Below are 230686 nucleotides of genomic sequence, written 5' to 3'. Positions count from 1 at the left end.
GCCAGCGCTATGTGCTGGAAGGGCGCTCGCTGGCCTTTACGCCCAACATCCGGCTGTACAACTCGGCGCGTCAGCTGTTGGCTGAAGAGCGCAGTGTTAACTGCATCTGATCAGTCGCTGTTCTTCTGATAGATGATGCGCTTGGTGCCGTTTTCGCAGGAGCCGACGATCATGGCGCTGTCATGATTCTTGGCTTCTTCGGCGGTGATGATTTCCAGAGTGTAAGACGGAATCGCCTTGGCCTGGATGTTTACCTCAATTTCTTTCCTGAGCTCTTCACAATCTTTTGGCGCGGCCACAGCCGAAGTGGCCAATACACCGCAAATGATCGCCAAGGCAAAACGTTTCATGTGTGAAGCTCCGTGAATGCACTGCGCACGGGTGTGCGCCCAGGCTATTCGACCACATTTTGGAAACGCGAGTTCTGATTTAACGCACAACAAACTGTGGGAGCGGGCCCGTGTGGGAGCTGGCTTGCCTGCGATGGCAACGCCTCGATACAACTGGCTAACCGAGGTGAACCTATCAGATCGTTCCCACGCTCTGCGTGGGAATGCCGCCTGGGACGCTCCGCGTCCCGCCCACAGCATTTAAGTTCTGCGCAGGTGTGACGCAGAGCGTCACGGGCTGCATTCCCACGCGGGAGCGTGGGAACGATCTAAACACAAGCCCGCTTCCACAGGGATCTTGCTGTGTGAGTTAGACCAGCGTGGCATCCAGGCTGATTTTTGCGTTCAGCACTTTCGACACCGGGCAGCCTTCCTTCGCCTTTTTGCTCAGTTCCTCGAACTGCGCCTGGCTTGCGCCCGGAATCTTGGCTTTCAGAATCAGATGCACGGCGGTAATCGCAAAGCCGCCCTCAACCTGATCCAGAGTCACCTCAGCCTGGGTGTCGATGCTGTCAGCCTTAAGGCCGGCATCGCCAAGAATCATGGAAAACGCCATGGAGAAACAGCCCGCGTGAGCCGCGCCGATCAATTCTTCAGGGTTGGTGCCCTTGCCGCCTTCGAAACGGGCCTTGAAGCCGTAGGGTGCTTCGCGCAGCACGCCGGTTTCCGTGGAGATGGAACCCAGGCCAGTTTTCAGATCACCTTCCCAATGCGCGGATGCTTTTTTAACGATACTCATAGCTCTCTCCTCGAACGGTGGTTTTGCGTCAGTAAGGGTTCTGAGGATAGACGGCCCGGCAAAGTTCATCTTGTCGGAGAAACCTAGCGATTCAGTAGGAAATTTCGCAGGCTGCTATTGAATCTCGGGTATATGCCCTCATTGCATAGAGCATGCACATGAAGCGGCAGGTTTTGGTTCGTCTATAAGCCTGCGCACCTAATGGAGAAGCAGGCTTATGAAATCGCTGTCCGACGTGAAGTTCTCGACCCTAGACCTCGTGCCAGTGCGCGCCAACGGCAGCATTGCGCAGTCGCTGCGCAACTCGCTGGACCTGGCCCAGCACGTGGAAAAGTTCGGCTACAACCGTTTCTGGGTGGCTGAACATCACAATATGGACGGCATCGCCAGCTCGGCCACTTCGGTGTTGCTGGGTTATTTGGCCGGTGGCACCTCGACGATTCGCGTCGGCTCCGGCGGCGTGATGCTGCCCAACCACGCGCCGTTGGTGATTGCCGAACAGTTCGGCACCCTGGAAAGCCTGTACCCCGGCCGCATCGACCTGGGCCTGGGCCGCGCCCCCGGTTCCGACCAGATGACCGCCCGCGCCCTGCGCCGTGAACGCTCCGGCAGTGCTGACGAGTTTCCGGAAGATGTGGCCGAACTGATGGCCTACCTGGGCCCGCGCACGCCCGACCAACGGATCATCGCCGTACCCGGCACCGGCACCAACGTGCCCGTTTGGCTGCTTGGTTCGAGCCTGTTCAGCGCGCAATTGGCCGGTGAGCGCGGCTTGCCCTACGCCTTCGCCTCACATTTCGCACCCCGTTTGATGCACGAGGCGATTCGCGTGTACCGCAATCACTTCAAGCCTTCAGCCGTGCTGGACAAGCCCTACGTGATGCTCGGCATTCCGCTGGTGGCCGCCGACACCGACGAGCAGGCCGACTACCTGGCCACTTCGGTGTACCAACGTATTCTGGCGCTGATGCGCGGGCAAAGCCTGGTGCAGCGCCCGCCGGTTAAAACCATGGACGGCCTGTGGCTGCCCCATGAAAAAGACGCGGTGGGCAGCTTTTTGGGCCTGGCCATGGTCGGTAGCCCGGCGAAGATTCGCGCGAAGTTGGACGTGTTGATCGAGCAGACCGACGCCGATGAGCTGATCTTTACCAGCGACCTGTATGAGCATGCCGACCGGATTCACTCCTACGAGCTGCTGGCGCAGGTGATGAAGGGCTGATAACCCGCAGGCAAAAAAAACCGACGCACTCGCGTCGGTTTTTTATGTCTGGAGCACGGGATTAACCGCGCTTGTAGACGATTTCCTTGGTGCCGCCTTCGCAGCTGCCAATCACTTTGCCATCGGCTGCCGCGCCTTTGTCGACAACATCCAGCGAATAATGCTGAACACCTTTAGCGTCGAGCTTAGCCGCGAGCTCACCTTTCAGCTCTTCACAAGGCTTGCCCGCCGCCAGGGCAGTGCCCGCAATGCTCAACAAACCTACCGCTAACAGGAACTTCTTCATCCGTTACTTTCCTTGCGCTGATCGAAAAGAGCGTGCCGACGCTTGTGGCGTCGGCACCCAATGGTTGTAGCGCAGGTTATGGCAATCGGCCAGTCAGCAAGTTCAACTCACGGGATCAACTACTGGCAATTCGGAATCCCACCTTGAGCGTGACCTGGAAGTGCGCGGCCTTGCCGTCCTTGATGTGACCACGGGTTTCGGTCACTTCAAACCACTCCAGGTGCTTGATGCTCTTGTGCGCTTCGGCGAGGGCATTGTTGATGGCATCTTCGATGCTGGTGGTCGAGGAACCGACCAGTTCGACTTTCTTGTAGGTGTGATGATCAGACATAACGTTTCTCCTGAGGTCTCTAGTCAGCGTAGCAGTGAATGTTCGTACTGCTTCTGGCGACCATTCCCACTCGAAAGTTCATATTTACTGCACTTTCTGAAAACCCAGGAGTCGGTATCTACACATGCCACTCAATCACTTCAGGAGAGTTCCACATGGCCAACACTTCTTTACGCAAAGCGTCGCTGGAAAGCATGGAAGCCGAGATTTCGAGCCTGCTCAAGTCCCTTGAGAGCCTCAAGGACGATGCGTCCGATGAGTCGCGCAAAACGCTGAAGGCCCTGAAAAGCAATGCCGAGAATGCCCTCAAGCATTCCCGCCACCTGATCAGCGATGCCTACGAAGAAAGCAAAGTCAAAATCCGCGAAACCAGCGCGGCAACCCGTGACTACGCACAAGAGCACCCATGGACCACCGCCGGCGTTGCCGTTGGCGCGCTGGGCCTGTTGGCGGCTTACCTGCTGTGCAAACGCGGTGACTAAACGGGTTGGCGCAACAGCTCAGCCTTGAGCCACTGCGCCAACTGACCCGCGCGCCCGTCTGCGGCGCGCTTGGGTAGCCACAACGCCAGGTGCGCCGGGGTTTCACTGAAACCCCACGGCGCCACCAGGCGACCCGCTCGCAGGTCCTCTGCTACCAGCGGTTGCGGCGCAATCGCCACACCCAAACCCGCCACCGCCGCCTCCAGCAAATAATACAAATGCTCAAACCCTTGGCCGTGCTTCAACGCGCCGGGCTCAATGCCGTGTTGCTGCGCCCAACTGGGCCAGGCTTGCGGGCGCGAGGTAGTGTGTAACAAGGCTTCACCGCACAGGGCGTGGGGCGGCGCCTGGCGCAGGCGTTCGTAACCGGCAAAACGCGGGCTCATTACCGGGCCAATGCGCTCGCTGGCCAACTCATACACCTGCATGTCCGCAGGCCACGGCGGCTCAGCAAAAACCAGCAAGGCATCCAGGCCGGGGCGCCGTGGGTCGAGGTCGCCATCACCCGCCGATAGATGCAAGCGCAGGTCGGGCAGGTCTGCGTTCAAGCGGCCCAGGCGCGGAATCAACCAGCGCGCCAGCAAACTGCCCGAGCAGCCGAGCACGAAGGGCGCGTCGGCGCTGGCCTGGGTCAGCTCGGCGCAAACATCCCTTAAACGCTCGAACGCTTCGGCGCTGGCGTCCCTGAGCCGGACGCCTGCATCTGTGAGTTTAAGGCCGCGTCCGTCTTTGGCAAACAGGCTGACACCCAAGTGTTCTTCCAACACCTTCAACTGGCGACTGACCGCGCCATGGGTCACATGCAGTTGCTCAGCCGCCTGGCTGACGCTGTTCAAGCGGGCGGTGGCCTCAAACGCACGCAGGGCATTGAGGGGCGGTAGGTCTCGGCTCATCTGTGAGTTTTCCTGACAGGTTGTGGCGATCTTATCGGTTTTCAGCGTCGAGCGTCAGGGGTAGAGTGGCCGTCATTGCCTCTCCTTACCTTATTTCCCGGAGCGCCCCATGACTCAGTCCCAGACCGACCTTCGCAACGGCCCCGACGCCAACGGCCTGTTTGGCGCGTTCGGCGGCCGCTACGTCGCTGAAACCCTGATGCCGTTGATCCTCGACCTGGCCCGCGAATACGAAGCGGCCAAGATTGATCCGGCCTTTAATGAAGAACTGGCCTACTTCCAGCGCGACTATGTCGGACGCCCAAGCCCGCTGTATTTTGCCGAGCGCCTTACAGAGTTCTGCGGCGGCGCCAAGATCTACCTCAAGCGCGAAGAGCTCAACCACACCGGCGCGCACAAGATCAACAACTGCATCGGCCAGATCCTGCTGGCGCGGCGCATGGGAAAAAAACGCATCATCGCCGAGACCGGCGCGGGCATGCACGGCGTGGCCACTGCCACCGTGGCGGCGCGCTTTGGCCTCGATTGCGTGATTTACATGGGCACCACCGACATCGAGCGCCAACAGGCCAACGTGTTCCGCATGAAGCTGTTGGGCGCCGAAGTGATCCCGGTCGTGGCCGGCACCGGCACCCTTAAAGACGCGATGAACGAAGCCCTGCGTGACTGGGTGACCAACGTCGACAGCACTTTCTACCTGATCGGCACCGTGGCCGGCCCACACCCGTATCCTGCGATGGTGCGCGACTTCCAGGCCGTGATCGGCAAGGAAACCCGCGACCAACTGCAAGCCCAGGAAGGCCGCCTGCCGGACAGCCTGGTGGCATGCATCGGCGGTGGCTCCAATGCCATGGGCCTGTTCCACCCGTTCCTGGATGACACCAGCGTCGAAATCATCGGCGTTGAAGCCGCCGGCCACGGCATCGAAACCGGCAAGCACGCCGCCAGCCTTAACGGCGGTGTACCGGGCGTGCTGCACGGCAACCGCACGTTCCTGTTGCAGGACGACGACGGCCAGATCATCGACGCCCACTCGATTTCCGCCGGCCTCGACTACCCAGGCATCGGCCCTGAGCACGCGTGGTTGCATGATATCGGCCGCGTTCAGTACACCTCGGTGACCGACGACGAAGCCCTTGAAGCCTTCCACAAATGCTGCCGCCTGGAAGGGATTATTCCTGCGCTGGAAAGCGCCCATGCCCTGGCTGAAGTGTTCAAACGCGCACCAACCTTGCCGAAAGATCACCTGATGGTGGTGAACCTGTCCGGCCGTGGCGACAAAGACATGCAGACCGTGATGCACCACATGGACCTCTCTCAACAAGAGCAGTCGAAGCAGGAGAAACACTGATGAGCCGCCTGCAAACCCGTTTTGCGCAACTGAAAGAACAAAACCGCGCCGCCCTGGTGACTTTCGTCACCGCCGGCGACCCGGGTTATGACACCTCGTTGGCGATCCTCAAGGGCTTGCCCGCCGCCGGTGCCGACGTGATCGAGCTGGGCATGCCCTTCACCGACCCGATGGCCGACGGCCCGGCGATTCAACTGGCCAACATCCGTGCGCTGGAAGCCAAACAGAACCTGCTGAAAACCCTGCAGATGGTTCGCGAATTCCGCAAAGACAACCAGGACACGCCGCTGGTGCTGATGGGTTACTTCAACCCGATCCACAAATACGGCGTACCCAAGTTCATCGCTGACGCCAAAGAAGCCGGTGTCGACGGCCTGATCGTGGTCGACATGCCGCCTGAGCATAACGGCGAGCTGTGCGACCCGGCCCAGGCCGCAGGCATCGACTTTATCCGCCTGACCACGCCGACCACCGATGACGTGCGCCTGCCAACCGTGCTCAACGGCAGTTCCGGTTTTGTGTATTACGTGTCGGTGGCCGGTGTGACCGGTGCCGGTGCCGCCACCCTGGAACACGTCGAGGAAGCCGTGACCCGCCTGCGTCGGCATACCGACCTGCCGATCAGCATCGGCTTTGGTATTCGCACGCCGGAACAAGCCGCCGCTATCGCGCGTCTGGCAGACGGTGTGGTGGTCGGTTCGGCGCTGATCGATCACATCGCCACTGCGAAAAATGATCAACAAGCGATCGATGGCGTATTGAGCCTCTGCGCGGCGCTGTCGGAAGGTGTCCGTAACGCCCGTAAGTAAGCGGCGTGTAGCAATGGGTAAAGTTCCTGATACAGAGGAATCATCTGGGTAATCCAGTACCTAAACTGACAAGACCAAGGGATTTCGAGCCTCGTTCGAAATCCCTTTTTTGTTCGTGCAGTACTGAGGAAAGCCCCCATGAAAATGCCTAAACGCTGGATCGCAGGTCTTGGCGTGTTGATGCTCGGCGCAAGTGCTCTGGCGCAAGCCGCGCCGCCCGATCAACGCGGCGATGGCCCAGGCCGTGGCGGCCCGCAAGGCCAGTACGAGCAACACGGCGACGACCATCGCGGCCCACAGGATAACCGTCGTGGCCCGCCGCAGGACTTCGGCCCGGTGCGCCAGGTGATCCGTGACAACCACAACGACTTCCGTCGTGGCGCGCCACCGCCTCCAGGCGTGCGCCTGGTGCGGGGCCAACCGCTGCCGCGCAACTACTACGGCGAACGCCTCGACAACCGCGCCCTGGCCCATCTGCCGCAATACCCAGGGTATGAATGGCGCCGGTCCGGCGGCGATATCGTATTGATCGCCATTGGCACCAGCATCGTCTACCAAATCCTGGATGGCGCCCTCTACTAGCCCAGGAAAGCTTTTGTGGCGGGAGGGCTGTTGTGGCGAGCGGGCTTGCCCCGCGTTGGGGTGCGAAGCGCCCCCAAAACCTGACAACACGGTTCCATCTGGAAAAACCGCAGTGGCCTTATTGGGGCTGCTGCGCAGCCCAACGCGGGGCAAGCCCGCTCGCCACAACAAGCCCGCTCGCCACAGGGTTTCGGTCCACTCAAACAATGGATTTACAGCTCTATGCGCTCGACCTTGCCCACCAGCAACACGTAGGAAAGCGCCCCCAGCAATGCCAGCACCGCGATATAGGTGATCGCCGGCGCAAACGAATCCCCACTGGCCAGAAAGCCAATCACTATCGGCGTGGTAATCGCCGACAAGTTGCCGATGAAGTTAAAAACCCCACCCGTCAGCCCCAGCAACCGCGCGGGCGCCACGGTCGACACCAATGACCAGGTGATCGATGCCAAGCCGTTGCCAAAGAACGCCACCGCCAGAAACGCGATCACCCAGGCCGTCGAGTCCACATAGTTGGCGCCGATGATTGCCGTGGAAATCAGCAACCCACCAATGATCGGCAGCTTGCGCGCAAACCCTACCGACGTGCCCCGGCGAATCAGCCAATCAGAAAAAATCCCCGAACACAGCACACCGATAAACGCAGCCAGGAACGGCAGCGAGGCCAGCAGGCCGGACTTGATGAAGTCCATGCCGCGGTATTTCACCAGGTAGGTCGGGAACCACGTCAGAAAAAACCACAGCGTCGAGTTCAGGCAGAACTGACCCAGGTAGATGCCCCACAGCTTGCGCTTGCTCAGCACTGTCCCGAGGTCGACCCAACTGAACGGCGCCTTGACCGCTTTTGCCTGCATATCCACCAGGCCGCCGCCCTCGCGGATCAGCTCAATTTCTGCCGCATTGGCGCCTTTGAAGTCTTTCGGCTCGCGGTACACCGCGTACCAGATCAACGCCCACAGGATGCCGACGCCACCGGTGGCGACAAACACCATGTGCCAGCCAAACGCGTGTTGCAGCCAGGCCAGTACCGGCGTGAGGAACGCCAGCCCGACAAATTGCCCGGACGTGTAAACGCCAATCGCGGTGGCACGCTCGCGCTCGGGAAACCAGGTGGTGACCACACGGCTGTTGATTGGGTAAGCCGGCGCTTCCAGGGCACCGACAGCCATGCGCAGCACAAACAGCGCGATAAAGCTGGCCGCAAACCCCAGCATCACCGTGGCAATGGACCACAACAGCAGGGCAGCGGTATAGAGAATGCGCGGCGGCACGCGGTCCACCAGCCAGCCGCCGGGAATCTGCATGGCGGCGTAGGTCCAGCCGAACGCGGAGAAGATCAGCCCGACATGCACCGGGTCGATCCCCAGTTCGCTGGTCAGCGCCGGGGCGGCAATCGACAGGTTGCTGCGGTCGAGGTAGTTGATCACCACGGTGATAAACAGCAGCACCATGATGAAGAAACGCTTTCTGCTAGGCGTGACGAGAGAAGCCTGCCCGGTGAAGGATTCAGGGTGCATGGGGGGTTGCCTCTTCTTGTGATTATTGAGGACGGGGCGCGGTCAATGTGGGAGCTGGCTTGCCTGCGATGGCGGTGCATCAGCTAACTGATCTGGCACAGGCGGACCGCTATCGCAGGCAAGCCAGCTCCCACAGTTGATCCGGTTCCTTCAGTAAGCAATCACCACTCGGCGAAGCTGCCGTCGGCATGCCGCCAGATCGGGTTGCGCCAGCGGTGGCCGATGGCGGCGCGTTCGATCACGTATTCCTCGTTGATCTCAATGCCCAGGCCCGGCCCGTTGGGGATCTTCACAAAGCCTTTGTCATAGTCGAACACGCCTGGGTCGCGCACGTAGTCGAGCAGGTCATTGCTCTCGTTGTAGTGGATACCCAGGCTTTGCTCCTGAATAAACGCGTTGTAGCAAACCGCGTCCAATTGCAGGCACGCCGCCAGGGCAATCGGGCCCAGCGGGCAATGCAGGGCCAGGGCCACGTCGTAGGCTTCGGCCATGTTGGCGATCTTGCGGGTTTCGGTGATGCCGCCGGCGTGGGACGCGTCCGGCTGGATGATGTCGACGTAGCCTTCGCTGAGCACTCGCTTGAAGTCCCAACGGGAAAACAGCCGCTCGCCCAAAGCAATCGGCGTGCTGGTCAACGGCGCCAGCTCCTTGAGCGCTTCGTAGTTTTCGCTGAGCACCGGCTCTTCGATAAACATCAGTTTGTACGGGTCCAGCTCTTTCATCAGCACCTTGGCCATGGGCTTGTGCACGCGGCCATGGAAGTCGACGCCGATGCCGACGTTAGGCCCGACGGCATCGCGCACGGCGGCCACGTTGGCCAGCGCGAGGTCGACTTTTTCGAAACTGTCGACGAACTGCAATTCTTCGGTGCCATTCATCTTCACGGCGGTAAAGCCACGGGCCACGGCCTCTTTGGCGGCGCGGGCGGTGTCGGCGGGGCGGTCGCCGCCGATCCAGGAATACACGCGGATCTTGTCACGCACCTGGCCACCCAACAGGTCGCTGACCGACACGCCGAGCGCCTTGCCCTTGATGTCCCACAGTGCCTGGTCGATACCGGCGAGGGCGCTCATGTGCACCGCGCCGCCCCGGTAGAAGCCGCCGCGATAGAGCACAGTCCAGATATCTTCGATATTGCGTGGGTCTTTGCCGATCAGGTAGTCGGAGAGTTCCTCGACGGCGGCGGCCACGGTGTGGGCGCGGCCCTCCACCACAGGTTCGCCCCAGCCGGTCACGCCCTGGTCGGTCTCGACCTTGAGGAAGCACCAGCGCGGCGGGACGATAAAGGTGGTCAGTTTGGTGATTTTCATCTTCTTATCTCTCTTATCGATGCAGCGCCAGGGGCGCAAACCTTGAGTTCAGTTAAGCGCGTTCCAGGCCGCGACATAGGCCTGGGCATTGCTCGCCACTTGGTCCACCGACATGCCCGGTTTGAACAACCCGGAACCCAGGCCGAAACCCTTCGCGCCCGCGTCGAAATACACTTGCATGTTGTCGGGTGTCACGCCGCCTACCGGCAGCAGCAAGGTGCCGGTGGGCAATACCGCCAGCCACGCCTTGATTACCGCCGGGCCCATTTGCTCGGCCGGGAACAGCTTCAATACATCCGCGCCTTCGGCCAACGCGGCGAAGGCCTCGGTCGGCGTTGCCACACCCGGCGACAGGAACAGGCCCGCCGCCTTGGCGGCACGCAATACCTTGGCATCGCTGTGGGGCATGACAATCACTTGGCCGCCGGCGGCTTTGACCTGCTCAACCTGTTCCGGGGTCAACACGGTGCCCGCGCCGATCAGGCAATCGGCGGGCAAGGTGTCGCGCAGGGTGCGGATGCTGGTGTAAGGGTCCGGCGAATTCAGTGGCACTTCGATCACGCGAAAACCGGCCTCATAGAGCACCTGGCCAATCGCTTGCGCTTCATCCGGTCGCACGCCGCGCAAAATTGCGATCAAACCGTTGTGTGCGAGTGCTTGCTTGAGCATGTCAGGCCTCCTGTACAGGTTGAGTGAGCCCAGCGGCGACGGCCAACTGCCACAGACCGCGCGCGGTGGCTTCCTGCGCAAAGCTGACGTGGGTAAAGCCGCTGAGGGCGAGGGCGCGTTGGTAGCAGGCGCAGAGTTTGGCAGCGCCGACCAGGACGATAGGCGTGTGTTTGGCCTGCTGTGGCAAACCGGCGAGTTCGTGGCCGATCAGCAGGCCGGACAGATAATCGGGCTGTTCGTCGGGTGCCAGTTCGCCGGTCAAGCCCAGGGTACGAGCGCTGAACAAGGTCGACAGCACACCGCGCCGGCCATCCTCCGAGAGCGCCACGCGCACGCCACGATCAAAGGCCTCGACCTGGAATTGTTCCGACGGTTGCTGGGTACGCCCGAGAATGCTGTGCTTGCTGAGTACCGCAAACACCTCGCCGGTCATGAAGGTGTCGAAGTGGGTGATGCAGCCTTCAACCACCTCGACCCATTTGGAATGGCTGCCCGGCAGGCCGATCAACACGTCGGCGCCCAGGCCTTGCAGCACACCCAGCACCTGGGTTTCTTCGCCGCGCATCACATTGGGCAAGCCGACCCGCTCGATCACACCCGGCACAATATGCACCTGCACCCCGCGCAGGCTGCGCACAGGGTGCAGGGCCTGGCCGAGGCTGGCGACATCGACGGGCGTTTGGCGGTAAGCCGCTTCGCTCCAGCCTTGGGCGCTGCCGACCATGCCGCAGGCAATCACCGCCAGGCCGGGCTGCGCGTCGAGCCAGTCGCCGCAGGCCGCATCGAACGCCAACTCAAAGCCGTCACTGCACAGCACGCCAGCAATGACCCGGGGTTCACTGGGCAGGTGCATGATGCCGAACGCCAAAGCGCGCTGTTCGAGCACGCTGCCAGCCGGGCCGAGTTTGTAAGCACGAAGGGAGCTGGTCCCCCAGTCGAGCGCGATCAATTGCGCCTGCATCGCTTCACCTGAAATGAGTGGGTGCTGAAAAAGCTGATGGACGAATATAAACCTACGGCCGGTAACATCTCAATATATAAATAACAGTCCCATATATTGGGAATTAATCATAAAAAATCCCATCGCCTTTGCGCAAGGTGATGGGATTGGTATTAACCGTGGTTAAAAACCAGACAGGTTCAGCTCGCGCATCGCGCCCATCCAGATCGCGTAATCGGTGTGATCCTTGAGGTCATCGCCGGTGTCCGGGTGCAGGAACACCACCAGCCCATCACGATGCAGCGCCAGCCAGGGCAACACCACGCCGATGTATTCCGGCTCGAATGCCAGCTGGCAGCTCCAGTCCGGGTGCGGGCCGACCGGCTTTTCGTGTACACGGCCCATGCTCAGCGGGAACAGCTTGGCCGCGTCCTCGCAGAGCTTGCGCGCCTGGTCGATGGTGCTGGCGTCAAAGTAGATATGGGCGTGGTAGCCCTTGATACGTTGCATGGCGAAATCCGGATCCAATATGCGCCGATCCTAGACCGCAATCGACGGCAGGGCCAGCCCGGTCAGCGACTGCGCGCTGCTGGCTTGCTCGGCCACCAGCCAGTCGACAAAGCGCTCGACCAATTGCCCCCGGCGTTTGCGCTGGGGTTGCACCACGTAATAACCGAAGCGCGAGATCACCGTGTCGCTGATCGGCCGGCACAGCCAATTCTGCTCCAGCAGGTTATCCACCAAATGCCGCCAGCCGATGGCCACGCCCTGGCCGGCAATCGCCGCCTGAATCAGCAGGGTGTAATTGTCGAAGCGCAATTGCCCAGGCGTAGGCGCCGTGGTGATGCCCAACTCACGAAAAACGCCGCTCCAGTCGAACCACTGGCTGTTGTTTCCCTGGCGCAGGTGCAGCAGCGGGTAATCGTGCAAATTTTGTACAGTCAGTGGCGTGGTTTGAGCCTTGAGCCACTGCGGGCTGCACACCGGAAACACTTCCTCGTTGAACAGCCACAAGCTCTCGCCCTGCTTGAAACGACCATCGCCAAACAACACCGCCACGTCGATATCGCTGCGCAACGTGGCGTGGTTGCGCTCGCTGGTCACCAGGCTCACATCCACCTGCGGGTTGGCCTGGTGAAAGCGATGCAGGCGCGGCATCAGCCAGTAGGCGGCGAAAGCAAAGTCGGTGGCCACTTGCAGCACTTCGTGCTGGTCCTGCTGGGTGATTGCGCTGAGGCCCTGGTTGATAGTTTGCATACCGCCTTGCACATGCTCGAAGAGCAGCGCGCCCGCATCCGTCAGTTCGATGCCTCGGTAGATGCGATCGAACAGGCGGATCGCCAGTTGTTCTTCAAGGCGCTTGATCTGCTGGCTGATGGCCGGCTGCGTAGTGCCCAACTCCATCGCAGCGGCGGTAAAGCTGCGATGGCGCGCCGCGGCTTCAAAGGCACGCAGCAGGTCGAGGGACAGATCACCGAGGGCTTCATACATAAGCTGTGCTTATCCTAGACATTGCTTTTCATGGGCTTTACCCCATTTTCCATGGGCCGCATGCTCATTCGCATAAACACCGCCTATGGAATTCCGATAGATCATGAAGCGCAAGAACATTCTTTTCATCATGGCCGATCAAATGGCCGCGCCGATGCTGCCGTTCTACGGACCTTCCCCGATCAAGTTGCCGAACCTGAGCCGCCTGGCTGCACAGGGCGTGGTGTTTGACGCCGCCTACTGCAACAGCCCGTTGTGCGCGCCTTCGCGTTTCACCCTGGTCAGCGGCCAGTTGCCGAGCAAGATTGGCGCCTACGACAACGCCGCCGATTTTCCCGCCGATGTACCGACTTATGCCCACTACCTGCGCCGCCTCGGCTACCGCACGGCGCTGTCGGGCAAGATGCATTTCTGCGGGCCAGATCAGTTGCACGGTTATGAAGAACGCCTGACCAGCGACATCTACCCCGCCGACTATGGCTGGGCGGTGAACTGGGATGAGCCGGATGTGCGCCCCTCCTGGTACCACAACATGTCCTCGGTGCTGCAAGCCGGGCCGTGCGTGCGCACCAATCAGCTGGATTTCGACGAAGAGGTGGTGTTCAAGGCCCAGCAATACCTGTTCGACCATATCCGTGAAGACGGCAACCAGCCGTTCTGCCTCACCGTGTCGATGACGCACCCGCACGACCCGTACACCATTCCCAAGCCGTTCTGGGACCTGTATGACGACAACGACATCCCAATGCCGGCAACCCTCGCGCAAGGCGATCTCGACCCGCACTCCCAGCGCCTGCTCAAGGTTTACGACCTGTGGGGCAAGCCGCTGCCTGTGGACAAGATCCGCGATGCGCGCCGCGCGTATTTCGGCGCGTGCAGCTATATCGACAGCAACGTCGGCAAACTCCTGCAAACCCTGGAAGACACCGGCCTGGCCGACGACACGATCATCATCTTCTCCGGCGACCACGGCGACATGCTCGGCGAGCGTGGCCTCTGGTACAAAATGCACTGGTTCGAAATGGCCGCCCGCGTACCGCTGCTGGTGAGTGCGCCAGGCCAGTTTGCGGCGGGCCGCGTCAGCAAGGCCGTGTCCACCGCCGACCTGCTGCCCACCCTGGTGGAACTGGCCGGCGGCGAACTGGACCCGCGCCTGGCGCTGGACGGCCGCTCGCTGGTCCCGCACCTGCAAGGGCAGGGCGGGCACGACGAAGTGTTTGGCGAGTACATGGCCGAAGGCACCATCAGCCCGCTGATGATGATTCGGCGCGGCGCCTGCAAATTCATCTACAGCGAAGACGACCCTTGTCTACTGTTCGATGTACACAACGACCCGCACGAGCGGGAAGACCTCAGCCAGTCACCGGAACACCGGCCACTGTTCGAGGCGTTTTTGACTGAGGCGCGGGCCAAATGGGACATCCCGGCGATCCACCAGCAGGTGCTCGCCAGCCAACGCCGTCGCCGCCTGGTGTTCGAGGCGCTGACCCAAGGCAAGCTGAAGAGCTGGGATCACCAGCCACTGGTGGACGCCAGTCAGCAATACATGCGCAACCATATCGACCTCGACGACCTGGAGCGCAAGGCACGTTATCCACAACCCTGCCAAAACCAATAAATAGACAGAGGGAAGGCCATGCAAAAGTTGACCGTGGTACTGAGTATGTTGGTGCTGGGCAGCGCCAATGTGTACGCAGACGCTAGCTGCGAAACTGTAAAAATGGCCGATCCAGGCTGGAGCGATATCGCCGCCACCAATGCCATCACCGGTTTCCTGTTGAACGGCATGGGCTACAAGGCCAAGGTCGACACCCTGGCGGTGCCGATCACGTTTGGCGGGCTCAAGGATGGCCAGGTGGATGTGTTCCTGGGCAACTGGATGCCGGCACAGCAGGGTTTCTACGACAAGTTCGTGGCCAATGGCGATGTGGTGCAACTGGCGAAAAACCTCGACGGCACCGAGTTCACCCTCGCCGTGCCGGACTATGTGTGGGATGCCGGTGTGCATGATTTTGCCGACTTGAACAAGTTTGCCGACAAGTTCGACAAGAAGATCTACGGCATCGGCTCCGGCGCACCGGCGAATATTTCGCTGCAGGAGATCATCAAGAAGAACGACTTCGACCTGGGCCAGTGGAAGCTGATCGAGTCGAGCGAGCAGGCGATGCTGGCCGAAGTGTCGCGGGCGGTGAAAAAACAGAAGTTCGTGACCTTCCTCGGCTGGACGCCGCACCCAATGAACGTGCAGTTGAAGATGCACTACCTCAAAGGCGGCGAGAAATATTTTGGTGACACCGGCAGCGTGTATACCTTGACCCGCAAAGGTTATGCACAGGCCTGTCCGAACGTAGGAAAATTGCTGACCAACCTGAGTTTTACCCAGGAGATGGAGAACAGCATCATGGCCCAAGTGGTGAACAACAAGGTCAGCAATGCCGAGGCGGCGAAGGCGTGGATCAAGGCTAACCCGGCGGTATTGGGCAAGTGGCTCGATGGCGTAAAAACCCTCGACGGCAAAGACGCACTGCCTGCCGTAAAAGCCAAACTTTAAGGTCGAACATAATCCAAATGTGGGAGCGGGCTTGCTCGCGTAAGCGGTGGTTCAGTTGATACATGTGCGAGCTGACACACCGCTTTCGCGAGCAAGCCCGCTCCCACAGGGGACTAGTGTGTACTGATACTCTAAGCCAATCCTTTTAACCCGAGTTTTCGATGCCCCGGCCCAACCGCCACACTCTCTTCCCCTTCCTCGCCTGGCTGCCGCGCCAAACCCGCGCCAGCGTCGGCCGGGACGCGATTGTCGGGCTCAGCGGCGCCGTGCTCGCCTTGCCGCAGTCGATTGCCTACGCGCTGATCGCCGGGCTCCCACCCGAATACGGCCTGTATGCCGCCATCATCCCGGTGTTGATCGCGTGCTTGTGGGGTTCGTCGTGGCACCTGATCTGCGGGCCGACGGCGGCGATATCCATCGTTCTGTACGCCAGCGTCAGTCCGCTGGCCGTGCCTGGCTCGCAGGACTACATCACGTTGATCCTGTTGCTCACATTTCTCGCCGGTGTATTCCAGTGGTTGCTGGGCATGCTGCGCTTCGGCGCGCTGGTGAATTTCGTCTCGCATTCGGTGGTGCTGGGTTTCACTCTGGGCGCCGCCGTAGTGATTGCCCTGGGGCAATTGCCCAACGTGCTGGGGCTGGATTTACCCAGCCAGGCCACGGCGATCAATAGCTTGCTGGCACTGGTGGACCATGCCGGGGAATGGGACCACGCCTCACTTGCGCTGGGCCTGGGCACCTTGCTGGTGGGCGCGCTGCTCAAATACCGGGTCCCGCGTTGGCCGACGCTGTTGATCGCGCTGGCGCTGGGCAGCCTGGTGGCGTGGCTGTGGCCGGCGATGTTCGGGCATGTGGCGCGGGTGAGTTCGTTTATCGGCAAACTGCCGCCGTTCAGCCCGCTGCCGATGGACCTGGACATGCTCCTGCGCCTGCTGCCCAGCGCCGTGGCGGTGGGCATGCTTGGGCTGGTCACCAGCCTGTCGATTGCGCGCTCGTTGTCGGCGCGTTCACAGCAATTGCTCGACGCTAATCAGGAAGTCCGCGCGCAGGGTTTATCCAACATCGTCGGTGGCTTTTTCTCCGGGTACTTGTCGGCCGGTTCCTTTACCCGCTCCGGCCTGAGCTATGAAGCGGGCGCCTGCTCGCCGTTGGCCGGCGTGTTTTCCGCGCTGTGGGTGGCAGTGTTTGCGCTGTTCGGCGCGGCGTTGATCGCGCACATCCCGATCCCGAGCATGGCCGCAAGCATCCTGCTGATTTGCTGGGGCCTGGTGGATCATCGTGGCATTCGCGCGCTGTTCCGCGTCAGCCGCGCCGAGTTTGTGGTGATGAGCCTGACGTGCATCGCGACTTTACTGCTGGAGTTGCAAACGGCGATTTACGCGGGCGTGCTGGCATCGTTGTTTTTCTACCTCAAACGCACCTCGCAGCCGAGGGTTCAGCAGTGGCGCGACGGTGATGAGGATGTGTTGCGGGTGGGCGGCTCGATCTTTTTTGGCGCCAGCCATTACCTGCAAGTGCGCCTGCAAAGCTTGCAGGGCGAGCGGGTGGTGATCGAGGCGCAGCAGATTAATTTTATCGACTATTCCGGAGTGGAGATGCTGCACCAGGAGGCGCGGCGGTTGGTGGGTGTGGGGCGTAGCCTGACGTTGCGCCGGGCCAGGCCGCAAGTCGTCGAAGAGCTGAAAAAGCTGGAAGGGGCCGACAACTGCCCCATCCATTTCGAAGACTGAATGCGGTGATAACTGTGGGAGCTGGCTTGCCTGTGATAGCGGTGGATCAGCCAGCACATCTGTATCTGATACACCGCTATCGCAGCATAAGTATCTACACAACTTTTCAGACCCTGACAAATCTCCCTGTGGCGAGCGGGCTTGTCCCGCGTTGGGCTGCGTAGCAGCCCCAAAACCAGCCTCTACAGAGTGTCTGATACACCGCGTTCCTCTTTACTGGGGCTGCTTCGCAGCCCAACGCGGGACAAGCCCGCTCGCCACAGGTGCCCTATCTGCCGGGCGTTCAGCGTGGGGCCAAAGTTGTGTAGATACCTATGGCTATCGCAGGCAAGCCAGCTCCCACATTAGGCCGTGTTCACTTTTAGATTTATGCCGCAGCCAACTGCCGACGCAACTCAGCCAACACCGGCGCCGACTCCGGGCGCACACCGCGCCACAGGAAGAAGGCTTCTGCGGCCTGCTCCACCAACATGCCCAAACCATCCATCGCCACCGCCGCGCCTTGCTCGGTAGCCCAGCGACAGAACGCGGTCGGCTCCTTGGCGTACATCATGTCGTAGCAAAAGGTCTTGCCCGGTTCGATCAGGCTGCCGGCAATTGGCGGTACATCGTCTGACAGGCTGGCAGACGTGGCATTGATGATCACGTCCACCGGCTCACGCAGCCAATCGAAACCGCTGGCAGACACGGGCCCCAAATCGTCGAACAGCTCGGCAAGCAACTCGGCCTTTTCCACGGTGCGGTTGGCGATGATCAGCGACGCAGGTTGCTCAGCCAGTAATGGCTCCAACGCCCCGCGTACCGCGCCACCGGCGCCCAGCAACAGGATACGTTTGCCTTGCAGGCTCAGCCCGGCATTCACCGTGAGGTCGCGCACCAGGCCGGCGCCGTCGGTGTTGTCGCCCAGCAAGGTGCCGTCGCCCAACTTGCTCAGGGTGTTCACGGCGCCTGCGCGCTGGGCGCGTTCGGTCAGGCTGTTGGCCAGGCGGTAGGCGTCTTCCTTGAACGGCACGGTGACGTTGGCGCCACGGCCTTGTGCAAAGAACTCACGGGCACAGCCGGTGAAATCCTCCAGCGGCGCGAGCAAGGTGCTGTAGTCCAGTTGCTCGCCGGTCTGTTCGGCGAACATACGGTGAATCAGCGGCGACTTGCTGTGGCCGATGGGGTTGCCGAACACCACATAACGGTCCATCAGACAGCCGCCTTGGGCACAGCAAGGCCCAGCCAGTCGCGGTCTTGCAGGTAGTAATCGGTGAGGCGCGCCTCTTCGCTGTCGGCCTCGGCTTTCCAGTCGTAGCTCCAGCGTACTTGCGGCGGCAGTGACATCAGGATCGACTCGGTACGCCCGCCCGATTGCAGGCCGAACAGGGTGCCACGGTCGTAGACCAGGTTGAATTCAACGTAGCGGCCGCGACGAAATTCCTGGAACTGGCGCTGCTGCTCGGAGTAAGCCATGGCCTTGCGACGCTGCACGATCGGCAGGTAGGCGTCGATATAAGCATCGCCGATGGCGCGGATGAAGGCGAAGCAGGTGTCGAAGCCCCACTCGTTCAAATCGTCGAAGAACAAGCCGCCGATGCCGCGCGGTTCGTTGCGGTGCTTGATATGGAAGTAGGTGTCGCACCAGGCCTTGTAGCGCGCGTACACGTCCGCGCCAAACGGCGCACAGGCCTGCTCGGCCACGCGGTGCCAGTGGATGCAGTCTTCTTCATTGCCGTAGTAGGGCGTGAGGTCGAAACCGCCACCGAACCACCACACCGGCTCTTCGCCGTCTTTTTCGGCGATGAAAAAACGCACGTTGGCGTGGGACGTTGGCACGTGCGGGTTGTGCGGGTGGATCACCAGCGACACGCCAAGGGCTTCAAAGCCACGGCCAGCCAGCTCCGGGCGATGCGCACTGGCTGACGGCGGCAGGCCGCTGCCGAATACGTGGGAAAAGTTGACGCCGCCCTTTTCGATCACCGAACCGTTTTCGATCACACGGGTACGACCGCCGCCGCCGGCAGGCCGGGTCCAGGCGTCTTCGATAAAGCGAGTGTCCGTCTCGAAGGTTTCCAGGGCGCTGCAAATGCGGTCTTGCAGGTCGAGCAGGTAGGCCTTTACAGCCTCGGTGCGAGTAGTCATGGCATCACCTTGAATCGGGCAAAGCTACGCGAGGCCATTGGGCGTCGGCGGCAAATGGGCGCACAGGATACCACCGCGCTTACGTCCCTCCGCACTTGAGTGCGCCGCAGTTGACGAAGATCAAGGTTAGGAGTGGGATAGGGGGCTACGCGATTCGACCTCAGGAGAAGTGCAGATGGCCAAACGTATCCAGTTCAGCGCCCATGGCGGCCCCGAAGTGCTTGAGTATGTGGACTACACCCCGGCAGAACCTGGACCCCAGCAGGTGCGTGTGCGTAACGAGGCCATCGGCCTGAACTTCATCGACACCTATTTCCGCAGTGGCCTGTATGCGCCGCCCGCGCTGCCATCGGGCCTTGGCGCAGAAGGTGCTGGCGTGGTGGATGCGGTTGGCAGCGAGGTCACACAGTTCAAGGTCGGCGACCGCGTGGCCTACGGCAGCGGCCCGCTGGGTGCGTACAGCGAGCTGCACGTGCTGCCTGCCGCCAACCTGGTGCACTTGCCGGACGCTATCAGCTTCGAACAGGCTGCCGGCGCGATGCTCAAGGGCCTGACCGTGCAGTACCTGTTGCGACAGACCTACGAGTTGAAGGGCGGCGAAACCATCTTGTTCCATGCCGCTGCCGGTGGTGTGGGCTCCCTGGCCTGCCAATGGGCCAAGGCGCTGGGCGTGAAGCTGATCGGCACCGTGAGTTCGCCGGAAAAAGCCGCACTGGCCAAATCCCTTGGCGCCTGGGAAACCATCGATTACAGCAAGGAAAACGTCGCACAGCGCGTACTGGAATTGACCGACGGCAAAAAAGTCCCGGTGGTGTACGACGGCGTTGGCAAAGACACTTGGCTGACCTCACTGGACAGCCTGGCGCCACGGGGTTTGGTGGTGAGTTTCGGCAATGCGTCAGGCGCGGTGGATGGCGTGAACCTGGGGATTCTGGCGGCGAAGGGCTCGCTGTATGTCACTCGGCCGACCTTGGCGACCTACGCCAGTAACCCGAAAGATTTGCAGGCGATGGCTGATGATCTGTTCGCGATGATCACGAGCGGCAAGGTGCGTATTGATATCAACCAGCGGTTTGCGCTGGCGGATGCGGCGAAGGCGCAGACGGAGTTGTCGGGGCGCAGGACGACCGGGTCGACCATTTTGCTGCCATAAGGCGATCTATCTCTGGGGTCAGTGATGGCCTCTTCGCGAGCAAGCCCGCTCCCACATTTGATCGCATTCCAAATTTGGAACTGGGTCAAATGTGGGAGCGGGCTTGCTCGCGAATGCAGGCACCTCGGTCTCAAGAAGGCCGCACTACCTCACCCGTCGCCAAATCGCGAATCAGGCTCGGGTTCTTGCGCCCACCCAGGGCACCCCCCAGCACCAAATCCACTTGGCCACGGAAATACTGCTCCACACGAAGCCGCGTGCGCGCCGCCGGGCGGCCTTGCGGGTTGGCTGAGGTAGAGATCAACGGCCCCACCTGCGCGCATAAATCCCTCACCAACGGATGATCGCTGACCCGCAGCGCCACGGTGTCATGCACACCGGTCACCCATTCCGGCAGCATGCCCTGATGCGGCACCAGCCAGGTGTTCGGCCCGGGCCAGGTGCTGGCCATGCGGTCGATCCAGGTGTCCGGGAAGTCTTCAAACAGGAAATCGAACTGACGGATATTGTCCGCCACCAGGATCAGCCCCTTGTCGACCGAGCGATTCTTGATCGCCAGCAGCCGGTCTACCGCGTCTTCATTCCACGGGTCGCAGCCCAGGCCCCAGACCGCTTCGGTCGGATAGGCAATCACCGCGCCTGCGCGAATTTCTCGTGCGGCTTCCAGCACACGCCACCTGTTGACCATTGCTCACTCTCCGGACTAAAGCTCTGCGCAGTTTACCGATGTTCTTTGCAAAAACTAATTACATAAGCGGGCCGCGCGCAAGCCAGCGCCCGCTTTCGCAGATCACCAGGCCCTCAAGTTCAAGCTCGGTAAGCGCCGCCAGTGTGTGGGCCAAAGGCCGCCCGCTGGCAACCGCCAAAGCCTCGCTGGTGAGGGGCGCCGCGTGCAACAGCGCCACCAGCGGATGGGTGACCGGCATCGGCGCCGGGCGGGACAACGCCTGCCAGCCGCGCAAGCCGTCCAGGATGTGCTCGATGGACTCCACCAGCGTCGCGCCATCGCGAATCAACTGATGGCAGCCCTTGGCGCCCGGATGATGAATGGAGCCCGGAATCGCATACACCTCACGCCCTTGCTCGGCCGCAAGCTTGGCAGTGATCAGCGAACCGCTGGCCATGCTGGCTTCCACCACCAGCACCCCCAGCGACAGGCCGCTGATGATCCGGTTGCGTCGTGGAAAGTTGGCGGCCTGGGGCGCGGCGTCCAGCGGGAACTCGGAAACCACCGCGCTGCCCTGGGCAATCATCGCCGCGGCGAGCTGGCGGTGGCGTTGTGGATAAAAATTTTCGAGGCCGGTGCCGAGCACGCCGATTGTCTGCCCCCCGACATCTAATGCCGCTTGGTGCGCAGCACCGTCGATGCCCAAGGCCAAGCCACTGGTGATGACAAAACCGGCACTCGCCAGGCTGCGCGAAAAGGCGGCGGCAGTGTCCATCCCAGGGCGTGATGCACGGCGACTGCCGACCATGGCCAACTGCGGTTTTTCGAGGATGTTCGGCTCGCCGGCGACGAATAACAACGGCGGTGCATCGTCGATCTGCGCCAGCAATGCAGGGTACTCAGGCTGGTCCCACATCAGTAAATGCTGGGCCGGGCGCTCCAACCATGCGAGCGCAGCACTGGCGCCATCGCGAATGTCAGGGCTGCGCCTGGCATCGGCGCTAACGGCTGGCAGCCCAAGGGAACGCCAGGCACTTGCCGGTGCACTGATGGCCTTGGAGGCAGAACCGAATGCCTCGATCAATACACGAAAACGCTTGGGGCCCAGTTCCGGCAGCCTGTGCAAGCGTAGTCGGGCTTCCAGTTCTGCAGGGGAAATTTCAGGGTTGTTTGTCGGATACATTTGATCGTCCTTGATCTGAACAAGCTGTGGATAACTCTGTTGGTAACTTATTTAGCAGGCTATTTATTGCGTTTGTCGGGCAGTCTCGAATCGATCCATCACCGCCAGCGAACGTGAGGCTCTGAGCACCAGGCCATAACTGAGTTTTTCGTAGGTGCGAAACACCAACAGCGTGCCAGCATCTTCATCGGGGAGTTGGGCCGGGGCGCCAGAGAGGCTGTCGCGAACGCTTGCGCCAGCCTTGATCACCGTGAGCAGGTGGCCTTCGGCCAGACCGTCACGGCGGCCCTTGTTCAAAGTCACGGCATCCATTACGCCGATCTGGGTGACACCCTTGGGAATATCAATAATGTGCCCCTCGATGAAAGGCGCAGGCTGCCGATTGGCCCATTCGACGGGCGGTTCGGCACGCAGCAAGCGGTCGCCCGGGCGCACTTCCTGCGTGACCCGTTGCACGGCCAGGGTGCTGAGGTCGCCCGCCAATACAAAGCGTGCGCTGCCGATGTCATCGGCATTGATGCCCAGCAACTCCCGGGTTTGCGGGTCGGTGTAGGTTTTGCCGCGACGAAAGATCCCATAGTCCGGCTGGGTCGGGTCCAAGTCACCGCGGGCATACACGCGCTCACCGTTGGCACCCAGGACTCTTCCTGCGTCGGCGGCAACAATGTAAGGCGCGTTGTCCAGGTCCTGGGGCGTATCGAAAATACGGTTGTGCAGCAAGAAGTGGCGGATGGCCTGTTGCGTGGCCTGTTCCAGGCGCGGGCCGGGCTGGGGAACCAGGGCCATGGCGAGCGGCGCCCACAACAGCAAGACGAGTAGCGATTTCCTCATGGGGTCAATCTCCTTTATTATGTGCGTTCGCGTGAAATGCCACAGCCTTCGCGGCTTTCGAGCCTTTCACACCGGCGGTCTGGGTCCATCCCAACGCCGATTTGCCTCTACCTAACATGTGCAGCAATTACGCTTATGGCTATTTTGAACATCCTCGAATTTCCCGACTCGCGCCTGCGCACGATCGCCAAACCGGTGGCCGTAGTGGACGACAAGGTTCGTCAGTTGGTCGATGACATGTTTGAAACAATGTATGAAGCCCCGGGCATCGGCCTCGCCGCCACCCAGGTCAACGTGCATCAGCGCGTCGTGGTCATGGACCTGTCGGAAGATCGCAGCGAACCACGGGTGTTTATCAACCCCGAGTTCGAACCGTTGACCGAAGAGATGGGCGAATACCAGGAAGGCTGCCTGTCGGTGCCGGAGTTCTACGAGAACGTCGAACGCCCGCTGCGCGTGAAGATCAAGGCCCTGGACCGTGACGGCAAGCCCTACGAACTGATCGCCGAAGGCCTGCTGGCAGTGTGCATTCAGCATGAATGCGACCACCTCAACGGCAAGCTGTTTGTTGATTACCTGTCCACGCTTAAACGCGACCGGATCAAGAAGAAGCTGGAAAAAAAGCATCGCCAGCAAGCTTGATGCCCTTCTTCCAAAGGCTTGCTGCGGCAAGCCTTTTTCTTTTGTGACTGTTTTTTACCGAGAACTCCCATGACCGAGCCACTGCGCATTGTTTTTGCCGGCACTCCCGAATTTGCTGCCGAACACCTCAAGGCGCTGCTTGCCAGCCCTTATGACATCGTGGCGGTGTACACCCAGCCGGATCGCCCGGCCGGTCGCGGGCAAAAACTGATGCCAAGCCCGGTCAAGCAGTTGGCGCTTGAGCACAACATCCCCGTGCTGCAACCGCCAACCCTGCGCAATGCCGATGCCCAGGCAGAACTGGCGGCGTTGAAGCCCGACTTGCTGGTGGTGGTGGCTTACGGTTTGATCCTGCCTCAAGCCGTACTGGATATCCCACGCTTGGGCTGCATCAACAGCCACGCTTCGTTGCTGCCACGCTGGCGTGGTGCGGCGCCGATCCAGCGCGCTGTGGAAGCCGGTGACCTTGAAAGCGGCGTGACCGTGATGCGCATGGAGGCGGGTCTGGATACCGGCCCGATGCTGCTCAAGGTTGCCACGCCGATCACGGGCGAAGACACCGGCGGCAGCCTGCACGACCGCTTGGCCGAGCTTGGCCCACCTGCCGTTATCCAGGCCATCGCTGGCCTGGCGGCCGGTACGCTGGAAGGCGAAGTGCAGGACGACAGCCTCGCCACCTACGCGCACAAATTGAACAAAGATGAAGCCCGCATCGACTGGAGCCGCCCGGCCGTGGAGCTGGAGCGCCTGGTGCGCGCCTTCAACCCGTGGCCGATCTGTCACAGCACCCTCAATGGCGAAGCCTTGAAAGTGCTGGCCGCCACCTTGGCGGATGGCAAAGGCGCTCCGGGTGAAATCATCGGCGCCAGCAAGGACGGCCTGTTGGTCGCCTGCGGTGAACAGGCGCTGTGCCTGACCCGCCTGCAATTGCCCGGCGGCAAGGCACTGAACTTCGGCGACCTGTTCAACAGCCGTCGTGAGAAATTTGCCTTGGGCACGGTTCTCGGGGCGGTCGCTCAATGAACCCGCGTCTGGCCGCCGCCAAGGCGCTCGCTGCCGTACTCAACGGCAAGGCTTCGCTGAACAGTTCGTTGCCTACACAAATGGACAAGGTTGAAGACCGTGATCGCGGGTTCACCCAGGACCTGGCCTTTGGTACCGCCCGCTGGCAGCCGCGCTTGTCGGCGCTGGCGGCCAAGCTGCTGCAAAAGCCGTTCAAAGCGGCTGATGCTGATGTAGAAGCGCTGCTGCTGGTGGGCCTCTATCAGTTGCTCTACACCCGCGTGCCCGCGCATGCCGCCATCGGTGAAACCGTTGGTTGCGCCGACAAGCTGAAAAAGCCGTGGGCCAAGGCCCTGCTCAATGCCGTACTGCGTCGCGCCCAGCGTGAAAGCGAAGCGCTGCTGGCCGAGCTGGAACACGACCCGGTGGTGCGCACGGCTCACCCGCGCTGGCTGCAAAAATCCCTGAAAGCCTTCTGGCCCGAGCAATGGGAAGCCATTTGCGCCGCCAACAATGCGCATCCGCCGATGATTTTGCGGGTTAACCGTCGCCATCACAGCCGTGATGCCTACCTGCAATTGCTGGCCGATGCAGGCATCAGTGCCACGCCGTGTGTGTACAGCGTCGACGGCATTGTGCTGGAAACCGCCACCGACGTGCGCAGCCTGCCGGGCTTTGCCGAAGGCTGGATCAGCGTGCAGGACGAAGCCGCACAACTGGCCGCCGACCTGCTCGACCTGGCCCCCGGCCAACGCGTGCTGGACGCCTGCTGCGCACCGGGCGGTAAGACGTGCCACATTCTTGAAGTCGAAAAAGACCTTGCCGGTGTAGTCGCCGTCGACCTGGAAGCCAAGCGCCTGGTGCGTGTGCGTGAAAACCTCGCGCGCCTGGGCCTGAGCGCCGAGCTGATCGCCGCCGACGGCCGCGACACCGCCACCTGGTGGGACGGCAAACCGTTCCAGCGCATCCTGCTCGACGCGCCATGTTCCGCCACGGGCGTGATCCGCCGTCACCCGGATATCAAGCTCACCCGCCAACCCGACGACATCGCCGCCCTGGCCGTGCTGCAAGGCGAACTGCTCGATGCCCTGTGGCCAACCCTGGAAGTCGGCGGCATCCTGCTCTACGCCACGTGCTCCACGCTGCCGACAGAAAACACCGAGGTGATCCAAGCCTTCCTCGCCCGTACCAGTGGCGCGCGGGAACTGGACCTCGCCACGACGGCCGGTATTAAGCAGCCCCATGGCCGCCAGTTGCTCGCGCAGGAAGGCGGACACGATGGCTTCTACTACGCCAAACTGATCAAGATTGCTGCCGCGCGCAGCTAATGGGTTTAAGGGAGTGACCGGATGAAGATCATCATCCTTGGTGCAGGGCAGGTCGGCGGCACGCTGGCCGAACATTTGGCCAGCGAAGCCAACGACATCACCGTGGTCGACACCGACAGCGAGCGCCTGCGCAACCTGGGCGACCGCCTGGACATCCGCACCGTGCAAGGCCGCGCGTCATTCCCGACGGTGCTGCGCCAGGCCGGTGCCGACGATGCCGATATGCTGGTGGCGGTGACCAACAGTGACGAGACCAATATGGTCGCCTGCCAGGTCGCCCATACCCTGTTCCACACGCCCACCAAGATCGCCCGCGTGCGCGAAGCCGCCTACCTGACCCGTGCCGGTCTGTTCGACAACGATGCGATTCCGGTGGACGTGCTGATCAGCCCCGAACAGGTGGTGACCCATTACATCAAGCGCCTGATCGAAATTCCCGGCGCCTTGCAGGTCATCGACTTTGCCGAAGGCAAGGCGCAACTGGTGGCGGTGAAGGCGTATTACGGCGGGCCGCTGGTGGGCCAGCAACTGCGCCAGTTGCGTGAACACATGCCGAATGTGGAAACCCGCGTGGCGGCGATTTTCCGTCGCGACCGACCGATCCTGCCCCAGGGCGATACAGTGATCGAAGCGGACGACGAAGTGTTTTTCATCGCAGCCAAAGCGAATATTCGTGCGGTGATGAGCGAAATGCGTCGACTCGATGAGAGCTACAAACGCATCGTCATCGCTGGCGGCGGGCAGATCGGCGAGCGCTTGGCCGAGGCCATCGAAAGCCGCTATCAGGTGAAGATCATCGAGATGAACCCGGCACGCTGCCGGCATTTGTCCGACACCCTCGACAGCACCGTGGTCCTGCAAGGCAGCGCCTCGGACCGCGACTTGCTGATGGAAGAAAACATCGCCGACGCCGATATCTTCCTGGCCCTGACCAACGATGACGAGGCCAACATCATGTCCTCGTTGCTGGCCAAGCGGCTGGGGGCGAAGAAGGTGATGACCATCATCAACAACCCGGCCTATGTCGACCTGATCCAGGGCGGCGACATCGACATCGCCATCAGCCCGCAACTGGCGACCATCGGCACCTTGCTGGCCCACGTGCGCCGTGGCGATATCGTCAGCGTGCACTCCCTGCGCCGAGGCGCGGCGGAAGCCATCGAGGCGATTGCCCATGGTGATTCAAAGTCGAGCAAGGTGATCGGCAAGGCCATCCGCGATATCGGCCTGCCGCCGGGTACCACCATTGGTGCGATTATTCGTGATGAAGAAGTGATCATCGCCCATGACGATACGGTGATCGCCACGGGTGACCATGTGATTTTGTTCCTTGTGGATAAAAAGCATATTCGCGATGTGGAGAAGCTGTTTCACGTGGGGCTGAGTTTTTTCTGATTAAAAATTTGAGTGAGCCTGCCGACGCCATCGCGGGCAAGCCCGCTCCCACCTGTGATCGCGTTCCAAGTGTGGGAGCGGGCTTGCCCGCGATGACGATATCGAAACCGCTATGTAGCTAAAGGACGCACAGCCATGCTCGAATCCCTGGAAAAAATGCTCGCCAAGGGTGTGGATAATTCATTGCTGCGCTTTGGCTTGGGCAAGGGTTATCTGGACGTGAAGGACAACGCCAAGGCAGCCGAGCATTTGCAGAAATGCGTCGAGTTCGATCCGAAGTATTCGGCGGCGTGGAAGTTGTTGGGCAAGGCGCAGCACGGTCTGGGTGATAGTGCCGCAGCACGGCTGGCGTGGGAGAAGGGCATTGAAGCGGCCCAAGCACATGGCGACAAACAGGCCGAAAAAGAGATGACGGTGTTCCTGAAGAAACTCGACCGCCTGGCCTGAATTGATCCCTGTGGGAGCTGGCTTGCCTGCGATAGCATCACCTCGGTATGGCTGAAAAACCGAGTTTGTGATCGTTCCCACGCTCTGCGTGGGAATGCAGCCCTGGGCGCTCTGCGCCTGCCCTTAGAACCGTGACGCGGAGCGTCACAGGCGGCGTTCCCACGCGGAGCGTGGGAACGATCACGTGGTCAGTACCAGCGCTTTTCACCCGGCGGGCGTTTCTTGAAGCGCTTCATGCTCCACATGTACTGGCTCGGGTAGGCCCCGACATAACGCTCCACCACCTTGCTCATCGCCGCGCAGGACGTGGTGGTGTCGGTGCTGTACATATCTTCCGGGGCCGCTTCCAGAATCACTTTGTAACCCGAACCGTCCGGCAGCCGCAGGGCATGCAGAAACACGCCGACAGCCTTGTGGCCCGCCAGCATGTTCGGCACAAACTTGCTGGTCAGCGCCTGGGTGGCGAAAAACGGCACGAAGATGCCCGCAGATTCCGCAGGCTCCGGGTCAGCCGGAATACCCACCTGGCCACCTTTGCGCACTTCCTTGATCACGCTGAGGATGCCTTCCTTGGTGGAAGCCGCCACGCGGTTACCCAACTGCACGCGCTGCTTTTGCAGCAACTCATCCACCGCCTTGAGCTTGGGCGGGCGGTAGAAAATGATCGGTTTGCACTGGTTGCAATAGAAGTGGTTCAACACCTCCCAGTTGCCCAGGTGGCTGGTGATGCCGACCACGCCTTTGCCTGAGGCCAATGCCTCATGCAGCACTTGGAGGCCTTCGACTTCGCGCACCAGGTCGATGGAACGCTGAGCCGGCCAGATCCAGGCGCAGGCGCTTTCGGTCAGCGACTTGCCGATGTCCATCAGGCTCTGGCCCACCAGACGCTCGCGGGCGGCCGGGTCCATGTCCGGGAAGCATTTGGAGAGGTTGATCCGCACCGTGTCGCGGGAGCGGTTGGGGGTTTTCCACATGATCCAGCCAATCGCCGTGCCGACGGCCTGGACAGCGCGCCAGGGCAGCAGGGCAAACAACCGAAGAGCGCCTACCAGCAAGGCGCCTTTAAACTTTTCCACAGGTCACTCCTGATCGTGTGTGGTGCGCAAAGCGGGCATTCTAACCGGCGTTGGCCAAGTCCGCGTAACGGTCGCAGTCCTGAGTGTGGTCCATGACCATCCCCGAGGCCTGCATGAACGCGTAGCAGATGGTCGGGCCGACGAAGGTGAAACCGGCTTTTTTCAATGCTTTACTCATGGCTTCAGCTTCGGGGGTAATCGCCGGGACTTGGCTGCGATCGGTAAAGTGATTGACCTTGGGCACGCCGCCGACAAACGACCAAAGCAAGCCCACCGGGTCCTCCAGCGCCAGCCAGGCGGCGGCGTTGCGGCGAGTGGCGTTGAGCTTGAGGCGATTGCGCACGATGCCGGGGTCGAGCATCAGCGCTTCGATTTCAGCATCGGTCAGCCTGGCCAAACGCTGCGCATCAAAGCCGAACAAGACCTTTCGATAATGCTCGCGTTTGCGTAAAACGGTGATCCAGGACAGGCCCGCCTGGAACCCTTCGAGCAAAAGCAACTCGAACAAACCCTGCGCATCGCGCAGCGGCGTTCCCCACTCCTGATCGTGATAAGCCATGTACAGCGGATCTTCAGAACACCAAAAGCAGCGTGGCATAAGGCTCCAGGGAGTGGTGGCGGGGCCGAATCGGGTATACTCCCGCTCTTTAAATCGCAGCCCAAGTAACAGGTGAATTTCGTGAGCCAGCCTACGCCAGCCGTGCGTACCTTCCAAGACTTGATCCTCGCCCTCCAGCAATACTGGGCCGAGCAAGGTTGTGTGGTACTTCAGCCCTACGATATGGAAGTAGGCGCCGGCACTTTCCACACCGCAACATTCCTGCGGGCCATCGGCCCGGAAACCTGGAACGCCGCTTATGTGCAGCCCAGTCGTCGCCCGACTGACGGCCGCTACGGCGAAAACCCGAACCGTCTGCAGCACTACTACCAGTTCCAGGTGGTATTGAAGCCGAACCCGGATAACTTCCAGGAGCTGTACCTGGGCTCGCTGAAACATGTCGGCCTGGACCCACTGGTGCACGACATCCGTTTCGTCGAAGACAACTGGGAATCGCCAACTTTGGGCGCCTGGGGCCTGGGCTGGGAAGTCTGGCTCAATGGCATGGAAGTGACGCAGTTCACGTACTTCCAGCAAGCGGGCGGCATCGAGTGCTACCCGGTGACCGGCGAGATCACTTACGGTCTCGAGCGCCTGGCCATGTACCTGCAAGGCGTGGATTCGGTCTACGACCTGGTGTGGGCTGACGGCCCGTTCGGCAAAGTCACCTACGGCGACGTGTTCCACCAGAACGAAGTGGAGCAATCCACTTACAACTTCGAACACGCCAACGTCGACAAGCTGTTCGAACTGTTCGACTTCTATGAAAGCGAAGCCAAGCGCCTGATCGAACTCGACCAGCCGCTGCCGTTGCCGAGCTATGAAATGGTTCTGAAGGCATCCCACACCTTCAACCTGCTGGACGCCCGCCGTGCCATCTCGGTAACTGCGCGCCAGCAATACATCCTGCGTGTACGCACCCTGGCGCGTTCCGTCGCCCAAGCCTACCTGTTGGCTCGCGCCAAGCTGGGCTTCCCGATGGCAACCCCGGACCTGCGTGATGAAGTGTTGGCTAAGCTGGAGGCTGCACAATGAGTGCTCAAGATTTCCTGGTTGAACTGGGCACCGAAGAGCTGCCACCCAAGGCACTCAACACCCTGGCCGATGCGTTCCTGGCCGGTATCGAAAAAGGCCTGCACAGCGCCGGCCTGAAATTCGCTGCGAAAAAAGTCTACGCCGCGCCACGTCGCCTGGCGGTGTTGCTGACCGCGCTGGAAACCCAGCAGCCGGACCGCAACATCAACCTCGACGGCCCACCGCGTCAGGCGGCGTTTGATGCTGAAGGCAATCCGACTCAAGCCGCCCTTGGTTTTGCCAAGAAGTGTGGCGTTGAGCTGAGCGAGATCGACCAGAGCGGCCCGAAACTGCGTTTCAGCCAGGTCATTACCGGCAAGCCAACGGCGAGCCTGTTGCCGACCATCGTTGAAGACTCGCTGAACGACCTGCCGATCCCCAAGCGCATGCGCTGGGGTGCGCGCAAGGAAGAGTTCGTGCGCCCAACTCAGTGGCTGGTGATGCTGCTCGGTGACCAAGTCATCGATTGCACGATCCTCGCCCAGAAGGCTGGTCGTGATTCCCGTGGTCACCGCTTCCACCATCCAGAAGCCGTGCGCATCACCTCGCCGGCCAACTACGCCGCCGACCTGCGTGGCGCTTACGTGCTGGCCGATGCCAACGAGCGTCGCGAGCTGATCAGCAAGCGCACCGAAGAGCTGGCCCGCCTGCAGGAAGGCACCGCCATCGTGCCGCCAAGCCTGCTCGACGAAGTGACCGCGCTGGTTGAATGGCCGGTGCCGCTGGTGTGCTCGTTCGAAGAGCGTTTCCTCGACGTGCCGCAAGAAGCGCTGATCACCACCATGCAGGACAACCAGAAGTATTTCTGCCTGCTGGATGTGGACGGTAAGTTGCTGCCGCGTTTTATCACCGTGGCCAACATCGAAAGCAAAGACCCGCAGCAGATCATCGCCGGTAACGAGAAAGTCGTACGCCCGCGCCTGACTGATGCCGAGTTCTTCTTCAAGCAAGACAAGAAGCAGAAGCTCGAAGACTTCAACCTGCGCCTGCAAAACGTGGTGTTCCAGGAAAAACTCGGCAGCGTCTACGACAAGGCCGTGCGCGTTTCCAAGCTGGCCGCCTACATTGCCCCACGCATTGGCGGTGACGCTGCCTGGGCAGCCCGCGCTGGCTTGCTGTCCAAGTGCGACCTGGCCACCGAAATGGTCGGCGAGTTCCCGGAGATGCAAGGCGTCGCCGGTTACTACTACGCCCTCAACGACGGCGAGCCGGACGATGTAGCCCTGGCACTGAACGAGCAGTACATGCCGCGCGGTGCTGGCGCTGAGCTGCCAAGCACCTTGACCGGTGCGGCCGTGGCCATCGCTGACAAGCTGGACACCCTCGTCGGTATCTTCGGTATCGGCATGTTGCCTACCGGCAGCAAAGACCCGTATGCCCTGCGCCGTGCGGCCCTGGGCGTGCTGCGTATCCTGATCGACAAAAAGCTCGACCTCGACCTGACCCAGGCCGTGGTGTTCGCTGTCGGCCAGTTTGGCACCAAGGTCAAGCAAGCCGGCCTGGCCGAGCAAGTGCTGGAGTTTGTATTCGACCGCCTGCGTGCGCGTTACGAAGATGAAGGCGTGGACGTGTCCGTCTACCTGTCGGTACGTGCCCTGCAACCGGGTTCGGCACTGGACTTCGACCAGCGCGTACAGGCCGTACAAGCCTTCCGCAAGCTGCCGGAGGCCGATGCCCTGGCCGCCGTGAACAAGCGTGTGTCGAACCTGCTGAGCAAGGCTGACAACCTCGGCTATGTCGAAGTCGACCCTGGCCTGTTTGCCGATGCCAAGGAGTTCTCGCTGAACTCGGCCATCGCCAAAGCGGAAAACGCCGTGAAGCCGCTGCTTGCCGAACGCAACTACGCCGAAGCACTGGCGCGCCTGGCCACCTTGCGTGAGCCGGTGGATGCGTTCTTTGAAGCGGTGATGATCAATGCCGAGGATGCTGGTGTGCGGAAAAACCGCTACGCCATGCTGGCGCGTTTGCGCGGCCTGTTCATCAACATCGCTGATATTTCCGTACTGGGCTGATCATGTTGAAACTGCTGATTCTCGATCGGGACGGGGTGATCAATTACGACTCCGACGCTTACATCAAGTCGGTGGCGGAGTGGATTCCACTGCCCGGCTCGATCGAGGCCATCGCGCAGTTGAGCAAAGCCGGCTGGACGGTGGCCATCGCCACCAACCAGTCCGGCATCGCCCGCGGTTATTACGACATCGCCACCCTGGACGCCATGCACGCGCGCTTGCGCACGCTGGTGGCCGAGCAGGGCGGTGAGGTGGGGCTGGTGGTGTACTGCCCCCACGGGCCGGATGAGGGCTGCGATTGCCGCAAACCCAAACCCGGCATGTTGAAAACCATTTCAGAACATTACAAGGTGCCGCTTGCTGGGCTATGGTTCGTCGGGGACAGCCTCGGTGACCTGGAGGCGGCCAAAGCCGTCGACTCTCAGCCAGTTTTGGTTAAAACCGGTAAAGGCGAAAAGACCCAGGCGAAAAACCTGCCGGTAGGCACTTTGATTTTTGACGATCTGGCGGCGGTTGCCGCAGAACTTATTAACAACTAGCCACCCTCGGCTTCCTGAACAAGGATTGCTCGGGAGTGCGCTTTTAGCAGGCGGGCCATGTCCCGCAACGGTAAATGCTGCCATGTCGATTTTGCAGGCCATCAGAACCTTCTTCTTTTACCTGCTGCTGGGCACCAGTTCGTTTCTGTGGTGCACCCTGAGCTTTTTTATCGCGCCGTTCCTGCCGTTCAAGGCGCGTTATCGTTTTATCAACGTCTATTGGTGCCGCTGTGCGTTATGGCTGACCAAGGTATTCCTGGGCATTCGTTTCGAGATCAAGGGCGCTGAAAACGTCCCGGACCAGCCCTGCGTGATTCTGTCGAACCACCAGAGCACTTGGGAAACGTTCTTCTTGTCCGCGTACTTCTCGCCCCTGAGCCAGGTGCTTAAGCGTGAGTTGCTGTACGTGCCGTTCTTCGGCTGGGCAATGGCCATGCTGCGGCCGATCGCCATTGACCGTGACAACCCCAAGGCGGCGCTCAAGCACGTGGCCAAGAAGGGTGACGAGCTGCTCAAGGATGGTGTTTGGGTGCTGATCTTCCCGGAAGGTACGCGTGTGCCGTATGGCACTGTGGGCAAGTTCTCACGCGGTGGTACTGCATTGGCGGTCAACGCCCACCTGCCCGTGCTGCCGATTGCGCATAACGCCGGCAAGTTCTGGCCGAAGACCGGTTGGGCCAAACGCGAAGGTACGATCACTGTGATTATTGGCGAGCCCATGTACGCCGAAGGTGAAGGGCCACGTGCCATTGCCGCACTCAATGACCGCGCCCAAGCGTGGAATGAAGCGCAGCAACGCGCCATGGGTTCTCTGCCTCCGGAGCCGGTTGTAGTCGAGACCCCAGCGATTTGAGGATCTGTGGATAACCTGTGTACGGTTTGTTGGCGAATTGACGTTTTTGCTTCATAACAAGTTGATTTACTTACATATTTCTCAAGCTCATAAAATCACGAAAAACGTGCATAAGTTTTTTCAGCATAAAAAACCGGTCCTTGTGACCGGTTTTTTATGCACAGTAAAAAAGTACGTTTTTTAATCGTCGAGCAGTGGCAATTGCAGGCTGAAAGTCGAACCTTTACCCACCTCGCTTTCACACAGAATGCGACCGCCGTGGCGCTCCACCACAGCCTTGACCATGGTCAAGCCCAACCCCAGGCCCTCACTGCCCTGAGCCGAGTCAAAGCGTCGGTATTGGCTGAACAACTCCGGTAAATCCTCTGGCGCAATGCCAGGTCCTTGATCGCTGATACGGCATTCCAGCCACCCTTGCGCGCTGCCGTGGCTCAAAGTGACGGTGGTGCCGGAAGGGGAATACTTGATCGCATTTTCCAGCACGTTGAACAACGCTCGGGTCAGCAGCGATTGATCCGCGCAGACCATGCCTTCATCGGCCTCGTCCAGGTCATGGACCAGGTGAATACCTTTGAGCTGGGCGATGACCGCCACTTGATCGAATGCATCCATCACCAGCATGGCAAACAGCGTGGGTTGAAACTGGTAGCCATCGGCCTCGGCTTTGGCCAACTGCACGAAGGATTCAGTCAGGCTCAAAGCGCGCCGGACCTGTTGTTCGATCTGAACAAACACCGGCGACTCACCGTTATGCACGTCCAGCAGCGCCAGGATCGCCGAGTGCGGCGCACGCAGGTCATGGGACAAAAAGCGCAGCATGGTTTCGCGGTGCTGCTGGGCTTCGCGTTCCTTGCTCAGGTCAGTGAGACTCAGCAGCCAACCGAGGGCGACGTCACCTTCGGCCGGCAGCAAGGGGGCAAGCTCCATGCGCAGGCTACGCTGGTGGATGTCGCGAAACTCAACGAGTTCCAACGCTGAGAGAGCAGGGCGCACGCCATTGTGCAGCGGCGGATAACCCAGATCGGCGAGTTGATCGAGCAGGTTTTGGTTGACCAACTCATTACTGAACACTTCACGCGCAATCCGGTTGGCCAGCAGGATGCTGCCTCTGGGGTTGGTAATCAGCGTGGCCACTGGCAGGCACTCCAGCCCGTCAGCCATAAACCGCCGGGTGTCGCGTGTACGGCTTACCGCTTGTTCAAGTGCAAAGATTCGCGCTTGCAGCACATCGCCCTTGCTCGCGGGCGCACGACGACGCTCGGGAAGCACCTTGGGTTCGTTATCCAGCCGCGCCAGCTCCCAGCCGAAGTAGGCAAGAATCACGCTGAGGCGCCGCCAATTCCAGATCAAATAACTGAGCAGCAGACCAATCAGGCACGCAGCGGGCGACCACCAGTGGCCCAGGCCCAGCAGCACCCACGAAACCAACAACGCGCTCGCCATGCAGCCCAGGGTCATCCACAGCGCGTAGCGTGGGCGATACAACAACAGGCCCAGTAACAATGCCACCCAGGTAGTCGCCATCAGGGCCGACACCGCGCCGGGTAGGTCAACAATGCTGCGCCCTTGCAGCAGGCCATTAAGCACGTTGGCCTGGATCTCCACGCCCGCCGTGGTGCCGACCGTGGAGGAGAGCGGGGTAACGAAACGATCGCCCATGCCGGACGCGGTGGCGCCCACCAGAACCAGCCGGCCACGCAGCCGTTCCGGATCGACCTCACCACGTAGAACGCTGGCGTAGGAGACCGTAGGAAAGCGGGTGTTGGCAGCGATGAACGGGATCCGAATGGCGTGCTCCCGATGCCAGGACGGGTTGATCGGTTGCTGGGCTTCGCCTGGCATCTCAGAGGCCTGGCCGCTCAACGCGTAGGCCATCCACGCCAACTGCGGCGTGGTGTCACCGGGCGGGCCTTCACGCAAAAACAGGCTGCGCACTACGCCGTCACTGTCTGCTTCAACATTGATATGCCCGAGACCTTTAGCGCATTTGAGCAGCGGCAGCATTTGCGCGTCGGGCGCGCTGTAGCTGGCCGCTTCCTCACGCAGCAACGGCAGTACCACGTTGCCAGCGTTGCACACGGCCGCCGTGAGGCGTTGATCGTTGGCGGGGATACCGGGCTCACTGAAGATCACATCGAAGAGGATGGCCGCCGGTTGTGCGGCGCTCAGGCGATTGATCAGGTCGGCATGCAAACTGCGCGGCCAAGGCCAGCGCCCCAGCTCTTTCAGGCTGGGGTCGTCGATGGTCACCAGCAAGATTCGCGGGTCTACCGGTAAGGGCGCCAGGCGCCTGAGGCTGTCATACAGCGGGTTGTTCAGCGCCAGGCCCGGGCTCAACGAGAGGTAAGCCGTCATCGGCAACAACAGCAAACCTATCCACAGCCACTCGCGCACGAGGCCGTGGAACAAGCGCTGGGCATGGGTGGGCTGGCGTTTTTCGGCCTTGCGCCACAGCATCATTGGTCAACCACCGCTGGCCTGTGCCTGGGTGGCGGGTGGGTAATAGAAGATGTCATAAACCCCGGTTTCTCCCTCCAGGCCCTGCGCGTCATAGGCGGACAAACGCACGTGGTAAAACGATGCTTTGAGCCCAGTGAAGCGCATTTTCGGCTCACTGGAAAAGTATTCCTGCTTGATGTTCATAAAGGCTGAGTCGGTCGCCACTTGGGCACGATAGCGCTGTGCACCAGGCAATGGCCGCAGGTACAAGCTCCAGACCGGCGATTGACCTTTCTGGCCGTCCTGGCCAATCAATACCGGCGCGGGTAAAAGCTCCACGGCCTTGAGTTCACCTTGTTGTTTGATCAGCAGACCTTGGCGTGCGCCCACCTTTACTTCGGATGAGGCGCTGCCTTGCGCACGGTTAACCGCAACCTGGCCGTTGAGCACCTCCAGCACAGATTGCTCGCCGTCATTGCGCACGCGAAAGTGCGTACCGTGCACACCGAGAATGCCGACGGGCGTCACGATCTGAAAACGGTCGTAGTCGCTGGCCCGCTTGATCACGTAGGTCTCGACTTGGCCCTGTTCCAGAATGACCTGGGGAATCGCCTGCTTTTGCAACCAGTGCAGGCGCACCTGTGAACTGGAAGGCAGCACCACGCGGGAACCATCACCCAGGCGCAGGCTGACGAAAGCCGATGTCGACGTCTTCACGCCTTCTTGCTCATCAATGTTCATCCCTTCCAGCAGGGGCTGAGCCCTGCCTTTGGCGTCGAGCTTCCAGGCTGCACCCGTCAAATGCTGCACAACCGCCGGCAACGGTTGAGCGCGGCACTGGAACGGCTCGTCAATATAAGCAGGGCGATAGGGCGTAGCAGCCTGCGCAGTATCGATGACCAAGGCCAGCAACGCGGGTAGGGCACACCATAATCGATAGGCAAAACAGGTCATGGTGCTCATCACCCGGGTAGTTTCAGACGGCGTCTGACCTCAGCACATACAGGTTTACGGCAGCGCATGTGTCGGCTGATCCTTTTCCTCAGGGGTAGGAGCCGGTATCTTTCGACTAATAGGTACAAAAGACTTTAAACGGGTTTACGGCCCTTTGACATCAGCGTACCGATAGATCCTGTGAACATTGAGTCTGGCCACAATTCTTCAGATTCAACCAAAGGCATCTGCGCACTACCTACGCGATTGAACAGACCGTCGGCTGTCGTATTTTTTGTAGAAAGGACCCACCCATGCGTGTCGCAATACTGGACGACGAACCCGCTGAATTGCGTCGGGTTGAACAGACGCTGCGACAGATCCCCAGCACCGCAGAGCAACCCTGGTCTCTGCATTTCTTCGAGCGCGGTGAAGACCTGCTGCGCCAACTGCGCCGTGAAACCTTTGACCTGTTAATACTCGACTGGCAACTGCCCGATATCACAGGCATCGCATTGCTGCGTTGGACCCGTGAGCACATGGACTCACCCCCTGCGGTGATCATGTTGACCAGCCGCGATGCCGAGAGCGATATCGTCACCGCCCTCAACAGTGGGGCGGACGATTACGTCAGCAAACCATTTCGGCCAAACGAGCTCAAGGCTCGGGTCAACGCCGTGCTACGCCGGCATGGGCTGCAAAAGCCTGCGACTAATGAAGTGCAGAGCTTCAACGACCTGACCTTTGATGATGCCGAACTGACGGTAACGCGTGCGGGTAAGCCGATCAACCTCACTGAGCGTGAATACCGCCTGGCCAGTTGCTTGTTCGCCAACCTGGCTCGGCCACTGTCTCGGGAATATCTGTATGAGCGGTTTTGGAGCCATGAAGAAATGGTCTCCTCGCGGCCACTGGATACGCATATTTATCGGCTGCGTAACAAGCTGGGGCTGACCGCCGACCGAGGTTGGCAGCTGCTGACCATCTACGGGTACGGCTATCGGTTGGAGAGTGTGGCAGCTGCCGCCCAAGGCTAAAAACGGTGATGTTCCACGTGGAGCAATTGCAAAACGCTTAAGTTTCACCCAATAAAAAAGGCCAACGCTAAGCGTTGGCCTTTTTGTTTTAACGGGCAGCCTGATCAGAAATCCAGGTTAGACACCGCCAAGGCGTTGCTCTCGATGAAGTCACGGCGAGGCTCGACCGCATCACCCATCAGGGTGTTGAAGATCTGGTCTGCGCCAATGGCGTCTTCGATGGTCACGCGCAGCATGCGACGCTGAGCGGGATCCATGGTGGTTTCCCACAGTTGATCCGGGTTCATCTCGCCCAGACCTTTGTATCGCTGGATGGTGTGGCGCTTGGTGCTTTCGGCCATCAACCAGTCCAGGGCTTCCTTGAACTCCTTGACCGCCTTCTTACGCTCGCCACGCTGGATGTAAGCACCGTCGTCCAACAGGGTGCTCAATTGCGCGCCGAGGGTGACCACAGTTTTGTAGTCGTTGCTGCCGAAGAAGTCGCGGTTGAAGGTGACGTAGTTCGACAGGCCGTGGGAGATCAGTTCGACCTCTGGCAGCCAAACGTTGCGTTCACGGTCTTCACGCAGGCTGGCTTTGTACACCAGGCCAGATTTCTCGACAGTGCGCAGGCGCACTTCGTACTGAGCCAGCCAATTCTGCATGTGGGCGTGATCGCCCAACTGCTCCAGGCTCACGGAAGGCAGGTAGATGAAGTGCTCAGTCAGCTCCTGAGGGTACAGGCGCGACAGACGCTTGAGGGTCTTCATTACCATGCGGAAGTCGTTAACCAAACGCTCCAGCGCCTCACCGGAAATACCCGGGGCTTCGTCGTTCAAGTGCAGGCTGGCATCTTCCAGGGCCGACTGCGTCATGTACTCTTCCATGGCGTCGTCGTCTTTGATGTATTGCTCTTGCTTGCCCTTTTTCACTTTGTACAACGGCGGCTGAGCGATGTAGATGTAGCCACGCTCGATCAGCTCCGGCAACTGACGGAAGAAGAAGGTCAGCAGCAGGGTACGGATGTGCGAACCGTCGACGTCAGCATCGGTCATGATGATGATGTTGTGGTAACGCAGCTTGTCGATGTTGTACTCGTCGCGGCCGATACCGCAGCCCAACGCCGTGATCAAGGTGCCGACTTCCTGAGAAGAAATCATCTTGTCGAAGCGAGCCTTCTCGACGTTGAGGATCTTACCCTTCAACGGCAGGATGGCCTGGGTGCGACGGTTGCGACCCTGCTTGGCGGAACCGCCAGCAGAGTCACCTTCCACCAGGTACAGTTCGGAGAGGGCAGGGTCCTTCTCCTGGCAGTCAGCCAGTTTGCCCGGCAGTCCGGCGATATCCAGCGCGCCCTTGCGGCGGGTCATCTCACGGGCTTTACGCGCCGCTTCACGGGCACGTGCCGCGTCGATCATCTTGCCGACAACCAGTTTGGCTTCGTTCGGGTTTTCCAGCAGGAAGTCGGAGAAGTACTTGCCCATCTCCTGTTCCACTGCGGTCTTCACTTCGGAGGACACCAGTTTGTCTTTGGTCTGGGAGCTGAACTTTGGATCCGGCACTTTCACCGAGATAATCGCGGTAAGGCCTTCACGCGCATCGTCACCGGTGGTGGCCACTTTGTGCTTCTTGGCCAAGCCTTCCGCTTCGATGTAGGTGTTCAGGTTACGCGTCAGTGCGGAACGGAAACCCACCAAGTGAGTACCGCCATCGCGCTGTGGAATGTTGTTGGTGAAACACAACAGGTTCTCGTTGAAGCTGTCGTTCCACTGCAGGGCTATTTCCACGCCGATGCCGTCTTCACGCTGGATGTTGAAGTGGAACACCTGGTTGACCGCAGTCTTGTTGGTGTTCAGGTATTCAACGAACGCACGCAGGCCGCCTTCGTACTTGAACAACTCTTCCTTACCGCTGCGCTCGTCCTTGAGGACGATACCCACACCGGAGTTAAGGAACGACAGTTCACGAATGCGCTTGGCCAGGATGTCCCAGCTGAAGTGGATATTCTTGAAGGTTTCTGCCGAAGGCTTGAAGTGGATCTGCGTACCGGTGGATTCACTGTCGCCAACGATTTTCATCGGCTCTTGTGGAACACCGTGGACGTAGGTCTGTTCCCAGATCTTGCCGCTACGGCGCACGGTCAGGATCAGCTCTTCAGACAGAGCGTTCACCACCGACACACCTACACCGTGCAAACCGCCGGAGACTTTATAGGAGTTGTCGTCGAACTTACCGCCGGCGTGAAGCACGGTCATGATGACCTCTGCCGCCGATACGCCTTCTTCTTTGTGCACATCGACCGGAATGCCGCGACCGTTGTCGCGCACGGTGATGGACTCATCCGGGTGGATGATAATGCTGATGTCGTCGCAGTGACCGGCCAAAGCTTCGTCGATGGAGTTGTCGACCACCTCGAACACCATGTGGTGCAGACCGCTACCATCATCGGTGTCGCCGATGTACATACCAGGACGTTTGCGTACGGCATCCAAACCTTTCAGCACTTTAATGCTGGTCGAGTCGTACGTGTTTTCTTCGCTCATGCCTTCACTCCCGATGGTCGTGGGTCTGGGTGATACGGCCCTGTTCCACGTGGAACAAAGCGACTGGCGTTTCCGTCTGCCAGCCTTCCCTCAATAATTCGTGGTCTACACAGGTGATAAACACCTGGCAGCATAAGTCTTCCAACAAGCGGCATAACGCACGGCGGTGCTGCTCGTCGAGTTCGGACGGCAAGTCATCCACCAAATAAATACACTGACCGCGCCGGGCTTGGCTTACCAAATGCCCTTGGGCAATACGCAGTGCACACACCACCAACTTTTGCTGACCGCGGGACAAAATATCCGCGGCATTGTGTGCGCCTAATCTAAGGCGCAAGTCAGCACGTTGTGGGCCTGCCTGGGTATGGCCAATTTGCTGATCCCGCTGCAAGGACGTGGCGAGCACTGCGCTCAGCTCACGTTCTTTATCCCAACCACGGTAGTAGCTCAGCGTCAGCCCCTCGAGCTCCAACAACTCACTCAAGGTCTGCTCAAAGACTGGTTTCAAGGCTTTGATATAAGCGCGGCGGTATTCATCTATTTCGTCGCTGGCCAGGCACAGTTCCCGGTCCCAGGCCGCTTGCGAAGCGGCGTCAAGTGTACCATGCCGCAGCCATGAGTTCCGCTGCCGCAGGGCCTTCTGCAGGCGCTGCCAAGTGGCCATGAAGCGCGGTTCCACGTGGAACACTCCCCAATCGAGGAACTGCCTGCGGATTTTCGGCGCACCTTCCAAAAGGCGGAAACTGTCTGGGTTAATCAGTTGCAATGGCAGGATTTCTGCCAGTTGTGCTGCACTGCGGGCGTTTTGCCCGTCAATGCGAATCTGGAAGTCACCGCCGCGATCGCGGGATATCCCCAGGGCGCTGTGCCCACCTTCTGCCAGTTCAACCTGACCAAATACGGTGCAAGCCAGCTGTTCATACTGAATCACCGGCAACAAGCGAGCACTACGGAAGGAACGGGCAAGCCCAAGCAAATGAACGGCTTCCAGCACGCTGGTTTTGCCGCTGCCGTTGGCGCCGTAAAGGATATTGATGCGGGGGGAGGGGGAGAAGGTCACCGGGTGCAGATTGCGCACCGCGGTGACCGAGACGCGACTGAGGGACATCTAGCTTCTGCTGAGCATGATTACAGGCGCATCGGCATAACAACGTAAGCCGAGTCGTCGTTGTCGGATTCTTGCACCAGGGCACTGCTGTTGGAGTCAGACAGAATCAGGCGAACCTGTTCTGTGGTCATCACACCCAGTACGTCCAGCAGGTAGCTCACGTTAAAGCCGATTTCCAGCGAGCCGCCGTTGTAGTCAACGCCGACTTCTTCTTCCGCTTCTTCCTGCTCCGGGTTGTTGGCCTGGATTTTCAGCTGACCGTTGGCCAGTTGCAGACGAATACCACGGTACTTCTCGTTGGACAGAATCGCAGTACGGCTGAACGCTTCACGCAGCGCCTGACGATCGCCGATCACCAGCTTGTCGCCGCCTTTTGGCAGCACACGCTCGTAATCCGGGAATTTGCCGTCAACCAACTTGGACGTGAAGGTGAATTCGCCCGTGGTGGCGCGGATATGGTGCTGACCCAGCACGATGCTGACATTGCCATCCGGCTCGGTGAGCAGACGCGCCAGTTCCAGGATACCTTTACGCGGCACGATGACCTGGTGACGGTCCGGCTGGCCGATATCGGCACGCATTGAGCACATGGCCAGGCGGTGACCGTCGGTAGCCACTGCACGGATAACGCCTTCCGCGACCTCCAGCAGCATACCGTTGAGGTAGTAACGCACGTCCTGCTGGGCCATGGCGAAGCTGGTGCGCTCGATCAAACGGCGCAGTTTGCTCTGGTCCAGGCTGCAGGTCAGCGAGCCAGGGCCCTCTTCGACGGTAGGGAAGTCATTGGCCGGCAAGGTCGACAGCGTGAAACGGCTGCGACCGGCCTTGACCACCAACTTCTGCTCATCAACCTTGATGTCGATCAGCGCATCGTTGGGCAGGCTTTTACAGATGTCCATCAGCTTACGTGCCGGCACAGTGATTTCGCCGGGCTCAGCCGGCTCTTCCAGCTGCACGCGACCCACCAGTTCGACTTCCAGGTCGGTACCGGTCAAGGACAATTGCTGGCCTTCGACCACCAGCAATACGTTGGAAAGCACCGGCAAGGTCTGTCGGCGCTCGACGACGCCTGCGACCAGTTGCAGGGGTTTCAACAGGGCTTCGCGTTGAATGGTGAAATGCATGGTCTAGTCCCTTGCCTTAATAAGCTGCGCTGGTGTCATCAGGTAGTCAGTGTACGCAGCAGGTTCTTGTAGTCCTCGCGAATATCCGCGTCGGATTCCTTAAGTTCATTGATCTTGCGGCACGCGTGCAGGACCGTGGTGTGGTCGCGACCGCCAAACACATCACCGATTTCCGGCAGGCTGTGGTTGGTCAGCTCTTTGGAGAGCGCCATCGCCACCTGACGTGGACGTGCCACCGAGCGCGAACGGCGCTTGGACAGCAGGTCGGAAATCTTGATCTTGTAGTACTCAGCCACGGTGCGCTGAATGTTATCCACACTCACCAGCTTGTCTTGCAAAGCCAGCAAGTCTTTCAGGGATTCGCGGATCAACTCGATGGTGATGTCGCGGCCCATGAAGTGCGAGTGTGCGATAACCCGCTTGAGCGCGCCTTCCAGCTCACGCACGTTGGAACGAATGCGTTGGGCGATAAAGAAGGCTGCATCGTGGGGCAGGTCGACTTTCGCCTGGTCGGCCTTTTTCATCAGGATCGCCACGCGGGTTTCCAGCTCCGGCGGTTCTACCGCAACGGTGAGGCCCCAGCCAAAGCGTGACTTCAAGCGTTCTTCCAGGCCTTCGATTTCCTTCGGGTAACGGTCACTGGTCAAGATGACCTGTTGGCCGCCTTCGAGCAGGGCGTTGAAGGTGTGGAAAAACTCTTCCTGGGAACGCTCCTTGCGAGCGAAGAATTGAATGTCATCGATCAGCAAAGCGTCCACCGAACGGTAGAAGCGCTTGAATTCGTTGATTGCGTTGAGCTGCAAGGCCTTGACCATGTCAGCCACGAAGCGCTCCGAATGCAGGTACACAACCTTGGCATTCGGGTTCTTCTTTAATAGATGGTTACCCACAGCGTGCATCAAGTGAGTCTTACCCAAGCCAACGCCACCATAAAGGAAGAGCGGGTTGTAACCATGCTTGGGGTTATCGGCTACCTGCCAGGCGGCCGCGCGGGCCAGCTGGTTGGATTTACCTTCGACGAAGTTTTCAAAGGTAAACGTACGGTTCAGGTAACTGGTGTGCTTGAGCGCACCTTCCACCTGAACGGTGCGCTGCTCGGCGCGAACCGGTGCTTGCTGCGAGCTGGCGCCAGCCATCGGATCAAAGCTGTCACGGGATGGCTCTTCATTTATAGGCGCGTTTTTCTGCGACGACGATTTCGACGGTGCCTGGGCAACCGGCGCCGGCGAGTTATTAACAGGTGCCGCTTGAGCTTGCGATGCAGCAGCCGCCAGCGGCGCATTCGGCGCAGCGCGAGGCGCAGAGCTGCGTTTGCTGCCTATTAATAAGGAAAGCACGGGCGCGATGCCGTTGCCGTGTTCATCGAGCAATTCGAGAACGCGGCTCAGGTATTTCTCGTTGACCCAGTCGAGAACAAAACGATTCGGCGCGTAGACACGCAACTCGTCGCCTTCGGCTTCGACCTGTAGCGGACGGATCCAGGTGTTGAATTGCTGGGCAGGCAGCTCTTCGCGCAAAAGCTCCACGCACTGCTGCCAAAGTTCCACTGACACGGATATCCCCTAAGTTGAAAGCCGGTGAGGCAAAAACAGCCGCCATTGTAGCGGCCAGACGCCCACTTATCCACATGTAGGTTGCTCACAGAGCAGCCAAAATCAATGTGTTAAGTGCAAAAAAGCCGACCAATGGTCTGTGCATAAGCTCTGTGGATAAGCGCACCTAAGCTCGTTGTACAAGTGGGGTCGAAAGTCTGTGGGTAACTGGCCTGTGGATAACAACCCATTCCACCCACAGCTTATCCGACAGCGCAGCACAGGCAGAGCACTGTTTTCCCCCGTACTTGTCATTCTCTGTACATCAGGTGGAATATGGCCTCAAGGCAGTTATCCACAGATGATCGCCTGCCTAGCTTTTATAAGCTTTACAGAAAAGCTTTAAATAACTTCCTTCTTTATTTTTATATCTATGGCATTGCTCGTGAAAGCCAGGCGGACAGAAAAGGGCCGATTGCCTATGAAAGATCTAATTGAAGGAAAAGCTGGTTGGAAATTGACCTAGAGGCTTGCTTTCTCTAGAATCGCCGGTCTCTTAAAACGGGGGCCATTCCGGCCCGTTGTGGACGAACCAGGTAACAACGCCATGAAACGTACTTTCCAACCAAGCACCATCAAACGCGCCCGTACTCACGGCTTCCGTGCTCGCATGGCTACCAAGAACGGCCGTGCTGTCCTGTCGCGTCGCCGCGCCAAAGGTCGTGCGCGTCTGGCAGTTTGATAATCCGGTACTGGTGGTGAGTCAGGACTTCAGTCGGGAAAAGCGTCTGCTAACCCCCCGGCATTTCAAGGCAGTCTTTGACTCCCCCACCGGCAAGGTTCCGGGGAAAAATCTCCTGCTCCTTGCGCGTAACAACGATCTGGATCACCCCCGTCTCGGGTTGGTGATCGGCAAGAAGAGCGTAAAGCTCTCCGTTGAGCGCAATCGCCTCAAGCGTCTGATGCGCGAATCGTTTCGCCTCCACCAGGACACTCTGGTTGGTTGGGATATTGTTATCGTCGCGCGCAAAGGCTTGGGGGATGTAGAAAACCCCGAATTGATTCAGCATTTCGGCAAGCTCTGGAAACGTCTGGCGCGTACCAACAAGCCAGCACCAGCAGTCAGCACCGAAACTGTAGGGGTAGACAGCACCAATGCGTAAACTGGCACTCGTTCCGATCCAGTTTTACCGTTATGCCATTAGTCCTCTGATGGCCGACCACTGTCGTTTCTACCCCAGTTGTTCCTGCTACGCGTTAGAGGCCATAGAAAATCATGGTCTTCTGCGCGGTGGCTGGCTGGCCTTTCGTCGTTTAGGCCGCTGTCATCCGTGGAATCCCGGTGGTTTCGACCCGGTTCCACCTATCCCTACCTCCCGTTCTTCTTCGATGGCCGAGTAATCATGGATATTAAACGCACGATCCTGATCGTCGCCCTGGCAATCGTGTCCTACGTCATGGTTCTTAAGTGGAACCAGGACTACGGCCAGGCTGCCCTGCCGACTCAGAATGTTGCTACCAATCAGGCTGCGCCGGCTATTCCGGACACCCCGCTGGGTAACAATGCGTCCGCGAGTGCCGATGTTCCCAGCGCGAATGGCGAGACAAGCGCCCCTCTAGAAACGCCAGTGGTCACCAATAAAGACCTCATCCACGTAAAAACGGATGTGCTCGACCTGGCTATCGACCCACAAGGTGGTGATATCGCGCAGTTGAAACTGCCGCTGTATCCACGTCGCCAAGACCATCCGGATGTTCCGTTCCAACTGTTCGATAACGGTGGTGAACGTACTTATCTGGCGCAAAGCGGCCTGACCGGCACTGACGGTCCGGATGCTCGTGCTACCGGTCGTCCGGTTTATTCGACCGAACAGAAGACTTATCAACTGGCCGACGGCCAGAATCAGTTGAATGTCGACCTGAAATTCAGCCTCGACGGCGTCAACTACATCAAGCGTTTCAGCTTCACCCGTGGTCTGTACGACTTGAAGGTCACTTACCTGATCGACAACGAAAGCGCCAAGCCATGGACGGGCAACCTGTTTGCCCAGCTCAAGCGTGACAACAGCGCCGATCCTTCTTCCAGCACCGCCACCGGCACCGCGACTTACCTGGGCGCCGCCCTGTGGACAAGTAGCGAGCCGTACAAAAAAGTGTCGATGAAAGATATCGACAAGGGCTCGCTGAAAGAAACCGTACAAGGTGGCTGGGTTGCCTGGTTGCAACACTACTTCGTGACCGCATGGATCCCGAACAAGGGTGAAGCCAACCTGGTTCAAACCCGCAAAGACAGCCAAGGCAACTACATCATTGGTTTTACTGGCCCGGCGTTGACCGTCGCTCCAGGTGCCAAAGCTGAAACCAGCACTACCCTGTACGCCGGCCCGAAAAGCCAGGCTGTGCTCAAAGAGTTGTCCCCAGGTCTGGAACTGACTGTGGATTACGGCATTCTGTGGTTCATTGCCCAGCCGATTTTCTGGCTGCTGCAACATATCCACAGCATTGTGGGTAACTGGGGCTTCTCGATCATCTTCCTGACCATGCTGATCAAAGGGCTTTTCTTCCCTCTGTCGGCAGCCAGCTACAAGTCGATGGCGCGCATGCGTGCCGTTGCGCCAAAACTGGCGGCTCTGAAAGAGCAACATGGTGACGACCGGCAGAAAATGTCGCAGGCCATGATGGAGCTGTACAAGAAAGAGAAGATCAACCCGCTGGGTGGTTGCTTGCCGATTCTGGTGCAGATGCCGGTATTCCTGTCGCTGTACTGGGTTCTCCTGGAAAGCGTCGAAATGCGCCAGGCACCGTTCATTCTGTGGATAACTGACCTGTCGATTAAAGACCCGTTCTTTATTCTGCCGATCATCATGGGCGCGACCATGTTTATCCAGCAGCGTCTGAACCCGACTCCACCGGATCCGATGCAGGCCAAGGTAATGAAAATGATGCCAATCATCTTCACCTTCTTCTTCCTGTGGTTCCCAGCGGGTCTGGTGCTGTACTGGGTGGTCAACAACGTGTTGTCGATCTCTCAACAGTGGTACATCACACGTAAAATCGAAGCGGCTACCAAAAAAGTTGCGGCGTAATTTACTCTGTGGATAACCACTCAAGACGCCCCCTAGTGGGGCGTTTTGCTTTCTGTCACTTTTGTTCTGGAACCTGCTGATGAGCGCTCCTCGTGAAACCATCGCTGCCGTCGCTACCGCTCAAGGTCGCGGCGGTGTCGGTATCGTTCGAATTTCCGGGCCGCTGGCCAGCGTGGCAGCCCAGGCCATCAGCGGCCGTGAGTTGAAGCCCCGATATGCCCATTACGGGCCATTCCTGGATGCTGATGAAACGGTATTGGATGAGGGGTTGGCGCTGTATTTCCCCGGCCCTAACTCGTTCACCGGTGAAGACGTCCTCGAACTGCAGGGCCATGGCGGCCCGGTAGTGCTGGATATGTTGCTGCAGCGTTGCCTGCAATTGGGCTGCCGTCTGGCGCGCCCAGGGGAATTCAGCGAGCGGGCATTCCTCAATGACAAACTCGACCTGGCCCAGGCCGAGGCAATTGCCGATTTGATCGAGGCCAGTTCTGCACAGGCGGCGCGCAATGCGTTGCGCTCGTTGCAGGGCGCTTTTTCCCTGCGTGTGCATAACTTGACCGAGCAGTTGATCAGCCTGCGCATCTACGTCGAGGCTGCGATTGATTTCCCGGAAGAAGAAATCGACTTCCTCGCTGATGGCCACGTCCTGGCGATGCTGGATAAAGTTCGCGACGAGTTATCCACCGTCCTGCGCGAAGCCGGGCAGGGTGCTTTGCTGCGCGACGGCATGACGGTGGTGATCGCCGGGCGGCCGAATGCCGGCAAGTCCAGCTTGCTTAATGCGCTGGCGGGTCGGGAAGCCGCGATCGTTACCGAGATTGCCGGCACCACCCGGGACATCTTGCGCGAACATATCCACATCGATGGCATGCCGCTGCACGTGGTCGACACCGCCGGCTTGCGCGATACCGACGACCAGGTGGAAAAGATCGGCGTGGAACGGGCGCTCAAGGCGATCAGCGAAGCGGACCGCGTATTGCTGGTGGTGGATGCCACTGCGCCAGAGGCTGTGGATCCTTTTGCCCTGTGGCCGGAATTTCTCGAGCAACGGCCAGACCCGGCCAAAGTCACCTTGATCCGCAACAAGGCGGATTTAACCGGCGAAGCCATTGCCATGGCGACCAGTGACGATGGCCACGTGACCATCAGCCTGAGCGCAAAGTCCGCTGGCGATGGGTTGGAATTGCTGCGCGACCACCTCAAAGCCTGCATGGGCTATGAACAGACCTCTGAAAGCAGCTTCAGCGCACGCCGCAGGCACCTGGAGGCACTGCGTCACGCCAGTGCGGCGTTGGAGCACGGTCGGGCTCAGCTGACCTTGGCGGGGGCTGGCGAGCTGCTGGCTGAGGATTTACGACAGGCACAGCAGCTGCTTGGGGAAATCACCGGTGCGTTCAGCTCCGATGATTTGTTGGGAAGGATCTTTTCCAGCTTCTGTATTGGTAAGTAGCCAAGTTATCCACAAGGCCTTACCAGTTGTAGGACACCGTGCCGAGTAAGGTACGGCTGTCACCCCAGTAGCAACGGCCGGCATCGTTGCAACCGGATACATATTCCTTGTCGAAGAGGTTCTTGGCGTTCAGATCCACCGACCAGTGTGGGTTGATCTGATATCCCACGGACGCATCCACCAACGTCACGCTTCCCGCATCCAACTTGCCGTACAGCGTAGGGGCGGTGTAGGAAAAGGTACTGTCGAAGTAACGCACACCGCCGCCCAGGGACAAACCCTTGAGCTGGCCATCGAGGAAGCGGTACTTGCTCCACACCGACGCCTGGTTGCGTGGAACCCCTGTCATCTGGCGTCCCTCAACCAGTGACGTTGCAGAATCCTTGGTAATCCTTGCGTCGGTATAGGTGTAGGCCGCGGTGATATTCAGGTTAGGCGTGAGATTGCTGTTGATCTCGACTTCTGCACCTTTGGCGCGACTTTCACCGACCTGGCGATAGCTGTTGGTGGTGGCGTCCAGGTAGGTGTCGTCTTGCTTGCGCAGGTCATACACCGACAACGTCATCGCGGTGTCCCAGCCGATCGGCTCGTATTTCACACCTACTTCGTATTGGCGGCTGGTAATCGGCTTTAACGGCGAGCCGGCGTTGGAAATCTGCTGCACCGGGACAAATGCGGTGGAGTAGCTGACATACGGGGTCAGCCCGTTGTCGAACTGGTACATCACCCCGCCCTGATAGGTGAATTTCCTGTCCTCAGAGCCGGTGTTACTGGCCTTGTTTACCTTGTCGCGAAAATCACTGTTGACCCAGTCCTGGCGACCGCCCAGCAGGAACAGCCAGTGGTCGTACTTGCTCTGCACCTGTGCATAAACCCCTTTCATCTGCTGCTCAAGCAAGGTGTTCTGTACCGCGATCGGCGTGAGTGGGTCGCGCAGATACACCGGGTTATACACATTGATAGTGCCGGCAAACCCAGCGTCCCAGTCCTGATTGAACGAGGTGCGGTCGTAGCTGGCGCCGAACAGCACAGTGTTTTGCAGGTCACCCAGTTGGAATTTACCTTCGAGCTGGTTATCCAGGGAATACACCATCGACTTGTTGTAACGGTCGTAGGCGGTCATGTTCAGTTGGGTACCAAAGCCGCGATTATTCAAGGCGCTGGGCCAGGTTTCATGGCGGTTGATGCGCGACTGCATGTAGCGCGAGTTCTGACGGAACTGCCAGTCGTCATTGAAACTGTGGCTGAACTCGTAACCGGTGCTCCAGGCTTCGCGTTCAAAGGTGTTCCAATCCGGATCGCCAAGCAGGGTGTGTTTGGACAGCTTGCCGTTGGGGTTGCTGAGCAAAGTACCGGCGGCAGGCAGGCCGAGTTCCAGGTTGGTGTGGTCCTTCTGATAGTTGGCCAGCAGCGTCAGGGTGTTGTAGTCATCGAAGTTCAGGGTCAGGGATGGCGCGATATACAGGCGATCATCGGGTACATGGTCGGTCTGGGTGTCGGACTTGCGGCCCAGCATGACCACGCGGCCCAGCACATTGGCGTTGTCATTGAGCGGCCCGGAGATATCCACACCCAATTGGCGCCGATTGTTGGAGCCATAGCCCAATTGCACCTCGCCTTGCGGCGTGGCAGTCGGGTGTTTGCTGACCAGGTTAACCAAGCCACCGGGTGCATTTTCGCCATAGAGCAGGGATGAAGGACCACGGAAAATTTCCACGCGCTCCAGGCCATAGGGCTCACTGGTGGTGTCATACCGGTTACCTTGCACCCGTAGGCCGTCGCGCAACAGGCCGTAGCCATAATCCGTGGCATTGAAGCCGCGAATGAAGAACAGGTCACCGGCCAGGCTATCGCCGGCGGCAAAGGGTGGAGCGAAAATTCCCGGTACATAGCCCAAGACTTCAGTCAGCGTCTGCGACTTCTGGTCCTTGATGCGCTGACCTGTGACCACCGATACCGACCGGGGCGTTTCCGACAACGGCGTACTGGTCTTGGTACCGATACGGCTGTTTTGTGCCTTGTAGCCAACATCACCGGCACTATCCTGGTTGAAACCCAGTTGTTGATAAGTGCTGACGGTCGTGGCTGCCAACGTGAGTTGCCCGGCAGGCGCGGCTTGTAACACATAGCTGCCAGGCGCCTGCGCCACGGCCTGCAGCCCCGAGTTTTGCAGCAGCAGTGCAAAGCCCTGATCAACCGAGTAATCACCTTCCAGCCCTGGCGTGTTTAAACGTGCGGTTTGCTCGGGGGAAAACGACAGGATCACATTGGCCCTGGCAGCAAACTGGCTGAGGGCTGCGTCCAGCGGGCCGGCAGCGATGGTGAAGTGCTGCTCTGTGCTGGCGCCCATGGCACAAGCTGGCAGCAATAAACCTGCGGCGGAGGCCGAGCACAGTAATAAACCGTAGGTCATGCCATGGTGAGAAAGGCGTTGGCGTAGTTTGGTAGGAAGGCGCATAGGTGGTGAAGCCCTTTAGGTAGCGTCGTGATTACCTGTAGGGCCGGGCCAGGTAAAAAAAAGATAACCCCCTGTGGGTTATTTTTTGCTTTCAGCCCAGGTGCGTGACCGCGACCCAATAGCGGCTGAAATATTTCACCTGTATCGGCAGCGTGGCTTGCAGGTTAGCCAGTACCGCGTCGGTGGAGTCCAGGCGGAACGTCCCGGAGACTCGCAAACTTGCCGAAGCCGAATCGCATCGCAGAACGCCGGGGCGGTAGCGCGCAAGGTCGGCGAGCAGATCCCCAAGGCGAGCGTCGAGAACGATGACCTGGCCATCGACCCAAGCCGCCTGGGTCCGTCGATAGAAATGATTGGGCCCCACATTTCTCCGGTCGAAGTCAGCACTTTCGCCGGCACTGAGTATTCGCTCGTGATCCGGTAGGTCGGCAGGCGAGAGGCTCACTTGGTCTTCCAGCACACCCACACGAGTTGAGCCCGCTAATTGACGCACGGTAAACCGAGTCCCCAATGCCTGGACCCGGCCTTCGCGGGTTTCGACGTAAAAAGGCGTTTGCCCACCCAATTTGCCGGTGTGGATAAGTATTTCGCCGTCGCGCAGGCGGACCAGACGCTGGCGTTGATCAAACACCACATCAATGGCGGTGCTGGTGTTCAGATCAATTTGAGTGCCGTCGGCCAGCTCGATGCGCCGGCGTTCACCGACGCGTGTTCGATAATCCGCCCAGAAATTGCCTAAGGGCGTGTGTTGTTGAACATTGAAGCCCAGATAACCGGTGGCGCCCAATACCAACATCCACTTGAGCACCTGGCGCCGTTGTTGCGTGGCCGACAAAGCGCGACGCGTGAAATCCTGGGGCAGGGCGCCGAGGCTGCGCTGTAATTGCTCCAACTGGTTCCACGCCGCTTGGTGAGAGGGATCGCCGTTGAGCCACTGCTGCCAGGCATGCCGTTCGGCCGGGGTAGGCACCTGCGCTTGAAACTGCACGTACCAGCTGGCAGCCGCCTCGAAAACCTTACGATCCGGCGCGGGCATTACAGGGTCGCCATGATCAATGAGCATTCGGTGAGTGCGCGGATCATGTGTTTCTTGACCGTTGTCAGCGATACCTGCAACTGCTCGGCGATCTGTTGATAAGTCAGACCTTCAATCTGCGACAGCATGAAAATATGGCGTGTCCGCTGCCCTAATTCCGATAAGGCTTTATCCACTGCCACCAGGGTTTCGATGATGATCGCCTTGTCTTCTTCACTGATGGCAGTGGCTTCAGGACGCTCGGCCAACGACTGTTTATAAGCCTGTTCAATGGCGGATCGACGATAGCGGTCAATCACCAGACCCCTGGCGATTGTGGCCAGGTAATCACGCGGTTCGAGGATTTGCCCTGCATGGCGACCGCCCAGAATACGCACGAAGGTGTCATGTGCCACATCGGCTGCATCGCAACCGTTGTGCAACTTGCCTTTAAGCCACCCGTGCAGCCATGAATGGTGCTGCTCATAGATGTGCTGGACGGCAGCCGTGTGTGAAGGAAAGGGCATAGGGCGCGACATGACGGGTTAATGATAATCGCTATTATTAACTGCACCGCCGAGTTCTCACAATAGCTCTGCTTTTTTTAGATCCAGACACCGAATCGAAAGCTTTGGCGGCCTTGCCATGCCCTCAAATCGGGATTTCTGTGGATTAAGCCCTGTGAATAACCGCACCTGTGCCCAGTTGATAACAGGGCCTGAAACCTGAGCAAAAACCCCTCTGTGGATAACCATCCCTTTAATCCACAGGCTTAAAGCACTTATCCAAGGGCCTCATTGGCACATGACCACAGACTTTTGAATCTCTGTACACAAAGTAAATAAAGGCCTGTAGAGATCTATCCACAGAAAACAGGCTCAGTAGAAATAAACATAAAAACAAAGATCTTATAAATTTCTTCTTTTTTAATTTCTATTGTCTGTGATTCATCCACAGCTGGTTAAATTTTGTGCAAAGGGTTCTTTAGGAAGGGCTAAGTCCCTATACTTGCCGCCAAAGCTCTAAAACTCTTTCAACAAACAATTCCTGATTACCTACATAAGCAGGCACGAGGTGCGTGGTGGATTTCCCTTCCCGTTTTGAAGTGATCGTCATCGGCGGCGGTCATGCCGGTACCGAGGCAGCACTGGCGTCAGCACGCATGGGCGTTAAAACCCTGTTGCTGACGCATAACGTGGAAACCCTCGGTGCCATGAGTTGCAACCCCGCCATTGGCGGGATCGGCAAAAGCCATCTGGTTAAAGAAATTGATGCCCTTGGCGGCGTCATGGCCATGGCTACCGACAAAGGTGGTATTCAATTTCGCGTGCTCAACAGCCGCAAAGGCCCGGCCGTACGCGCTACTCGGGCACAGGCCGACCGCATCCTCTACAAGGCTGCGGTACGTGAAACCCTGGAAAACCAACCGAACCTGTGGATATTTCAACAAGCTGCCGATGACCTGATCGTCGAACAGGATGTGGTGAAGGGCGTTGTCACCCAGATGGGGCTGCGTTTCTTCGCAGAATCCGTGGTGTTGACCACCGGTACATTCCTGGGCGGACTTATCCACATCGGTATGCAGAACTATTCCGGCGGGCGCGCCGGTGACCCGCCGTCGATTGCCTTGGCAAAGCGCCTGCGCGAGTTGCCGCTGCGTGTCGGTCGCCTAAAAACCGGAACCCCGCCACGTATCGACGGGCGTTCTGTGGATTTCTCGGTAATGACCGAGCAAGCCGGTGATACACCGATCCCGGTCATGTCGTTCATGGGCAACAAAGAACAGCACCCGAAACAGGTGAGCTGCTGGATCACCCACACCAATGCCCGCACCCACGAAATCATTGCCGCGAACCTCGACCGTTCGCCGATGTATTCCGGGGTGATCGAAGGTATCGGCCCGCGTTATTGCCCCTCGATCGAAGACAAGATTCATCGCTTTGCCGACAAGGAAAGCCACCAGGTCTTCATTGAGCCGGAAGGCCTGACCACCCATGAGCTGTACCCGAACGGTATTTCCACTTCCTTGCCGTTCGACGTGCAAATCCAGATCGTGCAATCGATTCGCGGTATGGAAAATGCGCACATCGTGCGTCCGGGCTACGCCATCGAGTACGACTACTTCGACCCGCGTGACCTCAAGTACAGCCTCGAAACCAAAGTTATCGCCGGTCTGTTTTTCGCCGGCCAAATCAATGGCACCACCGGTTACGAAGAAGCCGGCGCCCAAGGTTTGCTCGCCGGGACCAATGCAGCATTGCGCGCGCAGGGCAAAGACAGCTGGTGCCCGCGTCGCGATGAAGCGTACATCGGTGTATTGGTTGATGACCTGATTACCCTGGGCACCCAGGAACCGTACCGGATGTTCACTTCCCGGGCGGAATACCGTTTGATCCTGCGCGAAGACAACGCCGACCTGCGCCTGACCGAAAAAGGTCGCGAGCTGGGCCTGGTCGATGACGCGCGTTGGGCAGCCTTCTGCAAAAAACGCGAAAGCATCGCGCTCGAAGAGCAACGCCTGAAAAGTACCTGGGTTCGCCCGGGCACCGAGCAGGGCGATGCGATTGCGGAAAAATTCGGCACGCCGCTGACCCACGAATACAACTTGCTCAACCTGCTGTCTCGTCCGGAAATCGACTACGCTGGTCTGGTCGAAGTAACCGGACAGGGCGCAGAAGACCCACAGGTTGCCGAGCAGGTAGAGATCAAAACCAAATACGCCGGTTACATTGACCGCCAACAGGACGAGATCGCTCGCCTGCGCGCCAGTGAAAACACCAAGCTGCCTGTGGATATCGATTACACCGGGATTTCCGGGTTGTCGAAAGAAATCCAAAGCAAGCTGGGGATAACTCGGCCGGAAACGCTGGGCCAGGCTTCGCGTATTCCCGGCGTCACTCCGGCAGCCATTTCGCTGTTGATGATTCATTTGAAAAAACGCGGCGCGGGCCGTCAGTTGGAGCAAAGCGCTTGAGTTCGTTGGTCACCTCGCAACACGCCGAAGAGTTATCCACAGGTGCACGCCAGTTGGGCGTGGACCTGACCGCAGCCCAGCACGAATTGCTGTTGGGCTACCTGGCCCTGTTGATCAAATGGAACAAGGCCTACAACCTGACTGCAGTGCGCAATCCCGACGAAATGGTTTCGCGGCATTTGCTCGACAGCTTGAGCGTGATGCCGTTTATCGAAAACGGCCGCTGGCTGGACGTGGGCAGTGGCGGTGGCATGCCGGGCATCCCGCTGGCCATCCTGTTTCCCGAGTCGCAAGTCACGTGTCTGGACAGCAACGGCAAGAAAACCCGCTTCCTGACCCAGGTCAAACTCGAGCTCAAGCTGGATAACCTGCAAGTTATCCACAGTCGCGTAGAAGAATTCACGCCTGTACTGCCCTTCAACGGAATTGTTTCCCGGGCCTTCAGCAGCATGGAGAACTTCAGCAACTGGACTCGCCATCTGGGCGACCTCGACACCCGCTGGCTGGCAATGAAGGGCGTTCATCCAAGCGACGAGCTGTTAGCATTGCCGACAGACTTCCACCTCGATAGCGAACACGCCTTGGCCGTACCCGGTTGCCAAGGCCAACGCCATCTGCTGATACTGCGCCGCACGGCATGATTGGGAACACAAGCAAGAATGGCTAAGGTATTCGCGATAGCGAACCAGAAAGGTGGCGTGGGCAAAACCACCACCTGCATCAACCTCGCAGCATCCCTGGTCGCCACCAAGCGCCGGGTGCTGTTGATCGATCTCGATCCACAGGGCAACGCCACCATGGGTAGCGGTGTGGATAAACACGGCCTGGAAAATTCGGTCTACGACTTGCTGATCGGCGAGTGTGACCTGGCTCAGGCCATGCACTACTCCGAGCACGGTGGTTATCAACTGCTGCCGGCGAACCGCGATTTGACTGCGGCGGAAGTGGTGCTGCTCGAAATGCAGATGAAAGAAAGCCGTCTGCGCAGCGCCTTGGCGCCAATCCGCGAGAACTACGATTACATTTTGATCGACTGCCCTCCGTCGCTGTCGATGCTGACGCTCAACGCGCTGGTTGCCGCCGATGGGGTGATTATCCCCATGCAGTGCGAGTACTACGCACTGGAAGGGTTGAGCGACCTTGTGGATAACATCAAGCGTATCGCCGAGCTGCTGAACCCCAACCTGCAGATCGAAGGCCTGCTGCGCACGATGTTCGATCCGCGCCTGAGCCTGATGAACGATGTGTCGGCGCAGCTCAAGGAACACTTTGGCGATCAGTTGTACGACACCGTGATCCCACGCAACATCCGCCTGGCCGAAGCGCCAAGCTACGGCATGCCCGCGCTGGCGTACGACAAATCATCGCGTGGTGCCATTGCCTACCTGGCACTGGCCGGCGAGATGGTTCGCCGTCAACGCCGCAATCCACGCACCGCTGCAGCCCAGCCAACTTAAGGAATCCCCATGGCCGTCAAGAAACGAGGTCTCGGACGTGGACTGGATGCACTGCTGAGTGGTCCGACTGTCACTTCGCTTGAAGAGCAAGCGGTGCAGGCCGACGAGCGCGAGCTGCAACACCTGCCGCTGGACCTGATCCAGCGCGGCAAGTACCAGCCACGCCGGGACATGGACCCTCAGGCGCTGGAAGAACTGGCCAACTCGATCAAGGCCCAGGGCGTGATGCAGCCGATTGTGGTGCGCCCGATCGGCGGCGGTCGTTTTGAAATCATCGCCGGCGAACGCCGCTGGCGCGCGAGCCAGCAGGCCGGCAAGGAAACCATTCCGGCGATGGTGCGCGATGTGCCGGATGAAACCGCCATCGCCATGGCGTTGATCGAAAACATCCAGCGTGAAGACCTCAACCCGATCGAAGAAGCGATCGCATTGCAGCGTCTGCAGCAGGAATTCCAGCTGACCCAGCAACAAGTGGCTGACGCGGTGGGTAAATCCCGCGTTACCGTGTCCAACTTGCTGCGTCTGATCGCGTTGCCGGAAGTCATCAAGACCATGTTGTCCCACGGCGACCTGGAAATGGGTCATGCCCGTGCTTTGCTCGGTTTGCCGGAAAATCAACAGGTTGAAGGGGCGCGACACGTTGTCGCACGGGGGCTCACGGTGCGTCAGACTGAGGCGCTGGTTCGCCAGTGGCTGAGCGGCAAACCTGCACCGGTCGAAACCGCCAAACCTGATCCGGATATCGCACGCCTTGAGCAGCGCCTGGCCGAGCGGCTGGGCTCTGCGGTACAAATTCGTCACGGCAAGAAGGGCAAAGGGCAATTGGTCATCGGATATAACTCGCTTGACGAGCTTCAGGGTGTCCTTGCCCACATCCGCTGAAACATTTGCTTATGTAGCGCGCGATCGGAAAACACTACCCGACAGTTGAATAGGGGCTGAACCGCCCCTATACTCTGCGCGCATTTTGTCGGCACAAATTATGCCAAGTTATTGATTCTCGGCAGCCGACCATTGAGGAGCAAAAGTGATGGAAACCCGCACGCCAAACACGTTGCCGTTCCATCGCTTGGCCGTTTTCCCGGTTTTATTGGCTCAATTTGTCATTTTATTAATCGCCGCGTTGGCGCTTTGGTATTGGCATGGAGTCGTAGCCGGATATTCAGGACTCTGCGGAGGCCTGATAGCCTTGCTGCCCAATATGTATTTTGCTCACAGGGCCTTTCGGTTTTCCGGCGCCCGAGCAGCCCAGGCTATCGTCCGGTCATTTTATGCCGGCGAGGCGGGGAAACTGATTTTGACGGCAGTGCTGTTTGCACTGACCTTTGCAGGTGTGAAGCCATTGGCGCCGCTGGCTGTATTCGGCGTCTTCGTGTTGACCCAACTGGTCAGCTGGTTCGCTCCCCTGCTAATGAAAACAAGACTTTCGAAACCTTAGGGCGTTTGAGGCAACCATGGCAGAAACAACCGCTTCGGGCTATATCCAGCACCACTTGCAGAACCTGACCTTCGGTCAGCTTCCCAACGGCGGCTGGGGCTTCGCCCACACCGCAGCAGAAGCCAAAGAAATGGGTTTCTGGGCTTTCCACCTGGATACTCTGGGCTGGTCGGTCGCATTGGGTCTGATCTTCGTCCTGATTTTCCGCATGGCGGCAAAAAAGGCGACTTCCGGTCAGCCAGGTGCTTTGCAGAACTTCGTTGAAGTATTGGTCGAATTCGTCGATGGCAGCGTGAAAGACAGCTTCCATGGCCGCAGCCCGGTGATTGCACCGCTGGCACTGACCATCTTCGTCTGGGTGTTCCTGATGAACGCCGTCGACCTGATCCCGGTTGACTGGATTCCTCAGCTCGCCATGGCGATCAGCGGCGACCCGCATATTCCATTCCGTGCCGTATCGACCACTGACCCTAACGCTACCCTGGGCATGGCCTTGTCGGTATTCGCGTTGATCATTTTCTACAGCATCAAGATCAAGGGCATCGGCGGCTTCATCGGCGAACTGACCCTGCACCCGTTCGGCAGCAAGAACATTTTTGTTCAAGCCCTGCTGATCCCGGTGAACTTCCTGCTGGAATTCGTCACCCTGATCGCCAAGCCGATTTCCCTGGCTCTGCGACTGTTCGGCAACATGTATGCCGGCGAGCTGGTGTTCATTCTGATCGCTGTGATGTTCGGCAGTGGTCTGCTCTGGCTTAGCGGCCTGGGCATTGTTCTGCAGTGGGCGTGGGCTGTGTTCCACATCCTGATCATCACCCTGCAGGCCTTCATCTTCATGATGCTGACCATCGTCTACCTGTCGATGGCGCACGAAGAGAACCATTAAGACCAGTCTCGACTAGTCTGATGTCCTTCCCGGTGAAACGGGAAGGTGGCCCACCAGGGCTATGAAACGATTTGTTTTACCGCTTTAAAATCTAAAAAACCTAAACCATACGACGTAAAAGTCGGGAGGAAAGATGGAAACTGTAGTTGGTCTAACCGCTATCGCTGTTGCACTGTTGATCGGCCTGGGCGCCCTGGGTACTGCCATTGGTTTCGGCCTGCTGGGCGGCAAGTTCCTGGAAGGCGCAGCGCGTCAGCCAGAAATGGTTCCAATGCTGCAAGTTAAAATGTTCATCGTTGCCGGTCTGCTCGACGCCGTGACCATGATCGGTGTTGGTATCGCTCTGTTCTTCACCTTCGCGAACCCCTTCGTTGGTCAACTCGCCGGTTAATCACTCGTTTTTTCGAGTGATTGGTGTGTTGTGCAACGAACGAGCGAGGTATTGGCGTGAACATTAATGCAACCATTATTGGTCAGTCCTTAGCGTTCTTGATTTTTGTCGTTTTCTGCATGAAGTTCGTATGGCCTCCGGTCATCGCAGCTTTGCACGAACGTCAAAAGAAGATCGCGGATGGACTGGACGCTGCCAGCCGTGCAGCTCGCGACCTGGAGTTGGCCCAAGAGAAAGCGGGCCATCAACTGCGCGATGCTAAGGCACAGGCAGCTGAAATCATTGAGCAAGCCAAGAAACGCGGTAATCAGATTGTTGAAGAGGCTGTTGAAAAAGCCCGTATCGACGCTGACCGTGTGAAGGTTCAGGCTCAGGCCGAGATCGAGCAGGAATTGAACGGTGTCAAAGATGCGCTGCGTGCCCAACTGGGTGCTCTGGCCGTCGGCGGTGCTGAGAAGATCCTGGGTGCCACAATCGATCAAAACGCGCACGCGGAGCTGGTTAACAAACTGGCTGCTGAAATCTAAGCGAGGGCGATCATGGCAGAATTGACCACGTTGGCCCGACCTTACGCTAAGGCAGCCTTCGAGCACGCCCAGGCCCACCAGCAGCTGGCCTCTTGGTCAGCCATGCTCGGCCTGGCTGCAGCAGTGTCGCAAGACGACACCATGCAGCGCGTGCTCAAGGCCCCGCGACTGACGAGCGCAGACAAGGCCGCCACTTTTATTGAAGTGTGCGGCGACAAGTTTGATGTGAAGGTACAGAACTTCATCCACGTCGTTGCCGAAAACGACCGTCTCCCGCTTTTGCCGGAGATCGCCGCTCTTTTCGACCTGTACAAGGCCGAAGAAGAGAAATCGGTAGACGTTGAAGTGACCAGTGCTTTTGCATTGAACCAAGAACAGCAAGACAAACTCGCCAAGGTTCTCAGTGCACGACTCAATCGGGAAGTGCGCCTGCAAGCTTCGGAGGACGCATCCCTGATTGGTGGTGTTGTTATCCGTGCCGGCGACCTGGTTATCGATGGCTCGATTCGCGGCAAAATCGCGAAACTTGCCGAAGCATTGAAATCTTGAGTTTGAAGGGGCAGCAGAGCAATGCAGCAACTCAATCCTTCCGAAATAAGTGAAATTATCAAGGGCCGCATCGACAAGCTCGATGTGACCTCCCAAGCCCGTAACGAAGGCACTGTCGTCAGCGTATCTGACGGCATCGTGCGGATTCACGGTCTGGCCGACGTAATGTACGGCGAGATGATCGAGTTTCCGGGCGGCGTCTACGGTATGGCCCTCAACCTGGAGCAAGACTCCGTAGGTGCCGTTGTATTGGGCGCTTACCAGTCTCTTGCTGAAGGCATGAGCGCCAAGTGCACAGGCCGCATCCTGGAAGTTCCGGTTGGTAAGGAACTGCTGGGTCGCGTAGTCGACGCACTGGGTAACCCTGTTGACGGTAAAGGTCCACTGGGCAACACCGAGACCGACGCGGTCGAGAAAGTTGCTCCAGGCGTGATCTGGCGTAAGTCGGTAGACCAGCCTGTACAGACTGGCTACAAGGCTGTCGATGCCATGATCCCGGTCGGCCGTGGCCAGCGTGAGCTGATCATCGGTGACCGTCAGATCGGTAAAACCGCTCTGGCGATCGACGCGATCATCAACCAGAAAGACAGCGGCATTTTCTGCGTCTACGTAGCCATTGGTCAGAAGCAATCGACCATCGCCAACGTGGTTCGCAAGCTGGAAGAAAACGGCGCCCTGGCCAACACGATCATCGTGGCTGCCAGTGCTTCGGAATCTCCTGCGCTGCAATTCCTGGCACCGTACTCCGGTTGCACCATGGGTGAATTCTTCCGCGACCGCGGTGAAGACGCGCTGATCGTTTATGACGATCTGTCCAAGCAAGCAGTGGCTTACCGCCAGATTTCCCTGCTGCTGCGCCGTCCACCAGGCCGTGAAGCTTACCCAGGCGACGTGTTCTATCTCCACTCCCGTCTGCTGGAGCGCGCATCCCGCGTTTCGGAAGAATACGTAGAGAAGTTCACCAACGGCGCAGTGACCGGCAAAACCGGTTCCCTGACCGCACTGCCGATCATCGAAACCCAGGCTGGCGACGTTTCCGCGTTCGTTCCGACCAACGTGATTTCCATCACCGACGGTCAGATCTTCCTAGAATCGGCCATGTTCAACTCCGGGATCCGTCCTGCTGTGAACGCCGGTGTTTCGGTATCCCGTGTGGGTGGTGCCGCTCAGACCAAGATCATCAAGAAGCTCTCCGGTGGTATCCGTACCGCTCTGGCTCAGTACCGTGAACTGGCGGCATTCGCCCAGTTCGCTTCTGACCTGGACGAAGCGACCCGTAAGCAACTTGAGCATGGTCAGCGCGTTACCGAGCTGATGAAGCAGAAGCAATACGCCCCAATGTCGATCGCTGACATGGCGTTGTCGCTGTATGCCGCTGAGCGTGGGTTCCTGACTGACGTCGAAATCACCAAGGTCGGCAGCTTTGAACAAGCGCTGATTGCTTACTTCAACCGCGATCATGCCGACTTGTTGGCCAAGATCAACGTGAAGGGTGACTTCAATGACGAAATCGACGCTGGCATGAAAGCCGGTATCGAGAAGTTCAAGGCCACCCAAACCTGGTAAGCCGCAGCGGGGGCCGCAAGGCTCCCGCTTGCTAACCTGATAGGTGTTACATGGCAGGCGCAAAAGAGATTCGCAGTAAGATTGCGAGCATCAAAAGCACGCAAAAGATTACCAGCGCCATGGAAAAAGTGGCGGTCAGCAAAATGCGCAAGGCACAAATGCGCATGGCTGCTAGCCGTCCTTATGCGGAGCGTATCCGCCAGGTAATTGGGCATTTGGCTAACGCCAACCCGGAATACCGCCACCCGTTCATGATCGACCGCGAAGTTAAGCGTGTGGGTTATGTGGTAGTGAGCAGTGACCGTGGTTTGTGCGGTGGTCTGAATACCAACCTGTTCAAGGCCCTGGTCAAGGACATGGCGGTAAACCGCGAAAAGGGCGTCGAGATCGATCTGTGTGTAGTTGGTAGCAAGGGTGCGGCCTTTTTCCGCAACTTCGGCGGTAACGTCGTTGCAGCTATCAGCCACCTGGGTGAAGAGCCGTCGATCAATGATTTGATCGGCAGTGTGAAGGTGATGCTGGATGCGTACCTGGAAGGCCGGATTGACCGCCTGTCCGTGGTATCCAACAAGTTCATCAACACCATGACCCAGCAGCCAACCGTGGAGCAATTGATTCCACTGGTGGCGACTCCGGATCAGGAACTCAAGCACCACTGGGACTACCTCTACGAACCAGACGCCAAAGAGCTGCTTGACGGCTTGATGGTGCGCTACGTGGAGTCGCAGGTGTACCAGGCGGTGGTCGAGAACAACGCAGCTGAACAAGCGGCGCGGATGATCGCGATGAAAAACGCTACCGATAACGCCGGTGATCTGATCAGCGATTTGCAGCTGATCTACAACAAGGCGCGTCAGGCTGCGATCACCCAAGAGATCTCGGAAATCGTCGGCGGCGCTGCCGCGGTTTAACGGTTCAAATATTCAGAGGATCCAGCTATGAGTAGCGGACGTATCGTTCAAATCATCGGCGCCGTTATCGACGTGGAATTCCCACGCGACAGCGTACCGAGCATCTACAACGCTTTGAAAGTACAAAGCGATGCCGGCACCACTCTGGAAGTTCAGCAGCAGCTGGGCGACGGCGTGGTACGGACCATTGCAATGGGTTCCACCGAAGGCCTGAAACGTGGTCTGGGTGTGCTTGACACTGGCGCTGCCATCTCCGTACCGGTCGGTAAAGCGACCCTGGGCCGGATCATGGACGTACTGGGCAACCCGATTGACGAAGCTGGCCCGATCGACACCGAAGAGCGCTGGGGCATTCACCGTCCAGCTCCTTCGTTCGCCGAACAAGCTGGCGGCAACGATCTGCTCGAAACCGGTATCAAGGTTATCGACCTGGTTTGCCCGTTCGCCAAAGGCGGTAAAGTCGGTCTGTTCGGTGGTGCCGGTGTAGGCAAAACCGTAAACATGATGGAACTGATCCGTAACATCGCCATCGAGCACAGCGGTTATTCCGTGTTCGCCGGTGTGGGTGAGCGTACTCGTGAGGGTAACGACTTCTACCACGAGATGAAGGACTCCAACGTTCTGGACAAAGTGGCACTGGTCTACGGTCAGATGAACGAGCCGCCGGGTAACCGTCTGCGCGTAGCACTGACTGGCCTGACCATGGCCGAGAAGTTCCGTGACGAAGGTAACGACGTTCTGCTGTTCGTCGACAACATCTACCGTTACACCTTGGCCGGTACTGAAGTATCCGCACTGCTGGGCCGTATGCCTTCCGCAGTAGGTTACCAGCCGACCCTGGCCGAAGAGATGGGCGTTCTGCAAGAACGTATCACTTCGACCAAAGAAGGTTCGATCACCTCGATCCAAGCGGTATACGTACCTGCGGATGACTTGACTGACCCGTCGCCTGCGACCACCTTCGCCCACTTGGACGCCACCGTCGTTCTGTCCCGTGACATCGCTTCCCTGGGTATCTACCCAGCGGTCGATCCACTCGACTCGACTTCGCGTCAGCTGGACCCGAACGTGATCGGCCAGGAGCACTACGACACCGCTCGCGGCGTTCAGTACGTGCTGCAGCGTTACAAAGAACTGAAGGACATCATTGCGATCCTGGGTATGGACGAGCTGTCGGAAGCCGACAAGCAGTTGGTAAACCGTGCTCGTAAGATCCAGCGTTTCTTGTCGCAGCCGTTCTTCGTGGCTGAAGTCTTCACCGGTGCTTCGGGTAAATACGTTTCCCTGAAAGACACCATTGCTGGCTTCAAAGGCATCCTCAACGGTGACTACGACCACCTGCCAGAACAAGCGTTCTACATGGTCGGCGGCATCGAAGAAGCGATCGAGAAAGCCAAGAAACTGTAATCTCGGCGCCCGGAAACGGGCGCTCATCAGGTTGAGGCAATCAGATGGCTATGACAGTCCATTGCGATATCGTCAGCGCGGAAGGGGAAATCTTCTCCGGTCTGGTAGAAATGGTGATTGCACACGGCGAACTCGGTGACCTGGGTATTGCCATGGGCCACGCGCCGTTGATCACCAGCTTGAAGCCAGGTCCGATCACTCTGACCAAGCAAGGCGGGGAACGTGAGGTGTTTTACATCTCCGGCGGTTTCCTCGAGGTTCAGCCGAACATGGTCAAGGTACTTGCCGACACCGTGCAACGTGCTGGCGACCTGGATGAAGCCTCCGCTCAGGAAGCCGTAAAGGCTGCCGAGAAGGCCCTGAACGAAAAGGGTGCGGACTTCGACTACAGCGCAGCTGCTGTACGTCTGGCCGAGGCTGCAGCTCAGCTGCGCACGCTCCAGCAGATCCGCAAGAAGTAAGTGGCCTGGCCGCAATGCTTCAAGCGCGATTGATTAAAAAGGGTAGCCTCGGCTACCCTTTTTCTTTTTCAGCAAAACACTTCTCTGGTCTGAAGCCGGACCGCCCAGGATTGGTAGCCATTCATGTCTCTTGAAATCGTCATTCTCGCCGCAGGCCAGGGCACCCGCATGCGTTCGGCCCTGCCCAAGGTGCTGCACCCGGTCGCGGGTAATTCCATGCTTGGTCATGTTATCCACAGCGCCCGGCAACTGGACCCACAGCGCATTCACGTGGTGATTGGCCACGGCGCTGACGTGGTGCGTGAACGCCTGGCTGCGGATGACCTGAATTTCGTGTTGCAGGACAAGCAACTGGGCACCGGCCACGCGACAGCGCAAGCTGTGCCGTTCATCAGCGCCGACACCGTACTGATCCTCTACGGCGATGTGCCGCTTATCGAAGTCGAAACCCTGCAACGCCTGCTCAAGCACGTGGTGCCTGGCCAGATGGGCCTGCTCACCGTTGAGCTGGACGACCCTACCGGCTACGGCCGCATCGTGCGCGATGCGAGCGGCAAGGTTGCGGCCATCGTCGAGCACAAAGACGCCAGCGAAGCCCAGCGCGCGATTACTGAAGGCAACACCGGCATTCTCGCCGTGCCGGCCAACAGGCTGGCGGACTGGATGAGCCGTTTGTCCAACAACAACGCCCAGGGCGAGTACTACCTGACCGACGTCATCGAAATGGCCGTCAGTGACGGCCTGCTGGTTGCCACCGAGCAGCCCCATGACCCGATGGAAGTGCAGGGCGCCAACGACCGCAAGCAGCTTGCCGAGCTGGAGCGTCACTACCAACTGCGCGAAGGTCGCCGCCTGATGGCCCAGGGCGTGACTCTGCGTGATCCGGCGCGCTTCGATGTGCGTGGCGAGGTCACGGTTGGCCGCGACGTGCTGATCGACATCAACGTGATCCTTGAAGGCCGCGTGATCATTGAAGACGACGTGGTGATTGGCCCGAACTGCGTGATCAAGGACAGCACCTTGCGCAAAGGCGTGGTGGTCAAGGCCAACAGCCATCTTGAGGGTGCAGTGATGGGCGAGGGCAGTGATGCCGGCCCGTTTGCGCGCCTTCGTCCGGGCAGTGTATTGGGTGCCCGTGCGCACGTCGGCAATTTCGTCGAACTTAAAAACGCGAAAATGGGCGACGATGCCAAGGCCGGTCACTTGGCCTACCTCGGCGATGCGGTGATCGGCGCGCGCAGCAACATCGGCGCCGGTGCGATCACCTGCAACTACGATGGCGCCAACAAGTACCAGACGACTATTGGTGAAGACGTGTTTATCGGCTCCAACAACTCGCTGATTGCGCCGGTCACCATCGGTGATGGTTCCAACACTGCGGCAGGTTCGACCATCAACCAGGATGTGGATAAGTCCCAACTGGCCGTGGCCCGCGCCCGCCAGCGCAATATCGACGGCTGGAAACGCCCGGTCAAAATCAAAAAGACCTGAGTTATCCACAACCCCATCGGCTAACGCTATCTCCTGTGGGAGCTGGCTTGCCTGCGATAGCGGTCTGGCATTCAACATGAATGTTGCCTGACACTCCGCTATTGCAGGCAAGCCAGCTCCCACATTGGTTTAGTGGTGTTAGCAAAAATCAGCGTAAAAATTACAGCTTGCCGCTTGACGATCTTTCGCCAATAGGTTTTGATTGCCTTCGTTATCTTTCGAAACGAAACTTATCACTACCATGTCGAAACGAAATACACCCCAACGACGCCATAACATTCTGACGCTGCTCAATGAACTGGGCGAAGTCAGCGTGGACGACTTGGCCAAGCGTTTCGAAACCTCGGAAGTGACCATCCGCAAGGACCTCGCCGCCCTCGAAAGCAATGGCCTTCTGCTGCGCCGCTACGGTGGCGCTATTACCATGCCCCAGGAACTGGTTGGCGACGCCGCGCAGCCCATCTCGGCCTACAAGCGCGCCATCGCCCGTGCGGCCGTCATGCGCTTGCGTGAACATGCACGCATCATCATCGACAGCGGCAGCACCACCGCCGCCATGATCCCGGAGTTGGGCCATCAGCCCGGCCTGGTGGTGATGACCAACTCCCTGCATGTGGCCCGTGCCCTGAGCGAGCTGGAGCATGAGCCGGTGCTGTTGATGACCGGCGGCACCTGGGACCCGCATTCGGATTCGTTCCAGGGCCAGGTCGCCGAACAAGTGCTGCGTTCCTACGACTTTGATCAGTTGTTTATCGGCGCCGACGGCATCGACCTGGCACGTGGCACCACCACCTTCAACGAACTGCTGGGCCTGAGCCGTGTCATGGCCGAGGTCGCCCGTGAAGTGGTGGTGATGGTGGAATCCGACAAGATCGGCCGCAAGATTCCCAACCTGGAACTGCCCTGGAGCAGCGTCCATACCCTTATTACCGATGATCGCCTGCCGCTTGAGGCCCGCGACCAGATCCAAGCCCGCGGCATTACGCTGATATGCGCGGCAATCATCTAGGAGATACACCATGTGTGGAATTGTAGGCGCAGTCGCTGAACGCAACGTCACCGCCATCCTGCTTGAAGGCCTCAAACGTCTGGAATACCGCGGCTATGACAGCGCCGGTGTAGCCGTATTTACCAACGCCGGTAAGCTCGAGCGCATGCGCCGCCCAGGCAAAGTCAGCGAGCTGGAACAAGCTTTGCTCGGCGAGCCGCTGGTGGGCCGTCTGGGCATCGCCCACACCCGTTGGGCTACCCACGGTGCACCGTGCGAACGTAACGCTCACCCGCATTTTTCCGGCGACCTTGCCGTGGTGCACAACGGCATCATCGAAAACCACGAAGTGCTGCGCGAACAGCTCAAGGGCCTGGGCTATGAGTTCACCTCGGACACCGACACCGAAGTCATCGCCCATCTGCTCAACCACAAGCTCAAGGACCTCGGCGACCTGACCGTCGCGCTCAAGGCTACGGTCAAGGAACTGCACGGAGCCTACGGCCTGGCCGTGGTCTGCGCCAGCCAACCCGACCGCGTGGTGGCTGCGCGCAGTGGCAGCCCGTTGGTGATTGGCCTGGGCCTGGGCGAAAACTTCCTCGCCTCCGACCAACTGGCCCTGCGCCAGGTCACCGACCGCTTCATGTACCTGGAAGAAGGCGATATCGCCGACATTCGCCGTGAAAGCGTGCAGATCTGGGACGTCAACGGCGTGCCGGTCGAGCGCGAAGCCGTGCAATACCGCGACGGCGCCGAAGCTGCCGACAAGGGCGAATTCCGCCACTTCATGCTCAAGGAAATCCACGAGCAACCATCCGTGGTGCAGCGCACCCTGGAAGGCCGCCTGAGCCAGAACCAAGTGCTGGTCAACGCCTTCGGCCCACAAGCCGCCGAGCTGTTCGCCAAAGTGCGCAATGTGCAGATCGTCGCCTGTGGCACCAGCTACCACGCCGGTATGGTTGCCCGTTACTGGCTCGAAGAACTGGCCGGCATCCCGTGCCAGGTCGAAGTTGCCAGCGAGTTCCGCTACCGCAAGGTGGTGGTGCAGCCCGACACCCTGTTCGTGACCATCTCCCAGTCCGGCGAAACGGCCGACACCCTGGCCGCGCTGCGTAATGCCAAAGAACTCGGCTTCCTTGGCAGCCTGGCGATCTGCAACGTCAGCATCAGCTCGCTGGTGCGCGAGTCCGACCTGACCCTGCTGACCCAGGCCGGTCGCGAAATCGGCGTGGCGTCCACCAAAGCCTTTACCACCCAACTTGTTGGCCTGTTGCTGCTGACCCTGTCCCTGGGCCAGGTGCGCGGCAGCCTCGCCGAAGGCGTCGAAGCCACCCTGGTCGAAGAACTGCGCCGCCTGCCGACCCGCCTGGGCGAAGCCCTGGCCATGGACAGCATCGTGGAAAAAGTCGCCGAACTGTTCGCCGACAAAAACCACACCCTGTTCCTCGGCCGTGGCGCGCAATACCCGGTGGCGATGGAAGGCTCGCTCAAGCTCAAGGAAATCTCGTACATCCATGCCGAAGCCTACCCGGCCGGCGAGCTCAAACACGGCCCATTGGCCCTGGTGGATGACGACATGCCAGTGGTCACCGTCGCGCCGAACAACGAACTGCTGGAAAAGCTCAAGTCCAACCTGCAGGAAGTACGCGCGCGTGGTGGTCAGCTAATCGTGTTTGCCGATGAAAAAGCCGGCATGACCAACGCCGAAGGCACCCACGTCATCAACATGCCGCACATCCACGACACCCTGTCGCCGATCCTCTACACCATCCCGTTGCAGCTGCTGTCGTATTACGTTGCCGTGCTCAAGGGCACCGACGTTGACCAGCCGCGTAACCTGGCGAAGTCGGTGACGGTGGAGTAATACGATTCGATTGGTGGTCACCTAAAAAACCCTCGGATATCGAGGGTTTTTTATGCGCCTTGAACAGGGGGAAGCCCCTTGAATAACCGATCATCGGCGTTTGTGGTTTTTGTGCACCAATACCGTATGCCGCTCTCAAGTTGCCCCTAGAATGCCTCCCTGTGGATAACTCAGCCAGGGAACGCCTTCACCATGAACATAGAACTGCTTATCGCCGGTATCGTCGTGCTGATCATTGTCGTGGGCCTTGTCGGCTGGATGGTCGGCGTCTACAACGGCCTGGTGATGCGGCGCAACGATGTGGATAAAGCTTTCGCCAACATCGACGTGCTGCTCAAGCAACGGGCCGATCAGATCCCCGACCTGATGCGCGTGGTGCAGACCGCCATGAACCATGAGAACGCGCTGTTCACGCGTTTGAGCGATGCGCGCACTCAATACCTGAACGCCAGCAGTCTCAACGATAAGGTCGAGGCCTCCAACCAGCTCAACGCGGCGCTCAAGTCGGTGATTGCGGTGGCGGAGAGTTATCCGGCGCTGATTTCGGGGCCGAACATGGTCGAGTTGCAACAGGCTATCTCGGCCGTGGAGGAGCGCATTGCTGACCGGCGTGAGTTCTTCAATGAGTCGGTAAACCTCTACAACATCGCCATTGCGGTGTTCCCCGACCTGTTCTTTGCGCGGATGCTCAGCTATCAGCGCATTCCGTTGTTGGCCATCAGCGCCGAAGAAACCCGCTACGAAGGCGTGAAGCTTGAGGTGCCGGGGGCATGAAAACCACCCAGGCAGGCGCTGTGGTGAAAAAGCCGAAGTGGAAAACCGCGCTGGCGCTGGTGTTCCTCGCCGGCTTTATCGCCTTGATGGTTTACGCGCCAAACATCCTGATCGCGCTGTTTTTCCCCGTGGGCATTCTGGTCGGTTTGCTGGTCAGCTTTGGCCCCAGTTTCTACAAAACCGAGCAGCGCCTGGCCACCAGTCAGATTCGTTCGTTGGCCATGGGCCTGGTGGAAGTGCGCGGCAAGGTGCTTGCCGACCAGACCATGCTGTCGCCGGTCTACGGCAAGCCGTGCGTGGGTTACGTGTTGATTGTCGAAGAGGGGACCAAAGACAAGGATGGCGATTGGAGTTGGAGCCGGGTGTTGGGTGAGGCGCGCTGTCATGACTTCCGGCTGCAGGATGCAAGCGGTGAGGTCCGCGTGATTGCCGAAGGGATTGACCTGTTTGGCAATAAATCGCCAGACGAGTACGAACTGCTGGGCAGTTCCCGCCGCCAGGGTGAAATCCTGTTGGTCCAGGACCTGGACGTGATGCTGATTGGCGACGCCGGTGAGCGAGAAGGCCAAACCGTTATTTCACAGGGCAAACACCCGAAGGCGGTGTTTGGCGTGGCATTGACCGAGGATGTGGAAAACCGCCGAGTGCTGGCGCCTTTATGGCGCGCCGGTGGTTTTTATGGCGCCGTGATTGCGCTGCTCGGGGTTGGCGTCATGGCCATGACCCCTGCGCATTTCGCTCAACTGCAATTGCCCGGCCCCGATACTTATCCACAGATGGCCGAACGGGGTCCGTTCTATCAGTTGCTCGCCTGGCTGTACCGCGAGGGCGGCTTTCAGATTCCGTTCATGGCCGCGTTTGGTTTCTTTCTGGCCCTTATCGTCGTCATGATGGCCACGCGGCTGGTCTTGCCCAAAGGTATTCGCCTGGCCGTGGGGCGCGTACTGGGGGCATGGATGGGCTTGGGCATGGTGATTGGCGGCGTTGTGACCCTGCTGCTGTTCGTTGCCCATGTGGATACGATGAAGCTGTTTCTGGTGTGGATGCTGATCCTGCTGGGCACCCTGGTGTTCTCGATCTTCGAGCAGAGAAAGCTCGGCGCGGCATACAACCATTACGCCAAGCGCGTGGGCAAAGCCAGCTTCGGCGACGAAGACGCCTGATCAGGGCGATTGAAGAAGCAAGAACACAATCCTTAAAGCAGCAAAGATCCCTGTGGGAGCGGGCTTGCCCGCGAAGACGTCGGCCCAGCCAACAGTGATGTTGGCTGACCCACCGCTATCGCGGGCAAGCCCGCTCCCACAGGGGATCTGCGATTAGCCCGCTCAGGGCACAAACTCCACTTTCAGCCCGCGGCTAGCACTGCGGCCCTGATCATCACTGACCCGCAACCGATACTCGCCCGACTTGCCCGGCCGCCAGTTCAGTGTGGTTTGCGGCGGGCCCTGGCCGATCAGCGTCTGGTCGGCAAACCAGTACAGCGTGGTCGCGTCGCTGGCCGCGTTGGCATTGAGTGGGATACTTTCCTGCGGCTGGGACAGGCGCAGTTGGTAGCTCACCTGGGTCAGCGGCGAGCGAATCTGCGGCGCTTCGCTTTGGTCGCTGATGCGGTTGGGTTGGCAATTTTTCATCACGTTGGGCGGCGTGCGCCGGGGCAGGCCGGCCGCGCGATAAAGGCGCTGCACGTCGCTGGGCCAGAATTCGAAGACTTCTTCGCGGGTGTATTGCGGGTCGAACGGCGGGCACGCGGCCTTGCCGGTGCGCGTATCGATCAGTACCGGGCGGTGCAGGTTGGATACGCGAATCGGCGACACGCCGGGGATGTACCAGGTCTTGCGGGTTTGCGGGCACCAGCGGTTGGGCAATTCGCCGGAGGCCGCGCACACGTCGATGCGCACCAGCCCGGCGGGCGGCTTGTCGGGCTTGATCACCACATTAGGCAAGGCCAGCGGCAGGGCGTCGGCGATACGGAAGAACAGCGGCGCAGCGGTTTTGGCGCCGATAAACGTCGGATTCGGCCGCCCATCAAAGTTGCCCACCCACACCACCAGCACATACGGCCCGACCAAGCCTGCGCTCCAGGCATCATGAAAGCCCCACGACGTGCCGGTTTTCCAGGCGGTGCGCCAGTGGCGGCCGGGCAGGCCATCCGGGCGCGGATTGCGGCGCAGCATGTCGCGCACCATAAACGCCGCTTGGGGCGTGAGCAGTTGCGCACCGGTGGTTTGCGGCTGCTCCTGCAAATAACGCAAAGGCCGCAAATGCCCGTCACCCGCCAGCATCACATACAGGCGCGCCAGTTCCTCCGGCGTCATCTCGCCGCCGCCCAAAGCCAGGGCCAAACCGTAGTGACTTTCCCCACGCAAGCCTTTGATACCGGCGCGTTGCAGCAAGCCATACAGCGAGGGCGACTGCACCTGGCTGGCGAGCCACACCGCCGGAATATTGCGACTACGGATCAACGCATCCCGCGCTGTCAGTGGCCCGACAAAACTGCCGTCGAAATTTTCCGGCTGGAAGTAGCCGAAGTTACTGGGCAAATCCTTGAGGATGCTCATGGGGTGGATAACCCCCTGATCGAGCGCCAACCCATATAGAAATGGCTTGAGCGTCGACCCCGGCGAGCGCCGCGACAGCACGCCGTTGACCTGGCCGTGGATGCTTGTGGATAAGTAATCCGCCGAACCCACCAGCGCCTTGACGCTCTGGTCGCGGCTGTCCACAAGAATGGCCGTGGCGTTTTCCACACCGGTACTGCGCCGCTCGGCAATAAAGCCTGTGATCAAGCGTTCGAGCAGTTGCTGCAAAGGCAGGTTGAGGGTGGTGTTCAACTCGTTGCCGGGCTGGGATGCCAGCAACTGTTCGCTCAAGTGCGGCGCCAGAAACGGGATCTGCTGACGGTTGCGCGCTTCCAGGGGCAAGTCGAGCAAACTGTCGTTACGAGCGTCCTGTGGATAAGTTTCGCGCCAGTCGGCCATCAAGCGCAGCCGCGCATGTTGCAGCGACGGCCCGAAGCGCGCGCGCCGCCCCGGTTGCTGCGGGATCACCGCCAGCGCCAAGGCTTCGGACAACGACAACTGCGCCGCCGACTTGCCAAAGTAAATCCGGCTGGCCGCCTCGGCACCTTCGATATTGCCGCCCATGGGCGCCAGGTTCAGGTAAGCCTCAAGGATATCGTGCTTGCTGTAGCGCGCTTCCAGCCACAGCGCCAGGGCCATCTGCTGCAATTTGCCCGGCACTTGGCGGGTGTTGAGGTCCCACAGCCGCCGCGCCAGCTGCATGCTCAAGGTTGAGCCGCCCTGGCGCTGGCCGCCGCTGTAGGTGGCCATGGCCGCGCGCAGCAACGCCGGGGGGTTGATGCCCGGGTGCCAGTAGAAATTGCGGTCTTCCTTGAGCAGCAAGGCCTCGACCAGTGACGGCGACATGCGTTCCAGCGGCAGCCACAGGCGATATTGCCCATCCTCTGCCAGGGTCATGCGCAGCAACGCGCCGTCATCGGCCAACACCACGCGGGACGAGGTGACGGCCTGTTCCAGCGGGGCATGGGGCCACCATCGCAGCCCCGCCAGCGTGCCTGTACAGAGTACCGCCGCTGCAAGCAGCGGCGTCAGGCGTTTAAGGCTTGGTAATTTCAAGCTGGCCTACTTTGCCGCGCCCTTGCAGGGTGGTTTCGTACATGCCTTCGGCGTAGGCCGGTGGCGTATTGAACGTCCCTGCGTTGGTGGCGCGCACGCGGTACACGAAAGTGCCTACATCACGCAGTGCGGTGCCGTACAACACCACCCGATCATCGCGCACATCCACGTAGTCCGGCTGCCAGTTGCTCAGCTCGGTCTCGCCGATCGGCGCTTGCCAGGTCTCGGCTTCGTCACCGTCGGCGGTTTCCACGTACTCGGAATCGTCGCCTTCACTTTCACTTTCATCGCTGCTGGCAGCCGCTTCCGGCTCCGGCGGCAAGTTATACACAGGCTCGACGCCACCGGGCAGCAAGTCGACCACGGCCACTTGCTGCACTTGGTCGCGGTCGGTGGCGCGCAGGCGCAGGCGCACCAGGAACTCGTCGCCCACCGCGACTTTGCTCACCGGCTCGCCTTTGAGGTCGAGGTATTCGTGGATGATTTCCAGGCCATTGTTGATCGGCTTGAGCTTGGCGCCCTTGTCGAAACCGGCTTCGCTGAGCATGTAGAAAGCAGCCGGGCCGTCGGTTTTTTCCATCACCAGTTTCTGCGTTTTACCCGGCACTGCGGCGCGCGGTGGCTGGCCGGCCATCTCCAGCAGTTGCTGTTGCTTGTCGCTCAGCCAGGCGGTGGCCTTGAGGGTCATGTCGCTCTGGGCGCGCTGGCCATAGTTGTCCAGGGCGCGTAGCAGCAGGGCGGCCGACAGCGAGTTGTAACGCTGTTCGTTCAGTCGCTTGCCGAGTTTATCCAGCAGCGCCGTCGGTACATCGTCAAGCAACTCGGGGAAGTGGCGCGCCAGCAGGTGCAAGTGCTCGGCGTCGTGTACCAGCGGGTCGTAATACAGGCCGTCGCTGTCCCACTTATCCACCAGCGAACGCCACGGGATTTTGCGGAACAAGGTGTCGGCCTGACGATCCTGCTTGAGCAGCTTGTAACTGGCCGCCAGGTAAGCGGCGCCCAGGTCGTTTTGCCAGGTGTCTTTGAAGTAGCTCTCGTAGCGCTCGCGAATGTCGCTCAAGGCGCCACTCACCAGAATCCCCTGACGACTCAAGAGGTAACTGGCGTAGGCACGGTTGCGCAATTCCGACAGACCTTCGCTTGGGCCATTGGCCAAGTCGGTCAGGTAGGCGTTGGAGCGCGCCAGCAGGTCTTCCGGCACCGGCAGCCCGCGTTCCTTGGCTTCGATCAGGAAGTCGGTGGCGTACAGGCTGGCATACGGCGCCACGTCCGGGTTGGCGGCCCACAAACCAAAGCCACCGGCCGAGTTCTGGCGCTGGCGCAGCATGCGCACCGCGCCGCTGAAGGCTTGTTCGGCTTCTGGCGCCGTACCGCCCCAGATCAACGCCGGCATGGCCTTGGACACCAATTGCTCGGTGCAGGCGTAACCGTAGTCATCCAGGTAATGCTTGAGGCCGTTGGCCCATACCAGCGGCGAGGCGGCCACGCCCAGTTGCACATCGCGCAGTTGGCTGAACAGCTCACGCGTCGGTTTCAGCTCTTTGCTGGCGCTGTCGAAACGGCCCAGGCTCAGGGCCACACGATGCTCGCTCAGTGGGCGGATCGACGTGGTTTCCGCCACCTGGATTCGTTTGCCGTTCGGCAATACCGCGACAAAACGCAGGTCTGCCGAGCCGAGAGTTTCGCCGACCTTGATCTTGAACTCGGCGGTGCCTTCCTTGCGCGGTTGCAGCGACAGGGTGCTGCCTTTGTCGCCCTGCACATTGAGGCCGTCGCTGGTCTGCACTTCAAACTTCACGTCCGCTGCCGCGTCGAGGTTACTGAACACCCCGGCGCTCACATTGAACACATCCCCCGGCGCCACAAAAGCCGGCACGTTCGGCGTGATCACAATCGGCCCGCGCACTTCGGTATTGGCCTCGCTGACACCCACGCTGTCACTGTCCACTGCCACCGCAAACAAATGCAGCTTGCCGTTGAAGCTGTCCGGCACCTGGTAATGCAGCACGGTTTCACCGGCGGGCAGGTCAACCAGCCCGGACCACCAGGCCACGGGCGGCTGGTGTTTACGCTTGAACGGGTTGAGGTGGTTGGCCAGCGCGCCTTCGGTGTCACCACCGGGCGCTGCGCCACTGAGCAGGCGGCTGAATTCCGGCAGGATCAGGTCAAGGATCTGACTGGTGCCAACCTCCAATGCGCGTTTCTGGAAGAAGAAGCCCAACGGGTCGGGCGTCTGGTAACGCGCCACTTGCAGGATGCCTTCGTCCACCGCGTAAACCACCGCGCGGCCTGGGCGGTCGGCGGTTACCTTGATATCCAGGGTCTGCCCCGGCTCGATCTTTTCCGGGCCTTCAACCTTGAGCGCCATGCGCCGTGCATCCAGGTTGATGCTGAACGGCACCACGCCGTAGGACAGCGGGCTCATATAGACCTCAGGCGAACCCATGTCGCGCACAAACTGCACGTTGACGTAGGCATTGCCCTCAAGGCCTGCAGGCACGCGGATATGTTGCACGCTGTTGGTGCTGTCGGCCTTGAACCACTGTTGGGTGTAAACCTTGTCACGCTCGATGGTGATCAAACCGGCACCGGTGTACGGCGCGCGGATGCTGATCGCAATTTCATCACCGGTGGCATAGCTGCGTTTATCCAGGCGCAGTTGCAGCTCGGCGTTGCGCTCCAGCGAGCGAGAGGTGTTGCCGCGCCCGGCCACGCTGTAGTCGATCTGGTTGAGCAGGCGGCCATTGGCGTCTTTGACTTGCAGGGTGAAATCACCCGGCGTGCCGGTGTTCAGGGTCTGCTTGGCGCCGTCCTTGGTCATCGTCAGCGGCGAGGCCGGCTGGCTGATGTTCTTGATGCGCGACTCGTATTTGTAGGTGCCGTTGGACTGTTTCACCAGCACCGACACGTAACGGTGTTCGACCACTTCACTGGTCAGGCCATCCACGGCCATCGGCGTGAGGTCCGGCGCGACGGCCAGCCAGTGCACCTGGCGTGGGGCGTCCTTGGCGACGTACGACAGCGAATCCTGACTTTTCACACCGACCAGATAAGGCGCGGACGACACCAGCAACGCACTTTGCGCTGCCACGTTGCGGCCACCTTCGGCCTCGAACACCTGGGTCATCACCTGCAGGCGATAGGTGCTGCTGGCGAAGCGTTGCAGGTTGAGGTCGAGCACGGCCTGGCCGTTGTCGTCGACGGTGGTTTCAGCCAGGTCTTCGGTGCTGGCTTCTTCCAGGGCGTCGTTGAGGCGGAAGCGGTAATCGGGGTAACGGTCAAAGGCCGCGAGCGTCGGGCTCAGGGACATCTTCGCTGTGACACGTCGGCCGGCTGCCGGTGCGCCGAACAAGTGCATCGCGGTGACTTTGGCCACCACCTGGTCCGGTGGAATCCAGCCCAACACCGGCGTGTCGTGCAGGCTGAGGCTGACCTTCATGCGGTCCGGCTCGAAGTCGCGAACCTTGAAGCTGACACTGCCCAGGTCGGTGCGGGTGTTTTTCTGGCCAATCAGTTGTAACGTCGCGGTGTACTCACCGGCGGGAGCGACTTCACTGCTGGGGAAATCAAAGGTTTCAAAGCCGCTGGTGGACAGTTTGAGCGGCTGGCGAATCACTTCCAGGCCGCGCGGGTCGGTGATTTGCAGTTCAACCGGCAGGCCTTGCAAGGCACCTTTCCAGTCGCCGCTGCGCACGATCATGCCCAGGTGCGCGGTCTCGCCCGGGCGGTACAGGCCACGGTCGGTAAACATATACGCGCTGAGGCGATTAATCGCGCCGTCTTCTTCCAAACCGCCTACATCGAAGCGTGAAAAGTCCAACTGCTGGGACTGACGGGCAATCGGCAGGAACGACTGGTCATTGCCGCGTGTGACCACATACATCAGCGGCGTTTTCTCACGGCGCAGTTCATCCAGCTTGGCGAAATGCGCGTGGCCTTCGGCATCGGTGCGGCCGCTGGCGACCGGCAGACCGTTGCGACCCATGATATCCACTTGTGCATCGGCGACCGGCGAGCCGTTGCCGATGGACTGCACAAACACATCGTGGCTGCCGTCGCTGGAGCGCTTGGCGATGATGCCAAGGTCGGTAACCACGATAAAACGCAGGTCGCTGGTGCTGTTGCGTTCGTACTCGAACGTGCGCTCGGCCGGGTCATCCTGCGGGCTCAGCTTGAGCACGAAAATACCGCGACGGCCGCCATTGGCGGTGAGGTAGTGGCTCAGATCCACGTTGTCGTAGACGGTTTTCGCCGGGTCATTGGACGACAACGCAATATCCAGCGACTGACGCTCAACCATGCGGTCGAAGTATTCATTGCCGAAATTCGGCCGGGCGAAGCTGCCGCTGCTTTGGTCGACCAAATGCTGCAACTGGTTGGGCAGCAGGCGGGCGATTTCCACATGGGCACCGGGCACGCCCCGGGCCATGAAGCCCAGGCGTTTTTCGCCGTTGAGGCTCAGCAGCGCGCCGTCCGACAGGAACTGCAAGGTGCGCGGGTACGCCGGCATGCTGATCAGCGAGGCGGTAGGGTTTTTCGCCAGATAACCGCCAATGGCTTCCAGGTTGGCGGGCACGCGCACATACAACGCGCGGCCGGCCGGGGCCTTGAATTTGAAGGCGTGCAGGGTGTTCAGCGGCTCGACGCTGGGCACGTGGGTCAGGCTGACCTTGGTACTGCGCGCGAGCATCGCGTCATCGATATCGTTGCTGGTGTAAGGGCGCGTGTCGTCTTCGGCCTTGGCCGGCAGCAACCAGGCCTGGACCTTGCCGGCGATGGTGTCATCGGCCACGGCGCTGGAACTGCTGAACATCAATACCGGCTCCGGTTCGCCGCGCTCGTTGTCGACAAAGCTGACTTCGGCGGCGGTAAACGTCAGGCGATAACGTCCGGGCACGGTGACTTCCGCCACCAGTGGCGCGTTGCTGGCATTGCCGCCGTCACGGGCCTTGATGCCTTCGTCGAGCTTGGCGCTGACCGGCGTGCTTTCCAGTGGCGTGGCCAGGGCGGCGGAGCGCACGTAAGCATTGAGCTTGAGGTCGTCGAAGGTGATTTCCGGGCGGTTGGGCAGTTGGGCATCGCGGTAGGCCAGGCCTTTGCCGAGAGTCACCGAAACGCGCTTGCGCAGGTTGTCTTCATCCACCGGGTGGGAAAAGTGGAAGGTCGCCACCAGTTGCTTCAGCGTCGGGTTGGACGGGTCCTGGTACAGCTCGTTTTGCGCCAGGGTGGCGCGGAACGGTTGGGTGGAGAACTGGCTGCTGTATTGGCTCAGCAGCACGCCGTCGGCCAGCAGCTGTTTCTTGGCCAGGTCGAGCGTGTAATGAGCATCCACAGGCCAGTCTTTTTCCGGCACGAACACTAACGTGCGGTCGTCGGACCAACGCCAGGCACCGGCTACAGCGGGTTTAAGGGTAATGCCTTCAGTGACCGGCTTGCCAATGGCCGCCAGCGGAGCCACGGACTCGGCAAAACGCACCTGCAAGTTATCCACAACCGCAGGCTGCTGGGTGTAATCGGTCAGGTTCGGCTTGTGCAGCGAATAACCCACGGTGTGGAGCTGCGGCAAATTCGAATACCAGTGCCAGCCATAGAAACCAGCAGCGGCCAGCAGCACCAGGCCCAAAATCCCGGCACCCGCCTGGCGCGGATAGGCGCGGGCCTTATTGCCCAGGTTTCCCACGCCACGGCCCGTGGCTCGCAGCCAGGCTGGCGGCTGCCATTGGCCAAAGATGGCACTCACCACAGTCAATAAAGCGCCGATAATCCGGCGGCTGATCGCTTTCAACGAATCGAACATGGTGAGCATCCCTGGCAAAGTGCGGCCTATCTTACACGCGTCTTTGATACAAAAGATGACGTGAAGTGGTCTACGTGCTCAGGCGTGTTGCACAAAGGTGAGGCGTGCCGCAAAAACGATCGAAAGGTTGGCCGTGAACCAAGGTTTCGGGCTTAGCTTAGTCTTCCAATACACCACAAAGCACCTGTGGGAGCTGGCTTGCCTGCGATGGTCATAGGTATCTACACAACTTTTGAGGGCAGCTTTCTCCTGTGGCGAGCAGGCTTGCCCTGCGTTGGGCTGCGAAGCAGCCCCAGTAAAGGCACTGCCATTTTCCTGAAAGAACTCAGCGTCTGGGTTTGGGGCTGCTTCGCAGCCCAACGCAGGGCAAGCCTGCTCGCCACAACAGCCCACCTGCCACAGACTTCGTGTTAACCGGTTGTGTAGATACCTATGCTGCGATGGCGGTGGCACACCCAAAAGTGATGCTGGCTGACACTCCGCTATCGCAGGCGAGCCAGCTCCCACAATTGATCTGTGTTGGGCTTAAGCGAGAGCGTGTTCCTCAGGTCCACCAGTAGCGCACAAGGTGGAAGAAAATCGGCGCGGCGAAGCACACCGAATCCAGGCGGTCCAGCATCCCGCCGTGGCCTTCGATCATGTGCCCCCAATCCTTCACGCCCCGGTCGCGCTTGATCGCCGACATCACGATGCCGCCGGCGAAGCCCAGCAGGTTGATCAGCAGCGCGATCAGGAATGACTGCCACGGGTTGAACGGCGTGGTCCACCACAGCGCCGCGCCGATCAGGGACGACAGCAGAATCCCGCCGACAAAGCCTTCCACGGTTTTGGAAGGTGACAGGTTGGGCGCGATCTTGTGTTTGCCGAACAGCTTGCCGCACACGTACTGCAGCACGTCCGACAACTGCACCACGATCACCAGGTAAGCGATCAGCAACAGGTTGCGGCCTTCGTAGCCGGGAATGTCGAGCGTCAGCAGGGCGGGCACGAACGACACGCAGAACACCGCGATCATCAGGCCCCATTGCACCTTCGACGCTCGCTCCAGAAAGTGCGTGCTGTCGCCACCCAGCGAAGCAAGGATCGGCAGCAGCAGGAACACGTACACCGGGATAAAGATCGAGAACAGCCCGTACCAGTCCGCATAAATCAGCAGGTATTGCAGCGGCAGCGCCAGATAAAACGCCGCCACCAGCGCCGGGTAGTCGCTGCGACGTGTCGGCGTGAGGGTGAGAAATTCGCGCAGGGCGTAGAACGACACTGCATAAAACAGCAGGATCACCGCGCCAGTGCCGAGCCAGAACGCGATGCCGATCACCACCACCATCACCCACCAGGCATTGATGCGGGCGTTAAGGTTGTCGACCACCGCATTCGGTGTGCCACGGGTGCGCAGTTTGAGGATCAGGCCGATCAGCGAGGCGAGCACCAGGATCGCGCCGATCCCGCCGAACAACATCAGGGTTTGGCTATCCATGTCAGACATGCTCCGGGGCGAGGGCAAGCAGGGCATCGCGGGTGCGGGCGAGGAAGGCGGATTTGTCTTCACCGTCTTCCAGTTGCAGCGGCGCGCCGAAGCTGGTGGTGCACAGCAACGGCAGCGGCAGTACGCGGCCCTTGGGCATGACCCGGTTGAGGTTGGCGATCCACACCGGAATCAATTCGGCCTGTGGGTAACTTTTTGCCAGGTGATACAGGCCACTTTTGAACGGCAGCAAACCGTCCTCCAGGTTGCGCGTGCCTTCGGGAAAAATGATCAAGGAATCGCCACCTTCCAGCGCGGCCAGCATCGGCTGCAAAGGGTTATCCACAGGGTCTTTACGCTCACGGTCGATCAACACGCCGTTGAACACGCGGTTGATGATGTAGCGGCGCAATGCGCTTTGGTTCCAGTAATCACTGCCGGCCACCGGGCGCGTGAACTTGCGCAGGTTTTGCGGCAACGACGCCCATAGCAAGACGAAATCACCGTGGCTGCTGTGGTTGGCGAAGTAGATGCGTTGCACCGGCACCGGCGCGCACCCCAGCCACAGGCTACGGGCGCCGGTGACGGTGCGGGCCATTGAGGTAATCAGGGTGGCGACCACGGGTTCGAACATGGGGATTCCTTATCCGGCGAAAGGTAGCCAAGGGCTGGCGAGGATGACGGCCAGGCTCAGCAGCGCTTGCGCGCCCAGCAACCAGGCTTGTTTGCGCAGCAGTTTGAGCGCGCCGCGACGGCGTTCGGTCCAGGGCCTGCCCGCGCGCTTGGGCGATTGCAGGCCAAGGGTCTGCAAGGCTTGGTCAAGATCGGCCGTACGCTCGGTGTCGCGCGCCAGCAGGGCGAACAGGTCGGCGTCGAAGGCCACGCGCAAGGCCCAGTACTTTTGCAGCAGGCCGAGAATAATCATCCACAGGCTGAGCAGCAGGCACAGGGTCGAAACGCTGGCCAACAGCAACTGAGCAAGGCCGAACAACACACCAGCCACGGTCAGGCCTGTGGATAACTGATCCAGCGAACGGCCACGGCGCAACAGGCTGGCAACCACCTGGAGTTCCATATCAGCGGGCATGGGGCAAACCCTCCAACGCTTTACGGTGAGCAGGATGCAGGACCACTTCGGCCCGTGCTGTACGAATAATAGCCACTGCCTCGTCGACCGTGGCAGCGCGCCCGCTGTGCAGCAGCCACGCAGCGACGGCGGTGGCGCTGCGCGAGTAGCCAAGGGCGCAGCACACCAGCAGCGGGCCGCTTGAACGCAGGCGTTCAATGGCCTCAGCGGCTTGCTGGCATTGCTCAGGCGTTGGTGCGATCAGGTCGAGCACGGGCACGCACTCGTAAGCGCGGCCCTGTGGATTAATCGGCAATTCGGCGCACAGATCGACGATGGCCTTGAAGGAACCTTGCTCGCCGGTGGTAGGAATTCGACCAAGCCAGACGTTATCCACAATCTGGTCAGGCTGTGGATGTTTACGTGTCCACAGCCTGGAATTTATCCACGCGGCCGCCAAGTAAGGTGCATACAGCCAGCGCGCGGCAGGGGTGAGCCGGCCGTCTTGGCGCTTCTGCAAGCCCGACGCGCCGAGTACGAGGTAGTTCGCCTTGATCAAACCCAAGGAAACCGCAGGCCAAAGCAGCCACAACCACGCGCCGCGCATTACAAAGGCCAGAATCACCAGTGCCACTGCGCCCAAGCCATAGCGCACACCCAACCGCCAGCGCTGGGTATCCCGCGTCAGCCGTACATTCAACAGCGGGCTCGGATGTTCCACCGGCCACAGCCACACACACAACCAACCGGCCAGGGCGCCTGTGGGTAAGTCGATAAAGTGATGTTGATAAGTGGTCAGCACCGAAATACCGATCAACGCAAACCAGCCATGCACCAGCCAACGCCAAAACCCTTGGGTGTGGCGCTGATACATGACCCACAAAATCACCAGCAGCGCGATATGCAGCGACGGCGCCTGGTTGAAGGGTTTATCGAACCCGGCCAGCACCGCAAACAACCAGCCGAATACGCCATCCAGCTCCGGCCGTTCAAAGGTGAAACGCAGCGGCCAGATCAAAAAGCAGCTCACGGCAATGACCTGCGCACTGAGCAGGCGCAACGCGTGTTGTTTCAGCTCATGGCGAGTATTGGGCAGTAGCAGTGAAAACCCGTAAAGCAGGTCGATGGACCAGTAGGGCACGATGGTCCAGGCCCAGAACGGCATATGGGTTTCCCAGCCGAACACCAGCGTGCCCACATCGCTGCGCTGGCTGGTGACCCAGGTGGCAAAGCCGTAGGTGCTGAAAAACAGCGGCGCCAACAACAGCAGCCACAGGACGGCGGGTTTCAATAAACCGGGTTCGCGCATGCTCAGATCTTCTGCGCCAGGGACACGGTGAAAATGCCCCACTCATCCACACGCTGGGTGATTTTGCGAAAGCCCGCCGCCTCGACCAATTGATCCATTTCTGCCTGGCTGCGACGGCGCATTACCCAGGCCTGACCCTGGCGATGGCTGGTCAACGCGCGGGCGATCAGTTCCAGTTGCGGGTGCCATGGCTGGCCGGTGTAGACCAGATACCCGCCGGGCTCCACCGCTTCGGCAAGACCGGCCAGCGAACCGCCGACCATGCCGTTATCGGCAAACAGCTCATACAGGCCGGACACCACTGCCAGGGTCGGCTTGGGCGCCAGTGCAGCCAGGTCTGCTCTATCAAATGCATCGCCTTTGACGAACTGCGCGATATCCCCCAGGCCTTTCTCGCGAATCAGCGCACCGCCGTCACGCACGTTGATGTCGCTGTAGTCGCGCAGCAGGATCGATTCCGGCAACGGCGAAACGCCCTGCAAGGCTTCGAGAATGTAGCGCCCGTGGCCGGCGGCGATATCGACGATGCGCACCTCGCGATCATCGGCGCGCAACCTGGCCATGGCCAGCCGTAGCAGTTCCTCGACGTTCAACTTGCGCTGGCGAATGCCGCGCCAGCCGATGGAGTTGAGGTAGTTGGTGTCGATCATCCGCCCCAGGCCGCCCTTGCCGGTGGGCTTGTTGCGGTACACGTAATCCAGGGTGCTGCCGGAGTCGAAGCCGGTGTCGAAACCCAGCTTCACCCCGTCCGACAGGTTCTTGCCCAGGCCCATGCTGGCGCGGGTCATGCGCCAGTACAGGTCGCGCAGAGAGTTGCGCGGCAGCGGCGCGGCGAGGGCTTCGGACTCGGCGCAGGTGGCGCCCATTTTGTCGGCATCCAGCAGGGCGGCGCGGTCCAGCGGGTGTTGGAAGTTCTGCAGGATAAAGCGCCGAGCGCTGCTTACGGCCACGGCGCGGTCGCGCTCGCCAAGGGTGTCGTGGAAAAAGCCGGGCAGGATGTGCAGCTCTTTTTTCAGGCTGCCCAAGCGGTCGAAAAATTGCTGCTGGGGTTTGCGGTGCACCACAAAGTCGGAGCCGGAGATGAGCAATTGCGTCGGCACTTGGATCGCCTGGGCATCGGCGACCACCCGGTCGGCGGCTTCGTACAAACCCAGCAGCACATTCACCGAAATCGCCTTGGTGATCAGCGGGTCGCTGTCATAGGACGCGACACGCTCCGGGTCATGGCTGAGGAACTTGGCCTTGACGTAGCTGTTGACGAAAAAGTTGCCGCGAAACTTGCGCATCAACGCCAGCCCAGGCCGGGCGAAGGGCACGTACAGCTTGACCTTGAATGCCGGGGAGGCGAGCACCAGTGCGCGGATTTTTGGCGCGTAGTCGTGTACCCAAGTGGCCGCGATCACCGCGCCGACGCTTTGGGCGATGACAGCGAAGTTTTGTTCTTCTATGCCGTAAGTGGCGCCGATGTGTTCGCAGAAGGTCTGCACGTCGCGGGCGCTGGTGGCGAAGCTTGGGCTGTCACCGCGCGCGCCCGGCGATTGGCCGTGGCCACGGGCGTCCCAGGCGAAGAAGTCGAATTGCGGCAGGTCGAGCTCGTCGACCAGGTGGGCAATGCGCCCCGAATGCTCGTGGCCGCGATGGAACAGCAGGATCGCCTTGCGCGGCTCCTCGCCCACAGGCGCAGTGGCCGGCCAGTGCCGATAAAAAAGCTCGACGCCATCATGGGTACCGAAGGTGTGCTCTTGCTGTTCGCGCATCGCAAAAATCCTTATGCAATCGGAGAGGTTTCTTGTTGTTCTTTGAGGCCCTGACGCACACGGTTGACCAAGGTGTAGGCGAGCAGGGCAGCCACCAGCCACATCACCGCGTCGACCCAGCCGGCGCCGAGCCAGCCCAGCGCCACGCCAGTGGCGAGTACACCGAGCACGAACGCACGATCACTTTTGCCCATCGGCCCGTCATAGCGCCGTGAGGCACCGACCATCGGCCCCAATACGCCAGCGTATTCGCTGAATACGGCGAGCAATGTCACCAGCAGCACCGGCGCCAGGCTCACGCCGGGAATCAGCGCAAAGGGCAGGATCAACGCGCTGTCGGCGATCACGTCGCACAGTTCATTGAGGTAGGCGCCCAGGCGCGATTGCTGGCCGAATTCGCGTGCGAGCATGCCGTCGATGGCATTGAGGGCCATGCGCAGGATCATCCACAGCGGGATCAGAGCAAACAGCCAGAGGTGTTGAGCAAAGCCGGCGATCAACAGGCCGACCAGCAAGGAAACGACGCCGGCCAGCACGGTGATCTGGTTGGCGGTGGTGCCGTTGTCGTAAAGACGCTGCACAAGAGGGCGCAGCAGGTTCTGAAAACGCGGTTTGAGCTGGTAGATCGAAATCATGACGCTTCCTTGTCCATGGGCCCGCGAAAAACTGTTTGGAGTGTGCCGATTAATCTGTGCCTGCACCAGTGATGGCTTGTGTTTCTGGGGGTTTAATCACTATTCAGAGAGCACCGCAGAACAAATGTGGGAGCTGGCTTGCCTGCGATGGGCATAGGTATCTACACAGCCGGTTGACACGAAATCTGTGGCAGGTGAGCCGTTGTGGCGAGCAGGCTTGTCCTGCGTTGGGCTGCGAAGCGGCCCCAAACCCAGACACTGAGTACTTTCAGGAAAATTGCAGTGCCTTCACTGGGGCTGCTTCGCAGCCCAACGCAGGACAAGCCTGCTCGCCACAGGAGAAAGTGGCGGCCTTCAAAAGTTGTGTAGATATCTATGCTGCGATGGCGGTGTATCAGGCCAACCATCAAAAACTGGCAGACCGCTATCGCGAGCAAGCCCGCTCCCACAAGGGATTTGCGCTGTTTTCGGACAAAAATTTCACGCTCCGTGTTATATCGTAACCAATTGTGTGTAGCGGACGTTAAGTGGATGCAAGTGGATCTGGAAGCTGACGGCGCTTCGGTGGAAGGCCTTCCGCGTTTTCAACAAGGGCTGTTTCATGCCCGCCGATTGCGCCAGGCGGGCATCAGCCTGACGGCCCTGGCCGTGGCCGGTTGGGTGCTGGCGCTGTTTGTCGCGCTGTTTGCGCCGCTGTCGATCTGGCCGGTGGTGCTGATCAACTGCGCGTCGGCCTTGCTGGTGCTGGTGGCCGGGTTGCAGTCGGCGTGGTGGGTGGCGGATTGGCGCGCCCAGGCGCTGGAAACGCCCTCGGCTGAACTGATCGAAGCCTCCGGCGAAGAGGTTGGCGCGTTCGCCCGGGCGATCAATCGGTTTGGCAGCGGCGTGCTGGCACAGATCGGCGCGCCGGTGCTGTGGCTGTGCGGCTGGTCGTTGCTGGCGCTGATCAGCATCATCGAATTCTGGAACCTGGCCTTGCCCGCCGCCGCGCTGGGGCAATCGGCGAGCATCGGCGCAGCAGTGGCCCTGGCGTTGGCCTTTGGCTTGTTGGTGTTCGAGCGCCGCCTGGCCCAGGAAACCGCTGCGCAATGGCCGGAGGCTTCGCAGTTGGCGCAGTTGAGCCGCGTGGCGATTGTCAGCCTGGTGGTCAGTGCGATCTGCCTGCTGTTTGCCGGTGCCGAATCCGTGTGGCCGCTGCGCCTGGCGGTGTTGACGGGGCTGTTGCCCGCGGTGGTGGCGCTGGAGTTTCTGCTAAGAGGCGTGCTGTCACTGTTCAGCCCGCGCCAGCCGCGCCTCGAACCGCGCTTGATGGCGCAGAGCTTTATCGCGGGCCTGCTGCGTTGGCCACCCCAACCCTTGCTGGCGTTGCAGCACGAATTGCACAACCGGTTCGGTATCGACTTACGCCAGATCTGGGCGTTTACCTACATGCGCCGGGCTTTTTTGCCAGTGCTGCTGGTGGTGCTGGCAGTAGGCTGGGCGCTGACCGGCGTGCATGAAGTGCCCCTGCAAGGCCGTGGGATTTATGAGCGCTTCGGCAAGCCCGTGCAGGTGTTCGGGCCGGGCTTGCATGCCGGGTTGCCTTGGCCATTGGGGCGCGTGCTGAGCGTGGAAAACGGTGTGGTGCATGAACTGGCGACCAGCGTCAGCGAGGCCGCCGCACCGCAGTTGGCCTCGGCGGAAGGCCCGGCGCCGCTAATCGCCAATCGTTTGTGGGACGCCAGCCATGTGAATGACAAGTCCCAGGTGATTGCCAGCAGCAGTGGCGACAAGCAGAGCTTCCAGATCGTCAATATGGATGTGCGTTTCGTCTACCGCATCGGCCTGACGGACAAGGCTGCGCTGGCCGCCACCTATAACAGCGCGGATGTACCAACGCTGATTCGCAGCACCGCCAGCCGCATCCTTGTGCATGACTTTGCGTCGCGCACCCTTGACGAATTGCTCGGCGAGCAACGTACCAGCCTCGCCGATGAAGTGGGCCGCGCCGTGCAGGCAGACCTGCAAAAACTCGACAGCGGCGTGGAAATTCTCGCCACGGTGGTGGAAGCAATCCATCCACCGGCCGGTGCAGCCAACGCTTACCACGGTGTGCAGGCGGCACAAATTGGCGCCCAGGCGCTGATCTCCCGCGAGCGCGGGGCTGCCAGCGAGCAAACCAACCAGGCGTTGCTGCAGGCCAGCACCGCCCGCGACCAGGCGCTGGCCACTGCCCGTGAAGTGAACGCCGGTGCCCAAGCGGCCGACCTGCGTTTTACCGCCGAACAAAAAGCCTACGCCACTGCGGGTCGCGCCTTTGTGCTGGAACAGTACCTGGGCCAACTCAGCCAAGGCCTGGCCCACGCCAAGCTGCTTATTCTGGATCACCGCCTGGGCGCCGATGGCGCGCCGACGATCGATCTGCGTTCTTTTACTTTGCCGGCCGACCCGATGGCGCCGCGTAAAGCCGTTCAATAAGGAGTCTGTCTGTTGAGCGCTCATTCTCACGATCACGATCACGGTCATCACCATCATGGCCACCACCATCACCATCATGGCGACGAACAGGCCGCGGGCCCGTTCCCATGGCGGCGCATGGCCTGGGCGGTATTGCTGGTGTTGTTTGCCGTTGCTGCGGCGAGCCTGGTGCAGGTGCGCTCCGGTGAAGCCACGGTGATTACCCGCTTCGGCAACCCGGCGCGGGTATTGCTGGAGCCAGGCCTGGGCTGGCGCTGGCCGGCGCCGTTCGAAGCGGCGATCCCGGTGGACCTGCGTCTGCGCACCACCTCCAGCGGTTTGCAGGACGTGGGTACCCGCGATGGCCTGCGCATCATCGTGCAGGCCTACGTGGCGTGGCAGGTGCAGGGCGATGCCGAAAATGTGCAGCGTTTTATGCGTGCGGTGCAGAACCAGCCGGATGAAGCGGCGCGGCAGATTCGCACCTTCGTCGGCTCGGCGCTGGAAACCACGGCGGCCAGCTTCGACCTGTCGAGCCTGATCAACACCGATGCCAGCCAGGTGCGCATCGCTGATTTTGAAGCCCAGCTGCGCCAGCAGATTGATCAACAATTGCTCACCACCTATGGCGTACGCGTGGCGCAAGTGGGCGTCGAGCGCCTGACGTTGCCATCCGTCACCCTGACCGCCACCGTCGACCGCATGCGCGCCGAGCGCGAAACCATCGCCACTGAACGCACCGCCGTGGGCAAGCGGGAAGCGGCGCAGATTCGCTCCGCTGCCGAGCGGGATGCGCGCATCGTGCAAGCCGATGCCACGGTGAAAGCCGCCGATATCGAAGCCCAGTCGCGGGTTGAGGCGGCGCAGATTTACGGGCGTGCCTACGCCGGCAACCCGCAGTTGTACAACCTGCTGCGCTCGCTCGATACCTTGGGCACGGTGGTCACGCCGGGCACCAAGATCATCCTGCGCACCGATGCTGCGCCGTTCCGTGCATTGGTAGACGGGCCCAAGGACGTTCAGCCATGACCGAGCGTGACGGCCCGGACAGCCCGTGGATCCAGGCCGGGCGTCTGACCTTCCTGGCGCTGTACGCAGTGACGGTGTTGGCGGCGTTGGCCTGGGCGTTTTCGAATGTGCGCCAGATCGACCCGCAAAACCGCGCCGTGGTGTTGCACTTCGGCGCGCTTGACCGCATCCAGAACGCCGGGCTGTTGCTGGCATGGCCTCAGCCCTTCGAGCAAGTGGTGCTGTTGCCGGCGGCGGACCGTGTGATCGAGCGGCGTGTGGAGAACTTGTTGCGCTCCGAGGCAGCGATCCAGGCCGACCGCGTGGCCAGTTTTGCTACGCCCTTGAGCGATGCGCTGGCCGGTTCAGGCTATTTGCTGACCGGCGATGCCGGTGTGGTGCAGCTGGATGTGCGGGTGTTCTATAAGGTCACGGAACCTTACGCCTTTGTGTTGCAGGGCGAGCATGTGCTGCCGGCCCTGGATCGGCTGGTGACGCGCAGCGCGGTGGCACTGACCGCCGCGCGCGACCTGGACACGATTCTGGTGGCGCGCCCTGAACTGATCGGCACCGACAACGGCGCCGCCGAGCGCCGTGAGCGGCTGCGCGGTGACTTGGTGCAAGGTATCAATAAACGCCTGGCGGAGCTGGCTTCGACGGGGTTGGGCTTGGGCATCGAAGTCACCCGCGTGGATGTGCAATCGAGCCTGCCAGGCCCGGCAGTCAATGCCTTCAACGCCGTGCTGACGGCCAGCCAGCAAGCTGACAAAGCCGTGGCCAATGCGCGCACCGAAGCGGAAAAACTCACCCAGACCGCCAATCAGGAAGCCGATCGGCTGGTGCAGGTTGCCCACGCCCAGGCCAGCGAACGCTTGGCCAACGCCCAGGCGCAAACCGCGACTGTTACCAGCCTGGCGCAGGTGAAAGACCCGGGCTTGTTGCTGCGGCTGTACCGCGAGCGCTTGCCGAAGATTCTTGGCCAGGCAGGTTCCGTGACCACCGTCGACCCTAAAGACGACTCCCGCTTGATCATTCAGGGAGCCGAGCAATGAGCGCGCCCATGTTGACCTCCGCCGAGCAGCGCAGCGCTGCCCGGCAATTGACCCTGGCCATGTTGGCCTTGGGACTGCTGGTGCTTGGTCTGGTCTGGCGCTGGCTTGCGCCGGACCAGACCGGCGTCAGCCAATTACTGCTCGGCGTTGCGTCCCTGCTGGTGGCCGTGCCGGTGATGCGCTCGGCCTGGTACAGCCTGCGTTACCCCAGCCTGCATGGCATCACCGATCAGTTGATCGCGCTGGCGATGCTGGGTGCCTGGGCGACGGGTGATCTACTGACCGCCGCGTTGTTGCCGATCATCATGATCTTCGGCCATGTGCTGGAAGAGCGCAGCGTGATCGGCTCCCAGGAAGCGATTCACGCCCTGGGCAAACTGACCCGCAGCCATGCGCGGTTGGTGCAGGCCGATGGCAGCATTATTGAAGTGGATAACGGCACGCTGAACACCGGCGATATTGTCGAAGTGCGCGCCGGTGATCGCGTGCCCGCCGACGGCGTGGTGCTGTCGGGCCAGGCGAGCCTGGACACGGCGCCCATCACGGGTGAGTCGGTGCCGTTGGAAGCCAGTGTCGGTGTGCAGGTGTTTGGCGGGGCGATCAACCTGGATGGGTTGTTGCGCTTGCAAGTGACGCGCACCGGCGATGAATCGACCTTGGGCAAGGTCATTGCGCTTATGCAAAACGCTGAACGCTCCAAGCCACCCATCACGCGGCTGCTGGAGCGTTATGCCGGCAGCTATATGGTGTTGGTGTTGCTGCTGGCGGCGGTGACCTGGTTTGTCACCAATGACGCCCAGGCGATGTTGGCGGTGCTGGTGGCGGCGTGCCCGTGTGCCTTGGTGCTGTCGGCGCCGGCCACAGCGATTGCCGGGATTGCCGTGGCCGCGCGCCATGGGATTTTGATTCGCAGCTCGGCGTTTCTGGAGGAGTTGGCGGACCTGACCTCGTTGGTGGTCGACAAGACCGGCACGCTGACCTTCGGCACGCTGCGTTTGCAGTCCATCGAAACCACGGCACCGGATCGGCAGGTGTTGTTGAATCTCGCCGCCAGCCTCGGTTCGGCCAGCAGTCACCCGGTCAGCCGTGCGCTGGCCGGTTTGGCCACGCAAGAGCAGATGCTGGTGCTGACGGATATTCACGAACGCCAGGGGCTTGGCGTCGTGGCGCAAACCGGGCAGGGCGAGGCGGCGCTGGGGCGACCGGAGTTGTTCGAGCAGTTGGGTATTGTCACGACGACAGTCCCGAACCATGACGGCCCGATTGCCGGGCTGGCGTTGAACGGACAGTTCCTGGCCTGGCTGTTGCTGGCCGACAGCGTCAAGCCGGAAGCACGTCAGGCGCTGCAAGAGCTGCGCGACCTCGGCCTGGGCCGCCAACTGCTGCTGACCGGCGACCGCCAGAGCGTGGCCGACAGCCTGGCGCTCGACGTAGGTATCAGCGACGTCGAAGCGCAGGCTTTGCCGGAGGACAAGCTCAACCGCGTGCTGGGAGAAATCAGCAGTGGGTTCCGCCCCATGGTCGTGGGTGACGGGATCAACGATTCCCTGGCACTCAAAGCGGGCGTGGTCGGCGTGGCAATGGGTGCGGGCGGGGCGGACATCGCCCTGGCGTCGGCGGACGTGGTACTGATCGGCAGCGATCTGCGTCGCCTCGGCACTTGCGTGCGCTTGAGCCGCCAGTGCCGGCACACGTTGCAGGTCAACGTGATCATCGGCCTGGGCTGGACGCTGGCCATCGTGGTGTTCGCCGCGTTTGGTTGGCTGGGCGCTGCCGGGGCAATGATTGCGGCGGTGTTGCATAACCTCAGCACCCTGCTGGTATTGGGGAATGCCGGGCGTTTGCTGCGCTTTCAGGAGCCGCTTTTGAAGCTGGATGAATAATTTTCAGAAATATTTGCACACTGCTGTAACGCCGGTGAGGGACCTCACTCTAGTGGTATGTCGAGACTGAACAATCCGTTCAGACCGATTCCACTACCGATCATGAGGAATACAAAAATGAACTTCAAATCCGCTGCTGCTGGTGCCGCCCTCGCAATGGCCGCCGCTACCATGTTTGCTGGTGTTGTCACTCAGGCTCAAGCCGCTGACACCGCTGTGCACTGCTACGGCATCAACGCGTGCAAAGGCCAGAACGATTGCAAAACCAAAGACCACGCTTGCAAAGGTCAAGGTTCGTGCAAAGGTCAGGGCTTCAAGGCTATGGCCAGTGCAGACGCTTGCACCAAGGCTGGCGGCAAAGTCGGCGAATAACCGGCAACTCAGTGCTCCCGCAGCGGATGCCCCCCACCGCTGCGGACACTTTGCCCAGGAGTGTGTGATGTCCGCTTCCCTTACAAGTCTGGGTTACGGCCTGGGTTTACGCAGCGAGTACTACCAGCAGATCCTTGAACAATCGCCGGCCGTGGATTGGTTCGAAGTGATCTCCGAGAATTATCTGGTCCAGGGCGGTAAAGCCTTGTATTACCTGGACGCGATAGCCGAGCGTTATCCCCTGGTGATGCACGGTGTGTCCCTGTCCATCGGCGGGCCGCATGCGCTCGATACCGATTACCTGAAACAAATCAAACAGCTTGCCGAGCGCATCCAGCCTGCGTGGATCTCCGATCACCTGTGCTGGAGCCGTGGCAGTGCCCATCAGTTGCACGACTTGCTGCCGCTGCCTTACACCGAAGAAAGCCTTTACCACGTGGCTGCCCGCGTGCGCCAAGTGCAGGATGTGTTGCAGCGCCCATTGGTACTGGAAAACGTCTCCAGCTATGTGCGCTCCAAGGCCGATGAGTTCACCGAGTGGGAATTCCTCAATGCCCTGGCTCATCTGACCGGGTGCCAGCTGCTGCTGGACGTGAACAACGTGTATGTCAGCTCGCGCAACCACGGTTTTGATGCCTGGACCTTTATCCGCAGTTTACCGCCTGAAAGTATCCGCCAGCTGCATCTGGCCGGGCATATGGACTACGGCGACTATGTGGTCGATACCCATGACCATCCGGTGTGCGACCCGGTTTGGGCGCTTTATCAGCAGACACTTGAGCGCTTGGGGCCGGTCTCGACCTTGCTGGAACGCGATGACCATTTCCCGCCGTTCGAAGAACTGCTCACTGAGTTGAGCAAGGCCCGTGAATTGGGAGCGACCGCCTTGGCCCGGAGATCGTTATGCGCCTGACCGATTGGCAGCTGGCCTTTGAGCAACACCTGTTATCTGAAAACTCAGTCGCCAACAGTGGTTTCGCCGCTACCTTGCTGGGCGGGCCGACCCTGGATGTGGACACGGGCCTGGCGATTTATCACAACGCCTACCTGTCGCGCTTGCAGGAAGTGCTGCGCCATGACTTCGGTGCCATTTGGTATTGGCTCGGCGATGATGAGTTCGCATCACTCACAGAAGCCTATTTGCGCCGTTATCCTTCCGCCCATTACAGCCTGCGATGGTTGGGTGAGCGTTTCCCGGCGTTTATCGTCGAGCATCTGGTGGCTGAACAGAGCGCGCCGCTGGCTGAACTGGCGCGGTTGGAATGGGCATTTACCCTGGCGTTTGATGCGCCGCAGGGTGAGCCGCTGGCCCTGGATGATATGGCGCAGCTGGCGCCCGAAGAATGGCCGGCGTTGCAGGTCACCCTGGCGCCGTCGGTGCAGCAGGTGCTTTGTCACTTCAATACCGTGGCAATCTGGCGGGCGAGTAAAGATGAATCGGAGTTTCCTGACAGCCACGCGCTGGAGTCGGCGCAGATTTGCCTGGTATGGCGCCACTACAACGTGTGCCATTACCGCAGCCTGGAGCCCGCTGAGGCCTGTGCCTTGGCGGGAATGGTGACCACCGGCTGGAATTTTTCAGAACTGTGCGAAGCACTGGTAGTCACTTATGCAGAGGGTGCGCCACTGCAAGCAATGACATGGCTGAAACAGTGGATCCAGGATGGTTTGCTCGAGCGCCGAGCCCCATAGAAGAAGGCTATTAAATCGATAGCCTCCTACTTTGTCTTCGGATGGTCTACCCTCACTCCAGACGTCTGAAACAAGGGGGGACTACTCATGCTCGCGCAACTTCCACCGGCCTTACAGAATCTTCAGCTACCGCTGCGTCTTCGACTCTGGGACGGCCATGAATTCAACTTGGGCGCCGAGCCCAGTGTGACCATCGTGGTGAAGGACCCCACGGTCGTGTCCAAGCTGACCCATCCAACGCTCGATGCTTTGGGCGAAGCCTTCGTCGAGGGCAAGCTGGAGCTGGAAGGCTCCATTTCCGAGGTTATCCGGGTATGTGACGAGTTGAGTCATGCCCTGATCGACGACGACGAGGGGAGTCGTCCGGTGCGCTCGATCCACGACAAGGCCACTGACGCAGCGGCTATCTCCTACCATTACGACCTGTCCAACGAGTTCTACCAGCTATGGCTGGACCAGGACATGGCGTATTCCTGCGGTTATTTCGAAACCGGCAGCGAATCCATCGACCAGGCCCAACAAGACAAATTTCGCCATCTGTGCCGCAAATTGCGGCTGCAGCCGGGTGAGTATTTGCTCGACGTCGGCTGTGGCTGGGGCGGGCTGGCGCGGTTTGCGGCGCGCGAGTTTGGGGTCAAAGTGTTTGGCATTACCCTGAGCAAGGAACAGCTGGCGCTGGCTCGGGAACGGGTTAAAGCTGAAGGGCTGGAAGATCAGGTTGACCTGCAACTGCTCGACTATCGCGACCTGCCGCAAGACGGTCGCTTCGACAAAGTAGTCAGCGTGGGCATGTTCGAACACGTCGGCCACGCCAACCTGGCGGAGTATTGCAAGACGCTGTTTGGCGCGGTGCGCGAAGGCGGCCTGGTGATGAACCATGGCATTACCGCCAAGCACACCGATGGCCGACCTGTGGGCCGTGGCGCCGGGGAGTTTATCGAGCGTTATGTCTTCCCCAACGGCGAGCTGCCGCACCTGGCGATGATGACCGCCGAAATCAGTGAAGTCGGGCTGGAAGTGGTCGACGTCGAAAGCCTGCGCCTGCACTACGCGCGCACCCTGGATCATTGGAGCGAGCGCCTGGAAGACAACCTCGAAGCGGCGGCGAAGATGGTGCCGGAGCAGGCACTACGGATCTGGCGGCTGTACCTGGCCGGTTGCGCGTATGCGTTTGCGCGGGGCTGGATCAATTTGCACCAGATATTGGCAGTGAAGCCTCACGCCGATGGCAGCCATGAGTTGCCGTGGACGCGGGAAGATATTTACCGCTGATCTTCAAAACATTGGAGATTTGAAACTGTGGGAGCTGGCTTGCCTGCGATGGCGGTGTATCAGGACTGGATAGTTACCTGACACACCGCCATCGCAGGCAAGCCAGCTCCCACAGTTGTAGTGTGTTGTGGGTTAAAGGATTGGTGAGATAAGCCGCGCCACGCGCATGCCCAACTGTTGCAGGCGCCGAGTCTCGCGGCTTTCTTCCTGGCTGACTTCATGGGCCAGGGCGAAGTCGTCCAGCAGCATGTGCTCCACCTCGCTGGCAAACGCCTCGTCCACCGTCAGCAGCATCACTTCAAAATTCAGCCGGAACGAACGGTTGTCCATGTTCGCGCTGCCGATGGCGCTGATTTCGCTGTCCACCAACACGACTTTTTGATGCAGAAAGCCTGGCTTGTAGCGGAATACCCGCACGCCGGCGCGTACCGCTTCGATCGCATAAAGGCTGGACGCGGCGTAGACGATGCGGTGATCGGGGCGCGACGGCAGCAGCAAGCGCACGTCAACACCGCGCAGCACGGCCAGGCGCAAGGCCGAGAACACGGCTTCATCGGGGACGAAATACGGGCTGGTGATCCACACGCGTTCGGTCGCCGCATGAATGGCTTCGACAAAAAACAGCGAGCAGGTTTCGTACGGATCGGCCGGGCCGCTGGCGAGCAATTGGCAGAGCACGCCATCTTCGGGGTAAGTGTCCGGCAAAATCAGTGGCGGCAGTTCGCGCGCCGCCCAGAACCAGTCTTCGGCAAATGACTCCTGCAGGCACGCCACCACCGGGCCTGTGACCTGCACATGGGTGTCGCGCCAGGGTGCCAGTGGCGGCTTTTTGCCCAGGTATTCATCGCCGACGTTGTGCCCGCCGACAAAGCCGGTAATGCCGTCCACCACCACGATTTTGCGATGGTTACGGAAGTTGACCTGGAAACGGTTGAGCCAGCCGCTGCGGGTGGCGAACGCTTTGACTTTGACCCCGGCGTCGCGCAGCGATTGCACATAACGGTGGGGCAGGGCGTGGCTGCCGATGCGGTCGTAGAGCACGTGAATGTCTACGCCTTCGGCAGCTTTTTCCTTCAGCAGCGCATGCAGCTGTCTGCCAAGCTCGTCGTCATGAATGATGAAAAACTGAAACAGCACTGCAGTTTTGGCGTTGCGGATGGCCTCGAAAATCGCGCTGAAAGTGGCTTCACCATTGATCAGCAACCGCACTTCATTATTGGCCAGGCACGGCATGCGCCCCAGTTTGGGCATGGCGCGCAAGGAGCCGTAGGCGCTGGAGTTGCGCGCGGCCAGGGCTTCTTCTACCCATGGGCGCCAGTTCAGCTCGGTGATGGCGGTGTGCATTTCCTGGTTGGCCTGGCGACGTGCCTGGATGTACGCGTCGAAGGTGCTGCGGCCGAAGATCAGGTACGGGATCAGCGTGAGGTAAGGCATGAACATCAACGACAAGGCCCAGGCGATCGAGCCTTGGGCGGTCCTGACCGTCAGTACCGCGTGGATCGCCGCCAGCGTCCCGAGAAAGTGCAGCGTGGCAATGAAGTAGGCGAGCAGGTGCGGGCCAAAAAAATCCATGAACGACATGACTCCAGGCAATCGAGTGCCTAACAGACCATGTTCCACAGCGAATGTCGCTATTTTATTTGCCGTGCAACACTGGCGGCTTTGCGGCGTCTAACGCCCACAATTACCCAGGAGTTACCCGATGAATGCTCGTCTGCTTGGTTTGGCCATGGTTGTTGGACTGACGCTGCCCGTGGCGGCTCAGGCGCAGATGCTGGCGCCGGGCTTGTGGGAATTGACCACCAGCAATATGAAAGTCGATAACCAGGATTTGCCGGACCTGTCGCTGATCCTCGGTCAGCTCAAGCAACAGATGACCCCTGAGCAGCGTGCGATGCTGGAACAACAAGGCATCACCATGGCCGGTAAAGGCGTGCAGGTATGCCTGACGCCCGCCCAGGTCGCCTCTGATTCGATCCCCCTGACCGACCCGCAATCGGGTTGCAAGCAGGAAGTGACCGACAGGACCGGCAACCAATGGAAATTCCGTTTCAGCTGCCCGAAAGCCCAGGGCACTGGCGTTGCAACCTTCCAGAGCCAGCAGGAATTCACTACCAAGGTCAACGGTACTTTCAATGCCACCGGCGTCCAGCAGAAGGGCAGCCTGGACACCCACGCCCAATGGCTGGGCAACGATTGCGGTACGGTAAAACCCCGCCCCTAACGCAAAAAATGCAGGGGCAAGCCCTGGCAGCTGTCGACCACCTGGCCGTTGTGCCACGCCAGGTGGCCGGACACCAGTGTGGTGCTCACGCTGTGGCGAAAGCTGCGTTCAGCGAACGGTGTCCAGCCACAGCGGGCGAGGACCGGCTGGCTACTGACGGGTTTACCTTCAGGCTCGGGTTTGATCAGCACCAAGTCAGCCCAGTAGCCTTCGCGCACATAACCACGGTCCGGGATGGCGAATAAATCGGCCACCCGGTGACTGGTTTTTGCCACCAGCGTGGTCAGGGGCAAATGCCCGTCGATGACCAATTCCAATAACGCCGGCAACGCGTGCTGCACCAGCGGCAACCCGGACGGTGCTTCACGGTAGCCCAACTGTTTTTGCGCCCAGGTATGCGGCGCATGGTCGGTGCCAATCACATCCAGACGATCACTCAACAAGGCCAGGCGCAACGCGTCGCGGTCGGCGCGGGTCTTGATCGCCGGGTTGCATTTGATCTGGTGGCCGAGGCGATGATAGTCACGGTCATCGAACAGCAGGTGGTGCAGGCAGACTTCGGCGGTGATGCGCTTTTCGGCCAAGGGTTTGTCTTCGAACAATGCCAGTTCGCGGGCGCTGGTCAGGTGCAGCACATGCAGGCGCGTGCCATGGCGCTTGGCCAATTCCACGGCGAAGGACGACGAGCGATAACAGGCTTCGGCATCGCGAATCAGCGGGTGGGCGACGGCAGGAATCTGCTCGCCGAAACGCTCACACAGGCGTTGCTCGTTGGTCAGGATGCTCGGCGTGTGTTCGCAGTGGGCCAGCAGGGTGGTCGGCACTTGCGCAAACAGCCGCTCCAGAATCCGTGGGTCGTCCACCAGCATATTGCCGGTGGAGGCGCCCATAAATACTTTGACCCCGGCCACTTCACGCGGGTCGAGGGCGGCAACCACGTCGAGGTTGTCGTTGCTCACGCCGAAGTGAAAGCCGTAGTTGGCCACCGAGTGCAACGCGGCGCGGCGCTTTTTATCGGCCAGTGCTTCCAGGTTGAGCGTGGCCGGGCTGGTGTTGGGCATGTCCATGAAACTGGTGATGCCACCGGCCACCGCCGCGCGGGATTCGCTGTAGAAACTGCCTTTGTCAGGCGCGCCGGGTTCGCGAAAGTGCACCTGGTCGTCGATCATGCCCGGCAGCAGCCATTGGCCTTGGGCGTCGATTTCCACAGGCTCGTTGTAGCCTTCAAGGCTGGCGGCAATCTTCTCGATGCGGCCATTGGCGACCAGCACATCGGCGTCGAATTCCTGGCCTTCATTGACCAGGCGGGCGTTGCGGATCAGCAGGCGGCTCATGGTTCAGAACTCGTTTTGCAGGGCTTTGTAACCACGTACCAGGTCGACGTTGGTACGCGCGACGTCTTCGGAAAACTCCGAGGCGCTGACGCTCACCGGCGGGAATTGCGACAGGTCGGTATTGGGGCCGATGCGGGTGGTGGAGGGCACGTAGAAGGCGGCGGGCAAGTCGCGGCCATCGACCACCGAGTTATGGCGCACCACGCAGCCGTCGCCGACGGCGCAGTTGAACAGCACGCTGTTGAAACCGATAAAAACGCGGTCGCCCACGGTGCACGGGCCGTGGACGATGGAGCGATGTGCGATAGACGTGAATTCTCCAATCGTCACCGCCGCACCGGATTTGGAGTGGATCACCACGCCGTCCTGAATGTTGGAGTTGGCGCCGATGGTGATGGGGTCCATGTCGCCGGTGGCGTCGACTTCGTCGGCGCGGATCACGGCGTAGGGGCCGACGAACACGTTCTCGCCAATGATGACCTTGCCGCAGATGATCGCGGTCTTGTCGACGTAGGCCGACTCGGCAATCACCGGCAGATCGCCGGAAGGGTTCTTGCGAATCATGCAACAGGCTCCGTAATAATGTGAACGTGATCGCCATCAATGGCGTTGTAGAAACAGGTCGGCCGCCCGGTGTGGCAGGCCTGGCCTTGCTGGTCGACGATCAGCAGCACGGCGTCGCCATCACAATCCAGGCGCGCCTCAATCAACTGTTGCCAGTGGCCGGAGCTTTCGCCTTTGCGCCACAGTTGCTGGCGCGAGCGCGACCAGTAGCAGACGTGCCCGCTGGCCAGGGTTTCGCTGAGCGCCTGGCGATTCATCCAGGCCAACATCAGCACAGCGCCGCTGCCGTGTTGCTGGGCGATGGCGGCAATCAGGCCATCGCTGTTCCACGGCAGGGCGTCGAGCACCGGTTCGAGTGGAAAGCGGCTGCCCAGGGCAGCCTCTTCCAGGTCGAGCATGCTCAGGGTCATGGCTTGCTCAGGGCGGCGCACAAGGTGTTGAGGTTGTACTCAAACAGCCCGGTGAAGGTGCTGGCCGGGCCTTCGGCGGCGAGGGCGTCGGAGTACAGCGTGCCGCCGATCTGCGCGCCGCTTTCGTCAGCGATCTGCTTGAGCAGGCGCGAGTCCTTGATGTTTTCCATGAACACGGCTTTGACCTTGTCCTTGCGGATCTGGGTGATCAGCGCAGCGACTTCGGCAGCCGACGGCTCACGCTCAGTCGACAAGCCTTGTGGCGCCAGGAACTGAATGCCATAAGCCTGGCCCAGGTAACCGAAGGCGTCATGGGAAGTGACGATGCGACGGTTGCCGGCGGGCAGCGCGCCGAACTTGGTCTTGGCTTCGGCCAGCAAACGGTAGATTTCTTTCAGGTAGGTCTGGCTGTTGTGCAGGTAGTCGGCCTTGTTGGCCGGGTCGGCTGCCACCAGTGCCTTGGTGATGTTGTTCACATAGATTTCGGCGTTGGCCAGGTTGTGCCAGGCGTGCGGGTCCGGGATGGTTTCGCCGTCTTCTTCCATGGTGTGGGAAATCACGCCCTTGCTGGCGGTGACCACGGTGGCCTTGGTTTCGGTGCTGGTAACCAGGCGGTCCAGCCAGGGTTCGAAGCCCAGGCCGTTCTTGATGATGACCTTGGCCTTGAGCAGCGCCTTGGCATCGTCCGGCGTCGGCTCATAGGTGTGGGCGTCGGAGTCAGGGCCGACCATGTTGCTGATCTGGATGTGGTCGCCACCGATCTGGTGGGTGATGTCATCGAGAATACTGAAGCTGGTGACCACTTGGAGTTTGTCGGCGGCCTGGGCCATCGACAAGGGCAGCAGAAGACTGAACAGCACGAGTAAAGCGCGCATCGGGAAACACCTCATTGGGATGTAAGAGAGGGCGGGCGGCGCAGCAAGCCGTGCACCGGGCCGAAAACCACGGACAGCAAATACCCGCCGCCAGCCACCAGCACGATGGCCGGGCCGCTGGGCAGTGAGTAGTAGAACGACAGCAGCAAACCAAGCCACACCGACAGGCATCCCAGCACCGCCGAGACCGCAATCAACACCGGCAGGCGTCGGCTCCAGAAGCGTGAAGCAATCGCCGGCAACATCATCAAACCCACCACCATCAACGCGCCGATGGCCTGGAAGCCGATCACCAGGTTCAGCACCACCAGGGTCAGGAACAACCCGTGAGCAAGTGGGCCAAGGCGGCTGACGGTTTGCAGGAACAGCGGGTCGAGGGTGTCCAGCAGCAGCGGTTTGTAGATCAGCCCCATGGCGATCAAGCTGAAACCCGAGACCCAGAGCATGCCGGTGAGGGTGGTTTCATCCACCGCCAGGGCGGAGCCGAACAGCAGGTGCAGAAGGTCCAGGCGCTTGCCGGCGATGCCCAGGATCAGCACGCCGGCGGCGAGCGAGATCGGGTAGACGGCGGCGAGGCTGGCGTCTTCACGCAGGCCGGTGCGGCGGGTGATCCACGCCGACAAACCGGCCATGCCCAGGCCGGCACCGAGGCCGCCGATGGTCAGGGCCGGCAGGCTGATACCGGCGAACCAGAAGCCCAGTGCGGCGCCGGGCAGGATGCCGTGGGCAACGGCGTCACCGATCAGGCTCATGCGCCGCAGGATCAGGAATACACCCAGCGGCGCAGTGCTGCACGCAAGCACCAGCCCGCCAATCAGGGCGCGGCGCATGAAGACGAAATCTTGAAACGGCATCCACAGGTGGGCGGCGAAGTGCATCAGGCCACCTGCATTTGAGGTTGCGGGCGGATCAGTTCTTTACTGGGGCCAAATACGCAGCCAGAGCTTTTGATTTGCACTACTTGCTGAGTGTGGTGGCGCACGGAGGCGAGGTCGTGACACACGATCACCACCGTGCGGCCTTCATCGTGCCAGGCGTGCACGTGTTTCCAGCACAGCGCCTGGCCTTCTTCGTCGAGGGCGGCGTGAGGTTCATCGAGTAGCAACACCGGTGCTTGAGCCAGGCTCATGCGCGCCAGCAGCGCGCGTTGCAGTTCGCCGCCAGACAACGCCATCAACGGTCGGTGTTCCAGGCCGGTGAGGCACCAGTCTTCCAGCACGGCCTGCAGACGCTGGCTGCGTTGTTCCGGGCCGAGCTTGGTGCCCCAGAAACCGGCGGCGACCAACTCTTGCAGGCTGATTGGAAACTGCCGGTCCAGGTGTTGCTGCTGCGGCAGGAACGACAAGCCGCCACGGCGTGGAACATCCACGCTGACGTTGCCCGCCAACGGTTTTTGCAGCCCGGCGATGACTTTGAGCAGGCTGCTCTTGCCCGTGCCGTTGGCGCCAATGATGCCGGTGAGGCTGCCTTTTTCCAGGCTCAGATCCAGCGCAGGGGTGAGTGGTTGCCCGGGGGCGCCCCAGCGCAAAGCGTTGCAGGTGATCATGCAGAGTCTCTCGTCCAGCGGCTTTCAGCCACGGCATCGTGCGCGTGCAGGCTTTCGGCGTGGATCACTTTCAGGTGGAAGGCTTTGACGGCATCCGAGCGTTTCAAGGCGAGGTTCAGGCGGCGGGCGGCGTCTTCGCAGAACATCAGGTTCTGCCCATTGGCCAAGGCGAAGGCTTGTTCGTCCGCGCGTTTTACAGCGGTTTGCACGGCGGTGCCGAGGGCGGCTTCGACGGTGTCGATCAGGTCTGTGAGCGGCAGGGTGTTGTAGCTGGCGTCCAGTTGGATCGACAGTTGGGCGCTGCTGCGCTGGCTGTGAGGTGTGGCGACGATGCCGTTGGCGCTGCCGAGCCAGGTCAAAACCTCCTCATGCTGCAACGGCGTGTTGGCAAAGTCCTGGAGAAATTGCCGCTGAATCAACTGCCTGGCGAGCGCGGCCGAGCAAGGGCAGGTTGAGGAATAAGTAACGTCAATTTTTAGTTCCACGTGGAACATCTGGTTTTCCAGACGCGCTTCGATGCACACCGGGTAGCTTTTCCAACCGGCCAGCGGGCTGACCAGCGCTTGGCGTTTGAGTAACAAGTCCGTGTGAATACGCAAGTAGGCGTTCTTAGATAATCCTTCATGACTCTCGAGAAAACGCTGCAGTACATTACGCAGAAGTGCAGGTGTAAGAAGCTGCTGGTCGAGCATTTCCAAAGCCAGGTACAGGCGCGACATATGAATGCCACGAGCCTCGCCATCGTCCAGGCTTACGCCTGCATCGGCGGTGGCAGTCAGGCGTTGGCCGTCGATGAGGATTGGCAGGGCGATGCCGCACATGCCCACCCAGTCGAGTGGCAAGGCTTGCCGTGAAGCCTGCGCGGCGATATCCGGCAGAGTCAGCGCGTTCATGAGCAGGTCCATCGTTGGAAATAAAAAGACATGTTATATTATAACCATTAAGTCGACGACGATTTTTCTGCTCCAGTCTTTCTTCAGTCATGTCGAGCAGGGACGCTCCTTTATTTGCGGTGTTTTTCATGCACAGACGTCAGCTTCTCAATCTGCTGCTGGTCAGCCCTCTGTTCACCTTTCCATTGGGGGCGTTTGCCACACAGATTCGTAATGCGCGCTTGTGGCGCTCCGACGACAAACTGCGGCTGGTGTTCGACCTCAGCGGCCCGGTGCAATACAAGACCTTCTCCCTGACGTCGCCGGAGCGTGTGATCATCGACCTGAGCGGCGCCGGGCTCAGTGGTGACTTCTCTCAGTTGGCGTTGAAGAACAGCGGGATTACTTCGATTCGTTCGGGGCATTTCGGCAAGAGTGATACGCGCATCGTGCTGGACCTGGCTTCGCCGATGCAGTTCAACAGCTTTCTATTGCCGCCGCAGGATGGCCAAGGCCATCGGCTGGTACTCGACCTGACCAGCGCCACCCACGCGCCGCGCCAGATTGCTGCGCAGCCGACGCCATTAGTCGCCCCAGTCGACAAGGCCCATCCCAAGCGCGACATCATTGTGGTGGTCGACCCCGGCCACGGCGGCAAAGACCCTGGCGCCATCGGCTCCAAGGGCCAGCGCGAAAAAGACGTGGTGCTGTCCATCGCCCAACTGCTGGCCAAACGCTTGAAGCGCGAGAAGGGCTTTGACGTGAAGCTGGTGCGCAACGACGACTTCTTCGTGCCGCTGCGCAAGCGCGTGGACATTGCCCGTCAGCACAAGGCCGATATGTTTATCTCGGTGCATGCCGACGCCGCGCCACGGCTCACCGCGTCGGGCGCTTCGGTGTATGCGTTGTCGGAAGGCGGCGCCACCTCCGCCACCGCGCGCTTTATGGCGCAGCGCGAGAACGGCGCCGACCTGCTGGGCGCCACCACCTTGCTCAACCTCAAGGACAAGGACCCGATGCTCGCCGGGGTGATTCTCGATATGTCGATGAACGCCACCATCGCCTCCAGCCTGCAACTGGGCAGTTCGGTGTTGGGCAGTCTGCAAAGCATCACCACGCTGCACCAGAAACGCGTGGAGCAAGCCGGGTTTGCGGTGCTCAAATCACCCGACGTGCCGTCGATCCTGGTGGAAACCGGGTTTATCTCCAACACCCAGGACGCCCAGCGGCTGGTGACGGCGCGTCATCAACAAGCCGTGGCGGATGGGCTGTTCGACGGCCTGAAAAAATACTTCGAGAAGAACCCGCCGATGAACAGCTACATGGCTTGGGTTCAGGAACAGAAGAGTGGCCAGGTCTAACAGCCGGCTATACGGCTGCACGTGAACTTGGCGCTGGCGCCACCCGAACTGGAAAACCGGTTGATGGTGGTCCAGCCCACGCGGCGTGTGTAGCCGACCCACGCCTCACCATCGGACGCCAACCCGGTAAAGAACGTCAGTTGCCCGTAGCGGCTGCTGGTCTGTGCCCAATAGCGTTTGCCGATCACTTCAAAACCGCGCAAATACGTGGTGCTGCCCACCGTCGCCACGCTGTAGGCGTTGCCCAGCGGGTCTACACAGGCCAGCAGGTTGGCGCTGCGCGTGCAGTTCGCCAACAGGCTCGGCGTTTGCGCGCAGGCAGTGCCTGCCACGCCCAGTAACAGGGCACACACCAGGGTTTTCATAGCGCCTCTCGGGCAAGAAAGTGTTCCAGCATTGCGCCCTTCGTCGTGGCGAGCAAGCGGGGATTGGCTTATTTGTATTGTTATACTATAACATCAAAAAACAGCCTGACCCCGTGAACCGCTTCCCATGACTGAACAAGACCTTCTGGCCCAACCGCCCGCCGACTACATGAATGACGCTCAGCAAGGTTTCTTCCGAACACTGTTGCTGACCCAGCGCGACGAATTGCAGGCGCGTATCGAGGCCGAATTTTTGCTGCTGCGCGAGCAGGAAACCAACAGCGACCTGGCCGACATCGGCAGCGCCGAAGAGCAGCGCCAATGGCAGCTGCGCCTGCTGGAGCGTGAAAAAAAGCTCTTGGACAAGATCGACGATGCCCTCGAACTGCTGGCCCGCGGCGAATACGGCTGGTGCCGCGAAACCGGCGAACCCATCGGCCTGCAACGCCTGCTGCTGCGGCCCACCGCCACCCTGTGTATCGAAGCCAAAGAACGTGAAGAGCTGCGCGAACGCCATAAACGGGCGATTTGACCGGCCAACCCTGATGAGGACTACCTGATGACCAATCGCCTTCCCGTTACCGTGCTGTCCGGCTTCCTCGGCGCCGGTAAAAGCACGCTGCTCAACTACGTTCTGCGCAACCGCGAAAACCTGCGGGTGGCGGTGATCGTCAACGACATGAGTGAAATCAATATCGACGGCAGCGAGGTGCAGCGCGACGTCACCCTGAATCGCTCCGAAGAAAAGCTGGTCGAGATGAGCAACGGCTGCATCTGCTGCACCTTGCGTGAAGACTTGCTGGAAGAAGTCACAAAGCTCGCCAAGGAAGGTCGCTTCGATTACCTGTTGATCGAGTCCACCGGTATTTCCGAGCCACTGCCCGTGGCCGAAACCTTCACGTTTCGTGATGAAAACGAGCAAAGCCTGGCCGACATCGCACGCCTGGACACCATGGTCACCGTGGTCGACGGCATGAATTTCCTGCTCGATTACCAAGCTGCCGAAAGCCTGGCTTCCCGGGGTGAAACCCTGGGCGAAGACGACGAGCGTTCCATCACTGACCTGCTGATCGAGCAGATCGAATTCGCCGACGTGATCCTGATCAGCAAGATCGACCTGATCAGCAGCCGCGAACGCGAGGAGTTGATGGCCATCCTTGAGCGCCTCAATGCCCAGGCGGAAATCATCCCGATGGTGATGGGCGAAGTGCCGCTGAACAAGATTCTCAACACCGGCCGCTTCGACTTCGAACGCGCAGCGCAAGCGCCGGGCTGGTTGCAGGAGTTGCGCGGTGAACACGTGCCGGAAACCGAAGAATATGGCATCGCCGCCACCGCTTACCGCGCGCGTCGCCCGTTTCATCCGCAACGCTTCTTCGACTTTATCGACCGCCCTTGGGTGAACGGCAAACTGCTGCGCTCCAAGGGCTTTTTCTGGCTGGCGAGCAAGCATCAGGATGCGGGCAGTTGGTCCCAGGCCGGCGGTTTGATGCGCCATGGTTTTGCCGGGCGCTGGTGGCGTTTTGTGCCGAAAAGCCAGTGGCCGCAAGACGAAGAAAGCGTGGCGGCGATCATGGGCAACTGGCAATTGAGCACCGGCGACTGCCGCCAGGAACTGGTGTTTATCGGCCAGAACATCGACTTCGCGCAGATGCGCGCCGAGCTGGACGCGTGCTTGCTTAATGATGAAGAAATGGCCCTGGGCGTCGAAGGCTGGCGCCAGTTGGCCGACCCCTTTGGCCCTTGGTATGAGCAGGTAGCCTGATGCTGGCCCCGGTAATTCCCTTGCGCCCGATGATCCGGCAAACCCGTGGTGAAACCCCGCTGGCGCTGTCGGACATCCTCGAAAACGACGTCAACCTGGCGCTGTGGCAGCGCCAGTTGCCTTTGCATATCGCCGAATTCGGCGCCTTGCTGGTGGCGCTCAATGAGCCGTTGGCGGACTCCATGGTGATTGAACTCGAGAATGAGGACGCTGTGCCGAATTTGCAGGGGTTAGCGTCCAGTTGCCGCGATCTTGAAGGCTACGAGGGTTTTATCGCCGATGTGTCCTGGCTGGTCAGCGCGTTTGCTTGCCTGCTCGGCGCCAAGAGGATTGGCGTGCGTTTGCGGCTGCTGGACAAGGCCATGTGCCCGCGTTTTCACGTCGACCATGTGCCGGTCCGACTGATCACCACCTACGCCGGCATCGGCAGCCAGTGGCTGCGCGAAGGCGTGATGGACCGGCGTAAACTCAGCCAGCCCGACGCGGAACCCACCGAGCGTATCGAGCAGGTCCACTGCGGCGAAGTGGCCCTGCTCAAGGGCACAAAATGGCACGGTAACGAGAACCATGGCTTGATCCATCGCTCACCCGCGCTCAGGGCTGACGAGCGCCGGTTGATCCTGACGCTGGATTGGCTCGCATAACCGCGTAGGATCAAGCGCTCTACCCGGTCAGATGATGCCCCGATGCTGCAGAACATTCCCACTCACGTGATTGCCGGGCCTTTGGGCGCCGGCAAGACCAGCCTGATCAAACACCTGCTGGCCCAACGCCCGGCCAACGAGCGCTGGGCCGTGTTGATCAATGAGTTCGGGCAAATCGGCCTGGACGCTGCCTTGCTTACACAGGATGACGACGGCATTGCCCTGGGCGAAGTGGCCGGTGGCTGCTTGTGCTGTGTGAATGGTGCACCGTTCCAGGTAGGGCTTGGCCGCCTGCTGCGTAAGGCCAAGCCGGATCGGCTGTTTATCGAGCCTTCGGGCTTGGGTCATCCGGCGCAGTTGCTCAAGCAGTTGCGCGAGGCGCCATGGCAGGGCGTGCTCGCGGTTCAGCCCTGTGTGTTGGTATTGGATGCCCAAGCGTTGGCAGCGGGCAAAGCATTGCCGCAAGCACAGCAGGAAGCGCTGGCCAGTGCCGGTTTGCTGGTACTGAACAAAGATGAAGCGGTGGATGCCTCACAGCGCCAGGCCATAGAACAACAGCTGCCTGCTTGCCCGATTTACTGGACCCGCCAGGCGCAGTTGCCGCTGACGCAATTGCCCGGCCTGAATGCACAGGCTGGCGCAGCTGTGGATAACTTCGAAGTGCCCAAAGGCCTGGCACAGATGCCGGCGATCTGGACGGATCCTGCGTTGCCCATTTGCTTGAGCCAGGCCCAGGAAGATGGCTGGAGCATTGGTTGGCGCTGGCACCCAAGCCAGTCGTTCGACATTGCGCGCTTGCACAGCTGGCTGTCAGGCCTTGAATGGCGCCGTGCCAAGCTGGTTATCCACAGCGGCGTTACCTGGGTGTCGGCTAACGCTGTGGATAATAGTCCACTCACCTGGCAACCCAGCGAGTGGCGCCGTGATTCACGTATTGAGTTGATTTTCAGCCAGCCACAGGACGTGGCTGGGCTACAGAGCGCGCTGGCCGCCTGCCGTCAGTGACGGGTCTTGCTGGCGTTGTCCTGGCGCCACTGGCTCAGCTCGATGACTTCGGCGCTGGGCAGCGGCGTTTTGATCTCGAACGGGTAGGGCGCCAATTCGATCTGCGCGCTGTGGGCGCCGAACTGAGTGATAGTCCCAGGATGACGGGCTTCGCCGGTCACGGTGAACTCAAAGTTATAAATGCGCGCCAAGCGGCGCCGACCATTGGCATCTTTCACAAAACCGATGCGTTTGAGCGCCACTGCACCGTCGAGCAGTTCGATATCGAGCTTGGCGCAATGCTGCTTGACCCGCTCCAGCGCCTTTTCGCGCAGGCCGTGGTTGTGCCATACCCAGGCGGCACCGGTCGCCAGCAGCATCAACACGAAGATGTTTCCCAGGGTCAGCATGCGATGAACTCCAACAAAGTGAGAGCAGCTTAACTGTGTCGCTGGCCTGTCGTACAGGCTGTGTTTAGTCGCATACTGCGCGGCCAGAATTCTAACGGCTTTACGGAAATCTCCCGCATGAAACGCACACCTCATCTGCTTGCGATCCAGTCTCATGTGGTCTTTGGCCACGCCGGAAACAGCGCCGCCGTATTCCCCATGCAGCGGGTCGGGGTGAACGTCTGGCCGCTGAACACCGTGCAGTTCTCCAACCACACCCAGTATGGCCAGTGGGCGGGCGAAGTGCTGGCGCCGCAGCAAATTCCGGCGCTGGTAGAAGGCATTGCCGCGATTGGCGAGCTGGGTAACTGCGACGCGGTGCTGTCCGGCTACTTGGGCAGTGCCGACCAGGGCCGAGCGATTCTCACCGGCGTGGCACGTATCAAGGCCATTAACCCTAAAGCCCTGTACCTGTGCGACCCCGTCATTGGCCATCCGGAAAAGGGCTGCATCGTGCCTCAGGAAGTCAGCGATTTCCTGCTGGACGAGGCGGCGGCCATGGCGGATTTCCTGTGCCCCAACCAACTGGAGCTGGACAGCTTCGCCGGGCGCAAGCCGCAATCGTTGTTCGATTGCCTGGCGATGGCCAAGGCGCTGCTGGCCCGTGGGCCGAAGGCGGTATTGGTCAAGCACCTGGATTACCCGGGCAAGCTGCCGGAAGGTTTCGAGATGCTGCTGGTTACCGCTGAAGGCAGCTGGCACTTGCGCCGGCCGTTGCTGGCGTTCCCGCGTCAGCCGGTGGGCGTGGGTGACCTGACGTCGGGGTTATTCCTGGCGCGTGTGCTGTTGGGCGACAGCCTGCTGGCGGCCTTCGAGTTCACCGCCGCAGCGGTGCATGAAGTGCTGCTGGAAACCCAGGCCTGCGCCAGTTACGAGCTGGAGCTGGTGCGGGCCCAGGATCGGATCGCGCATCCGCGCGTGCGCTTCGAAGCAACACCCATCGGCCTGTAAGCACACAAAACCCAATGTGGGAGCTGGCTTGCCTGCGATGCGGGTCTGACAGTCGACATCTCTGTCGCCTGACACATCGCTATCGCAGGCAAGCCAGCTCCCACATTCGATTGGGTTTACAGCTCGGGATTTATGGCCCGTCGGCCTTGATTTCCTGGTAACGCTTCTCCAGCTCCTGACGGATCTGCCGACGCTGCTGCGCCTGTACGAACCGGCGCTTGTCTTCGCTGTTCTGCGGCTGCAGCGGCGGCACGGCGGCGGGTTTGCGCTGGTCGTCCACGGCCACCATGGTGAAGAAGCAGCTGTTGGTATGGCGCACCGAGCGCTCGCGGATGTTTTCGGTCACCACCTTGATGCCCACTTCCATCGATGTGTTGCCGGTGTAGTTGACCGAGGCCAGGAAGGTCACCAGCTCGCCGACATGAATCGGCTCGCGAAAAATCACCTGGTCGACCGACAGCGTGACCACATAACGGCCCGCGTAACGGCTCGCGCAGGCGTAGGCCACTTCGTCGAGGTACTTGAGCAGGGTGCCGCCGTGCACATTGCCTGAGAAGTTGGCCATGTCAGGGGTCATCAATACCGTCATCGACAGCTGGGCGTTTCCGGGTTCCATAGCACACTCACGGGTTGTAGGCATTGGTTGGGGGACACCTCTACGGGTGCTGGAAGCTTTACAGCGCTCTCCCTAACGGGACGCCGATGGGCGGCTTGCCGTCACGCGAATGCCGATCTGTTTCCATATATTGCACCGGCTTTCTGCCGGAAGTCGCGGTGTTAACCTTCAAAAGCCCATCTCAGGGCATTTCTTACGATCAAGGCAGACTTTTCCTTCCGCGCTTCGCGACTGTCCAAGGGCGCGTGCGGAAGTGGGAAAAGCGCCAGTACCCTCAAGGAGCCCCTCGCCATGCACGCCATCAGCTTTATCCAGGACTTGGCCGTGATCATGTTGGTGGCAGGGGTTGTCACCATCCTGTTTCACCGCCTCAAGCAGCCGGTGGTGCTGGGCTATATCGTCGCCGGGTTCATCATCGGCCCCCACACGCCGCCGTTCGGCCTGATCCACGACGAAGACACCATCAAGACCCTGGCTGAGCTGGGGGTGATCTTCCTGATGTTCTGCCTGGGCCTGGAGTTCAGCCTGCGCAAATTGTTCAAGGTCGGCGCCACGGCGTTTATCGCGGCCTTCCTGGAAATCATCCTGATGATCTGGATCGGCTACGAGATCGGCCGCTGGTTTGACTGGAACACCATGGATTCGCTGTTCCTCGGCGCCATTCTGGCGATCTCTTCGACCACTATCATCGTCAAGGCACTCAATGACCTGAAGATGAAGAACCAGCGTTTTGCCCAGCTGATTTTTGGTGTGCTGATCGTCGAGGACATCCTGGGCATCGGCATCATTGCCCTGCTGTCGAGCATCGCGGTCAGCGGCACGGTGAGTTCCGGCGAGGTGTTCTCCACGGTCGGCAAGCTGTCGCTGTTCATGATTGTGGCGTTGGTGATCGGCATTTTGCTGGTGCCGCGCCTGCTGGCTTATGTGGCCAAATTTGAAAGTAACGAGATGCTGCTGATCACCGTGTTGGGCCTGTGTTTCGGCTTTTGCCTGCTGGTGGTCAAGCTCGAATACAGCATGGTGCTGGGCGCGTTCCTGATCGGCGCGATCATGGCCGAATCTCGTCAGTTGATTAAAATTGAACGCCTGATCGAACCGGTTCGCGACATGTTCAGCGCGATTTTCTTTGTCGCCATCGGCTTGATGATCGACCCGCAGATCCTGCTGCAGTACGCCTGGCCAATCGCGGTGATTACCGTGGCGGTAGTGCTGGGCAAGATGCTGTCCTGCGGCCTGGGGGCGTTTATTGCCGGCAATGATGGCCGCACCTCGCTGCGCGTGGGCATGGGGCTGTCACAGATTGGCGAGTTTTCCTTCATCATCGCCGCGCTGGGGATGACCTTGCAGGTGACCAGTGACTTCCTCTATCCGGTGGCAGTGGCGGTTTCGGCGATTACCACGCTGCTTACGCCGTACCTGATTCGTGGCGCTGACCCATTGTCTTTGAAGATTGCCGCGGTAATGCCCAAGCGCATGAGCCGGGTGTTCGGCCTGTATGGCGAATGGTTGCGCAGCATTCAGCCTCAAGGTGAGGGCGCGATGCTGGCGTCGATGATTCGCAAGATCATCCTGCAAGTGGGCGTGAACCTGGCATTGGTGATCGCGATCTTCTTTGCCGGCAGCTTCTTCGCGGCGCGCATTGGCGGGTATCTGGAAGGCTGGATCAGTGATCCGAGCTGGCAAAAGGCATTGATCTGGGGTGGGGCGTTGCTGCTGTCGCTGCCGTTTCTGATTGCGGCGTACCGCAAGCTCAAGGCGCTGTCGATGTTGCTGGCGGAGATGAGTGTGAAACCGGAGATGGCCGGGCGGCATACCCAGCGTGTGCGACGGGTGATCGCGGAGCTGATCCCGATCCTGTCGCTGCTGGTGATCTTCCTGCTATTGGCAGCCTTGTCGGCCAGTATATTGCCGACCAACAAGTTGCTGGTACTGATTGCCGTGGTCACGGCGGCGGTGGCGGCGGTGCTCTGGCGGTGGTTCATCCGCGTGCATACGCGGATGCAGGTCGCCTTGCTGGAGACCCTGGATAACCACAAAGATACGCCGGAGCACTAGAGGCCTGGCGGGGCTCAGCTTTCCAGCCAGACGTCCCGCGCCCAGTGCCACACCGACTCCCAGGTTTCTTCGGTGACCAGTTCTTCTTCGCCCGACCACAGCACCACGGTGCCGTCTTCTTCGACGCAGTAGTAGTCATCGCCGTCCTGGCAGATCGGGATCATGCTGCGGTCAACACCGGCGTCCCAGGCGTTGGCGGCAACGTCCGGCAGGTAGGTGTGGGACTGCGGGTCGGTGACGGTCACCGGTTCCAGGCTGCCGTACACCACGTCGCTGACAGTCAGCAGGAATTCACGGAAGACAAACGGGATGTCGATGAACAGTTGTTCCTCGATTTCCACCAGTTGGTCTTCGTCAGGCAGCTCCAGAGGAACCGGGACCGGTTCGTTGGCTTCACGCAATTGTTCGATGACTTCTTCCACGGCCGGAATCCTCTTGCTAGTTGGCGCGGTTAATAGGGCGTTTTATACAGTAGCTCGCTATAAGTGCAACTGCGAAATAGAAAACCCCGGAACATGTCCGGGGTTTTTATTACCAAGTGCTCAAGCGTGCGGTTATCAGCCGTTCTGGCGGATACCGGCGACCAGCCAAGGCTGGTTCTCGCCTTGCGGGCGTTCCATGTTCCAGCTTTCGCTGAACACTTCGCCCTGGTCGAAGCGCGAGGTCTTCGACACACCGCTGAAGGTCAGGGTGGCGATGGTCTTGTCGGCGCGATCATCCACACCGTCCAGCTGCACGCGCAGGTCGTCGATGTAAGTCGACTGGAACGCATCGCCGATTTCGGCGCGTTCGCGCTTGAGGAACTCCAGCAGTTGCGGGGTCACGAACTCGGCGATCTTGTCCATTTCGTTGGCGTCCCAGTGCTGCTGCAGGGACTGGAAGTGGCTGCGGGCCGCTTCGACGAAACGCTCTTCGTTGAACCAGGCCGGTGCATTGATCACCGGACGGGCGGCGGCAGGTGCTGCCGAACCACCGAAGATCGAGCCCATGGCGGGTTTTTGCTCGAACACTTCACGCTGCATCGGCGCGCCGGCGGGAGCCAGGTGCTCCTGCTGCTTGCGTCGACGGGCGGCGATAAAGCGGAAGATCACAAAGGCGATGACCGCCAGGATCAGGATGTCGAAGATCTGCATGCCCTGGAAGCCGCCGCCCATGAACATGGAAGCGAGCAGGCCACCGGCGGCGATACCGGCCAGTGGGCCCAACCAGCGCGAAGCACCGCCGGCCTTGGCAGCAGCGCCAGCGGCACCGGCCGCACCAGCGGTCGCGGCTGCGCCGCCCATGCCACCGGCGGATGGAGCCATTTGGCTGGTCTGGTGAGTAGGAGCCGAGCCCATGCTTTTGCCGCCACCGAAGCGCTTGGCGTTGGCGTCGAGGCTCATCGTCAGGCCGATGCACAACGCCATGGCGATGCTAAGAAAACGTTTCATAAAGGGAATTCCCATTTGTGGATTGCACGCGCGCCATGTTGCACAGGTGTCGTGACAGTGGCTAGCGACATAATGTTTCGGGCTTTTGCGTAAGACCGATTCAGAATGGCCTGTAGGACTTATCTCAGATATTGGCCCGTACTGCTTAAAAACAAGGGCACCACCGCAGATCGTTCCCACGCTCTGCGTGGGAACGCCGCCTGGGACGCTCCGCGTCGGGCTTTTAAGGTGTGACGCAGAGCGTCACATGATGCATTCCCACGCGGAGCGTGGGAACGATCAGGGAAGATGTATCAGATTGCTTCGAGCTTCGCGTAACCCATCATCAGCCACTTGCTGCCTTCGGCGAAGTTCACCTGCACCCGTGCCTGGGCGCCCGCGCCTTCGAAGTTAAGGATCACACCCTCACCGAAGATCGCATGCTTGACCTGCTGGCCAAGGCTGAAGGGCGTTTCCGGAATCTCGGAACCGGCGAACATGCTGCTGGAGTTCTGCTGCTGGCCGCCGCCGAACGGTCGGCTGACGCTGTTGGACAAGCGCACTTCCTGGATCAGACCTTTCGGCACTTCACGTACGAAGCGCGACACCTTGTTGTAGGTTTCGCTGCCGTACAGGCGTCGGGTCTCGGCGTAGGTCATCACCAGGTTCTGCATGGCGCGGGTGATGCCCACGTAGGCCAGGCGGCGTTCTTCCTCAAGGCGGCCGGGCTCTTCCAGGCTCATCTTGTGCGGGAACAGGCCTTCTTCCATGCCCACCAGGAACACATACGGAAATTCCAGGCCCTTGGCACTGTGCAAGGTCATCAGCTGGATGCTGTCTTCATGCTCATCGGCCTGGGTATCGCCGGCTTCCAGCGACGCGTGGCCGAGGAAGGCGGCGAGCGGCGTCAGCTCTTCATCTTCCTCGGTGTTTTCGAAGGCGCGGGCAGCGCTGACCAGTTCCTCAAGGTTTTCTACCCGGGCCTGGCCTTTTTCGCCTTTTTCCGCTTCGTGATAGGCGATCAGGCCGGACTGCTCGATCACGGTCTGGGTCATCAAGTGCAGCGGCATGTCTGCGCACTTGGCCGCCAGGTTCTCGATCAACTCGACAAACACACCCAACGCCCCGGCAGCACGCCCGGTCAGGCCCTTGTTGGCGATCAGCAAGCGCATGGATTCCCACATCGACACATCGGCGTGGCGGGCGTGGTCGCGAATCGCTTCAACGGTTTTCTCGCCGATGCCACGCGCCGGGATATTGATCACCCGCTCCAGCGCCGCATCGTTGCCACGGCCTTCCAGCAAGCGCAGGTAGGCCATGGCGTTCTTGATTTCGGCACGTTCGAAGAAGCGCTGGCCGCCATAGATGCGGTACGGAATGCGCTCGCGCAGCAAGGCTTCTTCCAGTACCCGCGACTGGGCGTTGGAGCGGTACAGAATCGCGATATCGCTGCGCGCCAGGCCGGTTTTCAACGCACTTTCGATGGTTTCCACCACGTAGCGTGCTTCGTCGTGTTCATTGAACGCGGCGTACAGGTTGATCGCTTCGCCTTCGCCGCCGTCGGTCCAGAGTTCTTTGCCCATGCGCCCGGTGTTGTTGGCGATCAAGGCGTTGGCGGCCTTGAGGATGCCGGCGGTGGAGCGGTAGTTCTGTTCCAGACGGATGGTGATCGCGTCCGTGAAATCGTCGGAATACTGGTAGATGTTCTCGATTTTCGCGCCGCGCCAGCCGTAGATCGACTGGTCGTCGTCGCCCACCACCATCAAGCTGTCGCCGCCCTTGGCCAGCAGGCGCAACCAGGCGTACTGCACGGCGTTGGTGTCCTGGAACTCGTCCACCAGAATGTGCCGGAAGCGTTTCTGGTAATGGGCCAGCAAGCCAGGGTTGTCGCGCCACAGGTCGAGGGCGCGCAGCAGCAGCTCGGAGAAGTCGATCACCCCGGCGCGCACGCAGGCGGCCTCGTAGGCTTCATAAATGCTGCGCATGGTGGCCAGGAACAAATCGCCGCTGGCCTGGATATGTTGCGGGCGCAGGCCTTCGTCTTTCTGGCCGTTGATAAACCATTGCGCCTGACGCGCCGGCCAGCGTTGCTCGTCCAGGCCCAGCTCGCGGATCACCCGCTTGACCAGGCGTTGCTGGTCATCGCTGTCGAGAATCTGGAAGGTCTGGCTCAACCCTGCTTCCTGCCAGTGCGCCCGCAACAGTCGGTGCGCCAGGCCGTGGAAGGTGCCCACCCACATGCCGGCCGGGCTGATGCCCATCAGCTGCTCGATGCGGTGGCGCATTTCGGCAGCGGCCTTGTTGGTGAAGGTCACCGACAGGATGGAATGCGGGGACGCGTTTTCGACCTGGATCAACCAGGCGATACGGTGCACCAGCACTCGGGTTTTACCGGAGCCAGCACCGGCCAGGACCAACTGACGGCCAACGGGGGCTGCGACAGCCTGGCGTTGGGCATCGTTGAGGGAGTTCAGCAAAAGGGAGAGATCATCGCGCATCGGCGCATTCTAGGGTGCTGCGGGGAGTCGGGCAAATCCCAATGCCGGGTGGTCGATACAAAACATTCCGGGCGATCCTGGCCGCGCAAACATTCTGCTGGCGGTGATGACCGGTTGGTCATGGCCCACAGCCCGCGCACTGTCTAGCTCAAGCGCTTTGGCCGCGAAGTTTGCGGGTAAAAACCGTGGGGTTTTTATGACTTGGAGCAGTTTGGCCCAAGCGTTTGCTTGTGTATGCTCCGTCCACGTTTCGGGCTCACCATTATAAGAACACTGCCTATGACCCTCAGTCCCGACCTGTTTGGCCCCTCGGTGGCGCCCGCGCAGGTCATCCGTAAACATTACGCAACCGAGATGGCGGTCGAACGCACTCGCCTGTTGTATCAAGGCTCGTTGCTGCCGACGTTATTGATGCTGGTCAACGGCCTGGTCTGCGCCTGGTTGCTGTGGAACCCCAAGCAATACCTGTTGGACAGCATCTGGCTGGTCTGGCTGCTCGCCCTGGTGGCCCTGCGTGTGATCCAGGTGGCGGCGTTCGATTCGGCGATGCCCAGCCGCCAGGCCCTGCCGATCTGGCGGCGCATGTTCATGCTCGGCTCGGCGGTCAGTGGCTTGACCCTGGCCACGGCCGCCATCGCCCTCGTGCCGGCGGACAGCTTTATGCAACAGGCCTGGGTGTTCGGCCTGATCGGCGCCGCTACGCTGTCGGCCAGCGTGGCCTATGCCGTGAGTTTGCCGGCGTTCCTGTCCTTTGCCGTGCCGTGTCTGGTGCCGGCGATTGTCTATCTGTTCTGGAACGGCACTGCGCAGCAACAAGGTTGGGGTGTGCTTGGCCTGATCCTGCTCGCGTCTTTGAGCCTGGTGGCCTGGCAGGTCAACCGCCTGATCCAGCGCGGCTTGTTGCGACGTTTTCAGAACCAGGCGCTGATCGAGCATCTTCAGCAGGCGCAGCAACGCAGTGAACAGTTGAATCAGGAACTGGTGCGCGAAGTCGGCCAACGTCGCCAGGCCGAACAGGAATTACGCGACGCCCAAATCGGCCTGCAAGACCGCGTGACGCAACGCAGCCAGGAGCTGGACGCCGCCAGCCTGGCCCTGAATAAAAGTGAAGCGCGCCTGGCCATGGCCCTGCAGGCCAGTGAGTTGGGCCTGTGGGACTGGAACCTGCAAACCGACGAGGTGCATCACACCCAGCTCAAAGAGTTGTTTGGCCTGGAACCGGAGTACGTCACGGCGATGCTCAGCCACCTCAAGCCGCGCCTGCACCCTGAAGACCTGCCGCTGCTCAAGCGCGCGCTGGTGGAGCACCTCAAGGGGCGCAGCGAGGATTACCAGGTGGAATACCGCGTGCGCCATGGCGACGGCCATTGGGTGTGGATCGAAGACCGTGGCCGCGCCGTGGAGCGTACGCCCGGCGGCCGCGTTACGCGCATGCTCGGCACGCGCCGCGACATCAGCGCCGACAAGGCCCTCGAGGAGCAGCAACGCCTGGCCTCGACGGTGTTCGAAGCGGCCAGCGAAGGCATCGTGATTCTCGACCCCGAGTACGTGTTGATCGCCGTTAACCAGGCCTTCAGTCGCGTCACCGGCTTTGAAATCGACGACATGATCGGCCTCAATGTCGTCGAACTGCCCAGCAGCCGTGACGCCCGCCGTCACTTCCCGGTGATCCGCCAGGCCCTGCTCAGTCATGGCACCTGGCAGGGCGAGTTGGTGGAAACGCGCAAGAACGGCGAGCTGTACCCGCAGTGGCTGCAATTGAATGTAGTGCGAGATGCTCGGGGAAAAGTCAGCCATATTGTGGGCTTCTTCGCCGATTTGTCGGCGCGGCGTGAATCCGAGGAGCGCATGCGCTACCTCACTCACTATGACGAGCTGACGGGCCTGGCCAACCGTTCGCTGTTTCGCGAACGCCTGCGTGAGGCCCATGCGCGGGTGCGGCAGGGCGGGCGCAGCCTGGCGCTGCTGCATATCAACCTGGACCGCTTCAAGTTGCTCAACGACAGCCTCGGCCATGAAGTCGCCGATCAACTGTTGCAGAAGATGGCCCGTCGTCTGATCAATGCCTTGCCCGAAGCCGACACCATCGCACGCCTGTCCGGTGATGAGTTTGCCGTGCTGTTCGATGCCTACGGCAGCCTGTCGAGCCTGGCACGGGTGGCCACGCGGCTGCTCGCCAAGTTGCGGGTGCCGGTGACGGTGGAGGGGCATGAGCTGGTGGTCAGCGCCTCAATGGGCGTCAGCTTGCTGCCGGATAATGCGCGGGAAATTTCTGCGCTGGTCAGCCAATCCAACATGGCCATGCAACACGCGAAGCATTTGGGCGGCAATAATTTCCAGTTCTACACCGACAGCCTGCAAGCCAGCACGCTGGAGCGTTTGCAGCTGGAAAACCACCTTCGCAAGGCTATCGACGAGCGCCAGCTCACGGTGTTTTACCAACCCAAACTGTGCCTGGCCACGGGCAAGCTGAACGCCGCCGAGGCGCTGGTGCGTTGGGAGCACCCGCAGTGGGGCATGGTGCCGCCGGGGGACTTTATCGGCTTGGCCGAGGAAACCGGTCTGATCGTGCCACTGGGCGAATTCGTGCTGCGCCAGGCTTGCTGGCAGGCGTGCGAGTGGCAGCGCCAGGGGCTGGCGCCGATCCGCGTGTCGGTGAACCTTTCCGTGCATCAGCTGCGCCAGGGCAAGTTGGTCAGCCTGGTGCGCCAGGTGCTCGAAGAAACCGGTCTGGACCCGCAATACCTGGAGCTGGAGCTGACCGAAAGCCAACTGCTCGACAGCGTTGAGCACATCATTGCCACCTTCCAGCAATTGCGCGACTTGGGCGTGAAGTTGGCCATCGATGACTTCGGCACCGGGTATTCTTCCCTCAGCTATCTCAAGCGCATCCCCGTGGATTACGTGAAGATCGACCAGACGTTTATCCGGGGGCTTGGTCAGGGCCGGGAAGATGCGGCCATCACTCGCGCAATCATCGCCATGGCCCACGGGCTGGCGCTCAAGGTGGTGGCCGAAGGTGTGGAAGACCAGCAGCAGCTGGATTTCCTGCGCGGCGAACACTGCGATGAAGTACAGGGTTACTTGATCAGTCGGCCGATGGCCGCTGAAGGGTTGGCAGACTTATTACGAAAAAATGCAGACTTTCCTTAAAGACCGCCACGCCGCCCCTGTGGCTACAAGGCGGCTGCCCGCTGATTCAAAGGGCATCAGGGCGATTTAGTGATGCATCGGGCGGGCAAAACGGTAATTCTTGTAGTATAACTACAAGCTTGCTACATCCCTGGCGTCTGCCAATAACAAGAGTCCTGCCCTTTGAACCTGTTGCAACATATCGCCCAGTCGCGCCACCTGTTACGCAAATCGGAACTCAAGGTTGCCGATCACGTGCTGCTTGACCCTGCGGCCGTGATGCACAGTTCCATGGCCGACCTGGCCCACAGCGTGGGCATCAGTGAGCCGACCATCGTGCGCTTTTGCCGTGCCATCGGTTGTTCCGGGTTCCAGGACTTGAAACTCAAGCTGGCGCAAAGCCTGGCGGCCGGTGCGAGCTTTGGCCAGTTTGCGATCCATGAAGACGACTCCGTCGCCGACTACAGCCTGAAAATCTTCGACACCACCTTGCACACGCTGATGGAAGTGCGTGAGAAGCTCGATCCGGTTGAGCTGCAAAAGGCCGTGACCGCCATGTCCCAGGCCCAGCGCGTGGAGTTTTATGGCTTTGGTGCTTCGGGTGCCGTCGCCGCTGATGCCCAGCACAAATTCTTCCGCCTGCTGCTCACCGCCGCGGCCTACAGCGACCCGCACATGCAGGCGATGTCGGCGGTGACCTTGAAGCCGACCGACGTGGCCATCTGCATTTCCCAGTCCGGGCGCTCCAAAGACCTGCTGATCACCGCCAATCTGGTGCGTGAAAGCGGCGCTTCGTTGATCACTCTGTGCCCGAGCCAGACGCCGTTGGCGGAGCTGTCCACGGTCAACCTGGCGATCGACGTGCACGAAGACACCGAGATCTACACGCCGCTGACCTCACGTATCGCCCACCTGGTGGTGATCGACGTGCTGGCGATGGGCGTGGCCATGGCGCGCGGGCCGAGCCTGGTCAACCACCTCAAGAGCGTGAAGCGCAGCTTGCGCAGCCTGCGGTTGTCGCCCAAGTCCGTCAAAGCCCTCGACGATTAGTGGGGTTTTGATCGCTCCCACGCTCTGCGTGGGAGTGTCTCTTGCGACGCTCTGCGTCGCGGGACGCGGAGCGTCCCAGGCAGCATTCCCACGCAGAGCGTGGGAACGATCAGTTCAGAAGATTCATCGTCCTGTAACCCTCGCGCCGCCAAACCGTCATCCCTTGCGCCCATTCTGTACTCCCCGTACTCGCATTGGGAGACTCGAAATGGCCCGGCACTACGAAGACAGCAGCACCGTCAAAACCCGTCGTCAGCAAGAAGACCAGCGCCGCATGGCGTTCCGTCGCGCAATCGAAGACCGCTGCGAGGAGCGCCAACTGCTCCAGAGCATCAGTGACTACCCGGAACTCCACTGGCAGGCACCTGCGGCTGCCCAGCGAAACGCTCAGCCAGCGCGCTGATCTGTACGCGTTCGCTGCGAATAAAGCCCAGGAACGCATGGGCCACCGGTGACAGGCGTTTGGCTTTGGCCTGCACCAGGCACCAACTGCGGTACAGCGGCAGCTCTTCCACCGGCAGCTCCTTGAGCCCGCCGGTGGCCAGCTCCAGGTTGACTGCGTGGCGCGTCAACAACGCCACGCCCAACCCTGCGCTGACGCACTCACGCTGCGCCTCGGCCGAGGCCACTTCCACCGTCTGGGTGAAGTGCACGCGTTTTTCCTTGAAGTATTCCTCGCAGGCCAGCCGCGTGCCGGAGCCTGGTTCGCGGATAAGCAGCGTGTAGGGTTCCAGGTCTTGAAGGCGCAGCGGCCCTTGCAGGCTCAGCGGGTGATCGAGCGGCGCCACGGCGACAATCGGGTTGTTCAGGAACGGCAGAAATTCCAGGCCCATGTCCTGAGGCACCATGGACATGATCACCAAGTCATCACGGTTGTCCGAAAGCCTGCGAATCACCTGGGTGCGGTTAACCACCGTGAGGTGCAACTGCACCTCCGGGTGCTGGCGTTTAAAGGCCGCGAACAGGTGCGGCACGAAGTACTTGGCGCTGGATTCGATCGCCAGCTTCAGCTGACCTTGCAGCGAGCCCTGCATGTCCGACAGCTGCATATCGAGGTTTTCCAGGCGCCCGAAAATGTCTCGGCTGGCGCGCTGCAAGGCCTCGGCGGCTTCAGTCATGTAGAGCTTTTTGCCGACGTAATCGAACAGCGGTTGGCCGATCAGCTCTTCAAGCTGGCGAATTTGCAGGCTCACAGCGGGTTGGGTGAGAGACATTTCCTCGGCTGCGCGGCTGTAGGAGCGTAAATCACACACTTCATTGAAGATCTGCAATTGACGCAATGTCATACGCATCAATGACTTACGCATTATTTAAATCCTCTCGCCCTGGGCCGTCCGGCCAACTATAAGTCTTTACTTATACACAACCCAATAATTATTGATTTTTGTTAATCCTCCGGTGCGCATAGTGTGTGTCTCGCGACTGTCATGAAACATTTGGTCACGCGCCGACCCGGATCCAACGGGTCGTAGAACGCAGCAATCGGCTCAAGGGAATTTCCAAGTGATAAAAAAGATCCTGATCGCCAACCGTGGTGAAATTGCCGTACGAATCGTGCGTGCCTGCGCCGAGATGGGCATTCGCTCGGTCGCGGTTTACTCGGACGCCGACCGCCACGCGTTGCACGTTAAACGTGCCGACGAAGCCCACAGCATTGGTGCCGAGCCGCTGGCCGGTTACCTGAACCCGCGCAAGCTGGTGAACCTCGCCGTGGAAACCGGTTGTGACGCCTTGCACCCAGGCTATGGTTTCCTGTCGGAAAACGCCGAACTGGCGGATATCTGCGCCGAACGCGGGATCAAGTTCATCGGCCCGTCGGCAGAAGTGATCCGCCGCATGGGCGACAAGACCGAAGCGCGCCGCAGCATGATCAAGGCCGGTGTGCCGGTCACGCCGGGCACCGAAGGCAACGTCGCCGATATCGCCGAAGCCCTCACCGAAGGCGACCGCATTGGTTACCCGGTGATGCTCAAGGCCACCTCCGGTGGTGGCGGTCGCGGCATCCGTCGCTGCAACAGTCGCGAAGAACTTGAACAAGCCTTCCCCCGTGTTATTTCCGAGGCCACCAAGGCGTTCGGTTCGGCGGAAGTGTTCCTGGAAAAATGCATCGTCAATCCCAAGCACATCGAGGCACAGATCCTCGGTGACAGCTTCGGCAATGTGGTGCATCTGTTCGAGCGCGATTGCTCGATCCAGCGGCGTAACCAGAAGCTGATTGAAATTGCTCCCAGCCCGCAGCTGACCCCGGAACAGCGCGCCTACATCGGTGACCTGTCGGTGCGCGCCGCCAAGGCGGTGGGTTACGAGAACGCCGGCACCGTGGAGTTCCTGCTCGCCGAGGGCGAGGTGTACTTCATGGAGATGAACACCCGGGTGCAGGTGGAACACACCATCACTGAAGAAATCACCGGCATCGACATCGTGCGTGAGCAGATCCGCATCGCTTCGGGCCTGCCGCTGTCGGTAAAACAGGAAGACATTCAGCACCGTGGTTTCGCGTTGCAGTTCCGCATCAACGCCGAAGACCCGAAGAACAACTTCCTGCCAAGTTTCGGCAAGATCACCCGTTACTACGCGCCCGGCGGTCCCGGCGTGCGCACCGACACGGCGATCTACACCGGCTACACCATCCCGCCGTTCTACGATTCCATGTGCCTGAAACTGGTGGTGTGGGCGTTGACCTGGGAAGAAGCCATGGACCGCGGCCTGCGTGCCCTGGACGACATGCGCCTGCAAGGCGTGAAGACCACCGCCGCCTACTACCAGGAAATCCTGCGCAACCCGGAATTCCGCAGCGGCCAGTTCAACACCAGTTTCGTGGAAAGCCACCCTGAGCTGACCAACTACTCGATCAAGCGCAAACCCGAAGAGCTGGCCCTGGCCATCGCCGCCGCCATCGCCGCCCACGCAGGCCTGTGAGGAATACAACAATGTCCAAGACTCCTGTTTCCAAAAAAATATTCGTAACCGACACCATCCTGCGCGACGCACACCAATCGTTGCTGGCGACCCGCATGCGCACCGATGACATGCTGCCGATCTGCGACAAGCTCGACAAAGTCGGCTACTGGTCCCTGGAAGTCTGGGGCGGCGCGACCTTCGACGCCTGCGTGCGTTTCCTCAAGGAAGACCCGTGGGAGCGCCTGCGCAAACTGCGTGCCGCGTTGCCTAACACCCGCCTGCAAATGCTGCTGCGTGGCCAGAACCTGCTGGGCTACCGCCACTACAGCGACGACGTGGTCAAAGCCTTCGTCGCCAAGGCTGCCGTGAATGGCATCGACGTGTTCCGCATCTTCGACGCCATGAATGACGTGCGTAACCTGCGCGTGGCCATCGAAGCGGTCAAAGCTGCCGGCAAACATGCCCAGGGCACCATCGCCTACACCACCAGCCCGGTGCACACCATCGAGGCATTCGTGGCCCAGGCCAAGCAAATGGAAGCCATGGGTTGTGACTCGGTGGCGATCAAGGACATGGCCGGCTTGCTGACCCCGTACGCCACCGGCGAACTGGTCAAGGCGTTGAAGGCCGAGCAAAGCCTGCCGATCTTCATCCACTCCCATGACACCGCCGGCCTGGCTGCGATGTGCCAGCTCAAGGCGATCGAAAACGGTGCCGACCATATCGACACCGCCATTTCCAGCTTCGCTTGGGGCACCAGCCACCCGGGCACCGAGTCGATGGTCGCCGCCCTTAAAGGCAGCGAATTCGACACTGGCCTGAGCCTGGAACTGCTGCAGGAAATTGGCCTGTACTTCTACGCCGTGCGCAAGAAGTACCACCAGTTCGAAAGCGAATTCACCGCCGTCGACACCCGCGTGCAAGTCAACCAGGTGCCGGGCGGGATGATTTCCAACCTGGCCAACCAGTTGAAAGAGCAGGGCGCACTCAACCGCATGAGCGAAGTGCTGGCCGAAATCCCGCGTGTGCGTGAAGACCTTGGCTTCCCGCCGCTGGTCACGCCAACCTCGCAGATCGTCGGCACCCAGGCGTTCTTCAACGTGCTGGCCGGCGAGCGCTACAAAACCATCACCAACGAAGTGAAGCTCTACCTGCAAGGCGGCTACGGCAAGGCGCCGGGCACCGTGAACGAGAAGCTGCGTCGCCAGGCGATTGGCAGCGAAGAGGTGATCGACCATCGCCCGGCCGACCTGCTCAAGCCGGAGATGACCAAGCTGCGCGGCGAAATCGGCGCATTGGCCAAGTCCGAAGAAGACGTGCTGACCTACGCCATGTTCCCGGACATCGGGCGCAAGTTCCTCGAAGAACGTGACGCCGGCACCCTCACACCTGAAGTGCTGTTGCCGATCCCCGAAGCCGGCGGTGTAGCCCGTGCCGGTGGCGAAGGCGTGCCGACCGAGTTCGTCATCGACGTGCACGGCGAAAGCTACCGCGTGGACATCACCGGTGTCGGCGTGAAAGCCGAAGGCAAGCGCCACTTCTACCTGTCCATCGACGGTATGCCCGAAGAAGTGGTGTTCGAGCCGCTCAACGAGTTTGTCAGCAGCGGCGGCAGCAAGCGCAAGCATGCAACCGAGCCGGGCCATGTCAGCACGGCGATGCCGGGCAACATCGTCGACGTATTGGTCAAGGAAGGCGACGTGGTCAAAGCCGGCCAGGCGGTGCTGATTACCGAAGCCATGAAGATGGAAACCGAAGTGCAGGCAGCGATTGCCGGCAAGGTAACCGCCGTTCATGTGGCCAAGGGCGACCGGGTCAACCCTGGCGAAATCCTGATTGAAATCGAAGGCTGATCCAGCCTTCGACACTACCGCTTAATCCTCGGGGGGGCAGGTGCTCCCCTTTTTTTTGTCTGGCATTCAGGCGCCGGCAGGCGCTTTGCGCTTGAAACTGATGAAAACGCCGGTGCGTGTGTAGATCAACTCCGGAACCAGGGTGTTGAGGTTGCTGGTGATTGCGTCGAATCGGCCTTCGATCTGTCGGGCGTCGATGACGCGTAATTGACGGGTAAGTAACTCGTCGCTTTCGTTATCGACATGGAGGTTGAGCGCGGCACCGTCGAGGTTGACACGATTACCGACTTTCAACGTGCTGTGGGCCTCGCCCTTGCCTACGCTGAACGCGAGGCTTGAGCCGTGTTCCATGTGCAGGTCATGCTTGATTCGGGTTCGGCTATGAGGGGGCGAGTCCAGCCGCAGCGTGCCTGCGACATTGAGCCTGTCCACCGTGCCGCCCGTGTAGGTACCGCCCGACTCAACCGTGATGGCGCCGCTGATGCGGCTTTGGTTGATCAGCGTTGCGCCGCTATGGACCCGACCTTGCTGGTTGGCATCCAGCGTGCCGTTAAGTGTCCAGGCGCCAGTGCTCACCTTCAGGTGCTGCATTCGGCGGGCACCGCTGAAGGTGCCGCCCTTGGCATCCTCCAGAATGACGCGGTTGGAGCCGCTGCCACCGTCTACGGTGCCGTTGAATTGGGCGCCATTGCGCACGGTCAACACGTCGTCGCCACCGCCCATGTCCAGGGCGAGGCCGTTGGTCCCGCTGATCACGCCGTTATTGGTGATGCTGTCATTGAATGCACCGATCAGTTTTACCCCGTAGCCGTTATGGCCGCTGATGGTGCCCTCGTTGACCAGCCGGGTTTTCCCATGGGCTGGCCCCAAGTCACCGTTGTCGACCAGTACCCCGTGATGGGCGCCGCGAATGACCCCGTAGTTGTGGATTTCGCCGCCGCCCATGGCGATGCCTTCGCTGGTATTGGGCGCGCCGTTTTTATCTGCACCATTGGCGCCTGTTCCCTCAATGATGCCGTAGTTGCGAATCCGGGCGAGCTTGTCGATATCCAGGCCATCGCCATCGCCGTCATTCTGCTTGGGGCGTTGGGTATCAGCGCCCGTGATGATGCCGTAGTTGGTGACCTGTGCATCGCCTTTGGACTTTAAACCAGCACCTTTGTGGCCGCGTATCAGGCCTGAATTGAGAAGCGCCACGTCGTCGGTTGCCTTTATGCCATTGCTGCCGCCGCCCACAATGCCGTGATTGACGACCGTGCCCCCTGCGCGGTTCAGGCTGATGCCGCTGTAAGACTCTTTGAACCGCATGGAAGGGCCGGTGGAAATGTGCCCATCGTTCCTGAACAGGCCACCAGCGGTGATCTCAACGGCGTTACCGGTTTCAACATGCACAGAGGCACCGGCTGCATGAGGCATTGCTGCTGAAAGGGAGGGAGCAGGGATACAGGCAGGAGGATGGAAGGATACGCGTGACATGGATTTCGACCTCGTGTGTGCTTGAGGTCGAAAACTAACGTAGGCGAATGCCGGTTTATGTCGGTCGGTTGGACTAATGAGCGTAAGACCGCTCGCTATCTATGCAGTGCTTGCGGTTAGAAGCTCATCTTCCACTCACCCATCAACCCCTGGTTGCGGCTATACGTACCGGCTTGGGCGCTGTAAGTCAGGCCCACGCTGTGTTCGGTCGACAGGGCGAGGTCCAGACCGGCTTGCATGTCGAGGCTATTGCGGTCCAGCGAGGTGCCGGTGATGTCGAAGCTGTCGATGTGCCCCGGTGCGGCGCGAGAGGATTGACGCACTTGGCTGTCGACTTCGCCGTAAAGATGTTTCCAACGGGTACTCAGGTGGGGCGTGAGGCTCATCCGATTGTCGAACCGGTACACCGTGGCCAGCCGCAGGCCAAAGGTGCTGTTCAGGTTTTGCTGGGTCTGTGAGCCGACGTTCAGCGCGGTCAAGCCGCCCTTTTCCTTGAAGCTGTCACGGTGATAGCGCTGATAGCCCAGGCCTGCGAAGGGCTCTACGTGCACGTCGGCAGTGCCCAATTGGTAGCCCAGCTCGGAAAACACCGTTTGGCTTTGAGCGTTGTAGTTGCCCTGCAGTTGCTCCTTGAAGTCGAGCACGTTGACGTCACGTGTGTTCTTGCCCGCATGATCGCTGTAGAGCGCCCCCAGGCGCAGGGCCAATGGGCCGTCCTGGCGCACGGCATAGCCGCCAAGGTGCAAGCTGTCGAGTTCGCCTTTGAAACGTTGGGCTTGCAGCTCGCTGGTGGACTTGGCGCCCATTACACCGACTCGCCAGGCGTCACCCACGGCCCAATCGGCGCCCAGCATCAGGCCTTTGGTGCCCTGTTTGAGCCCGTTGCTGCCGCCTTGTTTGTCGAGATTGCCGCCGTTGCTCATACCCTGCACCCAGAAGTGGCCATCGCCATCGTTGGGAAGTGTGCGCAGGGTTGAGAGCAAATGGTTGCTGATTTGCGTCGTGGCATGTTGGGTCGCGCCTGCCAGGTTGGCATTCTGGCTGCCTGCCAACTGCTCGAGCGCCGCGCCCAGGCCGTCCGGTTGTTGGGACAATGCATCACCGAGGTGTTGCAGGCCTTTGATTGTTTTCGAGCTCAGGTCGCCGGCTTGCAGCGCGCGTTGCAACGCAGGTTTAAGCACCGCTGCCAGTTGCTGGCCGTTGTGAGTCGTCGCCTGGTTGAAGTAGCTGTCCAGCGGCACGATGGGCGCCGGCGGATGCGGATACCCAGGGTCATTGGACAGGTCCAGCTCGAACTGAAAAGGCGCACTTGCCAGGGCAAAAGGGGTACTGGCCACGCCAACAGCCAGGGTAATGGCGCGTGCAAGGTTTAAGACATGGAAGGGCATGAAGTCGTAGCCTCTGATGAGTGAGGCCGGGAATTTAGCGAGATGGCGGGGCGATAACTGTCAGGCTATCGACCCCTGGTTTGAGGGAGTTGTCTGTACTGCGGCGCGATTAAAAACGCAGGTGCCGTTGGCCCGTCAGCGCAGGGTTGCGGCGGCTGTTGCCTTGAGCGTCACTGTCACGCCTGGCGTGTTGAAGCTGCTTCACCCCCGCCGCACATAGCCTTTGCCGTAGTGACGCTCCAGGCGCGCCTGGATCAGTTCCAGCCCGAGGGACATCACCCAGTAAATGATCGCGGCGGTCGTGAGCATTTCGATGTATCGATAGCTTGATCGCCCGTAAGACTGCGCCAGGAACATCACTTCCCACACGCCCATTACCGAGATCAGGGACGAGTCCTTGAGCATGGAAATGAACTGGTTGGTGGCGGGCGGCACGATGGTGCGCATGGCCTGGGGCAGGGTGACGTGCCAGAAGATCGCGCTGTCACGCATGCCCAGGGCCAGGGCGGCTTCCCGTTGGCCGTGGGGAACGCCAAGGATGCCGGCGCGGAAGATTTCGCTCAGGTAGGCGCCGTAATTCAGTGAGAGCGCGATGATCCCGGCGACGATGGCGCCTGGCACCAGGCCCAGTTGGGGCAGGCCCAGATAAATCAGCAGGATCTGGATCAACAGCGGCGTGCCGCGAAAGAACGACGCGTAAAAACTCGCAATGCCAAAGGCCACGGCGCTTTTCGACAGGCGCCCCAGCGCGGTGATAAAACCCAGCACCGACGAGGCGACTATCGAGCAAAGGCACAGAAACAGCGTCAGCGCTGCGCCTTGCAAAAACCCGTTGGGCGCCAGGTGCACGCCGACCAGGTTGGGCAGCTTGTCGAGGATGATCGAGAACTTCAGGTCAAAGCTCAGGAAGAAGCTGGCGAACAGGCAAAACAGCGCTGCCCACGTCAGGTACAACCGCGTACGAAAGCCAAAGAGTTGCTGTAGCCGCGATGCGTTCACCGGCGGCTTGGGTGGTGTCGGGAAGGCGGTCATTTGCTGATATCGGCGCCGATCCATTTTTGCGACAGCTTGCTTAAGGTGCCGTCCTGTTTCAACTGCGCGAACACTTCACGCACCTTGGCGTCCCACTGCGGGTCACCTTTCTCGATGGCCACCGAATTGGGCTCGGCATACAGCGATTCACCGGCGAGCTTGAAGCGCTTGTCCTGATTCAGGCGCGGTTGGGCCGTGACCAGGTTGGTGAGGATCGCATCCAGGCGCACACCGGCGCCCAGGCCCAGGTCCTGGAAGGCGACGTTATCGGTGTCGTACGGGGCGATCTGCACATCCTCGAACGGGTACTGAAGTTGCGTATCTTCGGCGCCTTCGATTACCAGGTTCTTGTTCAGGTAGCTCTCGTAGCTGGACGCGCTGGTGAGGCCGACTTTCTTGCCGCTGAGGTCTTTGGCGCCGTGGATGCGCTCATCCTTGGCATTTACAACGATCACCGCAGGCGAGGCGTAGTACTCCACCGGGAAATCAAACACCTCGGCGCGTGCCTTGCTCGGGGTCATGGAGCAGATGCAAATATCGTAGCGCCCGCCCCAGCGACCGGCGGCAATCACATCCCAGGACGGCGTTTCCAGACGCAGCTTCACGCCTAATTTCTGCGCCACGGCCTTGGCCACGTCAACGTCAAACCCATCGAGTTGGTTTTGCTCGTTGAGAAACGAGAACGGCGGGTAGCTTTCCATCAGCACGCCCACCAGTTCTTTCTTTTGCTCAACCCGGTCTAGGGTTGCACCGCCAAAGGCTTGGGTAGAGGCAGCCAGCATCGTCAGGCCCAGGGCCAACAGCGGTTTAAGTTTCACAATCGACACCTGAATAAGAAAAGGGTTGTTATTAACCAGACGGTACGCATTAAATAGTTATAAGAACGACTCTCATAGTGAGTTATTTTCATAAGCATATGAGTAAAAAGCATATGGGCGCAGCAAACGCAGTAATTCTCGATGGTGGCATGGGCCGTGAACTGCAACGCCGGGGCGCGCCGTTTCGGCAGCCGGAGTGGTCGGCATTGGCGTTGAGCGAAGCGCCGCAAGCCGTTGAGGCGGTGCACACGGCTTATATCCAGAGCGGTGCCAACGTGATCACCACCAACAGCTACGCGGTTGTGCCATTTCATATTGGCGAAGCGCGGTTTGCTGCCGAAGGCCAGGCCCTTGCGGCGTTGGCGGGTGAATTGGCCCGACGTGCGGTACAGGCTTCAGGCCAGACGGTGCGTGTGGCAGGCTCATTGCCGCCGCTGTTCGGCTCCTACCGGCCCGACTTGTTCGAGGCCGGCCGAGTCAGCGAACTGCTGACGCCACTGGTGAATGGCCTGGCGCCCCATGTCGACTTATGGTTGGCGGAAACCCAGAGTTCAATCGTTGAGGCACGGGCAATCCACGCCGGCTTGCCGCAGGACGGAAAACCGTTCTGGCTGTCGTTTACCTTGAAGGATGAAGACACCGATGAGGTGCCACGCCTGCGTTCTGGCGAACCAGTGGCAGACGCAGCTGAAGCGGCCGCGCAACTGGGTGTGGCGGTGCTGCTGTTCAATTGCAGCCAGCCGGAGGTGATTGGCGCAGCCATTGATACCGCGCGCCAAACGTTTGAGCGCCTGGGGGTGAGCATTCAGATCGGCGCGTACGCTAACGCCTTCCCGCCGCAACCCAAGGAGGCCACCGCGAACGATGGCCTCGACCCGCTGCGTGACGATCTCGACCCGCCCGGCTACTTGCACTGGGCCGCCGACTGGCAGGCACGCGGTGCCAGCCATTTGGGCGGTTGCTGCGGGATTGGGCCGGAGCACATTGCCGTGCTCGCCCAGAAGCTGGTCTAAGGCTTAAATCGCCTGGCGGCGACACTCCGCCAGGCCTTTGAGCTGACCAGAACCGGCCTGGTTCGCTTCGGACAGCCACTCTTCAAAGCCTGCGCCCACGGTGGGCCATTCCGAATCCAGAATCGAATACCACGCGGTATCGCGGTTCTGCCCCTTCACCACCATATGCTGGCGGAACACCCCTTCAAAGCTGAAGCCCAGGCGTTCGGCCGCGTATTTTGAGCGGGCGTTGCCGTTGTTGCACTTCCATTCCAGACGACGGTAGCCCTGCTCGAACGCGTATTTGGCCAGCAAGTACACAGCCTCGGTGCTTTTCGGCGAGCGTTGCATTGGTGCGCCGAAGGTGACGTGGCCGATTTCGATGCGGCCCTGGGCCGGCACGATGGACATCAGGCTGAGGATGCCTTGCACATCGCCGCTGGCGCGGTCGATCACGCTGAAGAAATACGGGTCGCTGTTGGCGGCATGGTTGTTGAGCCAGGCATCGAACGCGGCGCGCTCGGGGAAGGGGCCGTAAGGCAAATAGTCCCAGAGTTTCGGGTCGGCGCCCGGGCCTTCGAGGGCGCGGAACAGGCCGTCGGCATGCCGCGCCGGGTCGAGTTTTTCCAGGCGGATAAAACGCCCTTCCAGCAGGTGAGCCGTGGGCGCCGGGACGCCTTTCCAGTCGGCGGGTGAGATAGGCATGCTGCGCTCCTTAAAGACCTTTGCGAAATTGAATAAAACCTGGGCGTTCGGCGATGCGTTCGTACAGCGCAATCGCGGTGGCGTTGGTCTCGTGGGTCAACCAGTGCACCTTGGCACAGTTATCGGCCTTGGCGGTGGCGTAGACGAATTCGATCAATTTGCGGCCCACGCCGGTGCCGCGTTGGGCCGGGTCCACCAGCAGGTCCTGCAGGTAGCAGGAATTCTCGATACTCCAGTTGGAGCGATGGTAGATAAAGTTGACCATGCCCACCGCCTTGCCTTCCTGCCAGGCGAGCGCTGAATGGGTCGGCTCGTTGGCATCGATCAGGCGTTGCCAGGTGCTTTGGCTGACGGCGTCCGGCAGTTCGGTTTCGTAGAACTTCAAGTACGCCTGCCACAGCGGCAGCCACGCGGCGTGGTCGGCGGCAGTCACCTGGCGGATGTCGATCTGACTCATTCTGAAACTCCTTGGGGAATAAAGCGCGCGAGGGTCTGGTCGCGCACATCCATGCTGGCAGCCAGGCCTTCGCGCACGCCGGCAATATCGGCTGGGCTGCGGTTCTGGCTGAGTTTGCGCTTGCCGATCAGGCGCTCGACGGGCAGGGCGAAGCCGACAATGGCCTTGAGCATGCCGTCAATGTAGTCGGCCGGTGCGTCGCTGACTTTCCATGGCTGGGCGCGGTTGCCTTCGTGGCGATCGGTGAGGGCGGTGACCACCGCGAGCAGCCGCTCGGCGTCGGTAAATACCTCAGCCTTGCCGTAGGCATGCACGGCGATGTAATTCCAGGTGGGCACCACTTTGCCGTGCTCGGCCTTGGCCGGGTAAAACGCCGGGCTGATATAAGCGTCGGCACCGGCAAAGATCACCAGTGCTTCGCTGCCATTTTGCAGGTCACGCCATTGTGGATTGGCCTTGGCCAAATGCCCGTACAGCGTGCCATTCGGGCCTTCATCGGGGTTAAGCAGCAGCGGCAAATGGCTGGCCTGCAGGCCTTGCTCACCAAAGGTCACCAACTGCGCCAGGCGGGTGTGCTGGATCAGTTGCTGCAGTTCAGGCAAATCATCGAGGGCAAAGGCAAGTGGTGTGTACATGGAAATTTTCCTTGGCGAATGCCTGCATCCTAGGCAGGCTAATGGTTCGTTGTAAGAGCCATCTGGCACCAATTTCATAGGTCCAATATGTCGCCCATCACGCCGCCGCTGTCGTTCAACCCCGCAGGTATCGAACTGGATCGTCGCCAGGGGCTTACTCGACAACTCTACGAAGCTCTGCGCCAGCGGGTGCTGGACGGGCGGCTGGTGAGCGGCACGCGCTTACCCGCCACGCGGGATCTGGCGGCGGCCCTGTCGATCTCGCGCAACAGCGTAGTGCGCGCCTACGATCAGCTGTACGCAGAAGGGTTTATCGAAAGCCGGGTGGGTGACGGCACCTATGTGGCCCAACTGCCCACGGCAAAAAAACTATCCACAAAAGTATCCACAGGGTTTTCAACAGGGTTATCCCCAGCCTTATCCACAAAATGGGCGGATTTGCCGGAAGATCTGGACAATGAAGTTATCCACAGGGCGGGCCTGGCACGGGTAAAAAACAACCACCTGGCTCACCCTCCGGCTGGACCGCCTCGGGCATTTCGAGTGGGTGTGCCGGCCTTCGACCTGTTCCCGTTTGATATATGGGCCAAGCTGAATGGGGCGTTCTGGCGCAAGCCGAACCTGGAACTGCTGTGCTATGGCGACCCGGCCGGTGACGATCGTTTGCGCGGTCTGATCGCCGCCTATTTGCGCAGTTCCCGTGGCATGCAATGCACAGCTGAACAAATTGTGATCACCAGTGGCGCGCAGCAAGCGATTAGCCTTTGTGCACAGTTGCTGGTCGAGCCTGGGGACGGCGTGGCGGTGGAAAACCCTGGTTATCGAGCTGCCGGCCATGCGTTCGCCCTGGCCGGCGCGCGACTGCATGGCGTACCGGTAGACAGCGAGGGCATGGATAGCCAGGTGCTTAACACCCTGGATGACTGCCGTGTGGCCTATGTCACGCCGTCCCACCAATACCCCTTGGGCGTGGTGATGAGCCTGGCGCGGCGCCTGGAGCTGCTGGCCTGGGCCGAGCGTAGCGGCGGTTGGATCATCGAGGACGACTACGACGGCGAGTACCGTTACAGCGGCGCGCCCCTGTCGCCGTTGGCGGCGCTGGATCGCAGTGGGCGCGTGTTGTATGTCGGCACCTTCGGCAAGGTGGCGTTCCCGGCGTTGCGCCTGGGTTACCTGGTGTTGCCACCGGCGCTGGTGCAAGCCTTCACCCGCCGCCGTGCGGTGGATATGCGCCATTCCGAAGTCAGTACCCAGGCGGTGATGGCCGAATTCATGGCGGCCGGGCATTTCCAGCGGCACATCCGCCGCATGCGCCGCGCGGCCTTGAGCCGGCGCAACGCCTTGCTGGCCGGCTGGCCCGACGGCCTGCCCGGCGTGGGGGCCTTGCCCAGCGTTGCGGCGGGGTTGCACCTCACGGTGCGGGTGGACAGCCTGACCCGTGAGCAGGCGTTGCTCGCCCAGGCCCACGCAGCAAATGTCGAGATCAATGGCTTGAGCAGCTACTGGCTGGCAGACAGCGGCCCACCACCGGACCAGCGTGCCGGCCTGGTGATGGGCTTTGCCGCCGTGCCCGAGGCGGCTATCGCACAGGCGCTGGCACGCTTGCGCCAGGCATGGCAGCCGTAGGGGTGAAGAACAGCGACTTGGCCAGTTGATCGCTAATCGAGCTGCGATGAATTTCGATCTCCTCCCAGTCGTTACGCCCCGTGCGCTGGCGGGAACCACCGAGCCGTCGTTGTTCGCGGGTTTTGAGATGAGCCTTATCGAATACCTCCAGGGCGGCGTTTTTCTTTGAGTAGTGAAAGTGCGCGTACCACAGCACGGCATTGGTCTCTTTATCGCGTACTTCGTACTCGTCCAGATAGCCCTTTGGCGGCCCTTTGACGACGCTGCGAGTTGAGGTTTTTTGGATCCTTATCAGCCCTTGGCTATGCAACCACTCCACCCGCGCCGCAGTGGGCGGTTGCTGTTTGATCATGTCGATGTAGGTTTTTCTACCCAGGCGATAAAGCCGCTGTGCTTCGTCGTTGAGGTTGCGTTTGGTCGATGCGGCTGAGCCATGATCACTTTCGGTGAGATTGCGCCGGGTCAGCGCTTGCTCGATATCGTTTGATGCATCCTCCAGTTTTTTCGCATAGGCCTCGAACATATCTTGGATATCCTGGGGCGTGTGCCAGGGTTTACTCGAGAAGCCCTGATACTTGCGGGTTTCAGCTGGCGCGCTATCCAACAGCGTTTGCCCGGTGTTAATGCTGGTATCCAGGTCTACCGTGGCTGGCACTGGCGGTGGTGGGGTGACCTTTTGCCGCTTGACCCAGACGCCTGGGGTTTTTTCATGAAACGTAGCGAGCACTTTGCCCGTCACCGACGCTTTGACATCGAACAGCGTACTGTCGGACTCACGGGGTTGAGCTATTAAAACGCCGTCGTAGCGTGTCTTGATGACTTTGCGTTGTGGCGCGCGCGGCGCCTTTGAGCTGCCGGGTTTGGGTTCCAGGGCTTTTTTCTCGCGTAGCAGTTGCGCCAGGTCGTGAATGGCGATCTGGCTGAATTCGCCAATCTGCTGGCGAAAACTCTGAAGGCGGGGTTTCAGCAGAAACTGCGGGTGTTCGGCGTGCAGGTCCAGCAGACGTTCATCTGCACTGGAAAATTGCTCAACCAGGCTGTTGAGCACGTCAATGCGCTCATCCAGCGACGTGTCGTTACCCCTTTCCATAATTTCAGTGAAACTCTCGACGTTAAGTTCGGCTGTATCGACGCACTGGTCCATCTGCTCTCGCAGCGCGGCGGGGATCTGGCTTTGCTCTTCATCGATACACAAGTAGCGACCCAAGCCGATCTCCAGAGATTTGAGCTCAGTGAGGGTGAGCGTTGGCAACTCGCTCATGGTTTTGTGAATGACCGCCGCGCCTTCCTTTCCCAGCGCTTTGAGGTCGCTGAAGCGGTCATTGATGAACTCCAGACGTTTGATGATTGCCAGGTTCAAGGTGGACAGGTTTTGCGCGCTTTTCGCTTGGTTTTTATAGTCAATATCTACCTCGGCATTGAGGGTTGTGGACGACGATTTCAAGGCCTGCTCATAGCCCACCAATTGTTGTTCAATGGCTACTTGAGTCAGTTGTATTTGCTGCTTCAGGTATTCACTCATGTTGCTCTGATAGGTGGGCACGGCCTCGATGTTGCTCAAGGACTTCAACTGGCTGATCGCCTCGTCGTACGCCTTCAGCCGGTTGTCGACTTTACCTATGAACGCTGTACGCCGCAGGTCAGTGGAAGGGCCAGGGGCGGCGTCCAGTGCAGGCTCTGACTCAAGCACGTCCAGCTGTTGTCTGGCGGCGACTGCATCAAAGGCGTTGAGCTGGCTCATGAGTGCCGCAATGCGCTCAGGCTGATTGACCTTGACCGCACGCTGACGGTTTCGAAGGCCGCCGCCGCGCAGTCGCAAACGGATGTCAACGAACCACTGGCCCGCCAGATTGCCGATCAGCGGCGGGCCCGTACGCAACGGTGCCTTCGAGTCGATGATGATGACACTGTCATTTTCATCCACTCTCACCTCGAACCAATGCGCGCCAACCGGTGCATACCACTTGTCTGCAAGGGGGTACAGATTCAAGTGGCGCCCGGGCGTTTTGTTTTGCTCGCCAAGCTTATCGGGTTTGGCGATTTTGAAACTGTCGAGTGTCTTGGCCAGGCCCAAGCGGCTATGGCTCAGGGCCCCCAGGATGTGTACGGCGCCTTGATGCTTGACGGGTAGTTGGCTGTCGGGAATATTTGCTTGTTGCACAGCCGTATATTTTTTCTCGGTGAAGGGTGGTTTGCCGGCGGTTTCGATCGTTGTTGACTCGGATTCAGTTTCGATTTTCGGCGCCTCGAACTGTTCCAGCGGGCGAGGGTGGCGTAGGGCGATGTGCAGGGTCAGCGCCATGCCCAAGTTGAGGAATACATCCACTAACGCTGTCCACGAGGCGTGTTGATCCCCTTTGTTCACAGCTTCCTCGGTGGCTTGCAGGTCGTCCATGATTTGCCAGATCCAGGCCGCAATGCCTACGGTGCGGCCCATGAACGGCAGGGCCGCGTTGAATATTTGCCAGCCGGTGTGTCGAAACGTAGCCCAGCGTTTCTGTACATTGGACACCGACTGACGGTCCGCCAATTCGACCATGGCGCTGGCATTGGCTTTGAACAGCGTTGCCAGGGCGTCATTGCCCACTTCTTCATCGGCCAGGGTCACGGGGCCGCTCATGTAAAGCAGGGTGAGGGGCTCGACCAGGGCTCGCACCACCGTCCACGGCGAGGGCAAGGTGTCGGGAAACACGTATTGGGCGTAATTGAAGCTCTGCGCTTGCGGCAGCCAGGCCAGCACCGATTCGCGCAAGGGGCGCTCATGTTTGATGGCGTACAGCAGGTTTTGCCGTGACGGGTATTGCATCAGTACCGGTTCCAGCAACGGGCGATAAAGCAGGCACGGACCGGCGTTGGCGTCCCTTGGACCGATCACGAACATATTGGCGACCACGTCGCGCTCATTGCCGGGCCGCAAGGTGGGTAAGAAGGCCAGGGCGCGGATAACAATGGGCTGCCCGTCTACGTGACGGTCGTGCTCATCGGTGTGCATCACGGCGGCAACGTAGCGGTAGCCGCGCTCATCAATTGCACCTTGTTTGCGAATTTTCATTTGCAGGGCCAGCAACGGCAGTTGCAGGCGTAGATGGCTGATGTAGAGCTGTTGCCGGAGACTGGATTGCTCAGCGTCATCGAGCAGTTTCTGTTTTATCAGCGCGGGGTAGTGTTCGCCGATATCAATGTCTTCGATCAAGTCTTTCAAATAGCTGAAGGTCAGCCAGCTGGGGACACCATTGTCATTGCCGTTGTAGCGCACCGTGGTGTTGCCGGTGGGCAGGCCGGTGAGGTTGTCCAACGTCAGATCGATCAGGCCGCGACGGGTGATGTCCACGCTGCCCGGTACGACGAACGTGCCCCATACCACCGGGCTTTCGATCACTACCTCAATTTTGTCCAGATTCAGGCGTGCACCGTCTTTATGCGACTGGATGCGGCTTTGCAGTTGCGTGCGGGCATAGTCGCGAATGGGGGCAATGCCGTCCTGGAATGTTTCGCCGTGATAATGGGTATGCAGTTGGGCCAGGTCGATCATGTAGCGGCTATAGGCGGCGGTGTCCGAGTCTGACGCCGAAGCCAGCCAGTCGGGCAGTTGATGATGAACCTCTCGGATACTCGAGAGTTGGTGATCGCTCAACTCTTCGATGCTGGGCACAATGCGGGCGACGGTGGCCGGGCTTGCCTGCTCCTCTGCCGGCTCCTCGACAAGGGCCTGGCTGTAACTGCCGATGGCGCGGATTTGTAGTTCGATCAGAGTACAGGCCAGAGTGTCGAAAAAGTTGCCTTCGGGTTCATACAGGCGCCATTGCAACGTGGTATCGCGCTTTGGCGCACTCAACCGGGCGGGCAGCGAGGCGCCGAATGCTTCAAGTGACTCAAAGGTTTCGTAACCGTTTACCAGCGAGTGCGTCAGGATCAGTGGGAGCTTGTCATGCTCGCCAACCAACACGGCGATGTCCATGAAACTGACGTGGGTGGACTCGCCGTCCCGGAGTAGATCGACATCAACCAGGTAGGTGTGACACTTGTAGCGATCATTCAGTGAGCGCCTGTCCCGGTCGGGCTCCTGGAACACTCCACGGGCCATGGCCGCTTGGTGCTCATCAAGGCCTTGCTCTTCGGTGACATTCCACACTTTCCTCAGCGAACTGGAAAACGCCTGCCAGCGTGGTCCGCTGCTACCGTTGGAGGCGTTCCAGAAGTTAAGTTGCTGTTCCTGAGAAGCGGTGAACAGCAAGTCGGATAACTCGTTGATCAAGCGTGCGATGGCATCGATCTTCACCGCAAGGTGCACAGGCGCCGCAGCGTTCGGCTGCAGCGTGAGGAAATGCTCGCCATCGATGTAAGTTACCCGCTCGCTGGACAGCGCTTGATGAGCCAGCACTGAGGTCAGGGATTGGGTAACGGCTGGCGCCGGTTCGACGGCGTCGCCCACGATATGCCAGCGAGGGCTGACCACCATGGCCAGGTCGGGGTCGATATTGACGGTGGGGTAGAGTTCTTTGAGTGCCGAGCGCAACGTGGTGGCGGCGACCTCGTGGGTGGTGGGCCCGGTGGTTAACTGGGTGAGCAGTTCATAGGCGCTGGGGGGGCGATGATTGTTGTTAAGTAGATCGTTGGGCATGGGTTGCTCCTCTGCAATCGCTGGCCCGGACGGGCGTTGAGGATGTGCAAGGTAGCGATGGCCGTTGCCGGGAGGACGGTAGATAAATAGCGACGGCTGCGCTAAATCAGCTCAGAGGAGCTTGTCCGCAAAGGCCCCATGCACAAGGTGGGAACATGAGTCCTTCACGGGCACTGAGGTTACTTCACCTTGAAAAACAAGCGTTGGGCCTGGTCCCGGTTGATTTCGCTGAGGTAGAACGCGGTTTTTTGCTGTTCGTTGAGGCCATCAAGACTGTCGGCATCTACTCCTCGGGCTTGCTCTTGAGGGGTTTTCAAGCGGCCCCGGAGAAAGGCCCTGGCGGGCACCCATTCGGTCGAATAATGGAAGTGTGCATACCACAGCACCGTTTTATCACTGCGGTTACTCAGGGTGTACTCATCCAGGTAGACCTTGGCAGGCCCTTTGAGTCGGCGACGTTTGACGGTTTTCGTGATCACGATCTCGTTGTTTTGCTTAAGCCATTCCACGCCACTGATTGTGGGGGGGCGTTGTTTGATCATTTGCAGTTTTTGGCGCGCAGCCTCTTGATAGAGTGCCTGTGCCGCGTCGCTCAGCTGTTTGTCGACCAGAACCGCCGAGCCCTGGCTGCTCTCGGTGGCGTTGCTTTGGGTGAGGGCCTGCTCAATGTTTGCAGAGGCCTGTTCCAGTTTCAACGCGTGCTGGTGGTACAGCCATTCGATGCCAGTGGCGCTGCGCTCAGGTTTGATGGCCTGTTGGCCAGTGCGTTGCTTGAAGGCTCCCAGCCCGTCCAGCAGTTCCTTTGCCTGGCTGATACTGGTGGCGACGTCCAGCGTAGTGGTGGTAGTGGTGGTCTCGATGGGATTGACGTGCTGCACCCACACACCTGGCGTTTTTTCGTGGAAGGTCGCCATGATCTGCTGGTTGAGAGGAGAGATGACATCCACCATGCTGGTTTCATCGCCGGTCTCTGTCAGTCGTGGTACTCCCACCAATACCCCGTTATAGCGCGTGTGAATGATTTTTTTCTTTGCTCTTGGCGGTGTTGACGGCGGTGTCGGTCGGCTTCTGAGCGTGTCCCGATCCGCGTGCAGCAGTTCCAGGTTACCCAGGGTTTCGCGGTAGAAATCGCGGATTTTTTCGCGCAAGGTCGTGATACGTGCAGGCAGCGCTGCGTCAGGAAACTCGTCTGGAAAATCCTGCAGGCGTTCGTCGATGATCTTGAACTGTTCGATCAGGCTGCCGAGGGTTTCGATGCGTTCATCCAAGCGCGCCTGGCTACGCTCCACCGAGGTTTCATGCAAGGCTTGAATCGACAGGTTGGCGTTGTCGACGATGGTGTCAATGGCACTCCAGGCTGAGGAGGCTGTGGCGATGCTGTGGTCGTCCAGGCATAAATTGCGCGCCATCGACACTTGCAAGGCCCTGAGGTCACGGGCGGTGTAGCTCGGCAATTTTGTTCTGAATTTGCGAATTTGCTCGAATCCCAACTCACCCAGCGCTTTGAGTTGAGTGAGCCGCGTTTGGGTGTAATTCAGGCGCTGGATCATGTCCTGGCTTAATTCGGTCATGATGCGGGCATCGTCGATATGACGTTCCTCGGGATGGCTGATTTGGTGCTCGATCTGATCCAGCACGGTTTTGAGTTGAGGTGTGAAGGCGACTTGCGCTTCGGTGATACCGGTTCGGGTCAGCTCCAATTGGGCGCTCACGTAACGGATCGCGTGTTGCTGATAGTCAGTGCTCGGGGAGAACACGTTCAATATCTTGAGCTGTTGCAGTGCCTTTTCGTAGTCGCCGCTCTGGCTCTCGAGTTTTTGCAGGTAGGTTTGGCGGCTGACCTCGGGGGACGCGCTGTCCGACATCGCCAGGCGGGCCTGTTGCAACTCAAGTTGCGCAGTGGGTTTGTTTTGCTCAAATAGCCTCAAGCGTCTTTTGGCTTCTAGCGCGTTGATCTCAGCCTTGGATTTTGACTGCTCCCGCAGGTGCTTGGAGCCGGCACCGCGCAGGCGCAGACGAGCGTCGATAAACCATTGGCCCTGAGCGTTATGAATCAACGCCGGCCCTGTTCGACCGGGTTGCTTCGGGTCGATGATGACCACTGCTTCATCTTCACCGGCACTGACCTCAAACCAGCGTTCCCCTACGGGGGCGTAGTATTTTTGTGCCTGATGAAAGAGATGCCGGTACTGGTTTTCTGAGGTTTCAGCCTCGCCGAGGCCTTGCGGTTTGCTGACTTTGAAGCTGTCGAGCACGGTGGCGAGTTCGCCGGGCATGCGCTTGATTGCGCCGCTGGTGTGTAAATGCGGCAAATGTGTAGCCGGCAACTCCTTGGTCAGTGTCGCCTCTTGTTTGATCGTGACATGTTTTGCGCGGATTGCCTCGGCCAGCTTTGGCGTGGTCTTGCGTGGGTAGCCGGTACGGTGGCCGCGGCTGGCGGCGTGCAAAGTGATCGCCATGCCGAGGTTCAACAGGACATCGGTGAGTGCCGACCACTCGGCCTGTTTCTCATCGTGTTCATGCGCTTGGACAAAGGTTTGCAGTTGATCGACCACCTGCCAGATCCAGGCCCCTGTGCCGATGGTGCGTCCGAGAAACGGCAGTACACCATTGAAGATTACCCAGCCGGCGTGTTTGAAAGTTGCCCAACGGCTTTCGGCATTGGACACCGATTGGCGGTCGGCCAGCTCTACCAGCGCCTGGGCATTGGCTTTGAACAGTGTGGTGAATCGATCACCGTTGAGTTCCTGAGTGCCCAGGCTCATTGGCCCGCTCATGGTCCATAGCTTGTCGGGCTCCACCAGGAAATCGGCAACCGCCCAAGGCGAAGGCAGCGAGCCGGGAAATACATAGTTGCTGTAGTCGCTGCGGACCGCGTCCGGCAGCCAGGCCAGGACCGACTCGCACAAGCTGCTCGATTGCGCGATCGTATAGATGAGGTTGGCCGGCGATGGGAACTGCATCAGGGCCGGTGTGAACAGCGGCCGGTACAACAGGCATGGGCCGGCCACCGGGTCTTCGGGGCCGATCACGTACATGTTGGCGACCGTGTCCGTAGAGGCATCTGTGCGTCTTATGGGTACAAAGGCCAAGGGCCTGAGCACTATGGTCTGCCCGTCGACTTTGCGGTCAGCGGCCTGTTCTTGCATCACCGCCGCCACATAACGGTAGCCACGCTCGTCAATGTTGCCTTCCTGGCGAATCTTGGCCTGCAGGGCCTGCATTGGCAGTTGGATACGCAGGTGTTGGCTGTATAGCGTATTACGGCGTGCCGATTCCTGAGTATCGTCCAGCAGCTTTTCCTTGATCAGCGCGGGATAGGTGCGGCCAATATCGACAGCGGTGGCCAGCGTTTCAAAATAAGTGGTGGTCATCCACTCAGGCAAGTTGAAACCATTGGTGGTCTTGACGATTTTGGTGCCGACCGGCACCGCAATCAGGTTTTGCAGAGCCAGTTCAACCAGGCTGAAGGTAGTGGTCTCGACCTGGCCCGGAACTACGAAAGTACCCCATACGACCGGCTTCTTTACTTGTAGGAAAATCTTCTCCAAGGGCAGGTTGGTGCTATCTGGGTGGTCCTTGATCACCTTTTCCTTGATGACCTTCAACGCGTAGGCCTCGATAGTCGGAATGTCGTCCAGGAAAGAGCGGCCGGTATTCTGGTTATGCAGCGCGGCAAGGTCTTTGAGGTGCCGAGCATAAAAATTCGAGTCGCTGGGTGAGGCGTTTGTCAGCCAATCGGGCATCTGGTTGCGGTACCACGCCAGGTCCGGGCTGCTTTGCGCAGGCGGCGGGGCAGCAGCAGGTGGCGTGCCCAGGGCGACATCGACGTTGTTGGCTTTGTGCAGTTCGGAGAAGTCGATTTCAGCGATGGTATCGACTTGCAGTGACACCAATGCACAAGCCTGGTGATCAAAGAAATCGCCGTCCGGTTCAAACAGGCGCCATTGGATTTGTTGGTCCGTGGCAGCGTCCGACAGGTGCGCGGGCAAGGACTTGCCCAGGTGCTCCAGCGAGGGAAACTTTTCATAACCCTTGAGCAGCGAATGCGTGAGGACCGTGGTTTTCCCTTCATGTTCGCCGATCAATACCGCGATGATCACATCATTAAGGTGCTTGACCTGCCCTTCATCATCGACTCGGTCGATATCGACCAGGCAGGCCCTGAGCTTGTAGAGGTCGTTGTCCTTTCTATCGGCTTTGTCGGGGTGAGTGAACAGGGCGCGGGCCATGGCACACTCAGTCGCACTCCAGTCATCGGCGGTCTCGACATTCCACACCGCACGCAACAGGTTCGACAACGCATGCCAATGCGGACCGCTGCCGGTAGTTTGGTTCCAATGCGTGATCATTTGTTGCTGGTAGGCCCGCAGCATCGAGGGCGCCAGGAAGTTAATGGTCTTGGCGATTTCAGTGACACGCACGGGCAGGTGTACCGCAGGCTCCACGATCGGTTGACGGGTAAGAAAGTGCTCGCCTTCGATGCACAAGAGTGGCACTGCCAGCACCGCTTGTTTGGCGAGGACGTCACTGAGGGCCTGGTACTCAGTGGGGCCGGCTCTGACTTGGTCGTCCTCCAGTTGCCAAGTCGACGTCGCGAGCATGACGGTGTCCGGGTCGATATCCAGTGTCGGGTAATGTTCCTGCAACGCCTCACGCAACAGGAGGGTCGCTGTCTCTCTGAATGAAGGGACGATATAGAGTTGGGTGAGCAGCGCTATCCGTTTATCCGGGCGATGGGTGTTCAAGGGCGTAGTATTTAAAGCGGGGGCGTTCATGGTGAGGCATCCCTGTCTGGCCGTTAGATGGAACTAGCCCGAGGTAAAGGCTAGGGCTTTCCATGCTAGGGCGCGGCCAGGCAGAGAGGCGGTGCTTACATAGGCCTGTTTTCGAATCCAGGCGTCGGTCAGGTGCCGGATTTGATCTTGGTCCAGGCCCGTGTTCTGGCCCGCTCGGCTTTGCTGTCCAGGGGCTTGAGGGTATAGAGCGTAGCCATCGCCGCCTCGGTCGGGTACAGGTTGGGGTTGTGGCGAATGGCCGGGTCGACCAGCTCGGTGGCGTCCTTGTTCGGGTTGGGATAGCCGACAAAATCGCTGACCGGCGCAATCACATTGGGTTGCAGCAGGTAGTTGATAAAGGTGTAGGCGTCGTCCGGGTTTTTTGCGCCTTTGGGGATGGCGAGCATGTCGAACCAGATCGGCGCGCCTTCCTTGGGCAGGCGCATGTCCACCGTCACGCCATTCTTGGCTTCTTTGGCGCGGTTGGCGGCCTGGGAAAAGCTGCCGGAATAGCCCACGGCCACGCAGATATCACCGTTGGCGATGTCGGCCATGTATTTGGAGGAGTGAAAGTAGGTGATGTACGGGCGGATCTTCATCAGCAGCGCTTCGGCTTTGTCATAGTCCTTGGGGTTGCTGCTGTTGGGGTCCAGGCCCAGGTGCTGCAAGGCCAGTGGCAGGATTTCTGATGGCGAATCCAGCAGCGCGACTCCGCATTGCTTGAGCTTGCTGATGTTCTCTTCCTTGAAGATCAGATCCCAACTGTCCACCGGCGCATTGTCACCCAACGCCGCCTTGACCTTGGCCGGGTTGAAGCCAATGAGGATGGTGCCGTACATGTAGGGCACCGCGAACTTGTTGCCCGGATCGTTAGCCTCAATCAACTTCATCAGCTTGGGATCGAGGTGGTTCCAGTTCGGCAGCTTGCTGCGGTCCAGCGGCTGGAACACGCCGGCTTCGATCTGCTTGGCCAGGAACACGTTGGACGGCACCACCACGTCATAGCCGGAATTGCCGGTGAGCAGCTTGGCTTCCAGCGCTTCGTTGGTGTCGAAGATGTCGTAGACCAATTTGATAGCGGGGTTCTGCGCCTTGAAGTCTTCCAGGGCTTTGGGCGTGATGTAGTCGAACCAGTTGTAGACCTTGAGGGTTTTCTCTTCGGCGTGAGCTGCGCCGCTGAGGACGGCGGCACAGAGGACGAGCGACTTGAGCCTGTTCATTGGGCTGCTCCTTCAAAACCTTCGAGGACGTTGACGGCGTTGATGCCGATTTCTTCCACCGCGTAGCCGCCTTCCATCACAAACAGCGTGGGCTTGCCCAACCGGGCAATGCGCGCGCCCATGGCCAGGTAGTCCGGGCTGTCGAGCTTGAACTGCGAGATAGGGTCGTCCTTGAACGTGTCCACGCCCAGGGACACGACGATGATGTCGGCGCCATAGCGTTGGATCTCGATGCAGGCTTCTTCCAGTGCGGCACTCCAGGCTGCCCAGCCGGAACCGGCCGGCAGTGGGTAGTTGAAGTTGAAGCCTGCGCCGTCACCTTCGCCCAGCTCGTCGGCATAGCCCAGGAAAAACGGAAACTCCGCTTCCGGGTGGCCATGAATCGAGGTGAACAACACGTCGCTGCGGGCGTAAAAAATCGACTGGGTGCCGTTGCCGTGGTGGTAATCCACATCCAGGATCGCGACGCGTTTGTGGCCTTGGTCGAGGAAGGCCTGGGCGGCAATGGCGGCGTTGTTGAGGTAGCAATAGCCGCCCATCAAGTCGCCAGCGGCGTGGTGCCCAGGTGGGCGGCACAGGGCGAAGGCACTGTGGGCGCCGTTCTGGATGGCCTGTTGCGCCGTGAGGGCGACTTGCGCCGCGCTGTAGGCCGCTTGCCAGGTGCCGGCGGTAATCGGCGCGCCGCCGTCGAAGCTGTAATAGCCGAGCTGGCCATGCAGGCTTGTGGGGATCACCCGGCGCAGCGTGCGCGCGGGCCAGGTGTAGGGCAGCAAGTCGCCGTCCTGGCCGAATTCGGTCCAGCGCTGCCAGGCGCCCTGGAAGAAGTCGAGGTAGTCGTGGCTGTGGATACGCTGCAGCGGCGCCAGGCCGAAATCCTGTGGTGCGTGCACCGGGCCCAGTTCGCGGTCTTTGACCCGTTGCAACACGTGGTCGGCGCGCGAGGGCATTTCAAAGCAGGGCATCAGTTGCCCGTCCATCAATTCACAACGGCCATGGTGCAGGTGGTGATCGTCCGAGTAGATCGTCAGCATTTGTTGTTCTCCGCAGGCTGTATCGGTGGATCCAGTCTTGCGGCGGGCGTGCTTTAAGAGAACGGCAGGAGCGGCCAAAAGGGGATAATTATGGCCAAATTGTCTGTCCTTAATTCGCCCCTCAATGAAGCATCATGCGCGAAATTGGCTCGGTGCCACGCCACTCCAACGCACAAAGGCATGCCTGAAACTTGCGGTTTCGCTGAAGCCCAGTGCCTCGGCAATCCGGTAGATCGGCCACTGGTCCTCAGCCAGCAGTTGCTTGGCGCGTTCGAAGCGCAACTCGTCCAGCAGCTCCTGGTAGCTGCAGCCCAGGTCATGCAGATGCCTGCGCAGGGTGCGCGCTGAACAGTTCATCTGCTCGGCCAAACCCTCAAGGCCGGGCGCGGCGTTGAGCTGTGCGGTGAGCAGTTGGCGAATCCTGCCGAGCCAGGCCTGGCGCCCGGTGAACTCCAGGTTTTGTTTGCGGCAACGCTCGGCCATGGCCTGGTGGGTGATGGCGTCGGCCAGGGGCAGAGGCTGGTCCAGCCAGTGTTTGTCGAAGGCAAAGGCATTGGCGGTGGCCTGAAATTGCAGCGTGCAGGGGAAACGTTCGGCGTAGCGCGTGCGGTAGTCGGGGGCGTCATGTTCAAAGCGCGCAGCCAGTAAGGGCAGAGGCTGGCCGAGCAGGTCGTCGCAGATCACTTTCAATGACGCCAGGCACAGCTCGACGTTGAACATTTCCAGGCTGGGGTTTTCCCGATAGTCGCCGGCGGTGAACCAGATGCGCTCACCGTCCTCTTCAAGGCTCAGCTCGAACAGTGTTCCCAGCAGCGCCGGATAGCGCAGGGCCAAGCGTAATGCGTCACCAAAGGTGGCACTGGTGAGCAGGGCGTAACCGAGCATGCCGTAGGCCGACACGTGCATTTGTGCGCCCAGTTCCAGGCCGACCTCGCGGCGCAGGGCCACGGCATTGGCGCACACGCGCATTTCCTGATTGGTGGTGATGCGCGTGTCGGCTCGGGTCAAGTCCGCCGCACAGATGCCGCTGCCGGCCAGCAGTGCCTCATGGGGCAAACCTTTGAAGGTGTTGAGCACCAGCGAAACAGCATTGAGGGTGGTGAGGTGGGAGTGCAGCATTGGGAACTTCCAGCCAGGGGATGGCTGGAAGTGGAGCAAGTTACATGCCGGTCAGCTCAGTTCGCCGCACAGGTCCAGTTCCACCAGACGGCGCACTTCGCCGGTCTCAAGCCCGGCACCGAGCAGGGCGTTGAGCTTGCCGAACGCCGCTTCGCGGGTCATGCCGCCACCGGACAGCACGCCCACGCCACGCAAGCGGCTGCCGGCTTCGTATACGTCCAGCTCCACGCCGCCTTCATGGCATTGGGTGATTGCCACGACGGTTACGTCCAGCGCCTGCGCTCGTTTGAGGCTGGCGAGGAACGCAGGGTTATCGCTCGGCCCGGTGCCGCTGCCGAAGCATTCCAGCACCAGCGCCTGGATGCCGCTGTCGATCAACGCATCCAGTTGAGCGGCGGCGATGCCCGGCACCAGCGGCAACACGCCGACATTGGCCAAGGCTTTGGGCTGGCGGTAATGCAGGGCGGCCGGGATCATGTCGGCCTGGGCGACGCCGCCATTGCGCTGCAGGGCTGCAAACGGGTGGCGGCCGAAGCTGCGGATTTTCGCGCAACGGGTCGGTGCCATCAGCGCGCCGTGGAAGTACAGCTGCACGCCCGGCGCCAGGCCTTCGCCCAAGGCCGTCAACGCGCCGCTGACGTTTTCCCAGGCATCGCTGTCGGGCACGCCGGCCGGCAACATGGAGCCGGTGAAGACTACCGGCGCCGGCAGGCCCAGCAGTTGAAAACTCATGGCTGCCGCGCTGTAGGCCAGGGTGTCGGTGCCGTGCAGGATCAGCACCGCATCGCAGCCTGCGTCCACGGCCTCAACCACGGCGCTGCGCAGATGCTGCCAATAGGTGGGCGTCATATTCGCGCTGTCGATCAGTGGCGACATCTCTTGAAAGCGCCAGGCCGGTACCGCGGCATCGACAAGTTGTTCGCGCATGCGCGCCTCAAAACCCGACGCCGGTGCCAGGCCGTTGGCGCTGGCTTGCATGCCAATGGTGCCGCCGGTGTAGAGCACCATCACGTTGTTAGCTGGTTGCATGAAAAATCTCCTGAACGAAAAACGCCGCCGGGCCCAGAGCATGCCCAAGGCCGGGCGGCGTGTCATCTAGCGGTGATTAACGTTGCGCTTGAGCGCTCAGTTCAGCCGAGGCGACTGCTTCCGGCTTTGCCGGGTTGGCCGGCCAGGCCTTGCGGTCCAGGTCCAGGTCGGGGAACTGGCTGGAGTCGAATACCGGCGTCTTGATGCCCGCAGCGCGCTGGTTGTCGTAGTCATTGAGGATGCGCATGGCAATCTTGAACAGGAACGCCAGGGCGAACAGGTTCACGAACGCGAGCAGGGTCATGGTGATGTCGGCGAAGGCGAACACGGTGCTCAGGTTCTCGATCGAACCCCAGAAAATCAGCACCAGCACCAGCGCACGGTAGCCCATCAGCACCTTGCGGTTGTTGCCCACCAGGAAGCGCAGGTTGCTCTCGCCCAGGTAGTAGTTGTACATGATCGAGGTGAACACGAACAACGCCAGGGCCACCGAGATGAACATGCGGCCCCAGTCACCGACTACCGCCGCCAGGGAGTTCTGGGTCAGGGCAATGCCGTCGCCTTCAAAGCCTGGGGTGTAGAAACCGGAGAGCAGGATCAGCAACGCGGTGCAGGTGCAGATCACGAACGTGTCGAGGAACACGCTGAACGCCTGGACCACGCCTTGGGCGATCGGGTGTTCTACCGAGGCCACCGCGGCCACGTTAGGCGCACTGCCCAGACCGGCTTCGTTGGCGAACACGCCGCGCTTCACGCCCATGATGATCGCGCTGCCCACCAGGCCACCGAAGGCTTGGTCGAGGCCGAACGCGCTCTTGACGATGGTCGCGAGCATGGCCGGTACGTGGTCGAATTGCAGCACGATCACGTACAGCGTCACAGCGATGTAGACCAGGGTCTTGACCGGCACCAGCAGGTCGGCAATCGAAGCGATGCGCTTGATCCCGCCGATGAACACCAGGCCCAGCAATACCGCCAGCGCCAGGCCGGTGTAGGTGGTGTCCAGGCCAAAGGCGTTGTTCAGCGAGTGAGTCACGGCGTGGGCTTGCAGGCCATTGAAGGCGAAACCGAAAGTCACCAGCAACAGGAACGCCATGACCATACCCAGCCAGCGCTTCTGCAAACCGTGCTGGATGTAATACGCCGGGCCGCCACGGTAAGTGCCTTCGGCATCGGTGCGCTTGTACAACTGGCCGAGGGAGCACTCGATAAAGCTCGAGGACATGCCCACCAGCGCGGTGACCCACATCCAGAACACGGCGCCCGGGCCACCCAGGGTCACGGCAATGCCGACGCCGGCGATGTTACCGGCACCCACGCGGCCGGCCAGGCTGAGCATCAGCGCCTGGAAGGAACTGAGCTGGCCGGAGCTGCTCTTCAGGCTGTCTTTGAACACCGAGAACATGTGGAAAAAGTGACGCAACTGTACGAAACGCGAGCGGATCGTGAAATAACCGCCGAGCCCGACAATGAGCACGATCAGTACTTTCCCTGAGAGGAAGTCGTTGATGACTTCGAGCATGGAGTGTTCCTCGCTGATTTTTCTAATGGCAAACGCAGGACGGTCCGATCCCTCACATAGCACCAGGCAGTGCGCGACGGTTCGACCCCAATCCTTTTGCGGGTGTTGTTATTCATGCGCTTTCGCGATGTCTGCGGGCCTCGTTACCGACGGCCGCAGACGCGAAGAGGGGCGGCACTATACCTAGGCGAGCGTGATCCGTCTGCACGGGGCGATTAAAGGTTTCAGCCAGGCGGTTGCAGGCAAGGAGGGTTTGCAGGGCGATATTGGATTTTTTATGGGCTTCATTTCACAACCTTGGGGCAAAAAAAAAGGGCCTGAAGAACGAGCCTTCAGGCCCTCAAAAGGTGAGAGGTGTCTAGTCCCTCAACCTGGTGAGCGGTGCATCAAACGCTTAGGCCTTCAGCGGGACCAAACGTGGGGCAATCATGTTTTCGGGGCGCAGGATGTCGTCGAGCATGGCGTCGTCGAGCAAGCCTTCTTCGCGCACCAGTTCCAGCACGCCGCGGCCGCTTTCGAGGGCGATACGCGCAATGCGGGTGGCGTTTTCATAGCCGATGTACGGGTTCAGCGCGGTGACCAGGCCGATGGAGTGTTCCACCAGCTCGCGGCAACGGGCTTCGTTGGCGGTGATGCCGACGATGCAGTGTTCGCGCAGCATGTCCATGGCGCGTTGCAGCAGGCGGATCGAGTCGAAGATCTTGAAAGCGATCAGCGGCTCCATCACGTTCAACTGCAGTTGGCCGCCTTCGGCTGCCATGGTCAGCGCCAGGTCGTTACCGATAACCTGGAACGCTACCTGGTTCACGGCTTCCGGGATCACCGGGTTAACCTTGCCTGGCATGATCGAGCTGCCTGGCTGGCGTGCCGGCAGGTTGATCTCGTTGATGCCGGTGCGTGGGCCGCTGGACAGCAGGCGCAGGTCGTTGCAGATCTTCGACAGCTTCACCGCAGTACGCTTGAGCATGCCGGAGAACAGCACGAAAGCGCCCATGTCGGAGGTGGCTTCGATCAGGTCGGCAGCCGGAACCAGCGGCTGGCCGCTGATCAGCGCCAGGCGTTGTACGGCCAGGGCCTGGTAACGTGGGTCGGCGTTGATGCCGGTGCCGATGGCGGTGCCGCCCAGGTTCACTTCGGTCAGCAGCTCTGGCGCCAGGGTTTTCAGGCGTGCCAGGTCTTCACCCAGGGTGGTGGCGAAGGCGCGGAATTCCTGGCCGAGGGTCATCGGCACAGCGTCTTGCAATTGGGTGCGACCCATTTTCAGCACGTGGCCGAACTCGACGCCTTTGGCGGCGAATGCCTGGATCAGGCTGTCGAGGCTGGCCAGCAGCGCGTCATGGCCAAGCAGCAGACCCAGGCGGATCGCGGTTGGGTAGGCGTCGTTGGTCGACTGCGCCATGTTCACGTCGTTGTTAGGGTGCAGGTATTGGTACTCGCCCTTGTTGTGGCCCATGGCCTCCAACGCGATGTTGGCGATGACTTCGTTGGCATTCATGTTGGTTGAAGTGCCAGCGCCGCCTTGAATCATGTCCACCACGAACTCTTCGTGGAAATCGCCGCGGATCAGACGGGCACAAGCTTCGCTGATGGCCGCGTGCTTGGCTTCGCTGAGCTGGCCCAACTCGCGGTTGGCGTCAGCGGCTGCTTGCTTGACCATTGCCAGGCCGACCACCAATTTCGGGTAATGCGAAATCGGAACGCCCGAGAGGCGGAAGTTGTTCACCGCTCGCAGGGTCTGGATGCCGTAATACGCTTGAGCCGGTACTTCGAGTACGCCAAGCAGGTCTTTTTCGGTACGGAAAGATGCAGCGGAGGACATGACGGAAATCATCTCGATATGGACCCGGAACTGGCCGGAACGCTGCGAATGCTAGGCTTGTAGAAGTTTTTGGGCCAATGCTGTTAAGCACTGGCCTATGCACAAACGGCATAATGTAGGTGTGACCCGGTTATCATGGCGGGCGTGTGTGCCAAAATGGTGCATACCCGTGGGAGGAAGTGATGAACCTTGAGAGCAAATGGCTGGAAGACTTCAGTGCCCTGGCGGCGACCCGCAGCTTTTCCCAGGCGGCGGAACGGCGCTTTGTGACCCAGCCTGCGTTCAGCCGACGCATCCGCAGCCTTGAAGCTGCGTTGGGCCTGACGTTGGTCAACCGTTCGCGCACGCCGGTGGAGCTCACGGCAGCCGGGCAGTTGTTCCTGGTCACCGCGCGCACGGTGGTCGAGCAGCTCGGTGAAGTGCTGCGCCATTTGCATCATCTCGAAGGCGGTCAGGGCGAAGTCATGCAAGTGGCCGCCGCCCACTCCCTGGCATTGGGTTTCTTCCCGCGCTGGATCGCGCAACTGCGCAATGAGGGCTTGAACATCGCCACCCGGCTGGTCGCCACCAACGTTGGCGATGCGGTGCACGCCCTGCGCGAAGGCGGCTGCGACTTGATGCTGGCGTTCTACGACCCGGATGCGGCCATGCAGATGGACGCGGAAATCTTCCCGTCACTGCACCTGGGCAACACCGAGATGCTCCCGGTGTGCGCCGCCGACGCCGACGGCAAACCACTGTTCGACCTCGAAGGTGAGGGCAGTGTGCCGTTGCTGGCCTACAGTGCCGGCGCCTTTCTCGGTCGCTCGGTTAATTTGCTGCTGCGCCAGCGGGCCCTGCGTTTCACCACCATTTACGAAACTGCCATGGCAGACAGTCTCAAGAGCATGGCCCTTGAAGGCTTGGGTATCGCCTGGGTGCCGCAGTTGAGCGTGCGTGCCGAACTGGCGCGAGGCGAACTGGTGGTGTGCGGCGGCCCGCAATGGCACGTGCCGCTGGAGATTCGTCTGTATCGCTGCGCGTTGGTGCGCAAGGCGAACGTGCGGCTGCTGTGGCGCAAGCTGGAAGGCGGGGCTGCACAAAACACTTGAGCGCAATGCAGATCAACTGTGGGAGCTGGCTTGCCTGCGATGCAGGCACCTCGGTACATCAGCCGTAGTGAGGTGATGCTATCGCAGGCAAGCCAGCTCCCACATTGACCCCGTTTCCATGGGAAATTTACGTTGGTTTCGCTGACTTGAAAGTCAATAAAACCGCCACTTTGCGCCGTAAGACAGATGGTCATCCAAGGGGCTGTTTATCTGGATTATTACGGTATACTGCGCGGCCTTCGGCCGGTCCAACCGGCCTTAATTCGTACACCAAGCCACGCCGGATTTCCCGCGTGGCTTGTTGTTTTTTGACGCGCCTGCGTGCGCCCAGAGAGAAGAGGCACGACGATGAGTGCATTGGTTGGCGTGATCATGGGCTCCAAGTCCGATTGGTCCACCCTTAGCCACACCGCCGATATGCTGGAAAAACTCGGCATTCCGTATGAAGTGAAAGTGGTCTCTGCCCACCGCACCCCGGATTTGCTGTTCCAGTATGCCGATGAAGCAGAATCCCGTGGCATCGAGGTGATCATCGCCGGTGCCGGCGGTGCGGCGCACCTGCCAGGCATGTGTGCGGCCAAGACCCACCTGCCGGTGCTGGGCGTGCCGGTGCAGTCGTCGATGCTCTCGGGCGTGGATTCGCTGTTGTCCATCGTGCAGATGCCGGCCGGTATTCCGGTGGCCACCCTGGCAATCGGCAAGGCCGGCGCGATCAACGCCGCGTTGCTGTCCGCCAGCATCCTGGGCGCCAAGCACCCGCAGTTCCATGCGGTGCTGAAAAAATTCCGTGCTGAGCAGACAGACAGCGTGCTGGACAACCCGGACCCACGTATCGCCTGAAGGTATTGATTGATGAAAATCGGTGTAATCGGTGGCGGCCAACTGGGTCGCATGCTGGCCTTGGCGGGCACCCCGCTGGGGATGAACTTCGCTTTCCTGGACCCGGCGCCGGACGCCTGCGCGGCGGCCCTGGGTGAACACCTGCGCGCTGACTACAGCGACCCGGACCATCTGCGCCAACTGGCCGATGAAGTCGACCTGGTGACCTTCGAATTCGAAAGCGTCCCGGCCGAAACCGTGGCCTTCCTGTCGCAGTTCGTGCCGGTGTACCCGAGCGCCGAAGCCTTGCGCATCGCTCGCGACCGCTGGTTCGAAAAGAGCATGTTCAAGGACCTGGGCATTCCGACCCCGGCCTTCGCCGATATCCAGTCCCAGGCGGACCTGGAAGCGGCCGTCGCCAGCATCGGCCTGCCAGCCGTGCTCAAGACCCGCACCCTGGGTTATGACGGCAAGGGCCAGAAAGTCCTGCGCACCGCTGCCGATGTGGTTGGCACCTTCGCCGAACTGGGCAGTGTCGCCTGCCTGCTGGAAGGCTTTGTGCCGTTCACCGGTGAAGTGTCGCTGATCGCCGTGCGTGCCCGTGACGGCGAGACCCGCTTCTACCCGTTGGTGCACAACACCCACGACAGCGGCATCCTCAAGCTGTCCGTGGCCAGCACCGACCACCCGCTGCAGGCCCTGGCCGAAGACTATTCCAGCCGCGTTCTCAAGCAGCTGGATTACGTCGGCGTGATGGCGTTTGAGTTCTTTGAAGTCGACGGCGGCCTCAAGGCCAACGAAATCGCCCCGCGCGTGCACAACTCCGGGCACTGGACCACCGAAGGCGCCGAGTGCAGCCAGTTCGAAAACCACCTGCGGGCGGTGGCGGGCTTGCCGTTGGGTTCTACGGCCAAGGTCGGCGAGAGCGCCATGCTCAATTTTATCGGTGCAGTGCCACCGGTAGAAAAAGTCATCGCCATTGATGACTGCCACCTGCACCACTACGGCAAGGCTTTCAAAGTCGGGCGTAAAGTTGGCCACGCCAACCTGCGCTGCAAGGACCGTGCGACCCTTGAGGCGCAGATTCTCAAGGTCGAAGCGCTGATCGCCGAGCAATAACCTTTGGGGCGGCGGGAACCATTGGTTATCGCCGCCTCTCTGATTGCAGGACGCTAAAGTCTGACTAGGCTTTGGTGTAGTTCACTTCATTCAGAGGGAAATGCCATGGGTATCATTGGAACCATCTTTATCGGCTTGATCGTCGGCCTGCTGGCGCGCTTCCTCAAGCCTGGCGACGACAGCATGGGCTGGATCATGACCATCCTGCTGGGTATCGCAGGTTCCCTGGTTGCCACCTACGGTGGTCAGGCCCTGGGCATCTACCAGGCGGGTCAAGGCGCGGGCTTCCTCGGCGCGCTGATCGGCGCCATCGTGTTGCTGGTGATCTACGGCCTGCTGAGAAAGAAATGATTTAAGCGACAAAGCCCTCTGCGCTGTGCAGGCGCAGAGGGCTAGAATGCTCGGCATCTGAACTTGCCGAGCTTTTTCATGCGCCGTCTTTTATTCACACTCCTCCTGCTGGGCTCAGGCCTGGCGCACGCCGGTGAACTGCCGGAAACCGACTGGCTCGACCTGATGCCGCTTTCAGACCAGAAAGCCCTCGAAGCCATGCCCGAGATCGACCACAACTCCCCCGAAGCCCAAGGCACGTTCACCGACAAAGGTGGCTTGAAGCAGAGCAAAGGCTTGCCGGCGGTGATGTACTCGACCAAGACCGTGGCCGCCATGAACGGCAAGAACATCCGCATCGGTGGCTACCCGGTACCGTTGGAAACCGACGCGAAGGGCCGCAGCACCCTGTTTTTCCTGGTGCCGTACCCAGGCGCCTGCATCCACGTGCCGCCACCGCCGCCTAATCAGTTGGTGCTGGTGCGTTATCCCAAGGGGCTGAAGCTGGATGATATCTACACGCCGCTGTGGGTGACGGGCACGTTGAAGGTGGAGAAGGTCAACAATGACCTGGCAGATGCGGCGTATGCGCTGGATGCGGGGAAGGTCAGGGTAGTGAAAGAGTCCGATCTCTAGATCATGACGCAGAACCCAATGTGGGAGCGGGCTTGTGTGGGAGCTGGCTTGCCTGCGATTCAGGCACCTCGGTGTATCAGTGAAACCGAGGTGATGCTATCGCAGGCAAGCCAGCTCCCACACAAGCGTGCTCACACATGTTGATTGGTTTTTACAGGGCGATACTGTTGATGCTCACGCCCAAGGTATGGCTTTGACCCGGCGCCAAGCTCACCACATCATCCAGCACATTCGCCGTTTCGATGCACAGCATGCCCTGCCAGCCATCATCGGCCATGTCGTCAAACGCCTTGGCGCGTTCGGTCCACGGGTTCCAGATCACGGTGGAGTTCGAACCCTCGGCGGTCAGTTGGATGCGACGCTGCCAATCTGTATCGACGATATCCAACTGCGCCGGAGTATCCAGGTAGATACGGTCAGTCTCGGCACTGAAGTGCAGCAGGCCGGACTGCTTCTTCTCGGCCCAGCCATCGGCGGTGTCGATATACGCCCGCCCATCCAGCCCTTCGACCTGCACCTTGCGCACGTCACTCACGGCGAAGTACGTGTGCAACGCCTGGCTGAGTGTCACGGTGTCGGTGCCACGGTTGTGGCTGGTCAGGCGAATGTGCAGTTGATCGTCCAACAGCAGGCTCAGTGTCAGGTCGACCTGATGCGGCCAGCCGGGGTAACCGCCCGCAGGCACTGGCAGCGAAAAATCCAACTGCAATGCATCCGCAACTGGAATCACCTCATCCAGTTGCCAGATCGCCGTGCGCACAAAACCATGGGCACCTGCCGGTTGCTCGCTCTGGCGCATCGCCTTGACGCTCTGCGGGTTGCGGTCAAACACACCAAACCATGGCCAGCACACCGGCACGCCGGTACGGATGCCTTTGCCTTGCTTGAACACCGCCGCAGGGTTCGGCCAGATCAGCGGCTGTTCGCCCTGGCGCTGGTAACTGAAGAGGTGCGCGCCCTGTTGGGCCACCATCAATTCAGCGCCATTGTGGCGAATGCGCCAGCAGTCCAGCTCGTCGATTTTCACAGTTTCAACGTGGGGCACAGGCATACAAAGCACTCTTTATGGCAGGCAATGGGGCAATTGACCGTCAAAACCCGGTGAGGTTTAACGCGCGCGCGACGGTACCGAACGCGTGCGGCCGCTGCCATCGATGGCGACGAACACAAACACCGCCTCGGTGACTTTGCGCCATTCGCTCGACAGCGGGTCGTCGCTCCACACTTCGACCATCATCTGGATCGAGCTGCGGCCGATTTCCAGGGCCTGCGTGTAGAAAGACAACTGCGCGCCGACGGCCACCGGCACCAGAAATGCCATGCGATCAATCGCTACGGTGGCCACGCGGCCGCCGGCAACCTTGCTGGCCATGGCCGTGCCGGCCAGGTCCATCTGCGCGACCAGCCAGCCGCCGAAGATATCGCCAAAACCGTTGGTTTCACGCGGCAGCGCGGTGATTTGCAAGGCGAGATCGCCTTGCGGGATAGGATCTTCTTGTTCGAGTTCAATCATGCCGAGGGTGCCTCTGACCCGTAACGCTTCATGGGTGTTTCAAGTGGATAGCCGTCTTCTGGAAAAACGTTTCAGCACCAACCTACACCGCTCGATACGTTTCTCGTAAGGCGCACTAAAGGGAAACTCTGCCAAAGCGGCTGGGTGGCACCCAACGACGTTTTGGCACAGCAGCCCCTCAAGACAGCGGGTTTGGCGCTTGCAAGGGCCGAGTATATCGAGACGCTGGCGCCGCGACGACCTCCCGGCGCTCATTTGGTCGGCAAATCGCGGCTGTTATGCGGCTTTTTCGCGCAACTGTGTTTCTGATTGCAGGGAAAGCGCACGAATGGGGAATATTTCGCCCATCTGGACTGTGATTCGGTAGACGCTGTGCTTTTTCAAACGATTTGCTATCTTGCCAAACCTGCCGCAAGTCCCGGGCTTGCTGTTCTGATTACTATAAGAGAAGCCTTGCCATGTCCTCCGTGCCTGCAAGCAGTGCGCAACCTTCGCGCCCGCTGACCCGCAACGACTACAAAACCCTGTCGCTGTCTGCCTTGGGCGGGGCGCTGGAATTCTACGATTTCATTATCTTTGTATTTTTCGCCACCGTGGTCGGGAAGCTGTTTTTCCCCGTCGACATGCCTGAATGGCTGCGCATGATGCAGACCTTCGGCATCTTCGCCGCCGGCTACCTGGCACGCCCGCTGGGCGGCATCATCATGGCGCACTTCGGTGACCTGCTGGGCCGCAAGAAAATGTTCACCCTGAGCATCTTCATGATGGCCGTCCCGACCCTGATCATGGGCCTGCTGCCGACCTACGCACAGATCGGCCTGTGGGCGCCGCTATTGTTGCTGCTGATGCGCGTCATCCAGGGCGCCGCCATTGGCGGCGAAGTACCGGGCGCCTGGGTGTTTGTTTCCGAACACGTGCCGCCGCGCCACATCGGCTATGCCTGCGGCACCCTCACCAGCGGCCTCACCGCCGGTATTTTGCTGGGCTCGCTGGTGGCTACCGCCATCAACACCCTCTATACCCCGGAGCAGGTCTCGGATTACGCGTGGCGTATCCCGTTCCTGCTGGGCGGTGTGTTCGGCCTGCTGTCGGTGTACTTGCGCCGCTGGTTGCACGAAACACCGATCTTCGCCGAGATGCAGCAGCGCAAAACCCTGGCTGCCGAGCTGCCGTTGCGCGCGGTATTGCGTGACCACCGTGGTGCCATTGTGCTGTCGATGCTGCTGACGTGGTTGCTGTCGGCGGGTGTGGTTGTGGTCATCCTGATGACCCCGACCGTGCTGCAAACCGTCTACCACTTCAGCCCGACCGTGGCGCTGCAAGCCAACAGCCTGGCGATTGTTACGCTGAGCCTGGGCTGCATCGCCTCCGGCGCGCTGGCTGACCGTTTTGGTGCCGGTCGCGTTTTGGTCGCCGGTTGCGCGTTGCTGCTGGCCACCTCCTGGACGCTGTATCACAGCCTGATGGCTCACCCGGACTGGTTGTTCCCGCTGTACGCGTTGACCGGCCTGTTTGTAGGCACCATCGGTGTAGTGCCTTACGTGATGGTGAAAGCGTTCCCGCCGGTGGTGCGTTTCAGCGGCTTATCGTTCTCCTACAATGTGGCCTATGCCGTGTTCGGTGGCCTGACGCCATTGGCGGTATCCCTGCTGATGAAGGAAAGCCCGATGGGCCCTGCTTATTACGTGGCTGTCCTGTGCGTGATGGGGATAGCGGTGGGCGGTTACCTGTGGAAGCGCGGGCGCTGATTGATCGTTCCCACGCTCTGCGTGGGAACGCCCCGGCCTGGACGCTCTGCGTCCGCTTTTGAAGGTCGTGACGCAGAGCGTCACTGGATGCGTTCCCACGCAGAGCGTGGGAACGATCAATGCCAGCAACGATTACAGAGTGTTTCCAAAACATCGCTTCAGCCGTCAAACCTCCTCGCAAGCCCCGGATTTATTGCACTTTCCCCTTTCTGTCAGGTTTTTCATAAATACTGGCCTTTCATCTAATTGTCATATTCCAGACATAGAGTGTTCACACGGCCTACCGATACTTGGCCCCGATCCAACTATCCCTATCTGCTAGGAGCAAGGCATGAAACTGAAACGTTTGATGGCGGCAATGACTTTTGTCGCTGCTGGCGTTGCGACCGCCAACGCGGTGGCCGCTGGTGTTGATCCGGCAATCCCGGCTTACGTTAAGACCACTGGTGTGTCGGGCAACTTGTCCAGCGTCGGTTCCGATACCCTGGCTAACCTGATGACCCTGTGGGCCGAGGGTTACAAAAAGGAATACCCGAACGTCAACATCCAGATTCAGGCTGCCGGCTCCGCCACTGCACCTCCTGCGCTGACTGAAGGCACCTCCAACCTGGGCCCGATGAGCCGCAAGATGAAGGACACCGAACTGGCGGCCTTCGAGCAGAAGTACGGCTACAAGCCAACCGCTATCCCGGTTGCCGTGGATGCCCTTGCCGTGTTCGTGCACAAAGACAACCCGATCCAGCACCTGACCATGGAACAAGTCGACGCGATCTTCTCCTCGACGCGTCTGTGCGGTGCTAAAGCCGACGTTAAAACCTGGGGCGACCTGGGTGTGACCGGCGACCTGGCCAACAAGCCGGTTCAGCTGTTTGGTCGTAACTCGGTATCCGGCACCTACGGCTACTTCAAAGAAGAAGCCCTGTGCAAAGGCGACTACAAGCCAAACGTCAACGAACAACCTGGCTCGGCTTCGGTCGTGCAGTCGATCAGCTCCTCGCTGAACGGCATTGGTTACTCGGGCATCGGCTACAAGACCGCCAGCGTGAAGACTGTGGCCCTGGCCAAGAAAGGCAGCACTGACTTCATCGAAGACAGCGAAGAAAACGCCCTGAACGGCAAGTACCCGCTGTCGCGCTTCCTCTACGTGTACGTCAACAAAGCCCCGAACAAGCCTCTGGCCCCGCTGGAAGCTGAGTTCGTGAAGCTGGTTCTGTCCAAACAGGGCCAGGAAGTGGTCGTCAAAGACGGCTACATCCCACTGCCAGCCAAAGTGGCTGCCAAGGCCCTGGCTGACCTGGGTTTGAAAGAAGGCAACTAAGCCTGCAATACCTGGTGTAGACACATGCTTTTCTGTGGGAGCGGGCTTGCCCGCGATGCTGGCGACGCGGTTTAGAGTTGCAACCGTATTGATGCCATCGCGGGCAAGCCCGCTCCCACACAGCCCGTCTACACCCCTAATTTTTTAATCCGCTGCCAGCCCTGCTACGCGGCGGATTTCTTGCGTCACTGCATTGTCATCTTTCTGTCATACAGGATCGCTAGGGTGTGCGCATGAATGATCTGGCCAATTCCACCATGACGACGACTTCTCCCCCCAAGCGTATTGATTTCAATACGCCTGAGCTGCAACGCAAGCGCCGCATTCGCGCGCTCAAGGATCGCCTGACCCGCTGGTACGTGCTAATCGGCGGCCTCGCCGTGCTCGGCGCCATCACCCTGATCTTCTTCTTCCTGGCTTATGTAGTTGCGCCTTTGTTCCAGGGGGCCTCGCTGACCAAGGAAGACGCGCTGACACCCGCCTGGATGCAGGATGCCGGCAAGCCGTTGATGATCTCCCTCGAAGAACAGAACCAAGTCGCCATGCGGGTTTCCGACAAGGGCCAGGCGCTGTTCTTTGATGTGAGCACCGGTGCCGAGCTCAAGCGTGTCGACCTGCCATTGCCTGCGGGCGCCACTGTGGCCTCGATCGGTAAAGACCAGCCCGGCAGCCCGTTGGTGATCCTCGGTTTGTCCAATGGCCAGTCCCTGGTGTTCCGCCACACTTATAAAGTGTCGTACCCGGACGGCAAAAAGACCATTACGCCGGCCATTGAATACCCTTACGGCGAAACGCCCATCGTCCTTGACGAGCAGGGCCGCCCGCTGGAGCACGTCGCGCTCAACGCCACCGATTCATCGCTGGTGGTTGCAGGCTCCGCGGGTTCGTTCTTGAACGTACTGAGCCTGAGCCGCGAAGAAAACATGATGACCGGTGAAGTCACCAGCGAGCAGAAGCGTATCGAGCTGCCGCAAATGACCGAACCCGTGAAGGCGATTTTCGTCGACCCACGCCAGCAGTGGCTGTATGTGGTCAACGGCCGCGCCCTCGCCGACGTCTTCAACTTGCGCGACAACAGCCTCAACGGTCGCTACAAACTGCTGGAAGACGGCAACGCCGAAATCACTGCCAGCACTCAGTTGGTGGGCGGTATCTCGCTGATCGTCGGTAACTCCAAGGGCGGCCTGGCCCAGTGGTTCATGGCCCGTGACCCGGACGGCGAGCAACGCCTGAAGCAGATTCGCACCTTCCAGATGGGCACCGCGCCTATCGTGGAAATCACCGCCGAGGAGCGTCGCAAAGGCTTCACCGCCCTGGACGCGTCCGGCAAGTTCGGCGTGTTCCACAGCACCGCGCACCGCACCCTGCTGGTCGACCCGGTGGTGGATGGCCAAGGCCTGTTCGGCATGTCGCCTCGCGCCAACCGCGTGATCGTCGAAGCCGGCGGCAAGCTGCAACCGCTGCTGCTCGACAACCCGCACCCGGAAGTGTCCTGGAGCGCGCTGTGGAGCAAGGTCTGGTACGAAAACTACGACGAGCCCAAGTACGTCTGGCAATCGACCGCCGCCAACACCGACTTTGAACCCAAAATGAGTTTGGCCCCGCTGACCTTCGGTACCCTGAAGGCGGCGTTCTACGCCATGCTGCTGGCCGCGCCACTGGCAGTGGCTGCGGCCATCTACACCGCTTACTTCATGGCCCCGAGCCTGCGCCGCAAGGTCAAGCCGGTGATCGAACTGATGGAAGCGATGCCGACGGTGATCCTCGGCTTCTTCGCCGGCCTGTTCCTGGCGCCGTATGTAGAAGGGCACTTGCCGGGGATTTTCAGCCTGCTGATGTTGCTGCCGATTGGCATCCTGGTCGCCGGTTTTGTCTTCAGCCGTTTGCCTGAGTCGATCCGCCTGCGTGTTCCGGATGGCTGGGAAAGCGCGATCCTGATTCCGGTGATCCTGTTTGTGGGCTGGCTCTCGCTGTACATGAGCCCCTACCTGGAAACCTGGTTCTTCGGCGGCGACATGCGCATGTGGATCTCCCACGACCTGGGCATCACTTACGACCAGCGCAACGCACTGGTAGTCGGTCTGGCCATGGGTTTTGCGGTAATCCCGAACATCTACTCCATCGCCGAAGACGCCGTGTTCAGCGTGCCGCGCGGCCTCACCCTGGGCTCGTTGGCCCTGGGTGCCACGCCGTGGCAGACCATGACCCGCGTGGTGATCCTGACCGCCAGCCCAGGCATCTTCTCCGCACTGATGATCGGCATGGGTCGCGCAGTGGGTGAAACCATGATCGTGCTGATGGCCACCGGTAACACGCCGGTGATGGAGATGAACCTGTTCGAAGGCCTGCGCACCTTGGCGGCCAACGTTGCGGTGGAGATGCCTGAGTCGGAAGTCGGTGGCAGTCACTACCGCGTGCTGTTCCTCTCGGCGCTGGTGCTGCTGCTGTTCACTTTCATCATGAACACCCTCGCCGAGCTGATCCGTCAGCGTCTGCGCAAGAAATACTCGTCGCTTTAAGAAAGGTAGAAGTCTGTGAAACAGAACTCCCTGAATGGATGGTTCAAGAGCGGCGCCCCTGGCGTCTGGATCAGCGGTGGCGCGGTGTCCATCGCGGTCATCATGACCATTGGTTTGCTGGCCGTGATTGCCGTGCGTGGTCTGGGCCACTTCTGGCCCGCCGACCTGATCCAGGCCAACTACAGCGTGCCTGGCCAGGAAAACCATATCGTCATCGGCGAAGTGGTGCAGAAGGAAGAAGTGCCGCGCGAGCGCCTCAAAAGCGCGGGCCTGCCGGTGCCGGACCAAGGCCCGGAATTCATGACCCGCGAGCTGATCAAGGTCGGTAACCGCGACTTGAATGGCAACGACTTCACCTGGATCGTCGGCGAGTGGTTGAAAGACCAGACCACACCGAAGAACCTGATGGCCATTGAGCGTCGTGAGTGGGGCAACTTCTACGGCACCTTGGTCAACGTCAAGCAGGACGGCAAGGTGATCGCCGAAGGCGAAGCCGCATGGCCGGAGCTGCAAGCCCGCGTCGACCGTGTGAATAAGCTGGCGGCGCAACTCAAGAGCCTTGAGAAAACCGACATCGGCGCGATCAACGCAGGCCTGGAACGCATCCGCCTGCACGGCCGCAAGCTGGAGCTGGAAGGCAAGCTCGACGCTGCCGCCCAGGCTGACATGGACTCCGGCCGCGCCGAATTGAATGCCCGTTACCAGGACATCGAAGCACGTCTGGCCGACCTGCACACCCAGTTCAACCGCGACAGCCTGACGGCCCGCGACGGCAACGGCAAAGAAATCGAAATCGGCATCGGCAAAGTGGTGCACGCCTACCAGCCGAACGCCATGGGCACCCTGACCAAGGTGGGTTTCTACTTCAGCAAGGTCTGGGAATTCTTGAGCGATGACCCACGGGAAGCCAACACCGAAGGCGGGATCTTCCCGGCCATCTTCGGCACCGTGATGATGACCCTGATCATGGCGATGATCGTGACCCCGTTCGGCGTGCTGGCGGCGGTGTATCTGCGTGAATACGCCAAGCAGAACACCCTGACCCGCATTATCCGTATCGCGGTGAACAACCTGGCCGGTGTACCGGCCATCGTTTACGGCGTGTTCGGCCTGGGCTTCTTTGTGTATGTACTGGGTGGCTCGGTTGACCGCCTGTTCTTCGCAGAAGCCCTGCCGGCACCGACGTTCGGTACGCCGGGCCTGTTGTGGGCCTCGCTGACCCTGGCGCTGCTGGCCGTGCCGGTGGTGATCGTGGCCACCGAAGAAGGCCTGGCGCGGATTCCCCGCACCGTGCGTGAAGGTTCCCTGGCACTCGGCGCAACCAAGGCGGAAACGCTGTGGAAGATCGTGCTGCCGATGGCCAGCCCGGCGATGATGACCGGCATGATCCTCGCCGTGGCCCGCGCCGCCGGTGAAGTGGCGCCGCTGATGCTGGTGGGTGTGGTCAAGCTGGCGCCGTCGCTGCCGCTGGACGGCAACTACCCGTACTTGCACCTGGACCAAAAGATCATGCACCTGGGCTTCCATATTTATGACGTCGGTTTCCAGAGCCCCAACGTCGAAGCGGCACGCCCGCTGGTGTACGCCACCGCGCTGCTGCTGGTGCTGGTGATCGCCACGCTGAACTTGTCGGCCGTGTGGATCCGTAACCACCTGCGCGAAAAATACAAGGCGCTGGACAGCTAAAGCGATCCCCTGTGGGGGCCGGCTTGTGTGGGAGCTGGCTTGCCTGCGATAGCATCATCGCGGTGTGGCTGACACACCGCGGTGCCTGCATCGCGGGCAAGCCCAGCTCCCACACAAGCCAGCTCCTCAAGGGTCCAGAGACAGACACAGATTTTTGAGTAAACCGCCCCGGCGGTTCAACCAAACGAATTGGTAGCACAGGGAGCATCCCATGCAACATGAAACCCACACCCACGGCATCAACATGTCGGCCCTGGGTCGCGACAAGCAGAGCCTGAGCCTGGCCCAGGAAACCGTGGCCATCGAAGTGCCCGGCCTGAGCCTGTACTACGGTGAAAAGCAGGCGCTGTTCGATGTCAGCATGAACATCCCCAAGCAGCGCGTGACCGCCTTTATCGGCCCGTCCGGCTGCGGCAAGTCCACACTGCTGCGCACCTTCAACCGCATGAACGACCTGGTTGACGGTTGCCGCGTAGAAGGCGCGATCAACCTGTACGGCACTAACATCTACCGCAAGGGCGAGGACGTGGCCGAGCTGCGCCGCCGCGTGGGCATGGTGTTCCAGAAGCCGAACCCGTTCCCCAAGACCATCTACGAAAACGTGGTGTATGGCCTGCGCATCCAGGGCATCAACAAAAAACGCATCCTCGACGAAGCCGTCGAGTGGGCCTTGAAAGGCGCGGCGTTGTGGGACGAAGTCAAAGACCGCCTGCATGAATCGGCACTCGGCCTGTCCGGCGGCCAGCAGCAGCGTCTGGTGATCGCCCGCACCATCGCCGTGGAGCCGGAAGTGTTGCTGCTCGACGAACCCTGCTCGGCACTCGACCCGATCTCGACGCTGAAAGTCGAAGAGCTGATCTACGAGCTGAAATCCAAGTTCACCATCGTCATCGTGACCCACAACATGCAACAGGCGGCGCGGGTTTCCGACTACACCGCGTTCATGTACATGGGCAAGCTGGTGGAGTTCGGCGACACTGACACCTTGTTCACCAACCCGGCGAAGAAGCAGACCGAAGACTACATTACCGGTCGTTACGGCTAGTACGCGGTGGTTCTGATTGCACTGAATGCTGCGGTTCTCCGCACCTTACCGGACGTTCCAAGGACGCCAACATGATTAGCAAAGAAGGCCTTACCCACCACATCTCCGCGCAGTTCAACGCCGAGCTTGAGGAAGTGCGCAGCCACCTCCTGGCGATGGGCGGGCTGGTGGAGAAGCAAGTCAACGATGCGGTCACTGCGCTGATCGAGGCCGACTCGGGCCTGGCCCAGCAAGTGCGCGAGATCGATGACCAGATCAATCAGATGGAACGCAACATCGACGAAGAATGCCTGCGCATTCTGGCCCGCCGCCAGCCGGCGGCCTCCGACCTGCGTTTGATCATCAGCATCTCCAAGTCGGTGATCGACCTGGAGCGCATCGGCGACGAAGCCACCAAAATCGCCCGCCGCGCTATCCAGCTGTGCGAAGAAGGTGAAGCGCCACGCGGTTACGTGGAAGTGCGTCACATCGGCGACCAGGTGCGCAACATGGTGCGCGATGCGCTGGACGCGTTCGCCCGCTTCGACGCCGAATTGGCGTTGTCGGTGGCGCAATACGACAAGACCATCGACCGCGAATACAAGACCGCACTGCGCGAGCTGGCCACCTACATGATGGAAGACCCGCGCTCTATCTCGCGGGTCTTGAACATCATCTGGGTGCTGCGCTCCCTGGAACGCATTGGCGACCACGCGCGCAACATCTCGGAATTGGTGATTTATCTGGTGCGCGGCACCGACGTGCGGCACATGGGCCTCAAGCGCATGAAAGCCGAAGTTGAGGGCACTGCTGATCAAATCCCTAATGTTCCGGGCGAATCTGACGATAAGTAAGGTTGCCCGAGACATTAACGCCCGGCCTTTGGTCGGGCGTTTTCGTTTGCGGCATCTGAATTTTTTTGCACAGCAGGAGCAATAAAGTCCTTCTGTGACCAGCGAGTTTTGGCAAAATGCCATCAGTCAGGCGTTTTGCGTGCCGAAGTTTTAATAGGATGAAGGGTCGATGAGTAAAGTCAGTGTATTGGTGGTGGACGACGCCTCGTTTATCCGTGATTTGGTGAAGAAGTGCCTGCGCAACTACTTCCCCGGCATCAAGATTGAAGACGCGGTGAACGGTAAAAAGGCGCAATCCATCCTGATGCGCGAGACCTTCGACCTAGTGCTGTGCGACTGGGAAATGCCCGAGATGTCCGGCCTTGAGCTGTTGACCTGGTGCCGTGAGCAGGCGCACCTGAAGGCCATGCCGTTCGTGATGGTGACCAGCCGTGGCGACAAGGAAAACGTGGTGCAGGCGATTCAGGCCGGGGTTTCCGGTTATGTCAGCAAGCCATTCACCAACGAGCAGTTGCTGAACAAGGTCAAGCAGGCTTTGCACAAAATCGGCCGCCTCGATGCCCTCATCGCCAGCGCGCCGACCAAGATGAACTCGGCCTTCGGCAATGACTCCCTCAATGCCTTGACCGGCGGCAAGCCCGAGGCGGCCAAACCGGCGCCGGTAGCTGCGCCGAGCAAAGGCCTGCTCAACAGCCAGCCGGTGCAAGCGCCTGCAGCCTCGCCTGCCGGCGGTCGCGGCCAGGGCCAACTGCGGCTGTCCAGCGGCAACCAGCAATGCGTGATCAAGGCGCTGAGCATCAAGGAAGCGCTGCTGGTGGTCCGTCGCGGTGAAGTGCTGCCCCAGGTGCTGGAAAGCGCCGTGCTCGACCTTGAGCAAGGCGAGAACGCCGAAGTCGCGCGCCTCAACGGCTACCTGCACGCCATCGTCGCCTATGAGCCACGGCCTGACAGCGACTGGCTGCAACTGACCTTCCGGTTTATCGACCAGGATGCGCAGAAGCTCGATTACATCTCCCGCCTGATCGCGCGCGGTACGGCGCAGAAGCACTTCGTGCCGGGAGCTTGATCGCCTGAATCAAGGGAATCGACCGACCGTCTGATTCCCGCTAGGCCGCTTGATTTATATCCATTTCGATATAGTCTCTCGATAACGCGTCAGTGTTATCGAGCCTTTGCTATGCCTTGAAACACACCTGCACCGCCTTTGGCTGAGTCGTCGATTAGGCTTCTTCTTTCCAGGAAAGGAGAAGCAAATGCCAAGGCATAAGGATGTGGTGTTTTTAGGAAGCTCGCTCAAGGATCTCAAAGAATTCCCTCTCGACGCCCGGAGGGCTGCCGGCTTTCAGTTGGATCTCTTGCAGCAGGGTGAACAGCCTTTTGATTGCAAACCGATGAAGACTATCGGGAGGGGCGTCAGCGAAATTCGGATCACTGAGGAATCAGGAGCGTTTCGAGTGTTCTATGTGATTAATCGGCCGGAAGCAGTCTATGTGCTGCACGCGCTGCGCAAAACCACACAGAAAACCGAAGGGCGGGATATCGAACTGGCTCGTGCCAGATTGCAGGAGATAGGTTAAGCCCATGACAGACTCAAAAATTCACACCGAACGTTTCAGCAGCGTCTGGGATGCTCTGGAAGACACGCCCCAACAAGCCGCCAATATGCGCATGCGCTCAAAGTTGTTGTTGGCGTTGTGCAACACCATCCGCAGCTGGGAGCTTTCTCAGAAAGACGCGGCACAAAGGCTCGGTATCAGTCAGCCGCGCTTGAACGACGTGCTCAACGGCAAGATCGACAAGTTTTCCCTCGATGCGCTGGTCAACCTGTCGGCCGCCGCCCGGATGAATGTGGATATCTGCTTTACCGCGCTGCCCGCTTAGAGCTGTCATCAACCCTTGCTAGCCTGCCGTTCAGTCATCCCGGCAGGTACGGCATGTTCATTCGCCTAGTCCTGTGCTGCGGACCGGCCACGGTTTGCACTTCGACCCTGGCCATGACCCTCTACAAATCCACCGATGCCAAAGGCGTGGTGTCTTTCAGCGACCGGCAAACGCCCGGCGCCCAGGCGTTTGTGATGCTGGAGCGTAAGGTTGAGCGGGCCAAACGGCCAGTGCTGGATATGCCACGATCGAGTTACCCACAACAGGGCTATCGCTATCCTTTGCCTTGGCGTGGTGGGCCGTTTCGATTGACTCAAGGCCCTAATGGCAGCTTCAGCCACACTGACGCCAAGAGCCGCTACGCCATGGACATCGCCATGCCCGAGGGCACGCCGATCATTGCGGCACGCAGCGGTGTGGTGGTGAAGACTGAAAACCAGCAGGCGGGGCGTGGAGGTGATGCGTCAGGAAATTTCGTGCGCATACGTCACGATGACGGCACCGAGGGCGTGTATCTGCACCTCAAGCAAGGTTCGGTCAGTGTCAGGGCAGCGTGTGGCAGTGGGAAGCGCGCTGGCATTGTCGGGCAATACCGGCAATAGCAGCGGGCCGCACCTGCATTTTGTGGTGCAGAAGGCTTCCGAGGTCGGGCTGGTTTCGATTCCCTATGAGTTCAACCAGCCGCTTGGCAAATTGCCCAACTTTACGTTGGGCAATTGAGGCGTCAATCCAGCAACAACACCTTGGCCAGCACGATCTTCGGCCCTTTCATCTTCTTGATGATGATGCGCAAGCCTTCAACTTCCAGCACTTCTTCCTCTTCCGGCACGCGTTTGAGCGTGTCGTAGATCAAGCCCGCCAGGGTTTCGGCTTCGATGTGGTCCAGGTCCACGCCCAGCAGGCGCTCCACCTTGAACAGCGGCGTGTCGCCACGCACCAGCAGTTTGCCTGGTTGGTAGGCGAGGATGCCGCGCTCGGCCTTGCGGTGTTCGTCCTGAATATCACCGACCAGCACTTCCAGCACGTCCTCCATGGTCAGGTAGCCGATGACTTTGCCGTCGGCTTCTTCCACCAGGGCGAAGTGCGCACCGCCTTTGCGGAACTGTTCCAGCAACTGCGACAGCGGCATGTGCCGCGAGACGCGCTCAAGCGGGCGGGTCAGCTCGGCCAGGTTGAACGACTCGGGAATGTGGTCCAGGGCTGCCAGCTCCAGCAGCAGGTCCTTGATGTGCAGCAGGCCGACAAACTCATTGCGATCGGCGTCATACACCGGGTAGCGGCTGAATTTGTGGCGGCGGAACAGCGCGAGGATTTCCTTGAGCGGGGCGTTGAAGTCCAGGGTGACCAGGTCTTCGCGGGAGTTGGCCCAGTCCACCACTTCCAGCTCGCCCATTTCCACGGCCGAAGCCAGTACGCGCATGCCTTGGTCGCTTGGGTCCTGGCCACGGCTGGAGTGCAGGATCAGCTTGAGTTCTTCGCGGCTGTAATGGTGTTCGTGGTGCGGGCCTGGCTCGCCTTGGCCGGCGATACGCAAGATGGCGTTGGCGCTGGCGTTAAGCAGGTAGATCGCCGGGTACATGGCCCAGTAGAACAGGTACAGCGGCACCGCCGTCCACAGCGACAGCAGCTCGGGTTTGCGAATTGCCCACGATTTGGGGGCCAACTCACCGACCACGATGTGCAGGTAGGAAATCACGAAGAAGGCGGCAAAGAACGACACGCCCTTGATCACTTCAGGCGATTGCACGCCGATGGCGCCCAGCAATGGCTCGAGGATATGCGCGAAGGCCGGTTCACCGACCCAGCCCAGGCCCAGGGAGGCGAGGGTGATACCCAATTGACAGGCCGACAGATAGGCGTCGAGCTGGCTATGAACGGTGCGCAGGATCTGCCCGCGCCAGCCGTTCTTGTGGGCGATGGCCTCGACCCGGGTGGCGCGCAGTTTGACCATGGCAAATTCCGCCGCAACGAAGAAACCGTTGAGCAGTACCAGGATCAGTGCAAAAAGAATCATGCCGAAATCGGCGAAGAGTGTAGCGAGGGTGATACCAGGGGAAGGGTCCATGATGGGGTTTTGCAGGTTCCGTGTGTTCAATAAGGGGTGACAGACAGGCCTGAAAGGCAGGCGCAAGTCGGCCAATGTAGCGGCTGACGGGGCGCTTGCCTAGTGCCCGCTGCCGGGCGGAGCCTCTAATGCCTTCTACCAAACCACACAAATCCCATGTGGGAGCTGGCTTGCCTGCGATAGCGGACTGTCAGTTGACGTATTTTCAGCTGACTCACCGTTATCGCAGGCAAGCCAGCTCCCACACTTGGATCTGCGTTGTTTTCAGCTTATTCATCATTCCCGATCACCTGCGAACGGGTCACCTGCGCCGGCGGAAAATGGCAGGTAAAGGTACTGCCATGCCCCAGCACGCTGCTGATCTCCAACCGTGCGCGGTGGCGCAACAGCACGTGTTTGACGATCGCCAGGCCCAGCCCGGTGCCGCCGGTGTTGGAGTTGCGGCTGGAGTCGACGCGGTAGAAGCGTTCGGTCAGGCGCGGCAGATGCTTGGCGTCGATACCGATGCCGGAGTCCTGCACGCTCAAGTGTGCGCCGTGCTCATCGCTCCACCAGCGGATGCGGATATTGCCCTTGTCCTGGGTGTACTTCACGGCGTTGAACACCAGGTTGGAGAACGCGCTGCGCAACTCACCTTCGCTGCCTTTGAGCAATACCTGCGGGTCGGCCTCCAGGGTGATCTGTTGCCCGCGCTCGCCGGACAGCGCCTGGGCGTCATTCTTGATGGTCTGCAACAGGCTTTGCACCGCCACCGGGTGGTTGTCCGAGGGGTAATCGGTGGCTTCCAGCTTGGCCAGCAACAGCAGGTCGTTGAGCAGGGTTTGCATGCGTGAACCCTGCTGCTGCATCTGCTGCAGGGCACGGCTCCAGCGCGGGTTGATCTCGTCGACGTTGTCCAGCAGCGTCTCCAGGTAGCCGCAGATCACCGTCAACGGCGTGCGCAGTTCGTGGGAGACGTTGGCGACGAAGTCTTTGCGCATCTGTTCCAGCTGATGAATGCGGGTCACGTCGCGTACCAGCATCAGGTGTTCGTTGTTGCCGTAACGCGTCAGGTACAGCTGGATGCGCACGCGGTCATTGGTGGGCGAGGGGATTTCCAGGGCTTCTTCGTAGTTGTCCTGCTCGAAGTACTCCTTGAAGCGCGGGTGGCGCACCAGGTTGGTCACCGGCTGGCCGCTGTCCTGGGGCGTCTTGAGGCCCAGCAGGGTCTCGGCGGCGCGGTTCCACCATTCCAGGTTGCCATCGCTGTCGAGCATGATCACCGCGTCTTTGAGCGCGGCGGTGGATTCCTGTACCCGGTCGATCACCGCCTGCAGGCGCCCGCGAACCCGTTGGTCGCGGCGTTGCAGGTGGTAGATGCTGTCGAACACCTCGCCCCACAGGCCATAGCCGTCGGGCGGCGCTTCGTCGGGTTTGTGCTGGCGCAGCCATTCATGCAGGCGCAGCAATTGTTTGAGGGTCCAGCCCAGATACAGGCCGATACCAACGGCCAGGCTCCAGCCGTAATAGCCGCTGATCAAGCCCACCACCAGGCAACCGGTGATCAACAGAAGCATGTGGCGGATCAGGGTGCCATGCCAGTTCTGGTTCACTTAAACATGCGTCCTTGTCAGCGGTTAAGGAAGGGAAGGGCCGGCTCAGCCTTTGGTGGAAAAGCGATAGCCGGTGCCGCGCACGGTTTGTACCAGATTCTCGTAGGCATCGCCCAAGGCTTTGCGCAGGCGGCGGATATGCACGTCAACCGTGCGCTCCTCCACATACACGTTGCCGCCCCACACCTGGTCGAGCAATTGGCCACGGGTGTAGGCGCGCTCCTGGTGGGTCATGAAAAATTGCAGCAGGCGGTATTCGGTCGGGCCCATCTCGGCCGGCTTGCCGTCGATGGTCACGCGGTGGCTGATCGGGTCCAGGATCAGCCCGTCGACTTCGATCGGTGCTTCGCCATCAGTCGGGCCGGCACGGCGCAGTACGGCCTTCAGGCGCGCTACCAGCTCACGTGGGGAAAACGGCTTGGTGATGTAGTCATCAGCGCCGACTTCCAGGCCCTGAATCTTGTTGTCCTCTTCACCCTTGGCGGTGAGCATGATGATCGGGATATCCCCGGTCAGCTCATCCCGCTTGAGGCGGCGGGCCAGTTCGATGCCCGAGGTGCCGGGCAGCATCCAGTCCAGCAGGATCAGGTCCGGCTTGCGGTCGACGATAATGGCATGGGCCTGCTGGGAGTTCTCCGCCTCCAGGCAGTCATAGCCGGCCATTTCCAACGCAACGGCGATCATCTCGCGAATGGGCGCTTCGTCGTCAACGATCAGAATGCTCCTGCCAACCATGCTCAAAATCCTCTTGTCATTTAACTGTCTTGCGCCGCATTAGATAACGGAATTATTGCAGTCGTGTGACAGTAATTTAGTCGATCGGGCAATTCACGGCACTCTGGACTACCCTTTGGGTCCGAATCCTGACAACCACAAAAGGAAGGTTCCGATGACTCAAAGTACTTTTTCCTGGAAAGCCCTGTTGGTAACGGCGGCGTTGACCCTGCCGACACTGGCATTTGCGGCTGAGCCGGCGATGACCAAGGGCGGCGTGTTGGTGGATCATAAGGGCATGACGCTCTACACCTTTGCCAAAGACGCCGATGGCAAGTCCATGTGCAACGACAAGTGCGCCACCAACTGGCCGCCGTTGATGGCTGAGTCCACTGACAAGCCGATGGGCAAATGGACCGTCATCACGCGTGACGATCAGAAGAGCCAGTGGGCCTACAGCGGCAAGCCGCTTTACACCTTCGTCATGGACAAGAAGGCCGGCGACATGACCGGTGAAGGCAAAATGGACGGTGCCTGGAAGGTTGCCAAGCCTTGACTCTGCGGCGCCATTGAAACCATCGCGGGCAAGCCCGCTCCCACAGGGGAATGCGTTCCAAATGTGGGAGCGGGCTTGCCCGCGATGGCGTCAGCACTGACTTACCGAAACCCGTAATCCGCCACAATCCCCACAAATATCGCCAACCCCGCCCAGTGGTTGTGCAAAAACGCCTTGAAGCACTTCATCCGATCCTTGTCCCGGGTGTACCAGAACTCCCAGGCAAAACAGCCCGCCGCCGCAAGCAACCCCAAGTGGAACCAGCCACCCAGCTCAAACCGCTGCCCCGCCAATAGCAGGCACACCAGTGACAAGCCTTGCAGGGTCAGAATGATCACGCGGTCCGCATCGCCGAACAGAATGGCGGTGGATTTCACCCCGATCTTCAAGTCGTCATCGCGGTCGGTCATCGCGTAATACGTGTCGTAACCCACCGTCCACAGCAAGTTGGCGATGTACAGCAGCCACGCCGTGGCAGGCAAATGCCCGGTCTCGGCAGTGAATGCCATCGGCATGCCCCAGGAAAACGCCGCGCCCAACACCACCTGCGGGTAGTAGGTGTAGCGCTTCATGAACGGGTAGCTCGCCGCCAGCGCCAGGCCGCCCAGGGACAGCAGGATGGTGGTCGCGTTGGTCAGCAGCACCAGCAGAAAACTGATGCCCATCAACACCGCAAAAAACACCAAGGCCTCTTTGGAGCTGATCTTGCCGCTCACCAGCGGGCGTTGCTCGGTGCGTTTCACATGGCCGTCGACCTTGCGGTCGGCCCAGTCATTGATCACACAGCCGCCGGCGCGGGTCAGCACCACACCGAGCACGAAAATCACGATATTGAGCAACGATGGCGAGCCCTTGCCCGCAATCCACAGCGCCCATAGCGTCGGCCACAACAGCAGGTAAATGCCGATGGGTTTGTCCATGCGAGTCAGCTGAATGAAATCCCAGGCCCTGGGGTTCAGGCGGTTCAAGGACTTGAGCAGACGTTGATACATCAGCAGTTCTCCGGGTGGTCATGCAGTGCATGCCAGAAGCTGGGCAGGAAAATTTCCGCGACCAGCACGCTCAGCGGCCCGCGATCAAAGCGTGAGCGGCGCGCCCACAGGCCATCGGCCTGGTCGGCGGTTGGCAGCCATTGCCGTGGGTAATGGCATACCTCGATCGCCTGGCGGGTGAACGCGTGGTCGCAGAACAGCAATTCGCCCAGCGAACGGCTGCCCAGTTCGTCCATGTGCAAGCCATCGCCCTGCAAGGCACTGCGGGCCGCCACGCTGCGGGCAAACACCCACGGTTGGCCATGCCCGCGCAAATACACTTCGCGTACCCAGCCGACCGTGGCCGGGGCCATACCCAGCGCCACGCATTCATCCTCGCGCAGTGGCTGCCAGCCTTCGAACAGTGGCGTTACGCTGAAGCCGTCGTTGGACAGCCACGTGAGCCTGCGCGTCAGCGAGCCTTCGTCGAACAACCAGTTGAGGGTCAAAGGCCCAGGCATTGGGTTCAGAAGGCTCTGGGTCAGCCATTGGCAAGCATCGGGACGGGCGATTGAGTGCGGCACGGTGAGTCAGTTTTGGCAGCAAAAGAGGCGGCGAGCTTACCATGGCGTCCTGAGCTTTTGCCGGGCTGAACCGGCCGTTTGCGCCGAACATGCTTGCATCTGCCGGCCCCGATCAGTACAAAACGCCCTGAGCCATACGGCAACGTTGGTCTATCGACCGTTGGCCAAGACGCCTGGACCCTGAGGAAGCAAGTAATGAAGAAGTGGCAATGTGTAGTCTGTGGCCTGATCTATGACGAAAAAGACGGCTGGCCGGACGACGGTATCGCACCGGGCACCCTGTGGCAGGACGTCCCGGAAGACTGGCTGTGCCCGGACTGCGGCGTAGGCAAAATGGATTTCGAAATGATCGAAATCGGCTAATCATCGGTTTAAGAAACGTACTACAAGGAGAAAGGAATGAACGCACCTGTCGTGATCATCGGCACAGGATTGGCCGGATACAACGTGGCTCGGGAGTTTCGCAAGCTCGACAGCGAGACCCCGTTGCTGCTGATCACCGCGGATGATGGGCGCTCCTACTCCAAGCCCATGCTCTCCACCGGCTTTGGCAAGAACAAGGAAGCCGATGGCCTGAGCATGGCTGAACCGGGCGCCATGGCCGAGCAGCTCAAGGCCGAAGTGCGCACCCATACGCGCATCAGCGGCATCGATCCGGGCCACAAACGCCTGTGGATCGGCGAGGAAGCGGTGGCTTACCGCGACCTGATCCTGGCCTGGGGCGCAGAAACCGTGCGCGTGCCGGTCGAAGGCGATGCGGCTGAGCTGATTTTCCCCATCAACGATCTTGAAGATTACGCACGCTTTCGTGCCGCCGCAGCCGGAAAACGCCGTGTGCTGCTGCTCGGCGCCGGCCTGATCGGCTGCGAATTCGCCAACGACCTTATTCTTGGCGGCTATGAAATTGATCTGGTCGCACCGTGCGAGCAAGTCATGCCGACCCTGCTGCACCCGGCAGCCGCCGCCGCTGTGCAAGCCGGGCTGGAAGGCCTGGGCGCGCGCTTCCACTTGGGCCCGGTGCTCAACCGCCTGCAGCGCACGGCAGATGGCCTGGAAGCGCACCTGTCCGATGGTGAAGTGATTCATTGCGACCTGGTGGTCTCGGCCATCGGCCTGCGCCCGCGGGTGGATCTGGCCGCCGCTGCCGGCCTGCAGATCAACCGTGGAATCATGGTGGACCGTTACCTCAAGACGTCCCACGCCAATATCTACGCCCTGGGCGACTGCGCCGAGGTCGATGGCCTCAACCTGCTGTACGTGATGCCATTGATGAGCTGCGCCCGTGCCCTGGCCCAAACCCTTGCCGGCAACGCCACGGCCGTCAGCTATGGGCCGATGCCGATCACCGTAAAAACCCCGATCTGCCCTCTGGTGGTATCGCCGCCGCCACGCGGCACCGAAGGTGTGTGGAGCGTCGAAGGGCAGGGTGCCGACATCAAGGCCTTGTGCCGCGACGCCAGCGGCCGCCTGCTGGGTTATGCGCTGACCGGCAGCGCCGTCATGGAAAAACTTGCCCTTAACAAAGAACTTCCGCCATTGCTGGCGTAAATGCCGGTCGTTCTGTCGGAATCAGCACCTTCTTACCCCCAGAAAGGTCGCCGCGAGACTGGCGGAGCGTGCGAGGGCATGCCATCCTCACTCCCGTCTGCCGCAGAGTAGAGCCTGCGGCGCCTTGGGCGCTGCTCCACCAGAGAGCAGCACGGACATAACAACAAAAAACCGTCAAAGAGGCTTCACTTATGCGTAAACCAGAACTCGCAGCCGCTATTGCAGAAAAAGCAGACCTGACCAAAGAACAGGCCAACCGCGTTCTCAACGCCGTCCTCGAAGAAATCACCGGCGCCCTGCACCGCAAGGACAGCGTCACCCTGGTGGGCTTCGGCACCTTCCTGCAACGCCACCGCGGCGCCCGCACCGGCAAAAACCCGCAAACCGGTGAGCCAGTGAAAATCAAGGCGAGCAACACCGTTGCATTCAAGCCGGGCAAGTCGCTCAAAGACAGCGTCAACCCGTAATAGCAGGACCGTCTGAAGGGAGGCGGGTGGGTAAGAAAATGGGCACGCCGACTGGGTTGGGTGCCCATTTTTTGTTGGGCTGTGTAATCACAGCTTTCAATGCATCTTCCGCGTCGCCATTTTTTCATCCCCATGTTTTCCATTTTTTATTATTCTTGTTCGACGTGAACAGGCCTACCAATTTGATGGTTCGCCATCTTCATCATTTATTGAAATACGAGTACAGGACCTGATCCATTCAAAAAGTACAGACAGATCATGCTCGATGCTTTTCGGATGGGCGCTGATTTCCAGGAAAATACGCTCTTGTTCTAAAAAAATACGCACGTCGTAGCTCCAATCACTTGGGCTTCTGGGTTCAGTGCCTGCCAACCGAAACTCTCGGCCTTCAAAAAGCTCGGAAAAAGTCTCAAGGCGGGTGATGTTCTGCGTTATCTCGTCGAGATGAGCCGCGTACCAATTATTGTCCTCAAAGGACAGAATGAATTCTGCTGACATCATCATTACCTTTTAACTGCCGTGAGGTCGGCCCGATACCGTAGGGTAGTCTGGCGGATTTTTCATTCCGATGTGCGCTTCCGCAGAGTGGGTACTGACGGCTGTTTTTCCGTCGTTAGCTAATTCCGTGGTGTTGGAGTTTCCATGTCTTCCTACCGATTTGTGGCTGTGAGCGTTATTCGAGCCTTTGAATGGTGTCGGGTTGCCATTCCCGTAGGCATGGATTTGGACTTCTGAACCATCGGGGTGTACCCAGCGCTGATTTTTGGTATTCGGCTGATTTATTTAATTTATCTTATGGCTGTTAATATAAATAAATCCGTCCATTTATACCGGTCCCTTTATGCCAATTAATTTTTAGGAGAAATAATTTTGCTTATGTCGGCGCCTCTAAATTTTAATGGCTTTATCGCGCTTTTAATCTCAAGTGCCGTTTCGATGCCGAGAATAATGGAAGAACTTTTTCCCTTTTCGCTACCGAAGCTAATACTTGTGAAAAACATCCCGTGCTCAAGAGGTTTTCCAGTTTCCTGATAGAATGTCGGGAGAGGAGCCACACAGTCAAAATACTGATGACAGGTACTGCAGAGGTTTTCCTGCTGTTGAGCGCTGTAGCTGATAACGTGCTTGGGTCGGATGAGAAATAGTTGTTTTTTTTCATTGAGCAGTGAAAAATCAACGTTTAGATCTAAATTGTCAATGTATTCTTTGAAACGCAGTGATGCGATGAACCTCCGATCATAAGTTACACCAATATCGGTTTTGTTTGGTGTTTTAAGTTCTGCGGGTGGTAGGTAGGATCAATGCAGCAGCCACAGGTCTTGCAAAATATGTTTTCAGGAGCCTCCTCAAAAAAGTAAGCATGATTATTGATGGCGCTTAAGTCGTAGGCGATAGTCAAGAATTTAGTCATTACTTTATTCCCGAATGTTGTGTGAGGAAGTCGACAACAGCATCTTTGTATTGTGCCCCTTTTCCTTTGTAGAAGTCAGCAAGCGTCTGGACGCCTTTCAGTTCTGGTGAAGGTTGCTTGAATTTTTGCACCGCTGTTACCCCGTTGTGACCGCATATGTACAGGACTTCCATTGACGACTTTTGTTTTTCCGACCAGGAAGTCGTTCATATCGCGGTGAAGCTGTTTGTGATCAGTATCGGTGAGTTTTGTCAGCTTTTGGTTATGTTTGCCGCCCATGAATTTCGGATCGGAGTGATGCCCATGGTGACCACACGCCCAGCCCAACGGATCGATCCATGTGACCGGATTTGGGGCGTACTGATAAAGGTTGATTCCACCCATCAAGTCAATGGGGTCGGTTGTCGTAAAGCGGCCTACATCGGGATCATAAAACCTGAACGTATTGAAATACAGGCCTGTTTCCCAATCCAGGTACTAATTGAAATAAACTATCATGTTCATGTTTAAGTTTGTGAAATATTTTTTATTGTTCTGCCGCGTACATATAAATCGCGTCTTCTGTGCAGTAAAATACTTTCCTGCTCGGATGCGCTTGGACGGGAGAAATTAAAAGCTCTCTTAAGTCCCCTGATTTTACAGCCTCATCAAGAAACTCAAGAAGATCAATTAAGGTTGTTTTATATAGTTCCCCCTTGAAAATAATTCTTTTCCCTTTGCGGGTTACCAAGTTGTGCGCAATGTAATAGAGATCTGAGTTTAGATGAGCTCTCAGATCTGCAAGTGTATCGAAAGCTTGGATTATATCTCCCGACATTGTCGACTTTAACATCGATGAGTGTATGTATTCCTTGTCTTCATCAGGATTCAAATCAAATTTATTTAGGTTATTAAAGTGATAACTGTTTTTCATGTTAGTTTGGAATGTCATAAAAAATATGACCGTCCCCTCCATTGTTGTACCACTTGATGTGAGGTGTGTCCCCAAAGCCGCCCTCTGGTGCCATATGCTGTTCGTAGCCTTTCGGATATTTTGCTACTCCATCGGCGCGAGCACTTTGAGTGTGAGCTTTGTAACGGTTCATATTGCCCTGTGACTCTTTCAAAAAAGCCTTTGCGTCTGAGCTTGATTTAACCTTAACCTGAAATTTTTCCCCATTTGTCATGGCCAGTCTATTATCCGCGACCGCTTGCTTCCACTCTTTTGAACCTTTAGCTAATACGCGCATCTTCGATGCTTTTTGATTCAGTTTTCCTTTGTAGGCAGCGCACGCCAGCCCTTTAGGGTCGATCCATTTGACGGGATTTGGAGCATATTGATAAAGATTTAAACCGCCTGATAGCCCTATCGGATCCGGCGTGGTAAATCGCCCCATTTCGGGATCATAAAACCGGAACGTATTGAAATGCAGCCCCGTCTCCCGGTCTAGATATTGCCCCTGAAACCGCAGATTCTGCTCTTCAAGAAAATACGCTTCGCGCACTTCCTCTTGCGTGCTACCCCACACCCTATAAGTCGCACGCCAAACATTATGACCACTGGATTCGGTTAGCTGCTCCGGCAAGCCATTGAGGTCGTTATGGTAATAGCGGGTTTTTTGCAGCGGGCCAATACCGTCGACACGAGCGAGCGGTTCGTAGCCTTCATCTTCATAGATGTAAAGGCTGGTCTGGCTGTATTTTTGCTCCTGCAACAGACGCAGGCCATCCCAGGTGAAGAGGGTTTCGCCCAACGGATAGCCGTCGCTGTCGTGCTCGGTTTTTTCAATACGCCGGCCCAGTGGGTCATAGGCCATCCTGACCACATTGCCGTTTTCATTGCGCACTTCCACCAGCCGGTTTTCAGCATCGTAGGCGAAGCGCTGCAAACCTCGCGCCGCGCTGCGCTTTTCGATCATCCGTCCAAGGGCGTCGGACTTGTAACGTTTATCCTGATACGTAATCAGCCGGTTATGCCGTACCAGGCCATCTTGGACTGGGCCGTCGAGCAAATTGGCAGCAGCATCGTAGGCATAGGTTTCGCTGTACCCCACTTGGTGGCTTACAAGAATACGTCCCGTACTGTCATAGCCCAGGTGTTCTTGACGTTCGCTACGACGACGTCCGATCAGGTTATCGCTGGGATCGTAGCTGTAGTCGGTCTCAACCAATGGCGGCAACTGCCAAGGCTGGTCAATGCTACGACGCTGTCGTGAGCGAACCCTTCCGCTACGGTCGTAAGCAGTACTCGTCCTGAGTTGACCCTGAGTGCGTTGCACCTCGCGGTGCAAGCGATCACGCTCAAAGTCGCTGATGACCTTTCCATCGAGATTCAACTGATGCAGGTGGCCGCTGCCGTAGTACAGGCGGTTCAGCCATCGCCCGTCGGGCAACTGGGTCTGAATCAGGTTGCCCAACTCGTCATANAGATTCAACTGATGCAGGTGGCCGCTGCCGTAGTACAGGCGGTTCAGCCATCGCCCGTCGGGCAACTGGGTCTGAATCAGGTTGCCCAACTCGTCATATTGATGTTGCAAGGAGCCTGCAGCGCTTTGCTCCTCCAGCAGTTGCCCCAGCGCGTCATAGCGAAAACCTAATGCCTGCTCTGCACCGTCAAGCGCGGTGAAGGTGACGCCGACCAGTTGATCGTTCGGATCATGCTCATAAGCAGTGGTGCCGTCTGCTGTGGATTTGCTGACCAGGCGGCCAACCGGGTCGCGCCGGAACTGGTGTGACAGCGGCGCTACCGGTTCGCCTTCCGTCCCGGGCTGGTAGTCCACGGCTACGACATCATCCAGCGGATCATAGGTATAGCAGCGCCGACTTTGATCAAGGTCTTGCTGCTGCACCATGCGGTCGGCGGCGTCCCATTCAAAGCGGTAGCTCTCGCCGTTTTCGTTGGTCAGCTTGCGCAGCCGGCCGTAGGCGTCGTGGTCGAACATGACCGTGCGGTTATGCGCATCCCAGCGTTGTTTGACCAGGCCGCGAACATCGTAGGCATAGCGTGTGGCGCTGCCGGCCGGGTCGACGTGGGCTGTCAGATAACCGCCGGCGTTGCGCTGGAACTGTTCCACGCGACCATCCGGGAGCTGGCATTCCAGCAGTAGCCCTGAGGTCCGTATCGGTAGCGAACCAACTTACCTGCTGCATTACCGGTCGCGAGGAAAACCGTCCCTGAAAAGGCCAGGCTGCCTATGGTAGTGATCGCCGCGTAGGCCGACACCGCCGAGAATATCGGCCATTACTGAGGTGTGCAGCAGTGCGTCGTCTTCGCGGGTAGCCCAGAGGTCTTCACTCATGGCTCAGGTTCGGGGGTTCGGGTTGAGGATTATCGGCTTCAAGCGTAGTAGTCGATGAAGTCTTCCAGTGAAGACTGGACTGTGTTTTTTCTGGAGGCACTTTTGATTAATTGGATATATGGCAATATTTTTGTCTTGAGCTCATTTGCCACTGAAGCCATGTCGTTATCGACTGCTTCAACAGTGTTGTCCGACATGATTTCAAGCAGTGCGCCAAACAAGCGATATTCATCGATGTCCGCCCGATTGTCAGGATTCAACGGAGCATCATGCTGACCTACCAGATAGTCCAGAGGGTTGAACAGTTCAAAACCGAAGTACTGATCGCCCGCCAGAATTATCGTAAAATCCTTTCCAAGATGGACCCGGGTAAGAGCGTTTTTTTCAGTGGGGGCCCGCATGAAGCAAAAGAGTTTTCGGTTAAGAGGATCAAATAGTCTGAGCATCGTCGGCAGAACGTTGAACACCGGCTTATGAAGTTTGATCCGGCCGGTTATTGTTTTATCGATTCTAAAAGTAGTCAGATGATTTTTGCCTGGCACGGAGAGTTCCAGACAAGCAAGGTCGCCGTTTTCAGAGAATGAAAAGAGGTCTGAATTCTCTGAAATCCAGTGCTCTGAGTTCGTATGTGGCTTGCGTGATATGTCGAGGCGGACCACCGAAGAGTTGGTGTCGAAAATCCATCTGATAGACGCATCCCCATAATAGAGTTGCGAGGCTTCTATCAATTCAATGTCGGGAGCGATCAGCATCTTCAAAAGCCTTCCATTTTGGTCGCGGGAGGGATGAACCCACCTTTTAGTCTCGGCTGGTAAAGGAGATGGATTATTTAAATTGGCTGATCGCGGTTAATCTAAATAGTCCGTCGCCTTTATAGTTATATTTATATGAGATTAAATCTTAAGGTTAATTAAAAATTTCTACCGTGGTGTCCCCTTCGTAAGTTTGCACTGCCATTCGATAAATGTCGGTCCAGATATCCCCTGTAGGCCTTTTAACAATATGCCTTGAGCCAAACACATAAACAGTTTCTCCAAGAGATAACTTTTCTTTGATGTGCTGCGCTGAGGGTGAAACTGAAAACTGATGCAAAAAAACCATAGGTTGACCCTGATGGTATAGCCACGCAGGTTCTCCCACCCATACAGGCTTATCCTTTAAGCAAAGGTATTCGCTATCAAGTCGCTCCGTTAGCCACTTCTTTTTATTTTTAGGTGCGCCTTGCGCTATATATTCTTCGTAAAGCTTCCGGGCAAAATCCTCCGCACTTTCATCTTCCATCGAGGCGGATTTCTTTTCAGCGACAGTCATCGCCGCGCCCCAGAAAATGTGAAAGTCAGTCAGCTCACTCATATCCGCTCCTTCAAGGCTTTTCTACCATTGTCCTGTGGTTTTTACGATTCTCACCAGATCCCAGCCGGTATGGCGATACTTGTCCATTGACTCATGCCCCCAAGGCGTCGCCTTGGTCAAGTTCCAGTCCTCATGAGCCACTTTTGATCCTGCGCGTTGGGGAATATATTGATGGTTTAGCTCCATCGACACAGTAATTTCCTTTGTCGTGCCAACACGTTTCAGTAGCCGGCTTCTCGGAGTATTACGATAACGAACCTCTACCCTCATCCGAGGTGCTTTGCCTGAGGCCATTCGCGCCAGGTTTCTAGCAGAGTATTGACCTGGCGAAGCCTTGGCTGCGGCTGCTTTCCAAACCCCTTTTCTTGCTGTACTCCAGCATTTCCAACCCCAAGGGTCGATCCAGGCAATCGGGTTCGGGCCATATTGATAGAGATTGATTCCCCCTGCCAATCCAAGCGGATCCGGTGTGGTGAACCGCCCTATATCCGGATCGTAAAACCTGAAGGTATTGAAATGTAGCCCCGTTTCTCGATCGAGATATTGCCCCTGAAAACGTAAGTTCTGCTCTTCGATGTAGGCGGGCTCGCGCATTTCCTCTACCGTATTGCCCCACACTCGATAACTCGCCCGCCAGATGACGTCGCCGTTTTCTTCGGTTAGCTGCTCCGGCAGACTATTGAGGTCGTTGTGGTAGTAGCGGACTTTTTGCAAATGCCCCATACCGTCGACTCGAGCTACGGGCTTGTAGCCTTCATCTTCATAAATATAAAAGCTGGATTGACTATGTTTGGATTCCTGCAATAGACGCAGCTCATCCCAGATGAAGCGCGTAACGCCCAACTGGTAGCCATCGCTGCCATGCTCGGTTTTTTCGATGCGCCGCCCTAGTGGGTCATAGGTCATCCTGACCACGCTACCGTTTTCGTTGTGCACTTCAACCAGTCGGCTTTCTGCGTCGTAGGCAAACCGTTGCAAGCCTCGAGCAGCACTACGCTTTTCAATCATTCGACCAAAAGCATCGTATTTGTAGCGTTTGTCTTGGTAGGTGAGCAGCCTGTTATGTCTTACCAAGCCACCCTGTCGTGGGCCGTCAAGCAGGTTGGCTGCCGCGTCATAAGCAAAGGTCTCTGTCTGGCCTACTTGGTGGCTGACGAGAATACGTTCGGTGCTGTCGTAACCCAAATGCTCTTGACGATCATGAACACGGTCAACACGACGACGCCCGATCAAGTTATCACTGGGATCGTAGCTGTAGTCAGTTTCAACCAACGGCGGCAACTGCCAAGGCTGGTCAATACTGCGACGCTGTCCTGAGCGAACCCTTCCGGTGCGGTCGTAAGCAGTACTCGTCCTGAGTTGACCCTGAGTGCGCTGCACCTCGCGGTGCAAGCGGTCACGCTCAAAGTCGCTGATGACCTTCCCATCGAGATTCAACTGATGCAGGTGGCCGCTGCCGTAGTACAGGCGGTTCAGCCATCGCCCGTCGGGCAACTGGGTCTGAATCAGGTTGCCCAACTCGTCATATGTGAACTGAACGGGACAACCGGTCCAACTTNGAGATTCAACTGATGCAGGTGGCCGCTGCCGTAGTACAGGCGGTTCAGCCATCGCCCGTCGGGCAACTGGGTCTGAATCAGGTTGCCCAACTCGTCATAGTGATGTTGCAAGGAGCCTGCAGCGCTTTGCTCCTCCAGCAGTTGCCCCAGCGCGTCATAGCGAAAACCTAATGCCTGCTCTGCGCCGTCAAGCGCGGTGAAGGTGACGCCCACCAGTTGATCGTTCAGATCATGCTCATAAGCAGTGGTGCCGTCAGCTGTGGATTTGCTGACCAGGCGGCCAACCGGGTCGCGCCGGAACTGGTGTGACAGCGGCGCTACCGGTTCGCCTTCCGTCCCCGGAAAATGGTCCACGGCTATCACATCATCCAGCGGATCATAGGTGTAGCAGCGCCGACTCTGGTCGAGATCTTGCTGCTGCACCATGCGGTCGGCGGCATCCCACTCAAAGCGGTAGCTTTCGCCGTTCTCATTGGTCAGCTTGCGCAGCCGCCCGTAGGCGTCGTGGTCGAACATGACCGTGCGGTTATGCGCATCCCAGCGTTGTTTGACCAGGCCACGAACATCGTAGGCATAGCGTGTGGTGCTGCCGGCCGGGTCGACATGGGCTGTCAGATAACCGCCGGCGTTGCGCTGGAACTGTTCCACGCGACCATCCGGGAGCTGGCATTCCAGCAGTAGCCCTTGAGGTCCGTATCGGTAGCGAACCGACTCACCTTCGGCATTGGTCTGCACCACCAGATTGCCAAACGCGTCGTACTGATAGCGGGTGGGATAACCCGAGCAATCGACCTCCTCGACGAGTTGGCTCCACTCATTCCAATGCAGTTTCCGGGTCTTTTCCGTAGCGTCGATGATCTGCACCGGCTGACCGAAACCGTCGTAGACGTAACGCGTACGGTTGCCCAGAGGGTCGATTTCCTCGAGGCAGTTGCCGCGCTGGTCGTAGCGGTAGTGCCAACTGTTGCCTGCCGGATCGGTTTCCACTTCAGGCAATGCCCAGTGCTCCAGCCACTGCGTACCGCGAGCTCTGCCCAGTGGGTCGATCACCGAGCTCAGGTTGCCGGACGCGTCATAATTGAAGCGCCACTGGCCGTTTTGCGGGTCAATCGCGCCGAGTAACTGGCGATCTTCGCTCCACTCAAACTGCCACGTATGGCCCAGGTTATCGACGTAGCGAGTGATCTGGTACTGCGGGTTCCAATGCCGGGTGCTGATGCGCATCAGGCCATCGGTCACGCGAGTAATGCCGGCATCGAGGTCGTAATCGAAGCGGTATTCATCGCCCGCATCTGTCCAATGCCGACTGACGCGCCACTCCGGGCCGTCTGGTCCTGCGAGTTCAGCCCATTGGTAGAAGCAGCGCAGGCCACTCGGCAATTGGTGCTCGGCCATGCGCCTGCCACTGTCGTAGGCAAAGCGCCGTTGGGTCGTGCCTTGGGCGTCCAAGACCTCGGCAAGATCGCCGTTGCTGTCATAGCGATAACTGACGAGCACATCGCTGCGCCCATCGAAATGGTCCTGGCGCAGGTATCGCCGTTCGATGTGGCTCACGCGCCGTGGGTGCTCTGTCGAATAACTCAGGTCGACGTGCATCAAATCATGGGTGTCGCGCAGGCGACACAGCCGCCCTTGGGCATCGTAATCGAGGAAGATCCGCCCTTCATTGCGATCACCCAGCAGCTGCAAGCGCATCCGCGAGCTGTTCAGCGGGTCGGGCTCGAACAGGCGGTACAGGCCGTCGATACTCTCGATCAGCACCGCGCCGTCGTGGTTGCGCCTGACCGCCAGACCTTCGCCCGGGTCGAACGCTCCGCCGGACAACGGGATGTAGCCGATCTCCAGGCGGCGCCCTTGCTCGTCGATATAGAACAGGTTTTCGTCGGCATCGATCTCGATCGACACTTCATAGTCGACGCTCCAGCCAGCACCAAACAGGCCGTCGCGACGTGTGTCGAGGCTGCTGTAAAAACGTTGCCAATCAATCGGCAGCAGGCCGGGCAGTACAAAGTCCAGTTCGTCCTCTTCACCCAGTACCTTGGCCCCTGTCGCACTGTGCACCGGATTGGGCGAACCGTTCATGGCGCTCTTGAGGGCGGATGTTACCTTGGCAGTCCCATACGAGATTGCTCCCCCCACCAGCGCACTTCCGATCATGCACGGCAGCTTGGTCCAAAAGCACTTCACATTGCCCCGCAACGCCATCACCACGGCAATCGCCAGGCCTACGCCTGGTGTTTTCCCGCTGCGAATCTCCTGCACCACGATGGTCTCGCCACCGATGCGCACATCTGGCGAGATCAGTCCCTTGGCCGTGCCGATCTTGGCATCACAGGTACTGCGATCACCGCTGCGCGCCGCAGGCTGCCCATTGATGAACACCGAACTGGAGCCTTCGGCAATAAATTGCAGGGGCATGGGTGGGTGTTTGGTACACCCGACGGTATCCAGCAGGCAAGGCACCGTGCCAGCTGCGGGGGAGGCCACGGTCGGGCGCCACATCTGCGAGAAAAACTCGCCGGCCATGTCCAGGAAACTGGGCTGCTGCGGTTCGCTGGGCGCGACCGGCACAGCCAGCATCTTGCCAGCGGCCCGGGCGGCTTTTTTCCCGTTGATGAAAACGTTGTCCGAGCCGCTGGTGATAAAGGCATCGATCACCGGCGGAAACACCCAGTTGGCGGCGGACTCGCACCAACTGGATATCTTCAGATCAGCCCCCGTGAGCCCCGCGGTGATCCCGACGACTGCCCCCACGACCAAAACCAAAGCGACACCGCCTGTGGCGATGGTCGCACCGGTCGCGAGGAAAACCGCTCCCGCAACGGCCAGGCAGCCCACGGTAGTGATCGCCGCATAGGCGGCTACTTCCAGAACACCGCCGAGAATATCGGCCATCACCGAGGTGTGCAGCAGCGCGTCACCTTGCCGTGCGGCCCAGAGGTCTTCACTCATGGCTCAGGCTCAACTCAGGGTGTGGCGAGAAAGTTGAGTGTGTTTTTCAGCGTTGCCCAGTGCGCCGCTTCGGCAGGGCCCAGAGGCTGGGTCTTGACGTAACTCAGGGCGATCAGTTGGCGTGTGCCGGGTATCTGCATCGCCAGCTGATATTGGTAAATATTGTCGCTGCCTTTGTTAAAGCGGTTTTGTACCTCAAAGGCATCGATATCCTGCGCCGGCCCGACCTTGACGGCTTGCGCCGGCGAATAACGAAGGTCTTTGACTTGCTGTTCGAGCTTCTTCAATTGGCCTTCGAAATTGCTTTGCAGGCTCTCGCCGTCGGCCAGCGGGCTGCGGCTGACCACCAGCGTGGTGCCCAACTTGGCGAACTTGAGAATGTTGATCGAAGTGTCCTGTACCTCAGCATCGGGCAGGGTGAACTGGGCTTCGTTGATCAGGTAATTCATGGTGAAGAAATCTCGTTATTGACCAGCGCCGGGCTTGCCGGGAAATTTTGATTCGACGGCGGATTTGATCGTGCCTTGCTTGCCCTGTGCGCCAGGCAAGGTGCCCTTGTCACTGCCCAAGTTGATATCCAGCTTGCCCTTTGTCTGGATCTTGCTACTGCCGGTGGAAAACAGATTGAACGAGCCACAGGTGAGGTTGATGTCTCCGCCTGCCTTAAGCTCGATCACACTGTCACCGCACACCAGGCGAATACTCTCACCTGCCTCAATGGTGTAATTCGTAGCAGCGCTGTCAGACTTGGCCCCACCCACTAGAACGGTGTCGTTGTTTCGCACAACTCGCAGGCGGTTATTACCAATCGTCACCGTCTCGTTATGCCCAATGCTCTTATTTCGGTCATGCCCCACCGAGTGGCTTTCATCCACCTCCACCACGATGTCCTGATTGCGCTCGGCGTGGATATACAGCTGCTCCAGGCCCTTCTTGTCCTCCATGCGGATTTCATTGAAGTTGGCTGGCGTGCCGCCTTTGCTGGAACGGCTTTTCATGCCGCTCTGGGTGGCGTTTTCCGGCAGGTCGTAAGGCACGGTCTGCTCGGCGTTGTAGACGCGGCCGGTGATGATCGGCCGGTCCGGGTCGCCTTCCAGAAAGCTCACAATCACTTCCTGGCCGATCCGTGGGATTTGCATCGAACCCCAGTTTTTACCGGCCCAGGACTGCGACACACGAATCCAGCACGAGCTGTTTTCGTTGGACTGGTCGTGACGGTCCCAGTAGAAGTGCACCTTCACGCGGCCGTACTGGTCGGTCCAGATTTCTTCGCCTTTGGGGCCTACCACCAACGCAGTCTGCGGGCCTTTGACGATGGGCCGATGGGTACTGGCCAACGGTCGGAAGCTTTGCTGGGCGTCAATACAGGTGAGGCTGCTTTCGAACTGCGCCGACCCTGAGCCGCCGCCGGTTTCCAGGCTTTCCTGGACGATGGCATAGCGGCAGCCGACGATCAGGTATTCGCGGTTCTGGTCCTGGCGGCTGAAGCCGGTGAGGCTGAACAAATGGCCCGAGCCCAGGCCCCGCGTATTACCGCTGAACTCGATCTGCTCATGCAGGGTTTGCAGGGCTTCAATGCGGGTGCGCGCATAGTGTTCGCCGTCGGCGCTTTGCACGTAGGTGCCGGGGTAGTCGTACAGCGGGTAGTCGCCGGCGGTGTGCGGGCGCGGCATCGCCGAGCGCACGTCGATGCTGGCGCTGGGGCGCTGGAAGTCGTAGTCGTTAAGCTCAAGCGACCCCGGCTGCACTTCCTGCGCCAGGTGCCAGTTGTGCATATGGTCGCGTTCGCGCTGCTGCTCGTCCTTGGGGTAATACGGGATCGATGCGTAGCCCGGCACCGTGGTGTGCGCGCCATAAGCATCGGCCAGCACCAGCACATGGCGGTCCTGCTCATGGCGGAAGAAGTAGTAAATACCTTCCTGTTCCATCAGGCGGCTGACGAAATCGAAGCTGGTCTCGCGATACTGCACGCAATATTCCCACTCGCGATACGGGCGGCTCAGCGCGTCTTCGAAGTCGGAAAAACCCAGGTCGCGGAACACCTGCTTGATGATCTGCGGGATGCTCAGGTTCTGGAAAATCCGGCAGTCCGAGGTGCGGCTGAGCAGCCAGAACCACGGGCGCAGGGTCACCTGATAACTGGCGAACTGGCCCTGGTCGATATTCTGGCTGCAACGCGCAACGATGCCGTGGAAGTGCCGCTCGCCACCGTCCGCCAACTGCACGCCGACACTCATCGGCTTGCCCAGCAACTGGTTAAGGTCGATGTTGGCGTCCAGCGAGGTCAGTCGCAGCTCATAGTTGAACAACCTGCCCAGCTCTTCGCCGCCGCCCATTTCATTGAGCAACAGCACATCCGGCCCAAGCGGGCTGGTGATCTTGGCCAGGCGTGAGGCTTGGTTGAATAGCATCGGGCGTCTCGTAAATGACTTAATAACTGAAAAAACTGCATCTAAATGTGGGAGCTGGCTTGCCTGCGATGGCGGTGTATCAATCAACATCAATGCTGAATGTCAGATCGCTATCGCAGGCAAGCCAGCTCCCACACTGACCGCATTCCAACAATAGTTATTCGGCGCCGCTGAAGTCGTAGTGCAATTCATTATCCCGGCTGCTGATACGCACACCCGCCAGCGCCTTGCCTTCGAGCATGCGCGTGAGGAATTCACGGCTCATGTCCGGCAGCAGGCTGTTGGTCAGGATGGTGTCGATCATGCGCCCGCCGCTTTCGGTTTCGGTGCAGCGCGAGACGATCAAATCGACCACCGCGTCGTCGTAATCGAAGGCGACTTTGTGGGTGTTCTCCACGCGCTTTTTGATGCGATTGAGCTGCAAGCGGGTGATCGCCTTGAGCATCTCATCGCTCAACGGGTAATACGGAATCGTCACCAAACGGCCCAGCAGAGCCGGCGGGAAAATCTCCAGCAGCGGTTGGCGCAGGGCCTTGGCGATTTCTTCCGGCTCGGGGATGTTCGCCGGGTCTTTGCACACCTGGGAAATCAGTTCAGTGCCGGCGTTGGTGGTCAGCAGGATCAGCGTGTTTTTGAAGTCGATCACCCGGCCTTCGCCGTCCTCCATCACGCCCTTGTCGAACACCTGGAAGAAGATTTCGTGCACGTCCGGGTGGGCTTTTTCCACCTCGTCCAGCAGCACCACGCTGTAGGGTTTGCGCCGCACCGCTTCGGTCAGCACGCCGCCTTCGCCGTAGCCGATATAACCCGGCGGCGCGCCCTTGAGTGTGGACACGGTGTGGGCTTCCTGGAACTCGCTCATGTTGATGGTGATGACGTTCTGCTCACCGCCGTACATGGCTTCGGCCAGGGCCAGGGCGGTTTCGGTCTTGCCTACACCCGAGGTGCCGGCGAGCATGAACACGCCAATCGGCTTGCTCGGGTTATCGAGCCCGGCGCGGGAGGTCTGGATGCGCTTGGCGATCATCTGCAAGGCATGGTCCTGGCCGATGATGCGTTTCTTCAGGTGCTGGTCGAGGTTGAGCACCGTCTCCAGTTCGTTGCGCGCCATGCGGCCCACCGGGATGCCGGTCCAGTCGGCGACCACCGAGGCCACGGCCTGGTAGTCCACGGTCGGCAGGATCAGTGGGGTTTCGCCTTGCAGGGCAGTGAGGCGTTGTTGCAGGTCGACCAATTGCGCGCGCAGTTCATCGTTGCCGCTGTCTACCACGCCAGCCTTTTCACGCAAGGTCGCGCGAGTGGCCAATAGCTCATCAACCAGGGTTTTTTCTTCGGCCCAGCGGCTTTCCAGGGTCGCCAGGCGTTCGCGTTCGGCGCTCAGCAAGGCTTCGCTATGGGTTTGACGCGCACCAATGGCGATGCCGATGGCATGCTCGCGGGCGATGATTTGCAGCTCGGTTTCCAGCGCTTCGATGCGACGGCGGCTGTCGTCCACTTCGGCCGGCACGGCATGCAGGCTGATGGCGACGCGGGCACAGGCGGTATCGAGCAAACTGACGGACTTGTCTGGCAACTGTCGTGCGGGGATGTAGCGGTGCGACAGTTTCACCGAGGCTTCCAGCGCTTCATCAAGGATCTGCACCTGATGGTGCTTCTCCATGGTCGAAGCCACGCCGCGCATCATCAGCAGCGCTTTGTCTTCCGACGGCTCGGCCACCTGCACCACTTGGAAGCGGCGGGTCAGGGCCGGGTCTTTCTCGATGTGTTTTTTGTACTCGGCCCAGGTCGTGGCGGCTACGGTACGCAAGGTGCCACGGGCCAGCGCAGGCTTGAGCAGGTTGGCGGCATCGCCAGTCCCGGCGGCGCCACCGGCACCGACCAGGGTGTGAGCTTCGTCGATAAACAGAATGATCGGTTTGGGCGAGGCCTGCACGTCTTCGATAACCTGGCGCAGGCGCTGTTCGAACTCGCCCTTCATGCTGGCACCGGCTTGCAGCAGGCCCACGTCGAGGCTGCGCAGTTCCACATCCTTGAGGGCAGGCGGCACGTCACCGGCGACGATGCGCAGGGCGAACCCTTCAACCACGGCGGTCTTGCCCACACCCGCTTCACCGGTGAGGATCGGGTTGTTCTGACGCCGACGCATCAGGATGTCCACCAGTTGGCGGATCTCTTCATCACGCCCCACGATCGGGTCGAGTTTGCCGCTGCGCGCCTGTTCGGTCAGGTCGACGGTAAAGCGCTTGAGCGCTTCCTGCTTACCCATCGCACTCGGCGCCATGGCACCGCTGGCTTCGCCTGGCACGGCACCGGCACTGAAGCCATCGCTGGCACTCAGCGCATTCTCCGGTGAATCGCCGACGTATTCGTCAAACCGTTCGCTCAGGGCCTCGGCCTTGATCTTGTCGAACTCAGATGACAAGCCCAGCAGCGCATGGCGCAGGCTCGGCGTCTTCAGAATGCCCAGCACCAGGTAGCCGGTACGCACCTGGCTTTCGCCAAACATCAGGCTGCCGTAGACCCAGCCGCGCTCTACGGCTTCTTCCACATGCGACGACAAGTCGGTGATCGACGTCGAACCACGCGGCAGGCGGTCCAGCGCTTCGGTCAGGTCACGGGCCAGGCGTGCCGGCTCCACGTTGAACTGACGGATGATGCGGTGCAGGTCCGAGTCCTGCAGTTGCAGCAACTGGTGAAACCAGTGGGCCAGTTCCACATACGGGTTGCCCCGCAATTTGCAGAACACGGTGGCGGCTTCGATGGCCTTGTAGGCCACGCTGTTGAGTTTGCCGAACAGTGCGGCGCGACTGATTTCACCCATGCTCTGGATTCCTTGAGGTGGTGGCGTGATCGGCGTAATGCCGGGCCAGGATTAGGTCGTTGGCGTCATGCTCGGGTTGGCCGAGCCAGGTGTTGAAGCCCAGGCGGAATTGGCCATTGAGTTGCAGCTTTGGGACTTCGGGTTGTTGCAAAACCAGGTTCAAGTCCCAGTCCAGTTCATGGCCCAGGTACTCGGCCACCCACGCCACCAGCTCGTTGAACGGCTGGCTGCCGGGCAGCATGCCCATGTAATCGTCCAGCTTGAGCGGGCCGAGGCGGATGCGGAATTTATGCTGGCGATCCCACACATGGCTGCCCAGGCAAAAGTCCACGCCCAACTGGTTGGCGCTGACACTCACGCGGCTGCGCTCCGGCAGTTCCAGCCATTGGCCGACGTATTCTTCGATGGCTACCGGCAGGCCGAAGTACTCGCTGAGAATGGCTTTCAAACCGTCCGGGTAGCGGGTTTGCGCCGACAGGTGGCCGCTGTAGTGCAACTTCGCGGTATCCGGAATCAGCCCCTGATTCAGCAGGCTCGGCATGCCTCGACCACTCAGCGCCGCAAGGCGCGCGGACCAGTAGTCATCATCCGGGCGGTCGTGGCTGACGGTCGGGCGCGCCTCGGCCCAGGCTCGGTAAAACAGGCTGAGCAGGCGATGGTGGAACACATCCAAAAACTGTTTGCTGGTGCTGTCGGCGTTGTTGCGCTGGCGTTCGCGCACGTACTCGGTGATATGCAGCGGCAAGGGGCCGTTGGGGCCGCCGAGGCCGAAAAAGAACTGCTCCAGCCGCGCCGGTTTGCCATCGCCGCCGGGGTCGACCGAGGCCAATGTGGCCGGAGCGAAGGTGCAATCGGCCTGTTGCCCGAGCCGCAGCGGGTCATCGGCCAGGCGCAGGGAATGGCCCAGGCGCGGCAGCTCGGGCGATTCGCACTCGATACGCCGCAACGCCTGGAAGAAATCGTATTCCCAGGGCTCCTGATGCATCGCATCCAGTGTGTTCACAGGGTCGGACGTCGCCCGGGCTTGGCTTTCCATCGCATGATCTCGCCGCGTTCGGTGGTACGGATCACCGTCTCGGTAAAGCTGTTGATCGACACATAACGTGCCAGAAAGCGTTCCAGCACCGCACCGAGCAGGAACACGCCGGTGCCGCGAAACGCGTTTTCATCGAACTCCAGGGTGATTTCCAGGCCGCGCCCAAACACGATGGGGCCGGGCATCGGCAGGCGCCGGGTCACGGCTTTGCTGCTGACTTCGCGCAGGCCTTCGATCTGCAACTGCAGGGCCGCGTCATTGCTGTCGCCGTACAGGCGCAGCAGTTCACGCAAGGCGCCGGCGCCCTGGCCTTGTTCACTCAGCGACAGGTAGTTGAGCGACAGCTGGCTGATCAGGCGCCACGCTTTGGCGTCATGGGCATGGCTGGCACGCGGACGACTTGGCCCGGCAACGCAGCGCACAGACAACACGGGCGCGCTGTCGGCCAGGGTGAAGTCGGTCTTGCCGTTACCCACGCTCATGAACAGCGGCAGATCGCGGTTGGTACACAGCGCGGTCACGCCGAGCTGGCGCAGGTCATGGCGGTAGGGCGCTTGCTGGCTGTCGACCAGGCTGACAAAGGTTTCGCTGCCCACATAGGTGGAGCGCGGGCCGTTACGGCGTTGGTCACTGGACAACACGCGAGGCTCGCGGCGCAGCGTGTAGTAAGCCTGATCGCGGCCGTAGCGGGACGGATCGCGCACCGCATAGAACGGCAGGAACGGCTGCTCCGGCCCAGTGCCATGGCCGGTGATGCCGCTCAACGAATGAATCTCGAAATCCATCGGCCGCGTGCGGTCGGCGATCACATGGTGTTCGTTGACGCGGTCCGACAGGTGGATACGGTCCACGCGTTTGGGAAACAAGTTGATCGCCGGCGTGCAGAACGGCATGAACTGCGCCGCGCCGACGCTGCCTTCCAGGCTCGGCTCGTGACGGTCGAACAGCACGATCAGCTCCAGCTCCTGGCCGTCGCAGCGTTTGACCGCACGGCTCAGCTGCGCAAATTCGACGAACAGGAAACGGTGGGGCAGGGCGAAGTATTCCTGCAATAGCCGGTAGCCCTGAAACGCCCGCGCCACCACCGGCATGGCCGCATCGGCGTCGTCAAAACCCCGGGAGCGCAGTGCGTCTTGCGGCAGGCGCTCGACCCAATCACCGCCCGGTTTGCGGGCGAACACCGCGCAGGCATTGCCCAGCAGTTGTTCGTAAAGGCGGAACGGCTGCTCATCAGCGCCACTGAGGTACAGCGGCAGGCTATCGAGGTCGAGGCTGTTGAAGGGTAATTCGGCGCCGGTGCGCAAAGTCAGGCGCAGGCCGGCTTTGGCCTTGGGTTCGCTGGCCGCCAGGCGACCCAGCACGGCAGCGGGGTTGCCGAAGTACTCGGCGCCACTGACCTGCAATGGCCACAGCGTCACCGGGTGCGCGGTGCGGTACTCGCAGCAGGTCTGGGTTTCGCGGCCCAGTGCGGCGCGCAACACGGTGTCGCGTGGCAGCGGGAAACCGCTGGCCAGCGAGCCTTCGTCAGGGTCGGTCTGCAATTGCACCACGGTCATCGACGGCGTGGGCGCGAGGTAGTGCGGGTAGGCGATTTCCAGCAGGTTATGGGTGAAGGTCGGGTACTCGGCGTCGAGCTTGAGCTGCACCCGTGCCGTGAGGTAGGCAAAGCCTTCGAGCAAGCGTTCGACGTACGGGTCGGCGCAGTCCATGCCGGACAACGTCAGCCGACTGGCGATCTTCGGGTATTCCTTGGCGAACTCGGCGGCGCTTTCGCGCACGTGGTGCAGTTCCTGGTTGTACAGCTCCAGCAGGCGCGGGTTCATGGGCGCCTCCGCTGGTCGGCATTGACGACACGCACATGCCCGGATTCCAGGTCGAGGTCGGTTTGCAGCAGCAGGCGCAACGGCACCGGCTGCGCCCACAGGTCGCCTTCGATCTCGAAACTCAATGCGTTGTGGTTCATCTCGCCATGGCCCACGCGGGCTTTGACGCGCAGCGTGTGGCGCAAAATACGCGGTTCAAACGTCGCGATGGCTTGGTAGATCAGGGCTTCCAGGGCTTTGATATCCACACTGGAAACACTATTGCCCGCCAGCGCCGGCAGGCCGTAATTGACCACCGATGTGCCAGCCGGGGTGTGCAACGTGGCATCGGCGTCGAGGAGCGACGTGGTATTAAGCAGCCACGCCAGGTCGCGCAGCACCGAGGCTTTCAATTGGGTCAGGGACAGCACGCGTTTATCGGCGCTTTCCTTGGGGTTGGTTGGGTCGTCGTCGGTCAACCGGTCCAGCAGGGACGGTTGCAGACGGTCGCGGGAAGCGATTTCAGTTACCACCAAAGCAGCTCCACGGACGGGCTAAGAGAGGGACAAGGTGCCAGGGGCCGCAGCGAGGTGCTGCGGCCGCCAGGGCTATCAGCGCTTGGTGTTGGAACGGATGTTCCAGCCAAACTTGATCGCGCCGCCGTCTTTGGTGCCGTCGGCTTTCTGCGGCTGGTAGTCGACCATCACCTGGGCGAAGTTCAGGGTGACGTTTTCGGTCAGGCGATCATCGGTGCCCGAGCCGCCGGTGCTCAGGGACGTGACCAGCACTTCTTCCAGGTTGATCACCATGTACTCGACCTGGCTTTCGCCGCCGGCCTTGCGCACGGTCAGCTTGACCTTGTCGATGTGCTTGCCGCTGGCGCAGTGCATCATCAGGTTAGGCGAAGCCTTGTCGACGTACTTGGTCAGCGACAGGTCCTGGATATTCACCTTGCCCGCGCCGCCGCCGCCGCCCACATGCATGTTGCCGGACTGGGCCATGCCCCAGCTCCAGTTCAGCACGTCGATTTCGTCCTTGTGGGCCTTGTCCATGGACTCGCCCTTGATGTCGCCGATCTTGATGAAAATATCAACAGCCATGTTTTCTCCCTGTGTGGCACGGGCCACTGAATTTGGTTTGTGTAGGAACCCGCTTGTGTGGGAGCGGGCTTGCTCGCGAAAGCGGTGTATCAGCCTAAGATGTTTCGACTGACCCACCGTATTCGCGAGCAAGCCCGCTCCCACACAAGCCCGGCTCCCACAGAAGAGCCGGTCCAACCGTTAGTTACGCGCTTTTTGCCGAAGGCAGTTTCGATACCAGGCGCAACGACACGGTCAGCCCTTCGAGCTGGTAGTGCGGGCGCAGGTAGAACTTGGAGTTGTAGTAACCCGGGTTGCCTTCGACGTCTTCCACGATCACCTCTGCGGCGGCCAACGGGTGCTGGGCCTTGGTGGTTTCGGTGGAGTGTGCAGGGTCGCCGTCGACGTAGTTGAGGATCCAGTCCTGCAACCAGCGCTGCATCTCGTCCTTCTCTTTGAAGGAACCGATCTTGTCGCGCACGATGCACTTCAAGTAGTGGGCGAAGCGGCAGGTGGCGAACAGGTACGGCAGGCGCGCAGCCAGGTTGGCGTTGGCGGTGGCGTCCGGGTCGTCGTATTCGGCCGGTTTCTGCAACGACTGGGCGCCGATGAACGCGGCGAAGTCGGTGTTTTTCTTGTGCAGCAGCGGCATGAAACCGTTTTTGGCCAGCTCCGCTTCACGGCGGTCGCTGATGGCGATTTCGGTCGGGCACTTCATGTCCACGCCACCGTCATCGGTAGGGAACGTGTGGGCCGGGAGGTTTTCCACTTCACCGCCGGACTCCACGCCACGGATGCGCGAGCACCAGCCGTAGTGTTTGAACGAACGGTTGATGTTCACCGCCATCGCGTAAGCGGCGTTGGCCCAGGTGTACTTGGAGCTGTCGGCGCCGTCGGTGTTTTCTTCGAAGGCGAAGGCTTCCACCGGGTCGGTCTTGGCACCATACGGCAGGCGCGCCAGGAAGCGCGGCATGGTCAGGCCGATGTAGCGCGAGTCTTCCGATTCACGCAGCGAGCGCCAGCCGGCATATTCCGGCGTGGTGAAGATCTTGGTCAGGTCGCGCGGGTTCGACAGTTCCTGCCACGAGCCCATGCCCATCACGGTCGGCGAAGCGGCCGCGATGAATGGCGCGTGCATGGCGGCGCAGACTTTCGACAACTCGCCCAGCAACTCGACATCCGGAGGCGACTGGTCGAAGTAGTAGTCGCCCACCAGGCAACCGTACGGTTCGCCGCCGAACTGGCCGTATTCTTCTTCGTACATCTTCTTGAAGAGCGGGCTCTGGTCCCACGCCGTGCCCTTGAATTTCTTCAGGGTCTTGTGCAGTTCAGGTTTGGCGATATTGAGCACGCGAATCTTCAGCTGCTCGTCGCTCTCGGTGTTGTTGACCAGGTAGTGCAGGCCACGCCAGGCGCTTTCCAGCTGCTGGAAATCCGGGTGGTGGATGATCTGGTTGACTTGGGCGGTGAGCTTGGCGTCGATGGCCGCGATAATCGATTCAATCGACTTGATCGCGTCATTGGAAACCAGGTCCGTCTGCGCCAGAGCCTGTTCGGCCAGGGTGCGCACGGCGGTTTCCACGGCTTCGCGGGCACGCTCGGTCTTGGGTTTAAACTCTTGCAGCAGCAGGTTGGCGAACTCGCTGGCTTCTTCGGTAGCACCCAGGATCTGGCTGCCTTCGCGGGCGGTATTGTCGGTCATGATTACTGGTCCCCTGCTGGCTTAGGCGCGCTGGCAAGTGCCTGAAGCAGTGCCGGGTCCTTGATCGCCTTCATGATGATTTCTTCAGCGCCAGTCTTGCCGTCCATGTAGGTCAGCAGGTTGGCCAACTGGGTGCGGGCTTCGAGCAGTTGCTTGAGGGAATCGACCTTGCGGGCTACGGCGGCCGGGCTGAAGTCGTCCATGCTTTCGAAGGTGATGTCCAGGCTCAGGTTGCCTTCGCCGGTCAACTCATTCGGTACGTGGAAGGCTACGCGTGGCTGCATGGCCTTGAGGCGCGAGTCGAAGTTGTCGACGTCTACCTCAAGGAACTTGCGATCAGCCACAGGCGCCAGCGGCTCGGCAGGCTTGCCGGCGAGGTCGGCCATTACGCCCATCACGAAGGGCAGCTGGACCTTTTTCTCGGCGCCGTAAAGCTCGACGTCGTACTCGATCTGCACTCGAGGCGCACGGTTGCGCGCGATGAATTTCTGAGAACTTTGCTTCGCCACGTTGCTGCTCCTGGTCGCTTGAGCGACGGTGTTGTTACTGCACAGTCCGGCGGCTTACTCGCTTTCCGGGCCGCGCAGGTTTTCAAATTGGGACATGCCGTCGGGGATCAGATTGCGCACGATGGCCGCAAAGTCGGCGTGCACCAGATGCTTCGCCCGGTTCAACAACACCGGCAGCGGGCTCGAAGGCTCGTGCCGGGTGTAGTACGCAAGGATCTTGTCGAGGCTGCGCAGCACGTCATCGCGGGTGGCGATGTCGCCCGTAGGGCGCGGTGCTGCGGGGGCGGCGGCGAAATCGACCGAGGGGGCATTGTCTTCACTGACGGCCTCGGGTTCGCTGCTGCCTGCAGGGTCGGGTACGGCTTGATTGAGGATCTGCAGCGCCTGCTTAAGCGGCTGCTTCAACAGGCTCAGGTCTACGCCCTGGGCCGAACCGACCTGGTCGCTGACCTGTTGTTCAATGGCTTCGCAGGCGGCACGCGCGGCACTCAAGGCGTCGCGCGTGGCTTGCAGTTGTTCGGCGTCGCTGTCGAGGAACGCGGCATTGAGTTGCTGCGCGCCGAGTTGCTCATCCGGGAAGTTCGACAGGCCGCTGGCGTTGAGCGCCGCGCGCAGGCTCACCGGCCCGAACGTGCGCGAGCGCGTGAGGATGCTCTCGCGCAGCAGGCGAATGGTCGCGTCGCTGGTCAAGCCGGACAGGGCGTTGATGCGCACGGTGGGGTCGTTATCGTCGTCGGCATCCAGGCGCGGGTACAGGTCGGCCCAGTATTCGCGCAGCAGCGCGTTGATCAACGTAAGGACTTCGGCAAGCCCGGCCACACCCTGGAGGGCGAGGGAGCTTTGCAACAGGAAATGGGTGATGCGCAGGTCTTTGCTGCGTTGCAACAAGTCGAGGCTCTGCTGCTGGATGCTGCGCCATTGCGGTGGTTCGGCGGGCAGGATCGAGTCGCCCATGCTGCGCTCGGGTTGGCCCTTGGCGTCACGTTCCAGTTGAAGGAATTGCGCGTCATATTCCAGGTCTTCACCACAGGGCGAAGTCGCGGAAACGGCGGCGAGCAGCAACGGCACATCCACTTGATTCGATCTCCTTATCAGCCCGTTAGACGGCGGGCAATGCATGCATTAGTTACGCTATGAACTTTGCATGTTTTCTTGGTCATATAGTCAGTGTGCCACTATCGTGCCATCACTTATGTTCAAGAAGTTGTGCATTTTTGGTGTAGTAGTTACGCGTTGTCAAGGTAAGCTACTCGCCCTCTGTGACAGATGTGCGGTGTTTAACACACTGCGCGACTGATGGGTCTGACGGCGGCCCAAGACAGGATTTTTGTCACAGAAGCCGGTTAAGATCAGCGATCATGCTGACAAAAGCAGATTTTACGGTCGGTTGCACGACTTGGCAGGGCGTTTACGGGAAACGCCCTCCCTTGGAATAGACCGCGCGCGATGTATCAGCAAGGAGGCAAGATGTCGCTGTGTTTGACTATCACTAGTTATCACAAGATTACCCCTGGGCAATGCTCTGAAAAGTCCATGGATCAGGGTGTGATGGCTATTGGCCGCAATTCCGACAATGACTGGGTATTGCCTGATCCAGAGCGGTTAGTCTCCTCGCAACATTGCGTTATTCAATACAAAGATGGCCGTTACTATCTGACCGATAACAGCACAAACGGAGTCGAGCTGGTTAACGCCGGTATCCGGATGCGTAGAGGGAACAGCGAGCCGTTGCAAGACGGCGAGTTGATCCGCATCGGCGATTACGAGATCCAGGCGCGTATCGACTTCAACGTGCAGGCGCTGGATAGCCAGCCGTTCAGCGGCGATTCGGCGAACAGTTTTGAAGCGCTGATGGGCGCGGTGGCGAACAAGCCTGCACCTGTACCTGCGCCTGTGATCGCGCCGCAGTTCCAGGGCGCCTCGTCGATGGACACGCTGCCGGACCTGTTCGACTTCCTCACCCCGACCACCGTGCCGCCGCCAACTGTGGCGGACCACGTACCCAGCGAGCAGCACGATTTTCGTCCGCCAACGCCGGTCGCGGTGCCTGTGGTCGAAAAGCCCGCAGTGTCAGGCTCGGTGATTCCCGAAGATTGGGACTTGTTCGGCGACACGCCAGCGCCAGTCGTCACGACTCCCCAGCCGGTTGCACCCGTTGAACCATCCCCCGCGCCAATCATGCAGCTGGCCGCGGCCGCCCCGGACATTTCCTCGCAGCCCGACCTGCTCCAGGCTTTCCTGCGCGGCGCCGGGCTGGACCAACTGCGCCTCGACAAGGCTCAAGCCGAAGCACAAATGGAAAGCATCGGCCGCAGCTACCGCCTGATGGTCGAAGGCCTGATCGACGTGTTGCGTGCCCGCGCCAGCCTCAAGGGCGAGTTCCGCATGCAGCAGACGATGATCCAGCCGGCTGAAAACAACCCGTTGAAATTTGCGCCGAATGCTGACGAAGCCTTGTTGCTGCTGCTTCGTCATGGCAACCAAGCGTTTATGGCGCCGGACGTTGCCGTGCGCGACAGTTTCGACGACCTGCGCGCCCACCAACTGGCGGTGATGGCCGGTGTGGAAGCGGCGATCAAACACCTGCTCACGCGTTTTGAACCGGCACAGCTGGAAGAGCGCATGGGCAAGCCCGCCGGGCTGTCGAGCCTGTTCAACGGCTCGCGCCAGGCGCAGTACTGGCAGCAGTTCACCGAGCTCTACAGCAATATTTCCCGTGAGGCCCAGGAAGATTTCCAGGACCTGTTCGGTCGCGAATTCAGCCGTGCATATGAAGAACACAGCGCACGACAGCGACGCTAAAACGCGCCGCAATAATGGATAAAACGGATAGCTAAGTACGTCATTGAGGACGCAGGATGATTCCCAGGTTTTTACTCGCAGCCGCCACCGCGCTGATGCTGACGGCGTGTGCCAAGGACGCGGTCAAACCCGAGGCTGCCGCTGAAGCCGAGGCGGGCACTGCCGCCGTCGAGCTGCACTTTCACGCCATTGCCGGGCTAAACCCCGGCGCCAACGGCCAGGCCGCTCCGGTACGGGTGCGCATTTTCGAACTGAAAAACGCCGCTACCTTCAGTCGCTCCGACTACTTCGCCTTGGCCGATCGCGCGCAATCCACCCTTGGCCTGGACCTGCTGGACCAGGATGAAGTGATGATCCAGCCCGGCCAGCAACTGAGCATCCAGCGCGACCTTGACCCCTCCACACGCCAGATCGGCTTGTTGGTGGGCTATCGCGAGCTGGACCGCGCGCAATGGCGCACGGTGCTCACTGTTCCGGCGCGCCAATACACCGAATATCAGATCAGCCTCGATGTGCGTGCCGTGCGTGCCGACGTCGTGGTTCCCCCATCCAGCCCTGCCCAATAAGAAACCCTCGGAGCCCCCCATGTCCTGGAACAATCGCGTGGTCTGGTCGGAAGGCATGTTCATCGGAACGCAGCACTTCCAGCAGCATGACCGTTACCTGGAAAACCTCATCGACGCGCGCAGCCGCCCGTTGTCCGCCGGTGCCTGGGGCTTCTCCGAGTTGCTTATTGACCAGGGCCTGCTGGCCCAGGGCAAGCTGGCGATCGTGTCGGCGCGTGGGCTGTTGCCCGACGGCACGCCGTTCAATATTCCCCAGGACGACTTGGCGCCGAGCCCGCTGAATATCGACGACAACCTGCGCGACGGCCTGGTGTACCTGGCCTTGCCGCTCAAGCGCGCCGGTGCGCGAGACACGGTGGATGAAGGCGAAGCGCTGGAAGCGGCGCGCTACGTCAGCCAGGTGCGCGAAGTGCGCGACGATAACGCGCCGTTTGAAAACCGCGCACCAGTGGCCGTGGGCTCCCGAGCGCTGCGCCTGTTGACCGCGCAGGATGGCATCAGTGACTACGCCGCCATTGGCCTGGTGCGCATCAAGGAAAAGCGCGCCGATCGTGCATTGGTGCTCGACGACACGTATATCCCACCGGTTTTGGACGTGGCCGCGAGCAAACCACTGACTGCCTTTCGCAGCGAACTGCTCGGCCTGCTGCACCAGCGCGGCGAAGCCCTGGCGGGGCGTGTGGTCGCCTCGGGGGCGGGTGGCGCTTCGGAAATTGCCGACTTCATGCTGCTGCAATTGGTCAACCGCGCGCAGCCGCTGATCCAGCATCTGAGCCAGTTAATCCCGCTGCACCCTGAGCGGTTTTTCAGCGAGCTGGTCAGCCTGGCGGGAGAGTTCGCCACGTTTTCCACCACGGGTCGGCGCCCGCAGGAATACCCGCAATACCAACATGATGACCTGGTCCTGAGCTTTGCCCCGGTGATGGCAGCATTGCGTGAAGCCTTGTCGATGCTGATCGACAGCAAAGCCACGCCGATCCCTATTGTGGAAAAAGCCTACGGCATCCACGTGGCCATGCTCGCCGACAAAACCCTGCTCGACAGCGCCAGTTTCATCCTTGTGGTCCGCGCCGACGTGCCCGGCGAAACCCTGCGCGCACGCTTCGGCCAGCAAAGCAAAGTCGGCTCGGTGGAGCACATCCGCGACATGGTCAACCTGCAATTGCCAGGTATCGGCCTGCTGCCGTTGCCGGTTGCGCCACGCCAGATCCCCTACCACGCAGGCAGCACCTATTACGAGCTGGACCGTGGCAGCGAGCACTGGCAGCAACTGAACAACTCCGGCGGGTTTGCCTTCCATATCGCCGGGCAGTTCCCGGGCTTGAACCTGGCCTTCTGGGCGATCCGAGGATAATTGGCGATGCATCCCAATGATGATGACCGCACCCAGTTCATGCCGCGCCCAGGTGGTCGTGCACCGGAACCTGCACGTGCCGAACCTGTGCCTTTGTCGATGCCGGCCGCGCCGATCCTCACCGGCAAAAGCCAGGGCCTGAACCCGTTGGAAAGCGCCGCCGGGCCGCTGCTGGCGCTGTTGACGCGCCTGCGCAACACCATCGCCCACCCAGCGCCGGCCAGCCTGCGTGCGCAGTTGCTGGCCTACCTGCGCCAGTTCGAAGAACGCGCCGAAGCCGCCGGTGTGGCGCGCAACGAAGTGCTGCTGGCGCGTTACGCGCTGTGTACGGCGCTCGATGAAGCCGTGCTCAGCACGCCGTGGGGCAGTGCCAGCGACTGGGGCAAGCAGAGCTTGTTGATCACCGTGCACAACGAAGCCTGGGGCGGCGAAAAAGTCTTCCAGTTGCTCGACCATTGCCTGCAAAGCCCGCGTGAGCGCCTGTACCTGCTGGAGCTGCTGTACCTGTGCATGTGCCTGGGTTTTGAAGGCCGCTACCGCGTGATGAATGACGGTCGCAGCCAGTTGGAAGCCTTGCGTGAACGCACCGCCGCAGCGATTCGCAGTGCGCGTGGCGAGCATGAGCGCGAGCTGTCGCCGCATTGGCGCGGCGTGACCGTGGCGCGTGATCGCCTGGCGCAATTCATGCCGCCGTGGATCGCCGTGGCCATCGGCCTGGCGTTGCTGCTGGCATTGCTGTTTGGCTTGCGCATGAAGCTGGCGTCGGATGCGGAACCGGTGTTCAAGAATATCCATGCCCTGGGCGAGATTCCGGTGCAGGCCATCGACCGCCCGGTGGCGCAGCCCAAAGTCATCGAGCGGCCGCGTCTGGCCGGCTTCCTGGTGGAAGACATCAAGGCGGGCCGCGTGGCGGTGGAAGACAAGGTCGACCGTTCCGTAGTGACGATCCGCGGTGATGAACTGTTCGCGTCTGCCAGCTCCAGCATCCGCGATGACTTCGAGCCGCTGATGCTGCGCATCGCCGACGCCATCCGCAAGGTCAAGGGCCAGGTCCGCGTGACCGGCCACAGCGACAACCGCCCGATTGCCACACTGCGCTTCCCGTCCAACTGGGCATTGTCCGAAGCGCGGGCCAAGTCGGTGCTGGACATCCTGGCGGCCAAGACCGGCCAGGCGGATCGCTTCAGCGCCGAAGGCCGCAGCGACACCGAGCCGGTGGCTACCAACAGCACTGCCGAAGGCCGTGCCCGCAATCGTCGGGTTGAAATCACCGTATTGGCGGAGGGCGTCGAGTGAAGGCGTTTTTCAGTTTTATGATTCGCTGGGTGATCCCCGTACTGGGCCTGATTGCCCTGAGCCTGATCATCTGGTTTGTGGGGCCGTTGCTCGATGTGCTGATGCCGGAAGGGCGGCGCTGGGCGCTGATCATCCTGGTGTTTGCGCTGTGGATCGCCTACCGCGTAGTGCGCATTATCCAGGCGCGCCGCCAGGCCGCCGAAGTGATGCGCAGCCTCGCCGCCGAAACCCCGGCCGACCCCAACAGCGTCGCCACCGCCGAAGAGTTGTCGACCTTGCGCCAGCGCATGGACGAAGCCCTGGCATTGCTGAAAAAGGCCAAGCTCGGCGGTGATGAGCGCCGCAATCTCTATGAGCTGCCGTGGTACGTGATCATCGGCCCGCCGGGTTCGGGCAAGACCACCGCGCTGGTCAATTCGGGCCTGCACTTTCCACTGGCTGCACAGTTGGGTGCCGGTGCCGTGCGCGGTGTTGGCGGTACGCGTAACTGTGATTGGTGGTTTACCGACCAGGCCGTTTTGCTTGATACCGCCGGCCGCTACACCACCCAGGACAGCAACTCCACGGTGGATAAAGCTGCGTGGTTGGGCTTTCTCGATCTGCTGAAAAAGCAGCGTTCGCGTCGCCCGATTGATGGCGCATTTATCGCCATCAGCCTCTCGGATCTGCTGCTCGGTACGGATGCCGAACGCGCCGCCCATGCGGCCGCAATTCGCCTGCGGATCCAGGAGCTGTACACCCAACTGGGTGTGCGATTCCCGATCTACCTGATGCTGACCAAGCTCGACCTGGTGCCGGGTTTCATGGAGTTCTTCGACAACCTGAGCAAGGAAGACCGCGCCCAGGTGTGGGGCATGACCTTCGCCCTGGACGACGGCAAAAACAGCGACAGCCCACTGGCCTATCTGCAAAGCGAGTTTGCCGGTCTTGAGCAGCGCCTGAACGAACGGCTGGTGGAACGCCTGCAACAGGAGCGTGACCCGGCGCGGCGTGACCTGATCTACGGTTTCCCGCAGCAGTTCGGCGCGTTGAAAGATTGCCTGCAAAGCTTCCTCGAAGGCGTGTTCAAACCCAATGCCTTCGAAGAGCGGGTGTTGCTGCGCGGTGTGTACTTCACCAGTGGCACCCAGGAAGGCAGCCCGATTGATCGCCTGATCGGCTCCATGGCCCAGAGCATGAATCTGGACCGCCAGCACCTGGCGCGACAGAGCGGCACCGGGCGCAGTTATTTCATCGAAAAACTGTTCACCGCCGTGGCGTTTGCCGAGCGCGGGTTGGTGGGTGTGAACCCGAAAGTCGAGCGCCGCCGCAAGTGGATTGCACGCGGTGTGCTGGCAGCTACCGTCGCCTTGGTGGTGGTGGTCAGTGGCCTGTGGTGGGTAAGTTATCGCGCCAATCAGGCGTATATCGCCCAGGTTGACCAGAAGGTCGCGCCGCTGGGCCAGACGGTACAGAACCTCAGCCCGGCGCAGCGTGAAGTGCTGGCAGTGTTGCCGCTGCTCAACGCGGTGAAGAACCTCGCGGGCGACTCGCCGAGCTGGTCCGAAGGCCTGGGCCTGTATCAGGGCGATATGCTTGAAGCCGAATCTGCCAGCGTCTACCGCAAGCTGTTGATCGCGGTATTCGCGCCACGCCTGGTCACGCGCATCGAAGAGCAGCTGCATGGCGGCGGCAATTCCGACTTCCTTTATGAAGGCCTCAAGGCCTACCTGATGTTCGCCGACAACGAGCACTACGACCCGGACTTCATCAAGGCCTGGGTCGCCCTGGATTGGGACCGCAACCTGCCGCGTGACCTGCCGGCCGATCAGCGCCAGGCGTTGACCGGGCACTTGCAGGCGCTGTTCGACCGCCACCCGCCGAATGCGCGGCTGGACCCACGCCTGATCGATGACCTGCGTCGCCAACTGCAACAGCTGCCGGTGGCGCAACGCGTGTACGACCGGGTCAAGCGCCAGAAGCTGCCCGAGGGCATCCCCGACTTTCGCCTCAACGAAGCCGCCGGCCGCGATGCCGCGCTGGTGTTCAGCCGTAAAAGCGGCAAGCCGTTGGGCGAGCCGTTGAGTGGGTTCTTCACTGCCAAAGGCTATCGTCAGGCCTTCCTGCTCAGCAGCCTGAACCAGACCGGCACCCTGGCCGAAGAGCAATGGGTGCTGGGCCGTGAACAGGCCGATCAACAGAACGTGGTGAGCCTGGCCGCCGATGTGCGCCGCCTGTACTTCCAGGACTACCAGCGCCAGTGGGATGCGTTGCTTGCGGACATCGACTTTGTGCCGATCACCAGCGTGGCCCAGGCGGCCGATGTGCTGCGGGTGATTTCCGGCCCCACTTCGCCGCTGAAAAAGCTGCTGGTAGCCGTGGCCAAAGAGACCGATCTGCAAGCTGAAGAACGCCAATTGGCCGCCAAAGGCGTGCCGGTGGAAGGCGGTGTCGACAAGCTCAAGGAACGCCTCGGCAGCCTGCTCGGCCAGGAGCAACCAAGCGCTAATGCACCACAAGCGGCGGACGATCCGGTGACCGCACACTTTGCCGAACTCAATAGCATCGTCAGCAAAAACGAAGGCGAACCGGCGGCCATCGACGGCCTGTTGGCGGACATGAACGCGCTGTATGTGCAAGTCAGCGCCATGGTCGGCGCCAGTGGCGACGCCCTGCTCGGCGAGGCCAAGAACCAGGCGGCGGCTGCGGCCACGCGGGTCAGCTTGAATGCCGAACGCCAGCCCCCGCTGGTGCAGGGCATGGTCAAGTCGGTGGTCAACTCCACCACCAACAGCATGATGGGCGGGGTGCGTAACCAGCTGAATGCGGCGTGGGTGAGTGAAGTGGTCAACGTGTATCGTCAGTCTCTGGCAGGGCGTTATCCGATGTCGCCGGGCAGCGCGCGGGACGCCACGCTCGATGACTTCGGCCAGTTCTTCGGCGTGGGCGGGGTGATGGATAACTACTTCCGCAAATACCTGCAGCCTTACGTGGATACGTCCGCGCAGACCTGGCGCTGGCAGCCGGGCGCGGCGCAAAAGCTCGGGATTGCACCGGGCGTGCTGCAAACCTTCCAGCGTGCGGCGGCTATTCGTGACGCGTTCTTCAGATCGGGGGGCACCCAGCCGATCGTGCGTTTCGAGCTCAAGCCGGTGTCGATGGACCCGACCATAACCCAGTTCCTGCTCGACCTCGACGGCCAGCAACTGAGCTACGACCACGGCCCAAGTCGCCCGGTGGCGATGCAATGGCCCAACCCCGGCAGCATTGGCGTGGTGCGTATTTCGATCATGCCGCCGTCAGCCAGTGGCCGTTCCGGCGTGACCCTGGACGGCCCATGGGCGTGGTTCCGCCTGCTGGAGCAATCGGACCTGAGTGCCGGCAACTCGCCGGACCGCTTCAACCTGCGTTTGCGGGTTGACGGCGCGAGCATCGCCTACGAGTTGCGCGCCAACAGCGCCTTCAACCCGTTCAAGAGCCGCGTACTCAGTGGCTTCAGCTTGCCGGAGCGGCTATGACCACGCTGGGCTTCTACGGCAAGTTGGCCAGCCGCGGTGACTTTGTCAGCCGCGCCTTGCCCCAGAGTTTTATCGGCCCGTGGGACAGCTGGCTGGCCGCCGGTTTGCTCGCCAGCCAGAACAGCCTGGGCGGCGATTGGCTCAACGTCTATCTGGTCAGCCCGTTGTGGCGTTTTGTGCTGGCACCGGGCGTGTGCGGGCCGGACGCTGCGACAGGCGTGGTGATGCCGAGCATTGATCGGGTCGGGCGCTATTTCCCGTTGGCCGTGGTGGCGTTGCTTGATCACGACACTAACCCGGCGTCATTGGTGGGCGGCCCGGACACGTGGTTTGAGCAGGCCGAAGAGCTGTTGCTCAGCTCCCTGGAGATTGGCGCCACGTTTGAACGTTTCAACGATGGCGTCGACAGCCTGGGCATCCCGGCCAGTGAGCAGCGCGCGGTCGACAGTCGCTTCGCGGGCCTGCAACGGGTCGCCGCCACCGAGCCCCACAGCCGCATGACTGCACTGGCCGAGCAGGCCTGTGAAGGTGCCAGCCTGTGGTGGGGCCGTGGCTCACAACGTATTTCACCCGGTTTATTGCGGTGCCAGGGTTTGCCGGCTGCCGGCGATTTTGCGCAGTTTTTGCTCGGACAAGAAGGTGTGGTGTAGATGGGGGCGACGTTTAAATCCGCGAGCAAAAGCCATGTGGGCATGGTGCGTCAGGTCAACGAAGACGCGTGCCTGGACCTGCCGGAGAACCGCCTGTGGGTCGTGGCCGATGGCATGGGCGGGCATGCGGCCGGCGATTACGTCAGCAGCCTGATCGTCGACAGCCTGCGCAATGTGTCGGTGGGGCGCTCACTGGATGAATACTCGGCCGCCTTGCGCAATGACCTGATCCGCATCAACGCCACGGTGCGCGAAGAAACCGCTAACCGTGGCGTGAGCATGATGGGCAGCACTGTGGTGGTGCTTGCCGCACGTGGCTTGCGTGGCGTGTGTTTATGGGCCGGCGACAGTCGCCTGTACCGCCTGCGCGAGGGGCAGTTGGAGAGCATTTCCCGTGACCACAGCTACGTGCAGGACCTGCAAGACAGCGGCCTGCTCAGCGAAGCCGACGCGCGCGTGCATCCCCGTGCCAATATCGTCACCCGCGCGGTGGGCGTGGAGGCTCAGCTGGAAGTGGCGGTGGCTGACCTGTTGATTTCCCCCGGCGACAGCTACCTGCTGTGCAGCGATGGCCTCAACAAGACCGTCGAAGACCATGAGATCCGCGAAGTGCTGGGCCATGATGCGCCGGATGAAATCGTGCGCAGCCTGGTGCACCTGGGGCTCAATCGCGGCGCGCCGGACAATATCACTGCCATTGTCGTGAAGGTCTCGCCATGAACATTGTGATCCCGGGCTACGACATCGAAGGCGAGATCGGCGAAGGCGCCATGGCCAGCGTGTACCTGGCGACCCAGCGCTCGCTGGAGCGCAAGGTGGCCTTGAAGGTGATGGCCGCGGCGCTGGCGGCCGACCCGAGCTTCTGCGAGCGCTTCCTGCGCGAGGGCAAGACCCTGGCGCGCCTGTCGCATCCGCACACGGTGACCATCCATGACATCGGCAATGTCGGTGAGCTGTACTACATGGCCATGGAATACCTGCCCAACGGCACACTCAAAGAGCGCATCGCCGCCGGCCTGACGCCGGAGCAGGGCGTGACGCTGATTCGCCAGATCGCTTCGGCGTTGGGCTATGCGCATGCGCAGGGTTTGGTGCACCGCGACGTCAAACCGGCGAACATTCTGTTTCGCGCTGACGGCACCGCCGTACTGTCGGACTTCGGCATCGCCAAGTCCCTGGACGATCGCACCCAGTTCACTCAAGCCGGCTTTGCCGTGGGCACGCCGAGCTACATGAGCCCGGAGCAGGCGCGAGGCCAGGAGATCGATGGCCGCGCCGACCTGTATGCGTTGGGCGTGGTGCTCTACGAAATTCTCGTCGGCAAGCTGCCGTACAACGGCACTGACGCGCTATCCACTGCGCTGGCGCATCTGACCGAGCCGCTGCCGGAACTGCCGGTGCACCATGGCCGTTATCAGGACGTGCTGCGCAAGCTGTTAGCCAAAGACCCGGCCGAGCGGTTCCCGGATGCGGCGGCGTTGCTGCGCGCGCTGGACCAACTGCCCGCAGACTCTTCGGAAGCCACGCTGGTACGGCCGTTACCGATTCCGCTGAGTTTTGACTTGGCCGGAATGACGCCCGTGTCCATCGAGATTCCGACCGAAAAACCCCAGCCGCAACCGGTGCGTCAGCCGGTGGTGACGCCGACGCAACACCGCGCCGTGTCCGAACAGCGCCGTGGCCCGGTGTTGGCCCTGGCCGCCGTGGCCGTGGCGGTGGCACTGGCCATTGGTGGCGCCAGTTACTGGTGGCTGAGCGGCAGCGATGAACCTGCCAAACCGCCTGTCGCCGTGGTGCCCAAAACCCCACAACCGCCGCAGGTAAAGCCGGTGGTGGCCGAGACGGATGGCGGCCAGCGGCCGTTGCTGATGGCGGGCAAAAAGACCTTGTTCCAGCGCGTGCTCAGCAAGCCGGGCGCCAAGCTGTCCCATGATGCCGGTGGTGCAGCAGACGAAGCCCTGCCGGCGTTTTCGGTGCTCTATGTTTACCAGCGCAAAGACATCGACGGCAGCCCGTGGGTGCGTGTCGGCGCCGCAACCGATGGGCGCAGCGATGGGTGGTTGCCCGCTGCTCAAGTCAGCGACTGGAAGCAAAGCCTGGTGCTCAAGTTCACCGAGCGCTCGGGCCGGGCGCCGGTGATGTTCCTGCGCCAATCGGCTGAGGTGGAAAAGCTGTTGGCTGATCCCGCCGCCGCCAAAAACGTGTTGGCCAAGGTGCAGAAGAACCGCGAAGACAATCAACAGGTGCTGGCGCTTGAGCCGACGGCCAGCGCCGTGCCGCAAAACCAGTTTTACCTGCTGCCGATTTTTGACTCCAAAGAGAGCTTCGACGAAAACGGCCAGCCGGTGCAGTTGCTCAATGTGGCGTCCATCGACCCGGGCAGCGCGGCGGCCAAGCCGGCTAGCAAAGCGATCGCTGCAGACGCTTTCCGCACGGCGGTGGTGTTGGTGGTCGACACGACGGTTTCGATGCAGCCTTACATCGACCAGGTTCGCGATGTGGTGCATGAGTTGCAAACCCGCATCGCCGAGCGCGGCGAGCTTGATAGCGTGAGCTTCGGGCTGGTGGGGTTTCGCAACAGCATCAAGAAAACCCCCGGTTTGGAATACGTCGCCAAGACGCTTATCACCCTGGACCAGGGCCGCGACCCGCAGCGCTTCCTCGACATGGCGCGCCAGGTCAAAGCGTCCACGGTATCCAGCCACTCGTTCAACGAGGACGCTTTTGCCGGGGTGATGCAGGCGGTCGATGGCATGGACTGGTCCGGCTATGGCGGGCGCATCATTTTGCTGGTTACCGATGCTGGCGCGCTGCGCAAGAACGACCCCTTCGCCGCCACCCAGATGAACGAAGCCGAAGTGCGTCAGGCGGCACTCGGCAAGCAGATCAAGATTTACGCCCTGCACCTGCGCACCGATGCTGGCAAGAAAACCCACGCCGGTGCCGAAACCCAGTACCGCGTGCTGACCGCCGACGCCAACCCGCAGATCGGCGACCTCTACACGCCGGTGCCCGGTGGTGATGTACACAAGCTGGGCGAGCGGGTAGATGAGATTGGCACAGTGTTCGCCAACCTGGTGCACCAGGTCCGCAGCGACACACCGCAACCGGTGCCGCTGCTGAGCAGCGCGCCGAGCCTGGCGGACAAATCCGCAGCAGTCGGCTACGCCATGCACATGGACTTCCTCGGTCGTAAAACCGCGAGCCAGGCGCCGCAACTGGTCAGCGCCTGGACCGCCGATCGTGACCTGACCAACCCGGCGCTGCCGGCGTTCCAGGTGTGCGTGATGCTCACCAAATTGCAGCTCAACGACCTGCAGCAATCGCTGAAATTGATCGTGGATGCCGCGCGTAAAACCCAAACCTCGCCCAAGGATTTCTTCCAGGAAATTGCCAGCGCTTCGGCCTATATGAGCCGTGACCCGCAGGCCCTGCGCAAGGGCGGTAACCTGGCCGATGGCGGCCTGCTCGGTGAGTACCTGGAAGGCCTGCCGTACCGCAGCAAGTCGCTGAACATGACCCAGGACTTGTGGTTGTCGCTGAGTGTGGCCGAGCAGGAAGACTTTATCGACGAGCTGGATTCGAAAATCCGCCTCTACGAAACCTTCCACAATGACGTGGCCAACTGGGTCCGTTTCGGCGATGCCGAGCCGGGCGATGCGTTGTACCGCGTGCCGTTGTCGACGCTGCCGTAATGCTGAACTTGAGCGCGGTGCACAAAAGCCGGGGCACGGGGAGCCAGCGTTACAGCCTGGTGATTCCGGCTTTGCAGCTGCGTGCCGGTGAGCAATTGGCGATTGTCGGGCCCAGTGGCTGCGGCAAAAGCACGTTGCTGGATTTGCTCGCGCTGGTGTTGGCGCCGGACCAGGCGGGCCAGTTTGAATTCGACAACACCGATATCGGCGGGCTATGGCGTGCCGATCAGCAATCTACCCTGGCTGCGCTGCGCAGCCGGCACTTGGGTTATGTGCTGCAAACCGGCGGCCTGCTGGGTTTTCTCGATGTGCGCAGCAATATCGCCTTGTCGCGGCAATTGCTGGGTTTGAAAGATGACGGCAGCGTGACGCGCCTGGCGGGGCAGTTGGAGATCAGTGACCAGTTGGCGAAGAAACCGGCGGACCTGTCGGTAGGCCAACGCCAGCGCGTGAGTTGCGCCCGTGCCCTGGCCCATGCGCCGCAACTGGTGCTGGCGGATGAGCCGACCGCGTCGCTGGACCCGCTGAATGCCGAGCGCGTGATGCAGGCGCTGCTGGCCCAGGCCCGCGAACACCGTGCCGCCTGCGTGATCGCCACCCATGACGAACCCCTGGCCCGCGCCAGCGGCTTGCAGGTACGGCGCATCGGTTGCCGCCGCGACCCTGACGGCGGCGTCACGGCCACGCTCGGGGAGGTGTGCTGATGCGCATCGGCGTGGTGGCCTCGCTGGCCTGGCAGGATTACCGCAACGACGCCTGGCTGTCGGCCTGTTCGGTGCTGGCGCTGGTGGCGGTGATCGCACCGCTGCTGGTGTTATTCGGCCTGAAATTTGGACTGGTTGGCAGTTTGACCGAACGCTTGGAGACCGATCCGGCCACCCGTGAAATTATCCCATTGGGCGGTGGGCGATTCAGCCGCGAATTTATTCAGCAGTTGGGTCGGCGCAGCGATGTGGCCTTTGCCGTGCCGCGTACCCGGCAAATTGCGGCGACCGCGCAGGTGGGCACGCTGGCGTTGGAAATGCTGCCGACGGCGGCGGGTGATCCGTTGCTCAGTGGTTTGCCGATGCCCAAGGGCCTGGACCAGATCGTGCTGAGCCACACCGCTGCCGAAAAGCTTGCGGCGCGGCCTGGGGATTGGCTGGAAACCCGCTTTGCGCGGCAAGTGGCGGGGCGTGTCGAGGCCCAGCGCACACGCTTGCAAGTGCTGGCGGTGTTGCCGTTGGAAGCCTTCGCCCGTGATGGCTTGTTTGCTGATTTGGGTTTGCTGGAAGCGGCGGAAGATTACCGCGATGGCCGTGCCGTACCGGCGTTGGGCTGGGACGGGGATGAAGTCGGGGTGAGCGAGCAGCGTGTGTACCCGGCGTTTCGCCTTTACGCGCGCACCCTGACTGATGTGGAGCCGCTGCGGGTGTATTTCGCCGGGCAGAATCTGTTGGTGTCGACCCAGGCACAGACCATCGCCCAGGTGCAGTCGTTGAGTCGCAACCTGTCGTTGGTATTCTGGATTATTGCCGGGCTGGCCTTGGTTGGCGCGTTTGCAGCGATCTTCGCCGGGGCGCTGGCGGCGGTCGCGCGCAAGCGGCGGGAATTGTCGGTGCTGCGCCTGTTGGGGTTTTCCACCGGCGCACTGTTGTTGTTTGTGGTGTTGCAGGCGCTGTACAGCGCAGGGTATGCCGCCGTGCTGAGCGCCGGGCTGTATGGCCTGGCCGAGGTTGCTTTGAATAAACTATTTGTGCAGGGGGCGGGCGAGTACGCCAGTCACCTGTTGGCGCGTCACTACGCCCTGGCCCTGGTCGCAATCCTCGGCGTCAGCGCCGTGGCGGCGGCCTGTGGCGGTTGGCGAGTGGCGCGTATCCAGGCTTCTGAAGGAATCAGAGATGTATAAGTTACTGGGCGCCTGTGTGGCGCTGAGCCTGGCCTCGTTGGCCTGGGCCGATGAAGCGAGTGACAAACTCGATAACCCTAAACCTTTACCGGATGACGTGAGCCTGCCGCTGCCCTGCGAAGGCAACATGGTGTTCCGCTACGCCTACGTGTTGGCCCAAGGCACGCTGGATGACCGCGAAATCAGCCTCGGCTATCCCTTTGCCGAAGGCGAAGCGGGTTATCAGCAGTCGTTTATTTCCGGCTACCGTCGCGACTTTATCAACGGCCAGTTCACGCTCAAGGATTTGCCCAAGGACTGGAACACAGTCATCGCGCCGTTGATGCCCAAAACCGACGCCAAGACGCCGCTCAAGCCGATGCTGTATTTCATCGGTAAGTACGAAGTGACTGCCCGCCAGTATGCGCAGGTGATGTCCCAGGCGCAGTCGCTGGCCAGCGGCGAGCCGGCACCTGCGTGTGATGCACCGACTGGCATGGCTGCGCGCCTGCCCAAGGTGAAGTTGTCGCGCTTTGAAGCGGAGCGTTTTTCGGCGGTGTACAGCGCCTGGCTGATGAAGTACCACCGTGAGCTGCTGCCGGTGAGTGGCCGCGGCTCTTCGGCCGACGACGGCGGCCTGGGTTTTGTGCGCCTGCCCACCGAAGTGGAATGGGAATACGCCGCACGCGGTGGCCAGGCGGTGAGCCGTCAGGAACTGGAAGGGCGGCTGTTCCCGCGCCGCGTCGAAGGCAGCGAAAGCGATGGCCCGCTGGGTGACTACGCAGTGTTCAACCAGGTCGCTGGCGGCACTGGCCAGGCAGCGCGCTTGATGCCCATCGGCACCAAATTGCCCAACCCTATCGGCCTGTTCGATGTGATCGGCAACGCAGCGGAAATGGTCCAGGAATCCTTCCAGCTGGTGCACGCCGGGCGCCGTCAGGGCACGTACGGGGGCTTTGTGGTCAAGGGCGGCAATTACCTGGAAGGCGAGGGCACGCTGTTTACCGGCATGCGCCGCGAGTACCCGTTATTCGCTGCTGACGGCACCGAGCAAAGCAACGAAACCACCGGTTTTCGCGTAGCGATCGGCGCGTTGTCGGCGCCGCGCTCGCGCTACAAGGAGCTGTTCGCCCAGTGGCAGAAAGAAGGCCGCCTGGCTTCGCTGACTGACGCCATCGATGACGCTCAGGACCCGACCAAGCGCCTGGACAGCATCATCGCCGCCAGTGTCGACCCAAAACTGCAAGCCGAACTCGGCCTGGTCAACGAAGAGCTCAAACGCAACGTCTCGTTGATCGCCCAGCAGCGCGAAGAAGCGGCGGGCAACCTGATCCAGTCGGCCGCGTTGGTGGCCGAGACCATCAGCAATTACAACATCCGCCTGGCCAACTTGCAGAAGAGTCGCCAACAGGCCAAAGACAATAAGGATGAGGCCAGCGCGCAACTGTTCGACATGGCCATCACCAATGGTCGCAGCGCCCTCGACGGCGCGGTGGCGATTTACATCGACAACCTGGCCACCGGCACGCGTTACACCGATGCGGTGATCCAGGCCCAGTTTCAAAGGATCAAGGAAGAGTTGGATCGCAAGCCAGTGCTCGGCAAGAGCCTGGTGACGCGCGCGACACTGTTCGTTCGCCATGTCGGCAACTACCGCAAGCAACAGCGGGCCGACCCGGCAACGATCTTGAAGGAACTGCTCGCAGCGAGCGGTCAGCGGTCTTGACCGTTGGTTGTGCGGCGAGCTTGGAAGGGACTCAGTCGGCGGTGGGCCGTGCTGGGCAAGTCAAACTTAACAGAGAACACACCTATGCTTTTTTCCCGTAAGGCGGTTTCCAAGCGTCACCTGCTGCTGATCGCAGCCGGTTTCAGCACCGTGTTGACCGGTTGCGCCACGTCGCCGGCCTCCAAGGTCGCGTCGAGCACCAAGGTCGAGTACTACCCCAACTGCTACGAGCCGGTGCAGCACCTGCGTGCAACCGATTCGAACATGACCAAGTCGGTCGTGACGGGTGCCGCCCTGGGCGCAGCCGGCGGTGCATTGCTGGGGGCGTTGACCGGCGACTCCGAAAAGCGCGGCCGTAATGCCGCCATCGGTGCAGCGGGCGGTGCCCTGGCGGGTGGCGCAGCGGGTTATTACACCGAGCGTCAGAAGCAGATCACCGATGACAACCAGCGCATCGCGTCGTACTCCACCGACTTCAACAAGAGCGCCTCTGACATCGACCGCAGCACCGCGTATGCCAAGGCATCCCAGCAGTGCTACCAGAGCGCGTTCACCAAGCTGGTGGCCGACCGCAAGGCCAAGGCCGTCAACGACACCGAAGGCCGCAAGCGCCTGGCGGAAATCGTGGCTGGCTTGAAAGAGTCCAATGACCTGATCGTTGCCGTGAACGGCAAGGCCAGCGAAGACTTGAACAACTACACCCAGGCCTACGAGCAAGACCTGAAACAAGTGGGTGTGCAGCGTGCTGACGTAGTGACCGTGGCCCAGGCAGACGTGACGCCGCAGGTGGTGCCGGCCAAGAAGGGCGGCAAGGCGCCGGCCAAAGTCGCCAAAAAACCGGTGCTGCCAACCGTGCCGAAAGAAGCGGTGACCACCGAGAAGAGCATTCAGACCGTGCAAACCAAGCAGGCTGAAAGCAAGCAGGTTGCCAGCGCCGGTAAGGCGCAGATCGAAGGCACCTGCCGCGATCCGAACCTGGCCGATTGGGCGCCAGTGCCGTGCCCTAACGTATAAGCAACATGTTGCTATAAGCGTTAAACGCCTGCCGATCTCCTGCTAAAGCGCGAGATCGGTGGCGTTCTGCCGGTAAATCGTTACACTGCTGCGGCCACTTAATAAATACATTGAGGCTGTGTGCATGAAATTTCGTCTTCTGCTGTGGGTGCTGGGCCTGATGATGGGCAAAGCCAGCCGCACCAATCCTGCCTTTCAGCAACAGCTGGGTGACAAAGACCTGGCGTTCCAGTTGCAGACCCTCGACGGCAAAGTTGCCCGTCACTTCATCGTCAAAGACCAGCGCATCACCAGCCGCTCAGGTGTTCACCCGTCGCCCGCGTTTGCCATTGCCTTTAAAGATGCCGCCTACGGCTTCGCCACGATGCAGGCGAAAAACAAGCAATTGGCGTTCATGACGGGGATTCAGGACAAGTCGATCCAGATCAAGGGCAACCCGGCACTGGTGATCTGGTTCCAGGGGCTGACCAAGTATTTGAAGCCGCGTAAAAAGACGGTGCGTTAATGGTTGTAATGTATTTGGGGCTTTAATAGCCCCAAACAGGTTAGTCAGGCCGGGTATTAATGATCTCGTCCCGGCCCCGCTTGGCCCCATGGATGAGCACATCCCGGCGGAACTCACCCCACGCTTTGGTGATCTTGCTACCCGTTGTGAAAGCTTCAAGTTTGATATTTGCAGACGCCTCTTCAGCGACGTGAATATCAGTCTTTCCCGAGTAAACCGTAACATCTACGTGGCCAGCGTTAGCACGTATCGTGTCATGGGTTCCCGACGAGTAAATTTGAGTGAGCCTGGGCGCATAGGCAGGTATATCGGTGGAAAAAAAGTTTTCTTCGCTGTCACCATAAAGCCTGTTATTGCCGGCGCCCCCAAACAGCTTATCGTCGCCGGCTCCGCCGCGTGCAGTTCCTCCGCCCGTGCTGAGTTGCACTTGGTCATCGCCATCTCCGGCATCTACCTCTGTAAAGCCACCGCCAGCTTGTATGAAGTCGTTACCGTCTCCTGATTTGACGCGAGCGGTGACCCTGACGTTGTCATCGATTTTTATAAAGTCGCTGTATTGGCCTGTCGTGATGTTGAGGGTACTTAGACCAGAGTTTGGAAGATGCAACGGGTGCGGTTTGCCGTTTATATACGCGACAAGGTTGTCATTAGCGTCTTTTTTTATTCTGATGTCGGCCCGTTGATGAGTGACGCTGATAGTGACGACAGGGCCGTTTGAATCACGATCGTGAACGATTTTTACGGTGCTTTCCTGCTTGGGTGAAGGTTGATCATGCCGTGCAGAAAAAGAGATGGGTGTGGGTGAGGCAATGACTGTCATAACAGGGTTCCAGTGTAAGTCGGGTATATAAATTCCCGGTGAATGAGTGTTGTGATCAAGTGCCTGGCGGGGTTTAACAATTAAAGGACTCAGGGCCACAGGGCATTTTCTTCGCTCTCAGTTCGTGGTGCCTGCTGAGTGCGTTGATTATCTTTTTCAACTTCATTTCGACCGGTATAAGTGACACTTATATTTTCCTCTTCCCTGCCTGCCCATAACGCTACGGTTTCAGTGTTGCCTGCACTTTCTGCAATATGGATCTGTGCTTGTACCTCAGGGTGTACTACGACATATGCAGATTGTGATTCAATTCTCATGATTGTAAACGCGCGCGCCCTTATTTTATCGTTCTCGCCCTGGGCCAATATCCATGTCGCTTGATCGTCAGAACGTTGAAGGTTGCTCATCATGATGTTTCTTCCTGAACCACCGGAAAGATGCGCGGAGCCTGCTGGGCCACCATATAGCTTGTCATCGCCGTCTTGGCCATATAACTCTCCGCCCCCCGCGCCCAGCACTGCTGTGTCGTCGCCATCCCCCAAGTAAACTTGAGCACTGCCACCGCCTGTGATGACGGTGTCTTTACCATCCCCTGTATTAATAGTCAGTGTTGCCTTGACTTGGGGCGCGATGGTGATTTTATCATTGCCCTCGTTAGTGGAAATGTGGATCTTTGCACTTCCACTGCTGCCATCTGAGTCCAGGAAAACAGATACACCATTTATAGTGGCGAGCACCCGACCGTCTTTCATGGATAAGTTGATGACGTCGTTTTCGCTTTCTGTGTGAATTTCTATTTTGTCTGCAGGTCGATAGTTCTGGCCTGGGGTTTGCGGCCCTTGCCGCGGATAGGTTTTAATCCTTGTGTTGCCGTAGTCCTCTACCTTAACTTTGATCTCACCATCAGTATTTCGCGTCACGTAACTGTTTGTTGGTGTTGCTGCGGTGTAATTAGATTGAGAGAGAGTAGAGATCATTAGGTGGGCCTCAGCGCTTTATTGAGTAAGATGATTACCTGTATGCGCTGTGTGGACAGGTCAGCCGTGAGGGTTCCATGTTATATGTTGCTGGTTGCTTCTTGGATGTTGGCGCGTTACAGATTTTCCATGCCATGTGTTCGTCGCGAATTGTTTCGCAACCTCGGATGTGAAGAATTAGTAACCGGTACTTATGCTGGGATTCAGGATCGGTCGATGCCTATCAAGGGCAACCCGACACTGGTGATCTGGTTCCATGGGCTGACCAGGTAGTTGAAGCCGAGGAAAAAGAAGTAGGTCTTTCAGGCAGACCGAGCTGGCTTGCCTGCGAAAGCTTTGTGGCAGGCGACAGACTTATCCCTGGCTGAACTGGGACGCGAGTTCGCGTAGCAGCACTTCGGCATCCAGCACTTTACCGACCACTTCTTCAGCCTTTTCCCGGCTCAGGCCCACGCGTTCCAGTAAGGCATCCGGGATGGCTTCATCCGGCCCGGAGCCAATCCCCCGACTGCGCAGCAGGCGCACGGCCAGGCACACCAGGTTCGGGTATTCGGCGTATTGCCCGTCATAGGTCGGGTCGTGCTGGAAGCGCAGGGCGGTGGACAGTTCGTCCGGCATGTCCCAGTAGCGCATCAGCCAGGCGCAGATCTGCTCGCGGCTGATGCCCAGCAGATGCTGCTCGACATAGCTGTGACACAGGTGCGGGTTGACCTCCAGGTGACGGCAGATCAGCGAGAAGTGTGGCGGGAACACATGGGCCAGCAGCAGGTAACCGAAGTTGTGCAGCAGGCCTGCCAGGTACGTCAGGCCGGCTTCCGGGCGCTGGGCGCGGGGCATGGCGCGGGTCAGGCCTTCGATCACGGCGGCGGTGTAGATCGACTGGTGCCAGTACGGCGTGGACTGGTGCGGATGGTCCTTGGGCAGGCTCAGGGTTTTGCCCAGGGCCAGGCCCAGCGCCAGGTTGATCACCAGGTCAAAGCCCAGCACGCGCACGATGGCGTCTTCCACTGAACGAATCTTGCCTGGTGAGGCGTAGTACGGCGATGCCGCCCAGCTCACCACTTGGGCCGCAAGGGCCGGGTCGGTTTCGACGACGCTGGTGATGTCATCGATGGTGGCGTTGGGGTCGACGCGCAGCTTGATGATTTTCTGTGCGGTGTCGGCCAGCGGCGGAATCTCGATAGTCGCTTCCAGACGCTGCTGGATTCGGCGTGCAGTGAACGCTTGCATCGCCTGGGTGATTTCCTCGCGGTCATCATTGGGACGGTCGAGGTTGGGGCGGATGTTGCTCAGCGGTTCGCCGAAGTGCCCGGCGCTGGCCTTGGTGAGCATGCTCTTGAAATCGCTGCTGGCGATTTCCAGCAGCAGTCCGGCTTCACCGGAGTGCACCAACAGGCTTGGCTCGCTGAGCAGGCTGCCTTCATACAGGCATGGCGAACTGGTCAGCGCCGGCAAGCCCGGCAACAGGCTCAAGTCGTGCTTGGCCAGCATGCGTTCGATGCGGTCCGGCGACACGGCCGTGAGGCGACGGCCGGTGAGTTCTGCCAGGCGGTTGAGGTCGAGCAACTGGCTCTGCGGGAACAGCACCATAAGTGCGCCCACGGCATCTTCCAGCAGCACCGCCTGGACCTTTTGTGCGGGATTCAGGCCGGCGTGTTCGGTCACTTCCGTGTAGGGGATGGCGAGCTTTGCGAGCAGAGCCCGAATGACCGGCGGGGCGGTCAGTGGGGCTGTGGCGAGGGCGACTTCTGACATGGCCTGATCCAATTTCGTACAGTCACCGAAGTATAACCAGCTTGATACACCTGTTGGTTGGATAAGTGAGTCAGGCGTCACACTTGGCCGTATTGCTGCCCATGCCTGAGCCAGCGATCCAGCAAGGGGCTGACATGCTCGGGCCAACGCTCCAGCAGCGCTTGCGCCGCATCACGCACGGCAGGCAGCAGGTCGGCATCGCGCATCAGGTCGGCGACCTTGAATTGCAACAGGCCAGTCTGGCGGGTGCCGAGCATTTCACCGGGGCCGCGCAGTTCGAGGTCTTTTTCGGCGATGACAAAACCGTCGTTGGTCTCGCGCATGATGCCCAGGCGCTGACGGCCGATCTGTGACAGCGGCGGGTGGTACAGCAGCACGCAGTGGCTGGCGGCGCTGCCCCGGCCGACACGACCGCGCAATTGGTGCAGTTGGGCCAGGCCCAGGCGTTCGGGGTTTTCGATGATCATCAGGCTGGCGTTGGGCACGTCCACGCCGACTTCAATCACCGTGGTGGCCACCAACAGTTGCAGGTTGCCAGCTTTGAACTCGGCCATCACCGCGGCTTTTTCCGCAGGCTTCATGCGCCCGTGGATCAGCCCGACCTTCAGCTCGCCCAGCGCGCTGGTGAGGTCTTCAAACGTGGTCTCGGCGGCCTGGCAGGTCAGTTCTTCGGACTCTTCGATCAGCGTACACACCCAGTATGCCTGGCGGCCTTCGGCGCAGGCGCCGCGCACGCGCTCGATCACTTCGACGCGGCGCGTGTCGGTGACCAGCACGGTGTTGACCGGGGTGCGGCCGGGCGGCAGCTCATCGAGGATCGAGGTGTCGAGGTCGGCGTAGGCGCTCATCGCCAGGGTGCGCGGGATCGGCGTGGCGGTCATGATCAACTGGTGCGGGTTCATGCGCCCGCCCACGCCTTTCTGGCGTAACGCGAGACGCTGCTGCACGCCGAAGCGGTGCTGTTCGTCGATGATCACCAGTGCCAGGTTCTTGAACTGCACTTCGTCCTGGAACAACGCGTGGGTGCCCACTACCATCGGTGCGCCACCGGCGATCTGCTCCAGGGCGGCGGCGCGGGTCTTGCCCTTAAGCTTGCCGGCCAGCCACGCCACTTCCAGGCCCAAGGGTTCGAGCCAGCGCTTGAAGGTGATGAAGTGCTGTTCGGCGAGGATTTCAGTGGGCGCCATCAACGCCACCTGGTAACCGGCTTCCAATGCCTGCAAGGCGGCGAGGGCGGCGACCACGGTCTTGCCCGCGCCCACATCGCCCTGGATCAGCCGCAACATCGGCTCATGCTGGCTGAGGTCGTAGGCGATTTCATTGCCCACACGTTGCTGCGCGCCGGTGGGTGCAAAGCCAAGGTTCGCCAGGTATTGCGCAGGCAGCCGCGTGGCCTTGGGCATCGCCGGCGCGCGCAGAGAGCGCATGCTTTCGCGCAAGCGCTGCTGGGACAGTTGGTGCGTCAGCAGTTCTTCGAAGGCCAGGCGATGCTGAGCCCAGTGATGGCCCAGTGCGAGCTCATCCACATCGGCGTCGGCTGGCGGGTGGTGCAGGTAGCGGATCGCATCGTCCAGCGGTGCCAGTTGATAGTCGCGAGCCAGCTCCAGAGGCAGCCAATCGGGCAGGCTTTTGGGGCCGAGCATCGTCAGCGTCTGCATGCACAGCTGGCGCAGGCGTTGCTGGGTCAGGCCTTCAGTGAGCGGGTAGATCGGTGTGAGCGTGGTGTCGACCGGTGGAGGTTCGTCACCGGTGATGGCGCGGTATTCCGGGTGATAGATCTCCAGGCCCGATGCGCCGGGGCGCGCTTCGCCATAGCAACGCACGCGGGTGCCACGCTTGAGGCCGTCCTTTTGCGCGTTGCTGAAATGGTAGAAGCGCAGGCTCAGGCCACCGGTGCCGTCCTGCAGGCGCACGACTAAACTACGGCGCTTGCCCATGACCACGTCGGCACCGCTGACCGTGCCTTCGACCACTGCATCCTGCCCGGGGCGCAAGTGGCCGATGGGCACTACGCGTGTGCGGTCCTGATAACGCAGGGGCAGGTGGAACAGCACGTCCTGGAGGTTTTCCAGGCCGACCTTGGCCAGCTTCTCGGCCATGGCTTCACCGACACCTTTAAGTGCCGTCACCGACACCTGCGACAGCTCAGTCATACGTTTGCTTAGCTCGCAGCAGGCGGCTTGGCCACCGAACACAGGCGGATCGAGTCGGCCAGGATCTCAATGGCTTTCGGGCGTGGGAAGCTCGCGCGCCAGGCAATCGCCACGGTACGGAACGGCACCGGCGGCGTGAGAGGGCGCACTTCGATCACGCCGGGAGCGTAGTGATGGCTGTCCACTGCCGACAGCGGCAGAATCGAAATGCCCAGGCCGGACGCGACCATGTGCCGGATGGTTTCCAGGGAGCTGGATTCCACGGTGGTGTGCTTGGCGCCGTCGTTGCCCTTGGTCAGGGTCGGGCAGGCTTCCAGTACCTGGTCGCGGAAGCAGTGGCCTTCGCCCAGCAGCAACAGGCTCTTGTCGTTAAGCAGGCCGGCGTCGATGGTGTCTTTCTGCGTCCACGGGTGGGAGGCCGGCATCAGTACGTAGAACGGCTCGTCGTAGAGCGGCAGGGTCAGCACATCTGCTTCGTTGAACGGCAGGGCGATGATGATCGCGTCCAGCTCACCGTTGCGCAGTTTGTCGCGCAGTACGTGGGTAAAGTTCTCTTCGATATACAGCGGCATCTGCGGCGCAACGCGGTGCAGTTGCGGAATCAGGTGCGGGAACAGGTACGGGCCGACGGTGTAGATGGCGCCGACTTTGAGCGGCGCGGTCAGCTGGTTCTTGCCGGCTTGGGCCAGCTCGCGAATGCTTTGGGCTTGTTCCAGCACCTTTTGGGCCTGGGCGACGATGCCTTCACCCACCGGCGTGAGGCGCACGGCGCTCTTGCTGCGCTCGAAAATCAGCACACCGAGTTCGTCTTCAAGCTTTTTCACACCCACCGACAGCGTCGGCTGGCTGACATGGCAACGTTCGGCCGCGTGGCCGAAGTGCTGCTCTTGGGCGAGGGTCACGATGTAGCGTAATTCTGTAAGAGTCATAGCGGGCGTCCATGAGGTTGCGGGCCAAGCATACCGGCTGCAATCGATAGACGCACGTTATCAGAACTTTGATGGGGATTGAGCGGGGAATGTTGAGGATTTTGCTGAAGCGATGAAACCAAATGCGGGAACCGGCTTGTGTGGGAGCTGGCTCCTACAAGCCAGCTCCCGTTTGCCGCTTACCGGCGGCGCTTCTCGATGTTGTAAACGAACGGCGCGACGATTTCGACGCTGCCGCCTTTCAACATATCGGCCGGTGGCTTGGGCAGTGGCTGGGCACGACGGATCATGTCCAGGGTCGCACGGTCCAGGTCGGCGTTGCCGGAGCGGCCCACCAACTCGTAGGACAGCACGTTGCCTTCGGCATCGACCACAAAGCGCAGGCGGTTCAAGCCTTCCTTGCCACGCTGTTGGGCACCTGGCGGGTACTTCTTGTACTTCTGCAAGTGCGCCAGCAGGGTGCCTTCCCAGGACGCTTTGGCTGCGATCTGTTGTGGCGACGGGCCCGGAGCCGGCTGGGCGGACTTTTCAGCCGGCGCATTGTTCTGTGGCGATTCGCTCGGCGGCTCTTCGGAAGGTTTTTCCTTGGGCGGCTCGGGCTTCTTCTCCACCGGCTTGGGCGGCTGAGGTTTGGGTTTTGGCTTGACCGGCTTGGGCACCTGGATCGTTGGTTTAGGTGCCTCGGCCAGTTTTGGCAGGGGCAACTCTTCCACGGGGGCAGGCGGCTGCGGCGGCGTGACAACCTTGGGCGGCGCCGGCGGTGGCGGTGCAGGCATCGGCGCCAGGTCGATGACCATGGCCGCCGGTGGCAACGTTACCGGATGCGGCGCGGACCACTGGAGCGCGATGATGATCGCGACGGCATGCACGCCCAGCACGACGGCGAGGCTGGTGCCATAACGCGTCAGTTTGTGGCGCGTCGTGATCATTTCTTGGCTGCCGTCTCAAGTCCGACCAGGCCTACCTTGAGGTAGCCGGCTGCGCGCAGCGCATCCATCACACTCATCAGGTCGCCGTAGTCCACGCCTTTGTCGGCCTGGAAGAAGATCGTCGTGTCTTTCTTGCCCTGGGTCTTGGCGTCGAGCACCGGGCCCAGGGTTTCAGCTTTGACTTCTTCTTCGCCCAGGAACAGACGTTGGTCTGCCTTGACGCTGAGGAAAATCGGCTTCTCCGGCCGCTGCGCAGGCTTGGCGCTGGACGCGGGCAGGTCGACCTTGATATCCACGGTCGCCAGCGGCGCGGCCACCATGAAGATAATCAGCAGCACGAGCATTACGTCGATGAACGGCGTGACGTTGATCTCGTGGTTTTCGACGAGTTCGTCGTCGCCTTGATTCAAATGCAGGCCCATGGCCGATTACCCCACTTTCACCATGTGCGGTTGCGAGCTGCGCTCGGTAGGCAGGTGATCGAGGTCGCGGCTGACCAGCAGCAGGACTTCTGCCGACGCGTCCGATACCTGAGCCTTGTAGCCGGCAATCGAACGGGCGAAGACGTTGTAGATCACTACCGCAGGAATCGCGGCAACCAGGCCCAGGGCGGTTGCCAGCAGAGCTTCGGCAATGCCGGGGGCGACGACGGCGAGGTTGGTGGTCTGGGTTTTGGCGATGCCGATGAAGCTGTTCATGATGCCCCACACGGTGCCGAACAGGCCGACAAACGGTGCGGTGGAACCGATGGTGGCGAGTACGCCGGTGCCGCTGCTCATGTTACGGCCACAGGCTGCAACCAGGCGCTCAAGGCGGAAGCTGACGCGCTCCTTGATGCCTTCTTTTTCACGGGTATTGACCGACAGGCGCATTTCTTCCAGCGCGTCGTGTACCAGCAGGTTGGCCAGCGTGCCCTTCTTGGTCGCGCTGTCGCTGGCTTCCTTGAGGGTGGTGGCTTTTTTCAGGTGGACGATTTCAGTGCGCAGGCGGCGCTTGGCACCCAGCAGCTCGAAGCCCTTGGCGATCCAGATGGTCCAGGTGATGATCGAGGCGATGGCCAGGCCGATCATCACGGCTTTTACCACCACGTCAGCGTTCTGGTACATGCCCCAAGGCGACAGGTCATGGGCCATGCCCAGGCTGTTGTCTTCTTCCAGCACTACACCGGTTTCGTCGGCAGGTGCAGCGTTGCCTGCAGCCTGGGCCGGGTCGGTGGCAACCGGCGCAGCAACAGGCGCGGCTGGCGTAGCGCCAGTGTGCTCGGCAGCAGCCGGTGCGGCTGGGGCGGTGGCATCAGCGAAGGCGGCGGTCGGTGCCAGCAGTACGCTGAACAGCAGCGCAGCAATCGCACGCCAGCCGCGGGATGGGCTGTGAAGCTTGGTTGGCGAAGCGGGGTTTGTATTACGTGTCATGCTGGCCGGACCTGAGAGAAAAAATGGAGTGATCGTCCTGCCAGACCCTTGGGGGTCGAGGACAAATGGGCGGTTATTATTGCAAGTAATTCTTGTTAACAGAAGTAATACAGTTACTTTATTTGTCCTTTTTCTGGCCGCTCGTCATCTGCGAAGGCTAATCTAGACCTTTAAGAACGGAGTTTTATGATGTCTGCGCCTTCTGTTGTGATTGCCGGTTGCGGTGATGTGGGTAGTCGGCTGGCTAGCCAATTGCTGGCCTCGGAATGGGAGGTTCACGGCCTGCGCCGTGATATTTCAAAGCTCCCCGATGGCGTGATCGGCATTGCCGGCGACCTGTTCAAAAAGGATTGCCCTGAGACCTGGCCGATCGGCGCAGTGGATTACCTGGTGTATTGCGCAGCCGCCACCGACCGCGATGAGGCCGGGTATCGCGCGGCGTACGTGCAAGGGTTGCAGCATGTGTTGGAGTGGCTGAACGACTACGGCCAAGCGCCCAAACATTTGCTGTTTGTGTCCAGCAGCAGCGTGTACGGCCAGCAGAATGGTGAGTGGGTCGACGAAACCTCCGAGACCCAGGCGAAAGGCTATTCCGGCCAGGTCATGTTGGAAGCCGAGCAAGTGGCTCTCAACAGCGGCATCCCGGCGAGCATCGTGCGTTTGACCGGTATTTACGGTCCTGGCCGTGAATGGCTGCTGACCCAGGTGCGCCAAGGCTATCGTGTGGCAATCGATCCGCCTTTATATGGCAACCGGATTCACGCCGATGACGCGGCGGGTTTGCTGGCCTTTTTGCTACGCCATGTTGAGCAGGGCGGCTCGCTGGAAAAAATCTACATCGGTGTCGACGATGTCCCAGCGCCATTGGCGGAGGTGGTGGGCTGGTTGCGCGAGTACCTGGGCGTGACGGAGTGGGCGGATGACGCCAGTGTAAGGCGTGCCGGCAGCAAGCAATGCAGCAACGCCCGGGCCAAGGCGTTGGGTTGGGTACCGACCTACCCGACTTATCGCGAAGGGTATGCGGCGATTCTCAAGGGCTGAAACGCAGTCAAAAAATGTGGGAGCTGGCTTGCCTGCGATGACGGTGGCTCAGTCGAGATAGATGTCGACTGATACTTCGCTATCGCAGGCAAGCCAGCTCCCACATTTGCTTCAGGGTGAGGCTGGTTATTTCTTCTCAAGCAGCCATTGGCGCGGGCCGGGCGTGAACTGCGGCACTTCGTCGGCCAGGGCGGTGTTGATCGCCTGGAAGATTTCCAGCTGCTTGCCTTTGCGCGCGAAGATCCACGGGTTGCCCTGGCCGTTCAATTGCAGCCAGATACTGTCGTAGCCGCCGCTCATGGAGGCGCAGTCGCCAGCCAGGCACAGCGAGTAGCGGTCGACGCCTGGCAGGCCGGCGACCTTGCCGTCGGCCTGGAACTGCACCGTGGAGCCGCTGCCGTTGCCGTCGGTAATCTTCCAGTCGCCGCCCATGTAGGCTGCATACAGCGCCCGCTCGAAGTTGGCACCCAGTGGCGCACCTTCCGGAGCGGGATCCTTGGCGCGGGCGAACAGTTGCTCGGGCTCGTTATCGTTGGCCACTTGCAGCAGTTGTTTGCCTTTGCGCTTGAGTTCAGTGGCGGAGCTGCCGTAGAACTCGACGCTCCAGGCGCCGGATTTATCGCCGAGCAACTTGCCTTCGGCGACTTCAAAGCCGTTGTAGTAGCGCGCCTGCAAAGCCTTGGTGTTGACCTCCCATTCGAGGTTCGGGCCAAAACTCTGCAGCGCTTCACGCAAAGCGCCGCCCTTGGCTGCCGCGTTGATGGCGGCCTGGTTGATCCAGGTGCCACTCACATCCAGGTCGGCGGGGTTGCTGGCGCAGCCGCCGAGCAACAGGGCGAGCGTTGATAAGGCTACAAGCGCTTTGCGCATCATGAAATCCTTCTGAAACGAAGTCGGCGCAGCCTGTTGTGGCTGCGCCGGGTGTTTTATTCGATGACCAGGATCGCGTCCATCTCAACCTGTGCGCCCTTTGGCAGGGCGGCAACGCCGATGGCGGCGCGGGCTGGGTAGGGCTGTTCGAAGTACTTGCCCATGATCTCGTTGACCTTGGCGAAGTGGCTCAGGTCGGTGAGGAAGATGTTGAGCTTGACGATGTCCTTGAACGAACCACCGGCGGCTTCGGCTACGGATTTCAGGTTTTCGAAGACTTGTACGGTTTGTGCTTCGAAGCCTTCAACCAGTTCCATGGTCTTTGGGTCGAGCGGAATCTGGCCGGACATGTAGACGGTGTTGCCCGCCTTGATCGCCTGGGAGTAAGTGCCGATGGCGGCCGGGGCTTTGTCGCTGGTGATAACAGTCTTGGTCATGAGTTGCTCCTTGTAAGAGAGGGGCTATGCACGCATGCGGGTGATACGGATCACTCCGGTCAGGGCGCGCAGTTTCTTGATCACGCGGGCCAGGTGCACGCGGTCGTGCACGCTGACCACCAGCTGGACCACGCTGATGCGGCCATCGCGTTCGTCCATGCTGATTTTTTCGATATTGCCGTCAGCCGCGTTGACGCTGCTGGCCAGCAAGGCGATCAGGCCACGCTGATGTTCCAGCTCTACACGCAGCTCGACGTTGAATTCGCCGGTGACATCCTTGGCCCAGGAAAGCTGGATGCATTTCTCCGGGTTGTGGCGGATTTCGGTGATATTGCGGCAGTTGTCCAGGTGCACCACCATGCCTTTGCCGGCTGACAGGTGGCCGACAATCGGGTCGCCCGGGATCGGCGTACAGCATTTGGCGTAGCTGAGTACCAGGCCTTCGGTGCCGCGAATCGCCAGCGGGCCTTCCGGGCTTGGCAACTGTTCGCCTTCGCCGAGCAAGCGGCGTGCGACTACATAGGCCATGCGGTTGCCCAGGCCGATATCTTCCAGCAGGTCCTCGATGGTTTCCTGGCGGTACTCATGGAGCATCGCTTGCACGCGCTCGGCCGGGATCTTGTCCAGGGCGCTGTCGAAACCGTTGAGGACCTTGTTCAGCAGGCGTTCGCCGAGGCTGATGGATTCGGAGCGGCGTTGCAACTTCAGGGCGTGGCGGATGTGTGTCCGCGCTTTACCGGTAACCACGAAGTTGAGCCAGGCCGGGTTCGGGCGCGCGCCGGGTGCACTGACAATCTCGACCGTGGAGCCGCTTTGCAGCGGTTCGGACAGCGGCGCGAGGCGACGGTTGATCCGGCAGGCAATGCAGCTGTTGCCGACGTCGGTGTGCACCGCGTAGGCAAAGTCGACCGCCGTGGAGCCTTTGGGCAGCTCCATGATTCGGCCTTTGGGGGTGAACACGTAGACCTCGTCCGGGAACAGGTCGATCTTCACGCTTTCGATAAATTCCAGGGAGTTGCCGGCACGTTGCTGCATTTCCAGCACGCCTTTGACCCACTGGCGAGCACGGGCGTGAGTGCCTTTTGGCTGTTCGTCACCGCTGGACTTGTACAGCCAGTGGGCGGCGATGCCGTTGTTGGCCATCTCTTCCATTTCCCGCGTACGGATCTGGATCTCGATCGGCACCCCGTGCATACCGAACAGCGTGGTATGCAACGACTGATAGCCGTTGGCCTTGGGAATGGCGATGTAGTCCTTGAAGCGTCCCGGCAGGGGTTTGTACAGATTATGTACAGCGCCCAGCACGCGGTAGCAGGTGTCGACCTTGTCGACGATGA

Annotated in this window: 195 protein-coding genes and 6 pseudogenes (2 of these 201 cut by a window edge); 100 read left to right on the top strand and 101 right to left on the bottom strand. The window is 60.2% G+C overall.

All coding sequences use genetic code 11. From position 1 onward, the window contains the following. Positions 1-110 carry the 3' end of a PA0061/PA0062 family lipoprotein gene (locus ASE80_RS23295; protein WP_056860984.1) on the top strand. Its footprint begins 313 nt before the window's first position, so only the last 110 of its 423 coding nucleotides appear in the window; the start codon falls outside the window, past its left edge; the stop codon is at positions 108-110. On the opposite strand, the gene ASE80_RS23290 is transcribed toward ASE80_RS23295, so the two are convergent. Together ASE80_RS23290 and ASE80_RS23285 are read right to left on the bottom strand one after the other, a co-directional pair. Beyond that, the gene (locus ASE80_RS23290; RefSeq protein ID WP_056860983.1) at positions 111-350 is read right to left on the bottom strand and encodes a DUF1161 domain-containing protein; all 240 of its coding nucleotides are present in this window, start codon (positions 348-350) and stop codon (positions 111-113) included. Between the two features lie 349 nt (positions 351-699). Next, complete coding sequence (locus ASE80_RS23285; RefSeq protein ID WP_056860982.1) at positions 700-1128, bottom strand: OsmC family protein; 429 nt, start codon at positions 1126-1128, stop codon at positions 700-702. 217 nt (positions 1129-1345) lie between these two features. On the opposite strand from ASE80_RS23285, the gene ASE80_RS23280 reads away from it, so the two are divergent. Next, positions 1346-2347, top strand: a complete 1002-nt coding sequence (locus ASE80_RS23280) for an LLM class flavin-dependent oxidoreductase (RefSeq protein ID WP_056860981.1) — start codon at positions 1346-1348, stop codon at positions 2345-2347. Between the two features lie 61 nt (positions 2348-2408). Here ASE80_RS23280 and ASE80_RS23275 read toward each other — a convergent pair whose 3' ends face one another. Next, positions 2409-2633, bottom strand: coding sequence for a DUF1161 domain-containing protein (locus ASE80_RS23275; RefSeq protein ID WP_017137921.1), 225 nt, complete (start codon positions 2631-2633; stop codon positions 2409-2411). A gap of 115 nt (positions 2634-2748) precedes the next feature. Next, on the bottom strand, positions 2749-2964 hold the full coding sequence (locus tag ASE80_RS23270) for a dodecin (protein WP_017477941.1): 216 nt from the start codon (positions 2962-2964) through the stop codon (positions 2749-2751). A gap of 155 nt (positions 2965-3119) precedes the next feature. Between ASE80_RS23270 and ASE80_RS23265 the strand changes: the two genes are divergently transcribed. Continuing rightward, positions 3120-3446, top strand: a complete 327-nt coding sequence (locus tag ASE80_RS23265) for a DUF883 family protein (RefSeq protein ID WP_003187304.1) — start codon at positions 3120-3122, stop codon at positions 3444-3446. On the opposite strand, the gene ASE80_RS23260 is transcribed toward ASE80_RS23265, so the two are convergent. Further along, complete coding sequence (locus tag ASE80_RS23260) at positions 3443-4339, bottom strand: LysR family transcriptional regulator (RefSeq protein WP_056860980.1); 897 nt, start codon at positions 4337-4339, stop codon at positions 3443-3445. The two genes, ASE80_RS23265 and ASE80_RS23260, sit on opposite strands and share 4 nt — an antisense overlap. Before the next feature lie 109 nt (positions 4340-4448). Between ASE80_RS23260 and trpB the strand changes: the two genes are divergently transcribed. The 3 genes from trpB to ASE80_RS23245 all read left to right on the top strand — a co-directional run bounded on the left by trpB (position 4449) and on the right by ASE80_RS23245 (position 7081). Further along, entirely contained in the window at positions 4449-5690 is a 1242-nt protein-coding gene (trpB, locus tag ASE80_RS23255) for a tryptophan synthase subunit beta (protein ID WP_056860979.1), read from the top strand. Continuing rightward, a complete protein-coding gene (gene trpA, locus ASE80_RS23250; protein ID WP_056860978.1) occupies positions 5690-6499 on the top strand; it encodes a tryptophan synthase subunit alpha in 810 nt (269 codons plus the stop codon). The genes trpB and trpA overlap by 1 nt, the downstream gene beginning before the upstream one ends. 138 nt (positions 6500-6637) lie before the next feature. Continuing rightward, a complete protein-coding gene (locus ASE80_RS23245; protein WP_056860977.1) occupies positions 6638-7081 on the top strand; it encodes an anti-virulence regulator CigR family protein in 444 nt (147 codons plus the stop codon). Between the two features lie 212 nt (positions 7082-7293). Here the strand turns inward: ASE80_RS23245 and ASE80_RS23240 are convergent, their stop codons facing one another. From ASE80_RS23240 to ASE80_RS23215, 6 genes are all read right to left on the bottom strand, one after another. Continuing rightward, positions 7294-8598 (bottom strand): MFS transporter, encoded by a 1305-nt coding sequence (locus ASE80_RS23240; protein ID WP_056860976.1) that lies wholly within the window; start codon positions 8596-8598, stop codon positions 7294-7296. Positions 8599-8759: 161 nt separating this feature from the next. Beyond that, positions 8760-9908: a galactonate dehydratase gene (dgoD, locus tag ASE80_RS23235; protein WP_017137927.1), complete on the bottom strand. Its 1149-nt coding sequence runs from the start codon at positions 9906-9908 to the stop codon at positions 8760-8762. Positions 9909-9956: 48 nt separating this feature from the next. Next, positions 9957-10577 (bottom strand): 2-dehydro-3-deoxy-6-phosphogalactonate aldolase, encoded by a 621-nt coding sequence (locus ASE80_RS23230; RefSeq protein WP_056860975.1) that lies wholly within the window; start codon positions 10575-10577, stop codon positions 9957-9959. Position 10578: 1 nt separating this feature from the next. Beyond that, the gene (locus tag ASE80_RS23225; protein ID WP_056860974.1) at positions 10579-11538 is read right to left on the bottom strand and encodes a 2-dehydro-3-deoxygalactonokinase; all 960 of its coding nucleotides are present in this window, start codon (positions 11536-11538) and stop codon (positions 10579-10581) included. 162 nt (positions 11539-11700) lie between these two features. Then, positions 11701-12027 carry a DOPA 4,5-dioxygenase family protein gene (locus ASE80_RS23220; protein ID WP_056860973.1) on the bottom strand — a complete coding sequence of 109 codons (327 nt, stop codon included), beginning with the start codon at positions 12025-12027 and terminating at the stop codon, positions 11701-11703. Between the two features lie 30 nt (positions 12028-12057). Beyond that, complete coding sequence (locus ASE80_RS23215) at positions 12058-13008, bottom strand: choline sulfate utilization transcriptional regulator (RefSeq protein ID WP_056860972.1); 951 nt, start codon at positions 13006-13008, stop codon at positions 12058-12060. 103 nt (positions 13009-13111) lie between these two features. Here ASE80_RS23215 and betC point away from each other — a divergent pair, with 103 nt between their 5' ends. The 3 genes from betC to ASE80_RS23200 all read left to right on the top strand — a co-directional run bounded on the left by betC (position 13112) and on the right by ASE80_RS23200 (position 17289). Next, entirely contained in the window at positions 13112-14626 is a 1515-nt protein-coding gene (betC, locus tag ASE80_RS23210) for a choline-sulfatase (RefSeq protein ID WP_056860971.1), read from the top strand. Positions 14627-14644: 18 nt separating this feature from the next. Then, the gene (choX, locus tag ASE80_RS23205) at positions 14645-15559 is read left to right on the top strand and encodes a choline ABC transporter substrate-binding protein (protein ID WP_056860970.1); all 915 of its coding nucleotides are present in this window, start codon (positions 14645-14647) and stop codon (positions 15557-15559) included. Between the two features lie 161 nt (positions 15560-15720). Continuing rightward, the gene (locus ASE80_RS23200) at positions 15721-17289 is read left to right on the top strand and encodes a SulP family inorganic anion transporter (RefSeq protein WP_056860969.1); all 1569 of its coding nucleotides are present in this window, start codon (positions 15721-15723) and stop codon (positions 17287-17289) included. Between the two features lie 367 nt (positions 17290-17656). On the opposite strand, the gene aroE is transcribed toward ASE80_RS23200, so the two are convergent. Both aroE and hemF read right to left on the bottom strand, forming a co-directional pair. Further along, a complete protein-coding gene (gene aroE, locus ASE80_RS23195; protein WP_056860968.1) occupies positions 17657-18481 on the bottom strand; it encodes a shikimate dehydrogenase in 825 nt (274 codons plus the stop codon). Then, positions 18481-19413, bottom strand: coding sequence for an oxygen-dependent coproporphyrinogen oxidase (gene hemF / locus ASE80_RS23190; protein ID WP_056860967.1), 933 nt, complete (start codon positions 19411-19413; stop codon positions 18481-18483). Before hemF ends, aroE begins: the two co-directional genes overlap by 1 nt. A 175-nt stretch (positions 19414-19588) precedes the next feature. On the opposite strand from hemF, the gene ASE80_RS23185 reads away from it, so the two are divergent. Next, positions 19589-20566 carry an NADPH:quinone reductase gene (locus ASE80_RS23185; protein ID WP_056860966.1) on the top strand — a complete coding sequence of 326 codons (978 nt, stop codon included), beginning with the start codon at positions 19589-19591 and terminating at the stop codon, positions 20564-20566. Between the two features lie 130 nt (positions 20567-20696). On the opposite strand, the gene ASE80_RS23180 is transcribed toward ASE80_RS23185, so the two are convergent. From ASE80_RS23180 to ASE80_RS23170, 3 genes are all read right to left on the bottom strand, one after another. Beyond that, on the bottom strand, positions 20697-21254 hold the full coding sequence (locus ASE80_RS23180; RefSeq protein WP_056860965.1) for an L-threonylcarbamoyladenylate synthase: 558 nt from the start codon (positions 21252-21254) through the stop codon (positions 20697-20699). A 58-nt stretch (positions 21255-21312) separates the two neighbouring features. After that, positions 21313-22416, bottom strand: coding sequence for a DNA-processing protein DprA (gene dprA / locus ASE80_RS23175; protein WP_056860964.1), 1104 nt, complete (start codon positions 22414-22416; stop codon positions 21313-21315). 63 nt (positions 22417-22479) lie between these two features. Further along, a complete protein-coding gene (locus tag ASE80_RS23170) occupies positions 22480-23247 on the bottom strand; it encodes a hypothetical protein (RefSeq protein WP_056860963.1) in 768 nt (255 codons plus the stop codon). 135 nt (positions 23248-23382) lie between these two features. Between ASE80_RS23170 and def the strand changes: the two genes are divergently transcribed. The 5 genes from def (at position 23383) to ASE80_RS23145 (ending at position 28061) form a co-directional block, all read left to right on the top strand. Next, positions 23383-23889: a peptide deformylase gene (gene def / locus ASE80_RS23165; RefSeq protein WP_017135146.1), complete on the top strand. Its 507-nt coding sequence runs from the start codon at positions 23383-23385 to the stop codon at positions 23887-23889. A 69-nt stretch (positions 23890-23958) separates the two neighbouring features. Next, complete coding sequence (gene fmt / locus ASE80_RS23160) at positions 23959-24912, top strand: methionyl-tRNA formyltransferase (RefSeq protein ID WP_056860962.1); 954 nt, start codon at positions 23959-23961, stop codon at positions 24910-24912. Next, a complete protein-coding gene (rsmB, locus tag ASE80_RS23155) occupies positions 24909-26219 on the top strand; it encodes a 16S rRNA (cytosine(967)-C(5))-methyltransferase RsmB (RefSeq protein WP_056860961.1) in 1311 nt (436 codons plus the stop codon). Before fmt ends, rsmB begins: the two co-directional genes overlap by 4 nt. A gap of 21 nt (positions 26220-26240) precedes the next feature. Further along, entirely contained in the window at positions 26241-27614 is a 1374-nt protein-coding gene (gene trkA / locus ASE80_RS23150) for a Trk system potassium transporter TrkA (protein ID WP_056860960.1), read from the top strand. Between the two features lie 135 nt (positions 27615-27749). Further along, on the top strand, positions 27750-28061 hold the full coding sequence (locus ASE80_RS23145) for a hypothetical protein (protein ID WP_056860959.1): 312 nt from the start codon (positions 27750-27752) through the stop codon (positions 28059-28061). Between the two features lie 188 nt (positions 28062-28249). On the opposite strand, the gene ASE80_RS23140 is transcribed toward ASE80_RS23145, so the two are convergent. After that, the gene (locus ASE80_RS23140; RefSeq protein ID WP_056860958.1) at positions 28250-29137 is read right to left on the bottom strand and encodes a lysophospholipid acyltransferase; all 888 of its coding nucleotides are present in this window, start codon (positions 29135-29137) and stop codon (positions 28250-28252) included. Positions 29138-29177: 40 nt separating this feature from the next. Further along, complete coding sequence (locus tag ASE80_RS23135; RefSeq protein WP_017135140.1) at positions 29178-29735, bottom strand: DNA-3-methyladenine glycosylase I; 558 nt, start codon at positions 29733-29735, stop codon at positions 29178-29180. A gap of 81 nt (positions 29736-29816) precedes the next feature. Between ASE80_RS23135 and glyQ the strand changes: the two genes are divergently transcribed. From glyQ to ASE80_RS23115, 4 genes are all read left to right on the top strand, one after another. Beyond that, on the top strand, positions 29817-30770 hold the full coding sequence (glyQ, locus tag ASE80_RS23130) for a glycine--tRNA ligase subunit alpha (protein WP_003187265.1): 954 nt from the start codon (positions 29817-29819) through the stop codon (positions 30768-30770). Beyond that, positions 30767-32821: a glycine--tRNA ligase subunit beta gene (glyS, locus tag ASE80_RS23125; RefSeq protein ID WP_056860957.1), complete on the top strand. Its 2055-nt coding sequence runs from the start codon at positions 30767-30769 to the stop codon at positions 32819-32821. The genes glyQ and glyS overlap by 4 nt, the downstream gene beginning before the upstream one ends. After that, positions 32821-33360 carry a D-glycero-beta-D-manno-heptose 1,7-bisphosphate 7-phosphatase gene (gene gmhB, locus ASE80_RS23120; RefSeq protein ID WP_170875881.1) on the top strand — a complete coding sequence of 180 codons (540 nt, stop codon included), beginning with the start codon at positions 32821-32823 and terminating at the stop codon, positions 33358-33360. Before glyS ends, gmhB begins: the two co-directional genes overlap by 1 nt. An 82-nt stretch (positions 33361-33442) precedes the next feature. Next, positions 33443-34213: a lysophospholipid acyltransferase family protein gene (locus tag ASE80_RS23115; protein WP_056860956.1), complete on the top strand. Its 771-nt coding sequence runs from the start codon at positions 33443-33445 to the stop codon at positions 34211-34213. 180 nt (positions 34214-34393) lie between these two features. Here ASE80_RS23115 and ASE80_RS23110 read toward each other — a convergent pair whose 3' ends face one another. Further along, entirely contained in the window at positions 34394-36673 is a 2280-nt protein-coding gene (locus tag ASE80_RS23110) for a CHASE2 domain-containing protein (protein ID WP_056860955.1), read from the bottom strand. 3 nt (positions 36674-36676) lie between these two features. Then, positions 36677-37606 carry a FecR family protein gene (locus ASE80_RS23105; protein ID WP_236708862.1) on the bottom strand — a complete coding sequence of 310 codons (930 nt, stop codon included), beginning with the start codon at positions 37604-37606 and terminating at the stop codon, positions 36677-36679. A 293-nt stretch (positions 37607-37899) separates the two neighbouring features. Between ASE80_RS23105 and ASE80_RS23100 the strand changes: the two genes are divergently transcribed. Then, positions 37900-38622, top strand: coding sequence for a response regulator transcription factor (locus ASE80_RS23100; protein WP_056860953.1), 723 nt, complete (start codon positions 37900-37902; stop codon positions 38620-38622). Between the two features lie 104 nt (positions 38623-38726). Here the strand turns inward: ASE80_RS23100 and gyrB are convergent, their stop codons facing one another. The 4 genes from gyrB to dnaA are packed head-to-tail and all read right to left on the bottom strand — an operon-like array spanning position 38727 to position 44929. Continuing rightward, positions 38727-41144: a DNA topoisomerase (ATP-hydrolyzing) subunit B gene (gyrB, locus tag ASE80_RS23095; protein WP_017135133.1), complete on the bottom strand. Its 2418-nt coding sequence runs from the start codon at positions 41142-41144 to the stop codon at positions 38727-38729. Positions 41145-41148: 4 nt separating this feature from the next. Beyond that, positions 41149-42252, bottom strand: coding sequence for a DNA replication/repair protein RecF (recF, locus tag ASE80_RS23090; protein WP_056860952.1), 1104 nt, complete (start codon positions 42250-42252; stop codon positions 41149-41151). 20 nt (positions 42253-42272) lie between these two features. Further along, a complete protein-coding gene (gene dnaN / locus ASE80_RS23085) occupies positions 42273-43376 on the bottom strand; it encodes a DNA polymerase III subunit beta (RefSeq protein WP_017135131.1) in 1104 nt (367 codons plus the stop codon). A 38-nt stretch (positions 43377-43414) separates the two neighbouring features. Then, complete coding sequence (dnaA, locus tag ASE80_RS23080; RefSeq protein WP_056860951.1) at positions 43415-44929, bottom strand: chromosomal replication initiator protein DnaA; 1515 nt, start codon at positions 44927-44929, stop codon at positions 43415-43417. Positions 44930-45515: 586 nt separating this feature from the next. Between dnaA and rpmH the strand changes: the two genes are divergently transcribed. From rpmH to mnmE, 5 genes are all read left to right on the top strand, one after another. Next, positions 45516-45650, top strand: a complete 135-nt coding sequence (gene rpmH, locus ASE80_RS30410) for a 50S ribosomal protein L34 (protein WP_003213577.1) — start codon at positions 45516-45518, stop codon at positions 45648-45650. Between the two features lie 16 nt (positions 45651-45666). Next, positions 45667-46071, top strand: coding sequence for a ribonuclease P protein component (gene rnpA, locus ASE80_RS30405; RefSeq protein WP_026013533.1), 405 nt, complete (start codon positions 45667-45669; stop codon positions 46069-46071). Then, positions 46064-46309: a membrane protein insertion efficiency factor YidD gene (gene yidD, locus ASE80_RS30400; protein ID WP_073636650.1), complete on the top strand. Its 246-nt coding sequence runs from the start codon at positions 46064-46066 to the stop codon at positions 46307-46309. Before rnpA ends, yidD begins: the two co-directional genes overlap by 8 nt. 2 nt (positions 46310-46311) lie before the next feature. Then, positions 46312-47994, top strand: a complete 1683-nt coding sequence (gene yidC / locus ASE80_RS23070; RefSeq protein ID WP_056860950.1) for a membrane protein insertase YidC — start codon at positions 46312-46314, stop codon at positions 47992-47994. Between the two features lie 79 nt (positions 47995-48073). Then, a complete protein-coding gene (gene mnmE / locus ASE80_RS23065) occupies positions 48074-49444 on the top strand; it encodes a tRNA uridine-5-carboxymethylaminomethyl(34) synthesis GTPase MnmE (protein WP_056860949.1) in 1371 nt (456 codons plus the stop codon). Positions 49445-49463: 19 nt separating this feature from the next. Here mnmE and ASE80_RS23060 read toward each other — a convergent pair whose 3' ends face one another. The 3 genes from ASE80_RS23060 to ASE80_RS23050 form a co-directional block, all read right to left on the bottom strand. Then, on the bottom strand, positions 49464-51902 hold the full coding sequence (locus tag ASE80_RS23060; protein WP_056860948.1) for a TonB-dependent siderophore receptor: 2439 nt from the start codon (positions 51900-51902) through the stop codon (positions 49464-49466). Between the two features lie 91 nt (positions 51903-51993). Beyond that, positions 51994-52938: a FecR domain-containing protein gene (locus ASE80_RS23055; RefSeq protein ID WP_056860947.1), complete on the bottom strand. Its 945-nt coding sequence runs from the start codon at positions 52936-52938 to the stop codon at positions 51994-51996. Then, positions 52938-53444, bottom strand: coding sequence for a sigma-70 family RNA polymerase sigma factor (locus tag ASE80_RS23050; protein WP_056860946.1), 507 nt, complete (start codon positions 53442-53444; stop codon positions 52938-52940). Before ASE80_RS23050 ends, ASE80_RS23055 begins: the two co-directional genes overlap by 1 nt. 554 nt (positions 53445-53998) lie before the next feature. Here ASE80_RS23050 and mnmG point away from each other — a divergent pair. The 18 genes from mnmG to ASE80_RS22960 all read left to right on the top strand — a co-directional run bounded on the left by mnmG (position 53999) and on the right by ASE80_RS22960 (position 71764). Further along, a complete protein-coding gene (mnmG, locus tag ASE80_RS23045) occupies positions 53999-55891 on the top strand; it encodes a tRNA uridine-5-carboxymethylaminomethyl(34) synthesis enzyme MnmG (protein ID WP_056861054.1) in 1893 nt (630 codons plus the stop codon). Beyond that, on the top strand, positions 55888-56532 hold the full coding sequence (rsmG, locus tag ASE80_RS23040) for a 16S rRNA (guanine(527)-N(7))-methyltransferase RsmG (protein ID WP_056860945.1): 645 nt from the start codon (positions 55888-55890) through the stop codon (positions 56530-56532). The genes mnmG and rsmG overlap by 4 nt, the downstream gene beginning before the upstream one ends. 18 nt (positions 56533-56550) lie before the next feature. Beyond that, entirely contained in the window at positions 56551-57348 is a 798-nt protein-coding gene (locus tag ASE80_RS23035) for a ParA family protein (RefSeq protein ID WP_056860944.1), read from the top strand. Positions 57349-57357: 9 nt separating this feature from the next. Then, the gene (locus ASE80_RS23030) at positions 57358-58230 is read left to right on the top strand and encodes a ParB/RepB/Spo0J family partition protein (RefSeq protein ID WP_056860943.1); all 873 of its coding nucleotides are present in this window, start codon (positions 57358-57360) and stop codon (positions 58228-58230) included. 148 nt (positions 58231-58378) lie between these two features. Continuing rightward, the gene (locus tag ASE80_RS23025) at positions 58379-58786 is read left to right on the top strand and encodes a F0F1 ATP synthase subunit I (RefSeq protein ID WP_010565865.1); all 408 of its coding nucleotides are present in this window, start codon (positions 58379-58381) and stop codon (positions 58784-58786) included. 16 nt (positions 58787-58802) lie between these two features. Continuing rightward, positions 58803-59672: a F0F1 ATP synthase subunit A gene (gene atpB, locus ASE80_RS23020; RefSeq protein ID WP_017135123.1), complete on the top strand. Its 870-nt coding sequence runs from the start codon at positions 58803-58805 to the stop codon at positions 59670-59672. Between the two features lie 133 nt (positions 59673-59805). Next, positions 59806-60063: a F0F1 ATP synthase subunit C gene (gene atpE, locus ASE80_RS23015; protein WP_002555987.1), complete on the top strand. Its 258-nt coding sequence runs from the start codon at positions 59806-59808 to the stop codon at positions 60061-60063. Between the two features lie 56 nt (positions 60064-60119). Then, positions 60120-60590, top strand: a complete 471-nt coding sequence (locus ASE80_RS23010) for a F0F1 ATP synthase subunit B (RefSeq protein ID WP_056860942.1) — start codon at positions 60120-60122, stop codon at positions 60588-60590. Positions 60591-60602: 12 nt separating this feature from the next. Next, entirely contained in the window at positions 60603-61139 is a 537-nt protein-coding gene (locus tag ASE80_RS23005) for a F0F1 ATP synthase subunit delta (protein ID WP_017135121.1), read from the top strand. A 21-nt stretch (positions 61140-61160) separates the two neighbouring features. Beyond that, the gene (gene atpA / locus ASE80_RS23000; protein ID WP_056860941.1) at positions 61161-62705 is read left to right on the top strand and encodes a F0F1 ATP synthase subunit alpha; all 1545 of its coding nucleotides are present in this window, start codon (positions 61161-61163) and stop codon (positions 62703-62705) included. 50 nt (positions 62706-62755) lie between these two features. Continuing rightward, entirely contained in the window at positions 62756-63616 is an 861-nt protein-coding gene (gene atpG / locus ASE80_RS22995) for a F0F1 ATP synthase subunit gamma (RefSeq protein ID WP_010207685.1), read from the top strand. 27 nt (positions 63617-63643) lie between these two features. Beyond that, on the top strand, positions 63644-65023 hold the full coding sequence (gene atpD / locus ASE80_RS22990) for a F0F1 ATP synthase subunit beta (RefSeq protein ID WP_056860940.1): 1380 nt from the start codon (positions 63644-63646) through the stop codon (positions 65021-65023). A 44-nt stretch (positions 65024-65067) separates the two neighbouring features. Next, on the top strand, positions 65068-65484 hold the full coding sequence (locus ASE80_RS22985) for a F0F1 ATP synthase subunit epsilon (protein ID WP_032885166.1): 417 nt from the start codon (positions 65068-65070) through the stop codon (positions 65482-65484). Between the two features lie 123 nt (positions 65485-65607). Beyond that, the gene (gene glmU / locus ASE80_RS22980; RefSeq protein WP_056860939.1) at positions 65608-66975 is read left to right on the top strand and encodes a bifunctional UDP-N-acetylglucosamine diphosphorylase/glucosamine-1-phosphate N-acetyltransferase GlmU; all 1368 of its coding nucleotides are present in this window, start codon (positions 65608-65610) and stop codon (positions 66973-66975) included. Between the two features lie 241 nt (positions 66976-67216). Then, a complete protein-coding gene (locus ASE80_RS22975; RefSeq protein ID WP_056860938.1) occupies positions 67217-67984 on the top strand; it encodes a DeoR/GlpR family DNA-binding transcription regulator in 768 nt (255 codons plus the stop codon). A gap of 10 nt (positions 67985-67994) precedes the next feature. Further along, positions 67995-69827: a glutamine--fructose-6-phosphate transaminase (isomerizing) gene (gene glmS / locus ASE80_RS22970; protein WP_056860937.1), complete on the top strand. Its 1833-nt coding sequence runs from the start codon at positions 67995-67997 to the stop codon at positions 69825-69827. A gap of 192 nt (positions 69828-70019) precedes the next feature. Further along, positions 70020-70601, top strand: coding sequence for a LemA family protein (locus ASE80_RS22965; RefSeq protein WP_056860936.1), 582 nt, complete (start codon positions 70020-70022; stop codon positions 70599-70601). Next, complete coding sequence (locus tag ASE80_RS22960) at positions 70598-71764, top strand: hypothetical protein (protein ID WP_056860935.1); 1167 nt, start codon at positions 70598-70600, stop codon at positions 71762-71764. Before ASE80_RS22965 ends, ASE80_RS22960 begins: the two co-directional genes overlap by 4 nt. Positions 71765-71926: 162 nt before the next feature. Here the strand turns inward: ASE80_RS22960 and pbpC are convergent, their stop codons facing one another. The 8 genes from pbpC to ASE80_RS22920 all read right to left on the bottom strand — a co-directional run bounded on the left by pbpC (position 71927) and on the right by ASE80_RS22920 (position 86265). After that, entirely contained in the window at positions 71927-74236 is a 2310-nt protein-coding gene (pbpC, locus tag ASE80_RS22955) for a penicillin-binding protein 1C (protein WP_056860934.1), read from the bottom strand. Further along, on the bottom strand, positions 74217-80033 hold the full coding sequence (locus tag ASE80_RS22950; protein WP_056861053.1) for an alpha-2-macroglobulin: 5817 nt from the start codon (positions 80031-80033) through the stop codon (positions 74217-74219). The genes pbpC and ASE80_RS22950 overlap by 20 nt, the downstream gene beginning before the upstream one ends. A gap of 544 nt (positions 80034-80577) precedes the next feature. Beyond that, on the bottom strand, positions 80578-81510 hold the full coding sequence (locus tag ASE80_RS22945; RefSeq protein ID WP_017135107.1) for a phosphatidate cytidylyltransferase: 933 nt from the start codon (positions 81508-81510) through the stop codon (positions 80578-80580). Position 81511: 1 nt separating this feature from the next. Beyond that, positions 81512-82132 (bottom strand): lysophospholipid acyltransferase family protein, encoded by a 621-nt coding sequence (locus tag ASE80_RS22940; RefSeq protein ID WP_056860933.1) that lies wholly within the window; start codon positions 82130-82132, stop codon positions 81512-81514. Between the two features lie 9 nt (positions 82133-82141). Beyond that, positions 82142-82585, bottom strand: a complete 444-nt coding sequence (locus ASE80_RS22935; protein WP_056860932.1) for a hypothetical protein — start codon at positions 82583-82585, stop codon at positions 82142-82144. Beyond that, positions 82575-83873: a phosphatase PAP2/dual specificity phosphatase family protein gene (locus ASE80_RS22930; RefSeq protein WP_056860931.1), complete on the bottom strand. Its 1299-nt coding sequence runs from the start codon at positions 83871-83873 to the stop codon at positions 82575-82577. Before ASE80_RS22930 ends, ASE80_RS22935 begins: the two co-directional genes overlap by 11 nt. Before the next feature lie 2 nt (positions 83874-83875). Continuing rightward, positions 83876-85630 (bottom strand): bifunctional alpha/beta hydrolase/class I SAM-dependent methyltransferase, encoded by a 1755-nt coding sequence (locus ASE80_RS22925; RefSeq protein ID WP_056860930.1) that lies wholly within the window; start codon positions 85628-85630, stop codon positions 83876-83878. 11 nt (positions 85631-85641) lie between these two features. Next, entirely contained in the window at positions 85642-86265 is a 624-nt protein-coding gene (locus ASE80_RS22920) for a CDP-alcohol phosphatidyltransferase family protein (protein WP_056860929.1), read from the bottom strand. A gap of 531 nt (positions 86266-86796) precedes the next feature. Between ASE80_RS22920 and hflK (ASE80_RS22915) the strand changes: the two genes are divergently transcribed. The 8 genes from hflK (ASE80_RS22915) to cfaB all read left to right on the top strand — a co-directional run bounded on the left by hflK (ASE80_RS22915) (position 86797) and on the right by cfaB (position 95980). Further along, positions 86797-88722, top strand: coding sequence for a protease modulator HflK (hflK, locus tag ASE80_RS22915; protein WP_056860928.1), 1926 nt, complete (start codon positions 86797-86799; stop codon positions 88720-88722). A gap of 9 nt (positions 88723-88731) precedes the next feature. Next, positions 88732-89730 carry a protease modulator HflC gene (hflC, locus tag ASE80_RS22910; protein ID WP_162238860.1) on the top strand — a complete coding sequence of 333 codons (999 nt, stop codon included), beginning with the start codon at positions 88732-88734 and terminating at the stop codon, positions 89728-89730. Beyond that, positions 89727-90761 carry a protease modulator HflK gene (gene hflK / locus ASE80_RS22905; protein ID WP_056860926.1) on the top strand — a complete coding sequence of 345 codons (1035 nt, stop codon included), beginning with the start codon at positions 89727-89729 and terminating at the stop codon, positions 90759-90761. Before hflC ends, hflK (ASE80_RS22905) begins: the two co-directional genes overlap by 4 nt. Beyond that, entirely contained in the window at positions 90758-92644 is a 1887-nt protein-coding gene (locus ASE80_RS22900; RefSeq protein ID WP_056860925.1) for a cation-translocating P-type ATPase, read from the top strand. The genes hflK (ASE80_RS22905) and ASE80_RS22900 overlap by 4 nt, the downstream gene beginning before the upstream one ends. 117 nt (positions 92645-92761) lie before the next feature. Further along, positions 92762-93016 carry a BufA2 family periplasmic bufferin-type metallophore gene (bufA2, locus tag ASE80_RS22895; RefSeq protein WP_017135097.1) on the top strand — a complete coding sequence of 85 codons (255 nt, stop codon included), beginning with the start codon at positions 92762-92764 and terminating at the stop codon, positions 93014-93016. Positions 93017-93083: 67 nt separating this feature from the next. Then, positions 93084-93929 (top strand): MNIO family bufferin maturase, encoded by an 846-nt coding sequence (bufB, locus tag ASE80_RS22890; protein WP_056860924.1) that lies wholly within the window; start codon positions 93084-93086, stop codon positions 93927-93929. Next, positions 93920-94708, top strand: coding sequence for an HvfC/BufC N-terminal domain-containing protein (locus tag ASE80_RS22885; RefSeq protein ID WP_056860923.1), 789 nt, complete (start codon positions 93920-93922; stop codon positions 94706-94708). Before bufB ends, ASE80_RS22885 begins: the two co-directional genes overlap by 10 nt. 87 nt (positions 94709-94795) lie before the next feature. Beyond that, the gene (cfaB, locus tag ASE80_RS22880; protein WP_056860922.1) at positions 94796-95980 is read left to right on the top strand and encodes a C17 cyclopropane fatty acid synthase CfaB; all 1185 of its coding nucleotides are present in this window, start codon (positions 94796-94798) and stop codon (positions 95978-95980) included. Positions 95981-96112: 132 nt separating this feature from the next. Here cfaB and cls read toward each other — a convergent pair whose 3' ends face one another. Beyond that, the gene (gene cls / locus ASE80_RS22875; RefSeq protein WP_056861052.1) at positions 96113-97552 is read right to left on the bottom strand and encodes a cardiolipin synthase; all 1440 of its coding nucleotides are present in this window, start codon (positions 97550-97552) and stop codon (positions 96113-96115) included. Between the two features lie 130 nt (positions 97553-97682). Here cls and ASE80_RS22870 point away from each other — a divergent pair, with 130 nt between their 5' ends. Next, positions 97683-98204, top strand: a complete 522-nt coding sequence (locus ASE80_RS22870; protein ID WP_056860921.1) for a DUF3617 domain-containing protein — start codon at positions 97683-97685, stop codon at positions 98202-98204. Here the strand turns inward: ASE80_RS22870 and ASE80_RS22865 are convergent. Genes ASE80_RS22865 through folE2 form a run of 7 tightly spaced genes read right to left on the bottom strand, consistent with a single transcriptional unit; the run spans position 98201 to position 103826 of the window. Continuing rightward, positions 98201-99538, bottom strand: coding sequence for a dihydroorotase (locus ASE80_RS22865; RefSeq protein ID WP_056860920.1), 1338 nt, complete (start codon positions 99536-99538; stop codon positions 98201-98203). The two genes, ASE80_RS22870 and ASE80_RS22865, sit on opposite strands and share 4 nt — an antisense overlap. 3 nt (positions 99539-99541) lie before the next feature. After that, positions 99542-100102, bottom strand: coding sequence for a gamma carbonic anhydrase family protein (locus ASE80_RS22860; protein ID WP_017135756.1), 561 nt, complete (start codon positions 100100-100102; stop codon positions 99542-99544). Then, positions 100099-100512 carry a phosphoribosyl-AMP cyclohydrolase gene (gene hisI / locus ASE80_RS22855; RefSeq protein WP_056860919.1) on the bottom strand — a complete coding sequence of 138 codons (414 nt, stop codon included), beginning with the start codon at positions 100510-100512 and terminating at the stop codon, positions 100099-100101. Before hisI ends, ASE80_RS22860 begins: the two co-directional genes overlap by 4 nt. Then, entirely contained in the window at positions 100509-101387 is an 879-nt protein-coding gene (locus tag ASE80_RS22850) for a metal ABC transporter substrate-binding protein (protein ID WP_056860918.1), read from the bottom strand. The genes hisI and ASE80_RS22850 overlap by 4 nt, the downstream gene beginning before the upstream one ends. 11 nt (positions 101388-101398) lie before the next feature. Beyond that, positions 101399-102265 carry a metal ABC transporter permease gene (locus tag ASE80_RS22845; RefSeq protein WP_056860917.1) on the bottom strand — a complete coding sequence of 289 codons (867 nt, stop codon included), beginning with the start codon at positions 102263-102265 and terminating at the stop codon, positions 101399-101401. Continuing rightward, the gene (locus ASE80_RS22840) at positions 102265-102933 is read right to left on the bottom strand and encodes a metal ABC transporter ATP-binding protein (protein WP_056860916.1); all 669 of its coding nucleotides are present in this window, start codon (positions 102931-102933) and stop codon (positions 102265-102267) included. The genes ASE80_RS22845 and ASE80_RS22840 overlap by 1 nt, the downstream gene beginning before the upstream one ends. Further along, the gene (gene folE2 / locus ASE80_RS22835) at positions 102930-103826 is read right to left on the bottom strand and encodes a GTP cyclohydrolase FolE2 (protein ID WP_056860915.1); all 897 of its coding nucleotides are present in this window, start codon (positions 103824-103826) and stop codon (positions 102930-102932) included. Before folE2 ends, ASE80_RS22840 begins: the two co-directional genes overlap by 4 nt. 128 nt (positions 103827-103954) lie before the next feature. Between folE2 and ASE80_RS22830 the strand changes: the two genes are divergently transcribed. Next, the gene (locus ASE80_RS22830; protein WP_056860914.1) at positions 103955-105166 is read left to right on the top strand and encodes an N-acetylmuramoyl-L-alanine amidase; all 1212 of its coding nucleotides are present in this window, start codon (positions 103955-103957) and stop codon (positions 105164-105166) included. On the opposite strand, the gene ASE80_RS22825 is transcribed toward ASE80_RS22830, so the two are convergent. Beyond that, positions 105163-105531: a hypothetical protein gene (locus ASE80_RS22825; RefSeq protein ID WP_056860913.1), complete on the bottom strand. Its 369-nt coding sequence runs from the start codon at positions 105529-105531 to the stop codon at positions 105163-105165. The genes ASE80_RS22830 and ASE80_RS22825 overlap by 4 nt on opposite strands. A 127-nt stretch (positions 105532-105658) precedes the next feature. On the opposite strand from ASE80_RS22825, the gene dksA reads away from it, so the two are divergent. Genes dksA through ASE80_RS22805 form a run of 4 tightly spaced genes read left to right on the top strand, consistent with a single transcriptional unit; the run spans position 105659 to position 108945 of the window. Next, positions 105659-106063 (top strand): RNA polymerase-binding protein DksA, encoded by a 405-nt coding sequence (gene dksA / locus ASE80_RS22820; protein WP_056860912.1) that lies wholly within the window; start codon positions 105659-105661, stop codon positions 106061-106063. Between the two features lie 27 nt (positions 106064-106090). Next, positions 106091-107296, top strand: coding sequence for a zinc metallochaperone GTPase ZigA (zigA, locus tag ASE80_RS22815; RefSeq protein WP_056860911.1), 1206 nt, complete (start codon positions 106091-106093; stop codon positions 107294-107296). After that, positions 107296-107940 (top strand): DUF1826 domain-containing protein, encoded by a 645-nt coding sequence (locus tag ASE80_RS22810; RefSeq protein ID WP_056860910.1) that lies wholly within the window; start codon positions 107296-107298, stop codon positions 107938-107940. Before zigA ends, ASE80_RS22810 begins: the two co-directional genes overlap by 1 nt. Before the next feature lie 42 nt (positions 107941-107982). Further along, entirely contained in the window at positions 107983-108945 is a 963-nt protein-coding gene (locus tag ASE80_RS22805; RefSeq protein WP_056860909.1) for a CobW family GTP-binding protein, read from the top strand. Here the strand turns inward: ASE80_RS22805 and ASE80_RS22800 are convergent. Continuing rightward, complete coding sequence (locus ASE80_RS22800; RefSeq protein WP_056860908.1) at positions 108939-109334, bottom strand: DUF3301 domain-containing protein; 396 nt, start codon at positions 109332-109334, stop codon at positions 108939-108941. The two genes, ASE80_RS22805 and ASE80_RS22800, sit on opposite strands and share 7 nt — an antisense overlap. A gap of 117 nt (positions 109335-109451) precedes the next feature. On the opposite strand from ASE80_RS22800, the gene pdxY reads away from it, so the two are divergent. After that, the gene (gene pdxY / locus ASE80_RS22795) at positions 109452-110324 is read left to right on the top strand and encodes a pyridoxal kinase PdxY (protein ID WP_056860907.1); all 873 of its coding nucleotides are present in this window, start codon (positions 109452-109454) and stop codon (positions 110322-110324) included. Positions 110325-110454: 130 nt separating this feature from the next. Here pdxY and ASE80_RS22790 read toward each other — a convergent pair whose 3' ends face one another. Beyond that, a complete protein-coding gene (locus ASE80_RS22790) occupies positions 110455-110940 on the bottom strand; it encodes an acyl-CoA thioesterase (RefSeq protein WP_003213461.1) in 486 nt (161 codons plus the stop codon). 291 nt (positions 110941-111231) lie between these two features. Between ASE80_RS22790 and ASE80_RS22785 the strand changes: the two genes are divergently transcribed. Continuing rightward, on the top strand, positions 111232-112995 hold the full coding sequence (locus tag ASE80_RS22785) for a cation:proton antiporter (RefSeq protein WP_056860906.1): 1764 nt from the start codon (positions 111232-111234) through the stop codon (positions 112993-112995). A 14-nt stretch (positions 112996-113009) separates the two neighbouring features. Here the strand turns inward: ASE80_RS22785 and ASE80_RS22780 are convergent, their stop codons facing one another. The 3 genes from ASE80_RS22780 to uvrD form a co-directional block, all read right to left on the bottom strand. After that, a complete protein-coding gene (locus tag ASE80_RS22780) occupies positions 113010-113417 on the bottom strand; it encodes an SMI1/KNR4 family protein (RefSeq protein ID WP_003213456.1) in 408 nt (135 codons plus the stop codon). Between the two features lie 135 nt (positions 113418-113552). Continuing rightward, positions 113553-114425, bottom strand: coding sequence for a Tim44 domain-containing protein (locus ASE80_RS22775; RefSeq protein WP_056860905.1), 873 nt, complete (start codon positions 114423-114425; stop codon positions 113553-113555). Between the two features lie 293 nt (positions 114426-114718). Further along, positions 114719-116902: a DNA helicase II gene (uvrD, locus tag ASE80_RS22770; protein WP_056860904.1), complete on the bottom strand. Its 2184-nt coding sequence runs from the start codon at positions 116900-116902 to the stop codon at positions 114719-114721. Between the two features lie 279 nt (positions 116903-117181). On the opposite strand from uvrD, the gene ASE80_RS22765 reads away from it, so the two are divergent. The 3 genes from ASE80_RS22765 to ASE80_RS31565 all read left to right on the top strand — a co-directional run bounded on the left by ASE80_RS22765 (position 117182) and on the right by ASE80_RS31565 (position 121487). Further along, entirely contained in the window at positions 117182-120055 is a 2874-nt protein-coding gene (locus ASE80_RS22765; protein WP_056860903.1) for a putative bifunctional diguanylate cyclase/phosphodiesterase, read from the top strand. A 162-nt stretch (positions 120056-120217) separates the two neighbouring features. After that, positions 120218-121084, top strand: coding sequence for a transcriptional regulator HexR (gene hexR / locus ASE80_RS22760; RefSeq protein ID WP_003177007.1), 867 nt, complete (start codon positions 120218-120220; stop codon positions 121082-121084). A gap of 208 nt (positions 121085-121292) precedes the next feature. Continuing rightward, on the top strand, positions 121293-121487 hold the full coding sequence (locus tag ASE80_RS31565; protein WP_017135775.1) for a PA3496 family putative envelope integrity protein: 195 nt from the start codon (positions 121293-121295) through the stop codon (positions 121485-121487). Here the strand turns inward: ASE80_RS31565 and ASE80_RS22750 are convergent. Next, complete coding sequence (locus ASE80_RS22750) at positions 121417-122391, bottom strand: LysR family transcriptional regulator (protein WP_056860901.1); 975 nt, start codon at positions 122389-122391, stop codon at positions 121417-121419. The two genes, ASE80_RS31565 and ASE80_RS22750, sit on opposite strands and share 71 nt — an antisense overlap. A 196-nt stretch (positions 122392-122587) precedes the next feature. Between ASE80_RS22750 and ASE80_RS22745 the strand changes: the two genes are divergently transcribed. Continuing rightward, entirely contained in the window at positions 122588-124003 is a 1416-nt protein-coding gene (locus ASE80_RS22745) for an acetyl-CoA carboxylase biotin carboxylase subunit (RefSeq protein ID WP_003213442.1), read from the top strand. A gap of 11 nt (positions 124004-124014) precedes the next feature. Beyond that, positions 124015-125838: a sodium-extruding oxaloacetate decarboxylase subunit alpha gene (gene oadA, locus ASE80_RS22740; RefSeq protein WP_056860900.1), complete on the top strand. Its 1824-nt coding sequence runs from the start codon at positions 124015-124017 to the stop codon at positions 125836-125838. 66 nt (positions 125839-125904) lie between these two features. Here oadA and ASE80_RS22735 read toward each other — a convergent pair whose 3' ends face one another. The 4 genes from ASE80_RS22735 to ASE80_RS22720 form a co-directional block, all read right to left on the bottom strand. Then, positions 125905-127230: a hypothetical protein gene (locus ASE80_RS22735; RefSeq protein ID WP_133257312.1), complete on the bottom strand. Its 1326-nt coding sequence runs from the start codon at positions 127228-127230 to the stop codon at positions 125905-125907. 200 nt (positions 127231-127430) lie between these two features. After that, the gene (locus ASE80_RS22730) at positions 127431-128702 is read right to left on the bottom strand and encodes an autotransporter outer membrane beta-barrel domain-containing protein (RefSeq protein WP_056860898.1); all 1272 of its coding nucleotides are present in this window, start codon (positions 128700-128702) and stop codon (positions 127431-127433) included. Positions 128703-128903: 201 nt separating this feature from the next. Further along, positions 128904-129734, bottom strand: a complete 831-nt coding sequence (locus ASE80_RS22725) for an amino acid ABC transporter permease (protein WP_056860897.1) — start codon at positions 129732-129734, stop codon at positions 128904-128906. Beyond that, a complete protein-coding gene (locus ASE80_RS22720) occupies positions 129731-130552 on the bottom strand; it encodes an ABC transporter substrate-binding protein (RefSeq protein ID WP_056860896.1) in 822 nt (273 codons plus the stop codon). Before ASE80_RS22720 ends, ASE80_RS22725 begins: the two co-directional genes overlap by 4 nt. A gap of 113 nt (positions 130553-130665) precedes the next feature. Here ASE80_RS22720 and ASE80_RS22715 point away from each other — a divergent pair, with 113 nt between their 5' ends. Next, complete coding sequence (locus ASE80_RS22715; RefSeq protein ID WP_056860895.1) at positions 130666-131565, top strand: homocysteine S-methyltransferase family protein; 900 nt, start codon at positions 130666-130668, stop codon at positions 131563-131565. A 3-nt stretch (positions 131566-131568) separates the two neighbouring features. Here ASE80_RS22715 and ASE80_RS22710 read toward each other — a convergent pair whose 3' ends face one another. Genes ASE80_RS22710 through ASE80_RS22700 form a run of 3 tightly spaced genes read right to left on the bottom strand, consistent with a single transcriptional unit; the run spans position 131569 to position 133341 of the window. Then, complete coding sequence (locus ASE80_RS22710; protein ID WP_056860894.1) at positions 131569-132249, bottom strand: GNAT family N-acetyltransferase; 681 nt, start codon at positions 132247-132249, stop codon at positions 131569-131571. A 10-nt stretch (positions 132250-132259) separates the two neighbouring features. Next, positions 132260-132706, bottom strand: coding sequence for a GNAT family N-acetyltransferase (locus tag ASE80_RS22705; RefSeq protein WP_056860893.1), 447 nt, complete (start codon positions 132704-132706; stop codon positions 132260-132262). Next, positions 132703-133341, bottom strand: a complete 639-nt coding sequence (locus ASE80_RS22700) for an FMN-binding negative transcriptional regulator (RefSeq protein ID WP_056860892.1) — start codon at positions 133339-133341, stop codon at positions 132703-132705. The genes ASE80_RS22705 and ASE80_RS22700 overlap by 4 nt, the downstream gene beginning before the upstream one ends. Positions 133342-133428: 87 nt before the next feature. Here ASE80_RS22700 and pdxR point away from each other — a divergent pair, with 87 nt between their 5' ends. Then, positions 133429-134967, top strand: coding sequence for a MocR-like pyridoxine biosynthesis transcription factor PdxR (gene pdxR / locus ASE80_RS22695; RefSeq protein WP_056860891.1), 1539 nt, complete (start codon positions 133429-133431; stop codon positions 134965-134967). Here the strand turns inward: pdxR and ASE80_RS22690 are convergent. The 8 genes from ASE80_RS22690 to aspA all read right to left on the bottom strand — a co-directional run bounded on the left by ASE80_RS22690 (position 134921) and on the right by aspA (position 152106). Further along, a complete protein-coding gene (locus ASE80_RS22690; protein ID WP_056860890.1) occupies positions 134921-139588 on the bottom strand; it encodes a dermonecrotic toxin domain-containing protein in 4668 nt (1555 codons plus the stop codon). The genes pdxR and ASE80_RS22690 overlap by 47 nt on opposite strands. A 179-nt stretch (positions 139589-139767) precedes the next feature. After that, positions 139768-144366, bottom strand: a complete 4599-nt coding sequence (locus tag ASE80_RS22685; RefSeq protein ID WP_056860889.1) for a dermonecrotic toxin domain-containing protein — start codon at positions 144364-144366, stop codon at positions 139768-139770. 128 nt (positions 144367-144494) lie between these two features. Beyond that, positions 144495-145586 carry a polyamine ABC transporter substrate-binding protein gene (locus ASE80_RS22680; RefSeq protein WP_056860888.1) on the bottom strand — a complete coding sequence of 364 codons (1092 nt, stop codon included), beginning with the start codon at positions 145584-145586 and terminating at the stop codon, positions 144495-144497. Further along, on the bottom strand, positions 145583-146617 hold the full coding sequence (locus ASE80_RS22675; protein WP_056860887.1) for a histone deacetylase family protein: 1035 nt from the start codon (positions 146615-146617) through the stop codon (positions 145583-145585). Before ASE80_RS22675 ends, ASE80_RS22680 begins: the two co-directional genes overlap by 4 nt. Before the next feature lie 132 nt (positions 146618-146749). Next, entirely contained in the window at positions 146750-147736 is a 987-nt protein-coding gene (locus ASE80_RS22670) for an AraC family transcriptional regulator (RefSeq protein WP_056860886.1), read from the bottom strand. 51 nt (positions 147737-147787) lie between these two features. Further along, positions 147788-148765: an asparaginase gene (locus ASE80_RS22665; RefSeq protein WP_056860885.1), complete on the bottom strand. Its 978-nt coding sequence runs from the start codon at positions 148763-148765 to the stop codon at positions 147788-147790. Between the two features lie 76 nt (positions 148766-148841). Beyond that, on the bottom strand, positions 148842-150287 hold the full coding sequence (locus ASE80_RS22660; RefSeq protein WP_056860884.1) for an alanine/glycine:cation symporter family protein: 1446 nt from the start codon (positions 150285-150287) through the stop codon (positions 148842-148844). A gap of 394 nt (positions 150288-150681) precedes the next feature. Further along, positions 150682-152106 (bottom strand): aspartate ammonia-lyase, encoded by a 1425-nt coding sequence (gene aspA, locus ASE80_RS22655; protein ID WP_017135792.1) that lies wholly within the window; start codon positions 152104-152106, stop codon positions 150682-150684. 182 nt (positions 152107-152288) lie between these two features. Between aspA and ASE80_RS22650 the strand changes: the two genes are divergently transcribed. The 5 genes from ASE80_RS22650 (at position 152289) to ASE80_RS22630 (ending at position 156101) form a co-directional block, all read left to right on the top strand. Continuing rightward, positions 152289-153197 (top strand): LysR substrate-binding domain-containing protein, encoded by a 909-nt coding sequence (locus tag ASE80_RS22650; RefSeq protein WP_017135793.1) that lies wholly within the window; start codon positions 152289-152291, stop codon positions 153195-153197. 348 nt (positions 153198-153545) lie between these two features. Then, entirely contained in the window at positions 153546-154037 is a 492-nt protein-coding gene (gene purE, locus ASE80_RS22645; RefSeq protein WP_003195648.1) for a 5-(carboxyamino)imidazole ribonucleotide mutase, read from the top strand. 12 nt (positions 154038-154049) lie between these two features. After that, complete coding sequence (locus ASE80_RS22640; RefSeq protein ID WP_056860883.1) at positions 154050-155135, top strand: 5-(carboxyamino)imidazole ribonucleotide synthase; 1086 nt, start codon at positions 154050-154052, stop codon at positions 155133-155135. A 105-nt stretch (positions 155136-155240) separates the two neighbouring features. Continuing rightward, positions 155241-155486: a GlsB/YeaQ/YmgE family stress response membrane protein gene (locus tag ASE80_RS22635; RefSeq protein WP_015886585.1), complete on the top strand. Its 246-nt coding sequence runs from the start codon at positions 155241-155243 to the stop codon at positions 155484-155486. Between the two features lie 78 nt (positions 155487-155564). After that, positions 155565-156101, top strand: a complete 537-nt coding sequence (locus ASE80_RS22630; protein WP_017135795.1) for a DUF3299 domain-containing protein — start codon at positions 155565-155567, stop codon at positions 156099-156101. A gap of 151 nt (positions 156102-156252) precedes the next feature. Here ASE80_RS22630 and ASE80_RS22625 read toward each other — a convergent pair whose 3' ends face one another. After that, on the bottom strand, positions 156253-157152 hold the full coding sequence (locus ASE80_RS22625; protein WP_056860882.1) for a D-hexose-6-phosphate mutarotase: 900 nt from the start codon (positions 157150-157152) through the stop codon (positions 156253-156255). A 57-nt stretch (positions 157153-157209) separates the two neighbouring features. Beyond that, positions 157210-157614, bottom strand: coding sequence for an acyl-CoA thioesterase (locus ASE80_RS22620; protein ID WP_003176975.1), 405 nt, complete (start codon positions 157612-157614; stop codon positions 157210-157212). A gap of 458 nt (positions 157615-158072) precedes the next feature. Between ASE80_RS22620 and ASE80_RS22615 the strand changes: the two genes are divergently transcribed. The 10 genes and pseudogenes from ASE80_RS22615 (at position 158073) to ASE80_RS22570 (ending at position 169364) form a co-directional block, all read left to right on the top strand. Next, on the top strand, positions 158073-159362 hold the full coding sequence (locus ASE80_RS22615) for an MFS transporter (protein ID WP_056860881.1): 1290 nt from the start codon (positions 158073-158075) through the stop codon (positions 159360-159362). A gap of 331 nt (positions 159363-159693) precedes the next feature. Continuing rightward, positions 159694-160680, top strand: a complete 987-nt coding sequence (locus ASE80_RS22610; protein ID WP_017135798.1) for a phosphate ABC transporter substrate-binding protein PstS — start codon at positions 159694-159696, stop codon at positions 160678-160680. A gap of 485 nt (positions 160681-161165) precedes the next feature. Beyond that, positions 161166-163199: an ABC transporter permease subunit gene (locus ASE80_RS22605; protein ID WP_170875882.1), complete on the top strand. Its 2034-nt coding sequence runs from the start codon at positions 161166-161168 to the stop codon at positions 163197-163199. A 15-nt stretch (positions 163200-163214) separates the two neighbouring features. Next, a complete protein-coding gene (gene pstA, locus ASE80_RS22600) occupies positions 163215-164885 on the top strand; it encodes a phosphate ABC transporter permease PstA (protein WP_017135800.1) in 1671 nt (556 codons plus the stop codon). A 211-nt stretch (positions 164886-165096) separates the two neighbouring features. Then, positions 165097-165930, top strand: coding sequence for a phosphate ABC transporter ATP-binding protein PstB (pstB, locus tag ASE80_RS22595; RefSeq protein WP_056860879.1), 834 nt, complete (start codon positions 165097-165099; stop codon positions 165928-165930). A gap of 71 nt (positions 165931-166001) precedes the next feature. Beyond that, positions 166002-166763, top strand: a complete 762-nt coding sequence (gene phoU, locus ASE80_RS22590) for a phosphate signaling complex protein PhoU (protein ID WP_053258703.1) — start codon at positions 166002-166004, stop codon at positions 166761-166763. Positions 166764-166932: 169 nt separating this feature from the next. Then, positions 166933-167829: a response regulator gene (locus tag ASE80_RS22585; RefSeq protein WP_056860878.1), complete on the top strand. Its 897-nt coding sequence runs from the start codon at positions 166933-166935 to the stop codon at positions 167827-167829. A gap of 187 nt (positions 167830-168016) precedes the next feature. Further along, the gene (locus tag ASE80_RS22580; protein WP_056860877.1) at positions 168017-168340 is read left to right on the top strand and encodes a type II toxin-antitoxin system RelE/ParE family toxin; all 324 of its coding nucleotides are present in this window, start codon (positions 168017-168019) and stop codon (positions 168338-168340) included. Between the two features lie 4 nt (positions 168341-168344). Then, complete coding sequence (locus ASE80_RS22575; RefSeq protein WP_056860876.1) at positions 168345-168644, top strand: helix-turn-helix domain-containing protein; 300 nt, start codon at positions 168345-168347, stop codon at positions 168642-168644. A 53-nt stretch (positions 168645-168697) separates the two neighbouring features. Continuing rightward, a pseudogene (locus tag ASE80_RS22570) lies at positions 168698-169364 on the top strand (M23 family metallopeptidase). Positions 169365-169368: 4 nt separating this feature from the next. Here ASE80_RS22570 and ASE80_RS22565 read toward each other — a convergent pair. From ASE80_RS22565 to phoB, 3 genes are all read right to left on the bottom strand, one after another. Beyond that, positions 169369-170709, bottom strand: a complete 1341-nt coding sequence (locus tag ASE80_RS22565) for a hemolysin family protein (protein WP_017135804.1) — start codon at positions 170707-170709, stop codon at positions 169369-169371. Positions 170710-170978: 269 nt separating this feature from the next. After that, positions 170979-172265 carry a phosphate regulon sensor histidine kinase PhoR gene (phoR, locus tag ASE80_RS22560; protein WP_235593089.1) on the bottom strand — a complete coding sequence of 429 codons (1287 nt, stop codon included), beginning with the start codon at positions 172263-172265 and terminating at the stop codon, positions 170979-170981. An 81-nt stretch (positions 172266-172346) separates the two neighbouring features. After that, positions 172347-173036, bottom strand: a complete 690-nt coding sequence (gene phoB / locus ASE80_RS22555) for a phosphate regulon transcriptional regulator PhoB (protein ID WP_003195617.1) — start codon at positions 173034-173036, stop codon at positions 172347-172349. A gap of 154 nt (positions 173037-173190) precedes the next feature. Between phoB and ASE80_RS22550 the strand changes: the two genes are divergently transcribed. Then, the gene (locus ASE80_RS22550; RefSeq protein ID WP_056860874.1) at positions 173191-173571 is read left to right on the top strand and encodes a COG4315 family predicted lipoprotein; all 381 of its coding nucleotides are present in this window, start codon (positions 173191-173193) and stop codon (positions 173569-173571) included. 101 nt (positions 173572-173672) lie between these two features. Here the strand turns inward: ASE80_RS22550 and ubiA are convergent, their stop codons facing one another. Both ubiA and ASE80_RS22540 read right to left on the bottom strand, forming a co-directional pair. Beyond that, the gene (ubiA, locus tag ASE80_RS22545; protein ID WP_017135807.1) at positions 173673-174563 is read right to left on the bottom strand and encodes a 4-hydroxybenzoate octaprenyltransferase; all 891 of its coding nucleotides are present in this window, start codon (positions 174561-174563) and stop codon (positions 173673-173675) included. Beyond that, the gene (locus tag ASE80_RS22540) at positions 174563-175126 is read right to left on the bottom strand and encodes a chorismate--pyruvate lyase family protein (RefSeq protein WP_056860873.1); all 564 of its coding nucleotides are present in this window, start codon (positions 175124-175126) and stop codon (positions 174563-174565) included. The genes ubiA and ASE80_RS22540 overlap by 1 nt, the downstream gene beginning before the upstream one ends. Positions 175127-175321: 195 nt before the next feature. Here ASE80_RS22540 and ASE80_RS22535 point away from each other — a divergent pair, with 195 nt between their 5' ends. The 3 genes from ASE80_RS22535 to ASE80_RS22525 all read left to right on the top strand — a co-directional run bounded on the left by ASE80_RS22535 (position 175322) and on the right by ASE80_RS22525 (position 177141). Then, on the top strand, positions 175322-175489 hold the full coding sequence (locus ASE80_RS22535) for a rubredoxin (protein WP_003213373.1): 168 nt from the start codon (positions 175322-175324) through the stop codon (positions 175487-175489). A 36-nt stretch (positions 175490-175525) separates the two neighbouring features. Continuing rightward, positions 175526-176674 (top strand): NAD(P)/FAD-dependent oxidoreductase, encoded by a 1149-nt coding sequence (locus ASE80_RS22530; RefSeq protein WP_056860872.1) that lies wholly within the window; start codon positions 175526-175528, stop codon positions 176672-176674. A gap of 191 nt (positions 176675-176865) precedes the next feature. Next, positions 176866-177141: an HU family DNA-binding protein gene (locus tag ASE80_RS22525; RefSeq protein ID WP_003213368.1), complete on the top strand. Its 276-nt coding sequence runs from the start codon at positions 176866-176868 to the stop codon at positions 177139-177141. Positions 177142-177315: 174 nt separating this feature from the next. Here the strand turns inward: ASE80_RS22525 and ASE80_RS22520 are convergent, their stop codons facing one another. From ASE80_RS22520 to tssA, 18 genes and pseudogenes are all read right to left on the bottom strand, one after another. Continuing rightward, positions 177316-177639 carry a 3-hydroxydecyl-ACP dehydratase gene (locus ASE80_RS22520; protein WP_164488407.1) on the bottom strand — a complete coding sequence of 108 codons (324 nt, stop codon included), beginning with the start codon at positions 177637-177639 and terminating at the stop codon, positions 177316-177318. Between the two features lie 1225 nt (positions 177640-178864). Continuing rightward, positions 178865-179029: pseudogene (locus ASE80_RS31965) on the bottom strand (RHS repeat-associated core domain-containing protein); the annotation flags it as partial. Positions 179030-179466: 437 nt separating this feature from the next. Then, a pseudogene (locus tag ASE80_RS22505) lies at positions 179467-180957 on the bottom strand (RHS repeat-associated core domain-containing protein); the annotation flags it as partial. A 1-nt stretch (position 180958) separates the two neighbouring features. Then, positions 180959-181682, bottom strand: a pseudogene (locus ASE80_RS31560) (RHS repeat-associated core domain-containing protein); the annotation flags it as partial. A 186-nt stretch (positions 181683-181868) separates the two neighbouring features. Further along, positions 181869-182588, bottom strand: a complete 720-nt coding sequence (locus ASE80_RS22500) for a hypothetical protein (protein ID WP_133257313.1) — start codon at positions 182586-182588, stop codon at positions 181869-181871. Positions 182589-182736: 148 nt separating this feature from the next. Continuing rightward, positions 182737-183183, bottom strand: a complete 447-nt coding sequence (locus tag ASE80_RS22495; RefSeq protein WP_056860868.1) for a hypothetical protein — start codon at positions 183181-183183, stop codon at positions 182737-182739. A gap of 21 nt (positions 183184-183204) precedes the next feature. Beyond that, positions 183205-184741, bottom strand: a pseudogene (locus ASE80_RS22490) (RHS repeat domain-containing protein); the annotation flags it as partial. A 1-nt stretch (position 184742) separates the two neighbouring features. Continuing rightward, the coding region (locus ASE80_RS22485; RefSeq protein WP_056861050.1) for a DUF6531 domain-containing protein at positions 184743-187694 on the bottom strand (2952 nt) is incomplete at its 3' end. A gap of 14 nt (positions 187695-187708) precedes the next feature. After that, positions 187709-188143: a DcrB-related protein gene (locus ASE80_RS22480; protein ID WP_056860866.1), complete on the bottom strand. Its 435-nt coding sequence runs from the start codon at positions 188141-188143 to the stop codon at positions 187709-187711. 15 nt (positions 188144-188158) lie between these two features. Continuing rightward, positions 188159-190105, bottom strand: a complete 1947-nt coding sequence (locus tag ASE80_RS22475) for a type VI secretion system Vgr family protein (RefSeq protein ID WP_056860865.1) — start codon at positions 190103-190105, stop codon at positions 188159-188161. A gap of 157 nt (positions 190106-190262) precedes the next feature. Next, positions 190263-192926 (bottom strand): type VI secretion system ATPase TssH, encoded by a 2664-nt coding sequence (tssH, locus tag ASE80_RS22470; RefSeq protein WP_056860864.1) that lies wholly within the window; start codon positions 192924-192926, stop codon positions 190263-190265. Further along, complete coding sequence (gene tssG / locus ASE80_RS22465; protein ID WP_056860863.1) at positions 192919-193962, bottom strand: type VI secretion system baseplate subunit TssG; 1044 nt, start codon at positions 193960-193962, stop codon at positions 192919-192921. Before tssG ends, tssH begins: the two co-directional genes overlap by 8 nt. Next, a complete protein-coding gene (gene tssF / locus ASE80_RS22460; protein WP_056860862.1) occupies positions 193926-195785 on the bottom strand; it encodes a type VI secretion system baseplate subunit TssF in 1860 nt (619 codons plus the stop codon). The genes tssG and tssF overlap by 37 nt, the downstream gene beginning before the upstream one ends. Continuing rightward, the gene (gene tssE / locus ASE80_RS22455; protein WP_005792513.1) at positions 195782-196297 is read right to left on the bottom strand and encodes a type VI secretion system baseplate subunit TssE; all 516 of its coding nucleotides are present in this window, start codon (positions 196295-196297) and stop codon (positions 195782-195784) included. The genes tssF and tssE overlap by 4 nt, the downstream gene beginning before the upstream one ends. Before the next feature lie 78 nt (positions 196298-196375). Further along, positions 196376-196864, bottom strand: coding sequence for an Hcp family type VI secretion system effector (locus tag ASE80_RS22450; protein ID WP_005792512.1), 489 nt, complete (start codon positions 196862-196864; stop codon positions 196376-196378). A 184-nt stretch (positions 196865-197048) separates the two neighbouring features. After that, a complete protein-coding gene (gene tssC / locus ASE80_RS22445) occupies positions 197049-198545 on the bottom strand; it encodes a type VI secretion system contractile sheath large subunit (RefSeq protein WP_056860861.1) in 1497 nt (498 codons plus the stop codon). 2 nt (positions 198546-198547) lie between these two features. Further along, positions 198548-199054 carry a type VI secretion system contractile sheath small subunit gene (tssB, locus tag ASE80_RS22440; protein WP_017135823.1) on the bottom strand — a complete coding sequence of 169 codons (507 nt, stop codon included), beginning with the start codon at positions 199052-199054 and terminating at the stop codon, positions 198548-198550. 54 nt (positions 199055-199108) lie between these two features. Continuing rightward, positions 199109-200128 (bottom strand): type VI secretion system protein TssA, encoded by a 1020-nt coding sequence (tssA, locus tag ASE80_RS22435; RefSeq protein ID WP_056860860.1) that lies wholly within the window; start codon positions 200126-200128, stop codon positions 199109-199111. A gap of 393 nt (positions 200129-200521) precedes the next feature. Between tssA and tagH the strand changes: the two genes are divergently transcribed. From tagH to ASE80_RS22370, 13 genes are all read left to right on the top strand, one after another. Next, a complete protein-coding gene (gene tagH, locus ASE80_RS22430; RefSeq protein WP_056860859.1) occupies positions 200522-201856 on the top strand; it encodes a type VI secretion system-associated FHA domain protein TagH in 1335 nt (444 codons plus the stop codon). Positions 201857-201912: 56 nt separating this feature from the next. Further along, on the top strand, positions 201913-202422 hold the full coding sequence (gene tssJ, locus ASE80_RS22425; RefSeq protein ID WP_056860858.1) for a type VI secretion system lipoprotein TssJ: 510 nt from the start codon (positions 201913-201915) through the stop codon (positions 202420-202422). A 19-nt stretch (positions 202423-202441) separates the two neighbouring features. Then, the gene (gene tssK / locus ASE80_RS22420; protein WP_056860857.1) at positions 202442-203776 is read left to right on the top strand and encodes a type VI secretion system baseplate subunit TssK; all 1335 of its coding nucleotides are present in this window, start codon (positions 202442-202444) and stop codon (positions 203774-203776) included. Positions 203777-203782: 6 nt separating this feature from the next. Beyond that, positions 203783-205072, top strand: coding sequence for a DotU family type VI secretion system protein (locus tag ASE80_RS22415; RefSeq protein WP_056860856.1), 1290 nt, complete (start codon positions 203783-203785; stop codon positions 205070-205072). Continuing rightward, the gene (tssM, locus tag ASE80_RS22410; protein WP_056860855.1) at positions 205069-208569 is read left to right on the top strand and encodes a type VI secretion system membrane subunit TssM; all 3501 of its coding nucleotides are present in this window, start codon (positions 205069-205071) and stop codon (positions 208567-208569) included. The genes ASE80_RS22415 and tssM overlap by 4 nt, the downstream gene beginning before the upstream one ends. Continuing rightward, entirely contained in the window at positions 208566-209219 is a 654-nt protein-coding gene (tagF, locus tag ASE80_RS22405) for a type VI secretion system-associated protein TagF (protein ID WP_056860854.1), read from the top strand. Before tssM ends, tagF begins: the two co-directional genes overlap by 4 nt. Continuing rightward, entirely contained in the window at positions 209220-209939 is a 720-nt protein-coding gene (locus ASE80_RS22400; RefSeq protein WP_056860853.1) for a PP2C family protein-serine/threonine phosphatase, read from the top strand. It begins immediately after the preceding gene. Next, complete coding sequence (locus ASE80_RS22395; protein ID WP_056860852.1) at positions 209936-212914, top strand: serine/threonine-protein kinase; 2979 nt, start codon at positions 209936-209938, stop codon at positions 212912-212914. Before ASE80_RS22400 ends, ASE80_RS22395 begins: the two co-directional genes overlap by 4 nt. Further along, positions 212914-213618 carry an ABC transporter ATP-binding protein gene (locus ASE80_RS22390; protein ID WP_056860851.1) on the top strand — a complete coding sequence of 235 codons (705 nt, stop codon included), beginning with the start codon at positions 212914-212916 and terminating at the stop codon, positions 213616-213618. Before ASE80_RS22395 ends, ASE80_RS22390 begins: the two co-directional genes overlap by 1 nt. Beyond that, positions 213618-214802, top strand: coding sequence for an ABC transporter permease (locus tag ASE80_RS22385; RefSeq protein WP_056860850.1), 1185 nt, complete (start codon positions 213618-213620; stop codon positions 214800-214802). The genes ASE80_RS22390 and ASE80_RS22385 overlap by 1 nt, the downstream gene beginning before the upstream one ends. Further along, positions 214795-216507 (top strand): formylglycine-generating enzyme family protein, encoded by a 1713-nt coding sequence (locus tag ASE80_RS22380; RefSeq protein WP_056860849.1) that lies wholly within the window; start codon positions 214795-214797, stop codon positions 216505-216507. The genes ASE80_RS22385 and ASE80_RS22380 overlap by 8 nt, the downstream gene beginning before the upstream one ends. An 84-nt stretch (positions 216508-216591) precedes the next feature. Then, positions 216592-217521, top strand: coding sequence for a type VI secretion system-associated lipoprotein TagQ (gene tagQ / locus ASE80_RS22375; RefSeq protein ID WP_056860848.1), 930 nt, complete (start codon positions 216592-216594; stop codon positions 217519-217521). 124 nt (positions 217522-217645) lie between these two features. Further along, the gene (locus ASE80_RS22370) at positions 217646-218026 is read left to right on the top strand and encodes a hypothetical protein (protein ID WP_056860847.1); all 381 of its coding nucleotides are present in this window, start codon (positions 217646-217648) and stop codon (positions 218024-218026) included. Between the two features lie 40 nt (positions 218027-218066). Here ASE80_RS22370 and ASE80_RS22365 read toward each other — a convergent pair whose 3' ends face one another. Together ASE80_RS22365 and ASE80_RS22360 are read right to left on the bottom strand one after the other, a co-directional pair. After that, complete coding sequence (locus ASE80_RS22365) at positions 218067-218846, bottom strand: hypothetical protein (protein WP_056860846.1); 780 nt, start codon at positions 218844-218846, stop codon at positions 218067-218069. 89 nt (positions 218847-218935) lie between these two features. After that, positions 218936-219823 carry a calcium-binding protein gene (locus tag ASE80_RS22360; RefSeq protein WP_056860845.1) on the bottom strand — a complete coding sequence of 296 codons (888 nt, stop codon included), beginning with the start codon at positions 219821-219823 and terminating at the stop codon, positions 218936-218938. Between the two features lie 198 nt (positions 219824-220021). On the opposite strand from ASE80_RS22360, the pseudogene ASE80_RS30385 reads away from it, so the two are divergent. Beyond that, positions 220022-220096 (top strand): annotated as a pseudogene (locus ASE80_RS30385) (helicase); the annotation flags it as partial. An 81-nt stretch (positions 220097-220177) separates the two neighbouring features. Here the strand turns inward: ASE80_RS30385 and ASE80_RS22355 are convergent. From ASE80_RS22355 to exbB, 6 genes are all read right to left on the bottom strand, one after another. Further along, on the bottom strand, positions 220178-221578 hold the full coding sequence (locus tag ASE80_RS22355; RefSeq protein ID WP_056860844.1) for an aminoacyl-tRNA deacylase and HDOD domain-containing protein: 1401 nt from the start codon (positions 221576-221578) through the stop codon (positions 220178-220180). A gap of 77 nt (positions 221579-221655) precedes the next feature. Next, complete coding sequence (recG, locus tag ASE80_RS22350; RefSeq protein ID WP_056861049.1) at positions 221656-223731, bottom strand: ATP-dependent DNA helicase RecG; 2076 nt, start codon at positions 223729-223731, stop codon at positions 221656-221658. Between the two features lie 8 nt (positions 223732-223739). After that, positions 223740-224660, bottom strand: a complete 921-nt coding sequence (locus ASE80_RS22345) for a hydrogen peroxide-inducible genes activator (protein ID WP_015886540.1) — start codon at positions 224658-224660, stop codon at positions 223740-223742. 179 nt (positions 224661-224839) lie between these two features. After that, positions 224840-225589, bottom strand: coding sequence for an energy transducer TonB family protein (locus ASE80_RS22340; RefSeq protein ID WP_056860843.1), 750 nt, complete (start codon positions 225587-225589; stop codon positions 224840-224842). Beyond that, positions 225586-226011 (bottom strand): TonB system transport protein ExbD, encoded by a 426-nt coding sequence (gene exbD / locus ASE80_RS22335; protein ID WP_056860842.1) that lies wholly within the window; start codon positions 226009-226011, stop codon positions 225586-225588. Before exbD ends, ASE80_RS22340 begins: the two co-directional genes overlap by 4 nt. A 6-nt stretch (positions 226012-226017) precedes the next feature. After that, positions 226018-227001: a tonB-system energizer ExbB gene (exbB, locus tag ASE80_RS22330; RefSeq protein WP_056860841.1), complete on the bottom strand. Its 984-nt coding sequence runs from the start codon at positions 226999-227001 to the stop codon at positions 226018-226020. Positions 227002-227190: 189 nt separating this feature from the next. Between exbB and ASE80_RS22325 the strand changes: the two genes are divergently transcribed. Continuing rightward, entirely contained in the window at positions 227191-228042 is an 852-nt protein-coding gene (locus ASE80_RS22325; protein ID WP_056860840.1) for an SDR family oxidoreductase, read from the top strand. Positions 228043-228168: 126 nt separating this feature from the next. Here ASE80_RS22325 and ASE80_RS22320 read toward each other — a convergent pair whose 3' ends face one another. The 3 genes in view from ASE80_RS22320 to spoT are tightly spaced (at most 56 nt apart) and all read right to left on the bottom strand, a layout consistent with a single transcriptional unit that may run on beyond the window. Beyond that, entirely contained in the window at positions 228169-228912 is a 744-nt protein-coding gene (locus ASE80_RS22320) for a hypothetical protein (RefSeq protein ID WP_056860839.1), read from the bottom strand. A gap of 56 nt (positions 228913-228968) precedes the next feature. Next, positions 228969-229349 carry a RidA family protein gene (locus ASE80_RS22315; protein WP_003176922.1) on the bottom strand — a complete coding sequence of 127 codons (381 nt, stop codon included), beginning with the start codon at positions 229347-229349 and terminating at the stop codon, positions 228969-228971. 24 nt (positions 229350-229373) lie between these two features. After that, a protein-coding gene (gene spoT / locus ASE80_RS22310) for a bifunctional GTP diphosphokinase/guanosine-3',5'-bis pyrophosphate 3'-pyrophosphohydrolase (RefSeq protein ID WP_056860838.1) crosses the window boundary here: on the bottom strand, positions 229374-230686 show its 3' portion. It continues 793 nt past the right edge of the window; the window shows 1313 of its 2106 coding nt (coding positions 794-2106); its start codon lies beyond the right edge, outside the window; it ends in the stop codon at positions 229374-229376.

The organism is Pseudomonas sp. Leaf15, from assembly GCF_001421425.1.
GTDB classification, from domain to species: domain Bacteria; phylum Pseudomonadota; class Gammaproteobacteria; order Pseudomonadales; family Pseudomonadaceae; genus Aquipseudomonas; species Aquipseudomonas salomonii.
Note: the sequence above shows the minus strand (reverse complement) of the source record. Positions and strands in the feature narration are given on the sequence as shown.

Bases quoted from the DNA above. Each gene is read 5' to 3' on its own strand.
- tssG (WP_056860863.1), bottom strand. From the start codon at position 193,962: ATGGAAAGCCAAGCCCGGGCGACGTCCGACCCTGTGAACACACTGGAT.
- ASE80_RS23275 (WP_017137921.1), bottom strand. From the start codon at position 2,633: ATGAAGAAGTTCCTGTTAGCGGTAGGTTTGTTGAGCATTGCGGGCACT.
- ASE80_RS23270 (WP_017477941.1), bottom strand. From the start codon at position 2,964: ATGTCTGATCATCACACCTACAAGAAAGTCGAACTGGTCGGTTCCTCG.
- ASE80_RS22475 (WP_056860865.1), bottom strand. From the start codon at position 190,105: ATGCTATTCAACCAAGCCTCACGCCTGGCCAAGATCACCAGCCCGCTT.
- trpB (WP_056860979.1), top strand. From the start codon at position 4,449: ATGACTCAGTCCCAGACCGACCTTCGCAACGGCCCCGACGCCAACGGC.
- ASE80_RS22850 (WP_056860918.1), bottom strand. From the start codon at position 101,387: ATGCGCGCTTTACTCGTGCTGTTCAGTCTTCTGCTGCCCTTGTCGATG.
- ASE80_RS22930 (WP_056860931.1), bottom strand. From the start codon at position 83,873: ATGCGCGAACCCGGTTTATTGAAACCCGCCGTCCTGTGGCTGCTGTTG.
- ASE80_RS22730 (WP_056860898.1), bottom strand. From the start codon at position 128,702: ATGCCCTTCCATGTCTTAAACCTTGCACGCGCCATTACCCTGGCTGTT.
- ASE80_RS22680 (WP_056860888.1), bottom strand. From the start codon at position 145,586: ATGAACAGGCTCAAGTCGCTCGTCCTCTGTGCCGCCGTCCTCAGCGGC.
- ASE80_RS22315 (WP_003176922.1), bottom strand. From the start codon at position 229,349: ATGACCAAGACTGTTATCACCAGCGACAAAGCCCCGGCCGCCATCGGC.
- ASE80_RS22520 (WP_164488407.1), bottom strand. From the start codon at position 177,639: ATGTCAGCAGAATTCATTCTGTCCTTTGAGGACAATAATTGGTACGCG.
- hemF (WP_056860967.1), bottom strand. From the start codon at position 19,413: ATGACTACTCGCACCGAGGCTGTAAAGGCCTACCTGCTCGACCTGCAA.
- tagH (WP_056860859.1), top strand. From the start codon at position 200,522: ATGTCGCTGTGTTTGACTATCACTAGTTATCACAAGATTACCCCTGGG.
- ASE80_RS22605 (WP_170875882.1), top strand. From the start codon at position 161,166: ATGCAGGATGCCGGCAAGCCGTTGATGATCTCCCTCGAAGAACAGAAC.
- ASE80_RS22650 (WP_017135793.1), top strand. From the start codon at position 152,289: ATGAACCTTGAGAGCAAATGGCTGGAAGACTTCAGTGCCCTGGCGGCG.
- aroE (WP_056860968.1), bottom strand. From the start codon at position 18,481: ATGGACCGTTATGTGGTGTTCGGCAACCCCATCGGCCACAGCAAGTCG.
- tssC (WP_056860861.1), bottom strand. From the start codon at position 198,545: ATGACCGACAATACCGCCCGCGAAGGCAGCCAGATCCTGGGTGCTACC.
- ASE80_RS22845 (WP_056860917.1), bottom strand. From the start codon at position 102,265: ATGCACTTCGCCGCCCACCTGTGGATGCCGTTTCAAGATTTCGTCTTC.
- ASE80_RS22670 (WP_056860886.1), bottom strand. From the start codon at position 147,736: ATGCTGCACTCCCACCTCACCACCCTCAATGCTGTTTCGCTGGTGCTC.
- atpE (WP_002555987.1), top strand. From the start codon at position 59,806: ATGGAAACTGTAGTTGGTCTAACCGCTATCGCTGTTGCACTGTTGATC.
- ASE80_RS22340 (WP_056860843.1), bottom strand. From the start codon at position 225,589: ATGATCACGACGCGCCACAAACTGACGCGTTATGGCACCAGCCTCGCC.
- ASE80_RS22630 (WP_017135795.1), top strand. From the start codon at position 155,565: ATGCGCCGTCTTTTATTCACACTCCTCCTGCTGGGCTCAGGCCTGGCG.
- ASE80_RS22825 (WP_056860913.1), bottom strand. From the start codon at position 105,531: ATGAAAACCCTGGTGTGTGCCCTGTTACTGGGCGTGGCAGGCACTGCC.
- ASE80_RS22885 (WP_056860923.1), top strand. From the start codon at position 93,920: ATGCGCCTGACCGATTGGCAGCTGGCCTTTGAGCAACACCTGTTATCT.
- ASE80_RS22565 (WP_017135804.1), bottom strand. From the start codon at position 170,709: ATGGACCCTTCCCCTGGTATCACCCTCGCTACACTCTTCGCCGATTTC.
- ASE80_RS22495 (WP_056860868.1), bottom strand. From the start codon at position 183,183: ATGAGTGAGCTGACTGACTTTCACATTTTCTGGGGCGCGGCGATGACT.
- ASE80_RS22940 (WP_056860933.1), bottom strand. From the start codon at position 82,132: ATGTTCGAACCCGTGGTCGCCACCCTGATTACCTCAATGGCCCGCACC.
- fmt (WP_056860962.1), top strand. From the start codon at position 23,959: ATGACCGAGCCACTGCGCATTGTTTTTGCCGGCACTCCCGAATTTGCT.
- ASE80_RS22390 (WP_056860851.1), top strand. From the start codon at position 212,914: ATGCTGAACTTGAGCGCGGTGCACAAAAGCCGGGGCACGGGGAGCCAG.
- ASE80_RS23170 (WP_056860963.1), bottom strand. From the start codon at position 23,247: ATGAGGAAATCGCTACTCGTCTTGCTGTTGTGGGCGCCGCTCGCCATG.
- ASE80_RS22675 (WP_056860887.1), bottom strand. From the start codon at position 146,617: ATGCTGACGATCTACTCGGACGATCACCACCTGCACCATGGCCGTTGT.
- ASE80_RS22385 (WP_056860850.1), top strand. From the start codon at position 213,618: ATGCGCATCGGCGTGGTGGCCTCGCTGGCCTGGCAGGATTACCGCAAC.
- hflK (WP_056860926.1), top strand. From the start codon at position 89,727: ATGACCGAGCGTGACGGCCCGGACAGCCCGTGGATCCAGGCCGGGCGT.
- pstB (WP_056860879.1), top strand. From the start codon at position 165,097: ATGCAACATGAAACCCACACCCACGGCATCAACATGTCGGCCCTGGGT.
- atpG (WP_010207685.1), top strand. From the start codon at position 62,756: ATGGCAGGCGCAAAAGAGATTCGCAGTAAGATTGCGAGCATCAAAAGC.
- ASE80_RS23005 (WP_017135121.1), top strand. From the start codon at position 60,603: ATGGCAGAATTGACCACGTTGGCCCGACCTTACGCTAAGGCAGCCTTC.
- ASE80_RS22395 (WP_056860852.1), top strand. From the start codon at position 209,936: ATGAACATTGTGATCCCGGGCTACGACATCGAAGGCGAGATCGGCGAA.
- ASE80_RS23050 (WP_056860946.1), bottom strand. From the start codon at position 53,444: ATGCCCTTTCCTTCACACACGGCTGCCGTCCAGCACATCTATGAGCAG.
- yidD (WP_073636650.1), top strand. From the start codon at position 46,064: ATGCGTAAACTGGCACTCGTTCCGATCCAGTTTTACCGTTATGCCATT.
- ASE80_RS23185 (WP_056860966.1), top strand. From the start codon at position 19,589: ATGGCCAAACGTATCCAGTTCAGCGCCCATGGCGGCCCCGAAGTGCTT.
- ASE80_RS22800 (WP_056860908.1), bottom strand. From the start codon at position 109,334: ATGCTGACCCTGGGAAACATCTTCGTGTTGATGCTGCTGGCGACCGGT.
- ASE80_RS23245 (WP_056860977.1), top strand. From the start codon at position 6,638: ATGAAAATGCCTAAACGCTGGATCGCAGGTCTTGGCGTGTTGATGCTC.
- ASE80_RS22585 (WP_056860878.1), top strand. From the start codon at position 166,933: ATGAGTAAAGTCAGTGTATTGGTGGTGGACGACGCCTCGTTTATCCGT.
- ASE80_RS22860 (WP_017135756.1), bottom strand. From the start codon at position 100,102: ATGATTCGCAAGAACCCTTCCGGCGATCTGCCGGTGATTGCCGAGTCG.
- ASE80_RS22810 (WP_056860910.1), top strand. From the start codon at position 107,296: ATGCTGGCCCCGGTAATTCCCTTGCGCCCGATGATCCGGCAAACCCGT.
- ASE80_RS22715 (WP_056860895.1), top strand. From the start codon at position 130,666: ATGGGCGCAGCAAACGCAGTAATTCTCGATGGTGGCATGGGCCGTGAA.
- yidC (WP_056860950.1), top strand. From the start codon at position 46,312: ATGGATATTAAACGCACGATCCTGATCGTCGCCCTGGCAATCGTGTCC.
- ASE80_RS22575 (WP_056860876.1), top strand. From the start codon at position 168,345: ATGACAGACTCAAAAATTCACACCGAACGTTTCAGCAGCGTCTGGGAT.
- ASE80_RS22535 (WP_003213373.1), top strand. From the start codon at position 175,322: ATGAAGAAGTGGCAATGTGTAGTCTGTGGCCTGATCTATGACGAAAAA.
- ASE80_RS22710 (WP_056860894.1), bottom strand. From the start codon at position 132,249: ATGCCTATCTCACCCGCCGACTGGAAAGGCGTCCCGGCGCCCACGGCT.
- ASE80_RS22865 (WP_056860920.1), bottom strand. From the start codon at position 99,538: ATGAGCCGCCTGCTGATCCGCAACGCCCGCCTGGTCAATGAAGGCCAG.
- tagF (WP_056860854.1), top strand. From the start codon at position 208,566: ATGACCACGCTGGGCTTCTACGGCAAGTTGGCCAGCCGCGGTGACTTT.
- cls (WP_056861052.1), bottom strand. From the start codon at position 97,552: ATGGATTTTTTTGGCCCGCACCTGCTCGCCTACTTCATTGCCACGCTG.
- def (WP_017135146.1), top strand. From the start codon at position 23,383: ATGGCTATTTTGAACATCCTCGAATTTCCCGACTCGCGCCTGCGCACG.
- ASE80_RS22480 (WP_056860866.1), bottom strand. From the start codon at position 188,143: ATGAATTACCTGATCAACGAAGCCCAGTTCACCCTGCCCGATGCTGAG.
- glmU (WP_056860939.1), top strand. From the start codon at position 65,608: ATGTCTCTTGAAATCGTCATTCTCGCCGCAGGCCAGGGCACCCGCATG.
- ASE80_RS31565 (WP_017135775.1), top strand. From the start codon at position 121,293: ATGGCCCGGCACTACGAAGACAGCAGCACCGTCAAAACCCGTCGTCAG.
- ASE80_RS22635 (WP_015886585.1), top strand. From the start codon at position 155,241: ATGGGTATCATTGGAACCATCTTTATCGGCTTGATCGTCGGCCTGCTG.
- ASE80_RS23110 (WP_056860955.1), bottom strand. From the start codon at position 36,673: ATGATGCTGTGGCGCAAGGCCGAAAAACGCCAGCCCACCCATGCCCAG.
- ASE80_RS22665 (WP_056860885.1), bottom strand. From the start codon at position 148,765: ATGCAACCAGCTAACAACGTGATGGTGCTCTACACCGGCGGCACCATT.
- ASE80_RS22620 (WP_003176975.1), bottom strand. From the start codon at position 157,614: ATGATTGAACTCGAACAAGAAGATCCTATCCCGCAAGGCGATCTCGCC.
- ASE80_RS22615 (WP_056860881.1), top strand. From the start codon at position 158,073: ATGTCCTCCGTGCCTGCAAGCAGTGCGCAACCTTCGCGCCCGCTGACC.
- tagQ (WP_056860848.1), top strand. From the start codon at position 216,592: ATGCTTTTTTCCCGTAAGGCGGTTTCCAAGCGTCACCTGCTGCTGATC.
- ASE80_RS22975 (WP_056860938.1), top strand. From the start codon at position 67,217: ATGTCGAAACGAAATACACCCCAACGACGCCATAACATTCTGACGCTG.
- ASE80_RS22360 (WP_056860845.1), bottom strand. From the start codon at position 219,823: ATGATCTCTACTCTCTCTCAATCTAATTACACCGCAGCAACACCAACA.
- ASE80_RS23105 (WP_236708862.1), bottom strand. From the start codon at position 37,606: ATGACCTGTTTTGCCTATCGATTATGGTGTGCCCTACCCGCGTTGCTG.
- ASE80_RS22320 (WP_056860839.1), bottom strand. From the start codon at position 228,912: ATGCGCAAAGCGCTTGTAGCCTTATCAACGCTCGCCCTGTTGCTCGGC.
- ASE80_RS22625 (WP_056860882.1), bottom strand. From the start codon at position 157,152: ATGCCTGTGCCCCACGTTGAAACTGTGAAAATCGACGAGCTGGACTGC.
- ASE80_RS23230 (WP_056860975.1), bottom strand. From the start codon at position 10,577: ATGCTCAAGCAAGCACTCGCACACAACGGTTTGATCGCAATTTTGCGC.
- ASE80_RS23145 (WP_056860959.1), top strand. From the start codon at position 27,750: ATGCTCGAATCCCTGGAAAAAATGCTCGCCAAGGGTGTGGATAATTCA.
- folE2 (WP_056860915.1), bottom strand. From the start codon at position 103,826: ATGAACGCGCTGACTCTGCCGGATATCGCCGCGCAGGCTTCACGGCAA.
- glmS (WP_056860937.1), top strand. From the start codon at position 67,995: ATGTGTGGAATTGTAGGCGCAGTCGCTGAACGCAACGTCACCGCCATC.
- recG (WP_056861049.1), bottom strand. From the start codon at position 223,731: ATGACTGAGCTGTCGCAGGTGTCGGTGACGGCACTTAAAGGTGTCGGT.
- exbB (WP_056860841.1), bottom strand. From the start codon at position 227,001: ATGACACGTAATACAAACCCCGCTTCGCCAACCAAGCTTCACAGCCCA.
- atpA (WP_056860941.1), top strand. From the start codon at position 61,161: ATGCAGCAACTCAATCCTTCCGAAATAAGTGAAATTATCAAGGGCCGC.
- choX (WP_056860970.1), top strand. From the start codon at position 14,645: ATGCAAAAGTTGACCGTGGTACTGAGTATGTTGGTGCTGGGCAGCGCC.
- ASE80_RS23220 (WP_056860973.1), bottom strand. From the start codon at position 12,027: ATGCAACGTATCAAGGGCTACCACGCCCATATCTACTTTGACGCCAGC.
- dprA (WP_056860964.1), bottom strand. From the start codon at position 22,416: ATGTATCCGACAAACAACCCTGAAATTTCCCCTGCAGAACTGGAAGCC.
- ubiA (WP_017135807.1), bottom strand. From the start codon at position 174,563: ATGTATCAACGTCTGCTCAAGTCCTTGAACCGCCTGAACCCCAGGGCC.
- dgoD (WP_017137927.1), bottom strand. From the start codon at position 9,908: ATGAAAATCACCAAACTGACCACCTTTATCGTCCCGCCGCGCTGGTGC.
- phoU (WP_053258703.1), top strand. From the start codon at position 166,002: ATGATTAGCAAAGAAGGCCTTACCCACCACATCTCCGCGCAGTTCAAC.
- gyrB (WP_017135133.1), bottom strand. From the start codon at position 41,144: ATGAGCGAAGAAAACACGTACGACTCGACCAGCATTAAAGTGCTGAAA.
- ASE80_RS23290 (WP_056860983.1), bottom strand. From the start codon at position 350: ATGAAACGTTTTGCCTTGGCGATCATTTGCGGTGTATTGGCCACTTCG.
- rpmH (WP_003213577.1), top strand. From the start codon at position 45,516: ATGAAACGTACTTTCCAACCAAGCACCATCAAACGCGCCCGTACTCAC.
- betC (WP_056860971.1), top strand. From the start codon at position 13,112: ATGAAGCGCAAGAACATTCTTTTCATCATGGCCGATCAAATGGCCGCG.
- ASE80_RS23265 (WP_003187304.1), top strand. From the start codon at position 3,120: ATGGCCAACACTTCTTTACGCAAAGCGTCGCTGGAAAGCATGGAAGCC.
- ASE80_RS22900 (WP_056860925.1), top strand. From the start codon at position 90,758: ATGAGCGCGCCCATGTTGACCTCCGCCGAGCAGCGCAGCGCTGCCCGG.
- ASE80_RS22400 (WP_056860853.1), top strand. From the start codon at position 209,220: ATGGGGGCGACGTTTAAATCCGCGAGCAAAAGCCATGTGGGCATGGTG.
- ASE80_RS22530 (WP_056860872.1), top strand. From the start codon at position 175,526: ATGAACGCACCTGTCGTGATCATCGGCACAGGATTGGCCGGATACAAC.
- ASE80_RS22355 (WP_056860844.1), bottom strand. From the start codon at position 221,578: ATGTCAGAAGTCGCCCTCGCCACAGCCCCACTGACCGCCCCGCCGGTC.
- ASE80_RS23030 (WP_056860943.1), top strand. From the start codon at position 57,358: ATGGCCGTCAAGAAACGAGGTCTCGGACGTGGACTGGATGCACTGCTG.
- ASE80_RS22580 (WP_056860877.1), top strand. From the start codon at position 168,017: ATGCCAAGGCATAAGGATGTGGTGTTTTTAGGAAGCTCGCTCAAGGAT.
- ASE80_RS22750 (WP_056860901.1), bottom strand. From the start codon at position 122,391: ATGCGTAAGTCATTGATGCGTATGACATTGCGTCAATTGCAGATCTTC.
- ASE80_RS23180 (WP_056860965.1), bottom strand. From the start codon at position 21,254: ATGGTCAACAGGTGGCGTGTGCTGGAAGCCGCACGAGAAATTCGCGCA.
- bufB (WP_056860924.1), top strand. From the start codon at position 93,084: ATGTCCGCTTCCCTTACAAGTCTGGGTTACGGCCTGGGTTTACGCAGC.
- uvrD (WP_056860904.1), bottom strand. From the start codon at position 116,902: ATGCGCGATGATCTCTCCCTTTTGCTGAACTCCCTCAACGATGCCCAA.
- ASE80_RS23035 (WP_056860944.1), top strand. From the start codon at position 56,551: ATGGCTAAGGTATTCGCGATAGCGAACCAGAAAGGTGGCGTGGGCAAA.
- tssJ (WP_056860858.1), top strand. From the start codon at position 201,913: ATGATTCCCAGGTTTTTACTCGCAGCCGCCACCGCGCTGATGCTGACG.
- ASE80_RS22935 (WP_056860932.1), bottom strand. From the start codon at position 82,585: ATGCCCGCTGATATGGAACTCCAGGTGGTTGCCAGCCTGTTGCGCCGT.
- ASE80_RS22415 (WP_056860856.1), top strand. From the start codon at position 203,783: ATGCATCCCAATGATGATGACCGCACCCAGTTCATGCCGCGCCCAGGT.
- purE (WP_003195648.1), top strand. From the start codon at position 153,546: ATGAGTGCATTGGTTGGCGTGATCATGGGCTCCAAGTCCGATTGGTCC.
- phoR (WP_235593089.1), bottom strand. From the start codon at position 172,265: ATGCTTCTGTTGATCACCGGTTGCCTGGTGGTGGGCTTGATCAGCGGC.
- ASE80_RS22985 (WP_032885166.1), top strand. From the start codon at position 65,068: ATGGCTATGACAGTCCATTGCGATATCGTCAGCGCGGAAGGGGAAATC.
- ASE80_RS22870 (WP_056860921.1), top strand. From the start codon at position 97,683: ATGAATGCTCGTCTGCTTGGTTTGGCCATGGTTGTTGGACTGACGCTG.
- dnaN (WP_017135131.1), bottom strand. From the start codon at position 43,376: ATGCATTTCACCATTCAACGCGAAGCCCTGTTGAAACCCCTGCAACTG.
- ASE80_RS22610 (WP_017135798.1), top strand. From the start codon at position 159,694: ATGAAACTGAAACGTTTGATGGCGGCAATGACTTTTGTCGCTGCTGGC.
- ASE80_RS22775 (WP_056860905.1), bottom strand. From the start codon at position 114,425: ATGAAACGTTTTCTTAGCATCGCCATGGCGTTGTGCATCGGCCTGACG.
- ASE80_RS22950 (WP_056861053.1), bottom strand. From the start codon at position 80,033: ATGTTCGATTCGTTGAAAGCGATCAGCCGCCGGATTATCGGCGCTTTA.
- ASE80_RS23115 (WP_056860956.1), top strand. From the start codon at position 33,443: ATGTCGATTTTGCAGGCCATCAGAACCTTCTTCTTTTACCTGCTGCTG.
- cfaB (WP_056860922.1), top strand. From the start codon at position 94,796: ATGCTCGCGCAACTTCCACCGGCCTTACAGAATCTTCAGCTACCGCTG.
- tssF (WP_056860862.1), bottom strand. From the start codon at position 195,785: ATGAACCCGCGCCTGCTGGAGCTGTACAACCAGGAACTGCACCACGTG.
- ASE80_RS22960 (WP_056860935.1), top strand. From the start codon at position 70,598: ATGAAAACCACCCAGGCAGGCGCTGTGGTGAAAAAGCCGAAGTGGAAA.
- ASE80_RS22550 (WP_056860874.1), top strand. From the start codon at position 173,191: ATGACTCAAAGTACTTTTTCCTGGAAAGCCCTGTTGGTAACGGCGGCG.
- trpA (WP_056860978.1), top strand. From the start codon at position 5,690: ATGAGCCGCCTGCAAACCCGTTTTGCGCAACTGAAAGAACAAAACCGC.
- ASE80_RS22765 (WP_056860903.1), top strand. From the start codon at position 117,182: ATGACCCTCAGTCCCGACCTGTTTGGCCCCTCGGTGGCGCCCGCGCAG.
- ASE80_RS22965 (WP_056860936.1), top strand. From the start codon at position 70,020: ATGAACATAGAACTGCTTATCGCCGGTATCGTCGTGCTGATCATTGTC.
- ASE80_RS22785 (WP_056860906.1), top strand. From the start codon at position 111,232: ATGCACGCCATCAGCTTTATCCAGGACTTGGCCGTGATCATGTTGGTG.
- hisI (WP_056860919.1), bottom strand. From the start codon at position 100,512: ATGACCCTGAGCATGCTCGACCTGGAAGAGGCTGCCCTGGGCAGCCGC.
- ASE80_RS23260 (WP_056860980.1), bottom strand. From the start codon at position 4,339: ATGAGCCGAGACCTACCGCCCCTCAATGCCCTGCGTGCGTTTGAGGCC.
- pdxY (WP_056860907.1), top strand. From the start codon at position 109,452: ATGAAACGCACACCTCATCTGCTTGCGATCCAGTCTCATGTGGTCTTT.
- atpD (WP_056860940.1), top strand. From the start codon at position 63,644: ATGAGTAGCGGACGTATCGTTCAAATCATCGGCGCCGTTATCGACGTG.
- ASE80_RS23100 (WP_056860953.1), top strand. From the start codon at position 37,900: ATGCGTGTCGCAATACTGGACGACGAACCCGCTGAATTGCGTCGGGTT.
- ASE80_RS22925 (WP_056860930.1), bottom strand. From the start codon at position 85,630: ATGCGCGAACAGCAAGAGCACACCTTCGGTACCCATGATGGCGTCGAG.
- ASE80_RS22705 (WP_056860893.1), bottom strand. From the start codon at position 132,706: ATGAGTCAGATCGACATCCGCCAGGTGACTGCCGCCGACCACGCCGCG.
- ASE80_RS22840 (WP_056860916.1), bottom strand. From the start codon at position 102,933: ATGATCACCTGCAACGCTTTGCGCTGGGGCGCCCCCGGGCAACCACTC.
- exbD (WP_056860842.1), bottom strand. From the start codon at position 226,011: ATGGGCCTGCATTTGAATCAAGGCGACGACGAACTCGTCGAAAACCAC.
- ASE80_RS23055 (WP_056860947.1), bottom strand. From the start codon at position 52,938: ATGCCCGCGCCGGATCGTAAGGTTTTCGAGGCGGCTGCCAGCTGGTAC.
- zigA (WP_056860911.1), top strand. From the start codon at position 106,091: ATGACCAATCGCCTTCCCGTTACCGTGCTGTCCGGCTTCCTCGGCGCC.
- ASE80_RS22345 (WP_015886540.1), bottom strand. From the start codon at position 224,660: ATGACTCTTACAGAATTACGCTACATCGTGACCCTCGCCCAAGAGCAG.
- rsmB (WP_056860961.1), top strand. From the start codon at position 24,909: ATGAACCCGCGTCTGGCCGCCGCCAAGGCGCTCGCTGCCGTACTCAAC.
- tssK (WP_056860857.1), top strand. From the start codon at position 202,442: ATGTCCTGGAACAATCGCGTGGTCTGGTCGGAAGGCATGTTCATCGGA.
- ASE80_RS22660 (WP_056860884.1), bottom strand. From the start codon at position 150,287: ATGCTCGAAGTCATCAACGACTTCCTCTCAGGGAAAGTACTGATCGTG.
- ASE80_RS23025 (WP_010565865.1), top strand. From the start codon at position 58,379: ATGGAAACCCGCACGCCAAACACGTTGCCGTTCCATCGCTTGGCCGTT.
- ASE80_RS23200 (WP_056860969.1), top strand. From the start codon at position 15,721: ATGCCCCGGCCCAACCGCCACACTCTCTTCCCCTTCCTCGCCTGGCTG.
- dksA (WP_056860912.1), top strand. From the start codon at position 105,659: ATGACTGAACAAGACCTTCTGGCCCAACCGCCCGCCGACTACATGAAT.
- glyS (WP_056860957.1), top strand. From the start codon at position 30,767: ATGAGTGCTCAAGATTTCCTGGTTGAACTGGGCACCGAAGAGCTGCCA.
- ASE80_RS23135 (WP_017135140.1), bottom strand. From the start codon at position 29,735: ATGCCACGCTGCTTTTGGTGTTCTGAAGATCCGCTGTACATGGCTTAT.
- ASE80_RS22365 (WP_056860846.1), bottom strand. From the start codon at position 218,846: ATGACAGTCATTGCCTCACCCACACCCATCTCTTTTTCTGCACGGCAT.
- ASE80_RS22690 (WP_056860890.1), bottom strand. From the start codon at position 139,588: ATGCCCAACGATCTACTTAACAACAATCATCGCCCCCCCAGCGCCTAT.
- ASE80_RS22450 (WP_005792512.1), bottom strand. From the start codon at position 196,864: ATGGCTGTTGATATTTTCATCAAGATCGGCGACATCAAGGGCGAGTCC.
- ASE80_RS22685 (WP_056860889.1), bottom strand. From the start codon at position 144,366: ATGAACGCCCCCGCTTTAAATACTACGCCCTTGAACACCCATCGCCCG.
- aspA (WP_017135792.1), bottom strand. From the start codon at position 152,106: ATGTCCTCCGCTGCATCTTTCCGTACCGAAAAAGACCTGCTTGGCGTA.
- hflK (WP_056860928.1), top strand. From the start codon at position 86,797: ATGCAAGTGGATCTGGAAGCTGACGGCGCTTCGGTGGAAGGCCTTCCG.
- ASE80_RS23280 (WP_056860981.1), top strand. From the start codon at position 1,346: ATGAAATCGCTGTCCGACGTGAAGTTCTCGACCCTAGACCTCGTGCCA.
- ASE80_RS22380 (WP_056860849.1), top strand. From the start codon at position 214,795: ATGTATAAGTTACTGGGCGCCTGTGTGGCGCTGAGCCTGGCCTCGTTG.
- ASE80_RS22640 (WP_056860883.1), top strand. From the start codon at position 154,050: ATGAAAATCGGTGTAATCGGTGGCGGCCAACTGGGTCGCATGCTGGCC.
- ASE80_RS22525 (WP_003213368.1), top strand. From the start codon at position 176,866: ATGCGTAAACCAGAACTCGCAGCCGCTATTGCAGAAAAAGCAGACCTG.
- ASE80_RS23225 (WP_056860974.1), bottom strand. From the start codon at position 11,538: ATGCAGGCGCAATTGATCGCGCTCGACTGGGGGACCAGCTCCCTTCGT.
- ASE80_RS22920 (WP_056860929.1), bottom strand. From the start codon at position 86,265: ATGATTTCGATCTACCAGCTCAAACCGCGTTTTCAGAACCTGCTGCGC.
- ASE80_RS22725 (WP_056860897.1), bottom strand. From the start codon at position 129,734: ATGACCGCCTTCCCGACACCACCCAAGCCGCCGGTGAACGCATCGCGG.
- atpB (WP_017135123.1), top strand. From the start codon at position 58,803: ATGGCAGAAACAACCGCTTCGGGCTATATCCAGCACCACTTGCAGAAC.
- ASE80_RS22830 (WP_056860914.1), top strand. From the start codon at position 103,955: ATGCACAGACGTCAGCTTCTCAATCTGCTGCTGGTCAGCCCTCTGTTC.
- mnmE (WP_056860949.1), top strand. From the start codon at position 48,074: ATGAGCGCTCCTCGTGAAACCATCGCTGCCGTCGCTACCGCTCAAGGT.
- ASE80_RS22325 (WP_056860840.1), top strand. From the start codon at position 227,191: ATGTCTGCGCCTTCTGTTGTGATTGCCGGTTGCGGTGATGTGGGTAGT.
- ASE80_RS22805 (WP_056860909.1), top strand. From the start codon at position 107,983: ATGCTGCAGAACATTCCCACTCACGTGATTGCCGGGCCTTTGGGCGCC.
- bufA2 (WP_017135097.1), top strand. From the start codon at position 92,762: ATGAACTTCAAATCCGCTGCTGCTGGTGCCGCCCTCGCAATGGCCGCC.
- tssH (WP_056860864.1), bottom strand. From the start codon at position 192,926: ATGGGTGAAATCAGTCGCGCCGCACTGTTCGGCAAACTCAACAGCGTG.
- ASE80_RS22700 (WP_056860892.1), bottom strand. From the start codon at position 133,341: ATGTACACACCACTTGCCTTTGCCCTCGATGATTTGCCTGAACTGCAG.
- ASE80_RS22790 (WP_003213461.1), bottom strand. From the start codon at position 110,940: ATGGAACCCGGAAACGCCCAGCTGTCGATGACGGTATTGATGACCCCT.
- oadA (WP_056860900.1), top strand. From the start codon at position 124,015: ATGTCCAAGACTCCTGTTTCCAAAAAAATATTCGTAACCGACACCATC.
- phoB (WP_003195617.1), bottom strand. From the start codon at position 173,036: ATGGTTGGCAGGAGCATTCTGATCGTTGACGACGAAGCGCCCATTCGC.
- ASE80_RS23215 (WP_056860972.1), bottom strand. From the start codon at position 13,008: ATGTATGAAGCCCTCGGTGATCTGTCCCTCGACCTGCTGCGTGCCTTT.
- ASE80_RS22945 (WP_017135107.1), bottom strand. From the start codon at position 81,510: ATGGATAGCCAAACCCTGATGTTGTTCGGCGGGATCGGCGCGATCCTG.
- ASE80_RS23060 (WP_056860948.1), bottom strand. From the start codon at position 51,902: ATGCGCCTTCCTACCAAACTACGCCAACGCCTTTCTCACCATGGCATG.
- ASE80_RS23285 (WP_056860982.1), bottom strand. From the start codon at position 1,128: ATGAGTATCGTTAAAAAAGCATCCGCGCATTGGGAAGGTGATCTGAAA.
- pdxR (WP_056860891.1), top strand. From the start codon at position 133,429: ATGTCGCCCATCACGCCGCCGCTGTCGTTCAACCCCGCAGGTATCGAA.
- ASE80_RS23240 (WP_056860976.1), bottom strand. From the start codon at position 8,598: ATGCACCCTGAATCCTTCACCGGGCAGGCTTCTCTCGTCACGCCTAGC.
- recF (WP_056860952.1), bottom strand. From the start codon at position 42,252: ATGTCCCTCAGTCGCGTCTCGGTCACCGCGGTGCGCAATCTGCACCCG.
- trkA (WP_056860960.1), top strand. From the start codon at position 26,241: ATGAAGATCATCATCCTTGGTGCAGGGCAGGTCGGCGGCACGCTGGCC.
- ASE80_RS22370 (WP_056860847.1), top strand. From the start codon at position 217,646: ATGAAATTTCGTCTTCTGCTGTGGGTGCTGGGCCTGATGATGGGCAAA.